The sequence below is a fragment of the Polynucleobacter difficilis genome, assembly GCF_003065365.1.
Classification (GTDB): domain Bacteria; phylum Pseudomonadota; class Gammaproteobacteria; order Burkholderiales; family Burkholderiaceae; genus Polynucleobacter; species Polynucleobacter difficilis.
Genome location: NZ_CP023276.1, coordinates 1,659,708 through 1,885,957 on the forward strand (window position 1 = coordinate 1,659,708; position 226,250 = coordinate 1,885,957).

General features: G+C 50.2%; 237 protein-coding genes, 2 tRNA genes, 1 other RNA gene and 1 pseudogene (2 of these 241 cut by a window edge). 115 read left to right on the forward strand and 126 right to left on the reverse strand.

The window, feature by feature from the left end; genetic code table 11:
• Positions 1-1,038 carry the 5' portion of an argininosuccinate synthase gene (locus AOC34_RS08430; protein WP_108469644.1) on the reverse strand. The gene continues 195 nt to the left of window position 1, outside the view, so the window shows 1,038 of its 1,233 coding nt (coding positions 1-1,038); its start codon is at positions 1,036-1,038; its stop codon lies off the left edge, out of view.
• A 75-nt stretch (positions 1,039-1,113) separates the two neighbouring features.
• Entirely contained in the window at positions 1,114-2,064 is a 951-nt protein-coding gene (argF, locus tag AOC34_RS08435; protein ID WP_108470132.1) for an ornithine carbamoyltransferase, read from the reverse strand.
• Between the two features lie 136 nt (positions 2,065-2,200).
• On the opposite strand from argF, the gene AOC34_RS08440 reads away from it, so the two are divergent.
• Entirely contained in the window at positions 2,201-2,515 is a 315-nt protein-coding gene (locus tag AOC34_RS08440; RefSeq protein WP_407675561.1) for a DUF3579 domain-containing protein, read from the forward strand.
• 65 nt (positions 2,516-2,580) lie between these two features.
• Here AOC34_RS08440 and rpsT read toward each other — a convergent pair whose 3' ends face one another.
• Complete coding sequence (rpsT, locus tag AOC34_RS08445; RefSeq protein WP_108469646.1) at positions 2,581-2,847, reverse strand: 30S ribosomal protein S20; 267 nt, start codon at positions 2,845-2,847, stop codon at positions 2,581-2,583.
• 192 nt (positions 2,848-3,039) lie between these two features.
• Here rpsT and murJ point away from each other — a divergent pair, with 192 nt between their 5' ends.
• From murJ to miaA, 3 genes are read left to right on the forward strand one after another with little or no spacing between them, the layout of a single operon-like run.
• Positions 3,040-4,596, forward strand: coding sequence for a murein biosynthesis integral membrane protein MurJ (murJ, locus tag AOC34_RS08450; protein WP_108469647.1), 1,557 nt, complete (start codon positions 3,040-3,042; stop codon positions 4,594-4,596).
• Positions 4,597-4,601: 5 nt separating this feature from the next.
• Complete coding sequence (locus tag AOC34_RS08455; RefSeq protein ID WP_108469648.1) at positions 4,602-5,444, forward strand: SirB1 family protein; 843 nt, start codon at positions 4,602-4,604, stop codon at positions 5,442-5,444.
• Between the two features lie 21 nt (positions 5,445-5,465).
• Entirely contained in the window at positions 5,466-6,452 is a 987-nt protein-coding gene (miaA, locus tag AOC34_RS08460) for a tRNA (adenosine(37)-N6)-dimethylallyltransferase MiaA (RefSeq protein WP_108469649.1), read from the forward strand.
• On the opposite strand, the gene purM is transcribed toward miaA, so the two are convergent.
• Complete coding sequence (gene purM, locus AOC34_RS08465) at positions 6,445-7,497, reverse strand: phosphoribosylformylglycinamidine cyclo-ligase (protein ID WP_108470133.1); 1,053 nt, start codon at positions 7,495-7,497, stop codon at positions 6,445-6,447. The genes miaA and purM overlap by 8 nt on opposite strands.
• Positions 7,498-7,571: 74 nt before the next feature.
• On the opposite strand from purM, the gene AOC34_RS08470 reads away from it, so the two are divergent.
• The 6 genes from AOC34_RS08470 to panB all read left to right on the forward strand — a co-directional run bounded on the left by AOC34_RS08470 (position 7,572) and on the right by panB (position 12,875).
• Positions 7,572-8,564, forward strand: a complete 993-nt coding sequence (locus tag AOC34_RS08470; RefSeq protein WP_108469650.1) for an AI-2E family transporter — start codon at positions 7,572-7,574, stop codon at positions 8,562-8,564.
• A complete protein-coding gene (hda, locus tag AOC34_RS08475) occupies positions 8,561-9,355 on the forward strand; it encodes a DnaA regulatory inactivator Hda (protein WP_108469651.1) in 795 nt (264 codons plus the stop codon). The genes AOC34_RS08470 and hda overlap by 4 nt, the downstream gene beginning before the upstream one ends.
• The gene (locus tag AOC34_RS08480) at positions 9,352-10,032 is read left to right on the forward strand and encodes a histidinol-phosphatase (RefSeq protein WP_108469652.1); all 681 of its coding nucleotides are present in this window, start codon (positions 9,352-9,354) and stop codon (positions 10,030-10,032) included. The genes hda and AOC34_RS08480 overlap by 4 nt, the downstream gene beginning before the upstream one ends.
• Positions 10,029-11,444 (forward strand): polynucleotide adenylyltransferase PcnB, encoded by a 1,416-nt coding sequence (pcnB, locus tag AOC34_RS08485; RefSeq protein ID WP_108469653.1) that lies wholly within the window; start codon positions 10,029-10,031, stop codon positions 11,442-11,444. Before AOC34_RS08480 ends, pcnB begins: the two co-directional genes overlap by 4 nt.
• A 67-nt stretch (positions 11,445-11,511) precedes the next feature.
• Entirely contained in the window at positions 11,512-12,039 is a 528-nt protein-coding gene (gene folK / locus AOC34_RS08490; protein ID WP_108469654.1) for a 2-amino-4-hydroxy-6-hydroxymethyldihydropteridine diphosphokinase, read from the forward strand.
• A 17-nt stretch (positions 12,040-12,056) separates the two neighbouring features.
• The gene (gene panB, locus AOC34_RS08495; protein WP_108469655.1) at positions 12,057-12,875 is read left to right on the forward strand and encodes a 3-methyl-2-oxobutanoate hydroxymethyltransferase; all 819 of its coding nucleotides are present in this window, start codon (positions 12,057-12,059) and stop codon (positions 12,873-12,875) included.
• Positions 12,876-12,887: 12 nt separating this feature from the next.
• On the opposite strand, the gene dnaJ is transcribed toward panB, so the two are convergent.
• The 5 genes from dnaJ to hrcA form a co-directional block, all read right to left on the reverse strand.
• Positions 12,888-14,012 carry a molecular chaperone DnaJ gene (gene dnaJ, locus AOC34_RS08500; protein ID WP_108469656.1) on the reverse strand — a complete coding sequence of 375 codons (1,125 nt, stop codon included), beginning with the start codon at positions 14,010-14,012 and terminating at the stop codon, positions 12,888-12,890.
• A gap of 81 nt (positions 14,013-14,093) precedes the next feature.
• On the reverse strand, positions 14,094-16,037 hold the full coding sequence (dnaK, locus tag AOC34_RS08505; RefSeq protein ID WP_108469657.1) for a molecular chaperone DnaK: 1,944 nt from the start codon (positions 16,035-16,037) through the stop codon (positions 14,094-14,096).
• 152 nt (positions 16,038-16,189) lie between these two features.
• Complete coding sequence (gene grpE / locus AOC34_RS08510) at positions 16,190-16,738, reverse strand: nucleotide exchange factor GrpE (RefSeq protein WP_108469658.1); 549 nt, start codon at positions 16,736-16,738, stop codon at positions 16,190-16,192.
• 96 nt (positions 16,739-16,834) lie between these two features.
• A complete protein-coding gene (hemH, locus tag AOC34_RS08515) occupies positions 16,835-17,953 on the reverse strand; it encodes a ferrochelatase (protein WP_108469659.1) in 1,119 nt (372 codons plus the stop codon).
• Positions 17,954-17,962: 9 nt separating this feature from the next.
• A complete protein-coding gene (gene hrcA, locus AOC34_RS08520) occupies positions 17,963-18,976 on the reverse strand; it encodes a heat-inducible transcriptional repressor HrcA (RefSeq protein ID WP_108469660.1) in 1,014 nt (337 codons plus the stop codon).
• A 37-nt stretch (positions 18,977-19,013) separates the two neighbouring features.
• On the opposite strand from hrcA, the gene AOC34_RS08525 reads away from it, so the two are divergent.
• Both AOC34_RS08525 and recN read left to right on the forward strand, forming a co-directional pair.
• A complete protein-coding gene (locus tag AOC34_RS08525) occupies positions 19,014-19,919 on the forward strand; it encodes an NAD kinase (RefSeq protein ID WP_108470134.1) in 906 nt (301 codons plus the stop codon).
• Positions 19,920-19,946: 27 nt separating this feature from the next.
• Positions 19,947-21,617: a DNA repair protein RecN gene (gene recN, locus AOC34_RS08530; protein ID WP_108469661.1), complete on the forward strand. Its 1,671-nt coding sequence runs from the start codon at positions 19,947-19,949 to the stop codon at positions 21,615-21,617.
• A gap of 28 nt (positions 21,618-21,645) precedes the next feature.
• Here the strand turns inward: recN and glnE are convergent, their stop codons facing one another.
• On the reverse strand, positions 21,646-24,474 hold the full coding sequence (gene glnE / locus AOC34_RS08535; RefSeq protein WP_108469662.1) for a bifunctional [glutamate--ammonia ligase]-adenylyl-L-tyrosine phosphorylase/[glutamate--ammonia-ligase] adenylyltransferase: 2,829 nt from the start codon (positions 24,472-24,474) through the stop codon (positions 21,646-21,648).
• A gap of 46 nt (positions 24,475-24,520) precedes the next feature.
• Between glnE and AOC34_RS08540 the strand changes: the two genes are divergently transcribed.
• Genes AOC34_RS08540 through AOC34_RS08555 form a run of 4 tightly spaced genes read left to right on the forward strand, consistent with a single transcriptional unit; the run spans position 24,521 to position 32,246 of the window.
• Positions 24,521-28,735 (forward strand): YhdP family protein, encoded by a 4,215-nt coding sequence (locus AOC34_RS08540; RefSeq protein WP_108469663.1) that lies wholly within the window; start codon positions 24,521-24,523, stop codon positions 28,733-28,735.
• 48 nt (positions 28,736-28,783) lie between these two features.
• Entirely contained in the window at positions 28,784-29,599 is an 816-nt protein-coding gene (locus AOC34_RS08545) for a carbon-nitrogen hydrolase family protein (protein WP_108469664.1), read from the forward strand.
• Positions 29,600-29,636: 37 nt separating this feature from the next.
• A complete protein-coding gene (tldD, locus tag AOC34_RS08550; protein WP_199908361.1) occupies positions 29,637-31,106 on the forward strand; it encodes a metalloprotease TldD in 1,470 nt (489 codons plus the stop codon).
• A gap of 18 nt (positions 31,107-31,124) precedes the next feature.
• Positions 31,125-32,246 (forward strand): 3-deoxy-7-phosphoheptulonate synthase, encoded by a 1,122-nt coding sequence (locus AOC34_RS08555; protein WP_108469666.1) that lies wholly within the window; start codon positions 31,125-31,127, stop codon positions 32,244-32,246.
• Positions 32,247-32,266: 20 nt separating this feature from the next.
• Here the strand turns inward: AOC34_RS08555 and AOC34_RS08560 are convergent, their stop codons facing one another.
• Complete coding sequence (locus tag AOC34_RS08560; RefSeq protein WP_108469667.1) at positions 32,267-32,833, reverse strand: cob(I)yrinic acid a,c-diamide adenosyltransferase; 567 nt, start codon at positions 32,831-32,833, stop codon at positions 32,267-32,269.
• 34 nt (positions 32,834-32,867) lie between these two features.
• On the opposite strand from AOC34_RS08560, the gene AOC34_RS08565 reads away from it, so the two are divergent.
• The 5 genes from AOC34_RS08565 to proC are packed head-to-tail and all read left to right on the forward strand — an operon-like array spanning position 32,868 to position 38,434.
• On the forward strand, positions 32,868-34,364 hold the full coding sequence (locus tag AOC34_RS08565) for an FAD-linked oxidase C-terminal domain-containing protein (RefSeq protein ID WP_108469668.1): 1,497 nt from the start codon (positions 32,868-32,870) through the stop codon (positions 34,362-34,364).
• 1 nt (position 34,365) lies between these two features.
• On the forward strand, positions 34,366-35,514 hold the full coding sequence (glcE, locus tag AOC34_RS08570) for a glycolate oxidase subunit GlcE (protein ID WP_108469669.1): 1,149 nt from the start codon (positions 34,366-34,368) through the stop codon (positions 35,512-35,514).
• Between the two features lie 13 nt (positions 35,515-35,527).
• Positions 35,528-36,835, forward strand: coding sequence for a glycolate oxidase subunit GlcF (glcF, locus tag AOC34_RS08575; RefSeq protein ID WP_108469670.1), 1,308 nt, complete (start codon positions 35,528-35,530; stop codon positions 36,833-36,835).
• A complete protein-coding gene (locus AOC34_RS08580) occupies positions 36,832-37,557 on the forward strand; it encodes a YggS family pyridoxal phosphate-dependent enzyme (RefSeq protein ID WP_108469671.1) in 726 nt (241 codons plus the stop codon). Before glcF ends, AOC34_RS08580 begins: the two co-directional genes overlap by 4 nt.
• Positions 37,558-37,570: 13 nt before the next feature.
• Positions 37,571-38,434 carry a pyrroline-5-carboxylate reductase gene (gene proC, locus AOC34_RS08585; RefSeq protein WP_108469672.1) on the forward strand — a complete coding sequence of 288 codons (864 nt, stop codon included), beginning with the start codon at positions 37,571-37,573 and terminating at the stop codon, positions 38,432-38,434.
• Here proC and ubiA read toward each other — a convergent pair.
• Genes ubiA through recG form a run of 3 tightly spaced genes read right to left on the reverse strand, consistent with a single transcriptional unit; the run spans position 38,423 to position 42,289 of the window.
• Positions 38,423-39,277, reverse strand: coding sequence for a 4-hydroxybenzoate octaprenyltransferase (gene ubiA, locus AOC34_RS08590; RefSeq protein ID WP_108469673.1), 855 nt, complete (start codon positions 39,275-39,277; stop codon positions 38,423-38,425). The two genes, proC and ubiA, sit on opposite strands and share 12 nt — an antisense overlap.
• Positions 39,277-40,203 carry a LysR substrate-binding domain-containing protein gene (locus AOC34_RS08595; RefSeq protein ID WP_108469674.1) on the reverse strand — a complete coding sequence of 309 codons (927 nt, stop codon included), beginning with the start codon at positions 40,201-40,203 and terminating at the stop codon, positions 39,277-39,279. The genes ubiA and AOC34_RS08595 overlap by 1 nt, the downstream gene beginning before the upstream one ends.
• Before the next feature lie 10 nt (positions 40,204-40,213).
• Complete coding sequence (gene recG, locus AOC34_RS08600; RefSeq protein ID WP_108470135.1) at positions 40,214-42,289, reverse strand: ATP-dependent DNA helicase RecG; 2,076 nt, start codon at positions 42,287-42,289, stop codon at positions 40,214-40,216.
• A 30-nt stretch (positions 42,290-42,319) separates the two neighbouring features.
• Between recG and queA the strand changes: the two genes are divergently transcribed.
• The 5 genes from queA to secF all read left to right on the forward strand — a co-directional run bounded on the left by queA (position 42,320) and on the right by secF (position 47,787).
• Entirely contained in the window at positions 42,320-43,339 is a 1,020-nt protein-coding gene (gene queA / locus AOC34_RS08605) for a tRNA preQ1(34) S-adenosylmethionine ribosyltransferase-isomerase QueA (protein WP_108469675.1), read from the forward strand.
• Between the two features lie 9 nt (positions 43,340-43,348).
• Entirely contained in the window at positions 43,349-44,506 is a 1,158-nt protein-coding gene (tgt, locus tag AOC34_RS08610; RefSeq protein ID WP_108469676.1) for a tRNA guanosine(34) transglycosylase Tgt, read from the forward strand.
• Between the two features lie 86 nt (positions 44,507-44,592).
• Positions 44,593-44,916 (forward strand): preprotein translocase subunit YajC, encoded by a 324-nt coding sequence (yajC, locus tag AOC34_RS08615; RefSeq protein WP_108470136.1) that lies wholly within the window; start codon positions 44,593-44,595, stop codon positions 44,914-44,916.
• Between the two features lie 33 nt (positions 44,917-44,949).
• Positions 44,950-46,809: a protein translocase subunit SecD gene (gene secD, locus AOC34_RS08620; RefSeq protein WP_108469677.1), complete on the forward strand. Its 1,860-nt coding sequence runs from the start codon at positions 44,950-44,952 to the stop codon at positions 46,807-46,809.
• Positions 46,810-46,812: 3 nt separating this feature from the next.
• Positions 46,813-47,787: a protein translocase subunit SecF gene (gene secF, locus AOC34_RS08625; protein WP_108469678.1), complete on the forward strand. Its 975-nt coding sequence runs from the start codon at positions 46,813-46,815 to the stop codon at positions 47,785-47,787.
• Here secF and AOC34_RS08630 read toward each other — a convergent pair.
• Complete coding sequence (locus AOC34_RS08630) at positions 47,784-49,157, reverse strand: 3-deoxy-D-manno-octulosonic acid transferase (RefSeq protein WP_108470137.1); 1,374 nt, start codon at positions 49,155-49,157, stop codon at positions 47,784-47,786. The genes secF and AOC34_RS08630 overlap by 4 nt on opposite strands.
• 23 nt (positions 49,158-49,180) lie before the next feature.
• On the reverse strand, positions 49,181-50,560 hold the full coding sequence (gene purB / locus AOC34_RS08635; RefSeq protein WP_108470138.1) for an adenylosuccinate lyase: 1,380 nt from the start codon (positions 50,558-50,560) through the stop codon (positions 49,181-49,183).
• A gap of 87 nt (positions 50,561-50,647) precedes the next feature.
• Here purB and AOC34_RS08640 point away from each other — a divergent pair, with 87 nt between their 5' ends.
• Positions 50,648-51,262, forward strand: a complete 615-nt coding sequence (locus tag AOC34_RS08640; RefSeq protein ID WP_108469679.1) for a glutathione S-transferase — start codon at positions 50,648-50,650, stop codon at positions 51,260-51,262.
• 17 nt (positions 51,263-51,279) lie between these two features.
• Here the strand turns inward: AOC34_RS08640 and mnmA are convergent, their stop codons facing one another.
• Positions 51,280-52,395: a tRNA 2-thiouridine(34) synthase MnmA gene (mnmA, locus tag AOC34_RS08645; RefSeq protein ID WP_108469680.1), complete on the reverse strand. Its 1,116-nt coding sequence runs from the start codon at positions 52,393-52,395 to the stop codon at positions 51,280-51,282.
• 171 nt (positions 52,396-52,566) lie between these two features.
• Between mnmA and AOC34_RS08650 the strand changes: the two genes are divergently transcribed.
• The 4 genes from AOC34_RS08650 to AOC34_RS08665 all read left to right on the forward strand — a co-directional run bounded on the left by AOC34_RS08650 (position 52,567) and on the right by AOC34_RS08665 (position 56,492).
• Positions 52,567-53,703 (forward strand): Re/Si-specific NAD(P)(+) transhydrogenase subunit alpha, encoded by a 1,137-nt coding sequence (locus AOC34_RS08650; RefSeq protein WP_108469681.1) that lies wholly within the window; start codon positions 52,567-52,569, stop codon positions 53,701-53,703.
• 17 nt (positions 53,704-53,720) lie between these two features.
• Positions 53,721-54,059: a proton-translocating transhydrogenase family protein gene (locus tag AOC34_RS08655; protein ID WP_108470139.1), complete on the forward strand. Its 339-nt coding sequence runs from the start codon at positions 53,721-53,723 to the stop codon at positions 54,057-54,059.
• A 12-nt stretch (positions 54,060-54,071) separates the two neighbouring features.
• Positions 54,072-55,439 (forward strand): NAD(P)(+) transhydrogenase (Re/Si-specific) subunit beta, encoded by a 1,368-nt coding sequence (locus tag AOC34_RS08660; protein WP_108469682.1) that lies wholly within the window; start codon positions 54,072-54,074, stop codon positions 55,437-55,439.
• 87 nt (positions 55,440-55,526) lie between these two features.
• A complete protein-coding gene (locus AOC34_RS08665; protein WP_108469683.1) occupies positions 55,527-56,492 on the forward strand; it encodes a Bug family tripartite tricarboxylate transporter substrate binding protein in 966 nt (321 codons plus the stop codon).
• 88 nt (positions 56,493-56,580) lie between these two features.
• Here the strand turns inward: AOC34_RS08665 and AOC34_RS08670 are convergent, their stop codons facing one another.
• From AOC34_RS08670 to AOC34_RS08680, 3 genes are read right to left on the reverse strand one after another with little or no spacing between them, the layout of a single operon-like run.
• Positions 56,581-57,123 (reverse strand): cytochrome b/b6 domain-containing protein, encoded by a 543-nt coding sequence (locus AOC34_RS08670; protein WP_108469684.1) that lies wholly within the window; start codon positions 57,121-57,123, stop codon positions 56,581-56,583.
• 5 nt (positions 57,124-57,128) lie between these two features.
• Positions 57,129-57,611, reverse strand: coding sequence for a diheme cytochrome c (locus AOC34_RS08675; protein WP_108469685.1), 483 nt, complete (start codon positions 57,609-57,611; stop codon positions 57,129-57,131).
• 8 nt (positions 57,612-57,619) lie between these two features.
• The gene (locus tag AOC34_RS08680) at positions 57,620-58,039 is read right to left on the reverse strand and encodes a DUF1924 domain-containing protein (protein ID WP_108469686.1); all 420 of its coding nucleotides are present in this window, start codon (positions 58,037-58,039) and stop codon (positions 57,620-57,622) included.
• 84 nt (positions 58,040-58,123) lie between these two features.
• Between AOC34_RS08680 and AOC34_RS08685 the strand changes: the two genes are divergently transcribed.
• Genes AOC34_RS08685 through AOC34_RS08695 form a run of 3 tightly spaced genes read left to right on the forward strand, consistent with a single transcriptional unit; the run spans position 58,124 to position 60,439 of the window.
• Entirely contained in the window at positions 58,124-58,435 is a 312-nt protein-coding gene (locus AOC34_RS08685) for a PepSY domain-containing protein (RefSeq protein ID WP_108469687.1), read from the forward strand.
• 5 nt (positions 58,436-58,440) lie between these two features.
• Positions 58,441-59,103 carry a response regulator transcription factor gene (locus AOC34_RS08690; protein ID WP_108469688.1) on the forward strand — a complete coding sequence of 221 codons (663 nt, stop codon included), beginning with the start codon at positions 58,441-58,443 and terminating at the stop codon, positions 59,101-59,103.
• The gene (locus AOC34_RS08695) at positions 59,090-60,439 is read left to right on the forward strand and encodes a sensor histidine kinase (protein ID WP_108469689.1); all 1,350 of its coding nucleotides are present in this window, start codon (positions 59,090-59,092) and stop codon (positions 60,437-60,439) included. The genes AOC34_RS08690 and AOC34_RS08695 overlap by 14 nt, the downstream gene beginning before the upstream one ends.
• A gap of 74 nt (positions 60,440-60,513) precedes the next feature.
• Here the strand turns inward: AOC34_RS08695 and groL are convergent, their stop codons facing one another.
• The gene (groL, locus tag AOC34_RS08700) at positions 60,514-62,166 is read right to left on the reverse strand and encodes a chaperonin GroEL (RefSeq protein ID WP_108469690.1); all 1,653 of its coding nucleotides are present in this window, start codon (positions 62,164-62,166) and stop codon (positions 60,514-60,516) included.
• A 27-nt stretch (positions 62,167-62,193) separates the two neighbouring features.
• Positions 62,194-62,484, reverse strand: coding sequence for a co-chaperone GroES (locus tag AOC34_RS08705; RefSeq protein WP_108469691.1), 291 nt, complete (start codon positions 62,482-62,484; stop codon positions 62,194-62,196).
• 282 nt (positions 62,485-62,766) lie between these two features.
• Between AOC34_RS08705 and AOC34_RS08710 the strand changes: the two genes are divergently transcribed.
• The 4 genes from AOC34_RS08710 (at position 62,767) to dacB (ending at position 68,373) form a co-directional block, all read left to right on the forward strand.
• Positions 62,767-63,633 carry an EAL domain-containing protein gene (locus AOC34_RS08710; protein WP_108469692.1) on the forward strand — a complete coding sequence of 289 codons (867 nt, stop codon included), beginning with the start codon at positions 62,767-62,769 and terminating at the stop codon, positions 63,631-63,633.
• Complete coding sequence (locus AOC34_RS08715) at positions 63,630-64,253, forward strand: response regulator transcription factor (RefSeq protein ID WP_108469693.1); 624 nt, start codon at positions 63,630-63,632, stop codon at positions 64,251-64,253. The genes AOC34_RS08710 and AOC34_RS08715 overlap by 4 nt, the downstream gene beginning before the upstream one ends.
• Positions 64,250-66,706, forward strand: coding sequence for a response regulator (locus tag AOC34_RS08720; RefSeq protein WP_108469694.1), 2,457 nt, complete (start codon positions 64,250-64,252; stop codon positions 66,704-66,706). Before AOC34_RS08715 ends, AOC34_RS08720 begins: the two co-directional genes overlap by 4 nt.
• Before the next feature lie 74 nt (positions 66,707-66,780).
• Positions 66,781-68,373, forward strand: coding sequence for a D-alanyl-D-alanine carboxypeptidase/D-alanyl-D-alanine endopeptidase (gene dacB / locus AOC34_RS08725; RefSeq protein ID WP_234408088.1), 1,593 nt, complete (start codon positions 66,781-66,783; stop codon positions 68,371-68,373).
• Here the strand turns inward: dacB and AOC34_RS08730 are convergent.
• The 9 genes from AOC34_RS08730 to AOC34_RS08770 all read right to left on the reverse strand — a co-directional run bounded on the left by AOC34_RS08730 (position 68,319) and on the right by AOC34_RS08770 (position 77,097).
• On the reverse strand, positions 68,319-69,428 hold the full coding sequence (locus tag AOC34_RS08730) for an L-threonylcarbamoyladenylate synthase (RefSeq protein ID WP_234408089.1): 1,110 nt from the start codon (positions 69,426-69,428) through the stop codon (positions 68,319-68,321). The genes dacB and AOC34_RS08730 overlap by 55 nt on opposite strands.
• 14 nt (positions 69,429-69,442) lie before the next feature.
• Positions 69,443-70,648 (reverse strand): 5-(carboxyamino)imidazole ribonucleotide synthase, encoded by a 1,206-nt coding sequence (locus AOC34_RS08735; protein WP_108469695.1) that lies wholly within the window; start codon positions 70,646-70,648, stop codon positions 69,443-69,445.
• A 9-nt stretch (positions 70,649-70,657) separates the two neighbouring features.
• Positions 70,658-71,164, reverse strand: coding sequence for a 5-(carboxyamino)imidazole ribonucleotide mutase (purE, locus tag AOC34_RS08740; RefSeq protein ID WP_108469696.1), 507 nt, complete (start codon positions 71,162-71,164; stop codon positions 70,658-70,660).
• Positions 71,165-71,247: 83 nt separating this feature from the next.
• Entirely contained in the window at positions 71,248-72,150 is a 903-nt protein-coding gene (locus AOC34_RS08745) for a phosphoribosylaminoimidazolesuccinocarboxamide synthase (RefSeq protein WP_108469697.1), read from the reverse strand.
• A 4-nt stretch (positions 72,151-72,154) separates the two neighbouring features.
• The gene (gene fba, locus AOC34_RS08750) at positions 72,155-73,219 is read right to left on the reverse strand and encodes a class II fructose-bisphosphate aldolase (protein WP_108469698.1); all 1,065 of its coding nucleotides are present in this window, start codon (positions 73,217-73,219) and stop codon (positions 72,155-72,157) included.
• A 39-nt stretch (positions 73,220-73,258) separates the two neighbouring features.
• On the reverse strand, positions 73,259-74,695 hold the full coding sequence (gene pyk, locus AOC34_RS08755) for a pyruvate kinase (protein WP_108470142.1): 1,437 nt from the start codon (positions 74,693-74,695) through the stop codon (positions 73,259-73,261).
• A gap of 13 nt (positions 74,696-74,708) precedes the next feature.
• Positions 74,709-75,920: a phosphoglycerate kinase gene (locus AOC34_RS08760; RefSeq protein WP_108469699.1), complete on the reverse strand. Its 1,212-nt coding sequence runs from the start codon at positions 75,918-75,920 to the stop codon at positions 74,709-74,711.
• Positions 75,921-75,955: 35 nt separating this feature from the next.
• Complete coding sequence (locus AOC34_RS08765) at positions 75,956-76,297, reverse strand: AzlD domain-containing protein (RefSeq protein WP_108469700.1); 342 nt, start codon at positions 76,295-76,297, stop codon at positions 75,956-75,958.
• A 2-nt stretch (positions 76,298-76,299) separates the two neighbouring features.
• A complete protein-coding gene (locus AOC34_RS08770) occupies positions 76,300-77,097 on the reverse strand; it encodes an AzlC family ABC transporter permease (RefSeq protein ID WP_108470143.1) in 798 nt (265 codons plus the stop codon).
• Between the two features lie 125 nt (positions 77,098-77,222).
• Here AOC34_RS08770 and AOC34_RS08775 point away from each other — a divergent pair, with 125 nt between their 5' ends.
• From AOC34_RS08775 to AOC34_RS08795, 5 genes are read left to right on the forward strand one after another with little or no spacing between them, the layout of a single operon-like run.
• Positions 77,223-78,146, forward strand: coding sequence for a branched-chain amino acid transaminase (locus tag AOC34_RS08775; RefSeq protein WP_108469701.1), 924 nt, complete (start codon positions 77,223-77,225; stop codon positions 78,144-78,146).
• A 23-nt stretch (positions 78,147-78,169) separates the two neighbouring features.
• On the forward strand, positions 78,170-78,373 hold the full coding sequence (locus AOC34_RS08780) for a zinc-finger domain-containing protein (RefSeq protein WP_199908289.1): 204 nt from the start codon (positions 78,170-78,172) through the stop codon (positions 78,371-78,373).
• A gap of 43 nt (positions 78,374-78,416) precedes the next feature.
• A complete protein-coding gene (waaF, locus tag AOC34_RS08785; RefSeq protein ID WP_108470145.1) occupies positions 78,417-79,433 on the forward strand; it encodes a lipopolysaccharide heptosyltransferase II in 1,017 nt (338 codons plus the stop codon).
• Between the two features lie 45 nt (positions 79,434-79,478).
• A complete protein-coding gene (locus AOC34_RS08790) occupies positions 79,479-79,913 on the forward strand; it encodes a YybH family protein (RefSeq protein ID WP_108469702.1) in 435 nt (144 codons plus the stop codon).
• Positions 79,914-79,918: 5 nt separating this feature from the next.
• Positions 79,919-80,536, forward strand: coding sequence for a DUF2946 family protein (locus AOC34_RS08795; protein WP_108469703.1), 618 nt, complete (start codon positions 79,919-79,921; stop codon positions 80,534-80,536).
• A gap of 15 nt (positions 80,537-80,551) precedes the next feature.
• Here AOC34_RS08795 and AOC34_RS08800 read toward each other — a convergent pair whose 3' ends face one another.
• Complete coding sequence (locus tag AOC34_RS08800; protein ID WP_108470146.1) at positions 80,552-82,246, reverse strand: M48 family metalloprotease; 1,695 nt, start codon at positions 82,244-82,246, stop codon at positions 80,552-80,554.
• Positions 82,247-82,302: 56 nt separating this feature from the next.
• Here AOC34_RS08800 and moaC point away from each other — a divergent pair, with 56 nt between their 5' ends.
• The 7 genes from moaC to AOC34_RS08835 all read left to right on the forward strand — a co-directional run bounded on the left by moaC (position 82,303) and on the right by AOC34_RS08835 (position 87,344).
• The gene (moaC, locus tag AOC34_RS08805) at positions 82,303-82,782 is read left to right on the forward strand and encodes a cyclic pyranopterin monophosphate synthase MoaC (protein ID WP_108469704.1); all 480 of its coding nucleotides are present in this window, start codon (positions 82,303-82,305) and stop codon (positions 82,780-82,782) included.
• A 74-nt stretch (positions 82,783-82,856) separates the two neighbouring features.
• Complete coding sequence (locus AOC34_RS08810) at positions 82,857-83,840, forward strand: site-specific integrase (RefSeq protein ID WP_108469705.1); 984 nt, start codon at positions 82,857-82,859, stop codon at positions 83,838-83,840.
• Between the two features lie 50 nt (positions 83,841-83,890).
• Positions 83,891-84,091, forward strand: coding sequence for a hypothetical protein (locus tag AOC34_RS08815; protein WP_108469706.1), 201 nt, complete (start codon positions 83,891-83,893; stop codon positions 84,089-84,091).
• Positions 84,088-84,483, forward strand: coding sequence for a J domain-containing protein (locus tag AOC34_RS08820; RefSeq protein WP_159074845.1), 396 nt, complete (start codon positions 84,088-84,090; stop codon positions 84,481-84,483). The genes AOC34_RS08815 and AOC34_RS08820 overlap by 4 nt, the downstream gene beginning before the upstream one ends.
• Before the next feature lie 69 nt (positions 84,484-84,552).
• Entirely contained in the window at positions 84,553-84,903 is a 351-nt protein-coding gene (locus AOC34_RS08825; RefSeq protein WP_108469708.1) for a hypothetical protein, read from the forward strand.
• A 156-nt stretch (positions 84,904-85,059) separates the two neighbouring features.
• Complete coding sequence (locus AOC34_RS08830; RefSeq protein WP_108469709.1) at positions 85,060-86,340, forward strand: hypothetical protein; 1,281 nt, start codon at positions 85,060-85,062, stop codon at positions 86,338-86,340.
• 515 nt (positions 86,341-86,855) lie between these two features.
• Positions 86,856-87,344 (forward strand): hypothetical protein, encoded by a 489-nt coding sequence (locus AOC34_RS08835; RefSeq protein WP_108469710.1) that lies wholly within the window; start codon positions 86,856-86,858, stop codon positions 87,342-87,344.
• 52 nt (positions 87,345-87,396) lie between these two features.
• Here the strand turns inward: AOC34_RS08835 and AOC34_RS10270 are convergent, their stop codons facing one another.
• The 3 genes from AOC34_RS10270 to AOC34_RS08845 form a co-directional block, all read right to left on the reverse strand.
• Positions 87,397-87,729 carry a hypothetical protein gene (locus AOC34_RS10270; protein WP_159074846.1) on the reverse strand — a complete coding sequence of 111 codons (333 nt, stop codon included), beginning with the start codon at positions 87,727-87,729 and terminating at the stop codon, positions 87,397-87,399.
• A gap of 70 nt (positions 87,730-87,799) precedes the next feature.
• Positions 87,800-88,285 carry a hypothetical protein gene (locus AOC34_RS08840; protein WP_108469711.1) on the reverse strand — a complete coding sequence of 162 codons (486 nt, stop codon included), beginning with the start codon at positions 88,283-88,285 and terminating at the stop codon, positions 87,800-87,802.
• 42 nt (positions 88,286-88,327) lie between these two features.
• The gene (locus AOC34_RS08845) at positions 88,328-88,627 is read right to left on the reverse strand and encodes a hypothetical protein (protein WP_108469712.1); all 300 of its coding nucleotides are present in this window, start codon (positions 88,625-88,627) and stop codon (positions 88,328-88,330) included.
• 236 nt (positions 88,628-88,863) lie between these two features.
• On the opposite strand from AOC34_RS08845, the gene AOC34_RS08855 reads away from it, so the two are divergent.
• The 3 genes from AOC34_RS08855 to AOC34_RS08865 all read left to right on the forward strand — a co-directional run bounded on the left by AOC34_RS08855 (position 88,864) and on the right by AOC34_RS08865 (position 90,624).
• The gene (locus AOC34_RS08855; RefSeq protein WP_108469713.1) at positions 88,864-89,178 is read left to right on the forward strand and encodes a Rap1a/Tai family immunity protein; all 315 of its coding nucleotides are present in this window, start codon (positions 88,864-88,866) and stop codon (positions 89,176-89,178) included.
• A 111-nt stretch (positions 89,179-89,289) separates the two neighbouring features.
• The gene (locus AOC34_RS10275) at positions 89,290-89,736 is read left to right on the forward strand and encodes a hypothetical protein (RefSeq protein ID WP_159074847.1); all 447 of its coding nucleotides are present in this window, start codon (positions 89,290-89,292) and stop codon (positions 89,734-89,736) included.
• A 15-nt stretch (positions 89,737-89,751) separates the two neighbouring features.
• A complete protein-coding gene (locus AOC34_RS08865; protein ID WP_108469715.1) occupies positions 89,752-90,624 on the forward strand; it encodes a YDG/SRA domain-containing protein in 873 nt (290 codons plus the stop codon).
• A 35-nt stretch (positions 90,625-90,659) separates the two neighbouring features.
• On the opposite strand, the gene AOC34_RS08870 is transcribed toward AOC34_RS08865, so the two are convergent.
• The 3 genes from AOC34_RS08870 to AOC34_RS10280 are packed head-to-tail and all read right to left on the reverse strand — an operon-like array spanning position 90,660 to position 91,485.
• Positions 90,660-91,106 carry a hypothetical protein gene (locus AOC34_RS08870; protein WP_108469716.1) on the reverse strand — a complete coding sequence of 149 codons (447 nt, stop codon included), beginning with the start codon at positions 91,104-91,106 and terminating at the stop codon, positions 90,660-90,662.
• A gap of 36 nt (positions 91,107-91,142) precedes the next feature.
• On the reverse strand, positions 91,143-91,328 hold the full coding sequence (locus tag AOC34_RS08875; RefSeq protein WP_108469717.1) for a hypothetical protein: 186 nt from the start codon (positions 91,326-91,328) through the stop codon (positions 91,143-91,145).
• Entirely contained in the window at positions 91,303-91,485 is a 183-nt protein-coding gene (locus AOC34_RS10280; protein ID WP_159074848.1) for a hypothetical protein, read from the reverse strand. The genes AOC34_RS08875 and AOC34_RS10280 overlap by 26 nt, the downstream gene beginning before the upstream one ends.
• A 181-nt stretch (positions 91,486-91,666) precedes the next feature.
• Here AOC34_RS10280 and AOC34_RS08880 point away from each other — a divergent pair.
• Both AOC34_RS08880 and AOC34_RS08885 read left to right on the forward strand, forming a co-directional pair.
• Positions 91,667-91,822: pseudogene (locus AOC34_RS08880) on the forward strand (cyclic pyranopterin monophosphate synthase MoaC); the annotation flags it as partial.
• A gap of 44 nt (positions 91,823-91,866) precedes the next feature.
• The gene (locus AOC34_RS08885) at positions 91,867-92,061 is read left to right on the forward strand and encodes a hypothetical protein (protein WP_159074849.1); all 195 of its coding nucleotides are present in this window, start codon (positions 91,867-91,869) and stop codon (positions 92,059-92,061) included.
• Positions 92,062-92,134: 73 nt separating this feature from the next.
• Here AOC34_RS08885 and AOC34_RS08890 read toward each other — a convergent pair whose 3' ends face one another.
• From AOC34_RS08890 to AOC34_RS08930, 9 genes are all read right to left on the reverse strand, one after another.
• On the reverse strand, positions 92,135-92,647 hold the full coding sequence (locus AOC34_RS08890) for a pilin (protein ID WP_108469719.1): 513 nt from the start codon (positions 92,645-92,647) through the stop codon (positions 92,135-92,137).
• A 111-nt stretch (positions 92,648-92,758) separates the two neighbouring features.
• A complete protein-coding gene (locus AOC34_RS08895) occupies positions 92,759-93,460 on the reverse strand; it encodes a TerC family protein (RefSeq protein WP_108469720.1) in 702 nt (233 codons plus the stop codon).
• A gap of 61 nt (positions 93,461-93,521) precedes the next feature.
• A complete protein-coding gene (gene sucD / locus AOC34_RS08900; RefSeq protein ID WP_108469721.1) occupies positions 93,522-94,415 on the reverse strand; it encodes a succinate--CoA ligase subunit alpha in 894 nt (297 codons plus the stop codon).
• Between the two features lie 14 nt (positions 94,416-94,429).
• Positions 94,430-95,599 carry an ADP-forming succinate--CoA ligase subunit beta gene (sucC, locus tag AOC34_RS08905; protein ID WP_108469722.1) on the reverse strand — a complete coding sequence of 390 codons (1,170 nt, stop codon included), beginning with the start codon at positions 95,597-95,599 and terminating at the stop codon, positions 94,430-94,432.
• A 167-nt stretch (positions 95,600-95,766) separates the two neighbouring features.
• Positions 95,767-96,321: a regulatory protein RecX gene (locus AOC34_RS08910; protein WP_108469723.1), complete on the reverse strand. Its 555-nt coding sequence runs from the start codon at positions 96,319-96,321 to the stop codon at positions 95,767-95,769.
• Positions 96,314-97,405: a recombinase RecA gene (gene recA / locus AOC34_RS08915; RefSeq protein WP_199908364.1), complete on the reverse strand. Its 1,092-nt coding sequence runs from the start codon at positions 97,403-97,405 to the stop codon at positions 96,314-96,316. Before recA ends, AOC34_RS08910 begins: the two co-directional genes overlap by 8 nt.
• Positions 97,406-97,564: 159 nt before the next feature.
• A complete protein-coding gene (locus tag AOC34_RS08920; RefSeq protein ID WP_159074850.1) occupies positions 97,565-98,095 on the reverse strand; it encodes a DUF2878 domain-containing protein in 531 nt (176 codons plus the stop codon).
• A gap of 21 nt (positions 98,096-98,116) precedes the next feature.
• A complete protein-coding gene (locus AOC34_RS08925; protein ID WP_108469726.1) occupies positions 98,117-98,665 on the reverse strand; it encodes a DUF3833 domain-containing protein in 549 nt (182 codons plus the stop codon).
• On the reverse strand, positions 98,662-99,258 hold the full coding sequence (locus tag AOC34_RS08930) for a chalcone isomerase family protein (RefSeq protein WP_108469727.1): 597 nt from the start codon (positions 99,256-99,258) through the stop codon (positions 98,662-98,664). Before AOC34_RS08930 ends, AOC34_RS08925 begins: the two co-directional genes overlap by 4 nt.
• Before the next feature lie 91 nt (positions 99,259-99,349).
• Between AOC34_RS08930 and AOC34_RS08935 the strand changes: the two genes are divergently transcribed.
• The 3 genes from AOC34_RS08935 to AOC34_RS08945 all read left to right on the forward strand — a co-directional run bounded on the left by AOC34_RS08935 (position 99,350) and on the right by AOC34_RS08945 (position 102,192).
• Positions 99,350-99,760, forward strand: a complete 411-nt coding sequence (locus AOC34_RS08935) for a rhodanese-like domain-containing protein (protein ID WP_108469728.1) — start codon at positions 99,350-99,352, stop codon at positions 99,758-99,760.
• Between the two features lie 137 nt (positions 99,761-99,897).
• On the forward strand, positions 99,898-101,796 hold the full coding sequence (gene htpG / locus AOC34_RS08940; protein ID WP_108469729.1) for a molecular chaperone HtpG: 1,899 nt from the start codon (positions 99,898-99,900) through the stop codon (positions 101,794-101,796).
• 6 nt (positions 101,797-101,802) lie between these two features.
• Positions 101,803-102,192 (forward strand): OsmC family protein, encoded by a 390-nt coding sequence (locus AOC34_RS08945; RefSeq protein ID WP_108469730.1) that lies wholly within the window; start codon positions 101,803-101,805, stop codon positions 102,190-102,192.
• A 35-nt stretch (positions 102,193-102,227) separates the two neighbouring features.
• On the opposite strand, the gene AOC34_RS08950 is transcribed toward AOC34_RS08945, so the two are convergent.
• Positions 102,228-102,539 (reverse strand): glycine zipper domain-containing protein, encoded by a 312-nt coding sequence (locus tag AOC34_RS08950; RefSeq protein WP_108469731.1) that lies wholly within the window; start codon positions 102,537-102,539, stop codon positions 102,228-102,230.
• Between the two features lie 33 nt (positions 102,540-102,572).
• Entirely contained in the window at positions 102,573-102,932 is a 360-nt protein-coding gene (locus tag AOC34_RS08955; protein WP_108469732.1) for a Rap1a/Tai family immunity protein, read from the reverse strand.
• Between the two features lie 132 nt (positions 102,933-103,064).
• Between AOC34_RS08955 and AOC34_RS08960 the strand changes: the two genes are divergently transcribed.
• Genes AOC34_RS08960 through AOC34_RS08970 form a run of 3 tightly spaced genes read left to right on the forward strand, consistent with a single transcriptional unit; the run spans position 103,065 to position 105,777 of the window.
• On the forward strand, positions 103,065-104,267 hold the full coding sequence (locus tag AOC34_RS08960; RefSeq protein ID WP_108469733.1) for an ammonium transporter: 1,203 nt from the start codon (positions 103,065-103,067) through the stop codon (positions 104,265-104,267).
• Positions 104,268-104,310: 43 nt separating this feature from the next.
• Complete coding sequence (locus AOC34_RS08965) at positions 104,311-104,835, forward strand: gamma carbonic anhydrase family protein (protein ID WP_108469734.1); 525 nt, start codon at positions 104,311-104,313, stop codon at positions 104,833-104,835.
• A gap of 6 nt (positions 104,836-104,841) precedes the next feature.
• A complete protein-coding gene (locus tag AOC34_RS08970; RefSeq protein ID WP_108469735.1) occupies positions 104,842-105,777 on the forward strand; it encodes an AEC family transporter in 936 nt (311 codons plus the stop codon).
• A gap of 9 nt (positions 105,778-105,786) precedes the next feature.
• Here AOC34_RS08970 and maiA read toward each other — a convergent pair whose 3' ends face one another.
• The 8 genes from maiA to AOC34_RS09010 form a co-directional block, all read right to left on the reverse strand.
• Positions 105,787-106,455 (reverse strand): maleylacetoacetate isomerase, encoded by a 669-nt coding sequence (gene maiA, locus AOC34_RS08975; RefSeq protein ID WP_108469736.1) that lies wholly within the window; start codon positions 106,453-106,455, stop codon positions 105,787-105,789.
• Between the two features lie 30 nt (positions 106,456-106,485).
• Positions 106,486-107,115, reverse strand: coding sequence for a trimeric intracellular cation channel family protein (locus AOC34_RS08980; protein WP_108469737.1), 630 nt, complete (start codon positions 107,113-107,115; stop codon positions 106,486-106,488).
• A 115-nt stretch (positions 107,116-107,230) separates the two neighbouring features.
• Entirely contained in the window at positions 107,231-109,378 is a 2,148-nt protein-coding gene (locus AOC34_RS08985; RefSeq protein WP_108469738.1) for a sodium:solute symporter family protein, read from the reverse strand.
• 2 nt (positions 109,379-109,380) lie between these two features.
• Positions 109,381-109,644, reverse strand: coding sequence for a DUF4212 domain-containing protein (locus AOC34_RS08990; RefSeq protein ID WP_108469739.1), 264 nt, complete (start codon positions 109,642-109,644; stop codon positions 109,381-109,383).
• Positions 109,645-109,716: 72 nt separating this feature from the next.
• Complete coding sequence (locus AOC34_RS08995) at positions 109,717-110,292, reverse strand: tetratricopeptide repeat protein (RefSeq protein WP_199908290.1); 576 nt, start codon at positions 110,290-110,292, stop codon at positions 109,717-109,719.
• A complete protein-coding gene (locus tag AOC34_RS09000) occupies positions 110,283-110,567 on the reverse strand; it encodes a hypothetical protein (RefSeq protein ID WP_199908291.1) in 285 nt (94 codons plus the stop codon). The genes AOC34_RS08995 and AOC34_RS09000 overlap by 10 nt, the downstream gene beginning before the upstream one ends.
• A 142-nt stretch (positions 110,568-110,709) precedes the next feature.
• The gene (locus tag AOC34_RS09005; RefSeq protein ID WP_108469740.1) at positions 110,710-111,360 is read right to left on the reverse strand and encodes a 3'-5' exonuclease; all 651 of its coding nucleotides are present in this window, start codon (positions 111,358-111,360) and stop codon (positions 110,710-110,712) included.
• Entirely contained in the window at positions 111,350-113,254 is a 1,905-nt protein-coding gene (locus AOC34_RS09010; protein WP_108469741.1) for a DUF294 nucleotidyltransferase-like domain-containing protein, read from the reverse strand. Before AOC34_RS09010 ends, AOC34_RS09005 begins: the two co-directional genes overlap by 11 nt.
• A 150-nt stretch (positions 113,255-113,404) precedes the next feature.
• Between AOC34_RS09010 and AOC34_RS09015 the strand changes: the two genes are divergently transcribed.
• From AOC34_RS09015 to AOC34_RS09030, 4 genes are all read left to right on the forward strand, one after another.
• Positions 113,405-114,664, forward strand: coding sequence for a putative Na+/H+ antiporter (locus tag AOC34_RS09015; RefSeq protein WP_108469742.1), 1,260 nt, complete (start codon positions 113,405-113,407; stop codon positions 114,662-114,664).
• A gap of 11 nt (positions 114,665-114,675) precedes the next feature.
• Positions 114,676-115,359: a haloacid dehalogenase type II gene (locus AOC34_RS09020; protein ID WP_108469743.1), complete on the forward strand. Its 684-nt coding sequence runs from the start codon at positions 114,676-114,678 to the stop codon at positions 115,357-115,359.
• A gap of 30 nt (positions 115,360-115,389) precedes the next feature.
• Complete coding sequence (locus tag AOC34_RS09025; protein WP_108469744.1) at positions 115,390-116,049, forward strand: VTT domain-containing protein; 660 nt, start codon at positions 115,390-115,392, stop codon at positions 116,047-116,049.
• A gap of 118 nt (positions 116,050-116,167) precedes the next feature.
• A tRNA-Met gene (locus AOC34_RS09030) sits at positions 116,168-116,244 on the forward strand.
• Between the two features lie 46 nt (positions 116,245-116,290).
• Here the strand turns inward: AOC34_RS09030 and AOC34_RS09035 are convergent.
• Together AOC34_RS09035 and AOC34_RS09040 are read right to left on the reverse strand one after the other, a co-directional pair.
• Positions 116,291-116,917, reverse strand: a complete 627-nt coding sequence (locus tag AOC34_RS09035) for an MOSC domain-containing protein (RefSeq protein ID WP_234408090.1) — start codon at positions 116,915-116,917, stop codon at positions 116,291-116,293.
• Positions 116,905-117,219, reverse strand: a complete 315-nt coding sequence (locus AOC34_RS09040) for a DUF6150 family protein (protein WP_108469746.1) — start codon at positions 117,217-117,219, stop codon at positions 116,905-116,907. The genes AOC34_RS09035 and AOC34_RS09040 overlap by 13 nt, the downstream gene beginning before the upstream one ends.
• 101 nt (positions 117,220-117,320) lie before the next feature.
• Here AOC34_RS09040 and miaB point away from each other — a divergent pair, with 101 nt between their 5' ends.
• Genes miaB through AOC34_RS09080 form a run of 8 tightly spaced genes read left to right on the forward strand, consistent with a single transcriptional unit; the run spans position 117,321 to position 126,032 of the window.
• Positions 117,321-118,667 carry a tRNA (N6-isopentenyl adenosine(37)-C2)-methylthiotransferase MiaB gene (gene miaB, locus AOC34_RS09045; RefSeq protein ID WP_108469747.1) on the forward strand — a complete coding sequence of 449 codons (1,347 nt, stop codon included), beginning with the start codon at positions 117,321-117,323 and terminating at the stop codon, positions 118,665-118,667.
• 5 nt (positions 118,668-118,672) lie between these two features.
• A complete protein-coding gene (gene ybeY, locus AOC34_RS09050; protein ID WP_108469748.1) occupies positions 118,673-119,155 on the forward strand; it encodes an rRNA maturation RNase YbeY in 483 nt (160 codons plus the stop codon).
• 43 nt (positions 119,156-119,198) lie between these two features.
• A complete protein-coding gene (locus AOC34_RS09055) occupies positions 119,199-120,047 on the forward strand; it encodes an HlyC/CorC family transporter (RefSeq protein ID WP_108469749.1) in 849 nt (282 codons plus the stop codon).
• A gap of 8 nt (positions 120,048-120,055) precedes the next feature.
• Positions 120,056-121,591, forward strand: coding sequence for an apolipoprotein N-acyltransferase (gene lnt, locus AOC34_RS09060; RefSeq protein ID WP_234408091.1), 1,536 nt, complete (start codon positions 120,056-120,058; stop codon positions 121,589-121,591).
• A 60-nt stretch (positions 121,592-121,651) separates the two neighbouring features.
• Positions 121,652-122,536 (forward strand): glycine--tRNA ligase subunit alpha, encoded by an 885-nt coding sequence (glyQ, locus tag AOC34_RS09065; RefSeq protein WP_108469750.1) that lies wholly within the window; start codon positions 121,652-121,654, stop codon positions 122,534-122,536.
• 9 nt (positions 122,537-122,545) lie between these two features.
• The gene (gene glyS, locus AOC34_RS09070) at positions 122,546-124,696 is read left to right on the forward strand and encodes a glycine--tRNA ligase subunit beta (RefSeq protein ID WP_108469751.1); all 2,151 of its coding nucleotides are present in this window, start codon (positions 122,546-122,548) and stop codon (positions 124,694-124,696) included.
• On the forward strand, positions 124,693-125,271 hold the full coding sequence (gene gmhB, locus AOC34_RS09075; RefSeq protein WP_108469752.1) for a D-glycero-beta-D-manno-heptose 1,7-bisphosphate 7-phosphatase: 579 nt from the start codon (positions 124,693-124,695) through the stop codon (positions 125,269-125,271). Before glyS ends, gmhB begins: the two co-directional genes overlap by 4 nt.
• Entirely contained in the window at positions 125,268-126,032 is a 765-nt protein-coding gene (locus tag AOC34_RS09080; protein ID WP_108469753.1) for a lysophospholipid acyltransferase family protein, read from the forward strand. The genes gmhB and AOC34_RS09080 overlap by 4 nt, the downstream gene beginning before the upstream one ends.
• Here AOC34_RS09080 and rsmA read toward each other — a convergent pair.
• From rsmA to AOC34_RS09100, 4 genes are read right to left on the reverse strand one after another with little or no spacing between them, the layout of a single operon-like run.
• Positions 125,993-126,778 carry a 16S rRNA (adenine(1518)-N(6)/adenine(1519)-N(6))-dimethyltransferase RsmA gene (rsmA, locus tag AOC34_RS09085; RefSeq protein ID WP_108469754.1) on the reverse strand — a complete coding sequence of 262 codons (786 nt, stop codon included), beginning with the start codon at positions 126,776-126,778 and terminating at the stop codon, positions 125,993-125,995. The genes AOC34_RS09080 and rsmA overlap by 40 nt on opposite strands.
• A complete protein-coding gene (gene pdxA / locus AOC34_RS09090; protein WP_108469755.1) occupies positions 126,762-127,757 on the reverse strand; it encodes a 4-hydroxythreonine-4-phosphate dehydrogenase PdxA in 996 nt (331 codons plus the stop codon). The genes rsmA and pdxA overlap by 17 nt, the downstream gene beginning before the upstream one ends.
• On the reverse strand, positions 127,744-129,165 hold the full coding sequence (locus AOC34_RS09095; RefSeq protein ID WP_108470150.1) for a peptidylprolyl isomerase: 1,422 nt from the start codon (positions 129,163-129,165) through the stop codon (positions 127,744-127,746). Before AOC34_RS09095 ends, pdxA begins: the two co-directional genes overlap by 14 nt.
• An 8-nt stretch (positions 129,166-129,173) precedes the next feature.
• Positions 129,174-131,651 (reverse strand): LPS-assembly protein LptD, encoded by a 2,478-nt coding sequence (locus AOC34_RS09100; RefSeq protein WP_108469756.1) that lies wholly within the window; start codon positions 131,649-131,651, stop codon positions 129,174-129,176.
• Between the two features lie 31 nt (positions 131,652-131,682).
• Between AOC34_RS09100 and AOC34_RS09105 the strand changes: the two genes are divergently transcribed.
• From AOC34_RS09105 to ruvB, 10 genes are all read left to right on the forward strand, one after another.
• Complete coding sequence (locus AOC34_RS09105) at positions 131,683-132,690, forward strand: aminoglycoside phosphotransferase family protein (RefSeq protein WP_108469757.1); 1,008 nt, start codon at positions 131,683-131,685, stop codon at positions 132,688-132,690.
• Between the two features lie 34 nt (positions 132,691-132,724).
• The gene (gene murU / locus AOC34_RS09110; RefSeq protein WP_108470151.1) at positions 132,725-133,438 is read left to right on the forward strand and encodes an N-acetylmuramate alpha-1-phosphate uridylyltransferase MurU; all 714 of its coding nucleotides are present in this window, start codon (positions 132,725-132,727) and stop codon (positions 133,436-133,438) included.
• A complete protein-coding gene (locus AOC34_RS09115; protein ID WP_108469758.1) occupies positions 133,425-134,795 on the forward strand; it encodes an aminopeptidase P N-terminal domain-containing protein in 1,371 nt (456 codons plus the stop codon). Before murU ends, AOC34_RS09115 begins: the two co-directional genes overlap by 14 nt.
• Positions 134,796-134,797: 2 nt before the next feature.
• Positions 134,798-135,970, forward strand: coding sequence for an FAD-dependent monooxygenase (locus tag AOC34_RS09120; RefSeq protein WP_108469759.1), 1,173 nt, complete (start codon positions 134,798-134,800; stop codon positions 135,968-135,970).
• A gap of 168 nt (positions 135,971-136,138) precedes the next feature.
• A complete protein-coding gene (dusB, locus tag AOC34_RS09125; protein ID WP_108470152.1) occupies positions 136,139-137,155 on the forward strand; it encodes a tRNA dihydrouridine synthase DusB in 1,017 nt (338 codons plus the stop codon).
• 17 nt (positions 137,156-137,172) lie between these two features.
• Positions 137,173-137,409 carry a helix-turn-helix domain-containing protein gene (locus AOC34_RS09130; protein ID WP_108469760.1) on the forward strand — a complete coding sequence of 79 codons (237 nt, stop codon included), beginning with the start codon at positions 137,173-137,175 and terminating at the stop codon, positions 137,407-137,409.
• A 43-nt stretch (positions 137,410-137,452) separates the two neighbouring features.
• Positions 137,453-139,033 (forward strand): bifunctional phosphoribosylaminoimidazolecarboxamide formyltransferase/IMP cyclohydrolase, encoded by a 1,581-nt coding sequence (gene purH / locus AOC34_RS09135; protein WP_108469761.1) that lies wholly within the window; start codon positions 137,453-137,455, stop codon positions 139,031-139,033.
• Positions 139,034-139,058: 25 nt separating this feature from the next.
• Positions 139,059-139,568, forward strand: coding sequence for a crossover junction endodeoxyribonuclease RuvC (gene ruvC / locus AOC34_RS09140; RefSeq protein WP_108469762.1), 510 nt, complete (start codon positions 139,059-139,061; stop codon positions 139,566-139,568).
• 9 nt (positions 139,569-139,577) lie between these two features.
• Positions 139,578-140,159 carry a Holliday junction branch migration protein RuvA gene (gene ruvA, locus AOC34_RS09145; RefSeq protein ID WP_108469763.1) on the forward strand — a complete coding sequence of 194 codons (582 nt, stop codon included), beginning with the start codon at positions 139,578-139,580 and terminating at the stop codon, positions 140,157-140,159.
• A 27-nt stretch (positions 140,160-140,186) separates the two neighbouring features.
• Positions 140,187-141,257, forward strand: a complete 1,071-nt coding sequence (ruvB, locus tag AOC34_RS09150; RefSeq protein WP_108469764.1) for a Holliday junction branch migration DNA helicase RuvB — start codon at positions 140,187-140,189, stop codon at positions 141,255-141,257.
• Positions 141,258-141,263: 6 nt separating this feature from the next.
• Here the strand turns inward: ruvB and tyrS are convergent, their stop codons facing one another.
• The gene (gene tyrS, locus AOC34_RS09155; protein ID WP_108469765.1) at positions 141,264-142,496 is read right to left on the reverse strand and encodes a tyrosine--tRNA ligase; all 1,233 of its coding nucleotides are present in this window, start codon (positions 142,494-142,496) and stop codon (positions 141,264-141,266) included.
• A gap of 89 nt (positions 142,497-142,585) precedes the next feature.
• Between tyrS and AOC34_RS09160 the strand changes: the two genes are divergently transcribed.
• On the forward strand, positions 142,586-143,716 hold the full coding sequence (locus AOC34_RS09160) for an anhydro-N-acetylmuramic acid kinase (RefSeq protein WP_108469766.1): 1,131 nt from the start codon (positions 142,586-142,588) through the stop codon (positions 143,714-143,716).
• A gap of 10 nt (positions 143,717-143,726) precedes the next feature.
• On the opposite strand, the gene erpA is transcribed toward AOC34_RS09160, so the two are convergent.
• From erpA to rplM, 4 genes are all read right to left on the reverse strand, one after another.
• Complete coding sequence (gene erpA, locus AOC34_RS09165) at positions 143,727-144,101, reverse strand: iron-sulfur cluster insertion protein ErpA (RefSeq protein ID WP_108469767.1); 375 nt, start codon at positions 144,099-144,101, stop codon at positions 143,727-143,729.
• Between the two features lie 90 nt (positions 144,102-144,191).
• Positions 144,192-145,250 (reverse strand): N-acetyl-gamma-glutamyl-phosphate reductase, encoded by a 1,059-nt coding sequence (gene argC / locus AOC34_RS09170; protein WP_108469768.1) that lies wholly within the window; start codon positions 145,248-145,250, stop codon positions 144,192-144,194.
• 134 nt (positions 145,251-145,384) lie between these two features.
• Entirely contained in the window at positions 145,385-145,786 is a 402-nt protein-coding gene (gene rpsI / locus AOC34_RS09175; RefSeq protein ID WP_108469769.1) for a 30S ribosomal protein S9, read from the reverse strand.
• Between the two features lie 9 nt (positions 145,787-145,795).
• A complete protein-coding gene (gene rplM, locus AOC34_RS09180; protein ID WP_108469770.1) occupies positions 145,796-146,224 on the reverse strand; it encodes a 50S ribosomal protein L13 in 429 nt (142 codons plus the stop codon).
• Between the two features lie 398 nt (positions 146,225-146,622).
• Here rplM and AOC34_RS09185 point away from each other — a divergent pair, with 398 nt between their 5' ends.
• Complete coding sequence (locus AOC34_RS09185; RefSeq protein WP_108469771.1) at positions 146,623-147,045, forward strand: OsmC family protein; 423 nt, start codon at positions 146,623-146,625, stop codon at positions 147,043-147,045.
• Positions 147,046-147,060: 15 nt separating this feature from the next.
• Here AOC34_RS09185 and rnpB read toward each other — a convergent pair.
• From rnpB to AOC34_RS09255, 14 genes are all read right to left on the reverse strand, one after another.
• Positions 147,061-147,367, reverse strand: an RNA gene (gene rnpB, locus AOC34_RS09190) — RNase P RNA component class A.
• Between the two features lie 42 nt (positions 147,368-147,409).
• Positions 147,410-148,468, reverse strand: a complete 1,059-nt coding sequence (gene pyrC / locus AOC34_RS09195) for a dihydroorotase (RefSeq protein WP_108469772.1) — start codon at positions 148,466-148,468, stop codon at positions 147,410-147,412.
• Positions 148,465-149,814 carry a glycerate kinase type-2 family protein gene (locus AOC34_RS09200; protein WP_108469773.1) on the reverse strand — a complete coding sequence of 450 codons (1,350 nt, stop codon included), beginning with the start codon at positions 149,812-149,814 and terminating at the stop codon, positions 148,465-148,467. The genes pyrC and AOC34_RS09200 overlap by 4 nt, the downstream gene beginning before the upstream one ends.
• Positions 149,815-149,835: 21 nt before the next feature.
• A complete protein-coding gene (locus AOC34_RS09205) occupies positions 149,836-151,671 on the reverse strand; it encodes an ABCB family ABC transporter ATP-binding protein/permease (protein WP_108469774.1) in 1,836 nt (611 codons plus the stop codon).
• 24 nt (positions 151,672-151,695) lie between these two features.
• A complete protein-coding gene (gene nudB / locus AOC34_RS09210) occupies positions 151,696-152,178 on the reverse strand; it encodes a dihydroneopterin triphosphate diphosphatase (protein WP_108469775.1) in 483 nt (160 codons plus the stop codon).
• Positions 152,175-152,900, reverse strand: coding sequence for an FkbM family methyltransferase (locus AOC34_RS09215; protein ID WP_108469776.1), 726 nt, complete (start codon positions 152,898-152,900; stop codon positions 152,175-152,177). Before AOC34_RS09215 ends, nudB begins: the two co-directional genes overlap by 4 nt.
• A gap of 169 nt (positions 152,901-153,069) precedes the next feature.
• A complete protein-coding gene (gene aspS / locus AOC34_RS09220; RefSeq protein WP_108469777.1) occupies positions 153,070-154,869 on the reverse strand; it encodes an aspartate--tRNA ligase in 1,800 nt (599 codons plus the stop codon).
• Between the two features lie 15 nt (positions 154,870-154,884).
• Complete coding sequence (locus tag AOC34_RS09225; protein WP_108469778.1) at positions 154,885-155,529, reverse strand: DUF502 domain-containing protein; 645 nt, start codon at positions 155,527-155,529, stop codon at positions 154,885-154,887.
• 55 nt (positions 155,530-155,584) lie between these two features.
• Positions 155,585-157,162, reverse strand: a complete 1,578-nt coding sequence (gene ubiB / locus AOC34_RS09230) for a ubiquinone biosynthesis regulatory protein kinase UbiB (protein ID WP_108469779.1) — start codon at positions 157,160-157,162, stop codon at positions 155,585-155,587.
• A gap of 2 nt (positions 157,163-157,164) precedes the next feature.
• Positions 157,165-157,827, reverse strand: a complete 663-nt coding sequence (locus AOC34_RS09235) for a ubiquinone biosynthesis accessory factor UbiJ (protein ID WP_108469780.1) — start codon at positions 157,825-157,827, stop codon at positions 157,165-157,167.
• Between the two features lie 52 nt (positions 157,828-157,879).
• Positions 157,880-158,800 (reverse strand): Tim44 domain-containing protein, encoded by a 921-nt coding sequence (locus AOC34_RS09240; RefSeq protein ID WP_108469781.1) that lies wholly within the window; start codon positions 158,798-158,800, stop codon positions 157,880-157,882.
• 41 nt (positions 158,801-158,841) lie between these two features.
• On the reverse strand, positions 158,842-159,585 hold the full coding sequence (gene ubiE / locus AOC34_RS09245) for a bifunctional demethylmenaquinone methyltransferase/2-methoxy-6-polyprenyl-1,4-benzoquinol methylase UbiE (RefSeq protein ID WP_108469782.1): 744 nt from the start codon (positions 159,583-159,585) through the stop codon (positions 158,842-158,844).
• Between the two features lie 22 nt (positions 159,586-159,607).
• A complete protein-coding gene (locus tag AOC34_RS09250) occupies positions 159,608-160,000 on the reverse strand; it encodes a gamma-butyrobetaine hydroxylase-like domain-containing protein (RefSeq protein WP_108469783.1) in 393 nt (130 codons plus the stop codon).
• A complete protein-coding gene (locus AOC34_RS09255; protein WP_108469784.1) occupies positions 160,000-163,836 on the reverse strand; it encodes a DUF3683 domain-containing protein in 3,837 nt (1,278 codons plus the stop codon). The genes AOC34_RS09250 and AOC34_RS09255 overlap by 1 nt, the downstream gene beginning before the upstream one ends.
• Positions 163,837-163,969: 133 nt before the next feature.
• Here AOC34_RS09255 and ilvA point away from each other — a divergent pair, with 133 nt between their 5' ends.
• The 3 genes from ilvA to queF are packed head-to-tail and all read left to right on the forward strand — an operon-like array spanning position 163,970 to position 167,290.
• Positions 163,970-165,490 carry a threonine ammonia-lyase, biosynthetic gene (ilvA, locus tag AOC34_RS09260; RefSeq protein ID WP_108469785.1) on the forward strand — a complete coding sequence of 507 codons (1,521 nt, stop codon included), beginning with the start codon at positions 163,970-163,972 and terminating at the stop codon, positions 165,488-165,490.
• 9 nt (positions 165,491-165,499) lie between these two features.
• Positions 165,500-166,423 (forward strand): 5'-nucleotidase, encoded by a 924-nt coding sequence (locus AOC34_RS09265; RefSeq protein WP_108469786.1) that lies wholly within the window; start codon positions 165,500-165,502, stop codon positions 166,421-166,423.
• A 24-nt stretch (positions 166,424-166,447) separates the two neighbouring features.
• On the forward strand, positions 166,448-167,290 hold the full coding sequence (queF, locus tag AOC34_RS09270; protein WP_108469787.1) for an NADPH-dependent 7-cyano-7-deazaguanine reductase QueF: 843 nt from the start codon (positions 166,448-166,450) through the stop codon (positions 167,288-167,290).
• Positions 167,291-167,294: 4 nt separating this feature from the next.
• Here queF and ssb read toward each other — a convergent pair whose 3' ends face one another.
• Both ssb and AOC34_RS09280 read right to left on the reverse strand, forming a co-directional pair.
• A complete protein-coding gene (gene ssb, locus AOC34_RS09275) occupies positions 167,295-167,750 on the reverse strand; it encodes a single-stranded DNA-binding protein (RefSeq protein ID WP_108469788.1) in 456 nt (151 codons plus the stop codon).
• Between the two features lie 94 nt (positions 167,751-167,844).
• Positions 167,845-169,023 carry an MFS transporter gene (locus AOC34_RS09280; RefSeq protein WP_108469789.1) on the reverse strand — a complete coding sequence of 393 codons (1,179 nt, stop codon included), beginning with the start codon at positions 169,021-169,023 and terminating at the stop codon, positions 167,845-167,847.
• Between the two features lie 37 nt (positions 169,024-169,060).
• On the opposite strand from AOC34_RS09280, the gene uvrA reads away from it, so the two are divergent.
• The gene (gene uvrA, locus AOC34_RS09285) at positions 169,061-171,958 is read left to right on the forward strand and encodes an excinuclease ABC subunit UvrA (protein WP_108470153.1); all 2,898 of its coding nucleotides are present in this window, start codon (positions 169,061-169,063) and stop codon (positions 171,956-171,958) included.
• A 13-nt stretch (positions 171,959-171,971) separates the two neighbouring features.
• On the opposite strand, the gene AOC34_RS09290 is transcribed toward uvrA, so the two are convergent.
• Positions 171,972-173,954 (reverse strand): monovalent cation:proton antiporter family protein, encoded by a 1,983-nt coding sequence (locus AOC34_RS09290; RefSeq protein WP_108469790.1) that lies wholly within the window; start codon positions 173,952-173,954, stop codon positions 171,972-171,974.
• Positions 173,955-173,966: 12 nt separating this feature from the next.
• Here AOC34_RS09290 and AOC34_RS09295 point away from each other — a divergent pair, with 12 nt between their 5' ends.
• Genes AOC34_RS09295 through rapZ form a run of 9 tightly spaced genes read left to right on the forward strand, consistent with a single transcriptional unit; the run spans position 173,967 to position 180,261 of the window.
• Entirely contained in the window at positions 173,967-174,959 is a 993-nt protein-coding gene (locus tag AOC34_RS09295) for a KpsF/GutQ family sugar-phosphate isomerase (protein WP_108469791.1), read from the forward strand.
• Positions 174,960-174,970: 11 nt separating this feature from the next.
• Positions 174,971-175,543 carry a KdsC family phosphatase gene (locus AOC34_RS09300; protein ID WP_108469792.1) on the forward strand — a complete coding sequence of 191 codons (573 nt, stop codon included), beginning with the start codon at positions 174,971-174,973 and terminating at the stop codon, positions 175,541-175,543.
• Positions 175,544-176,185, forward strand: coding sequence for an LPS export ABC transporter periplasmic protein LptC (gene lptC / locus AOC34_RS09305; protein ID WP_108469793.1), 642 nt, complete (start codon positions 175,544-175,546; stop codon positions 176,183-176,185).
• 32 nt (positions 176,186-176,217) lie between these two features.
• Positions 176,218-176,751, forward strand: a complete 534-nt coding sequence (locus AOC34_RS09310; RefSeq protein WP_234408092.1) for an LptA/OstA family protein — start codon at positions 176,218-176,220, stop codon at positions 176,749-176,751.
• A complete protein-coding gene (gene lptB, locus AOC34_RS09315) occupies positions 176,748-177,506 on the forward strand; it encodes an LPS export ABC transporter ATP-binding protein (protein WP_108469795.1) in 759 nt (252 codons plus the stop codon). The genes AOC34_RS09310 and lptB overlap by 4 nt, the downstream gene beginning before the upstream one ends.
• Positions 177,507-177,560: 54 nt before the next feature.
• Entirely contained in the window at positions 177,561-177,884 is a 324-nt protein-coding gene (hpf, locus tag AOC34_RS09320; protein WP_108469796.1) for a ribosome hibernation-promoting factor, HPF/YfiA family, read from the forward strand.
• Positions 177,885-177,920: 36 nt separating this feature from the next.
• Positions 177,921-178,376 carry a PTS sugar transporter subunit IIA gene (locus tag AOC34_RS09325; protein WP_108469797.1) on the forward strand — a complete coding sequence of 152 codons (456 nt, stop codon included), beginning with the start codon at positions 177,921-177,923 and terminating at the stop codon, positions 178,374-178,376.
• A gap of 15 nt (positions 178,377-178,391) precedes the next feature.
• Positions 178,392-179,366, forward strand: coding sequence for an HPr(Ser) kinase/phosphatase (hprK, locus tag AOC34_RS09330; protein ID WP_199908366.1), 975 nt, complete (start codon positions 178,392-178,394; stop codon positions 179,364-179,366).
• Between the two features lies 1 nt (position 179,367).
• The gene (rapZ, locus tag AOC34_RS09335; RefSeq protein ID WP_108469799.1) at positions 179,368-180,261 is read left to right on the forward strand and encodes an RNase adapter RapZ; all 894 of its coding nucleotides are present in this window, start codon (positions 179,368-179,370) and stop codon (positions 180,259-180,261) included.
• Here the strand turns inward: rapZ and mutY are convergent.
• Positions 180,179-181,483, reverse strand: coding sequence for an A/G-specific adenine glycosylase (mutY, locus tag AOC34_RS09340; protein ID WP_234408093.1), 1,305 nt, complete (start codon positions 181,481-181,483; stop codon positions 180,179-180,181). The two genes, rapZ and mutY, sit on opposite strands and share 83 nt — an antisense overlap.
• Positions 181,408-182,244, reverse strand: a complete 837-nt coding sequence (gene mutM, locus AOC34_RS09345) for a bifunctional DNA-formamidopyrimidine glycosylase/DNA-(apurinic or apyrimidinic site) lyase (RefSeq protein ID WP_108469801.1) — start codon at positions 182,242-182,244, stop codon at positions 181,408-181,410. Before mutM ends, mutY begins: the two co-directional genes overlap by 76 nt.
• 35 nt (positions 182,245-182,279) lie before the next feature.
• Between mutM and AOC34_RS09350 the strand changes: the two genes are divergently transcribed.
• From AOC34_RS09350 to pth, 6 genes are all read left to right on the forward strand, one after another.
• Positions 182,280-183,785, forward strand: a complete 1,506-nt coding sequence (locus tag AOC34_RS09350) for a lipoprotein insertase outer membrane protein LolB (protein WP_234408094.1) — start codon at positions 182,280-182,282, stop codon at positions 183,783-183,785.
• The gene (ispE, locus tag AOC34_RS09355) at positions 183,778-184,656 is read left to right on the forward strand and encodes a 4-(cytidine 5'-diphospho)-2-C-methyl-D-erythritol kinase (RefSeq protein WP_108469802.1); all 879 of its coding nucleotides are present in this window, start codon (positions 183,778-183,780) and stop codon (positions 184,654-184,656) included. The genes AOC34_RS09350 and ispE overlap by 8 nt, the downstream gene beginning before the upstream one ends.
• A gap of 6 nt (positions 184,657-184,662) precedes the next feature.
• Positions 184,663-184,739: transfer RNA gene (locus tag AOC34_RS09360), tRNA-Gln, on the forward strand.
• Positions 184,740-184,815: 76 nt separating this feature from the next.
• Positions 184,816-185,769 carry a ribose-phosphate pyrophosphokinase gene (locus AOC34_RS09365; RefSeq protein WP_199908292.1) on the forward strand — a complete coding sequence of 318 codons (954 nt, stop codon included), beginning with the start codon at positions 184,816-184,818 and terminating at the stop codon, positions 185,767-185,769.
• A gap of 124 nt (positions 185,770-185,893) precedes the next feature.
• The gene (locus tag AOC34_RS09370) at positions 185,894-186,538 is read left to right on the forward strand and encodes a 50S ribosomal protein L25/general stress protein Ctc (RefSeq protein WP_108469804.1); all 645 of its coding nucleotides are present in this window, start codon (positions 185,894-185,896) and stop codon (positions 186,536-186,538) included.
• Between the two features lie 99 nt (positions 186,539-186,637).
• Positions 186,638-187,222, forward strand: coding sequence for an aminoacyl-tRNA hydrolase (gene pth / locus AOC34_RS09375; RefSeq protein ID WP_108469805.1), 585 nt, complete (start codon positions 186,638-186,640; stop codon positions 187,220-187,222).
• A 17-nt stretch (positions 187,223-187,239) separates the two neighbouring features.
• On the opposite strand, the gene AOC34_RS09380 is transcribed toward pth, so the two are convergent.
• From AOC34_RS09380 to AOC34_RS09400, 5 genes are read right to left on the reverse strand one after another with little or no spacing between them, the layout of a single operon-like run.
• Entirely contained in the window at positions 187,240-187,497 is a 258-nt protein-coding gene (locus AOC34_RS09380) for a YfhL family 4Fe-4S dicluster ferredoxin (RefSeq protein WP_108469806.1), read from the reverse strand.
• 4 nt (positions 187,498-187,501) lie between these two features.
• On the reverse strand, positions 187,502-187,999 hold the full coding sequence (coaD, locus tag AOC34_RS09385) for a pantetheine-phosphate adenylyltransferase (RefSeq protein ID WP_108469807.1): 498 nt from the start codon (positions 187,997-187,999) through the stop codon (positions 187,502-187,504).
• 37 nt (positions 188,000-188,036) lie between these two features.
• On the reverse strand, positions 188,037-188,636 hold the full coding sequence (gene rsmD, locus AOC34_RS09390) for a 16S rRNA (guanine(966)-N(2))-methyltransferase RsmD (RefSeq protein WP_234408095.1): 600 nt from the start codon (positions 188,634-188,636) through the stop codon (positions 188,037-188,039).
• A 3-nt stretch (positions 188,637-188,639) separates the two neighbouring features.
• A complete protein-coding gene (locus tag AOC34_RS09395; protein WP_234408096.1) occupies positions 188,640-190,001 on the reverse strand; it encodes a M16 family metallopeptidase in 1,362 nt (453 codons plus the stop codon).
• Entirely contained in the window at positions 189,998-191,371 is a 1,374-nt protein-coding gene (locus AOC34_RS09400; protein ID WP_108470156.1) for a M16 family metallopeptidase, read from the reverse strand. Before AOC34_RS09400 ends, AOC34_RS09395 begins: the two co-directional genes overlap by 4 nt.
• An 82-nt stretch (positions 191,372-191,453) precedes the next feature.
• Here AOC34_RS09400 and ftsY point away from each other — a divergent pair, with 82 nt between their 5' ends.
• The gene (gene ftsY, locus AOC34_RS09405; protein WP_108469809.1) at positions 191,454-192,341 is read left to right on the forward strand and encodes a signal recognition particle-docking protein FtsY; all 888 of its coding nucleotides are present in this window, start codon (positions 191,454-191,456) and stop codon (positions 192,339-192,341) included.
• A gap of 157 nt (positions 192,342-192,498) precedes the next feature.
• A complete protein-coding gene (gene rpoH, locus AOC34_RS09410) occupies positions 192,499-193,371 on the forward strand; it encodes an RNA polymerase sigma factor RpoH (RefSeq protein ID WP_108469810.1) in 873 nt (290 codons plus the stop codon).
• A gap of 13 nt (positions 193,372-193,384) precedes the next feature.
• Here the strand turns inward: rpoH and AOC34_RS09415 are convergent, their stop codons facing one another.
• The 5 genes from AOC34_RS09415 to AOC34_RS09435 are packed head-to-tail and all read right to left on the reverse strand — an operon-like array spanning position 193,385 to position 197,461.
• Positions 193,385-194,011, reverse strand: coding sequence for an SCO family protein (locus AOC34_RS09415; RefSeq protein ID WP_108469811.1), 627 nt, complete (start codon positions 194,009-194,011; stop codon positions 193,385-193,387).
• Positions 194,004-194,903 carry a heme o synthase gene (cyoE, locus tag AOC34_RS09420; RefSeq protein WP_108469812.1) on the reverse strand — a complete coding sequence of 300 codons (900 nt, stop codon included), beginning with the start codon at positions 194,901-194,903 and terminating at the stop codon, positions 194,004-194,006. Before cyoE ends, AOC34_RS09415 begins: the two co-directional genes overlap by 8 nt.
• Entirely contained in the window at positions 194,900-196,021 is a 1,122-nt protein-coding gene (locus AOC34_RS09425; protein WP_108469813.1) for a COX15/CtaA family protein, read from the reverse strand. The genes cyoE and AOC34_RS09425 overlap by 4 nt, the downstream gene beginning before the upstream one ends.
• A complete protein-coding gene (locus tag AOC34_RS09430) occupies positions 196,018-196,677 on the reverse strand; it encodes a hypothetical protein (protein WP_108469814.1) in 660 nt (219 codons plus the stop codon). Before AOC34_RS09430 ends, AOC34_RS09425 begins: the two co-directional genes overlap by 4 nt.
• 7 nt (positions 196,678-196,684) lie before the next feature.
• On the reverse strand, positions 196,685-197,461 hold the full coding sequence (locus AOC34_RS09435; protein WP_234408097.1) for an SURF1 family protein: 777 nt from the start codon (positions 197,459-197,461) through the stop codon (positions 196,685-196,687).
• 15 nt (positions 197,462-197,476) lie between these two features.
• Here AOC34_RS09435 and AOC34_RS09440 point away from each other — a divergent pair, with 15 nt between their 5' ends.
• Positions 197,477-197,686 carry a twin transmembrane helix small protein gene (locus tag AOC34_RS09440; RefSeq protein WP_108469815.1) on the forward strand — a complete coding sequence of 70 codons (210 nt, stop codon included), beginning with the start codon at positions 197,477-197,479 and terminating at the stop codon, positions 197,684-197,686.
• 57 nt (positions 197,687-197,743) lie between these two features.
• Here the strand turns inward: AOC34_RS09440 and AOC34_RS09445 are convergent, their stop codons facing one another.
• The 7 genes from AOC34_RS09445 to AOC34_RS09470 form a co-directional block, all read right to left on the reverse strand.
• Positions 197,744-198,598, reverse strand: coding sequence for a cytochrome c oxidase subunit 3 (locus AOC34_RS09445; RefSeq protein ID WP_108469816.1), 855 nt, complete (start codon positions 198,596-198,598; stop codon positions 197,744-197,746).
• Positions 198,599-198,628: 30 nt separating this feature from the next.
• Positions 198,629-198,823: a DUF2970 domain-containing protein gene (locus AOC34_RS09450; RefSeq protein ID WP_108469817.1), complete on the reverse strand. Its 195-nt coding sequence runs from the start codon at positions 198,821-198,823 to the stop codon at positions 198,629-198,631.
• Positions 198,820-199,416 (reverse strand): cytochrome c oxidase assembly protein, encoded by a 597-nt coding sequence (locus AOC34_RS09455; RefSeq protein WP_108469818.1) that lies wholly within the window; start codon positions 199,414-199,416, stop codon positions 198,820-198,822. Before AOC34_RS09455 ends, AOC34_RS09450 begins: the two co-directional genes overlap by 4 nt.
• A 12-nt stretch (positions 199,417-199,428) precedes the next feature.
• Positions 199,429-199,539, reverse strand: coding sequence for a cytochrome oxidase small assembly protein (locus AOC34_RS10360; RefSeq protein ID WP_234408098.1), 111 nt, complete (start codon positions 199,537-199,539; stop codon positions 199,429-199,431).
• Between the two features lie 29 nt (positions 199,540-199,568).
• Positions 199,569-201,173 carry a cytochrome c oxidase subunit I gene (gene ctaD / locus AOC34_RS09460; RefSeq protein ID WP_108469819.1) on the reverse strand — a complete coding sequence of 535 codons (1,605 nt, stop codon included), beginning with the start codon at positions 201,171-201,173 and terminating at the stop codon, positions 199,569-199,571.
• A gap of 33 nt (positions 201,174-201,206) precedes the next feature.
• Positions 201,207-202,361: a cytochrome c oxidase subunit II gene (gene coxB / locus AOC34_RS09465; protein WP_108470158.1), complete on the reverse strand. Its 1,155-nt coding sequence runs from the start codon at positions 202,359-202,361 to the stop codon at positions 201,207-201,209.
• 194 nt (positions 202,362-202,555) lie between these two features.
• Positions 202,556-203,353, reverse strand: a complete 798-nt coding sequence (locus AOC34_RS09470) for a class I SAM-dependent methyltransferase (RefSeq protein WP_234408099.1) — start codon at positions 203,351-203,353, stop codon at positions 202,556-202,558.
• 23 nt (positions 203,354-203,376) lie between these two features.
• Here AOC34_RS09470 and AOC34_RS09475 point away from each other — a divergent pair, with 23 nt between their 5' ends.
• Both AOC34_RS09475 and trmL read left to right on the forward strand, forming a co-directional pair.
• Positions 203,377-204,141: a ComF family protein gene (locus AOC34_RS09475; RefSeq protein WP_108469820.1), complete on the forward strand. Its 765-nt coding sequence runs from the start codon at positions 203,377-203,379 to the stop codon at positions 204,139-204,141.
• Positions 204,134-204,604, forward strand: coding sequence for a tRNA (uridine(34)/cytosine(34)/5-carboxymethylaminomethyluridine(34)-2'-O)-methyltransferase TrmL (gene trmL, locus AOC34_RS09480; RefSeq protein WP_108469821.1), 471 nt, complete (start codon positions 204,134-204,136; stop codon positions 204,602-204,604). Before AOC34_RS09475 ends, trmL begins: the two co-directional genes overlap by 8 nt.
• Before the next feature lie 9 nt (positions 204,605-204,613).
• On the opposite strand, the gene AOC34_RS09485 is transcribed toward trmL, so the two are convergent.
• From AOC34_RS09485 to AOC34_RS09500, 4 genes are read right to left on the reverse strand one after another with little or no spacing between them, the layout of a single operon-like run.
• On the reverse strand, positions 204,614-205,636 hold the full coding sequence (locus AOC34_RS09485; protein WP_108469822.1) for an NAD(P)H-dependent glycerol-3-phosphate dehydrogenase: 1,023 nt from the start codon (positions 205,634-205,636) through the stop codon (positions 204,614-204,616).
• A 21-nt stretch (positions 205,637-205,657) separates the two neighbouring features.
• A complete protein-coding gene (secB, locus tag AOC34_RS09490) occupies positions 205,658-206,182 on the reverse strand; it encodes a protein-export chaperone SecB (protein WP_108469823.1) in 525 nt (174 codons plus the stop codon).
• A gap of 22 nt (positions 206,183-206,204) precedes the next feature.
• Entirely contained in the window at positions 206,205-206,468 is a 264-nt protein-coding gene (gene grxC / locus AOC34_RS09495) for a glutaredoxin 3 (RefSeq protein ID WP_108469824.1), read from the reverse strand.
• Between the two features lie 3 nt (positions 206,469-206,471).
• A complete protein-coding gene (locus tag AOC34_RS09500) occupies positions 206,472-206,876 on the reverse strand; it encodes a rhodanese-like domain-containing protein (protein WP_234408100.1) in 405 nt (134 codons plus the stop codon).
• A 34-nt stretch (positions 206,877-206,910) separates the two neighbouring features.
• Here AOC34_RS09500 and gpmA point away from each other — a divergent pair, with 34 nt between their 5' ends.
• From gpmA to AOC34_RS09515, 3 genes are read left to right on the forward strand one after another with little or no spacing between them, the layout of a single operon-like run.
• Complete coding sequence (gpmA, locus tag AOC34_RS09505) at positions 206,911-207,600, forward strand: 2,3-diphosphoglycerate-dependent phosphoglycerate mutase (RefSeq protein ID WP_108469826.1); 690 nt, start codon at positions 206,911-206,913, stop codon at positions 207,598-207,600.
• 52 nt (positions 207,601-207,652) lie between these two features.
• Positions 207,653-209,089: a S41 family peptidase gene (locus tag AOC34_RS09510; protein WP_108469827.1), complete on the forward strand. Its 1,437-nt coding sequence runs from the start codon at positions 207,653-207,655 to the stop codon at positions 209,087-209,089.
• Positions 209,090-209,098: 9 nt separating this feature from the next.
• Positions 209,099-209,857, forward strand: coding sequence for a HesA/MoeB/ThiF family protein (locus tag AOC34_RS09515; protein WP_108469828.1), 759 nt, complete (start codon positions 209,099-209,101; stop codon positions 209,855-209,857).
• Between the two features lie 12 nt (positions 209,858-209,869).
• On the opposite strand, the gene ptsP is transcribed toward AOC34_RS09515, so the two are convergent.
• The 8 genes from ptsP to AOC34_RS09555 all read right to left on the reverse strand — a co-directional run bounded on the left by ptsP (position 209,870) and on the right by AOC34_RS09555 (position 217,398).
• Positions 209,870-211,624, reverse strand: coding sequence for a phosphoenolpyruvate--protein phosphotransferase (gene ptsP / locus AOC34_RS09520; protein WP_108469829.1), 1,755 nt, complete (start codon positions 211,622-211,624; stop codon positions 209,870-209,872).
• A gap of 3 nt (positions 211,625-211,627) precedes the next feature.
• Entirely contained in the window at positions 211,628-211,897 is a 270-nt protein-coding gene (locus AOC34_RS09525) for an HPr family phosphocarrier protein (RefSeq protein ID WP_108469830.1), read from the reverse strand.
• Positions 211,898-211,899: 2 nt separating this feature from the next.
• Positions 211,900-212,340, reverse strand: coding sequence for a PTS sugar transporter subunit IIA (locus tag AOC34_RS09530; protein WP_108469831.1), 441 nt, complete (start codon positions 212,338-212,340; stop codon positions 211,900-211,902).
• 1 nt (position 212,341) lies between these two features.
• Positions 212,342-213,283 carry a glutathione synthase gene (gshB, locus tag AOC34_RS09535; RefSeq protein ID WP_108469832.1) on the reverse strand — a complete coding sequence of 314 codons (942 nt, stop codon included), beginning with the start codon at positions 213,281-213,283 and terminating at the stop codon, positions 212,342-212,344.
• Positions 213,284-213,305: 22 nt separating this feature from the next.
• Positions 213,306-214,604: a glutamate--cysteine ligase gene (gene gshA, locus AOC34_RS09540; RefSeq protein ID WP_108469833.1), complete on the reverse strand. Its 1,299-nt coding sequence runs from the start codon at positions 214,602-214,604 to the stop codon at positions 213,306-213,308.
• A 105-nt stretch (positions 214,605-214,709) separates the two neighbouring features.
• Positions 214,710-216,161, reverse strand: a complete 1,452-nt coding sequence (locus AOC34_RS09545; protein ID WP_108469834.1) for an ammonium transporter — start codon at positions 216,159-216,161, stop codon at positions 214,710-214,712.
• 13 nt (positions 216,162-216,174) lie between these two features.
• Positions 216,175-216,513, reverse strand: a complete 339-nt coding sequence (locus AOC34_RS09550; protein ID WP_108469835.1) for a P-II family nitrogen regulator — start codon at positions 216,511-216,513, stop codon at positions 216,175-216,177.
• A 24-nt stretch (positions 216,514-216,537) separates the two neighbouring features.
• Positions 216,538-217,398, reverse strand: a complete 861-nt coding sequence (locus tag AOC34_RS09555) for a TorF family putative porin (protein ID WP_108469836.1) — start codon at positions 217,396-217,398, stop codon at positions 216,538-216,540.
• A 287-nt stretch (positions 217,399-217,685) separates the two neighbouring features.
• Between AOC34_RS09555 and AOC34_RS09560 the strand changes: the two genes are divergently transcribed.
• Positions 217,686-217,946, forward strand: coding sequence for an accessory factor UbiK family protein (locus tag AOC34_RS09560; RefSeq protein WP_108469837.1), 261 nt, complete (start codon positions 217,686-217,688; stop codon positions 217,944-217,946).
• On the opposite strand, the gene AOC34_RS09565 is transcribed toward AOC34_RS09560, so the two are convergent.
• Genes AOC34_RS09565 through AOC34_RS09600 form a run of 8 tightly spaced genes read right to left on the reverse strand, consistent with a single transcriptional unit; the run spans position 217,943 to position 223,993 of the window.
• The gene (locus tag AOC34_RS09565) at positions 217,943-219,256 is read right to left on the reverse strand and encodes an MFS transporter (RefSeq protein WP_108469838.1); all 1,314 of its coding nucleotides are present in this window, start codon (positions 219,254-219,256) and stop codon (positions 217,943-217,945) included. The two genes, AOC34_RS09560 and AOC34_RS09565, sit on opposite strands and share 4 nt — an antisense overlap.
• Positions 219,257-219,880: a hypothetical protein gene (locus AOC34_RS09570; RefSeq protein WP_159074851.1), complete on the reverse strand. Its 624-nt coding sequence runs from the start codon at positions 219,878-219,880 to the stop codon at positions 219,257-219,259.
• Positions 219,873-220,871: a lipoyl synthase gene (lipA, locus tag AOC34_RS09575; protein ID WP_108469840.1), complete on the reverse strand. Its 999-nt coding sequence runs from the start codon at positions 220,869-220,871 to the stop codon at positions 219,873-219,875. The genes AOC34_RS09570 and lipA overlap by 8 nt, the downstream gene beginning before the upstream one ends.
• Before the next feature lie 22 nt (positions 220,872-220,893).
• Positions 220,894-221,541: a lipoyl(octanoyl) transferase LipB gene (gene lipB, locus AOC34_RS09580; protein ID WP_108469841.1), complete on the reverse strand. Its 648-nt coding sequence runs from the start codon at positions 221,539-221,541 to the stop codon at positions 220,894-220,896.
• A 10-nt stretch (positions 221,542-221,551) separates the two neighbouring features.
• Positions 221,552-221,815, reverse strand: a complete 264-nt coding sequence (locus tag AOC34_RS09585; RefSeq protein ID WP_108469842.1) for a DUF493 family protein — start codon at positions 221,813-221,815, stop codon at positions 221,552-221,554.
• A 5-nt stretch (positions 221,816-221,820) separates the two neighbouring features.
• The gene (locus tag AOC34_RS09590) at positions 221,821-222,540 is read right to left on the reverse strand and encodes an alpha/beta hydrolase (protein WP_108469843.1); all 720 of its coding nucleotides are present in this window, start codon (positions 222,538-222,540) and stop codon (positions 221,821-221,823) included.
• A gap of 27 nt (positions 222,541-222,567) precedes the next feature.
• Complete coding sequence (locus AOC34_RS09595; protein ID WP_108469844.1) at positions 222,568-222,876, reverse strand: (2Fe-2S) ferredoxin domain-containing protein; 309 nt, start codon at positions 222,874-222,876, stop codon at positions 222,568-222,570.
• A gap of 7 nt (positions 222,877-222,883) precedes the next feature.
• Positions 222,884-223,993 carry a VanZ family protein gene (locus AOC34_RS09600; protein ID WP_108469845.1) on the reverse strand — a complete coding sequence of 370 codons (1,110 nt, stop codon included), beginning with the start codon at positions 223,991-223,993 and terminating at the stop codon, positions 222,884-222,886.
• A gap of 37 nt (positions 223,994-224,030) precedes the next feature.
• Here AOC34_RS09600 and AOC34_RS09605 point away from each other — a divergent pair, with 37 nt between their 5' ends.
• Complete coding sequence (locus AOC34_RS09605) at positions 224,031-224,831, forward strand: biotin--[acetyl-CoA-carboxylase] ligase (protein WP_108469846.1); 801 nt, start codon at positions 224,031-224,033, stop codon at positions 224,829-224,831.
• Positions 224,828-225,643 carry a type III pantothenate kinase gene (locus AOC34_RS09610; RefSeq protein WP_108469847.1) on the forward strand — a complete coding sequence of 272 codons (816 nt, stop codon included), beginning with the start codon at positions 224,828-224,830 and terminating at the stop codon, positions 225,641-225,643. The genes AOC34_RS09605 and AOC34_RS09610 overlap by 4 nt, the downstream gene beginning before the upstream one ends.
• A gap of 1 nt (position 225,644) precedes the next feature.
• Here AOC34_RS09610 and rfaE2 read toward each other — a convergent pair whose 3' ends face one another.
• Together rfaE2 and AOC34_RS09620 are read right to left on the reverse strand one after the other, a co-directional pair.
• Complete coding sequence (rfaE2, locus tag AOC34_RS09615; RefSeq protein ID WP_108469848.1) at positions 225,645-226,136, reverse strand: D-glycero-beta-D-manno-heptose 1-phosphate adenylyltransferase; 492 nt, start codon at positions 226,134-226,136, stop codon at positions 225,645-225,647.
• A gap of 17 nt (positions 226,137-226,153) precedes the next feature.
• Positions 226,154-226,250: the 3' portion of a cryptochrome/photolyase family protein gene (locus AOC34_RS09620; RefSeq protein WP_108469849.1), read on the reverse strand. It continues 1,487 nt past the right edge of the window; the window shows 97 of its 1,584 coding nt (coding positions 1,488-1,584); its start codon lies beyond the right edge, outside the window — the gene reads right to left on this strand; it ends in the stop codon at positions 226,154-226,156.

Below are 226,250 nucleotides of genomic sequence, written 5' to 3' on the forward strand. Positions count from 1 at the left end.
GACTACACCGTTGACGCTGGTTTGGGTATGGTCAATTAAAGTCTGCAGTGCCAAGCGCTCTGGCGACCACCAGTAGCCGTTATAAATCAGGCTAGCGTAGCGTGGCATTAAATCGTCTTTGAGGTGGGCCACTTCGCGATCGAGCGTAATGCTCTCGATACCGCGGTGGGCTTTAAGCAAAATCGTGCCGCCGGGGGTTTCATAGCAGCCACGGCTCTTCATGCCGACAAAGCGGTTTTCGACTAAATCGAGGCGGCCAATGCCGTGCTTGCCACCCAGGCGATTGAGCTCAGCCAAGAGCTCATGGGGCTTGTAGGCTTTGCCGTTAATAGCTACTGGGTCACCCGCACGGAATTCAATTTCAATGATCTCTGCTGCATCGGGTGCGTTCTCGGGGGAAACCGTCCAACGCCACATTGATTCTTCGGCCTCCGCATTGGGATTCTCGAGATGGCGGCCTTCAAAACTAATGTGCAATAAGTTGGCATCCATGGAGTAAGGAGCACCACCTTGCTTGTGCTTCATCTCGACTGGAATGCCATGTTTCTCAGCATAGGCGAGGAGTTTTTCGCGGGACAACAAATCCCATTCGCGCCACGGCGCAATGACTTTGATCCCTGGTTCAAGCGCGTAATAGCCCAGCTCAAACCGAACCTGGTCGTTGCCTTTGCCAGTAGCGCCATGCGAAACCGAGTCGGCCTTGACCTGGCGCGCAATCTCAATTTGCCGCTTGGCAATCAGAGGGCGAGCAATCGAGGTGCCGAGCAAATACTCGCCCTCGTATACCGTATTGGCGCGGAACATCGGAAACACGAAATCGCGAACAAACTCTTCACGCAAATCATCGATGAAAATGTTTTCTGGCTTGATGCCAAATTGCAGGGCTTTAGTGCGGGCTGGCTCCAACTCTTCGCCCTGGCCCAGATCAGCAGTAAAGGTCACGATTTCACACTGGTAGGTATCTTGTAACCACTTCAAGATCACACTGGTATCTAAACCACCCGAGTACGCTAAAACTGCTTTTTTAATTTCCGACATGATGTAGGTGTTCGCTTTACGTAAAAATTTGATTCAAGTGCTATTTTAAAAAAGGAATGCTAAGACAGCAATGCATTAATCCAAGCGGCCGCATAACAGGTATTCCATTAATGCTTTTTGGACATGCAGACGATTTTCAGCCTCTTCCCAAACAACGCTCTGCGGACCATCGATCACGGAAGCAGATACTTCCTCGCCTCGATGGACTGGCAGGCAATGCATAAAGAGTGCATTGGGCTTGGCCAAGGCCATCAAACTATCCGAGACCATCCAGTTTTTAAACGCCGCCATTCTGGAGCTATTTTCGTCCTCAAAGCCCATGCTAGTCCAGACATCCGTGCTCACGAGGTCAGCATCCTTGCATGCATCCTCGGGGCTATTGCAAACCGTGAGGTGATTGGCTGCTGCAGCGCTTAAGCGAGCAGGATCAAGGGTGTATCCAGTCGGAGCTGAAAAGCGGACCTGAAAGCCCAACACTTCAGCCGCCTGAATCCAGGTATAGGCCATATTGTTCGCATCACCAACCCAGGCAACTGTTTTACCTGCAATCGGGCCACGCGCCTCTACAAAAGTAAAAATATCAGCCAATACCTGGCATGGGTGAAACTCGTTGGTTAAACCATTGATGACCGGTACCCGGGAGTTGGCGGCAAAGCGCTCGATGATGTCTTGGCCAAAGGTACGAATCATGATGATGTCGGTCATTCTAGAAATGACTTGAGCGGCATCCTCAACCGGCTCGCCGCGACCCAATTGGGTATCGCGCGTATTGAGGTAAACCGCGTGACCGCCCAGTTGATGAATACCCGCCTCAAATGAAAGCCGTGTACGGGTCGACTGTTTTTCAAAAATCATCGCTAAGGTGCGATCATGGAGGGGATGCCAAGTTTCGTAGCTCTTGAATTTAGTCTTGAGCCAAGCAGAACGGGCGAAGAGATAATCGTATTCGCTGCGCGTCAGATCAGTAAATTGCAAATAATGCTTCAGTTGGCCCGGCACTTGGGGCTTTGCTAAAGAGGTATTCATGAGGCTCTCCGAGGAGTTTGTATTGATCTCATTTTCAAAACACGACGCCTTCATTAATGGGGCGATTAAATGCAAGCTGTACTGTTAAGCTATAGGGCAATCTGGTACACATGCTCCAACTAAAACACCCATCCATTTGAAACACAAAAAACTGTTCATCCAAGGGATTAATTCTTCCGGCAAGCCATTTCGGCCGAGCGATTGGGCTGAGCGACTCTGCGGGGTCATGGCTTCATTTAGGCCACCCGGCGATCATGCCGATCCGCGCTTTACCTTTTCACCCTATGCAAGGCCAGTTCAAATAGCGCAGATCAAGTGCGTCGTGATCGATACCCGACTGCATGACATCGACCCACGCGCCCTCGACTTTGTTCTCAACTTTGCCAAAGACAATGATTTGGCCATTGAGGAAGCATGCGAATTCGAACCTAAATCACAAACCCATACTTAAAAAGCAAAACCCGCCCTAATAAGGAGCGGGCTATGGCTAGGTACTACTAAACCAACAAAAACGTCTTAGGCTGCCATTGCCTTAATTGCTGCAGACAAACGGGACTTTTGACGAGCCGCGGTATTTTTGTGTGCAATTTTCTTGTCTGCAATTTTGTCGATGGTTGCTTGCGCAGCGACAAATACTTTCGCAGCAGCAGCTTTATCGCCAGTGTCGATTGCTTTGCGCACAGCCTTGATGGATGTACGAAGCTTCGAACGCAAACTGGAGTTGTGCTCGTTTTGTTTTACTGCTTGCCTGGCGCGCTTGCGTGCCTGTGCGGTATTGGCCATGTTTAAACCTACCTCTGTAATTTCAATGGGTTAAATCGTTCGATAGCAAGCTGAATAAATTGCCTTTACAAGGTAAATCCTCTTTTTGAGGGTTTTCTTGCAGATTGCTTTAGTCAGATCACCAAAACCCAAGATTTTACCTGAAAGCAGTTAAAAAGCCCAGTTGCCTGATAAATAGGTGAAAATTGACCCATGAACCTGCTCTCCGCTGCCGCCAAGGTTAGCTCCTTTACCATGCTATCGCGCATTACAGGGCTTTTACGCGAAACCCTGATTGCCCGTAGTTTTGGGGCTTCTGAGTGGACAGACGCCTTTAATGTAGCCTTTCGGCTGCCCAATCTGCTCCGTAGGCTCTTTGCCGAAGGGGCATTTTCCCAGGCATTTGTGCCGATTTTGGGGGAAGTTTCCAGTAAAGATGATCCCGCCCAGTCCAAAACCCTAATTAACGCGGTGGCCACCCTCCTCTTTTGGGCCCTTTTGCTGACCGTGGGCCTAGGCATTGTTGGCGCCCCACTCCTCATTTTGGCGATTGCCACCGGCTTTAGCGGCAGTCCCGCTTACGAAGCCAGCGTGGTCATGACCCAGATTATGTTTCCCTACATTGGGCTGATTTCGATGGTGTCGCTGTCGGCAGGCATTCTCAATACCTTTCAGCGCTTTGCGATTCCAGCGTTCACCCCCGTTTTGCTGAACTTGGCATTAATTGGTAGTGCGCTCTGGCTTGCACCCCAACTCGATCAACCGATTTATGCCCTGGCATTCGGCGTACTGATCGGCGGCGTTTTGCAATTGGCGATTCAAATTCCTGCGCTGCGTCGGCTGGGTCTACTGCCCCGCATTGGCTTATTGCCCGGCGCCATTCGGAGCGCTTGGCTAAATCCCGATGCGCGCAGAGTAATCAAACTTATGGGGCCGGCTGTCTTTGCCGTATCGGTTGCGCAAATCTCCTTAGTCATCAATACGAATATTGCATCTCGGTTGCAAACCGGCAGTGTCTCGTGGTTGTCGTATGCCGACCGCCTGATGGAGTTTCCTACTGCACTACTGGGTGTCGCGCTCGGCACTGTATTGCTACCTAGCCTGAGTCGCGCTAATGCCCAGCAAGATACAAAACAGGCTAGTGAGCTTTTGGTCTGGGGATTGCAACTCACCTTCTTACTGGCCGCGCCCTGTGCAGTAGCGCTATTGCTGTTTGGTGAACCCATCGTTGCAGTGCTGTATCACTACGGTCGTTTTACTGCGCTGGATGTCGCCATGACCCAGCATGCACTTGCCGCCTATGGCGTTGGACTGATTGGACTGATCCTAATCAAAATTCTGGCGCCTGGCTTTTATGCCCGCCAAGACATTCGTACACCCGTGCGCATTGCTTTGCTGGTGCTGATCTCAACCCAGCTCGCCAATATTGTGCTGGTGCCTTTCTTGGGCCATACAGGCCTAGCGCTCTCGGTTGGTCTTGGTGCCTGCTTAAATGCAGCCCTACTTTGGATTGGCTTACACCGGCGCGGCGCGATTGCGGCCGGCTTTGGCTGGACCAAATACCTCTTTCAACTCGCTATTGCACTGATTCCTTTATCGCTCCTACTCCACTATGGCGCCAACCTGCACCAATGGATCGCCATGCAGAGTGAGCCATGGACACGCATTGGTTTATTAGCTGCGTGGATTCTGGGCGCTGCTGTGGTGTATTTCATGGCCCTTTGGATTGTGGGCATTCGTTGGCAGCATTTTCGGCGTCATGCAAAATAGACCGTATGCCCACACGTCAACTTGATTACTTCACTTCCCTCGTTGCCGAGGATGATCATTTTCCATTAACCGAAGCTGCGATTGCAGTTGCGCAGCATGCTTTTCCAGATTTGGATGTGCAGCATACGCTCGATGAAATTGATGCCCTAGGTAACAAGCTAAAAAAACGCATCACTGCCGATACGTCGCAAGTGCAGCGCCTGCAACTGCTCAAGCATTTTTTTTACACCGAGCTGGGCTTTGGACCAAACGCGAATGACTTTTATGCGCCTGAGAATTCCTACCTGCACCACGTGATGGAGAGTCGTCGCGGCATTCCGATTTCCCTCGCGATCTTAATGATCGAGCTCGGCCAGCAAATTGGTCTGAAAATTCGTGGGGTCTCGTTTCCGAATCACTTCATGATGCGCGTCTCCTTGCCTCAAGGTGAAATCATTATGGATCCGCTCAATGGCGCCACCTACTCCAAAGATGAATTGCAAACCATGCTCGACCCCTACTTGGATGCCAAAGGCTATCGGGGTGAGACTGCACTTCCCTTGAGTATTTTCTTGCGTGCATCCAGTAGCCGAGAAATTCTCTCGCGCTTTTTGCGCAACCTGAAATTGATTTATTCCGAACATGAGCGCTGGGAACGCCTGCTTGGCATTCAGGAGCGCTTGGTGATTTTGTTACCCGACGCCATCGAGGAAGTGCGTGATCGCGGCCTTATTTTTGCCCAACTGGAATACGTACGTCCGGCCCTGCAGGACATGCAACAGTACATTAGTGAAGCGCCCGAGGCGAGCGATGCGGAAGAGATTCGCAGCCACATTGCCACCCTCGAGAGCCAAGCTCGCTCACATTAAAACCATTGCGATCAACTCGCCATGCCGACTGAATCGCATCAGCAGCCTCTCCTGTCCATAGCCGGTCCCACTGGATCTGGAAAGACCCACCTAGCCATGTTGCTCGCAGAGGCGGCGCAGGCGCGCAACATCACAGTTGAACTGATCAGCATGGACTCTGCGCTGGTCTATCGAGGCATGGACATCGGAAGTGCTAAACCCACGCTAGCCGAGCGTGCAGCAGTAAGGCATCACCTCATCGACATTCTCGATCCAACCGAAGCCTATTCTGCAGCGCGCTTTGCAGCCGATACCAAACAACTTGTCACGGAAATACGGCAACGGGGCAATGTGCCGGTTATCGTCGGCGGCACCATGCTCTATTGGCGTGCGTTTGCCTATGGCTTATCTAGCCTTCCCCCTGCTGACCCAATCATTCGGGCAAGCCTGGATGAGCGCGGCAAGGCGCTCGGCTGGCCAGCCATGCATGCGGAGTTAATGGCGCTTGATCCCATTACAGCAGCGCGCTTAGAGCCCAATGATTCGCAGCGCATTCAGCGCGCCTTAGAGGTTGTGCAGTCCACCGGCAAACCAATGTCGGCTTGGCTTGCAGAATCGCCCAGTGATGACGGTCGTGCAGGTTCATTGATTCCAAGCTGGCTGCGCCTGGTTTCCTTAGAACCCAGTGAGCGGGCAGAGCTGCATCAGAATTTAGAGAGTCGCTTTGATGGCATGCTCAAGGCCGGATTGATTGATGAAGTGCGTTTGCTTCGCGCCTATCCGGGTATCCATGCCGACCTACCCTCGATGCGCGCAGTCGGTTACCGTCAAGCGTGGGAGTTTTTAGATGGGCAGATCGACGCGGAACAAATGCGTTACAAGGCATTAGCAGCAACGCGGCAACTGGGCAAACGTCAACTGACCTGGCTCAGGGCAATTGAGGGCCGAACTGTATTTAATCCGTTTGATGCCAGCGGCTTACCAGCAGCGCTGCAATACTGCTTAGATCAAATCAGTACGATCAAATAACAATCGTTTGCGCTGCATTCGGTGCGCGCTCAACCACCTCACCCACAACCCATGCTTTTAGGCCCTGCGCTTGGAGTGAAGCGAGTGCTTTGTCCGCTTCGCTTTTAGCAAGAACAACCACCATACCAATACCGCAATTGAAGACGCGAACCATCTCTGCATCGACCACGCCGCCTTTCATTTGCAGCCAACGGAATAAATCAGGCAGAACCCAACTGTCGCGATGCAAAACAGCCTGAGTATGTTCTGGCAAAACACGGGGCACGTTATCCACTAGTCCACCGCCTGTAATGTGGGCCATGCCCTTCACATCCACTTCGCCGATCAGCTTCAATAATGGCTTAACGTAAATTTCAGTTGGTGCCATCACCACATCAATCAAAGGACGTCCGCCAATATCATCGCTTGGCTTGGCGCCAGCACGTTCAATAATCTTTCGCACCAAGGAATAGCCATTGGAATGGGCGCCGCTGGAGCCCAGGGCCAAAATGACATCGCCCGGCACAATCCGGCTGCCATTAATGATCTTGGATTTTTCAACCGCGCCGACTGCAAAGCCGGCTAAATCATATTCGCCATCAGGGTACATGCCTGGCATTTCAGCGGTCTCGCCGCCAATCAGGGCGCAACCTGCTAGCTCACAGCCAGTAGCAATACCGCCCACCACCGTTGCCGCGGTATCCACCGTCAGCTTGCCGCAGGCAAAGTAATCCAGAAAAAAGAGGGGTTCTGCACCCTGGACCAAAATGTCATTCACGCTCATCGCGACCAAATCTTGACCAATGGTGTCATGGCGATTCCATTCGAATGCCAATTTGAGTTTGGTGCCCACGCCGTCGGTACCCGAGACCAAGACCGGCTCCTTATAGCGCTTGGGCACCTCAAACAGGGCTCCAAAGCCGCCAATACCAGCCAGCACACCCTCGCGCATGGTTTTCTTAGCCAGCGGCTTAATGCGGTCGACCAGGGCGTCGCCAGCGTCGATATCAACGCCAGCATCGCGGTACGAGAGGCTTTGGGCTTGGGAATTAGGGGAGGAGCTCATGGGGGCCGTTTGGAAATAAGGTAAAAGCATGCGTTGATCGGTAGAATCATTGAATTCTAGAGGATCAATGCCCCATGGCAGAAATTTTTACCCCTTTTTTGGCTGCTTTTATTCTTGCCTATGCCCTACGCCCTGTAGCAAGCCGGCTGGAGGGCCTGCACATCCCCCGCGCCTTGGCGGCGACCTTGACGATTATTTTTGGCCTGAGCCTCGTTACTGGGCTTTTCATGCTGCTCATTAATCTCCTTGGCCATGAAATTCCCCTGATCAAAACGAAACTGCCCATTTGGGTGCAAAACACCCAGGCATGGTTAGAACCCACCCTAGCCGAACACCACATTCAGTTTGACTGGACCGCACTCCGCGAAACCGTGACACAAAAAGTAACCAGCCACCTCAGTACAAATGCCGATGCCTTAGTCAGCTCTACGCTCGACACCATTCTTTTATCGGGTAGCTCGGTAGTGCATGGCTTTGTTAATCTCATTTTGATTTTGTTTGTCTTGTTTTATCTCTTAATCGACTGGGATCACTTTTTTAAACTAATCGAGGGCTTCATTCCTCCCCGCTTTGCGCATACCGCACGTCATCTCTGCATGCATACCGATGGGCTGCTATCCCAATACCTGCGCGGACAGATTTTGGTGATTTTGGTGATGGCGACGTTTTATAGCATTGGCCTGAGCCTCGTCGGGATGGATGGCGCCATTGCATTGGGCGTGTTTACTGGCCTGATGATCATCATTCCCTACATCGGTATTGCCCTAGGACTCGGCATTGGCATTCTCTCAGCCATACTGCAATTTGGCTTTGGCTCTGAGTTGCTGTGGGTGCTAGCCATCTTTGGTGTCGGTCAGTTTTTGGAAGGCTTTTTTCTGACGCCGCGACTGGTGGGCGAGCGCATTGGCTTGCATCCCGTTGCCGTGTTGTTTGCCTTAATTATTTTTGGCAAGCTCTTTGGGTTTTTTGGCGTCTTACTCGCATTACCCGCTAGCGCCGTCAGCTTAGTCTTGATTCAATTTGGCTGGTCTTTGTACATCAAGAGTAGCTGGTACCAGGGCAAATGAGCTCCAATGCCCTGCCACGGCAATTTGCCCTCGATCTTGGTCGCGCGCACCAAGCATCCTTGGGTAATTTTTTGCCTGGCGGTGATCGCGCTCTGATCTCTACCCTACAAAAAATTACCGAGCAGTGGGCCGCACCCTCGGCAACTCCAGCAATAGTCGATGCAAACCCCCTAAACCACCGTTGGATTTATTGGTGGGGCGCACCCGGATCAGGTCGTAGCCATTTGTTACGCGCCCTCATATACGCAGCGCAAAATGCCTCACTTCCACATTACAACTTGAGGAGCGATGAGCCAAGCACGTGGGTGAAGCTGGAAGCAGAACTGCCAGAGCAATTAAAGGCGTCTACCCCTACCGTCATTGCCGTAGATGATGTGGATCTGCTTGATGAGCGCTTAAGTAGTGCACTCTTTCGCATTCTCAATACGGTACGGGATAGTCAGCAACTGTTCGTCTTTATGGCGGGCAGCGATGCTCCTGCCAACCTCAAGTTGCGCGAAGATTTGCGGACGCGCCTTGCTTGGGGTCTGGTGTTTCAGACCCATTTACTGAGCGACCATGAGAAGATACAGGCCTTAGAGCAGGCGGCGAGCGATCGTGGACTAGTACTCTCGCCTGATGTACTGCCATGGCTTTTGAGTCGGTTTTACCGGGATATGCCCAACCTGATGGCGCTACTCGATGCCCTTGATGCCTACTCTTTAGAAACAAAGCGGGCCGTTACCTTACCCCTAGTACGCGAATTACTGCAGCTTTCCAGTAGTCCGAATAATGAATTGATGAACCGATGACACAACTTGCTTTATTTGATCTGGACCACACCCTGTTACCCTTCGATAGCGATTACGAGTGGGGTCAATTTTTAGTTCGCCAAGGGGTGGTCGATGCGGTTGATTATGCGCAGAAAAATGATCAGTTTTATGCGGACTACAAGCTCGGCAAGTTAGACATCGATGCATTTCTGCGCTTTGCTTTAAAACCGCTTTCCGAGCATCCCCGCGCAAAGCTGCAGCAATGGCATGATGCGTTTATGGCGGAAGTGATTATTGGCAAATTGCATCCAGCAGCCATTTCTTTAGTTAAGCGCCATCAAGATGCCGGCGATCTATGCTGCGTTGTCACTGCGACCAATAGCTTTGTCACCCGCCCGATTGTCAATGCATTCGGGATTTCGCACTTAGTGGCTACTGAACCAGCCACCGTCAATAATGAAGCGGGCCAAATGTTTACGGGCGCAGTGCATGGCATTCCCAGTTTTCGGGAAGGCAAAATTCAGCGAGTGCAGGATTGGTTGGCCTCCCTAGGTCACACGATGGATCAGATGGAGAAAAGTTATTTTTATTCCGACTCACTCAATGACCTGCCACTATTAGAACAAGTGAGTCATCCCATCGCAACCAATCCGGACCCCCGCTTGCGTGCAGAGGCCGAAAAAAGGCAGTGGCCCATTTTGGAACTGTTCGCATGATTACTAAGTTAATTCAGCGCATTTTCCGCCGCAGCCCCCGAGCCAAGCTGACGCAATCCGCTGCTGCCGGCGCTCCCAAGCGTATTAGCAAAAAAGCGCATCGAATTGACCCACAACTCCTCTCCAAAAATGCAGTCAAAGTAACCCATACCTTGCAACAAGCAGGCTATCAAGCCTACATCGTTGGCGGCGCAGTGCGTGATCTTGCGCTCGGCATTGGTCCAAAAGACTTTGATGTGGCAACCAATGCCACACCGGAGCAAGTACAAAAGCTGTTTCGGAAATCGCGCCTCATCGGTCGCCGCTTTCAGATTGTGCACGTCACTTTTTTTGGCAAAGAGCGCCCTGAAATCATCGAGGTCTCCACCTTCAGGGCCTTACTTGAAAATGCGGGTGACCACGTCGCCGACAGTGGCCGCATTCTGCGCGACAACGTTTGGGGCACTCAAGTAGAGGATGCTACGCGGCGTGACTTCACCATTAATGCCATGTATTACGATCCCGCTACTGAAACCGTCCTCGATTACCACGGCGGCATGGCAGACATGCAGCAGCGCACCCTGCGCATGATTGGCGATCCATCCAAACGCTACCGTGAAGACCCGGTGCGCATGTTGCGGGCGATTCGGTTTGCGGCCAAAACGGGCTTTACCCTATCCCCTGAAACACGTGCGCCGATTGCCAAATTAGCCAAGTTGATTCATGACGTGCCCGCTGCTCGGCTCTTTGATGAAATCCTCAAACTACTGATGTCGGGCTACTCGTGGCAAGCCATTCAGGGCTTACGGGAGGCGGGTCTGCATCACGGGGTATTGCCCATGCTGGATGCCGCGCTCGACCCCAAAGCCGGTGTTCCCGGTAATGAAGCATTTATTCGCTTGGCGCTCAGCAATACCGATGAACGGATTCAGAATGGCAAAGGGGTTTCTGCCGGCTTTCTGTTTGCTACCCTGCTGTGGCCTGAGTTACTCAGCACATGGCAAAAAAATCTGGCTGCCGGCATGCCGAATATTGCCGCTTTGCATGCCGCCATGGACGACGTGATCGCAACCCAAAGCAAGGGCATGATGATTCAACGCCGCTTCGAAGCCGACATGCGGGAGATCTGGGCTCTGCAACCTCGGTTCGATAAACGGATTGGTCGTTTCCCACAACGCATGCTGGAGTTACCGCGCTTTCGGGCAGGGTATGACTTCATGTTGCTCCGCTGCGCTACGGGTGAGCGCCCAGAAAGCCTCGGGCAATGGTGGACCCGCTTTATTGATGCCGACCCGGTACAGCAAGAAGCATTATTGGCCGCCGTCAAAGAGGAAGTTTCCCTCTCTGGTGCGGGCGGCCCAGCAAGCAAACGCCGCAGGCGGCGCAAACCCAAAGCAGCCGCACCAGGCCCTGATCAGGCTGCCGCCGACTAAATATGGGCTGCCAAGCACGTTTTGGCAATCTTCAGTAAAGTACTCAGATATTCAGTTGGGACTCACTATGGCAAAAGCATTTATTGGATTTGGCGGCAATGTCGGCGATACGCGCCAAATCATTACCGATGCCATGGTTTGCTTGGCTTTGCGTAGTCAATTGCGGATCATCCATAAAAGCTGTCTTTACCAAAGCGCGCCTGTCGAAGCGACGGGCGGCGACTACATTAATTCCGTAGTCCAAATTGAAACCGACTTAACGCCTTATGGCTTGCTGCATGTTTGCCAAACCATCGAGCAGCAGTTTGGCCGTGAGCGTCCCTATGAAAATGCGCCGCGCACCTTAGATCTGGATATTTTGTATTTTGAAGGGGTTGCACAGGGCGATACCGAACTGACCCTGCCTCATCCCCGCATTACCGAGCGCTCGTTTGTCTTGCTGCCCCTCTTGGAAATTGCGCCGGATTTCTTTTTGCCAGAATTTGGCGCACTCAAAAGCTACCTACCCCAGGTAGCGCATCAGCGTATTGAAAAACTGACCTGCCGCAACTGCGCCAGTGACGAAAAAGCCGAATATCGCCCCCCGGCCCATTAATTCATTACACTGGTGGCATGAGTTATTTGCAAGGCGAAAAGCCCATTACGATTTCTAAACTGCTCTCGATGCATGCAGAGCAAGAAAAAATTGCCGTCCTGACGGCCTACGATTCAACCATGGCTGCGCTTCTGAATCGCTGCGACATTGATGTCATTTTGGTGGGCGACTCGCTCGGTAATGTTGTGCAAGGCCACAACAGCACGACACCGGTTACCGTTGATGAGATGGCGTATCACACCCAGTGTGTTGCTCGGGCTAACGCCAAAGCCTTTTTGATGGCCGATTTACCCTTTGCCAGTTATGGCGATCCCTACCTTGCCCTAGAGTCTGCCGCTGAACTCATGCGTGCAGGTGCCGACATGGTGAAGCTCGAGGGTGGAGGCGACTGGCAACTCGACATCATTGCCCACTTGGTTGAGCGTAGCGTACCCGTATGTGCTCACCTTGGTTTGTTGCCACAGTCGGTCCATTTGCTTGGCGGCTATAAAGTACAAGGCAAAAACAAAGATGCCGCAGCGCTGATGTTGGAACAAGCCCAGGCGTGCGCCGCTGCTGGTGCCCAACTGCTGGTGCTAGAAGCCATTCCATCGGCATTAGGGAAAAAAATTACAGAGGCTGTGTCCATTCCGACGATCGGCATTGGAGCCGGACCAGACTGCTCAGGCCAAGTATTGGTATTGCCGGATATGCTCGGAATTAGCCCGGGTAAGCCACCTAAGTTCGTAAAGAATTTTATGGAAGGCAAGCCCTCCATCGAAGCGGCAGTCAAAGCCTTTGTTCGCGACGTGAAGACGGGCCGTTTTCCGGGTCCGGAACACGGCTTCGCCTCCTAGTCGATTCAGCGCTTAACTAAAAAAGCTTTTCACGCTATCAAACCATCCTTTTTGATGGGGATTGTGTTTTGCGCCGCCTGATTTTAGGCTCTCATCAAACTGCTTGAGTAGGTCCTTTTGCTCATCGGACAGCTTGACGGGTGTCTCCACCATCACATGCACAAACAGATCACCCACGACAGCTGAGCGCAATCCTTTAATGCCTTTATTGCGTAAGCGGAATGTTTTACCCGTTTGCGTTCCCTCTGGAATCGGAAACTCAACCCGGCCAGTCAATGTTGGTACTTCAATCTCGCCGCCGATGGTTGCGGTTGCAAACGAGATCGGCATTTGCACATGGAGATCAGTGCCATCACGCTCGAACACCGGATGCGGCTTCACGCGTACCTCGACATACAAATCGCCACTGGGGCCTCCATTGACGCCAGGCTCACCATTGCCCACCGAACGAACGCGCATACCATCATCGATGCCTGCCGGAATTTTGATCTCTAAGGTTTTCTGTTCTTTTAACTTACCGCTGCCATGGCATTGCTTGCAAGGCTTCGGAATGTATTGGCCAGTACCGCGGCACTTGGGGCAGGTTTGTTGCATTGAAAAAAAGCCTTGTGCAACCCGTACCTGTCCCTGACCGTTACACGTTGGGCAGGTTTCAACCTTGCTGCCAGGTTCGGCGCCACTGCCGCTGCAGTGCTTACAGTTACTCCAACTGGGTACTCGAATTTGGGTGGAATAACCCTCGGCTGCTTGCTCGAGGGTAATGTCCATGTTGTAGCGCAGATCGGCGCCTTTATAGACCTGGGGGCCCGCACCGCGACCACCGCCTTGGCCAAAAATATCCCCGAAAATATCACCGAAAGCATCCGCAAAACCGCCGCCTGCAAATCCACCGCCGCCCATATTGGGATCAACGCCCGCATGGCCGTACTGATCATAGGCAGCGCGCTTTTGAGGATCGCTGAGCATCTCATAGGCTTCTTTCGCCTCTTTGAATTTAGCTTCTGCACCCGGATTATCCGGATTGCGATCGGGGTGGTGCTTCATCGCTAATTTGCGATACGCCTTTTTTAATTCCTCGTCGCTGGCATTTTTTCCAACGCCCAGCACCTCATAAAAATCGCGTTTACTCGTAGCCACAGCCTCTTCCTCTCAGCATCATTAAAACGACACAAGTCGGCGCTGGGCCGACTTGTGTTTACTGCCTATATAAAAAGCGGATTATTTCTTATCCTCTTTAACCTCTTTAAAGTCGGCATCGACTACATCCGCATCGGCTGGACCGCCCTGAGATGCACTCGCACCAGCAGCACCAGGAGCAGCGCCGCCGCCGGCTTTAGCTTGCTCAGCAGCAAAGGCTTTCTCGCCCAGCTTTTGACTCGCCTTACCAAGCGCTTCGGTTTTTGCCTCGATCGCGGCTTTATCACTGCCTTTAATCGCCTCGTCTAGTTCTTTTAACGCAGCCTCAATTGCTTCTTTTTCTGCTGCTTCTAAGCTAGCGCCATGCTCTTCCAATGCTTTCTTGGTTGAGTGGGCCAAGGCATCTGCTGTGTTGCGAGCAGTAACGAGCTCCAATACTTTTTTGTCTTCCGCTGCATTGGCTTCAGCATCCTTCACCATCCGCTGAATTTCTTCTTCGGTTAAGCCAGAGTTCGCCTTAATGGTAATTTTGTTTTCTTTACCAGAGGCTTTGTCTTTGGCGGTGACATGCAAAATACCGTTGGCATCAATATCGAAGGTGACTTCAATTTGTGGGGTGCCGCGTGCAGCTGGTGGAATACCTTCCAAATTAAACTCGCCCAATAGCTTATTGGCGCTGGCCATCTCACGCTCACCTTGGAAGCACTTAATCGTAACCGCAGGTTGGTTGTCTTCTGCTGTGGAATAAACCTGTGCATGCTTGGTTGGGATGGTCGTGTTTTTTGGAATCATCTTCGTCATCACGCCGCCCAAGGTCTCAATACCCAAGGAGAGTGGCGTTACATCCAGCAACAGAACGTCTTTACGGTCGCCCGACAAAACCGATCCCTGAATCGCTGCGCCAACGGCAACGGCTTCATCTGGGTTTACGTCTTTGCGTGGCTCTTTACCAAAGATGTCCTTCACTTTGTCTTGCACTTTTGGCATGCGCGTTTGACCGCCCACCAAAATTACGTCATCGATGTCGGATGCCGATACGCCTGCGTCCTTGAGTGCCATTTGGCATGGGCCCATGGTGCGCTCAATCAACTCCTCTACCAAAGACTCGAGCTTGGAACGAGTGAGTTTCAAGTTCAAATGCTTAGGGCCGCTGGCGTCTGCCGTAACGTAAGGCAAATTGATTTCGGTTTGCTGCGATGAAGACAATTCAATCTTGGCTTTTTCTGCTGCATCTTTTAAGCGCTGCAATGCCAACACGTCTTTGCTGAGATCAACGCCCTGCTCTTTTTTAAACTCGTCGATGATCCAGTCGATGATGCGCTGGTCAAAATCTTCGCCGCCCAAAAAGGTATCGCCGTTGGTGGAAAGTACTTCAAACTGCTTTTCACCATCGACGTTCGCAATTTCAATAATGGAGACGTCAAAGGTTCCGCCGCCCAGGTCATAAACAGCAATCTTGCGATCCGCCTTTTCTTGCTTATCCAGACCAAAGGCCAAGGCAGCTGCAGTAGGCTCATTGATGATGCGCTTAACTTCCAGGCCAGCAATGCGGCCAGCGTCTTTCGTTGCTTGGCGTTGGCTGTCATTGAAGTAAGCCGGTACCGTAATGACCGCTTCAGTCACTTCTTCACCTAAATAATCTTCTGCCGTCTTTTTCATCTTGCGTAGAATTTCAGCGGAGACTTGCTGTGGCGCCATTTTCTTATCGCGCGCCTCAACCCATGCATCACCGTTATCCGCTTGAATAATTTTGTATGGCATGAGACCAATGTCTTTTTGTACTTCTTTGTCGGTAAATTTACGGCCCATCAGGCGCTTAACCGCATACACGGTATTGCGTGGGTTGGTAACCGATTGGCGTTTCGCAGGTGCGCCAACGAGTACTTCGCCGTCTTCCATGTAAGCAATGATCGACGGAGTTGTACGTCCGCCTTCGGCGTTTTCAATCACCCGAGGGGTGCCGTTTTCAATTACAGAAACGCACGAATTGGTGGTTCCTAAGTCAATTCCAATAATCTTTCCCATATCTACTCCGCTTAAAAATAAGGTGTGCGCTAAATTCGCGTTATTACGTCTGATATAAGGTATTTGGGGTCAAAAAAGGCCAATTCAAGGGGCAAAAACCCAGAAAAACCAATTTATTCGCTTTTTTTGCCCGAAATGCTGGGGGTTGGCTACTAAGCCGACTGACTCACCGTCACTAAAGCGGGTCTTAAAACCCGATCTGCCAAGGAGTAGCCGCGCTGCAAGACGCTCACCACGGTTCCAGGCTCTTGCTCTGAGGGAACCATCGAGATGGCTTGATGGTGATGGGGGTCAAACTTATCGCCACTAGCAGGATTAATTTCGACTAGACGCCCTTTTTCAAAGGCGCTCATTAACTGCTTGAGCGTGATCTCTAGCCCCTCCTTAAAGCCTTTTGCATCGACTGCTTCGGCGTTGAGGGCTGCATAAAGGCTATCTGCAACCGGTACTAAATGCTCAGCAAAACCCTCAATGGCAAATTTATGCGCCTTGCCAATGTCTTCTGCTGCGCGGCGACGGATATTTTCGCCCTCAGCTTTGGCGCGCAAGAAGTTGTCTTGCATCTCGCTTAATTTTTGTTGCATTTCAGCCAGCTGCTGCTCGGCAGTCTGCTCTACCGCTGCTTCTGCTGCATTGGCCGCTGTATCTGCGGCTGTTTCAGCTTGATTTTCTGGTGTTGAATCGGGTTTTTCTTGGGTCATGGGTCTAAATCACTTTGGTAATGTCGGAAGGGAAGTGGCCTTGAGCGCACTTGCTGTTACTTATTTCATCTACATATGGGCGCAAAACAGGCCATTTCAAGGGGCAGCTGGAGCGGTGGGGTTGGCGATATGCGCCTCAGCAACGGCAACCAGCGCATTGCGCTTGGCTAAGACCGCAGCGGGCTCATCGGTTAGCGGCCAAGCAGCCATATGATCCGCTGCAATCGCATGCAGCGCATTGATCCATGCCGGGCTATTGTTCAGACAAGGGATATAGCGGTAATCATTGCCGCCATGCTCAATAAAAATTTCTTTGCCTTCCATGGCTATTTCTTCGAGCGTCTCCAAGCAGTCGGCCGGAAATCCAGGACAAAAAATATCGACCCGCGGACATTGCTCTTTTCCAAGCTGCTCGAGCGTAGGCGCGGTATAGGGCTTTAACCATTCCGCCTTACCAAAGCGCGATTGAAAGGTCACGATGTATTGCCCCGGAACGAGTCCCAAGGCTTCGCCCAGCAAGCGGCCGCTTTTGAGGCACTCACAATGATAAGGATCGCCCTTTAACAAATTGCGTTTGGGCAGCCCATGAAAGGACAGAACCAGGCGCTCTCCTTTTGCAAAGTCAGGGCGACCTTCTTTCTCCCAAAACTCCGTTACTTGTTGGCGCAATGCTTCAATGTAGGCGGGGTGGTCATGGTAGTGCTTCACCATGCGCACCTCCGGCTGATTGCGCCATGAACGCAGCACGCGAAACACTTCATCAAAACTGGATGCCGTTGTTGTCGCCGAGTATTGCGGATAGAGGGGAAGCAGCAGTAAGCGTTCCATCCCTTCGGCTTGCAGTGCATCTAAGGCGTCTTGGGTACTGGGTTTGCCATAGCGCATTGCCAAGTCGACCAACACGGTTTGGTTTTGATTAGCGTAATTTACCGCCAATGATTTGGCTTGCAGGCGCGAGTAGTGCAAGAGTGGCGAACCTAACTCAGGCAACCAAATCGTGGCGTATTTTTTGGCAGAAGCGCCACTGCGAATCGGCAAAATAATGCCATTCAAAATAAACCACCAGATGATGCGTGGAATTTCCACCACCCGCGGATCGGAAAGGAATTCTTTTAAATAGACTTTGACTGCGCTACGCGTGGGTGCAGAGGGTGTGCCTAAGTTCAGCAGCAAAATGGCTGTCTTGCTTGGGCGCAGATGGGGGTTTTGATTCAAAACAAATCCTTAGGAGTGGCTGAGGGCGCCAGAAAGCAATTTCGAGGTGATATCCACAATCGGGATAACGCGATCATAAGCCATCCGCGTTGGGCCAATCACCCCCAAGGTGCCGACGATGGTGCCATCGACACTGTAGGGCGCACTGATAACGGCCAAATCTTCGTAGGGCAATAAATCGCTTTCACCGCCAATAAAGATCTGAATACCGTCGGCATGACTGGATACGTCGAGTAACTGCATGAGAACGGATTTTTGCTCGAGCATGTCGAACATCTTGCGTAATTTATCCAGGTTGGAGCTCAGGTCGCCTACATTAAGCAAGCGGCGCTCACCCGAAAGCACCATGCCGCTGTAGCCCATATCGCCAATGGTAGAGCTGCTATCCAGCGCTAAGGTCATCAGGCCAGAGATATCGGCTCGCAAATTATCGAGGTCTGCTTTGAGACGCAAACGCACCTCATCAAAACTTCTGCCCGAGAATTGGGAATTAATGTAATTGCCTGCCTCGATCAATTGGCTTGGGCTGTAATCTTGGTTGGTTGGCAAAATGCGGTTTTGCACGTCGCCCTCTGGGGTCACCACAATCAGCAAAATCTTGCCCTCACCTAGGCGCAAGAATTCAATATGCTTAAACACGTTAGCGCGCTTTGGGGTCATCACCACACCAGCAAAGTGGGTCAAGTTCGATAGGATTTCTGCGGCAGAATTAATCATGCGCTGCGGTGAGTCTGGCAACAAATGCTGCTCTAAATCACGAGCCGCAAGCGCCTCGAGGGGCTGCATTGTCAACATCGTGTCCACAAACAGGCGATACCCGCGTGGCGTTGGGACGCGACCGGCAGAGGTGTGGGGGCTGGTCACAAAACCCATATCCTCGAGATCGGCCATCACATTCCGAATGGTCGCAGCGGAGAGATCGAGCCCTGAAAAGCGCGATAGGGTCCTTGAGCCAATAGGCTGACCCTCCTCAATGTATCGCTCAATGAGGGTTTTTAAGAGGGCGCGGGAGCGATCATCCATGGTGGGCTTTATTTTATGCCTATGGTTTAATCTTGATATGGTAAGCCCTTCTTCCCCAAATCACCCAAAAGGCTTCGGCCGGATTGCGCTTGTCGGCAAATACCAGGCGGATGGCATTGCGGACCATTTGCACGAACTGGCCAAGCTGGCGCTGGGACATGGATGTGAAGTCTTTCTCGAGGCTGAAACCGCAAAAAATACCCAGATTAATGACTATCCCCATAAAAAGGTAGAGGACTTTGCCGGCTCGATCGATTTGGCGATTGTGCTGGGGGGCGATGGCACCATGCTCGGCATTGGACGTCAGCTTGCGGGCAGCAAGGTGCCTTTAGTCGGGGTGAACTTGGGTCGCCTTGGTTATATGACCGATATTCCGATTCAGGATGTCAAAACCGTTCTTACCGAAATCATCGCCGGCCACTATGAAGCCGATGAGCGCACCCTGCTCGATGCAGCTGTTCTTCGCGACGGCAAGGTGATTAATCGCGCACTCGCTTTAAACGACGTGGTTGTTAACCGCTCCGGAATATCGGGCATGGTGGAATTGGCAGTCAAGGTCAATGACTCCTTTATGTACAACCAACGCTCCGATGGCTTGATCGTTTCTACGCCAACCGGCTCCACTGCATATGCACTATCTGCAGGAGGTCCCATCTTGCATCCCCGGGTTGCAGGTATCTTGCTTGTGCCGATTGCGCCTCACGCCCTCTCGAATCGTCCCATTGTCTTGCCGCAAGATGCAAAAACCAGCATTGAGGTTATTAGTGGGCGCGAGGTCATCGTCAACTTTGATATGCAATCCCTCACCCATCTGCAAGTCGGCGATCGGGTTGAGGTGCGCCAATCCGATAAAACCATTTCTTTATTGCATCCACGCGGTCACAGTGACTACAGAACTTTGCGTGAGAAGCTACATTGGAATGAGTATCCATCGACATTCTGAATCCCCTTTATTTAGTACTCTAGATCCATGCTGCAAACCATAGCCCTTCGTGACTTCGTCATCGTCGACGCACTTGAGCTTGATTTCACATCGGGGTTTACGGTGCTGACCGGCGAAACCGGTGCTGGTAAGTCCATCTTGCTCGATGCGCTTGGTTTGGTCTTGGGGGAGCGCGCCGATAGCAGTCAAATCCGCGAAGGTTGCAATCGCGCTGAGATTAGCGCCCTCTTCCAAATTGATGCTGAAGCGCAAGCAGCGATTGCCACCTGGCTTGATGAGAATGGCTTTCCTAGCGAAGATCAAGGCCACAGTCTTTTTTTAAAACGCATCGTTGAAAGCAATGGGCGTAGTCGAGCCTTTATTAATGGCAGTGTTGCCACGCTCGCACAATTGCGCGAAGCAGGCGATCAATTGGTAGACATTCATGGCCAACATGCGCATCAGCTCTTGCTTAAGGGCGGTGCGCAGCGCGATCTACTTGATCGACATGCGGGCCTTGGAGCGCTGGTAAGCGATGTCAGTAGCGCTTTTCGGGCGGCCCATGACTTACGTAAACAACTAGCCCAAGCAGAGAATGCCGGCCAAGACCTTGCAAGAGAGCGCGAGCGTCTTGAGTGGCAACTGGAAGAGTTAACGGAGCTAGCACCCATTGCTGGAGAGTGGCTCACGATCCAAAGTGACCATAGCCGATTGGCCAATGCAGCAAAAATAATTAGTGGCTGTCAAGAGTCAATCACGATCTTGAGTGAATCCGATCACTCGGTCGACTCTTCCCTTTCGAAAATGAATGCAGTGATGCACGACTTAGTCGAACACGACCCCAATCTAAAAGACATTGCAGATGCACTCGAGTCCGCACAAATTCAGGTGGATGAAGCCGTGCATGGCCTGAACCGCTATTTGCAAAAGTTAGACCTCGATCCAGAGCGCTTAGCCCAGCTCGAGGTTCGTATGCAGAATTTACATAGTGCCGCGCGCAAATACAAAGTCGACGCCGATGCCTTGCCGCAATTGCTGACCGATACCGCAGACCACTTGCGCGCCTTAACTGCAGCACAAGACATCGAGGCGCTTCGCACTAAAGTAATGCAAGCGGAAGAGATTTATCTCAAAGCGGCAAAGCAGCTATCCCAAAAGCGCAGCAAAGCAGCCGCCCAACTCAGCAAAGAAGTCACCTTGGCGATGCAAGCTTTATCCATGGCGGGCGGTCAACTGGAGATTGCTCTTCTTCCCTTGTCCGAAGGTGGGGCTAGTGGTCTTGAGCAAATCGAATTTCAGGTGGCAGGTCATGCAGGTAGCACTCCGCGCTCCCTTGCCAAAGTCGCCTCCGGCGGAGAGCTTGCTCGCATTAGCCTAGCGATCAGCGTCATTACCAGCAAGGCCTCCTTTACGCCTACCTTAATTTTTGATGAAGTCGATGCTGGCATTGGTGGCGCCGTTGCTGAAACCGTCGGAAAACTCCTGCGTCAACTGGGCGAATCCCATCAAATTATCTGCGTGACCCATCTACCTCAAGTTGCAGCCCAAGGTAATCATCACCTCAAAGTCAGTAAATCCCAAGCGGGCAATACCACCCTCTCACAGGTTAGTACGCTGGGTCGCAATGAGCGCGTAGAAGAAATCGCCCGCATGCTGGGCGGCGCAACCATTACCGATACAACCCGGCGCCATGCCCGCGAGCTACTAGAACAAAATTAAATTGCGTTGTTTTGCTAGGGCAAGGATGTTATTCGTTTGATGTATCTTGAAAAATGGATCCCCACAAAGCACTGACTGCGGTGCGTGCCTGCAGTAAGTCGGGGTGCAAACTTAAATCAACTCGGGTTTTCTCGGCCCCATCCAAGCGCAATCGGTGCTGCTGTTCGCGCAGCAAGCGGTACGCATCGGCTACTGCAACAGCAGATTCATTGGGAATCAATCCTGCATTTGAAGCAATGCCTAACAATGCAATGTTCCCCAAATTACCAATCAGCGCAGGATGCTGGTGTGCATAAGCCAATATCAGAAATTGCACGATGAACTCAATATCGACCATACCGCCGGCATCGTGCTTGAGGTCAAACTGGGTGCTGGGGTTAGGGTGCCCAGCATGGACCTTACGACGCATACTCAAAATCTCTGAGCGCAAAGCAGTGACATCGCGTACCTGGCTCAGCACATCGGATCGAATGGCATCAAATTGCGGTGCCACCTGGAGATTGCCGGCAGCAAATCGGGCGCGCGTTAAGGCCTGATGCTCCCAGACCCAAGCAGCATTGTCGCCCTCCCGAAATTGATACTTGCGAAATGAATCCAGGCTCGTCACCAAAAATCCTGCAGAGCCATTAGGCCGCAAGCGGGTATCGATTTCAAAAAGGGTGCCTGCAGCCGTATGCGTGGTCAACCAATTAATCATGCGTTTGGCCAGCAAGGAGAAAACCTCTTGCGCCGGAAAATGAACCCCATCGGCTCCAGCTTCTTTTTCATCGTATAGAAAAACCAAATCCAAATCCGACGCGTAGCCCAATTCCTTGCCGCCCAATTTGCCATACGCAATCACGGCAAACGATGGAAGGGTCAGATCTAAATCAAATTTCTTGGCCACGCCCGGCCAAATCCGCTCAAAGCTCGCCTGCAGAATTAAATCAGCCAAGGCAGATAGGCGATCGCTTACCGCCTCAACGCTCAACGGCTTGGCAATACCTATTCCCAAATCGGCCAACAGCGTAATGAAGGTTTCGGTATGGTGGGTCACCCGCAAGATATCCATGGCGTGCTCAGCTGCGCCATCGCCATCTGCGAGAGCGTCATCGAGGCGCATATCTAAATCAGCCTTAATGCCCTTCCAATAGGCCTCCGGGTGATTTACGAGTTCGGATTCAGAACGCGTAGCAAGTAAGTAATCCAGCAAATGGGGGTGGCGACTTAAGTAGCTTGCGCCCCATTGAGATGCCTGCAATAAAGCCAAAATATTATGCAAGGCACTGGGGTACTCGGCCAATATGGACAGGTATGCGCTACGCCGCGCAATCGCCTCCAATAAATCAAAGAAGCGCAGTAAGGTTTGGTCTGCCAAAGCAGGGCTGATGGCGTCTTGCTCTAACTGCTCTGCCGCCTTGCAAATTAAATTATTAAAGATGTGTCGACTTTTTTCTGGCAAGCTGCGCTGTTTTGAACTTTCGAGCCAAGTCTGCCAACGCTGGCAGGCTTCTGGATAGCGCTCGCCATTGGGCTGCCAATCGGACGTAACGGATTCGGTATCAAGGCGTGTTTTATCGTCCAGCACAAAGGCTTTTTCAAATAAGCGTGCGACCCGATCTTGGTGGCGAGTGAGCTCTTCTAGAAACATCGATAATTGGGACTCGGACTGCCCAGCCATGGCCTCGGCCAGTCGGGCTCGAGACTCGGTCTCTTCGGGGAAATAGTGGGTTTGCTGGTCTTCCCATAACTGAATGCGGTGCTCGAGGCGACGGAGAAAAATATAGGCCTCGATTAAATCATGCACCTCATTCTCTGGCAACAGATTCTGCTGGGCTAACAACTGCAACACTTGCAAGGTCGGTCTAATTCGAAGGCGCGGATCCGTACCGCCGCGCATCAATTGAAACATTTGCGCTAGAAATTCAATTTCACGAATACCGCCTCGTCCCAGCTTGATGTCGTGGGATCTGCCATGGCGATTGGCGCTGCGTTTTTCTGCTTCACGCTGTATCTGCGTGTGCAAATCCCGAATCGCCGCAATCACGCCGTAATCCAAGTGGCGCCGATAAACAAACGGACGGATGAGCTGGTCCAATGCTTTTTCGCAGCGCCCATGGTTGGCCGAGCCTGCTAGCGGATAAATGAGTCGCCCTTTGATCCAGGCATAACGCTCCCACTCCCGGCCTTGAACAGTTAGATACACCTCAAGCATATCCAAGCTGCATACTAGGGGACCAGAGTCGCCATTGGGCCTTAAACGCATATCCACCCGGAAGACAAAGCCATTGGCATCGTGCTCAGAGATGATCTTAATTAAACGTTTACCCATCCGAGTAAACCACTCGTGATTCGACAGGCTTCTTTCACCGCCTTGGGTGTCGCCTTCGTACTCATAGAGAAAAATTAAATCGATGTCTGACGACAAGTTCAGTTCATAGCCACCGAGCTTGCCCATCCCTACCACCATCAGCGGGACCTCACAATTGGCTTCTGAGGACCATGGAATACCAAAGCGTACCTTCAAATCGGTGCGAATCGCCTCCAGGGCTATTGCGACGGTTTGCTCAGCAAATACACTCAGTGCCTCCGTCACCTCAGCCAATGGGGCTTGCCCGCTGAGGTCACGCAAGCCCAAGTACAGCATTAATTTCTGACGGGCAAGGCGCAACTCCGTCATGAGCTTCATTTCGTCTAATTCTGGCTCGGCAGCGATGCGTTGCGCTGGCTCGAGCAAGGTCTTAATCGCGGCCAAATTAACCGGCTGACCTTGATGCTCGGCAAGCCACGGGGCCCAGTCAGGACGCGCCTGCAACCAGCGGCTAGCAAATACAGAATGCCGTTGTAAAAAGTCGACTTGATGATCAAACGAGGCCATACCGAATCATAGCTATTCTTGAGTGGGGTGACGGATAATAGGGTTTATGTTTGGAAACTCTTCCCTCGGACCCTTGCTGCGCAGCATGAAAAGCGGCATTGCTCAGCTCCATTGGTCGCGCTGGACAGTCCGCCTCCTCAAGGTAATCGCTGTCGTTGCTGCACTTGCAGTGGCACTGCATTTTGGGGTTCGCTATCTTGTTTGGCCGCAGATTGAAAAATCCAAGCCCACCTTAGAAAAGCTCATCGGATCCCGACTGGGTGTTACGGTCACGATGGATGATGTGCGCGTCACCTGGGATGGCCTGCGGCCTGAATTTGAAATCGATGGGTTGCGGTTCTATGATCAGAATGCGAGCAAGGTCAGTGGCCCAACGAAAATTTTGCCTGCACTGGCAATTCAATCCATATCGGGCGAACTCAGCCTCCTGTCCTTTTATCACCTTGCTCCGTATTTTGAAAAGTTGGTTATCAGCAATGCCGAACTCACGGCGGAGCGCAGTCAGGCCGGGGTTATTTCGATTGCCGGTATTGCACTCGATCCAAACGAAAGCGGTCATGCTGGTAGTGATTGGCTCTTGGCGCAAAACGCGATTCAGTTAAGCAATGCAGTGATTCATTGGCGGGATCGCGAAAAGAAAAAATTAGATACCGATGTTCGCATCGAGTCCCTCTTGATCTCGAATGGCCTTCGGGATCACCTGATTGATGTGGTGGCTTATCTGCCCAGTAATCCAAGCCCATTGCGCTTAAGCGCAGACTTTAAACACGGGCTTGGTGGCGAGCCCGGTAATTGGCGCAACTGGAACGGGCAATTTACCTGGGACTTTAAGGGGCTCAACCTCAATCGCTTGGCGCTCGACTTTAAGCTACCACTGCCCATGCTCGAAGGCATTCTAGAGTCACGTGGTTTTGTAAGTCTTAATAAAGGCAGACTAAATGGTGGTGATGCCTCACTCTTTGCAGATGACTTACGCGTTCAATTTAAACAGGAGCGCGATCTGTTGGAGTTTGGTCGACTCGAGGCAGAAATTCAGGAAACCTCCAAAGGAAAAGTGGTTTCAGTAACGAGTAAAAAATTAGCGTGGCGGGATTTTGGGAGTCCTAAAAATTCCCCTCTGAAACAATTAAGTCCGATGTCGTTTTATTGGACTCCGACCAAAACCGGTGAAGAAATTCGGGATTTTGGATTTTCATCCCCCCGAATCAGCGTCGATGACGCCACTTTGTTTGCGCTCAATCTACCGCTACCCAACAAACTGCATCGCATCATCGCCAGCTCAAAGGCAAGCGGACTGCTCGAGAACGTCGATATCCAGTGGTCTGAAAAATCATCCGCCCTGCCACTACCTAAAACCTGGTTACCGAATGCCAATTTGGCCCTATCGATCAAGGCAGATTTAAGCAACTTTCGCTTCCTCGGACCGCGCACTGTTTTACCGAGCGTGACCAACTTAACGGGCCGGCTGGAGACCAATGAAAAACAGGGCAGCCTGATATTGAACTCCCCCAATCTCGAGCTCGATATCAGCGGCTTTTTGGTAGACCCAAAACTCAAGCTGGAAACAGCAAAAGGCCGGATTGATTGGCAAAAGATAAAGGGGCAATGGCAAATCAGCGGGAAAGATGTGGCATTCAGCAACCCCGATGTCAGCGCATCTCTGACTGCCAACTACCTCTTTGGCGACCCCAAGCAAGCGGACGTGCTTACCCTGAATATGCAATTTGAGCGCGCCACGCTGACCCAAGTGCATCGGTATCTTCCGGTCGAGATGGATCGCGATGCGCGCACCTACTTGAGTAAGGCATTTGCTGCTGGCGAGATTCAACAAGGTAGCTTATCGATCAAAGGGGACCCCAATCAAATTCCCTACTCTGCGAAATACCCAGGCGAGTTCACGCTTAATCTGCCAATAAAAAATACCACCTTCAATCCTGTTCCAACGCTTCCCGTCAGTCAAGGTAGCTGGCCAGCATTTACCAATATCAGCGGCGCAGTGATGATGCAGGAGGCGATGCTGAAAGTGCAAGTGGACAAGGCAAATTACCAAAATGTTCTCTTGCAATCGGTTAAGGCCACGATCAATGACATCAACGCTCCCAATTCAGATCTAAAAGTAACGGGCTCCGCTAGCGGCGACCTGAAGGAGTTACTGGACTACATCAAACCTACCCCTATTTTGCAAAAGCGTCCCTCGATTGCGAAATTACTCAGTGTCGGCGGCCCTGCGGATTTAAGTGTGGAGTTAGCCATTCCCCTATCGGGTACAAAAGATCCCGATCTCGATATTCGTTTAACTTTATTGGGCAATCAAATACAGTGGTCCGACTTTCCACCGCTGGCCAATGCCAAAGGCAGTCTACGAATACAAGATGACTTTCCGATGCCAGAAACGCTCCGTGCTGAACTCATGGGCGGCGAGCTCCAATTGACAAGTCAGCCAGCAAAAGGAGCCGAAAAGCTAGTGACGATTGCTGGCGGCATCAATACCAATGAACTCAAAAAACATCTGGTAGATAAAAGTGATTCGACCTTTGCTCCTGTCTTAAATGCAATGACAGGCAAGATTAGCTATGACGGTCAGGTCCGTATAGACAAATCCAATATCGATAGCAATATCCGCTTCAATCTGAATTCATTTGGTTTGAACGCCCCAGAACCCTTAAACAAGATAATCAACACCCCACTCACTGCTCGCTTGAACTTAAAAAGCAACTCAGATCCAAAAAGTGGGGGGAGCATGCTGAGTTGGTCCGGCCAAATTGGTGAGCGTATTTTTATGCAGGGCAGCTCTGCTACCGGAAGTGCAATGCGGCAAGCCTATGGGATTGGAATGCCGGCTAACCTGCCTCAGAATGGTATTGCTTTTGGGATCAACACCAATGAACTTGATCTCGATGCCTGGTATGCATTTTTAAAACCAAGCCCAGCAATGGATGCGGCAACAAAAAAAGGGGGTGAGCCTCTCCCATCCCAATATGCCGACGGTCATTTGCCGCTTGAAATCACTGCCCAGGTGAAAAAATTAACCCTACTCAATCGCCTTTGGTCTGACCTGCAATTAACTGCAAATCAAAAAGACGCGCAACTGCAGTTGCAACTCACATCACCACAGGTAGCAGGAAAAATTCAGTGGCAGCCTAAGAAAAAAATAGATATTGCGGGGCAGCTGAGCGGCAAGCTAAGTGCCCTGCGCATTCCGGAAAAAATCGAGCCTGCCGCCACCATCAGCTCAGCAACCAAGAAACAGGAGAAGCTCCAAGTATCGGTTAGTGAATTACCCAACATCAATGTGGCCATTGATGACTTTCAATATGGCGACAAGTCCCTTGGTAAGGTCAGCCTTAAAGCGACTCGCTCACCCACCGCCTTGATTATTAATAATCTGCAAGTTACTAATCCGCAAGACGCTGCTACTCTTAGCGGGGTATGGCGCGGCAGCGATGGTACTCAACAAGAGCGTACTGAGATTGATGTCACGATGGCGATTGCAGATCTTGGCCCGATTGCAGCCCGTTGGGGTAACCCCAAGTCAATTGAAGGTGGCGAAGGCAACATTAGCGGAAAATTAGCATGGAATGGCTCGGTATTGGAGCCCCAACTTGCCACGCTGAGCGGCAAGATCAATGTTGCACTCGAAAAAGGCCGCCTCCTAAAGGTCGACACCACTGCCGCTAAATTGTTTAGCGTGCTCAGTCTACAAAGCCTCTTACGCTTTGCGACCCTAGACTTGCAAGGCAGTCTTGGAACAGTGGTGTCGCAAGGCACTGCCTTTAAAACCATTACGGGTGATTTTGTAGTCAACAACGGCATTGCCAAAACCGATAATTTTTTAATGCAACTCGATCAGGCCCGTGTTGCAATGGCTGGCTCTATTGATGCCCCAAAAGAAAATCAGGATTTGCGCATTACGGTTTTTCCTAGCATTGATGCAACCTCGGGCGCTTTGGCGGTATTTGCGATTAATCCAATTGCTGGGCTAGGCGCCTTGATTGGCCAATACTTGGTAACGAATCGAATCAATAAGGCAATGCAGTCCGATTATTTAGTGCAAGGTTCCTGGACGGATCCAGAAATTATTCCCCTCAACCAGCAGGGTCAGCCCTTAGATCCCAAGGTGCTCGATGGTATTCGTGCGAAGGGCTTACTCAAAGAACAGACTAAGCCAAGCGCGCCCACTCCAAATGCCCCTGCACCCGCCAGCACACAAAGTGTCATTGAGTCCTTCGCCGGTTCTGGTGTAATCGCCACCCCCAATTAAAGTAAAGCAGTACGATTGACGTATTCCTACTTTTAACCGATTCCGCTTATGTCCGAACTGCGTGTTTGCTCGATTCAGATGGTGTCTACGCCCGTGCTCGCAGAAAATCTCGATCGGGCAGCGTATTGGGTTGCCGAGGCTGCTGCTACTGGTGCCAAGCTTGTTCTGCTACCAGAATACTTTTGCTTGATGGGTTTGGCCGATACCGACAAGGTTAAGGCGAGAGAGAAACTAGGTCACGGCCCAATCCAAGAGCGCTTATCCAGCCTTGCAAAGCAGCATGGGGTTTTTTTGGTTGCGGGCACCATTCCGCTGGAGTGCAGCGATCCAAACAAGGTCCTCAACACCAGCTTAGTATTCAATCCAGATGGCACGCAAATTGCACGCTACGACAAAATTCATTTGTTCGGATTTCAGACAAATGAAGAGCGCTATCAAGAATCAGAAACGATTGCGCCGGGCGATCAACCTGGGAGCGTGTCGATTTCAGTTGATGGTGTGGAGTGGCGCTTTGGTTTGAGTATCTGTTATGACTTGCGTTTTCCCGAACTCTATCGAGCGATTGGATTGGTGGATTGCCACCTGATTCCGGCTGCCTTTACCTACACCACCGGCAAAGACCATTGGGATATCTTATTGCGCGCTAGGGCCATAGAAAACCAATGCTATGTCTTGGCATCCGCCCAAGGGGGACTTCATCAGAATCAGCGCCGCACCTGGGGTAATACCATGTTGATTGACCCGTGGGGCCAGGTTGTTAGCGCCCTAGGTCAAGGTGAGGGCTTGGTACACGGCGTTCTCAGCAAAGAACAGTTAAACGCGGTACGCTCTAAATTACCCGCATTACACCACCGCACAATGTGATTTTTTGAAAGACACTGCATTTATGAATGATGTTCACATGCCGACCGATTGGACTAAGCCTAAACAACAGGGTGACTTACTGCAAATAGCAAAGTCAATATTACTTGAGCCCAGCGGCCTTACCGAATCCGATTTGCATGACACCTTTGGGGTGATGTACGCCCATCGCCTAGATGATGCCGATGTTTACTTTCAGCACACACGCAATGAAAGCTGGAGTCTGGAAGAAGGCATCGTCAAGTCGGGAAGCTTTAGCATTGACCAGGGCGTTGGCGTGCGCGCAATTTATGGCGACAAAACTGCGTTTGCGTATTCGGATGAAATCAATCTACCCGCCCTACTCAAGTCCGCTAAAGCGACTCGCGTGATTGGCCCATCGGGTGGCAAGCAGGCTCTTGCGAGAACTACATCGACACCCGTCGCCAATACCTTGTACTCCGGCTTAAATCCATTGGACTCTTTAAGTCCAACGGAGAAGATCGCTTTGTTGGAAGCAATTGAGCGGCGCGCTAAAGCGCGGGACCCCCGAATCATTCAGGTGATGGCCAGCTTAGCTGGGGAATTTGACGTCGTGCTGGTAATGCGCGCCAATGGCTTGCTTGCGGCCGACATCAGGCCACTCGTCCGCGTTTCCGTTCATGTGATTGCGGAACAAAATGGGCGTCGCGAATCTGGCTCAGCTGGTGGCGGCGCTCGCCATGATTACGGGTACTTCACAACCGACCTGGTGAATCATTGGGTAGATGAGGCTGTGGATAGCGCACTCCTCAATTTAGAGTCGCGTCCTGCTCCTGCCGGACCGATGACCGTTGTCATGGGTCCAGGATGGCCGGGCGTACTGCTCCACGAAGCCATCGGCCATGGTCTGGAAGGTGACTTTAATCGCAAAGGATCCTCTGCCTTTGCTGGCCGTATCGGCCAACGGGTTGCCGCCAAGGGAGTGACGGTGGTCGACGACGGCACCCTGAGCGGGCGACGTGGCTCACTGAATATCGACGACGAAGGCACGCCAACCCAATGCACCACCTTGATTGAGGATGGCATTCTGAAAGGCTATATTCAAGATACCTTGAATGCCCGACTCATGAAAATGCCCCAGACCGGCAATGGTCGGCGCGAGAGTTTTGCTTCCTTACCCATGCCACGCATGACCAATACCTACATGCTGGCTGGTAAAGAAGATCCCCAAGAAATTGTCGCCAGCATCAAACGCGGCCTGTATGCAGTGAACTTTGGCGGTGGGCAAGTGGATATTACGAGTGGGAAGTTTGTCTTTTCTGCATCCCAGGCCTACTGGGTCGAAAACGGCAAAATTCAATATCCCGTGAAAGGTGCCACCATTATTGGCAACGGCCCAGAGTCCTTAAAACAGGTCTCGATGATTGGCAACGACCTCAAACTGGACAGTGGAGTGGGCGTTTGCGGCAAGGAGGGCCAGAGCGTGCCAGTAGGCGTAGGTCAGCCAACTCTCAGGATCGATGGCATGACAGTAGGGGGCACGGCCTAATCAGCTTAAAATACGGATATGAGCACTCGAACCAACATCACCCCCGAAAACTGGTATGCCAGCGTGGATAAAACCTCGGATACCGACGACCAGCGCATTCACAACATTACGGTACTGCCACCGCCAGAGCACCTGATTCGTTTTTTCCCAATTGCTGGAACAGCGATTGAAAAATTAATCAGCCAAACGCGCAGCAAGATTCGTAATCTGATTCATGGCAAAGATGACCGACTTTTAGTCATTATAGGTCCCTGCTCCATTCATGATCCCAGAGCTGCGCTCGAGTATTGCCAACGCCTCTTGGCTGAACGCAAGCGCTTTTCGGGTGAGCTGGAAATCGTCATGCGGGTCTATTTTGAAAAACCCCGCACTACCGTTGGTTGGAAGGGTTTGATTAACGACCCGTATCTCGATGAGAGTTTCCGCATCGAAGAAGGTCTCCGAATTGCGCGTCAGGTGCTGATGGAAATTAACCGCATGGGCATGCCTGCCGGTAGCGAATTTTTGGATGTGATTTCACCGCAATACATTGCTGATTTAATCTCCTGGGGAGCCATTGGCGCCCGCACTACCGAGAGTCAAGTGCACCGCGAACTCGCCTCTGGCCTGTCAGCACCGATTGGATTTAAAAACGGTACGGACGGCAACATCCGTATTGCCACCGACGCCATCCAGGCAGCGCGCAGAGAACATCACTTTTTATCGGTGCACAAAAATGGTCAAGTTGCCATCGTTGAAACCAACGGCAACAAAGACTGCCACGTTATTCTGCGCGGCGGCAAAGAACCAAACTACGAAGCAAAATTTGTCACCGCAGCGTGTCAGGAGCTCGAGGCCGCTAAATTACCAGCCAGCCTCATGGTGGACTTATCACATGCTAACTCCAGCAAACAACATGAGCGTCAAATCACGGTGGCTGATGACATTGCAAAACAAATTGAATCTGGCTCACGCCACATCTTTGGCGTGATGATCGAAAGTCACCTCAACGGTGGCGCCCAAAAATTCACCCCAGGCAAAGATGATGCTAGTGCCCTCGAATACGGCAAGAGCATTACCGATGCGTGCATTAATTGGGATGACTCAGTCAAGGTCTTAGAGCGCCTAGCGCAAGCCGTTAAGAAGCGTCGGCGCGGTTAAACCACAATGGCCACTCTGGATCAATCGGATTTATTCTGATTCTTCCAGAGAATGTCCTGACCGCCAGCAGCGCGATTTAATACTCGCGCCAAAACAAACAGCAAATCCGATAAGCGATTAACGTACTGACGCGGGGAATCGTGCAGCGTATCGTGCCAACCGAGCTTCACGATAGATCGCTCAGCGCGACGACAAACCGTTCTACACACATGGGCTTGCGCAGCCGCACGTGTCCCGCCTGGCAGAATGAATTCAGTTAAAGGGGGCAACGTATCGTTGTAGTGCTTGAGCCACGCATCCAACTGCGCCACTTGCTCTTCTTTGAGTAAGGTGTAATTCGGAATGCACAACTCCCCACCCAAATCAAACAAATCATGCTGCACCCGCAAAAAGAGTACCTGCATCTCGCTGGCAATGGATTCTGGGATGGCCTCGGTCATCAAAACCCCGATTTCAGAGTTGAGTTCGTCTACGTCGCCCAACGCACAAATACGCAAATGGTCCTTTTCAACTCGGCTGCCATCGCCCAAACCGGTCATACCGGCATCACCGGTTCGCGTTGCAATTTTTGAAAGTCGATTTCCCATCAACTGATTATAGGTAAATGGCTAAAATGGAGTGATGAATACTGTCGCCCCTCCACCCGATCTCTTAGAAATACAGGCTTTGCAGGCCAAATTAGTCTCTGCGCTCAGGCCCATCTTGGCTGAAGACGGCCTTTTGTGGGAGCCCGAGGACACAATCCCCTATGAATGTGATGGTTTAGCGGCCTATCGGCGCATGCCTTTGGCCGTCGCCCTTCCTGAAAACGAAGCGCAAGTATCGCGTATTTTGCAGGTCTGCCATGCCATGAATGTGCCGGTAGTGCCCCGCGGCGCTGGCACTGGCTTATCGGGCGGCGCGATGCCCATCGCCCAAGGTCTGGTTCTCTCGCTTGCCAAGCTCAAAAAGATTGTGGACATCAATCCATTTACCCGTACTGCGGTAGTGCAGCCGGGCGTGCGCAATCTGGCGATTTCTGAGGCAGTTGCCCATTTGGGGCTGTACTACGCACCCGATCCATCATCGCAAATTGCCTGCTCGATTGGTGGCAACGTCAACGAAAACTCCGGCGGCGTTCACTGCCTAAAGTACGGATTAACGCTGCACAATGTGTTGCGCGTCCGTGGTGTTTTAATGAGCGGCGAAATTGTCGAATTTGGCAGCCTAGCGCCTGATACGCCCGGACTCGATTTGCTTGCCATCGTGATGGGTAGTGAAGGCATGTTAGCAGCGGTCACAGAAGTGACTGTAAAGCTCGTACCAAAACCCAAATTAGCCCAAGTCATTATGGCTAGTTTTGATGACATCGAAAAAGGCGGTAATGCGGTTGCAGCCATTATTGCTGCTGGCATTATTCCGGCCGGCCTAGAGATGATGGATAAGGCAACGACGCGAGCGGTCGAAGAGTTTGTGCACGCCGGCTACGACTTGGACGCCGTTGCCATTTTACTGTGCGAGTCGGATGGCACGCCAGAAGAAGTAGCAGAAGAAATTGGGCGCATGACTGCGGTTTTGGAAAAAGCTGGCGCCAGCGGCATTCGCATCTCCAAAAATGAAACGGAGCGCCTGACCTTTTGGAGTGGTCGTAAAAATGCCTTTCCAGCAGCAGGCCGCATTGCAGCCGATTACTACTGCATGGATGGGACGATTCCTCGGCGCCACATTGCTACGCTCTTGCGCCGCATTCAAGAAATGGAGAAGAAATATCGACTAGGCTGCTTAAACGTATTTCATGCGGGCGATGGCAATATGCATCCGCTGATCTTGTTTAATGGCGCCGACATGGATGAGTGGCACCGTGCGGAAGAGTTTGGTACTGACATTCTCGAGGCCTGCGTTGAGCTCGGCGGAACGATTACCGGCGAGCACGGTGTTGGGATCGAAAAGATCAACTCGATGTGCGTGCAATTTGGTGAGCACGAGCGGGAATTATTCTGGGGTGTGAAACGCGCTTTTGACCCAGCCCAATTACTGAACCCCGACAAAGCCATTCCAAGTCTTAGCCGCTGCGCCGAGTACGGTCGCATGCGCATCAGCGGTGGCAAGTTACCGCATCCTGAGTTGGAGCGTTTTTAATATGAGTGATGTGCAGATTCAGCAGTTCCGAGAGCAAATTCAACATGCGGCCGCATCAAAGACGGCGCTATCGATTCAAGGGGGTGGCTCAAAGAGCTGGTACGGCAACCCCAATGCCCATACCCCTTTACTCACTTCTGGGTTTCATGGGATCGTAGATTACCAACCCGAAGAGCTTGTCATTACGGCGCGAGCTGGAACGCCATTAGCCACCATTGAGGCGGCGCTTGCCGAAAAAAATCAGATGCTGGCATTTGAACCTCCCCACTTTGGGGCGCAAGCAACATTTGGCGGCGCGATTGGTGCTGGTCTTGCTGGCCCAGGACGGATCAGTGCCGGTAATTTGCGCGACTACGTACTGGGTACGCGCCTGATGGATGGACAAGGGCACGATTTATCGTTCGGCGGTAAGGTGATGAAAAACGTCGCCGGCTATGATGTCTCGCGTTTATTACCAGGTTCTTTAGGTACCTTCGCCCTCATACTCGAGGCCTCCGTCAAGGTCTTACCAAAACCTGCCAGCACCGCATCCTTGCGTTGCTTTATTTCTGAGGCGCGCGCACTAAAGGTATTGAATGAGTGGGCAGGCCAACCCCTGCCCTTGTCGGCGAGTAGCTGGATTGGCTCGGGCGACGCTAATGCCGATGGCGAGCTCACCATTCGCCTTGCAGGGGCAGTTGCCGCAGTCCAGTCTGCTACCGTTCTCATGAAATCGACTCTGGGCGCAACCGAACTTGACCCTGCCATTGCTGCTGCATTTTGGCGCGATCTGCGCGAACACAAATTGGATTGTTTTCATGCGTTGGGTGCCGATGATGCCCTCTATCGCCTAGCCTTGCCTGCAGCCTGTCCACCCATCGATTTTTCTACGCTCGCCTCAAGTGGCACGCAGCAGCGCGTTCTCGAATGGCACGGCCAACAACGCTGGTGGCATGGCCCAGCCGATGCGAGCACCCAAGCGAAAGTGAAAGCAAAAGCCATTGAGCACGGCGGTCACGCCAGCTGCTTTCGCGTTGGGAGTAATGGCGTTGAGCAGCGCTTCACTTTGCTGAGCGATCAAGCCCATAGTGCAGCACTCACTGCCGTTCAAGCCCAATTGCGTAAGGCATTTGATCCATCCGGGGTTTTTGCAACCGGCCGCCTTCCTTAATCTATTCATTGATATGCAAACCCAATTAGCCCCCCAGTTCATTAATACCCACGACGGTAACGAGGCTGCACGTATTTTAGGAAAGTGCGTGCATTGCGGTTTTTGCACCGCCACTTGCCCGACCTACCAACTATTAGGCGACGAGTTAGATGGTCCACGTGGGCGCATCTACCTCATCAAGCAAATAGCAGAGGGTCAAGCGGTTACTGAAAAAACCCGTTTGCACCTGGATCGCTGCTTAACGTGCCGCAATTGTGAAACCACCTGCCCTAGCGGCGTTCAATACGGTCAACTGATTGACATTGGGCGTAAATGGGCCGAACAAAGTACGGCCCCACGCAAATCCAGTGAGCGCCTTACGCGCTGGCTTTTAAAGGAAGGTTTAACGCGTCCCGCGCTCTTTAACTCTGCGATGGCTTTGGGCAGATTGGTGCGCCCATTGTTGCCAAGTGAACTCAAACGCAAGGTACCCATCAACGGCGTCTACACGAATCAAATCAAGACTGATAATGTTGTATCCGTAGCGCCTGTTAAGCAGGCGGCACGTACAACGATGCTTGTCTTAGAGGGCTGTGTACAGCCCGGCATGTTGCCCAATATCAATCAAGCGACCCAGCGTGTTTTATCGCGTCTCGGCGTTGACCTGATTAGCGCACCTAAGGCAGGCTGTTGCGGCGCGCTCCGCTATCACCTCAACGATCAGGATGGCGGACTCGAAGCAGCACGGCGCAATATTGATGCATGGTGGCCTTATGTTGATGGCAGCAATCCAGTCAGCGCCATCGTGATGACAGCCTCGGGTTGCGGCGTCATGGTCAAAGACTACGGTCATTTGCTTGCGCAGGATCCGCACTATGCAGCGAAGGCCAAGCGCATCTCTGAGCTGACAAAAGATTTAGCAGAAATATTGCCGAACTATACCGATGACTTGGTTGCGCTACTGGGTAGTAATCCAAAATCAGGCGTGGTCTACCATCCACCCTGCACCTTGCAGCATGGTCAGAAAATTCGCGGCAAAGTTGAAGGCTTATTGGAGAGCATTGGGGTACCCGCTCGCTTGTGCGCTGACAGCCATTTGTGCTGCGGCTCTGCTGGCACCTACTCGGTTTTACAGCCCGCACTTTCCGGTCAATTGCGTCAGCAAAAATTAGACCATTTGCAACGGACCTATGAAGATAGCAATGCTACTGCCATTGTTTCTGCCAACATTGGTTGCATCACCCATTTGCAGCAAGAAAAAATGCCGGTACTGCATTGGGTTGAGATTGTGGATCAGCTCCTGGTAGACGCTACGCAAGCTAGAGTGTCTGAGGCCGCATGAGGGGAATCGCTGTCAATTTAATCCAGGTCAGAGACCGCATTGAATTAGCTGCTCTCGCCGCGAAACGCGAGCCCGAAGAAATTCAATTGATGGCAGTTAGCAAGCTTTTTCCTGCAAGCGCGGTAGAAGAGGCAATGCATGCCGGCCAAACGTGTTTTGGCGAAAACTACGCACAAGAAGGCGTTGAGAAAATACAGGAGCTCGAAAAATTACGTCCTTGGCTTGAATGGCATTTTATTGGGCCACTGCAAAGCAATAAAACCAAGGAAGTCGCCCATCATTTTGACTGGGTTGAAAGCATTGATCGCCTAAAAATTGCAGAGCGTTTGTCAGCGCAGCGCCTAGAGCTGCCCGAGGTGCTGCCCCTGCAAGTCTGTGTGCAAGTCAATGTCAGCAATGAAGAAAGTAAAAGCGGTGTCTTGATTGAAGAGGCGGTAGGGCTATGCGATGCGGTAGCACAACTGCCGGGGCTGACCTTACGTGGGCTGATGGCTATTCCTGCTCCCAGTACTGACCCCGTAGAGCAACGCGCCGCATGCGCCAAAATGAAAGCGCTGTTTGTAGAAATTCAGCAATCCCGCCTCGATGACCGAGGCTACGCCTATTTTGATACCCTTTCGATGGGCATGTCCGACGATCTCGAGGTAGCCATTGCTGAGGGCAGCACCCTGGTCCGAATCGGCACCGCCATCTTTGGTCAGCGCCCTACCGCCAAGGCCTAGTACTATTCTGCTTATGACCGATTCCACTCTCTCCCCTTTAGCGCAGACGCACATCTCCTTTATTGGCGGCGGCAATATGGGTCGAGCCCTGATTGGTGGTTTGTTAGCCAGCGGCCTCTCTGCCAAACAAATCTCGGTAGTAGAGCCATTTACCGCTACTGCCGAAAAGCTGAAGGCTGATTTTTCACTAGCCATCGTCAATTCGATCGACCAATTGCAATTCGATTCGAAGCTCGAGCACGTCGTGGTTATGGCCGTGAAACCCCAAGACTTTAAGCAAGTAGCTCTATCCCTAGCGCCCCACTTAAAAACCATCGCTTCTGATCGCTTACTCATCATCAGCATTGCGGCCGGTATTCGGCTTAGCAGCATGACAAGCTGGTTAGGTCATTCGCGCTGTGTCCGCGCAATGCCAAATACCCCTGCCCTCATTGGCATGGGCATTACCGGCTTGTGTGCAGATGTTAGCGTTGATGCGCAAGCCCGCTCTAAGGCGGCGGCACTGTGCAACGCAGTGGGGCAAAGCGTTTGGGTAAGCCATGAGAATTTGATTGATGCGGTTACTGCGCTGTCGGGCAGTGGCCCCGCCTATGTGTTTGCATTTTTAGAGGCGCTGCAAAATGGCGGAGAAAAACTAGGCCTTGATTCAGCAAGCGCCAGAGCCCTCGCTTACGCTACCTTGCAAGGCGCTGCGCAGCTTGCTGTTAATTCAGACGAGTCTGCAGGCAGCTTGCGGGAAAAAGTGACCTCCAAAGGGGGTACAACTGCCGCAGCTTTAGCTGTTCTCAAAGAAGAAGATTGGCAAGGTATTTTAGAAGCAGCCCTTGCTGCTGCTGCCCAGCGCGGCAAAGCCATGGGCGATGAGCTAGCCCAATAATCCCAGTACGATCCCTAAAAATAAAAAGGCGCCTAGCCAATTGTTTTGGCGAAATGCCCTAAAGCAAGCATCCCGTTGCCGGGTTCGCACCAGCGATACATGGTAAATCGCGCAGATGAGCGCCCCAACCCAGCCAAACCAGAACAAGTCATTGAGTTGAGCCAGGTAGGCAACGCACAAAAGACTGATCAATAGCAATCCATAACAAACTGCAATAGCAATCACCTCAAAACGCCCAAAGGTAATGGCGGAAGTACATAGGCCTAATCGCAGATCGTCGTCACGATCCACCATGGCATACGCCGTATCGTAGGCGATCGTCCAGAAAAGATTGCCGGCAAATAAAATCCATGCCTCGAGTGGCACTTGATTCAGGCTTGCGGCATAGGCCATCGGAATTCCAAATCCAAAAGCCACACCCAATACGGCTTGCGGCATCGCAAAGAAGCGCTTGGTAAACGGATATACAACTGCGATCACAATTGCAAAAACTGACAACTGTTTTGTGAGTAAATTCAGTGGCCAAATGAGCCCAAAGGACAAGAGGGCAAGGATGGCAGCAATCAACACCGCTTCCTTACCGCTGATTTGACCGCTGGTGATGGGGCGATTTTTAGTGCGCTCGACATGGCGATCAAAATCCCGATCAGCATAGTCATTCATGGCACAACCTGCGCTGCGCATCAAAAAAGTGCCGAGCGTAAAAATAATCAATAAATCGAAGGGCGGCATTCCCTCATTGGATAGCCACAAAGCCCAATAAGTGGGCCACAGTAACAGCAGCGTACCAATCGGCTTGTCGAGCCGAATTAAGCGGGCGTATGCATGCAGGCGCTGCAAAATCAGACCAGCCTCACTCCAGGCAAATCACAACGCCGGATTGTTTTAGCGAGCTCGACCATCGCCGCTGCACGCGGATAACTTTTACGCCACACTAAACTCACGCGACGGGTCGGCATGGGCTCTTCAAATGGGATATAGCGAATTAAACCTTCGCGTGTTTTGGGATCTGGAATCGACGTACGTGGCAAAACGGTAATACCAATACCGCCTGCAACCATTTGCCGAATCGTTTCCAGTGAGGAGCCCTCAAAACTGCGCTGCTCACCAATCGTCGGGCCCGGCCCAAAGCGATTGAGTTCTGGGCATACGCCAATCACATGATCCCGGAAGCAATGTCCCGCGCCCAAGAGCAAGGTATTTTGTTCTTTTAATTCATCATGGCCAATTAATTGGCGCTCAGTCCACGGGTGGTCCTTTGGTACGGCCACATAAAACGGCTCGTCGTACAACTCGGCAACCTCAAGGCCGGCCATCGGAAATGGGTCGGCCAAAATAGCGCAGTCGAGCGCGCCTTGACGCAGCATCTCTAATAAACGAACCGTAAAGTTTTCTTCCAAAAAGAGGGGGGCATTGGGCATGGACTCACGCGCTACCCTAACTAAACTCGGCAACAAGTAAGGGGCAACCGTATAAATTGCGCCCAGACGCAAAGGACCCGACAAAGGATCTTGACCATGCTTTGCCAGGTGCTTCAACGCATTGGCCTCTTCTAAAACACGCTGCGCTTGCTCCACAATCAATATCCCCAAGGCCGTCATTGCAACCTCGGCACTGGTTCGCTCAAAAATCTGCGCGCCCAATTCCTCTTCAAGTTTTTTAATGGCAACCGATAAGGTGGGCTGCGAAACATGGCAAGCCTCGGCGGCGCGCCCAAAATGGCGCTCCCGGGCAACCGCAACAATGTAGCGAAGTTCAGTTAATGTCATGGCTCAATTATCAGGCTTTTAGAAAATCGGCGCGCGATCCGAGCCACCGTTCCAGTTGTTGATCCACCACCGCAGGGTGATTGGCCAAAAGGCGCTCTGCTGCCTGCTGGGCTAAATCGATCAGCCAGGCATCGCGTTGCAGGTCTACAAAACGGAGCATGGTATCGCCCGATTGCTTTGCGCCCAAGAGTTCACCCGGGCCGCGCAGTGATAAATCCCGCTCGGCAATTACAAAGCCATCGGATACTTCACGCAGGGTTTGTAGACGCTCCTTAGCGGCGGCCGAAAGGGGTTCTGCATACATCAATATGCAGACCGAGTCGGCTGTGCCGCGCCCTACTCGGCCGCGCAATTGATGAATTTGGGCATAACCAAATCGCTCCGCATGCTCAATCACCATGAGGGCCGCATTGGGCACATCTACCCCCACTTCAATCACGGTAGTCGCCACCAGCAATTGAATTTGATTGGCCTTGAATGCTGCCATCACAGCAGCCTTCTCCTCCGCCTTTAATCGCCCATGGACGAGACCTATTTTAAATTGGGGCAGGTGCTGCTCTAACTGCGCATAACTCTCCACTGCGGTTTGCAGTTGCAAGGCATCCGACTCTTCAATTAGGGGGCAAACCCAGTAGGCTTGCAAGCCTTTACTCAACCAGTCCTGCAGGCCATTGATGACTTCATCCCGCCGGCTGTGCTTCACCACCTTGGTCGTAATGGGCTTGCGTCCTGGTGGCAGCTCATCCACTACAGCCACATCCAGGTCGGCATAGTAGGTCATTGCTAAAGTGCGGGGGATTGGGGTTGCGGACATCATCAGCTGATGGCAGTAGAACAATTCAGAGCCGATGCGCTGCGATATCTCTAAGCGTTGACGGACCCCAAAGCGGTGTTGCTCATCAATCACCGCAAGGCCTAACTTCGCAAACGAAACACTTTCCTGAATCAAAGCGTGGGTACCAATAATTAGCTGCGCAGCACCACTCTCAATCGCCGCATGCGCAGCTTTTTTTTCTTTGGCTTTTAAACTACCCGATAGCCAGACGATCTCGACCCCAAGCGGCCCAAACCATTCTTGCATTTTGATGAAGTGCTGTTCGGCCAAAATTTCAGTGGGGGCCATGACCGCAGCCTGATAACCATGGTCGATCGCCCTCGCTGCAGCCAGTGCGGCAACTATGGTCTTGCCGCTACCCACATCCCCTTGCAATAAGCGGTTCATCGGAAATGCGCGGCTGAGGTCCGACTCAATTTGTGCCCACACCCGCTTTTGCGCTCCCGTTAATTCGAATGGCAGTGCTGCCAATAGCCCTTGCTCAATCGATTGCTGCCCTTGAGTTGGTGGATCTCCGTGCAGACGCGGCGCATTACGCTGACGGCGCAGGGCATGAGCCTGCTTTAGCGAGAGCTGCTGTGCCAATAACTCTTCAAACTGCACCCGTCGCCATGCTGGGTGGGTTCGCTCCATTAATGCAGCGGTATCCGCATCTGCTGGCGGATTATGTAGATAGTGAATAGCATCATGCAAAGGCATCCATTCGCCCTGCGGCAAGAGATCAGCAGTCACCGGCGCGGGAATCAGCTCGGCTAGAAATTGCTTAATGTCAGCCGATCGCAATGCCTGCTGCACCGCCTTACGAATCACCGTTTGGGTCACGCCCTCACTGGCGGGGTAGACCGGGGTCAGGCTCGCTGGTAGTGGCGCATCGGGCGCAACTGCTTTGACGGTGGGGTGAACCATCTCAGGTCCCGAATACCCATCGCGCACCTCTCCACGAACGCGCACATGAGCGCCCACCGCCATTTGCTTTTGCTGGCTTGGGTAAAAATTGAGAAAGCGCAACTGGAGCAGAGCGGTGTCATCCTCAATGGTGATTACCAACTGCCGCCGTGGCCGAAACAGCACCTGACTACGTATCACCCTCCCTTGGGTTTGTACTGCGCTAAATGACCCTTTAATTAATGCGTCTTCGATGGTGTAAAGCGCAGTCTCATCCTCGTAGCGGCTTGGAAGGTGCAATGCGAGCGCAATGGGACTATTTAAGCCCATTTTTTCGAGTGCATTTGGTGGTCGGGGTTTCGTCATGGTTAGAATTCCAACTTCGATGGTAATGCTATGCAACTCTCCGACTTCAATTACGACCTTCCGCCCGAGCTAATTGCTCAGCACCCCCTCGCCAATCGCTCCGACAGCCGCTTGTTGGAGGTGGCCGCCAACGGCTTGCATGACCGTACATTTGTCGATATCAGCCAAATTGCCAAGCCTAGCGATTTATTCATCTTCAATGATACGAAGGTAATCCCAGCAAGGCTATATGGTCAGAAAGAAACCGGGGGGCAAGTTGAGCTCTTGATTGAGCGCATCACTGGTGAAAATCGAGCCTGGGTGCAAATTAGAGCCTCAAAGACGCCCAAAGTCGGTAGCCGAATACACATTCAGAATAAGCTCGGCGAACAAATCGATGTCGAGATCCTAGAGCGTAAGGATCGCTTTTATGAAATCGCTTTTCAGAAAAGCGTATTGGAATTGCTTGATCGCTTTGGTGAACTACCCCTACCGCACTACATTGAGCACCAAGCGGATCGCGACGATGCCGAGCGCTACCAAACTGTTTTGGCAAGTAACCCCGGCGCAGTAGCAGCGCCTACTGCAGGCCTGCACTTTGATGATTTGGTTTTGGGGCAGCTGGCTAAGAATGGAGTGGAACGAGCGACCATTACCTTACACGTTGGCGCAGGCACCTTCACTCCCGTTCACTCCGAAGATTTAAGTCAGCACCAAATGCATTATGAGTGGTACAGCATCCCTGAAAAAACCATTGAAGCGATTGAACAAACCAAACAAAAGGGCGGACGCGTGATTGCCGTTGGCACCACCAGTTTGCGCACACTGGAGAGCTATGCCCTGAATCAAGCGCTAACGGGGGATACCAATTTATTTATCACTCCGGGCTTTCAATTTAAAGTGGTCGATGCCTTGGTTACCAACTTCCACCTACCCAAGTCCACTTTGCTGATGTTAGTTAGCGCCTTTGCCGGTATGGATACTATTCGGGAGGCCTATCGGCACGCGATTACGGAGCGCTATCGCTTTTTCAGTTATGGTGATGCCATGTACCTGAATCGTTCCGCTTAAACTAGGCTAATGACTTCACCCATTCAATTTGAGTTAATCAAGCGCGATTCGCAAAGCTTGGCACGACTCGGCAGGCTTGATCTGCCCCACGGCAGTGTGCAAACACCCATCTTTATGCCGGTCGGGACCTACGGTACGGTCAAGGCCATGACCCCGCGCGATCTTGAGGAAGCCAAAGCGCAAATTATTTTGGGCAACACCTTTCATTTATGGCTGCGGCCTGGACTGGATGTCATTGCGAAACACGGTGGACTGCATCGCTTTATGGCGTGGGATAAACCCATCTTGACTGATTCGGGTGGCTTTCAGGTATTTAGCCTGGGCGCACTGCGCAAGATTTCAGAAGATGGCGTGACCTTTGCCTCACCCATTAATGGCGATAAATTGTTCATGTCTCCCGAAGTCTCGATGGAGATCCAAGCAGTGCTCAATAGTGACATTGCCATGCAATTCGATGAGTGCACTCCCTATGAGACGCATGGTCAAGCCACCACTGAAAAAGCAGCGCGGCAATCCCTTGAGCTATCGCTCCGCTGGGGCGCCCGTTCACTCAAGCGCTTTCGGGAGCTTGAAACGGGTAATGGGCTCTTTGGCATTGTGCAGGGCGGGATGTTTGAATCCTTGCGTGAAGCCTCCTTAGCCGAAGTAAGTCAGCAGGGATTTGATGGCATTGCGATTGGCGGCCTCTCGGTAGGAGAGCCTAAGCCTGAGTTTGAACGAATTTTGGCGTTTACTGCCCCCAAGCTTCCAGAAAAAGCCCCTCACTATTTGATGGGTGTTGGCACCCCTGAAGATCTGATGCTCGGGGTTAGCAATGGCATCGACATGTTCGATTGCGTGATGCCCACCCGAAATGCCCGCAATGGCTGGCTATTTACCCGCTTTGGCGATTTGAAGCTGCGCAACAGTGGCTATAAAGACGATGATCGCCCAGTAGACCCGACCTGCTCCTGCTATACCTGCCAGCGCTTTACCCGGTCTTATCTCAATCACCTGCAAAAAGCCAATGAAATTCTGGGGGCGCAGCTCAATACGATCCACAATTTGTCCTACTACATAGGGCTAATGACTGAAATCCGGGAAGCCCTGGCAAAGGACCGCTTTAGCGCCTACCGCGAGCAGTTTTATGCCGATCGGCAACGCGGCGTCGAGCCAGGCCAGGATTAGGCTTCAAATCCCCTAAGCGGTTTAGAATTGCACCTTAGCCGATCTTTCTGGCTTTTTAATTAGGGTTCTTTATGGAGGCTTTGAATATGTGGATTAGTAATGCATTTGCTCAAACTGGTGCTGGCTCAGATAGCGGCGGCCTAATGGGTTTCTTGCCCATCCTGTTGATGTTTGTGGTGCTGTACTTCATCATGATTCGCCCACAAATGAAGCGTCAAAAAGAAACGCGCCTCATGCTCGAAGCATTGGCAGTTGGCGATGAAGTCATTACCATCGGCGGAATTCTTGGCAAAGTCAATGCAATACGAGATCAAAACGTGATCGTTGAAATTGCAGCGGGCACCGAAGTGATCATGCAAAAGGGGGCGGTCACCATGGTTTTGCCTAAAGGCACCCTCAAAGCTGCTTAATCTCATTTTTAGCATTCGCGTCATCGAGACACTATGAACCGTTACCCACTCTGGAAGTACCTTGTAATTGGTGTTGCGCTCCTCATTGGCGCGCTCTACTCCTTACCGAATATTTTTGGAGAGGCTCCAGCGGTTCAGGTCTCGGCCGCCAAGCCAACCGTCAAGGTTGAGCTAGCAACGCAAGCGCGTGTTGAAAAAATATTAGCCGATGCCTCGATTCCAAGTACCGGAATGTTTTTTGAGCGCACCGGCAACGTCGGGTCAGTGAAGGTTCGCTTTGATAGCACCGACATTCAGTTGCGCGCCAAGGATTTGTTGCAACAAAAACTAAATTCCGATCCAAATGATCCCAGCTTTACAGTTGCTTTAAATCTACTCTCCAACACACCCCATTGGCTCAGCTCGATTAATGCGATGCCAATGCCCCTGGGTCTTGATCTGCGCGGTGGCGTGTACTTCCTGCTGCAAGTGGACATGCAAGGCGCGGTACAGAAAAAAGTGCTGGCCATTGCGGGTGATATTCGCAGTCAATTGCGTGAAAAGAACATTCGCCACCAAGGCATTGAACGCGGCAATGAATCCGTCACCATTCAGTTTGGTAGCGCCGAGGAAGCAGAAAAAGCTAAGGCACTGCTCACCGCCTCACAAACCGACCTGATTTGGCAACTGAGTGCGCAAGCCAGTGGTGCTCGTCTCCTTGGCCAGTTCAAGCCAGCCTCGCTTAAAGAAGTACAAGACAACGCGGTAAAGCAAAACATTACCACCCTCAATAAGCGCGTGAATGAACTGGCCGTAAAAGAGCCAGTCATTCAGCAACAAGGTGCTGATCGCATCATCGTGCAATTGCCGGGCGTACAAGACACTGCTCGCGCCAAAGATATCATTGGCCGCACTGCTACCCTCGAATCCCGCCTCGCTGACCCGCTGGTATCCACCATTGCGGTTGGTGATCCCGTTCCTCCTGGCATGGACGTATTCCGTTTTGGCGAAGGCCGACTGGGCGTATTTAAGAAGTCGATTATTTTTAGTGGTGAGCGCATTACCGATGCGAGCGCAGGCTTTGATCAAAATCAACGCCCCTCGGTCAATATTTCTCTGGATGCGGCCGGTGGTAGGGTAATGCAGGAAGTCACCCGTGAAAATATTGGCAAACCCATGGGCATGATTTTGTTTGAAAAAGGTAAAGGCGAAGTACTTACCATTGCCACCATTCAAAGTGAGTTTGGTTCCAAGTTTCAGATTACGGGCCAGCCTACCACCGAGAGTGCCAACGACCTTGCCCTGCTATTGCGCGCAGGCTCACTGGCAGCCCCAATGGAAATCATTGAAGAGCGCACCATTGGCCCAAGCCTAGGCGCTGAGAACATTGAAAAAGGCTTTACTTCGCTGATCTTTGGCTTTATTGCAATCGCTGTCTTCATGATTGCTTACTACATGCTATTTGGCTTTTTCTCGGTCACTGCCCTGGCAGTCAACATTGTGCTGCTGATTTCGCTTCTATCGATGCTGCAGGCGACCTTAAGCCTACCTGGTATTGCAGCGATGGCCTTGGCACTGGGTATGGCAATTGACTCAAACGTGCTGATCAACGAGCGTATTCGGGAAGAGTTACGCAATGGCGTTGCCCCCAGCACTGCGATTGCAATTGGCTTTGATAAGGCCTGGGCAACTATTTTGGACTCCAATATCACCACCTTGATTGCTGGCTTGGCATTGTTAGCTTTCGGCTCCGGCCCCATCAAGGGGTTTGCGGTGGTCCATTGCTTGGGTATTTTGACCTCGATGTTCTCGGCAGTCTTTTTCTCGCGCGGCATTGTCAATCTTTGGTACGGCAGAAAAAAGAAGTTACAGAAAATTTCAATTGGCCAGGTTTGGGTCGCGAAGGAGAAATAAGCCATGGAATTTTTCCGCATCCGCAAAGACATCCCCTTCATGCGCCATGCATTGATTCTCAATGCATTCTCATTTGTCTCTTTCTTAGCTGCAGTCTTTTTCCTCTGGCAAAACGGCTTACATCTCTCGATCGAATTCACCGGTGGTACGGTCATGGAGGTGAGCTATCAACAAACCGCGCCGCTCGATTCGATTCGTAAAAAGGTAGAGAAGCTTGGCTACACCGATACCCAGATCCAGAACTTTGGTAGTTCGCGAGACATCATTATTCGCCTTCCTTTGCAAAAGGATGCGGAGGGGAAAAACATTTCCTCTGCAGATCAAAGCTTGGTTGTGATGAAAGCGTTGGTCGAGGATGGCACAGAGGCCAAGTTGCAACGGGTTGAATTTGTGGGCCCTCAGGTCGGTAAAGAGTTAGCAATCGATGGCCTTAAGGCCCTTACCTTCGTGGTGATTGGCATCATGATTTACCTGTCGTTCCGCTTTGAGTGGAAATTTGCCATTGCCGGCATTATTGCTAACTTGCACGATGTGGTCATCATCCTCGGCTTTTTTGCCTTCTTCCAATGGGAGTTCTCACTCTCGGTTCTTGCCGCAGTTCTGGCTGTCTTAGGCTATTCGGTAAACGAGTCGGTGGTTATTTTTGACCGGATCCGTGAGAACTTCCGCAAGTACCGAAAGATGACCACCCCTGAGGTAATTGATAACGCGATTACCAGCACCATTAGCCGTACCGTCATCACGCACGGCAGTACGCAAATGATGGTGCTCGCGATGCTGTTGTTCGGCGGACCTACCCTCTTTTACTTTGCGCTAGCTCTCACCATCGGCATTTTGTTTGGTATTTACTCGTCAGTATTCGTGGCGGCTGCGATTGCGATGTGGCTTGGAATTAAGCGTGAAGACTTAATCAAGAACGATAAAAAGCCAGACGATCCAACGCGCAAAGACGATCCCAACTACGGCGCTACGGTTTAAGTAGTTCGTCCTTTGAGTGCGGCCATGATTCTGGTGGTCGCGCCCTGATAATGTGCGGCATACCGCAGAGCCGCCTCCCGCATTGCTTTGCGCTGCTGCTGATCTTGCAAAATTCGAATTATCGTGCCGGCCAATGTCGTTGCCAATGATCCATTGTTCCCAACCCGCATAGCTGCACCATAATCAATTGCATCTTGGCTTGCCTGCTGAAAGTTAAAGGTATGCTCCCCAAGCAGTACAGGGCAGCCCGCAGCACACGCTTCAATCAGGTTTTGGCCACCGAATGGCAGCAAACTTCCGCCCATCACCACGAGATCGGATGCGCTGTAATACAAAGGCATCTCGCCCATTGAATCGCCGAGCACCACTGCCGTTTTCAGATCAATCGTATTTTGCAAATCCACGGCGTCTAAATTAATTTCAGAGCGGCGCAATACCATCAGCCCGTAAGCACGAAAGAGCTCAGCCACTTCAGTAAAGCGCTCGGGGTGGCGTGGCACGATGCACAGCAAGGGCTGTGCCGTTGATGCCGATCCTGATGCCGATACTGATTCTTCAGCATGCATTTGAAGTACAGCTTGCCATGCCTCCAGAATGATTGCTTCTTCGCCTTCGCGGGTGCTGGCAGCGCAAACCATGAGGCGATGGTTTTTTTCTAGATGCGCGTGCCATGCGAGGCCCTGCTTAACCAATACGGGGTCTAGCACCACATCAAACTTTAGATTACCGACGACCTCACAATGCTTCACGCCAAGCGCCCGATAACGCCCTGCATCGAGTTCGGTCTGCGCCAAAATACCGGCGAATGCCTGAAACAAAGAACGGCCTGCATTGCCAAAGCGAGCAACGCGGCGCGCACTGCGCTCAGATAAGCGGGCATTGATTAAATAGACCGGTAAATTTATTTCGGCAGCGCGAAACACAATCGTTGGCCATGCTTCGGTTTCCATAAATAAACCCAGCGTGGGCTTCGCTGCTTTTAAAAACCGCTCTACCGACCAGCAGAGGTCATAAGGCAAATACACTTGCTGCAAACGGCCCTGCGCTATGGCATCAGCAAAAATGGCTGCACCAGTGCGCCGCCCATTGGGCGTCATGCACGTCAGCACAATGGATTTACCCTCTTGTAAATAGGCTTCAATGAGAGGCTGCGCTGCTCTGGTTTCGCCTACCGATACGGCATGTACCCAAATAGCTCCAGGCTGAATGCCTTGGCTAAAACCGAAACGCTCCGCAATCGCTTGGCGGTAGCCTGGGTCCTTACGGCCTCGCCACCACAGCCGCAGTAGTACGACTGGCAAGAGAAGATGCCACCCCAGTTGATAGCAGGCAAACCAGAGCCAAGGGCGATTGACCGTTGACTGCGGCAATGCAGGCTCTGGGCTAGCTGGCGTCACTTTTTGAGGCGCTGTGTCAACTCGACTGCTTTACCCAAATAACTGGATGGCGTCATTTCCAGTAAGCGGGCTTTTGCATCTTCCGGAATCGCCAAGCCCCGAATGAAGACCTGAAGATCTGCTTGATTAATCCCTTTGCCACGGGTTAATTCTTTTAATTGCTCGTAGGGATTTTCAATGCCGTAACGGCGCATCACCGTTTGCACTGGCTCCGCCAAGACTTCCCAGCAGGCATCGAGATCGGCTGCAATTGCCGCCACATTGAGCTCGAGCTTGCCAATGCCGCGCATGGCGCTGTCGTAGGCCAAAACACTGTGTCCAAATGCAGGGCCCAGATTACGCAATACGGTGGAGTCGGTTAAGTCACGCTGCCAGCGTGAGAGCGGTAACTTTTCAGCGAGGTGGCGCAAGAGCGCATTAGCAACACCCAGATTACCTTCGGAGTTTTCAAAATCAATTGGATTGACTTTATGCGGCATGGTGGACGAACCAATTTCACCGGCCTTGGTACGCTGCTTAAAGTAGCCCAAAGAAATGTAGGCCCAAAAGTCGCGGTCCATGTCGAGCAAGATGGTGTTGGCGCGCGCAATCGCGTCAAACAATTCAGCCATGCCATCGTGTGGCTCAATCTGAATCGTATACGGATTAAATTGCAAGCCTAAGCGCTGCTCCACGACTTCGCGTGCAAACTTCTCCCAATCAAAATCGGGGTAAGCCGAAAGGTGTGCATTGTAGTTACCGACCGCACCATTCATTTTGCCGAGTAAAGGTACCGCTGCGATTGCAGCAATCGCGCGCTCCAATCGTTTGGCAATATTGGCAATCTCTTTGCCCAAGGTAGTAGGCGATGCGGGCTGGCCGTGTGTGCGCGAGAGCATCGGCACCGCAGCATTGGCTAGCGCCAATTCTGTTAAGGCGTCGTGGATTTTGCGCAACTGGGGCAGCAATACGGTATCGCGCGCACCGCGCAGCATCAAGCCATGCGCCGTATTGTTGATATCCTCGGAAGTGCAGGCAAAGTGAATGAACTCGCTGGCCTTAAGCAAGTCAGGACGGCCCGATACTTTTTCTTTTAAGAAATATTCGACCGCTTTCACGTCATGATTGGTTACGGCTTCGATTTCTTTAATGCGCTGCGCATCGGCATCAGTAAAGGCATTGGCTAAGGACAACAAAAAATCGGCATCGGCTTTAGAGATGGCGGGCACATCAGCAAGACCCCCAGACCCAAGAGCTAAAAGCCAATGAATCTCTACAAAGACGCGTTGCTTCATGAATGCAGACTCGGACAACCAGGGTCGCAATGCATCGAGCTTGCTGGCGTAGCGCCCATCCAGTGGAGATAAGGCGTTTAAAGTGCTAATCGGTTGGCTCACGGCGCTGCCTTTAGTGGAGGTAATCAATAAAGTCCTATTTTAAAGCGTTATTGAGTCATCCCCGCCACGGAGCTATACTCCACCGCTATGAAAATAATTGGATCACTTACCAGCCCTTACGCCCGCAAAGTACGGATTGTCCTAGCCGAAAAGAAGATTGAGGCCGATTTTGTGCCTGAAAACGTCTGGGTTCCCGAAACCACCATTGGGCAACATAACCCTCTGGGGAAGATTCCCTGCCTAGTGACGGACGATGGCAGTGCTATTTTTGATTCACGGGTAATCGTGGAATACGTCGATACCTTGAGCCCCGTTGGTAAGTTAATTCCGGCCGATGGTCGTGAGCGTGCCGCGGTTAAAACCTGGGAAGCATTGGCAGATGGGATCTTGGATGCCGGTATTTTGGCCAGACTAGAAGCAACCTGGCGACCAGCAGAGCAGCAAAGCCCTGCTTGGATTGAGCGCCAAATGAGCAAAATCGATGCAGCCCTGAAAACTATGTCGATTGGCCTAGGCGAATCCAATTACTGCCACCACAATCAATTTAGTCTTGCTGATATTGCGGTGGGCTGCGCCTTGGGTTACCTGGATTTTCGCTTTCCATCGCTGGACTGGCGCACGCCCCATCCCAACCTAGCGGCTTTCTACCAAGGACTCATGCAGCGGCAGTCTTTTAAAGACACGGTCCCACCCGCAGCGTAATACTTAGCGGCTTGGGGCTATTCTGGGCTCGCAGAAATAATCCCGCCGCCCAAGCAAATATCACCGTCGTACACCACAGCAGATTGACCGGGCGTAATCGCCCACTGGGAATCCGCAAATTGCAGCGCGAACCCAGCAGATGCCATCTCCAAGGTGCAATTAGCATCCGCTTGGCGATAGCGTGTTTTGGCTCCATAAGCGCCTGCCAATGGCATTGCACCACTAATCCAACTCGCATCGATTGCATTTAAATGCTGGCTGCTCAGCCAAGGATGTGCGTGGCCCTGAGCGATATACAGGGTATTGCTCGCCATATCTTTGCGCGCAACGTACCAAGCATCCCCATTGCCATCTTGGCTACCACCAACCCCAATCCCTTTGCGCTGGCCGAGGGTAAAAAATGCCAAGCCCATGTGCTCACCCACGGTCTTGCCATCCGGGGTTTTAATCGGGCCTGGAGTAGTCGGCAGGTAGCGATTTAAAAATTCCCGAAACGGCCGCTCGCCAATAAAGCAAATGCCAGTCGAGTCTTTTTTACGTGCGTTTGGTAAACCAATTTGGTCAGCCAACTTGCGTACTTCGGTCTTGGCCATTTCGCCGAGTGGAAACATCACCTTTGCCAGCTGCTGCTGACTCAGGCGATGTAAAAAATAACTTTGATCCTTGCTGGCATCGAGCCCCTTTAGAAGCTGTACACCCTCCACGGCGTGCCTTGCACGGGCGTAGTGCCCAGTGGCGATGGCGTCTGCGCCCAAGGCCATGGCGTGGTCCAAAAACGCTTTAAATTTGATTTCGGCATTGCACAAGACATCGGGATTGGGGGTGCGGCCGGCGCTGTATTCGCGTAAAAATTCAGCAAAAACACGCTCCCGGTACTCTGCAGCAAAGTTCACCGCCTCTACGTCAATCCCAATCAGGTCGGCAACCGAGACTACATCGAGCCAATCTTGGCGGCTGGAGCAATACTCGCTATTGTCGTCGTCCTCCCAGTTTTTCATAAAAAGTCCAATAACTTCAAAGCCTTGCTGTTTTAAAAGCCAAGCCGTTACGGACGAATCCACGCCCCCAGACATCCCCACCACGACTTTTGAGGGCTGAGACAGCGGAATTGCGGAAGATTGAAGGTCGAGCATCAAAAAAATGAGAGAATTACACTTAAGTTACCGGTTCCCCATTGTAAAAGTCTTACGTTGGATACACACCAATTAAAAGAAATTACGAACGCAATGGGTAAGTGCGCTCACAAGGCCAAGCTACTTTAACTAATACCGCTTTTCTAAATTATTTGCTTTCGGAGACATGCCATGCGCATTGGAGTGCCACTAGAAACCAGACCGGGGGAAACTCGGGTTGCAGCCACACCGGAGACGGTCAAAAAGCTGATCAGCCAAGGTCATCAATTCATTATTCAATCCGGTGCCGGTAACGGTGCCAGCGTCCCAGATTCAGCCTATGAAGCCGTTGGCGCCACCATTGGTAGCGCTGCCGACGCTTTTGCGGCGGAGATGGTGCTCAAGGTTCGTAGCCCACAGGCCGACGAACTCAAGCAAATCAAATCCGGAACCGTGCTGATTGGCATGCTCGATCCATTTGATAACGAGGCGATTGCAGCGATGGCCAGCCAAGGCATTACCGCCTTTGCCCTCGAGGCAGCGCCACGTACTACCCGCGCCCAGAGCATGGATGTGCTGTCTTCTCAGGCCAACATCGCAGGCTACAAAGCCGTCATGCTTGCCGCCAACGAATATCAGCGCTTTATGCCTATGCTGATGACCGCAGCAGGTACGGTTAAGGCAGCGCGCATACTCATTTTGGGTGCTGGCGTTGCAGGTCTGCAAGCCATTGCGACAGCCAAGCGCCTAGGCGCTGTGATTGAGGCGTCCGATGTGCGTCCTGCCGCAAAAGAACAAATCGAATCGCTTGGCGCGAAGTTTGTGGATGTGCCTTACGAGACCGATGAAGAGCGCGAGATCGCTAAAGGTGTTGGTGGCTATGCACGCCCCATGCCCGAGTCTTGGATGAAACGCCAAGCTGCCTTGGTTGCTGAGCGCGCCATGCAAGCGGATATTGTGATTGCGACCGCCTTAATTCCAGGACGCAAGCCACCTGTCTTATTGCACAGCGAGACCGTAGCCAAGATGAAGCCGGGTTCAGTCGTGATCGATTTGGCTGCAGGCCGTGGTGAAAATGGCTCTGGCAATTGCCCCCTTACTCGCGCCGATCAAATTGTCGATGCGAATGGTGTGAAGATTGTTGGCCATACGAATTTACCCAGCATGGTTGCAGCAGATGCGTCGGCACTCTACGCGCGCAACGTACTGGACTTTATGAAGCTCATCATTAATAAAGAAGCGCAGCTGGCCATTCCTGCTGCTGCCGATGATGACATTGTTGCAGCCTGCCTCATGTGTCGTGATGGCCAAGCTGTCCGTACCAATTAATTATTGAAGGAATGATCATGGATGCAGCTGCAATTCAAAGTATTCTTACGGTCCAAAACATTACGGTGTTTGTGCTGGCCATTTTTGTGGGCTACCACGTGGTTTGGAACGTTACACCCGCATTGCATACGCCCTTAATGGCGGTGACCAATGCGATTTCTGGAATTATCATCGTCGGCGCTTTGCTGCAAACCGAAGTAATCAATGGCGATGAAATTACCCTCACCAGCTTGATTGGCGCACTGGCCGTCTTCCTCGCCTCGATAAACATTTTTGGTGGCTTTATGGTCACTCGGCGCATGCTCGAAATGTTTAAAAAGAAGGCTCCTAAAAACGAAGCCGCTGGCACAAAGTAAGAGAACCACACCATGTCTAATATCACAGCGATTTCTTATCTCATTTCTTCGGTACTTTTTATCCTCGCACTGCGGGGCTTATCGTCACCGACCACCTCCCGTCAAGGTAACGTGTATGGAATGATCGGCATGCTGCTCGCCGTCATCACCACATTCTTGATTCCAACATTTAAGCCGGTCTACTGGCTGATTGGCGTTGCCATTGTTGCTGGCGCGATCATCGGTTCGATTGCCGCTAAACGCGTGCAAATGACCAAGATGCCTGAGCTGGTTGCTTTAATGCACTCCTTCGTTGGTCTATCCGCGGTACTGATCGCAATTGCAGCAGTAATCAATCCCGCACAAGATCACTCGGGCGCGCAGAAGATCGAGCTCTTCATCGGCGCTTTCATCGGTGCGATTACCTTTACTGCCTCGATCATTGCTTTCGGTAAGCTGTCCGGCAAAGTCAGCGGCAAGCCAGTGACTTTCTCAGGCCAGCACATGCTGAACCTGATTCTTGCCATACTGATGGTTGCGGCTGGAGTGGTGTATTTCTTAACGGATAGTCATGCGGCCTTCCTGGCCATGTGCGCAGTTGCCTTGGTACTCGGCGTGACCTTGATCATCCCGATTGGTGGTGCCGATATGCCAGTGGTGGTGTCGATGCTCAATAGCTACTCGGGCTGGGCAGCAGCGGGCATTGGCTTTACGCTCAACAACCCCGTTTTGATCATTGCTGGCGCCTGCGTTGGCTCTTCAGGTGCAATTCTGTCTTACATCATGTGTAAGGCGATGAACCGTTCAATCATCGCAGTGTTGCTTGGCGGCTTTGGCGCTGAGGCAGCCGCCGGCGGTGACGATGATGGCGCCCCAAAGAACTACAAATCGGGCTCAGCTGAAGATGCGGCATTCTTGATGACCAATGCCGATACCGTGATCATTGTTCCGGGCTACGGTTTGGCGGTTGCGCGCGCGCAGCATGCACTCAAAGAGTTAACCGAGAAGTTGACTCACCATGGCGTAACGGTGAAGTATGCGATCCACCCAGTTGCCGGACGGATGCCTGGTCACATGAACGTCTTGCTAGCGGAAGCCGAAGTACCCTACGACCAAGTATTTGAAATGGAAGACATCAACAGCGACTTCGGTCAGGCTGATGTGGTTCTGGTTCTAGGCGCCAATGACGTGGTTAACCCAGCAGCGCGTACACTTGGTAGCCCAATCTTTGGCATGCCGATTCTGGAAGCGTTTAAAGCCAAAACTATCATTGTCAACAAGCGTTCGATGGCTGCTGGTTACGCCGGCTTAGATAACGAACTCTTCTATATGGATAAAACCATGATGGTCTTCGGTGATGCGAAGAAGGTCATCGAAGACATGGTCAAAGCGGTTGATTAATTGAATGCATAAGCTTGGGATAAGCCACTTTCGAGTGGCTTTTTCCTTTTTAGTATCCGATGTAATTACACACAGAGAGAACTCATCGTGAAAAAATTTCCAACATTGTTTTGTCTTATTGGTCTTTTTTGTTCGGCCACTGTCTTTGCCCAGCAAACGTATCCGAATCGCAGCATTCAAATGATCATGCCCCTACAGGCTGGAAGTGGGGTTGATATATTGATGCGCCCCATTGTTCAACGTATGGGCGAAAACTTAAACCAAGCGATTGTGATTGAAAACATTCCAGGTGGGGCCGGTCTGATTGGGGCCACCAAAGTTGCACAATCGCCGTCTGAAGGCTATGTTTTAGGTGCTTTTAATGACAGTATTTTGACCATGGTGCCCAATTTATACCCAAAAGTGGAGTATGACCCCATCACCAGTTTTGTACCCATCTCCCAAATTGCATCGATCACCTTTGTCATGGTTGCCAACCCATCTTTTTCGGCGAACACAGCGGCTGATCTGGTACGAATTGCAAAAGCCAATCCTGGAAAAATTGACTATGCCTCGGGCGGAAATGGATCACCCCAGCATATCGGCATGGAAATGTTTCGCCAGCTAACTGGAGCTCCCTTGGTGCACATTCCATATCGCGGCGCTGCCGCTGCGGTAACGGATGTCATGGCCGGCCAAGTTCCGGTGATGATTAGCGCCTTATCGGTGGTATTGCCCCACATTAAGTCTGGCAAGCTTAAGGTGTTAGGTGTTGCCAGCAAAAAGCGGTCCTCTTTGCTTCCGAATACCCCAACCATCGATGAGAGTGTTCGCGGCTATGAATTCTCAACATGGGGTGCCATTGTTGCGCCAAAAGGTACGTCAAGCGCTGTGGTGAGCAAGATCAACGATTCCCTTGCTGCCGCACTAAAGGACCCTAAATTGCGCGAGCAACTGACACAGCAAGGATTTGAAATCAGTCCAATTGGATCTGAAAACCTCAAAGAAGTTACAGCGCAAGGATTGGTGCGCATGAAGCGAGTCATTAAAGAGGGTGGGATTGAGCCTAATTAAAGTCACTACTTCAGATATTCAATCGGAGATAAAGCCACCTTCAAGTGGCTTTTTGTTGGCCTGGCCGAATGGGCCGATGCACGCCGATTCAATTAACAGCAGGGTCACTGACTGCAGCGCGAGACTCCAGTAGCCGCGTACGAGCGTATCGCACCCCTACGAGCGCTAAATGTACAAAGATAATGAATAGGTACATTTCGCCCAGAGTCTCATGAGAGCCCTCAAAGATTGCTCGTAGCCACTTGCCGCCCCATTCTTCATAGCCCCCAATCCCGGTAAGCACTAACAAAGGCGTTAACACATACATCACCAAAATAAATACACCCATGAAAGCGCCGTACCACCGATTCCAGTTCCAGAGGCGTTGTATCTCGAGTGCCTTCATGTCCGCTTGAATTCCCTTGACCATACTTGCCCTTCGCCATAGGGCGCCGAGCGAACTAGCTCCACCCGCAATTGCGCCCCAGCACAAACGCAACAGAAAAATGATCCCGAAGCCATATCCACAATACACATGCACCAGACGAAATGACTCACTGTCTGCAGTGATGTAGGCCATAATGAATGATACGGCCCCAATCAAATGCAGCGTATTTTTCACCGACTTGCTGAACGCAGTTGAAATACCCATTATTTTTACCTTGGAATCTGCACATCGTCATCGTCAAAATTACCTTGCTCGGCATGACGATGGCATGCATTGCAATTGGCTGCACTCTTCACAGAGGGCTTAGCAAAATCTTCAACCCCAATCTTGCGGTGCTTCTTTTGAAACCAATAGGACTGGGTGATTCGATTTTCTGGAGGCGCCTCTTTAACACGCTTATAACTTCCTGCATAGCGCTTAAGCCAAGCTAAAATCTCCGCCGCATCCTTAGGCTCAACAGAGGCATCGGTTCCGTAATGCTTGCTAAGGCCGCTCATAATAGAGGACCAGGATTGTGCCGGCAAAAATCCCGGTGGATACGCCAGATGGCAACTCGCACACTCGGCTTGATAGCTCGGCAAACGCTCAACGGGTATCCTATTTGCACTATCCGCCATTGCCAATTGAGAGGCGGCTCCTACTGCCACGTACGTCAACGCAGTTAGCACCAGCATCGAAATAAAATCTTTCATAATCACTCCTACTTTTTAATGCTGATGAGGTAAGACAAGACGTCCGCCTTTTCTTGGGGTAGGCATTCCCGCCCAAGGACGTCGTTGCAATTACGGCGAAACCATTTATCCGTTCTGGCAGAGTCGGTAAGCGCATCTGGATTTGCAGATGGTGCGAGAGGATCAATTGCCTTACTGGTACTAGCATGCTTTCCTGGGGATGTGGGTGGGTTACCATGGCACGATGAACAGGACCACTCTTTGCCGTGGGTGGAATTAAAAAATATCTTCCCCCTATCGCTATTGGCTTGACTACCGGCTTTATCGGCCCAATACTGCAGTTGTTTACTGGGCGTTGTTTCTGCTGCAATTGCTGGTGCTATTGCTGTAAAGACCAAGAGCATGAATAGAGCCGATTTAGCATGAATGCTGTATGTGTTTGAGTTCATACAATCAGTATTAAATAAACGGGGTTTACGGAATCTGAAGGCTCCATTCATCTGCCGTTCAGAATTCACCACCTACAATGAGGAATGACCTTCATTTTTCGATTCGTACTGCTTGCATTTCTCATCACCCAACCCCATTTGGCTTATGCAGATAGCGATCAAGATCGCGCCCGTAAAGCAGTGGAGCAAGGGGAAGTGATGCCTCTGCAACATATTCTTCAAAAAATGGCTAAAGACTACCCAGGTCAAGTCCTTGAGGTTGAGCTGGAGCGCAAGAAAAACACTTGGGTTTATGAAATCAAGCAACTTTCCGCCAGCGGCGTTCTCACCAAGCTTGAGGTGGATGCCAAGACCGGCGTCGTCATTAAGCAAAAATCAAAAAATAGCAGTCAGTAATTCGAATGCGCATATTAATCGTCGAAGATGAGCCTACCCTCTGCGCACAATTGCGTATGGCTTTAGAGGAGCAAGGCTATGCGGTGGATATCGCCAACAACGGCGAGGACGGCCTCCATATGGGCAAAGAGGAAGCCTTTGATGTTGCCATCTTAGACCTAGGCCTTCCTAAACTTGACGGAATATCCGTTTTAAAGGGCTGGCGTCTTGCCAGAAAAAAACTACCCGTTATTATTCTGACCGCACGGGACAACTGGAGTGAAAAGGTATCTGGTATCGATGCGGGCGCAGATGATTACCTGACTAAACCATTTCACATGGAAGAGCTCTTAGCCCGCATACGGAGTGTGATTCGGCGAACGGCGGGGCACTCATCCCCTGTCCTGTCGATTAAAGGGCTCCTTTTAGATACCCGTAGTAGTAAGGTGTCTTTGGATGGCAATCCGATTCCCTTAACTGCCCATGAATTTAAGTTGCTTGAATACCTAATGCATCATCCGAACGAAGTGATTGATCGTGCAACGCTAGGTGAGCATATTTATGCATACAACGAGGATCCTGATTCCAACACCATTGAGGTTTTCATTGCCCGCCTGCGCAAGAAAATACCCGAGGGCCTGATTGAAACCATTAGAGGCTTAGGTTATCGCCTAAATGATGATCTTTAATTCGATTCGCTTTCGGATTGCAATTGCCTCCTTAGTAGGCATTGCAATCGCCCTAGCATTCGCTAGCTCTCTCATTGGCACACTTTTTGAAGAGCATGCTACTCGGCAATTTCAATCTGCACTGCAATCCCGCTTTCTCCAGGTTGCCAGTCTTGCTGGGCAAGACCCCAAGACCGGCGAACTTATTTTTAAGGCTCCAGCAAATGAGCCTCGCTGGTCCAGCCCCCTTTCGGGACTGTATTGGCAGGCCAATTTACCCGATGGAAAAATCATTCGGTCTCGTTCGCTATGGGATACAACACTGCAAGTTCATTCGCCCGATAAAGCCTCTTTTTATGGCATCAATACCAGTAAAGGCCAACATCTAATGGCCCGATCACAAGCAATTGAACTAGATGGCCTCATTCCAATCCCTTTTTTACTCACCGTTGCGGAAGATACAGCAGCGCTAGATCAATCAATACGCCAATTTCAATCGCAAATACAGTGGTATCTCACGATCTTGGCTGCTGCGTTACTAAGTATTGTGGTATTGCAAATTACGATTGGGCTATCGCCGCTAAGTAAACTAAAAAAAGCCATGCTTCGTTTACGCACTGGGGATACTACCTGCATCGAAGGGCAATATCCTAACGAATTTAGTCCGCTGGTAGATGACTTTAATTCAGTCTTGGAACAAAACAAGCAGTTGGTTAGCAAAGCACAAATTCAGGCGGGCAACCTCGCACACGCAATCAAAACTCCTCTAGCGGTCATTACCAATGCCATCGCGAGCAAAACAATTCATGATGCCGATTTTCGTCAGCTCGTTCTTGAGCAAACTAGACTTGCTAAAGAACAGGTTGACTGGAGCCTTGCACGGGCAAAAACCATCACGCGCAGCCGTAATATCACGCTAAAAACTCCGGTTGTTGGAGCAATTCAATCGATTGTGCGGGTGATGGAAAAGATCTATGCAGATAAATCGTTGACGATGACTATTGATGCATCTGAGTCCGCCGTTCAATTTAACGGGGATGAGCGTGATTTACATGAAATCCTAGGTAATGTGATTGATAACGCCTGCAAATGGGCAAGTACACAGGTGTTAATTTCGATCTCCAAAGAAAAGGGCTGGGTCACGATCGCTATTGAGGATGACGGCCCGGGGATCACTCCTGATGACTATGCCAATGTTGTTCGTCGTGGCGTGCGGCTCGATGAATTTACTCCTGGTACTGGGCTTGGTTTAGCGATCGTCGATGAGCTCATCGCTATCTACGGAGGAAAAATGCAGATGAATCAATCACATCTAGGCGGTCTCGAAGTCGCATTACAGTTACCACGATCTGATTAATTCGTTTGTAGCAATAACCACCAAAGAAAAAGGGCAGCTAGGCTGCCCTTTTTTGTTCTAGCGAGGCTAGATCATTACATCATACCGCCCATACCACCCATGCCGCCGCCCATACCACTCATATCGGGCATGCCGCCTGCGCTGTCTTCTTTTGCAGACTCGCAGATTGCGCAGTCGGTTGTGAGGAGCAATGCTGCAACCGAAGCTGCATTCACTAATGCAGTTTTAGTTACCTTGGTAGGATCGATAACACCCTGAGCTACCAAATCGCCGTACTCGCTAGTGGCTGCGTTATAGCCGTTATTGCCCTTGCTAGCCATTACCGCATTCACAACCACACTGGCTTCGTCGCCTGCGTTGGAAACGATGATACGCAATGGCTCTTCCATGGCACGCAGAACAATGCTGATACCAGCATCTTGATCTGGGTTATCGCCTTTGAGGCCCATGATGCCTTGCTTAGCACGAATGAGTGCTACGCCGCCGCCAGGAACAATGCCTTCTTCCACTGCTGCACGAGTTGCGTGCAGAGCGTCATCAACACGTGCTTTTTTCTCCTTCATTTCGACTTCAGTCGCAGCGCCAACACGAATCACCGCAACACCGCCTGCCAACTTGGCAACGCGCTCTTGCAATTTTTCACGATCGTAGTCGCTGGTTGCCTCGTCGATTTGAACGCGAATGTTCTTCACGCGGGCTTCAATGGCTTTGGCATCGCCAGCACCGTCGATGATGATGGTGTTTTCTTTACCAATCTCAACGCGCTTGGCTTGACCCAAATGCTCGAGGGTTGTTTTCTCAAGGGTTAAGCCAATTTCTTCGGCAATCACTTGACCGCCAGTCAAAATGGCGATGTCTTCGAGCATGGCTTTACGGCGATCACCGAAACCAGGGGCCTTCACAGCACAGGTCTTAATAATGCCGCGGATGTTGTTCACAACCAAAGTAGCCAAGGCTTCGCCTTCGACGTCTTCCGCTACGATCATCAATGGACGACCCGATTTGGCAACTTGCTCAAGTACTGGCAAGAGATCACGAATGTTGCTGATCTTCTTATCAAACAAGAGGATGTATGGGCTTTCCAATACAGCAACTTGCTTCTCTGGCTGATTGATGAAGTAAGGCGAGAGGTAACCGCGATCAAACTGCATACCTTCAACTACTTCGAGTTCGTCTTCGAGTGACTTGCCATCTTCAACGGTAATCACGCCTTCTTTACCCACTTTTTCCATCGCCTCAGCAATGCGCTGACCAATGCTCACATCGCTGTTTGCAGAGATCGAACCAACTTGGGCGATTTCTTTGGTAGTGGTGCATGGCTTGCTGATTTTTTTGAGCTCTTCTAAGGCTGCCGTTACTGCCTTATCAATACCGCGCTTCAAATCCATTGGATTGTGGCCAGCAACAACATACTTCATACCTTCGCGCACGATGGATTGTGCGAGTACGGTTGCAGTGGTTGTGCCATCACCAGCGATATCAGCGGTTTTGGAAGCAACTTCCTTCACCATCTGCGCGCCCATGTTTTGGAGCTTGTCTTTGAGTTCGATTTCTTTTGCTACGCTCACACCGTCTTTGGTGATGGTAGGTCCGCCGAACGAACGCTCCATAACGACATTACGGCCTTTTGGTCCGAGGGTAACTTTTACTGCGTTGGCGAGGATGTTGACACCCTCCACCATCTTGGTACGGGCGTTATCGCCAAATACAACGTCTTTTGCTGCCATGATTGAATTCCTCTCTTATGTTCTCAATTACTTCTGAACAACGGCCATGATGTCTTCTTCGCGCATAACGAGAAGTTCATCTGCACCCACTTTGACGGTTTGTCCGGCATATTTACCAAACAACACACGGTCGCCTACCTTGACATCAGGGGCATTTAATTTGCCGCTGTCATCGCGCTTGCCTGGACCTACGGCTAATACTTCGCCCTGATCTGGCTTCTCGGCTGCTGCATCGGGAATAACGATTCCTGAGGCAGTCTTGGTTTCTTGATCCATACGCTTGATGATCACACGATCATGTAAAGGACGTAGATTCATTCCTTCTCCTAAGTTAGTGAGTATTAACTACATAAAAATCGATATAAATCGTCGGGTTATAATCTCTACACCTCAAGTTAAAACGATTTTGACTTAGTCAAGGTCGTTTTAGCACTCGATTGCAGTGAGTGCTGATTATATAGGTCTATTCCTCCTCATTTCAAGGGGGCGGCCCAATAAATCCCTGTTGTAGGTCTATTCCTACACACAAATCAGATCTGCCTGCTTACTTCCCGGACCTGTCCTGCCTAGACTGGTCAGTCATCGACTGGAGAACACCATATGAGTCCCAAATCTCGGCTGTATACGCTTGTTCATGCATGGAAGAACAAGCCTTTTCATGAGCTGCGGGATGCCCAAGGCACTCATGTACCCAATCTAGCCCACGAAACCCAGGATGGCGGTAGTAATGCCAACTGGTCTAAACGCCAAACCGTTAGCTACGAACCCATATTTAACGGTGCGGGCAACGCCATGTCCGCCGCCTTGTTCAGGCCACTCTTAGGCGCTAGCGACTCCCAGGTATTACGCTTTTCCATGGAAGGACTGGATGCGGCCAGTTATTGGCATTGCTGTAACAGACCCATTCAGATTCTCTTGCCTTTATCACCTAGCGTGCTCGCCAATTCAAATCGCATTGATGCCTTGTGCGACCTGATTTTAAATTCCAGATTACCGGTTGGCCTCGTTCACATTGGCGTTACTGCAATGCCAACCGAAGCCCTGCGACTCAATTGCAAAGAGGGCCTATTACGCCTGCGTCGCATCGGTGTACTGCTGCACCTAATGAACGCCAACCCGCAGTCAATCCAGCCACAGTGGCTGGAAGAAATTAAATTCGACGGCATCCATTTTTCAATTCAGGAGCTGCGTAGCGATGATATTGCGCTAGCGAACCAACAAGCCCAATTACTCGATGCCCTCGCGATGGCAAGAGAATTGGGTGCAATGCTGTATGCCAATGGCGTTACCTTAATTAAAGACCTCGAAAACGCCAGGCTCTTGCCGGTGGATTTTTGCTACGGCGGACTCATGATGTCGCCCGTAAGTAGGCACCAAATTCTTCATATCAGCGACAGTCGAATTGCGAAAGCCATTTTTGCAGTGAAACCCCATGGAAGTACAAACCAGAACGGAGATAGGCAATGAAGAAAAGTGTCATGTTGGTAGACGATCATCCCGCCATGCTGATGGCCCTCAAAAGTATGCTGCAGGACCAATTGCTGTTTGAAGTGGTAGGCCAGTGCCGCAATGGCGAGGAATGCTTACAAAGTTTGAAGCAAATGAATCCCGATATTGTGATTCTCGATCTCGATATGCCCAAAACGGATGGCTTTGATGTCATTCGCCGCATTAGTTTGACCTACCCCGATATCCGCTTGCTTGTTTTATCAAGCCTAGATGAGCACGTGTATGGAGGGCGCGTTCGCTCCTTAGGCGCACATGGTTTTATCAATAAAACGGCTGGGGCGGATGTCATTTTGGCAGCCTGCGTGGCGATCTCCCAAGGCTATGCTTGCTTTTCACACACACGCAATGGCCATAGCTCGCTTAGCGACCAAGAGAAACTGGCCCTGATCTCTGATCGCGAATTGCAAGTCATGAAATATTTAGGCAAAGGTAATAGCAATCAACACATTTCAGACCTATTGCACATCAGCAATAAGACCGTAGCAACCTATAAAACCCGCATCTTTGAAAAGCTGGGTATCAGCAATATTGCAGACCTCATTATGTTTTGCCGTAACAACCACATCATTGAGGGATGATGCGGACAACTGCATTCGGTAAATTCACTTGTAGTGCCGTGCTGCTTTACTGCAGCACGGCTTTTGCACACCACATTGAACTCACTCTGGCGGAGCAAGCGTGGATCAAAGCAAGGCCCGTGGTGTATTTCAGTATTCATGAGCAACATGCGCCTTACCTTGCGCCCTTAGACAAAAGTGGGCAAGTTGGGATTTACCAATCCTTAATTGATGAGCTTAGTCAGCAAACGCAGCAGCAATACCAACCGATTTGGCGCGCTAACGATGCAGACTTGGCCGACCTACTTAATAAGCAATCGATTGATTTTGTTATTGATCCGCCACTGGCCTCACAACAGAAAATGCAGGCAGGGATTTGGTCAGAGCCCGTATTTTGGGGTCATAAAGTGATGGTCACGCGAACAGATACCTTACTCGATAGCCCAGTTGTCGCGCAAAAGATGGCATTTTTTGGAACAACCTCGATACAGCGTGACCACCAATCCGTAGCCCATTTGTTTGCCGCGCTCATGAAGCGCGAGTACGACGCCGTAGTGATGCCGATTCGGCTTGCGCGGTACGGTATGCATGCGGAATATCAAACGCATTTAAAACTCAACGGTCTATATGGTCGCGAGCCACTGGCATACCGGTGGTTTATTGGCAACCATGCCCAACACTTAAAAGGTATCCTGGAAAAGACCTTGCATACGCTTGATCCGGCAGCATCGCGTGCCATCTTTTCCATCCCCGGTTTTGGTATCGAGCCAAGCGACGATTCTGACCATGCTGATCTTGACTTTATGCACCAGCATCACGCGCCGTGGAAGCGCCATATTCTGTTTGGCTTTTTATGCGCCATGCTCTTGGGCGGATTTGCTTGGATTATTCATTTGCAGCGCAATCGAAAACAGCATGCTCTACAGAATGCCGCCTTGTTAATGCAAAAAGAACACGCTGAGCAGGCCAACAATGCCAAGTCTAATTTTTTGGCTGAAATGAGCCACGAAATTCGAACACCGATGAATGCGATTTTGGGGGTTCAGGAGTTATTACTGAAAAGCCCACGCTTACCCGATAGCGAGAAGCCTTTATTGCAGAGCGCCCATGCCTCGGCCGAGTCCCTCCTAGGCATGCTCAATCAAGTCCTCGATCTCTCTAAGATTGAGGCAGGCAAGCTCACCTTAACGCCAGAGCCCTGCTGCCTTAGAACCCTGGTCGAGGAGATTGATGCGGCTTTTTCGATCTTTGCGTCGAATCGCCAATTGAGTATGCATACCCATCTCGACCTGCGGATTGCAGAAGTACTGATGGTCGACTCGTTGCGACTGCGTCAAGTGTTAAACAATATTCTAAGCAATGCAATTAAGTTTACGAATGCGGGATCGATCCATTTTTCGGTACGGATCTTGGCTGATGATCATGCAGGCCAGTTGATTGAGTTTCGCGTAATTGATACTGGTGTCGGCATGAATCCTGCCGATATTGCGATTGCCCTTCAGCCATTTGAGCAAGTCCGAGCCCAACACCAGCAACATACCGGCAATATCCATCCAGGAACCGGGCTCGGTTTAACGATTGCCAGCCATTTGATTCGATCGATGGATAGTCGCCTGTATTTTGATAGCGAACCTGGCATGGGAAGCAATGTCTATTTTTCTGCTGCCTTTCCAAGAACAACCCAAGTAGCCTCCAATCGATTAATCACTGAGGTAACCCCACATAGTGCGCAGCGCATGCAACACCACGGCAAGCAAGTCTGCGCTTTAGTGGTCGAGGATCACCCGGCTAGCCGTCAAGTTCTATCCCTGCAATTAGAGGTGCTGGGAGCGCAGGTTACGGTCTGCGAAAGTGCTGGACAGGCATTGCTACTGCTGAAGCAGCGGCATTTTGATGTCATGCTAACCGACCACTCCATGCCTGGTATGCATGGTGCTGATTTATCGCAATCGATCCGTGCTGATGGTTTTTCGGAGCTCATCATTATTGGCGTTACCGCCGATATCTACGCCCTGGAAATTCGGCATCGACTGCTTGCCTCGGGTATGAATGCCGTTCTAATCAAACCCCTTAACTTGGCCACCCTTGAAAATGAATTAGCACGTCACTTCACCATTATTGAAGTTGACTGCGATACAGAAGAAGACACCATTGCGTTTCCGCAACTCGGCAAAGGCAGCGCTGATCAAAATCAAATCGGCAGGCTTATCTTGCATGAAATCATGGAGGTTCACCACCAGGCGATTGCAGAGCTATCTAATGGGGCTATATCCCAATCCGATCTGGATAGTCTGATTCATCGAATCAAAGGCGGGGCATTGCTAATGAATGGTCTGCGTTTTGCTAACCGCCTTGATAGTCTGGCCTCCAACCGCTCGGACTCCACCCCAAAACGGTCGGCCCTACTGAAAGAATTGCTCTTGAAGCAAAACAGCGTGATTGATGCTTTTTTAAACCGCCCTTCATTTGAATAAATACGATGGTAGCCTCGGGGGCTTGGCTTAGGATGAATTAAGTAAGTACCTCAATTTTTAGTGTTTTTGCTGTTTTGGCTTACCATAAGCCCGTGCCGCTCTTTTCTACTTTACGCCCCGCAGTACTTCCTGCATTTCAGTTCGCAATTCCGCTATTCCAATGGCTAGCGGTTCTGCTCTTCGGACTTGGCAGTCAGCCCCTTTGGGCATCCGCCCCTAGCGGTGCGATCGAGGCCCCTCCTGCTGTGTGGCAGTCCCTTGATAAAAATCAAATTCCGCGCGATGCAGTCAGTATTTCGGTTTTGGAGCTGCCCAGTACAGCAGGCGGCAATGCGCGCGAAATACTGGATTGGCGCGCGAAACAGTCGATGAATCCCGCTTCCACCATTAAGCTACTAACTACCTTGGCTGCACTGGATTTGCTGGGGCCACAGTACCGCTGGAATACCAATCTGTATACGGATGGCCAGATCAAAAATGGCCTCCTCAAGGGCAATCTTTACCTGCGCGGCAGTGGCGATCCGAAATTAGTGCCAGAAGAGCTAGAGCAAATGATGAAAAGTCTACGCGCCTTGGGCATTCAACGCATTGATGGGAATTTGATTTTTGACCGCAGCGCCTACAGTCCTGAGGTAATGGAGCACACCACCATTGACGGGGAATCAATGCGGGCCTATAACGTCCCACCCGATCCACTGTTATATGCTTTTAGAACATTATCATTTCAGCTGACTCAAACCAACAATAGCAATGGTGTTGCGATTTCGTATACCCCTGCTCTTGCCTATTTTAAGGTTAACAATCGACTGCGTACCAGTAAGCAAAATTGCGATGACTGGCAACGAAAGATGCAGTTTGAGTTAGTAAAAAATGTCAGTTCGGAGTCAAAAAATTCAGATCTTTTAAGTGCGCAATTTACCGGCGAGTTCCCAAGCGCCTGTAAAAGCATTAACTACAATGTCGTGGCATTAGATGCCAATACTTTTTTAACCTTAGGGTTTGCGGCGGCATGGGAGTTGGCTGGTGGCTCTTGGGTCAAGCAACCGCAAGGGAAAAGTGGTGAGGTTCCCCTGTTTGCAAGGCCATTACTGGAATTTCAGGGTGGGCCATTGATTCATGCAGTGAACGACATCAATAAGTTTTCCAATAACGTCATGGCTCGGCAAGTATTTTTAACGCTTGGCTTAGAGCGTTTAGGTAAGCCGGCATCCACCGGCGCGAGTGATCGGGTCATGCAAGCCTGGCTCAAACAACGGGGTTTGGATTTTCCTGAATTGGTTTTAGAAAATGGTTCGGGCTTATCGCGCAATGAAGCCATTAGTGCGCGTCACCTCAATGATCTATTGATTACTGCCCGTCAACTTCCATCGGGAGATCTCTTTATACAGTCACTGCCCTTGGCCGGATCGGATGGCACCATGAAGAATCGACTAATTAAGCAGTTACGGCAATTCTTGCACCTCAAGACAAAACCAGAAGCGCGCATTAAAACCGGATCGCTTACGGAAGTGCGGACGATATCGGGCTATGTGATTAGTCAGTCTGGCAAAACCTATGCCGTTAGTTCATTCATTAATCACCCCAATGCCTTTCGTGGCATGGATGCCCACGATCAACTGCTGACATGGTTGCTAACGGGCGGCCCCGAGCCAAAACAAGCGCGCTGAAGTCGGTCCCGTACCCCATCCCACTCTTGCCCCATGGGCGGCTCGGGCATCACGATTAATTCCCACGAATGGTCATCTAAGTCACGCAACAATCGGTATAGGCGGCTAGCAAATAAGTCACTCTGCTCTGGAATGGGTATCTGATGAATGTGCGATGCGCCCAATACCTGTGGGTCACGCATTTGTTCTGATTCCCACACCACCAGAGCTACGTGCGACTTGGTATCTGGGTATTGCGAAATGCAATCGAGCGCTGCACCCGCCGCATACAAACGCAATGGTGTGTTGGGTGCGTAATGGGCTTTAAGGCTACCCGAAACGCGTGGAGTAACTTTGTCTGAATCTGCACGTGCGCCCGCTTGCAATACACGCACTCCTGTTTGCTGCTCAATCTGCTCTGGCGTAATCGCACCAGGGCGCAACAAGACTGGGGTGCCCGATGACAGATCCACAATCGTCGATTCGATACCAACAATGCAATCGCCGCCATCCAAGATCAATAAATCAGCTTGGTCACTGAATTCAGCGCTGACATCCGCAGCTCGGGTAGGCGAGACCTTGCCAAAACGGTTTGCCGATGGCGCTGCTAAGCCACCGCCAAAGGCCTGCAAGAGGGCTTGCGCGACTGGATGATCAGGCGAACGCAATGCAATGGTATCTTGACCGCCAGTTACCGCGCTCAGTACGTGTTTGTCTTTTTTCAATACCAAGGTTAAGGGGCCGGGCCAGAAAGTCTCGACCAATCGCATCGCCTCTTCTGGCAGATCGCGCACCCAAGGCGCAATCAACTTAAACCAGGCGTCGGATCGATTCGCCAAGGATGCATCTAGCATGGATGGCGCTGCCAAATGCACAATTAGCGGATGGTCTGCAGGCCTACCTTTGGCAGAGAATATGTTTTGTACCGCCTTTTGATTGCTGGCATCTGCCGCAAGTCCGTAAACCGTCTCCGTCGGAATCGCAACCAAACCACCCTGCTGTAAACGTCGTACTGCTTGCTCTACTGCTTGCTGCAATTCGGTACTGCCAATGGTGGGCTGCGGATCGGCTTTCACTACTTCAGCATCACTTAAGGAGCAATGCCTAAATCGCCGGCAACAGCAGTGCAATTCTGCCGCGCCTCATCCAGGGATTGACCAAGGCAATTGACATGGCCCATTTTGCGACCGGGCAGGGGCGAAGCCTTACCGTACAAATGCAATTTTGCATCGGGGTGGCTGAGAACGCGCTCCCATGCTGGTTCGCTTGCAGTCGTTTGCTGCTTACCGTCTTGAACAAACCATGCATCACCCAAAATATTGAGCATGGCAACCGGACTTAATAAGCGCGTATCACCCAGCGGCAAGCGGGCCATTGCCCTCACCTGCTGCTGAAACTGACTGGTAACGCACGCATCCATGGTGTAGTGCCCTGAATTATGCGGGCGTGGCGCCACTTCATTGGCAACGATGCTGCCATCGGTAAGAACAAAGTATTCGACGCAAAGCACGCCGACATAGTTCATCTCCTGCGCAATGGCGCTGGTCGCTTTTTGAATCCGCTCGAGTAAAACAGGATGCCGCTGTAACGATGGCGAGGGTACTGTACTGGTATGCAAGATGCCCTGGCGATGGATGTTTTCAGCGGGCGGGAATGAGCGCACATCACCATCATGCCCACGCGCCACAATGGCCGACACCTCAAAAGCCAATGCCATGCGCTTCTCTAATACACAGGGAACCTGACCTAAATCATTCCAAGCCGCCGCCAATTGATCGCGCGACTGTACTGTAATCTGGCCTTTGCCGTCATAACCGAGGCGCACTGTTTTTAAAATACCAGGGAAGAGATTGTTCGCAAGCAAGGCTAAATCAGCTTCGCTATTAATCACACCATAGGGCACCGGGCCAACACCCGAGATAGGCGCGCACTGCGCCAAAAATGCTTTTTCTTTAATGCGGTCTTGTGCAATCGAGACGCAGCTGCTATCAGGAGCAACAAAAATCCCGCGGGTTTTAAAAAAATCGAGCGCTTGTGCGGGAACGTTTTCAAACTCGGTACTAATGGCAGAACACAAACTCGCCATTTCAGAGAGGGCGGCTGCATCAAGGTAATCGGCACATAAATGTTTTTCGGCAACCGATCCACCCGGACTCAGTGGATCAGGATCGAGTACGCAGACTTTAAATCCCAAAGACTGCGCTTCATGGATAAACATACGCCCAAGCTGACCGCCACCCAAAATACCCAGCCAGGCCGGCGATTTACAGATAGTCGAGGAAGAGGCTGCGTCCATACTCATCAATTACTTTGGCGCTAATTCCATGGACTGCGCTAGCGCAGTCTGTTTACTGCGAAAGCCCTCAAGGGCCCTCATCAATTCAGCATCGTGCGCAGCCAAAATAGCAATGACATGCAAAGCTGCATTGGCAGCGCCCGCCTCGCCAATCGCAAAGGTAGCTACCGGAATGCCCTTGGGCATTTGCACAATCGAATACAAAGAGTCTTCACCGCGTAAATACTTGCTGGGAACCGGCACGCCAAAAACAGGCACTAGGGTTTTTGAGGCCAGCATACCTGGCAAATGGGCGGCGCCACCTGCGCCGGCAATGATGGCCCTCAGGCCACGACTGCGAGCCGCTTCTGCATACGCAAACATATCATCGGGCATGCGGTGCGCAGATAAAACCTGAGCCTCATACGGTACGCCAAACTGGTCTAGCATCTGGGCAGCATGCTGCATAACGTCCCAATCGGAATTGGAACCCATGACAATGCCAACGACTGCTGTTGCGTTTGAACCTGCGCTCATGACCTACTCCACTTATGCTGGATACGAAAAGAGGATCTATTATCCCAGCCTTTTGGCAGGGACTCCAGCGGAATGACCGCCAATTAGCCTGCCTGGCTCAGGCGGGCGAGGGCCTCGCGGTACTTTTCTGCGGTCTTTTCGATCACCTCATTCGGTAGATCGGGGGCTGGCGCGGTTTTAGGCCACGGCTTGCCGTCGATCCGCGCTTGCTCCAACCAATCGCGTACAAATTGCTTGTCATACGATGGGGGGTTGGTGCCAAGCTGGTATGTCTCTGCAGGCCAAAAGCGGGAAGAATCTGCCGTCAGAATCTCATCCATCAGAACCAGCTGATTGGCTTCATCTAAACCAAACTCAAACTTGGTATCGGCAATGATGATCCCGCGGGTTGCAGCGTAGCGAGACGCCTCCTCATACAAACGAATACTGACATCGCGAATTTGATTGGCCAAGGGAGCGCCGATGCGTTTTACCACTTCGTCAAAAGAAATATTCTCATCGTGCTCACCCACAGCCGATTTGGCGGCAGGCGTAAAAATCGGCCGATCTAACTTTTGAGCATTTTTTAAGCCGGGCGGCAAAGGAACGCCGCACACGCTGCCGGTTTCTTGGTAGTCTTTCCAGCCACTGCCCGCCAAATAACCGCGCACTACGGCCTCAACCAAAATGGGCTTGAGTCGCTTCGCCACCACCGCGCGACCTTGCACCTGCTCTACTTCATTTGCCGTCACTACGCTAGCTGGATCAATGCCAGTAAGGTGGTTTGGAATTACATGGGCTAATTTATCAAACCAAAAATTTGCCATTTGATTGAGGATGATGCCTTTTTCAGGAATGGGTTGCGGCAAAATCACATCAAAGGCCGATAAGCGATCGGTTGTGATCATCAGCAAACGGTCACTACCTAATTCATAGACGTCGCGCACCTTGCCTTTTGACAACAGGGGTAAAGAGGTAATCGAAGTTGCATGCAATGCTTTTTTCATTGCATTACTTCACGATCTGCGCAAGCTGACCTGCGCGATAACGCTCAGCCATTTTTTCAAGAGACATGGGTTTAATCTTGGCCGCTTGACCAGCGCAACCAAACGCGGTGTAACGCGCAACGCAGATGGCCTTCGCTGCTTCGCGTGCTGGCTTGAGGTAGTCGCGTGGATCAAATTTGCCTGGGCTCTCAAACAAATAGCGGCGGATTGCAGCAGTCATGGCCAACCGAATGTCAGTATCGATATTAATCTTGCGCACGCCGTGCTTAATGCCTTCTTGGATTTCCTCTACGGGTACGCCGTAGGTTTCTTTCATGTCGCCACCAAACGCCCGAATCTCAGCAAGTAACTCTTGCGGAACGCTCGAGGAGCCATGCATCACGAGGTGGGTATTGGGAATGCGTTGATTGATTTCTTTAATGCGAGTGATGGCCAGAATATCGCCAGTTGGCTTCTTGGTAAATTTGTATGCGCCATGGCTTGTGCCAATCGCAATCGCAAGCGCGTCGCACTGCGTCGCACGCACAAAGTCAGCTGCCTGCTCTACATCCGTTAACAACTGCTCGCGGGTCATTGCGCCATCGGCACCGTGACCGTCTTCTTTATCGCCCATCATGGTTTCAAGGGATCCCAAAACACCCAGCTCCGCCTCTACCGTGACACCGATCGAGTGTGAGAACTTCACTACCTCTTGCGATACGGCGACGTTGTAGTCATAGCTCGCAACCGACTTACCATCAGCCTCGAGTGAGCCGTCCATCATCACGCTGGTAAAGCCGCTTTTGATCGCCGCCATACATACGGCTGGACTTTGACCATGGTCTTGGTGCATCACTACTGGAATGTGGGGATACTCCTCTATCGCTGCAGAAATCAAGTGGCGCAAAAATGCTTCGCCCGCATACTTTCGCGCTCCTGCCGATGCTTGCATGATGACGGGTGCGCCCACCTCATCTGCCGCCATCATGATGGCTTGTACCTGCTCTAAATTATTGACATTAAAAGCAGGCAATCCATAACTGTTTTCGGCAGCATGGTCTAGCAGTTGGCGCATGGATACAAGGGGCATGACAGTCTCTTCTATTTAAAGGGATAAAAATTCAAGGTCTTATTTTACGTTGATAATTTTCAACGTATTGGTGCCGCCAGGGGAGCCCATTGGCGCTCCAACTGTTAACACGATCGTATCGCCCGCCTTCACGGCACCGAGCTCTTTCAGGCGTGCCTCAACTTGCGCCAATGCCGTATCACGATCGTTGCTTAGCGCTAAAGCCAAAGGAGTAACGTTGCGATAGGTGCTGAGTACCCGCTGAGTTGAGATATTGGGCGTCAAGGCAAAAATAGGGACATGAATATTATGGCGACTCATCCAGATGGGAGTAGAGCCCGACTGCGTTAATGCGGCAATGGCAGTGGCGTGCAAATGGTGCGCCGTAAACAATGCGCCTAAGGCAATGGTCTGATCGATGCGGGTGAATGTCTGATCTAAAAAGTCGGTATCGAGCCGAACTTGTTCTGATTTTTCTGCTTCGATGCAAATCTCTGCCATCTGCTCAATCGTCTTGACAGGGTACATGCCCGTAGCAGATTCTGCCGACAACATGACGGCATCAGTCCCATCCAAAACCGCATTGGCGACGTCACTCACCTCGGCGCGGGTGGGCACCGGCGCGCTAATCATGGATTCCATCATTTGCGTGGCCGTAATCGTAAACTTATCAGCCTCACGAGCCAGCTTGATCATGCGCTTTTGCAAGGCTGGCACAGCAGGATTGCCTACCTCAATGGCAAGGTCGCCACGCGCGACCATAATGCCGTCGCTCTCGGCAATGATGCTATTGAGGGCATCGGGTTCAATCGCTTCAGCACGCTCGACTTTAGCAATTAACTTCACCTTGGGTACGCCATGTTTGGCACTGGCTGCATCGGCTAGTTTTCGGGCATGGGCCATATCGGCACCATCCTTTGGAAAACTAATCGCAACAAAATCCACACCCATCGCAATCGCAGCGTCTAGATCTTGAATGTCTTTTTCAGTTAAAGCGGGGGCCGTTAAACCACCACCAGCGCGATTGATGCCTTTGTTATTCGAGAGTGCGCCACCAAGCTCCACCCGCGTATGAATCTCACCGCCCTTGACTGACTCCACTCGCAATACGATCAAGCCGTCATTGAGGAGTAAGCGATCGCCAGCGCGCACATCATTAGGTAGATTCTTATAATCCAGCCCAACGCGCTCTTCATTACCCAGATTACAGGCAACATCCAAAATAAATGCGGCGCCCTCTTTGAGTATGGCCTTGCCTTCAGCAAACTTACCCACCCGAATCTTGGGTCCTTGCAAGTCCGCCATAATGCCAAGTTCACGACCGACTTCAGCGCAAATTGATCGCACCATGTCATGGCGTGCGCGGTGATCTTCAACGGTGCCATGCGAAAAGTTCATTCGAACCACATCTAATCCGGCACGGATCATGTCTCGCAAAACCTCTGGCTTCTCCGAAGCGGGTCCTAGTGTTGCAATAATCTTTGTGGCTCGTAGCATGAAACGCTCCTTTTTATTCACTTCCTCGCTCAACCAACACTGCAAACGCCGGTAATGTTTTGCCTTCCAAAAACTCAAGGAAAGCGCCGCCGCCGGTAGATATGTAATCGACTTGATTTTCGATGCCGTATTTGGCAATTGCTGCCAAGGTATCGCCGCCGCCCGCAATCGAAAATGCGGGGGAATGGGCAATCGCTGCTGCAATCATTTTGGTGCCGCCACCGAACTGTTCAATCTCAAAAACGCCCAAAGGGCCGTTCCAAACAATCGTGCCTGCATGGGCCAACATAGTAGAGAGGCGTGCGGCCGTCTTTGGACCCACATCCAAAATCATGTCGTCTTCGGCCACTTCATTGGAAGGCACCCGATTGGCGCGTGCCAGTGGCGAGAGTTCGTTCGCTACCACTACGTCTTCTGGAATGGGCACATGGGCGCCGCGCTTTTCCATCAGATCCATGATTTCTCGGGCTTCGTTAACGAGGTCGGGCTCAGCTAAAGACTTTCCAATCGGCAGGCCTTTGGCCAGCATGAAGGTATTTGCAATGCCGCCGCCGACAATCAACTCATCTACTTTTTCGGCAAGGGCTTTCAGAATAGTGAGCTTGCTCGATACCTTTGATCCTGCCACGATGGCAATCAGGGGTCGCTTGGGATTAGCAAGCGCGCGGCTTAAGGCATCAAGCTCAGCAGCCATGAGTGGCCCCGCACAAGCAATCGGCGCAAAACGCGCCACACCATGGGTAGTAGCTTCAGCGCGATGCGCTGTACCAAAAGCATCGTTGACATAGACATCGCAGAGTGCGGCAATTTTTTTGGCGAGTGCTTCGCTGTTTTTCTTTTCGCCTACATTGACGCGGCAGTTCTCCAGCAGCACGAGATCGCCAGGCTGAAGATCAAAACCGCCATCAACCCAATTGCTAATCAGGGGTACTTTGCGATTGAGGATTTCTGCGATGCGATGCGCTACTGGCGCCAAGCTATCTTCCGGTTTAAATTGACCTTCGGTTGGTCTGCCCAAGTGGGAAGTCACCATCACTGCAGCCCCAGCCTGTAGGCAAATTTCAATCGCCGGAATGGATGCCCGAATACGGGTGTCTTCAGTAATATTGCCAGCCTCATCCTGAGGCACATTCAGATCCGAGCGAATCAGTACCCGCTTGCCTTTTAACAGTCCAGCCTGCGCTAAGTCATGGAGGCGTTTTACTTTAAAAAGGGTATCGGACATGGAAATGCAATTCGGTAAAAGAACAATCCCCCATTCTAAAACCAGTAGCGCAGCGCGCTATAAACCAGCATCCCAATAATCAGAGTCGGCAGCATGGTGCGTAACCAGGTAAATGCGATAAAAGCAGCTAAACCTGCCCAAATCTGCGGAATAGCCCAATTAAACTGGGTAATTTCAGTGGCGTCGTCCGGCATGAGAATCTCGGGGGCCACAATCGCCACAATCGCCGCCAGCGGGGCATACCGAATGGAGCGCAGAATGATTTCGGGCATCTGTACCCGATCCCCCCAAAACATAAAAAAACCCCGTGTACCCAAGGTCACTAGGCCCATACCCACAAAAAGTGCGCCGATTTCGAATGAACTGAGGGCGGGCATGCCTAATCTCCCGCACTAACTGGCTTGGTTAGGGGGTCTTTGGGTCGGCGATCGCTAACAATGCCCACCACAATAGCCGCAACAATCGCCAGAACAATATTGAGCTTAAAGGGCAAACCCATGCTGAGAACGGCAACCAGGGCCGCAACGCCAGCAGCCCAGCGTGCTGCAGCGCGGTCCAGCATCGGCACAATAATCGCAATTAAGGCAAGCGTGCCGGCAAACTCCAGCCCCCAGCTTTGTGGAATTTGCCCAGCTAGGGCAATACCCAAAAGAGAGCCCATCTGCCAAATACTCCAGTTACCGCAGGTTAGTCCATACATAAAGGCGATGCGGGATCGACGAGTAGCTGGACTTTCCTCGGGCGGATGGGCTTCTGGGTACCTCGAGGTGTACATCAAATAGCCAAAATCGGCCGTGAAATAGCCTAGAGTGGCTCTGCGCCACAGCGGCAAGGAGTAAAAGTGTGCCTGCATCCCGATGCTGAAGATGACAAAGCGCAAATTGACGACAAAGGCCGTGATTAAGATCGTCCAGACTGGCAAACCCAGCGCAATCAGGGGCAATGCGGCCAACTGCGCTGTACCTGCAAAAACCAAGAGGCTCATGCTGACAGCCTGCCAGAGGGTCAAGGTGGATTTCCCCATGGCCAAACCGGTCACTAAGGCCCACGTAAAAATCGTCACCACGGACTTTGACATGGTACGAAGACCGACCTGAAAGGCCAGCCGCTCATCATGCGGCCAAGCAAAATACGGCAAATGGCACAGAATGAGGGGGGCTTTAGGGTGCTTAGGCATCGGAACCCCCATTATAGGAAGCGCTACCGCCTGCTCTACAATAAAGCCCATGTTAGGCAGCTTGGTTTTGCAAGTCGATTGCAGGGCACAAGGCTCCGATTAATTCAACGCAAAAGGTAGAAAACATGTCGATGTCCGACCGCGATGGTTTTATTTGGTCCGATGGAAAACTCATTCCATGGCGCGAAGCAACAACCCATGTGCTCACGCATAGCTTGCATTACGGCATGGGCGTATTCGAGGGCATTCGGGCGTACAAGACACCCAAAGGCACTGCGATCTTTCGTCTGAATGAGCACGTCAAGCGCTTACTCAATGGCACCAAAATTTTCCAGATCACACTGCCTTATACCGAAGCCCAAATCCGTCAAGCGATCATTGATGTTGTCAATGCCAACCAATTGGGGTCATGCTACATCCGCCCCTTGATTTACATTGGCTCCGAAAAACTCGGCATCTCCCCCAAAGGCAACACCATTCATACTGTGATTGCAGCTTGGTTATGGGGCGCTTACCTGGGTGAAGATGGACTCAATAAAGGTATTCGGGTAAAGACATCCTCTTTCACACGGCACTTTGTTAATTCCTCCTTAGTGCGCGCCAAGGCATCGGGCTATTACATTAATTCGATTCTGGCCAACCAAGAAGTCACTGCCAACGGCTACGACGAAGCCTTATTGCTCGATACCGAAGGCTATGTATCCGAAGGTTCTGGCGAGAATCTCTTCATGGTGCGCAACGGCATTGTCTACACGCCAGATTTAGCATCGTGCCTCGATGGCATTACGCGCGACTCGATTATTCAAATTGCCAAAGACTTGGGATTTGAAGTGCGTGAAAAGCGCCTAACCCGCGATGAAGTCTACACTGCCGATGAAGCCTTCTTCACTGGTACTGCAGCCGAAGTAACGCCGATTCGCGAGCTCGATGACCGCATGATTGGCGATGGCAAAAAAGGCCCCATTACCAAGCAAATTCAAGATGTGTTTTTTGATACGGTGTACGGCAAAAATGACCGTTACAGCGATTGGCTCACCCCAGTCAAGTAAGACAGTACACGAAAGGATCCGTCATGAGTCAAGCAGACACCGCAGCGCAGACCTCCGTCATGGTCAATGGCGCTGATTTACCTTTGCATTGCCCAACCAGCGATACGCCCAGCTGGAATTTACACCCCCGTGTTTTTTTAGACATCATCCACACCGGCCAAGCAAAGTGTCCGTACTGCGGCACCGAGTACCACTTGATTCCCGGTACGGAACCCCACGGTCATTAATCACCCCATCCCCGCATCCATGAGCCGAGGCGGGGATCTGCAAATGCATCGCATTCTTATCATCGCCCCGAACTGGATTGGCGATGCAGTGATGTCACAGCCTCTGCTGGCGGCCATCAAAGCCTCCCATCCCGATGCAGTAATCGATGTCTTAGCCACCCCCTGGGTGGCACCGGTTTACCGAGCCTGCAGTGAAGCCACTGAATTAATTGAAGCCGATCTTCGACATGGCAAATTGCAGTGGGGTCTGCGGCGCGCACTCGCTGCTCAGGTTAAAAAGCGCGACTACGCCAGCTGCTATATTCTGCCAAATAGCTTGAAGTCCGCCCTCATTCCTTGGCTGGCTAACATTCCTGTGCGTATTGGCTATCAAGGTGAACTGCGTCACTTCTTGCTAACCGAGACCAAAGCCAACTCACCAAAAACACAGCGCATCCCCATGGTGGAGCACTACGCCAATTTGTGTGTGCCATCTCGCAATGTAGATGCGGCGATACGTGCACCGCAATTAAGCCCAACTGCATCTGCATTGGAGGCTGTGCGCACGCGATTACAGGTGGCCGGCATTCAAACGGATGCACTCGTCGTACTCTGCCCCGGCGCAGAATACGGCCCCAGCAAACGCTGGCCTGCTGCGCACTTTGCGGCGCTTGCGCAGTCGATTCTGAACGCCAAGCCTACAGCTTCGGTAGTTTTATTAGGCAGCCCATCGGATCGCGCCGTTGGCGATGCAATTCTTTCTTCGGTAGCTTCTCAGGGTCGTATATTCAACTGGTGCGGAGCCACATCGCTGGATGAGGCCATTGCCATTATTAGCCTGTGCAGCAAGGTGGTGAGTAATGATTCCGGTTTGATGCACATTGCTGCAGCACTGCACATTCCGCAGCTAGCAGTATTTGGCTCTAGTGATCCGAACCATACCCCACCCAATTCTGCAAAAGCCACTGTCATCTCATTGCATTTGCCGTGTAGTCCCTGCCATCAACGCGAGTGCCCGCTCGGCCATTTAAACTGTTTAAATCAGATTAGTCCCGAACGCGTATTTGCTGCACTTCAGTAAGCCTTATCGCACTGCTTTACTTCTTCATCGCAAAGGAATTCAGTCATGCCCAACCTTGCCAGACTCTTTCACAATGCCGATGAAGTGGTGGATGCATGGCGAGAGGCACTCAAGCAGCGAGACGTTACTGCTGCCCTGGCATTGTGGCTAGACGATGACTCTATTACCTGCGTGCTACCCGAAGGTCAGCGCCTAAGTGGTCACGCCGAAATTCGTGGGGGCTTAGAGCGCTTGCTCGCCAACCAAGCTCTATTTTTAGAGCCGATTGCATGCATCTCACATTCAACCTTAGGCACAGCAATCTACGACACTACTGAGGCCGTTCATTTACGTGCCGATCAAGTTGAGTCGGCTTTCTTTTTGAATATCACCTTGGTGGTGTTGCAAGACAGTCAAGGGTGGCGTATCGCTCACCTGCATGCCAGCCATTCCACTGATGTCAGCTCAAGCGCACCCATCACCCAGCACGGCTTGCATTAAACGCAATGGATCAAGGCATTGCCCAGTCCTTAGTCAAGTGGCCAAATGTACCGCATTGCTTTGGCTGGCTAGCACTTGATCGGCGCGGTGCTTGGCGCATGCGCGACGACTACGCTCAAGCCCATGGATTACCAGGCGATGTCATTAAGCACGCAGCACTCAATGCCTTCATTGCCCGTAATTACGCCAGCGATGCCGAGGGTCGGTATTTTTTTCAGAATGGGCCGCAGCGCGTCTACGTTAATCTCGATGCAACGCCCTGGGTAGTACGCATGATGCCCACCGGCAATGCAGAACATCCTTGGCAATTTCAGACGCAATCCGAAAGCCTGCTGACGCCGACTGCTGCCTTCATGGATGAAGCAGGCCATATCTTGATTGAAGGAATGCTCACCCAAACCATTTGGTCTGCCGCAAATCAGTTTTGTGAAATAGAACGCCTGAGTATTGCGTTGCTACATGACCATGACATCGAACTGTTTTCAGGACTTGCATCACTTGGCAACACCGCATGCGCATTAGAAGGAAGCTGGCAGTGGCAAGGCCGTGATCTGGCACTGGAACCTATTACCGCCGCTGAACTAGCAAGGCGATTTGAGTTTCAAACCCGCCCACAGCCTTAAGTACGTGATGCGAGCCTAGCCGCCTCTGCTTTTGGCGTCCTCGCGCTGCTCTTCTAGGTACATTCTCTGAAACTCTCTTAAGCGCGCATCGATCGTCGAGCCTTGGTAATAATTGTTGCCGCCAGCCGCCCGTGCAATTCGCATTTGCTCAATTGCAGAAGGCCATGCGCCAGTTAAGGCAAACTTTTCGCCCATGGCGTAATGCCGCAAGGGCACGTTATTGCTCTGGTTATAGGCGTCTGCTAATAATGTCCACCAAATGGTTTCATTGGGCTGCTGCTTGGCCCGGCTTCGAAGCCAGCTGATGGCTTCGTCGGTTTTGCCGAGCTTGAGCTCGGCATGAATCATCGCCACTGCTGCGGCAAATGATTCTGGGTAGGCGCGCAATGTCGCGTGTGCAATCTGCAGCGCCTCTTGGGATTTACCTTTGGCTAAAGCCAATTCCGATGCCGTGGTATCCAGCGATACACTCTGCCGCAGTAAAGGTGACCCCGGAGCTGCTGCAGCCTGTATCATCTGCCGGGTTTTTTGCAAATAGCCTTCAGCGATATCCACTTTGCCTTGGCGCTGCGCAACCAAAGCAAGTCCATAGAATCCCTCCATCTGTTTGATAGGGGAGGCTTGCTTGCTAAAACTCTCAAAGATATTACGGGCATCAAATAAGCCGCTAGAGCCCTTTTGCTGATCGAGGCGAGCGCGCGCTTTAATTAAATAAAACTCCAATGAACTGGGAACAATCTTGGCATTCACCATGCGCACCCGGTCTTGCATGTCAGCGATGCGATCAATGGTGAGGGGATGAGTTCGAACATAAGCTGGTACGCCACTGTCCATAATGCTGGTGGCTTTTTGTAAGCGCTGAAAAAAAGCAGGCATGCCGTTGACGTCGTAACCACTGCCTTCCAAAATCAAAAAGCCAATGCGATCCGCTTCACGCTCTGCATCCCGTGAGTAGGCCAATTGATTCTGAACCGATAAAGCCTGACCGCCGCGCATTAAACCCACCGCTGCGGATGGGTTGCTGGATGCAGCCAAAGCCCCCAACACCATGCCGGCGATGGCAATCATGGTGTTCATAGCCTGCTTGTCCATGGAGCGTGCAATGTGACGCTGCAGTACGTGGCCGATTTCGTGGCCCATAACGGAGGCAACCTCGGACTCCGTTTCGGCCGCAACCAAAAGCCCCGTATGAAAGCCAATAAAGCCACCGGGCAACGCAAACGCATTGATGCTCGGCTCTTTAACCGCAAAAACTTCAAAGTTGTATTGAGCGCTACCCAAGGCATTGGCTCCGCCCAACTGCAATCGTTTTGCAGCATGCAGTAGGCGGCGATCCATTTGATTTAGAAAATCATAGATTGGCAAATCATTGGAATAATCCGGATCGGCGCGGATCTCCCGCATGATACGCTCACCGATGCGACGCTCATCCACCGGACTTAACGCATCACCGCCTGGATCACCCATATCGGGCAAAACTAAATTAGGCTGGGTACGTACGGTATTTTTATTGGGCAGAAACGGTGACTGCGCCTCTTGCGACTGAACCGCTCGCCCCAGATTTTGCAGTGCCGCGGAATTGCCCTCAACCACCACCTCAGAGCCTGGCGCCTTGGGCAGGGGTGTTTGGGCGCCCGCAAAACCCATTGCAAAAATCAAGTGCAGGGCCAAGCATTTCCGGCCGATACCCAATAGCACCGGCTTTTGCATCCACTTAAAATAAGCTAGTTTTACGATCCCCATCCCTCTATGGTAAAACCTATTTCATGAACCCATTGACTCATTTTGATTCCTCTGGCCAAGCACACATGGTCAATGTTGGCGAGAAGCCCAATACACACCGGATAGCCATTGCTACAGGCAGCATTCGGATGCTACCAGCCACCTTTGACTTAGTGGAGGCAGGTAACCACAAAAAAGGGGATGTTTTAGGCATCGCCCGCATTGCCGGCATTCAGGCATCCAAAAAGACCTCGGATCTCATTCCCTTGTGCCATCCATTGGCGCTGAGTCACGTCAGCCTGCAATTTGAACTCGATCGCGCTAGTCATAGTATTTGCTGCCAAGTCCAAGCAGAAACTACTGGTCCTACCGGCGTTGAAATGGAAGCCCTCACCGCAGTCCAAGTCGCCCTTCTCACAATCTACGATATGTGCAAAGCGGTAGACCGTGGCATGGTGATGGGGGATGTGAAGCTCTTGGAGAAGAGTGGCGGGAAGAGTGGTACGTGGGTAGCAGCGAAGTAAACACTAACCTAAGTAGCATCTAGAGCATGTAACTTTGAGTCTTGTCCAAATCTTGTCCAAATGAGGGATAAGAAATGGCATCAATCCGATTCAGAAGTAATAAGTGGCAGGCACGAGTCTCTCGCAAGGGAGAACAGTCCCTAGTTAAAACCTTCCAGACAAAAGAAGATGCCGAGAGGTGGGCAAGGAGCATCGAGGTTGAGTGGGACAAAGGTACTTATCAAAATAACCATCAAGCTCAAAAGACCACTTTTGGAGAACTCATTGAGCGTTACCTTAGGGAAGTAACACCTCTGATGCGAGGTGCTAAGGAAGATACCATCCGTCTTAAAGCCATTCTTAGAAAACCGATTGCTAGGGTAAATGTTCTGCTGTTGAACAGTAGCCGAATATCCAAGTACCGTGATGAACGACTTCAAGAGGTCAGCACAGGAACTGTTATACGGGAGCTAGCGTACTTCTCCTCCATCATCAATCACGCTAGACGAGAGTGGGACATCAATATCGCCAATCCCGTGCTGCTGGTTAGAAAACCGCCATCACCGCAAGGAAGAAATCGCATTTTGAGCCATGAAGAAGAAGTGAAGTTACTTCAGGCATGTGAACCAAAAGCAAACCGCAATATTTACACAAGACCATTCATCATTCTGGCGCTAGAGACAGCCATGCGCAGAGGCGAGCTGTTAAGCCTTCGCTGGGACAATATTGATTACTCCAAACGAACCGCTTTCCTACAATTAACCAAAAATGGTGATTCACGTACCGTACCCCTATCTATACGAGCTATGGAGGCGCTACAAGTGCTTCCCATAAGCATTGATGGAAGGGTGCTACCAATTAACTTTGCAGCGCTTGAGAATACCTTTAAACGGGCTAGAGAAAGAGCTAGCTTAAATAATTTAAGAATTCACGATTTACGACACACAGCGATTACACGACTTGCAGAAAAGCTACCCAATCTAATCGAACTGTCTGCGGTATCGGGACATCGCAGCATTGCTATGCTGAAACGCTACTACCACCCAAGAGCGGAAGATATTGCCAGAAAACTGGCATAAGATTGTCAGAGTCTAATTATTAAATATTAACCACTTAATAAAAGCCTGAATTGATTACCGTAAAACACAATACAGAAACACACGAATTTGAGACCCTTGACCAAACCATGGAATGGGCAAAGGCTATTGGTGAGTTTGTAACTATTGAATTTGATGGTAAACAGGTAGTAGGCATATTCGGTGCTGCTGGAGTTGTAGAGGGTAAATGCCCTGATGGTGTTGACTACTCGTGGAAGAAGCGAAGGAAATGAAAGACTATTACTCAATCTTAGGGGTTAGCAAAGATGCTGACGAGGTGGTAATTAAAGCGGCATATAAGGCTTTGGCTCAAAAGTACCATCCTGACAAGTCCCAATCAGAGACAGCTGCATCTAGTACCAAACTAATGAGTGATATTAATAAAGCCTACTCAGTTATTGGTAACCCAGTTAGTAAGCAAAAGTATGACCAAGAGCTACTTGGGAAAAGTGAATCGGAAGCAAAAATGAAGGCTGCCTCTACCCCTAAACCCAAGCAATCAGCTCCAGTCTATGTGCAGCATGAATCAGAGTCTAAGGAATCTCGCCTACTTACCATCATCTTTTGCCTAGCAATATGGGCAGCAGGTTTTTACTATATCTACGTAACTGTCATAAAGAATTAAATCTGCTCCTATTGACTTCGTTGCACAGAGTCTGTTATTGATATTTAGACCAGACCCGAGGAGATTGCCATGCAGGAAACATCAGTAATGTCGCAGCTTGAAGCCTTAGAGACAGAGAATTGCGTCCCAGTGCCTAAAGAGCCACCTTTAAATCCTGTTCTAGAGCATTTAAAGCAATCTACCTTTCAGCCAGACATCCATTCGTACATAACATTGGATGCAAAGGTCTATGAGAACAAGACTTATTGGCTGGAACTGCATGCAAAGTATTTCGATACAGAGATGGAGGTATGGTTGCACGATAGGCATGGAAGTCTAGATGAAGCCACTAAGTACCTCAGAAGCCTTAACAGGCTCACTGGAGACATGCTGGACTTCATTGGTAAACACAATCTGCGTAGCGAAATAGAACAGGCATGAGAGACAAGGAAGTATCCTCTCAAGTAACAATGTAGAAACACTTAATTAAGATAGATTTAAAGTCACTAAGGTGAAGATAAACCCTTATGGTTATTGGTTTCTATAGGAACTAAAGTCATCATTTAAATACAATCATTAAGGTAACTAAGCTCTAGCGTGTACACCCCTACTAAACCAGAGAAAATAGCTCTTTTAGAGGAAGAAAACAGTCGTCTTTTGACTGCTCAGCTCCTCAATCAGGAGCTTCCTCATAATGACGATTCAACCGCAATACAGCTGTATAAAGTAAGTGACGTAGGGCTGCGTAAGAGCCAGATAGGCAGGCTTTTAGATGAGCTACTACCCTTGGTCTGCAAGTCTGAGGAAAAGGCTCACAGAGACCTTTTTAGGCAGAATTTAAGGCATATTTTATTTGCTTTAGTAGCCTGTGTTTATAAGCAAGAATGGTTAGCCCTATCAATCAGAGATGTCCATTACAAGTCTGATGAAAGACTAGGTAAATTAGGCTTTAGTCGTAGACGAGTCAAGCGCATTATGGATGTCCTCATCGCTGAAGGCTATGCCACTTTAGGAAGGGCTGGCTACAAGCACTGGGGAGACCCATCACTAAGTAAATGTAGTCAATTCTTTGCTACTCCAAGGCTAATGGAGTACTTTGCTGGCTGTCTTTATGAATTCCAGTCAGAGATGGCATTAGAAAGCTACCACGTATTTAATGACTTTCCAGATGGCTCAATACCCAAATTAGAACTTTATGCCGAAAATGAAGCATTACTGAAGGAATATAACCAGTTTATGCAAGAGCATTGGTGGGCAAAAAAAGGAGCAACCACTCGTAGCTTTAGTCAGAACCTTCATCGTGGAGGCAGATTAAATAACTCATTTCAAACCATCGTCAATCGTCGCCTACCAATCAGAGAAAATACATTGTTAGATGGTGAGCGAATGGCGGAACCAGACTTCTCAGCAAACCATTTAAGGCTCTCTGCAGCCCTTTTGGGAGAGCAAATGCCTGATGACCCATACGATTTGATTACCGAAGCTACAGGAGCTACTAGGCAGCAAGCAAAGGGTTTTATTACAAGGGTTCTTGGTTGTAAAAATATTGGTCAAAAAGGCGGTCAAATCAAATCTTTATTCCAATCGAATAGAGATGAATTAACAGCCGATTTATACCGAAGTTTGCTGAGTGCTTTTTATAAAGAATATTCATGGTTAGAGTCGCAGGAAGTTTTTTACAACGACACTGGAGCAAGGATGCAGCTGTTAGAGGGTGAGATTGGTTTAAAAATGTTTCGCTGGGCTATTGATACCAATACGCCACTAATATCGGTACATGACAGTTATGCTTGCAAGTGGTATCACGAACAGCAGGTTTGGGGAGCAATGCAGACTTTTTGGACAGAAGTGGTGAATGAAAATCGCAATAAAAACTGACTACTGGATTATTTTTAGATTTATTATTTGATAGGATTGCATAAACTTTAAAATTTATAACTCAATTAAACTTTTATCTCTATCAACGGGAAATTAAGATGAAATTTCTGTCTCTTTGCATAATCGCAACCCTTACCGCATGTGCGGCACCCAGATACTCGGGTCCGGGTACATTTCAAGACTTTGCAAATGCACGATATCAATGCGTGCAAGAGACCTCAGCAAGGCAAAGCTCTGCCTTTGTTAATCAGTATGGCGGTGGTGCAAATTCAACGGTCATGCCAACTTGCTCAGCCTTTACTGCATGTTTAGCATCTAAAGGCTACTACGAAAACGCAAATGGTCAATTTGACCCCCAGCGTGCCGGAATCGTTGTTAGATGTAGATAGTATTTTTTAAATACTGAGCGCCTTATAAGACTCTTGTAGAGTATCTTAGTGCTGGCGGAAGGATGCCTAAGAAATGAATAAATTAAGAAATAATACTTATTAGAATTAATATAAAAAGGTCTTCCTATGCAGTTTGAACGTCAAAAAAAGCAAAATTTTTGGACTAACTATGCTGTACGGCTTATCTTAGAGTATGTCGTTATCTACTTAGTTCTAAAGATATTTCAAAGTAGTTACGACACCTCATCTCAGCTCGGAGAGGCATTATTAGGGTTAATTATTCTTAGCCTGTTAGAAATTGCCCTTGCACTGAAAAATTCTTTAATTCTTTATGTACTTTATAGATGGAAAGGCAAAGAAGAGGCTGTAGTCGACCTTTTAGCTTCTTTCAAAAAAGTAGGGCTGCCAAAGCCTGCTGAATATTACCTTGATGCAGATGGATATATTGAAGATGTCCTCAAGGACGAAGAGGCAACACAAGATGCTAAAAACTTTGTATCGTTGATTTTTGGAGTTCTTACCGCATACAGAGCAAATCAAATGATAGTAAGGGGTGCGCTTTATCAGTCTTGCTTGGAAGAGGCAATTAAACGTTATCAGGCTTCATTTCATTGATAGACTTATTTTTTGCGTGAAAAAGTAGATACATGCTCAAGCTACGATTAATTTATAGTCTGTGCTTTTCTATATTGCGACCATCCTTTTTAAGCATACAAATGTATGAACGCTCATTCCAGCGCTCATTGATTGCTGATGCATGAGAAATTGCCATATTTCTACAATTTGCCAATCCAGTAACAGAGCCAATTAGTCTCTCGTCTGCAGCATTCCCATCGGAGACATTTCTCCAGTAGTAAACATCATAAGTAGCCTTATTCTCGACATAGCTACAAGAAAATTTAGATGCATATTTTTCGCAGCCTGACTCATTTCCAAAAAGAAAAGATGCGGCATAGTAAATAACTACAGCAATTAGCCCAAGTTTTAAAAGTTCACTCATAACAGTTGCCAAATAAAAAAAAGATTACATTAGCTGTTAAGGACGCTAATAGCTGATGTGTTCATAGGGGTCATTTATTAGCTTTTGTATATTTACTAAGGTCTTTACATATATTCATATCTGATTTGTAGGCGCTTGAGAAAAAGTCACCTGTTCTATCAGAGCTATTCTTCATATCAGTAATATAAATATTTGAAATTCTATTAATCATGTCTATCGTGGTTTTTTGCCAATCCTCGATAGTCATATTTACTTTTGGATTTCTAGACTTTTGAATTGCCATATCAAGCTGCATTGAGCCATCCGCATATATAGCGCCTAACTCAGTCATTTCCTTACCAAGTTTTGATTCACCCATTTTTTCCATCATTACTAATCCTGTTACCGTATAAAGAGCGGAGCATCTCTTCATAGCGTAACTAACTCTTGTTCTGTCAGTTTGATAGTCAGGCGAGGAAACAATACTACTAAGCGGATTCATTTCTCCAGCAATCTTCTGACCAAATACAAGGGGTGAGAGGCAAATTAAAATAAGCGAAAAACAAAGTTTCAGCATAGATTGACCTAGTTTTGCTTAATTAGGATATTTTTGACAAGCTCACTTTGGCGCATACCCAATCCTATTACCTTTGTTATCAAAATAATTAACGACCCCAGAAGGCGCTTGAACTTGGTAACCCTGCCTATTTCCTTGATTATCGTAAACCCCATTTGTGCTATTGAAGTTCATCGGCGAGTTATTGAAGTTCATCGGTGAGTTATTGAAATTCATCGGAGAATTGTTGAAATTCATGGGTGAGTTCTCAAAATTCATGGGTGAATTGTTGAAATTGAGGCTTTGCTGGGCAAAAGCGCTTGTAGAAATAAGGCAGAAAGCAATTAAAAGAAATCGTTTCATTTTGAACTCCCTAAAACTTCATTGTGCTACTCTTTAGTTATGAAATCCATACTAATTGCAGCAGTTTTATCAACTTTTTTAGGTGCTGGGGTTCAGGCTCAATCAGAGCCAGTAAAGATGAGTAAATCTGGCATCTGTCATGCCCCAAACACGACCTATTACAACCAAACAAAGAATTACACCCCCTACAAGACTCTAAAAGAATGCCTAAATGCTGGCGGAAGGATGCCTAAGAAATGAAAAAGATTTTATTTGTTACTTTGCTTATCCCGTCTTTTGTGCAGGCTGGATTCTATACAGGGAATGAACTTAAAGAGCAGTGCAATAAACCAACTGGCTCGTATAACAGGGGGATATGCCATGGATACGTTTCGGCTGTAATTGACATAGGTGATAACATTCTTTTTTGCCTCCCAAGCAAGGTAACACTGGGGCAAATGTCTGATTTAGTTATAAAGTATATGAATGAAAATCCTGCTCAACTGCACAAGTCCGCAGACAGCATTACTGTTTCTGCAATTTCAATAGATTTTCCTTGTAAGAAGAGGTGAATTACTAGCCCCTACTATGCTCCAAGCGCGATTTATTACAACCAAACAAAAATATAGCCCTTACAAAATACTCTAAGAATGCCTAAATGCTTGTGGAAGGATGCCTAAGAAATGAAATTACTTTTATTAATCCCTTTTTTATTCATTTTCAAAACAGCATACGCTTATCAAGAAATAAATCTACTTTGTGATGTTGCTTATAAAAAAAATAGTAACAGAAACGAAGCATCACAAAAAATTAAAACTAGAGTCGAAGTTACGGCATATAAAGATGGAAATGTTTCCATTATTCCAGATTCTAATTTGTTAGCTAGTGCATCAACAATCAAAATAGATAATTTAATATCTGCTACAAATTTTTCAAATGCGTCTAAATGGGATGTAAGGCAAAAGACTATAAACCGCAATACAGGTGATACCTTAGAAGTTGGCATCATCATTGACAGAAATGCTGGCTCCATTACATATAGCGACGTATTTCAGTCGGGCAATAGCTATTTATCTTCTAGCGGTTTCGGTTTCTGTGAAAAAATAAATCCCAACGTTAAAAAATTCTAAATATGCTAAAAAATTATGTCCAGTCGAATCTTTGGTGAAACTCAAGGAATCACGGTCGGCACTACTTTTACAACAAGAAAAGAAGCGGCTGCCACTGGCGTTCATAAACCACTTCAAGCAGGTATATCAGGCTCGAAGGATGACGGAGCAGATTCAGTCGTTATTTCCGGGGGCTATGAGGACGATTCCGACTCGGGTGATGTAATCATCTATACGGGCGAAGGTGGGCAAGATGATAAAGGTCGCCAAATTGCGGACCAACAATTAGTTCGAGGAAATTTAGCATTAGCCAAAAGCGAAATTGATGGCTTACCAGTTCGAGTAATTCGTGGGGCGGACAAAAAGAATCCCTACGCCCCTGAGACTGGATATAGGTACGATGGTCTTTATTTGGTTGATAGCCACTGGCACGAGATAGGAAAAGCTGGATTCCTTGTGTATCGATTTAAGCTAGTTAAACTCGATTCATCACTGCCACCAAATAAGCTAACCAAAGAGCTTGATTTAATTTCTTTGTCGGCAGGAAGTGACAGCCCGAAAAGGGCTACAGCAACTTCTCAGCGAATCATTAGAGACTCAAAGCTAGGAAAAGAGATTAAGAGGCTCTATAACTACAAATGCCAAGTATGTTCAATTGAAATCCATACAAATGCAGGTCCGTATGCAGAAGCTGCTCATATTAAGCCCGTTGGGAAACCCCATAACGGTCCAGACCGTCCAGACAACTTACTATGCCTCTGTCCCAACCATCACTTAATGCTTGATAAGGGCGTTTATTTTATTAATGACGACTTATCTCTAGTAGGGATTGAGGGAAATCTGATTAAGCATGGGGAGCATGAAATCTCCATTGAGCATATCCGCTACCATAGGTTAATGTTTAACTAAATTACCTGGTTACTAAAGGTAAGTAAATTTCGATATTATTTTTTAAAACCTCTAAAAACCCATCTAGCCACAAAAAATATCACTGCTAAGACGATTAAGATTAGTTGATATGCAACTAATGCTATAGAGCCATAGATGAGACCTTGCTTAGACCCGTAGCTTCCCCAATTTTTTTCAAAGAGAGTATTAATATCTTCTTTGCTAATTGCTTGATTTGGTTTCCTTAACTCTAATAAGTCCTCCCAAAAGATTGATAATTGGCTACAAGGATTCGGATAAGCCAATTCTGGGAATTTTTTTGGGCTTTTGTTTGCGATTTCCCGACAGATTGGATTATTTAGCTCTCTAATTGCATCTTGATGGAATCCGTACCAAGTCATAGCCACTGCATTTGCCTGCTTTGCTTCTGAAAAATAGCTCCAGCCAAATACAATAGGCAAGCTAACTAACCACAGACGTAGTAATCCTTTTTTGAAATTCATATTCTTATTTTAATGTATTGCTAGTGTCAGAAATTGCTAATCAATGATTCTTGAATTTTTCAATTTTCTGTTTCTTTCTTCAAACTCGACCGATTGCTTAAATACCTCAAGTTCCTGCTCTTTCGCCTTGATTCTCTTAATTAGGTCTTTTCCTGTTTGAAGCTGAAAATCCTCGATTAAGGACTTTAGTGTCGGTTTAGCTTTCTTCGGGGAATCGCTCACGGGTCAACTCCACGGTATCAGGCTTATTTGAAGTAGCCCGTCTTAATGCGTTAGCAAGTATTTCTTGGCGGTATTGGGCTTGAGCAGCTTTATTATCTTGTTCATTAGTTGTCAGCTTTTGAGCGCTTACTCTTCCAGCGTATTCGAGGTTGTCCATGGGTTCAATTCTAGCTTTTCGTGTGCCTAAGTGCCTACAGCAATTTATCTTACTTATTCGCCTGATAGCCCCCCTGCCCATTTGAATAGCTTTAAATTTACGACACAAGCAAATGGTTTTAGGATATATTCTGTCCAAATGTTGTCCAAATAAACCCAAAGATTTGGTCAAGATTGAAGTTACCGGCGTTGAAATGGAAGCCCTCACCGCAGTCCAAGTCGCCCTTCTCACAATCTACGATATGTGCAAAGCGGTAGACCGTGGCATGGTGATGGGGGATGTGAAGCTCTTGGAGAAGAGTGGCGGGAAGAGTGGTACGTGGGTAGCGGCGAAGTAGTCTTTCCATAAAGCCTCTAACTTCAGTAAAAGCCCCCATTGGTAGTGGTTAAACACAATCTCGATACGCACGAATTCAACTCCTTAGATGAAGCCATGGCTTTTGCTAAAGAGTTAGGTGAATTTGTTACCATTAAATTTGATGGCAAAGAGGTAGTCGGTGTATTTGGCGCCACTGGGGTTACGGATGGAAAGTGCCCCGATGGAATCGATTATTCGTGGAAGAAACGACGCAAGTAATTTGGAGTGTGCGTACTTATAAGTGAAGTGGCGGCTAATCCTTTTTGGGAATAAGCCGCCAGTCCAAACTAAATTACTTCGAAGTACGGCATTCGGATGGCAGTAAAGGCTGCGGTAAATTGCTCATCGCCGAGCGACAGGACCAGCCCCCTGACCACGTTGCGCCTTCTGGTTTCGATAGATCCAGTGGTACCGGCATAGTTGCATCTGGGGAGTTCGTTGGAATTAGAACCAGGCTATTGCTTCCTTCTGGCGCAACCGTTCCCTGAAAATCAATCGCAATTGCACCGGATTGCAAAATTTCGATGTCCTTGACGCTACGCGTTGGCGCAAAACTAAAGGCTCCTTGGGTTGCATCACTCATGGGCGCTACGCCCCGACTAGCAAATGCTTCAGTTACAGCGAGTTTTGCGCTGGAAGATAAATTCATGCCCTCAATTACGCGACTGCGCGCAATGTAGTCTTGGTACTGTGGAACTGCAACGGCCACCAAAATTCCGATAATGGCGACAACCACCATCACCTCGATCAGGGTAAATCCGTTTTTCTCTGTGTTGCTGATAGCGTTCTCGTTGTGTAGTGTCATATCAATAAAAATCCCCTAGTGAATGGAGCTCAATGATCTATCAAAGAGCCCACTGACTAGGGGACTGACCGCATCAGATTGCTCTGATTAAGTGTACGACTTTACTGATTCTTAATGGGCCTTACTGGCTTTACGCTTCGCAATCTCGCCAACAATCATGACGCCCAGCGCGCCAATAATGCCAGAGATTAAGCCGTAGTCCTGAATGCCCTCGCCAAAGTGCTTGATCATGCCTGGGTCGGTCATCAGCATACCGCCTGCAATCCAGCCAAGCAATCCAGCGCCTGCCGTCACAATGATAGGGAAACGATCGATCAGGAATAACACGAGGCGGCTACCAGCAATAATGATCGGTACCGAAACGATTAAGCCAAAGACGATATAGCCAAATTGATGGGCTTGGTCGTCCACTTGTCCTGCGGCACCTGCAATCGCTAAGACGTTATCAAGACTCATGACCAAGTCAGCAACGATGATCGTTTTTACCGCTGCAAATAACTTATCTGGTGCCTCTAAGTCGTTTTCGTCGTGACCGCCGGCATCCGCCAAGAGCTTGTAACCAATCCACAGCAGCAGTAAAGCGCCTACTACCTTCAGATACGGAATTTGCAAGAGCGTCACCGCAAATATCGTTAAGACAATGCGCAAAGCAATCGCACCGGCTGTGCCCCATAAAATACCTGCGCGACGTTGGTTGGGGTGTAAGTTACGGCAGGCTAATGCAATGATCACCGCATTGTCACCACCCAGCAAAATATCAATCAAAATGATCTGCAAAACGACAGACCAATCTAACATTGCAAGAAATTCCATGTCATCCTCTAATAATTATTGTATGTTGAACAACTACTACGGGTAAAACAACTGCCTAAAACTAAATCATTGCCTTTAATAAGCTAGCCATCTCCGATGGATTGCGCGTAACCTTAAAGCCGCACTCTTCCATTACTGCCAATTTGGCATCCGCGGTATCCGCGCCACCCGAAATCAAAGCACCAGCATGACCCATGCGCTTTCCAGGAGGTGCTGTTACGCCAGCAATAAAGCCAACGATGGGTTTTTTCATATTGTCTTTGCACCAGAGGGCTGCTTCTGCCTCGTCTGGTCCACCGATTTCACCAATCATGATGACGGCATCGGTTTCAGGATCGTCATTGAACATGCGCATGATATCGATGTGCTTCAGACCATTGATTGGGTCGCCGCCGATACCGACTGCAGTCGACTGACCTAAACCAATCGCACTCAATTGACCAACGGCTTCGTAGGTCAAGGTGCCTGAACGGCTGACAACGCCAATGCGGCCTTTTTTATGAATGTGGCCTGGCATGATGCCGATCTTGATTTCATCGGGGGTGATGATGCCGGGGCAATTCGGGCCGAGCAACAATGTTTTCTTGCCGCCCTTGGCTTCTTTTTGTGCCATCTTGTTGCGTACTTCCAGCATATCGCGCACCGGAATGCCTTCGGTAATGCAGATCACAAAATCCAAATCGGCCTCAACCGCTTCCCAAATCGCAGCGGCGGCGCCTGGAGGTGGCACGTAGATAACCGATGCCGTTGCACCAGTTTGCTGGGCAGCTTCTTTTACCGTTCCGAAAATGGGAATGTTAAAAATCGACTCGCCTGCTTTTTTAGGATTGACGCCTGCTACGAAACAATTCTTTCCGTTTGCGTACTCTTGGCATTTCTCAGTATGAAACTGCCCGGTCTTACCGGTAATGCCTTGCGTAATTACTTTTGTATTTTTGTTAATCAAAATTGACATGGTGATTTCCTTGATTATTTCTGTTTTTTAGCCGCCGCAACCACTTTGGTTGCTGCTTCTGCCATGGAGTCGGCGCTGATGATCGGTAAGCCGGATTCAGCCAAAATCTTTTTGCCTAAATCTTCGTTCGTACCCTTCATGCGCACAACCAGTGGCACAGATAAATTCACTGCCTTACAGGCAGTCACCACGCCTTCGGCAATAACATCGCAGCGCATAATGCCGCCAAAGATATTGACCAAAATGGCTTCCACGCTCTTATTTTTGAGCATGATCTTAAATGCTTCCGTTACTTTTTCTGCCGTAGCGCCGCCACCGACGTCGAGGAAGTTGGCAGGCTGTCCGCCAAACAACTTAATCGTATCCATGGTGGCCATGGCAAGTCCGGCACCATTCACGAGGCAACCGATATTGCCGTCCAGAGAGATGTAGGCTAAATCAAATTTCGACGCTTCAATTTCAGCAGGGTCCTCTTCATCTTCATCGCGATACGCCACAATTTCAGGATGACGGAACAAGGCATTCGGATCAAAGTTAAATTTGGCATCCAAGGCTTTAATGTTGCCGTTGCCTTCCAAAATCAGCGGATTAATTTCCACTAAAGACGCATCGGTTTCCCAATAGGTCTTGTATAAGTTCTTAAAGACCTCGCGTGCTTTAGCCACGGATCCCTCAGGCACGCCAATGCCATGGGCAATGGTGTCGCACTGGGCATCGGTTAATCCAAGCAATGGATCCACAAATACCTTGATGATTTTTTCGGGCGAGTGCTCTGCCACTTCCTCAATATCCATGCCGCCTTCGCTGGAGGCCATGATGACGTTTTTCTGTGAGCCACGGTCGGTGACGATACTGAAGTAATACTCTTTTTTAATGTCAGCACCATCTTCAATCAGGAGTCGGCGGACTTTTTGTCCTTCGGGTCCGGTTTGATGAGTTTTGAGCTGCATACCCATAATTTCGCTGGCGTATTTTTTAACCTCATCCATGCTCTTGGCTAACTTGACGCCGCCGCCCTTACCGCGACCGCCCGCATGAATCTGCGCCTTAACCACCCACACTGGGCCACCCAGTTTTGCAGCCGCGTCCATTGCTTCTTCGACGCTATGCGCTGGAATGCCGTTCGGAACTGGCACATTAAATTGGCGCAGCAGCGCCTTACCCTGATACTCGTGAATTTTCATCGTTACTCCGGAAACTGTCTGTGGGTGCAGCCAATGGTTAATTAGGACCTATTTTGCCCTTCACCCTGATTTTGCTGATTTGACCGCAGTCAACTTAAAAAAATTAGGTTATTGGCAAACGTGTGTAAGTCTATCATTTTGCAGTGCGTCATTTGCCATTTTTGGCGCTATTCAGCCCCTTTTTGGCGCCCGCCAATGACCTTAGCGACGATTTCGGGGTTAAAGCCTTTGGAGACCAAAAAACGGTATTGCCTAGCCCGGATTTTCTGGTCATCGGCAATCCCATCGAATTTCCGTTCAAACAACTCTTTTGCTCGCTCAAATTCAGTATTTTTGAGTCCATCTAACAGCACTGCTGATGCTTCACTTGCGACACCGGCCCGCTGCAATTCGTCCTTTATTTTGCGCATCCCATAGCGCTCACTGCGCCGTCGCACTAACGCTTCCGCAAAGCGGGCATCGGATAACCAACCCCGCTTCTCAAAGTCATCCAATACCGCGGTAATTTGGACTTCATGCGATAGCGCTGGTGCATCTGTTTGACTGCGCTCTTGATCCTGATCCTGCGCGTTATGAGCGCGATCTGCTTTGGCTTTCAGGCTTAAGTAATCGCCTAGCTTTTTTACCAATTCGGCACGGCTGTGCTCGCGCTGCGATAAAAGGCGCAAAGCCCGAGCTTTGAGACTCGGGCTTTGTTTTTTAGGACTTACTGAATCAGGCATCAGCCGATTCAATCTCCGTATCGTCTACTGCATCTGTGATTGCAAGACCTGCTTTAACGCCCAGCTTGGCACGAATCTTGGCTTCGATGTCTTTCGCAATTTCAGGATTCTCTTTCAGAAAATCGCGAACATTATCTTTACCTTGACCAATGCGGTCGCCGTTATAGCTATACCAAGAACCAGACTTCTCTACGATATCGGCTTCGACACCCATATCGATTATTTCACCCTCACGTGAAATTCCTGCGCCGTACATGATGTCAAAAATGGCTTCGCGGAAAGGCGGTGAAACCTTGTTCTTAACAACCTTAACGCGGGTTTCGTTGCCAACTACCTCATCACCCTTTTTGATGCTACCAATACGGCGAATGTCTAAACGCATGGTGGCATAGAACTTCAATGCATTACCACCTGTGGTTGTTTCAGGGGAACCAAACATCACACCAATCTTCATGCGAATCTGGTTAATAAAGATCACCATGGAATTGGTGCGCTTGATTGTTCCCGTTAATTTGCGCAAGGCTTGGCTCATCAAACGCGCTTGCAGGCCAGGCAATGAATCGCCCATATCGCCTTCGATTTCGGCGCGCGGAACTAAGGCTGCTACCGAGTCAATAACGATTAAATCAATCGAACCCGAACGCACTAAGGCGTCTGCAATTTCGAGCGCCTGCTCACCAGTGTCTGGCTGAGAAATCAGCAAGTTGTTCACATCCACACCCAGGCGTGATGCGTATTGCACATCGAGCGCATGCTCTGCATCGATAAATGCACAGGTGCCGCCAATCTTTTGCATTTCGGCAATCGCATGCAATGTCAATGTGGTTTTTCCAGACGACTCTGGACCGTAAATTTCAATCACACGACCGCGCGCAAGGCCGCCGACTCCAAGGGCAATATCAAGACCCAAGGATCCGCTCGATACCACCTGAATGTCTTGGTTAATTTCAGCATCGCCCAAGCGCATGATGGAGCCCTTGCCGAACTGCTTTTCAATTTGCGCCAGCGCCGCTGATAAGGCTTTTTGCTTATCGCCACTCATGCCGTCAAATTCTGATGATGCTGATTTTTTCTTATCGTCCATTGCCATCTTTTGCTCTCCGCCTTTTTGTCTTTTGCCTTAAATTGGGGGTACAACCCGCCTCTTTGCACTACTGCTCTGCTGTCTGTATCAATCTGGGATCTACTGTATATAAAAACAGTACTTATTGCAAGCGCTGTTTATTTTGGCTTACTTTCTTGCTTACTGGATGGATGTCAGCGGCCTGTTGGCAGGCACTTTTCCTGACCACCAAAACAGCAATGGCATGGCAATAGCCCAAATTATTCCAAGCAAAACAAGGGCTTGCGTTTCATCACCCCATTGTGCGGCACCTAATTTAACCCCAGCCAAGTAGGATAAGGGGCCTGTAATCGCGCCCAAGATCGAGGCCAAGAGAAAACGTCCCTTCAGCCAGGACATCGACTCGTTGAGGGTGCACCCCAGAATGACCCACAGAGACCACATCCAAATGGGTGATAAGGCCGGTAAGAGCCCTTTTGACTCAAAAACCAGGCTGCCGGTATGCAATAGCAGGGTATCGGCGCCAATTCCGAAGAGGCCTATTTTGAGAAGTAACACGCCCTCCTGGATGCGGTCGCTGGATTGCCACAGATGAAAGGTTGCAATCGCCGCACAAAAAAGGACCGCTAGCGTGACATAGCCATGGGCCGCGCCCAAAATGCAGGCAAACCACCCGAGCTGGAACAAAACAAAGTTAATCAATTTACGCACAGCGTGACTCAGCAGATCTGCTTAGCGCTTATAAAAAGCCAAGGTAACTTCGCCCAAGTAAATACCAAACTTGCTCATTTGCGCGCGATTGATCATGACCTTATCGTCCATCAAATACATCCAGTCATCGAATTGGACGTTATAAACGGTGCCGTCGACTGGCAAGGCCAAGGTGTATTTCCAGTTCAATGCATTGCCTGCCATCAGACCAGTAGCCGAACCAACGACATCGTCTGCGGTTCCGGTAAACACACCTGGCGCTGTTTCGGTCAAGGTCCAAATGCGTTTTTGGGTTGTGCCGTCTGAATAGAAAAAGTCTTCGTCTAGCGTGCCAACACGCTTACCGTCTTTGACCACCCAGCTGGCTTTCATAACCACCTTAAAGCGCTTCACCACCTCATTGCTGCGATTGGTAAAGATGCCATAGGCGTCAATCGTGCCATTGAAATAACTTGTGAGATCGAGCGTGGGCTTCTCTTTGGCGTACATCGACACCTGAGGAGAAGAGCAGCCGCCCAAGATCAAAAGGGTAGCCAGGCAAAGTAAAGCGGGACGGAATAGGGATTTCATCGGGAGGGCTCACACGTTGGGGCAATAATTAAAGGGGCGCACGCTTGGCCAATCAAGGCTGTTCTCAACTTAGGAGCGGCGGTTTTGGGATCAAGCCAAATGGAAAAAAATGCCCTGGCAAAATCATCGCCAGCAATTTCACCGACCGACTTGCCGTTGTGCAAAAAGACCGTGCCGCGCCCGGGGACATGAATCGCAGTCAACGAACTACCCGAGACCACATCGGGAAAAATCCCATCCAGTTTCTTTCCCCATGTATTGCGGTTGGCTTCGCTAACACCGAGGCGTTGCATTTCGTCGATGGTGCGCTTCGTAATATCGGACCCCTTGAGTGAGCGCAAGTAATTGAGGTCCAAAGCAAAGCCAGTTTGACCCCGCTGATCGCCGACATAAAGACGTGCGTCGTAGACATCAAAGCCCCAAAATGTCATGCGACCTTGGCCCTGCAACTGCAAACCCTTCACATAGGGATCGAGTGACTCTTTAGCGTGCGCGGGGCCATTTGCGGCCAACGAAATCAGCAAAACGATCATCCCACAGAGGAAAGTCGCCATGCGCGGCAATACAGAGATGGTATTGAATTGGTTCATCATTCAAGCATATCGAAATTTTACGGATTCTGCTTACAATAGCTCATCCGCATTTCGGCATAAAGCCCGATGCACTGACGAACGAAAGCACGCAATGGCACTCAAATTAGGCTACAAAGAATTAATCGCTGATGCGATGAGCAAAATTGAAACCCTCGAATTAGAGCAAGCAAAAGCCCTACTTGACGATCCGGACACCCTCTTTGTGGATATACGCGATGTACGTGAACTGGAGCGCGAAGGCATGATTCCCAACGCATTTCATGCGCCACGCGGCATGCTCGAATTTTGGGTTGATCCAGATAGCCCCTATTACAAGCCCGAGCTGGGCTCTGGCAAGCGCTTACTGTTGTATTGCGGATCCGCATGGCGTTCCGCCCTGGCAGCAGAAGTACTCGGCCGCATGGGCGTTCCAAACGTATGCCATGTAGCAGGCGGCTTTTCAGCCTGGAAAAAAGCTGAACTCCCCATTGCCCAAAAGCCAAGCAAGTCCCACCCAGCCTAAGAACCACTCCACCCCATTAAACAGCCCACCCACTTGGGCTGTTTTCGTATGGAAAAGTCCCCTTGAAATTCCCTACAATGCCCTCTTATCTTAGGGTGTCCATTTAATCTTCCCTAGTTCGAAAGAGGTTATTCATAATGACTACGACAAAAGAAACCTTGGGCTTTCAAGCCGAAGTAAAGCAATTACTGCAACTCATGATTCATTCCTTGTATTCCAACAAGGAAATTTTCTTGCGTGAGCTCATCTCCAATGCATCGGATGCAGCGGATAAATTACGCTTTGAAGCCATGACCCACCCCGATTGGTATGAATCCAATCCAGACTTAGCAATTCAAATTGAATTAGATAAGGCGGCGCGCACCCTCACCATTTCCGATAATGGCATTGGCATGAGCCGCGATGAAGTGATTAGCAATCTGGGTACGATTGCTAAATCCGGTACCAAAGAATTTTTCTCTAAACTCTCGGGCGATCAACAAAAAGACGCCGCCCTGATTGGTCAGTTTGGTGTTGGCTTTTACTCTGCATTCATTGTTGCCGACCGCATTACCGTTGAAACCCGCAGGGCTGGACTACCCGCCAGCGACGGCATTCGTTGGGAGTCAGATGGCTCTGGCGAATTCACCGTCGAATCCATTAACCGGCCTGAGCGTGGAACCTCCATCATCTTGCATCTACGCGAAGGTGAAGATGACTTCCTGTCGTCCTATCAGCTCAAGTCCATCATTCGCAAATACTCCGATCACATTTCCTTGCCAATTCAGATGCGCAAGGAAGAATGGGATGAGGAGAAAAAAGAGCAGGTACTCAAAGAAGAATTTGAGGCCATCAATCAAGCGAGCGCTTTATGGTCTCGCTCCAAATCCGAAGTCAGTGAAGAGCAATACACCGAGTTTTATAAACACCTCTCGCACGACTATGAAGGCCCCTTGTGCTATTCGCATAACCGCGTAGAGGGCCGCAGTGAATTTACACAACTGCTGTACGTACCAGCACATGCACCATTTGATTTATGGGATCGCAATAAGCGCGGTGGCATCCAGCTGTATGTCAAACGGGTTTTCATCATGGATGATGCCGAACAATTGATGCCAACCTACCTGCGTTTTGTGACCGGCGTGATTGACTCGACCGACTTACCACTCAATGTCTCGCGCGAAATTCTGCAAGAATCACGCGACGTTAAGGTCATTCGTGAGAGTTCAACCAAGCGCGTACTCAGCATGCTGGAAGAATTAGCGAACAGCGAAGATACCGCTAAGCTAGAAAAGTACCGTACTTTCTGGACTGAATTTGGCCAGGTACTGAAGGAGGGCATTGGCGAGGACCAAGGCAATCAGGAGCGCCTAGCGAAGCTCTTGCGCTTTGCCAGCACCCATAGCGATACCGCCGAACAAACAACGTCACTGTCGGATTACATCGGGCGCATGAAAGAAGGCCAAGACGCGATTTTTTACGTTACCGGCGAAACGTTCAATGCCGCCAAAAACAGTCCGCACCTCGAGATCTTCCGCAAAAAAGGCGTCGAAGTCTTGTTGCTCTCGGACCGAGTGGACGAGTGGATGTTGTCCTTTATGCCCGAGTTTGAAGGCAAAAAACTGACCTCGGTTGCCAAGGGAGGGCTGGATCTAGGCCAGCTCGCCGACGAAGCAGAAAAGAAAGAACAAGAGTCGACCGAAAAAGAATTTAAAGATCTACTGGAAAAAATGAAGGCAGCTTTAAGTGATAAAGCAAAAGATGTGCGCGTGACCTTCCGCTTAACCGATTCACCGGCCTGCCTCGTTGCTGATGAAAACGAACTCTCGGGCAATCTATTGCGCATGCTCAAAGCAGCCGGCCAAGAAGCGCCCAGCACCAAACCCATTTTAGAAATCAACCCTGAACATCCCTTGGTGTTAAAGATCAAGTACGATGATGCTGCATTTGACGAGTGGGCTAATTTGCTGTTTGATCAAGCTTTGCTTGCAGAGGGTGGTCACTTAAGTGATCCAGCCAGTTTTGTAAAACGCATGAATAAAATGTTACTAGGCTAAAACACCATGAGAAAAGTAGAAACGCAATTTGGCAGCGGCGCATACGACCAAAGCATTGCCGTTGGCTCACATCACCTCGTATCCGACATCGACGCTTCAAAGGGTGGCAGTGATGGCGGCCCATCGCCCCACGAATACCTTGCTGCTGCCCTCGCAAGCTGCACCGGCATGACTCTCAAAATGTATGCCGGTCGCAAAAGCTGGGGGCTTGAGAACGCGATTGTGACGGTCGACATTAGCCGCACCGATGAGGTCGAACGCTTTACACGCACGATTACCCTCGTTGGTAATTTAGATGCAGAGCAAACTGCGCGCCTAATGGATATTGCTGATAAGTGCCCAGTCCACAAAGCACTGATTGGCACGATTGCGATTGACACCCAGCTTGTGCCGTAGCGCAAGCCGGGCTTGATGCCGCTAAGCGACTAGTCTTACTTCGAGGTGCTTGAGGATCCTGAGCTGGAACTGGATGCCGGCTTTCCTGCTTTACCAGCTTGATAGCCTTGGTTGTATTGCGCTTGCTTTTCTTTCTCATAGGCATCGTAAACATAGCCCGATGCCGCGCCCACTGCTGCGCCGCCAACCGCACCCCAAATGGGATTGCCGTGGAAAATCGCAGTGCCCACAGCACCCGCCGCAGCACCAATGGAAGCACCGGAGAGGGTGCGTTGCTCTGTGTTACTCATATTCGAGCACCCTGCAGCTAGAAATACAACTGAACTAATAGCAATAATTTTTTTCATGGATAGAGCTCCTTCAAACAGGCATTGAGTGGATTAACGTGCGCAGGGAAAGCGAACGGTCAAGAAACGCAAAAAGGTCCCCGAAGCAGGGCCACTAGCTGCTGGCGGATTGTCTTGAACCCACTGCATATAGCCTGCAATCACCTCATCGCGGGTTGGTGCAGGCTGCTTAATGCAAATATTTGACTTTGATGTTTTTGGATTACGGGTTGCCAAGTAGGTGTCATAAATTGCCGTGACATAGCCAACGCAAAAACTACGCGACTCTGGGCTGGCAGGTGTTTTGCACACGTTGACCAACTCTTGGGTGCTGAGCACCGGAATTTTCTCTTGGGCTTGGGCAGCGCCGGAGAATGCAAAAACAGCAAAAATAGCTGGAATCAGTTTTTTCATGGCTTCTCTCTTAGGTGAATATCACTCCATCATAAACCAAGCTAAACCGCATCTTGCACTATTCCGGTGCAAAAATTGCCAAGAATCCCCATGCCATTCCCCATAATGTGGCATCAATTAAAAGGATAGGCCATGGATTCGTTTAAGACCGGTAGTGATGCGTTATTTATTTTGATGGGCGCCATTATGGTGCTGGCTATGCACGCAGGCTTTGCATTTTTAGAGCTGGGTACGGTGCGCAAGAAAAACCAAGTCAATGCGCTAGTCAAAATCCTAGTTGATTTTGCTGTCTCCACCATTGCTTACTTCTTCATTGGCTACAGCATTGCATACGGCGTCAACTTCTTTTCAGGCGCAGAAGTCCTGGCCCAGAAAAATGGGTATGAGTTAGTTAAATTCTTTTTCTTGCTCACCTTCGCTGCGGCAATTCCGGCGATTGTTTCTGGCGGTATCGCTGAGCGCGCGAAGTTTAATCCCCAATTGATTGCGACTTTTTTACTCGTTGGTTTTATTTACCCTTTCTTTGAGGGCATTACGTGGAATCAACATTACGGCATCCAGGCTTGGATCAAAGAGTTGACGGGCGAAGAGTTCCATGATTTTGCAGGCTCCATCGTCGTTCATGCGATGGGCGGTTGGATTGCCCTACCGGCCATTCTTCTCCTTGGCGCGCGCCGTGGTCGCTACACCAAAGACGGCAACGTCTCTGCGCACCCACCTTCCAACATTCCATTTTTAGCACTGGGTGCTTGGATTTTGGCGGTGGGTTGGTTTGGCTTCAATGTCATGAGCGCGCAAACCATTGATAAGATCAGTGGCCTGGTTGCCCTTAATTCCTTAATGGCCATGGTCGGCGGTACTTTGTCTGCCTGGCTGATTGGTAAAAACGATCCGGGCTTTTCGTATAACGGCCCCTTGGCTGGCTTGGTTGCAGTCTGCGCTGGCTCGGACCTGATGCATCCCTTGGGCTCCTTAATCGTTGGCCTGGTTGCGGGCGCTTTGTTTGTATACACCTTTACGCTCGCGCAAAACCGCTGGAAGATCGACGATGTGCTTGGAGTCTGGCCATTGCATGGCTTATGCGGCCTTTGGGGCGGCATCGCGGCTGGCATCTTTGGCACAACCGCACTTGGCGGGCTGGGCGGCATCTCCCTTGCAGGTCAGCTGATTGGAAGCTTCCTAGGGGTCAGCATTGCTCTGGTCGGTGGCTTTGTGGTTTATGGCCTACTCAAATTGGTGATGGGCATCCGCCTATCGCAAGAAGAAGAGTTCGATGGGGCAGATTTAAGCATTCACCGGATTTCCTCTACCCCCGATCGCGAATCCAACTGGTAAAAGGTATCGCAGCCATGTCCAAATAGCCTATCTATAATGAGGCATGGCTATTTATGAACTCGATGGTATTGCTCCCCAATTAGGGGAAGGCGCTTTTGTGGCGGACAGTGCTGAGGTAATTGGGCATGTCCGCTTAGGCAAAAACGCCAGCGTCTGGTCAAAGACCGTCGTGCGCGGTGACAACGACCAAGTCATTATTGGCGACGAGAGCAATGTGCAAGACGCTTCGGTCCTGCACTCCGATCCTGGATTTCCACTCATTATTGGTAAGCGGGTCTCCATTGGCCACAAAGTCATGCTCCATGGCTGCACGATTGGTGATGGCACTTTAATTGGTATTGGAGCAATCGTGCTGAACGGCGCGAAGATTGGTAAGCACTGCTTAGTCGGCGCCGGCGCCCTCGTCACCGAAGGTAAAGAGTTTCCGGATGGCTCCATGATTTTGGGCTCACCTGCCAAAGCAGTAAAACAACTCAGCCCAGAACACATTCAGAATATTGAACGCATTGCAGATCATTATGTTGAAAATGCTACGCGCTTTCGGGCTGGCTTAAAAAAGATCGGCTAAGTTACTTTGCTACCTGTCCTCAGTGTTGTCGTTCCGGTTTTTGCGCTGATTCTGGCTGGGTTTATTGCCGGCAAGACCGGTAAGCTCGGCCCCAACGCCTCTGCCGAAATCAATCGCTTTGTCGTCTGGCTAGCACTGCCCGCACAACTCTTTACCTTCACCGCCAATAGTGATTGGCAAACTCTGTGGCAACCGGGTTTCATCATCGCCTTCAGTGCAGGGTGTTTTGCGGTGTACATCGCACTGCTGCTGTACCGCTGGTATCACACGCGCGATTGGGTGGCGGCTAGCTTTACGGGATTAAGTGGCTCGTACGCCAACACTGGCTACATGGGCATCCCACTTTGCCTCTTAGCTTTGGGAGACTCCGGTTTAGCGCCCGCTGTCATTGCAACCTTAGTGGTTGTCTGCGGCCTATTCGGCCTAGCGATTGTGTTTATTGAATTCGGCAAACAATCCCATAAGCCCTGGTACGAAATCATCGCGATTGTTTTAGGTTCACTTGTAAAAAATCCCTTATTGGTCGCGCCGATTGCGGGGGCAGCATGGTCTGCGAGCGGACTGCAGATGGTTGAACCCGCTCAGCAGTTTTTATCCTTCCTAGCCGCAGCAGCGAGCCCCTGCGCTCTGGTTTCGATTGGCCTCTTCTTGATGCAAAAGAGCGAGGGCAAAGTCAGCGGGGTCTGGAGCCTAACGTTCATCAAGTTAATCGTGCAACCTGGAGTGGCTTGGCTAGTTGCAGGCCCTATTCTCGGCCTACCTTTATTTTGGGTTCAGGCTGCCGTACTCATGAGTGCCCTGCCCACAGGCACCGGTCCATTTATGCTGGCGCAGTATTACCAAGCCGATGGCTCCGCAATCTCACGCATCGTTTTACAAACCACGCTGGGCTCAATCGTGACGCTGTCTATGATCATCTGGTGGATCAATCAGACTGCCTAAGCGGTAAAACTAAAACGCGGGATTAGCACCCTCGGCATCGATTTGTTTTTCCCAAGAAGCATCGACGAAGGCTGGCAGTGTCATGCACTCCTGAAAAATACCCATCAAGCGCGGATAGAGCGCGACATCCATCTTGGCATCCAGTGCATTAAAGAGCTGTGGCACCAAACAAATATCGGCTAGCGTGACTTGATCACCGTAACAAAAACGCCCTGATCGCGAATCCCTGCTGATCTGTGCCTCAAGACCGGCAAGGCCTGTCGCAACCCAGTGCCGATACCACGTGCTGCGCGCCTCTTCGCTGACTTCCAATTGACGAACCAGATAGCGTGACACCCGCAGATTATTAATGGGGTGAATATCGGCAGCAATATCCAAAGCCAAGGCCCGCACCCAAGCGCGATCCACTGGATTGCTCGGCAGCAGTGATGGCTTGGGATAGGCCTCGTCCAAGTACTCCACAATCGCAAGCGATTGATGGATCCGCACATCGCCCTCTTCATAGAGCGGAATCAAGCGATTGGGATTTTTCTCGCCATACTCCGGCTGCAGCTGATCGCCACCTTTTTTAGTGAGGTGCGTAGCAATGGTGTCGTAATCAATACCCTTAAGGTTCAGGGCGATGCGAACCCGAAAGGCTGCCGAGCTACGCCAAAAACTATAGAGACGGGGTTTCATAGAAAGTAGTTCGCAAAGAAAATGAAAAAATTAACGTGAGCGTGTAATAAAGCGCTTGGGTACGCGCAAGTTCCAATGAATCGCGGCTGCTCTAAAACCAAAGATGAGTAGCATGCAGGCAATCGCGCCTTGCGTTGTATAGGAAGGGGCGTATTCCAAAATCAAGACGTACACAATGCAGCCAAGCGACACCGGAATGGCATAGAGCTCGTGCGACATCAAGAGGTTCTTTCTACCGGCCAGCATATCGCGAATGAGACCCCCGCCAATCGCGGTAATCACACCCAGGATCACTGGCGCGAGCGGTAAACCGAAATCCATATTCCAGGCTTTATCAGCCCCTTGAATGCCAAACAAAGCCGCGCCGAATCCATCCAAATACAGCATCCAGCGATAAATCTGTGGCTGAGTAAAAAAAGCTTCCAAGTAGAAGGCGATGGCGCTAGCCGCCAAGGCTACCCACAAATAAATCGGTAGGCTTGCCCAAAAAACTGGGGTTTCTAAAATCAGGTCGCGCACCGTACCGCCACCAATTGCGGTGATTAATCCCAATACCATCACGCCAAATAAATCCACGCCACGATCGGCAATCGCCAGTACGCCAGTGACTGCAAATGCAATCGTTGCAATGATGCCAATCCAAAAACTGAGGTTTTCCATAGGGTGCAGTCTAAAGCACTTCGTTGCTACTGCCGATTTTTAGGCAATAAAAAACCCGCTCCGAAGAGCGGGTTCGTCAACGACTAAGATTGCTCTTGGTCATTTAATACGCAAATTAACTGGATTGCGTATTCATCGTATCGCCCCTGAGGGTTGGATAACGAACGTGGTCGATCAGGTCTTGAATATCTTTACGTGGGGCTGGGGTTACCAAACTCACTAAGATAATCGCAGCAAAACCGAGTGGTACGCCAAATACACCGGCAGAAATTGGCGCAATACCGTACCAAAGTTCAACAGGTGAAGTTACGCCGAATACACCGCGCATCCATGGCTGAGTTGTGATCATATAGTACAAGGTAATACCCAAACCAAGCACCATACCAACGCAAGCACCCGCTTTGTTCGCACGCTTCCAGAAAATACCAAGGGTAAGTGCTGGGAAGAACGCTGCAGCAGCAAAGGAGAACGCCGCGCCAACCAAGAACAAGATGTCAGCTGGTTTCTGAGCAGCAACATACGCCGCTGCCAGAGCAACCAATACCAACAATGCTTTGGAAATTGCAACACGACGGCTTGCAGGTGCATTTGGGTCGATCATTTTGTAGTACAGGTCATGTGACAGTGCGTTAGCAATAGTCAACAGGAGTCCGTCAGCAGTCGACAGCGCAGCAGCCAAACCACCCGCTGCCACCATGCCGGAGATCACGTATGGCAAGCCACCGATTTCTGGGGTTGCCAGAACGATGATGTCGCCACCAATGGTCATTTCAGCCAACTGGAAAATACCGTCTTTATTGATGTCAGCAACGGACAATAAAGCAGGATCTACCTTGGACCATGATGAAATCCAGGCCGGCAACTGATCAAATGGCGTTCCGACGAGCACTGTAAAGACCTCGTACTTCACCAACACTGCCAAAGCAGGCGCTGTGAAATACAGCAAGAAGATGAAGAACAAGGACCATGTCACCGACTCACGCGCTTGTTTTACCGACGGAGTCGTGTAAAAACGCATCAGAATGTGTGGCAATGCCGCTGTACCCACCATCAAACAGAAGATCAAAGCTAAGAAGTTACGACGTGAGGTATCGAAAGCCGTACGGGCCTTTTCATCACCTGCAGGGTCGCCAGCAAACTGCTGTGCATGGCGTGGCATACCAGCAAGCGGAGCTGAACGGGTAGTTGCCCCGGCTCGTTGTGCTGTCCACGCTTTTTTCGCAGCTTCTGCATCCTTTGGAACTGCAGCCAAGGCTTTTTCAGCTGCGGCGATTTCTGGTGCAGGTGCATTTGCAGCCTTCAAATCAGCAACCTTTTGCTCGGCAGCTGCTTTATCGGCAGCCAATGCAGCAGGAACGTCTTTCAGCTTTTCTCCAAGTGCGTCAGCACGTGCTTTGAAAATCGCACGAACTTCGAGCTCTTTTGGATCCTTGATCAGTTCAGCTTCTTTGGCGGTCACTTTTTCAAGCTGTGGGCCGTAAGCAAACTGAGGTATAGGATTGCCAGTTTGCTTAACGGATAACCAAACCACTGGAATCATGTAAGCAATGATCAAGATGATGTACTGCGCAACTTGTGTCCAAGTAACCGCACGCATACCACCCAAGAAAGAGCAAACCAAAATACCAGCCAAGCCTAAGAAAATACCGATCTCAAATGGCACACCAGCCAAACGGGTTGTAATCAAACCAACGCCATAAATCTGGGCAACCACATAGGTGAACGAGACCAAAATCGCAGCAAGGATTCCGAGGAAACGGGGCAGGTTGCCGTCATAGCGCGCGCCCAAGAAGTCTGGGATGGTGAACTGACCGAACTTACGCAAGTAAGGAGCCAGGAACAACGCTACTAAACAGTAACCGCCGGTCCAGCCCATGATGAAGGCCAAGCCGCCGTAACCGGTCAAGTACAAAGTACCTGCCATACCGATAAACGACGCAGCCGACATCCAGTCGGAACCAGTTGCCATACCGTTGTACATCGCAGGTACGCGTCGACCAGCTACATAGTATTCGGCCGCGTCATTGGTACGGCTCATTACGCCAATACCAGCGTAGAGCAATACCGTTGCGCCTAAGAATACGTAACCAATCATTGCACGGCCTAAGCCCATTTGCTCCGCAATACCCAAGAGGAGCACAAACGTTAAAAAGCCGAGGGTGTAATAGGTATAAATCTTGTTTAGACCTTTTTTGAAGTCGGCATTACTTCCGCCGCCGCCAAACATACTGCCATCTCCGCCACTAGGTGTCATTCCAGCCATGATTAGTCCTCCTCCACTTCAGCGCAATCGTATTCTTTGTCAAGGTTGTTCATGTAGTGCGCGTAGTAGGCAATGATCAGAACATAAGTCACTAAAGCGCCTTGTGCACCGACCCAAAAACTAAACGGCCATCCAAAAAAATTAAAGCTTAAATCACGGGCGTAATAGCCCACAACAAAGGTCACGATGAACCAGATGGCTAACAGAATTGCTGTCATCCGTAGGTTCTTAGACCAATATTGTTTATGCGATTCTGTTAATTGCATAACAGTTTCTCCTTTAGTTAAAAAAATACATCTACTACTAATGCACTACTTAATACACACTACTAAAAACCACTAAACACCTAGACCGGTTTCCCGCTCCAACTGCTTAGCAAATTTGGGTTCAAATTCTTTGAGGTGACGAATAATTTTGGTGGCTTCTTCGGGCTGGTTGCGCTCGGCATACACCCGGGCCAGCTGGTACCACGCATAGGGGCTCATCGGCTGCAATTTGGTATTTTTCTTCAGGGCCTTGATAGCCTCGTCAAATCGCTGTAGCTGAATGAGTACCAAGCCAAGTCCATACCAGGCTTGGTCTAAATTTTCATTGAGCTTAATGGCTTGGCGAAAGCTATGTTCCGCATCCTGAACCTGCCCCATCTCTTCTTGTAAGAAGCCTAGGTTGTACCAAATGGCTTCAGAAACATCAGGCTTGAGTGTCAAGCGCTTGTAGTCCGCAATCGCACCCGCCTTATCCCCATGCTGGGTCTTCATATAAGCCAGGCTAGTTATGACGTAGTCGTCATGCGGAAAGCGGCGATTCATTTCCTCAAATACATCCATTGCTTGATTTTTTAAACCAAAGGTGATTAATGCACTTGCGCGCCACTTCAGTAAGTACCAATCGAGATTGCGTTTGTTTACTGGCATATTTCAATCCCGATGGAGATGCAGTGTTCGATCTTCGCTATGGTCACCGCAATATAGAGAACGCTAACAACGCAAAAAGCAACAAATGGAACTTGCCTGTCGAGAATCTGCTTGGGCGAAATGAAACGCGCAAGTAGAGTCCATGGCTTATTAATAATGCCGATCAATTGGTAGAACAAATTGGTGTCGCGCTTTTGTCCAGCCAATACATAAAGCAAGCCTTGGCCAATCAGACCCAAGCCGCCGATGTACAAAATCAACTGAGCGATATTCAAAAATAAAAGCACTAAAAATCCTAAAAGTTACATTCCGACTCGGAACGCTTAGAAGTACAAGGATTATGGTGCTTATGGCAGGGTCGCCAAATCGGGGCTTTCCCCTATAAAACCGTGAAAAAATGAGGGTTTTAGAACTGGCTTAGCGCGGAATCCAGTTCGCCTGACGGGCAATATTCCGCAAGGATGGCCATGACCTGCCTTCCCGCTTTAAATAGGGCCAGAGGCGCATCAGGAGCTCAGCGGTGGCAAATGTGTCCGCGGCAGCTTGGTGGCGCACGGCGCACTCAATCCCAAAATACCCCAGCCAATCGTCTAATGCACGCAAACTAGGGTTTACCCCCGTAATCTTTGCTAAGGGCTCGATGTCGAGCCATTCATTGTGAAGTGGCTTTAGACCAGCCAATGCATAAGCGCGATTCAGCATCGCCTCATCAAATGCCGAATGAAAGGCGAGCAATGGGCAATTACCGACCCAAGCCCGGAACTCCTCTAAGACTTCAATCGGAGGTCTGCCATCGGCCTGCGCCTGAGCGCCAATGTGGTGAACCAAAATATTGTCTTTGCTGCTGGGCAAATCTTGTTTGAGGACAGCCTCATAGCTATCGCCAATCACAATGGCGATGCGCTCAAAATCCGGGCTCACGTCCAGCGCCACCGCAGCAATTGCCAAAAGACGATCAGAGTGGGGGTTAAGGCCGCTGGTTTCCACATCGAGCACAATCCAGCGGCGCACTTCGGGCCGCTTCCTTTTAAAAAGAGATTGCAAGCCATCAAAGAAACTAGCGAACATAATCCAGCTGCAAATGTTGCTGCAAAGCGCGCACCTTGAGTAGCGACTCTTTGAGGATGCTGCGATCCACTGAGTTCAGCTGCTTGATATCAATCGTATTAGGGTTGCCCTTAATCGTGGTCTCGCTAATTTGCACGGCGAGGCGCTGGGTTTGTAAAAACTCAAATGCCGTAATCCAAGCGGCGCTTTCTGCTTCAGGGACATTGAGCGCATGACCCACCGCAGCCAAACGCTCCCGCGTATTAACCGCCTCAATACCATGCGCTAGAGAATAAATACGCGCCGCATCGACCATCAATGCAGTGCCTTGCAATTTCAGATCGATGATTTCTTGACCATCGATCTCAGTCGGCTCAATCGCGCCAAGCCAATTCAGCGGCACCCGTGAATTTAAGGCATTTTCGGCCAGCAATTTAATAAAGCGCGGTATGGCCGCGGCTTTTACGCGTACTAGCTCTTTTAACGGAATCAATAAATCAGCATTGCCAGCAAGCGCACGGAGATCAAAAAAGATGCTGGCTTTTAACAAGTCTTCTGGATTGCCTTGTTCGATCCAACGATCAAAACGATTAAGCCATTCTTGCTGCGATAAACAAAGCTCTGGATTGCTGGCCATGATGTTGCCTTTGCACAGCGGATATCCGCAAGCATCGAGGGCTTCATTCACTTCCCGAGCGAACCGAAGATAAATCACACGCTGTGCCTCATCCTCCCCATCGGCATATACCAAGGCATTGTCTTGATCGGTTGCAATGGTTTGCTCACTTCGCCCCTCGGAGCCCAAGGCAATCCAGGCAAAGCGACTACGGTTCAATTGGTAGCGCTCGGCAGTTAAGGTAATCAGCTGCTCGGTCAGCACATCATTTAAGTGACTAATCAGGGCTGTGAGTTGGCGGGCCTGAACACCCTGCCCCAAAAGATTACGTGCAAAGGTCCGAATGTCATTGGCGCATTTTTTCAAACCCTGCAGATCATCGGCAGCACGAATAGCGCTACTGATATTACTGAGTGATAAACGCTGCAAGGAAAACAAATCCCGCTCTGAAATAATTCCAACTAAACGGCCGCGATCCAAAATCGGTAAGTGGCGAATGTTAAAACGCGACATCAATAGGCCGGCCATCTCAGCTGTATCGTCGACACTTAAGGTTTTTACTCCGGTTGACATCACACTTGAAATGGGTGTGTTGAGATCTAAATTGCTCAGGGTCACACGTGACAAGACGTCGTAGCGGGTCAAGATGCCGACGATGGTTTGCTCATCCTCGCAAACCAGAATCGACCCGACTTTTCTCTCGTGGATTAATGTGAGTGCTTCACGCAGAGGGGTATTGGGGCTAGTGGTTAGCGGCTTTTTTAAGCGCAAATCACCTAGGCGACTTTCCAAGGATTGTTCTGCTAGAGCCTGTGAGGCAAAGGAGTTGCGCAAGGCCGTTCGGGATTCTTGAAGCAAACCCCAAATACGATTGCTTAAAAAATCACTGAAGGGTTTGGATTGGGCTTGCAACTGGCGCATCGCTGTGACCGGGAAGAGCAAACAAAAACAGTCGTCTACTGCACTATAGATAGTGGAAACAGGCCGATTTGCAAAGGCCGAGCCAATCGAAAACAAGCTGCCTGCTTCTAATTGAAAAGCGGTTTCTTCAATCCCAGGGATATCACGACGCCCCGATACGCGACCCTGCCGTAATAGATAGAGGAATTGAGGAGGACCATCGGCCGGCGCAAGAATGCGCTCTTTGGGCGCAAAGTAGGCCTCACGCGATTGCTTCAGAAAAAAATCAACGTCAGCTTCGGCCATTTTGGAAAATGGCAAGCTTTGCATCACCTGTTGCCGTAAGTTTTGCACCAGGCTATGGGAAGAAGAAGTATGTTGCGAGTCTTGCCCTGTCATTCGTCAATGCGCTTGTGCGTTAGTAAGCTGTCTACGGGGAATGTCCTGAAATTAAATACAAAGCCAATCAAGTCCCTACAAATCATCATATGTTCATTTGACTGACTTATCAATACAATAGAAATACTTTGATATAGCCAGGCAGCCACCATGAACCCCACTACCGTCAACATCGTCAGCAGCGTTATTTTTGCCTTGGCGATTATTCATACCTTTTCCACCGCCTTTTTTGAGGGTTTGGCACATAAGCAACCCAATCACGCTGGGGTATGGCATTTGCTGGGTGAAGTGGAAGTGGTGTTTGGATTTTGGGCCATGGTCCTGGTTTCCTTCTTTTTTATTTACACCGGATCCGATGCCACGATTGCCTATTTAGAGAAACTCAACTTTACCGAGCCGCTCTTTGTATTTGTAATCATGATCATTGCGGCAAGTAAACCGGTTCTCGAGTTTTGCCTATTCTTGGTATTGCGTATCACCGCCATTCTGCCGGTTAAAAAGTCGGTAGGCTTTCTGTGGGTCACGCTCACCCTCGTGCCGCTGTTGGGCTCCTTTATTACGGAACCGGCTGCCATGACGGTTGCCGCCTTACTGCTGCGTGACTACTATTTTTCTAAACGCATTTCACCCAAGTTGATGTACGCCGGACTAGCGGTACTCTTTGTCAACATCTCGATTGGTGGCGCCCTCACTCCCTATGCAGCGCCTCCCATTTTGATGGTGGCCAGCACCTGGAACTGGGACCTGTGGTTCATGCTGGAAAACTTTGGCTGGCGCTCTGCCGTAGCGGTTACGGCCAACTCCACTTTGCTGGCATTCTTGTTTTACAAAGAGCTACGTGGTTTCAATATCCAGCCGAATGAAAAGAAAATTGACGCCATTCCAGTGAGCGTGATTTTCATTCACTTAGCCTTCTTGGTGGCAGTAGTCATTTCAGTACACCACTCGGTTTTATTCATGGGCTTGTTTTTATTCTTTGTGGGCTACACCACAGCCTATGCACGCTATCAAAATAAGCTCATCATTCGCGAGAGTTTGCTGGTTGCATTTTTCTTAGCAGGACTCGTTGTATTAGGTAGCCAACAAAAATGGTGGCTGCAACCGCTACTGATTAATCTCGATTCAACGACGGTCTACTATGGCGCCACGGTTCTAACCGCCATCACGGATAACGCAGCACTGACCTATTTAGGTTCACTGGTCGAAGGCTTGTCCGATGAGTTTAAGTATTCACTGGTAGCGGGCGCCCTCACCGGTGGCGGTTTAACCGTGATCGCCAATGCGCCCAATCCAGCCGGCTACTCTATTCTGAAATCCAGTTTTCATGAGGGCACAATTAGTCCGCTGTATTTGTTTTTATACGCCGTACCACCGACGATCATTGCCATCATTGCCTTCCGCTTTATTTAAGGTATTGCCACATGCCTAAGCTGATTGCATTTGATGCCTATGGCACCCTCCTCGATGTGTACTCGATGGGGGTCTTGGCAGAAAACCTCTTTCCAGGTCAGGGGCAGTCCTTGTGTGTGCTCTGGCGTGATCGCCAAATTGAATACACCCGCCTGATTACGATGAGCGATCCTACAGGATCAACGCACTATCAATCCTTCTGGGATCTCACCATTGCAGCGCTGCGTTTTTCCTGCAAGCGCCTCGCAATTCCACTAAACCAAGATCAGGAAGCGCAGCTGATGGGGCAATACGCCAAGTTAAGCGCTTTCCCGGAATGCCAAGCAACGCTGAGTCAGATTAAACAAGCAGGGATCGCTACGGCAGTACTCTCGAACGGCAATCAAGCCATGCTGTCCAAGGCATTGCAAGCGAATCAACTCGATACCCTTTTGGATCGCGTCATCTCGGTTGATGAAGTGCGCCAATTTAAAGTAAGCCCTGCTAGTTATGGTTTATTAACCAGCCATTTTGGATGTGCGCCCAAAGACATTTTGTTTGTTTCCAGTAATGCCTGGGATGTGATTGGCGCTGGCTGGTTTGGGCTGACGACCTTTTGGGTGAATCGCCAAAATCTGCCTTTTGAAGAAATCGGTCCCAAGCCCACTTATACTGGCGCTAACTTAAATGACGTGCTAGCCGCATTACCTACGTAACGCGATGTAACGGCTCACCAAAGGATCGTCTTGGAATTTTCTACCCTCATCGATTTATTTCTGCACCTCGATAAAAATTTAGCAATCGTTGCGAATGAATGGGGCGTTTGGATTTATGTCCTGCTGTTTGCCATCATCTTTGTCGAGACCGGCTTTGTGGTGATGCCTTTTTTGCCAGGGGATTCTTTACTCTTTGTAGCAGGTGCACTGTGCGCAGTCGGCGGCATGGATTTATATGTTCTGATGGCATTGCTCACCACAGCAGCCATCTTAGGTGACGCCCTCAATTATTCGATTGGTCGCTTTATTGGTAATAAGGTTTTCTCTTGGGAAAGCTCACGCTGGTTTAATCGCAAAGCATTTGATCAGGCGCACGCCTTTTATGAAAAGTATGGCCCCATCACGATTGTCTTGGGTCGCTTTATGCCCTTCATTCGCACCTTTGCTCCCTTTGTTGCTGGCGTTGCGCACATGCGTTACCCCATCTTTGCTTTTTACAATGTCATTGGTGGGATCCTGTGGGTCTGCAGCTTAACCGCATTGGGCTACTGGATTGGAGAGCACCCTTGGGTGAAAGCCAACTTCTCCCTTGTGGCTCTGGCCATGATTATTATTCCCGGCTTACCGGCGCTGTGGATCTTTAGTAAAGAAGTGTTCAAGAAAATTCAGGCGCGGCGGCGCTTGCATTAATCCAAATACTTGCCCTTATAGGGCCATAAAGCCCAATTTATATGCCCCAACGCCGTAAAAACAGCATTGGGAAGCCTGATAGGGGGAAATGAACCGAATTTGCTACAATTTAACGCTTGGCGATTTAGCTCAGTTGGTTAGAGCGATGGAATCATAATCCACAGGTCCGGGGTTCGAATCCCTGAATCGCCACCACATTTAGAAGCCACTGCTACCTTGCAGTGGCTTTTTCTTTGGGGCACTAGTCCCATAAATCACCTTGCATCTCTCGCTTCATGATTGCTCGGACTTGATCAGCAATTGATGTTTCTTGCTTTCCTGGCAAAAGATTGATCGCATTACCAGCCATCAATTTTCCTGGCGTGATGACGCGCATATACCAACCGCAATGCCCAGATTGCAGCATTGCTTTGGCAGCGCCTTTGTAGCGCATTTTTGCATTGAACTTAAAGCACGGCTCCCGAAGCTTGGTCACGATAAATTCGAGATCGCCAATCTGCAGCGTGTCGCCCACAAATACATCCGCTTCCAATAAACCCGTAATGGTGAAGTTCTCGCCCATCGCTCCGGGCTGCAAATCAAATGGCGTTTTTAGTTCACGTAATAACAGTGCATTCCAAAATGGATAGTGCTCGCGTGGATAAACGTAAATGGCTTTCTCAATCCCGCCATGTACCGTCAAGTCGGCCTGTTCGTCACCAATTACGCCTAAGGCATTGATGTCGACTGGGCTTGCTTGGTCTATGTTGCTGATGCTGCTCTTTTTAATGCCAGACATCACCACGGTGCGGTCTAGGTGCTGGTTCGCAAATAAGGGACCTGCTTTGCCGCTGTTAATCGAGATTAATCGCATTGTTAATAGCGGCAACGCGCTTCACTTTTGTACTTAGTGAAATACACCACTAAATCAGCCTCTGATTTGTATTGGGTGTAGTAAATGCGAGCCCTGGCATTGCTTTTGTATTTAGTGAAAAACCAAACACCCGGGTCATTCTCACTTTGGTAAGGCGTTTCATACACAATGCAATTGGCTTCGGATTTGTATTGCGTCACAAATACCTTGGCATTGGCCTCGGATGGATAGCTAGTGATATAAATCGGGGCTGCAATCACTTGCGTACCGGTAGCGCCTAAGAAAAGCAGTGTGCAAAGCCAAATGGATCTGTTCATGGTTTAACTATCTTACGGGCAGTCGCAGTCTTTTTGCTAGCAAGGGGGGTGATTTCCCGTAAAATTGCAAATCGCCCCCAGTTATAAACCTGAAACGGCATATGAAAAAACTGTATATCAAAACCTTCGGCTGTCAAATGAACGAGTACGACTCGGAAAAGATGGCCGATGTCTTGCATGCCAATGATGGCATGACTGCCACCAATGACCCCGCTGAAGCCGACGTCATTTTGCTCAACACCTGCTCGATTCGGGAAAAAGCCGAAGACAAGGTATTTTCTGACTTGGGTCGTCTGCGTGAACTGAAAAAACTCAAGCCTGAATTATTAATTGGTGTGGGCGGCTGCGTTGCGAGCCAAGAGGGACAGCAAATCATTAGCCGTGCACCGTATGTGGATGTGGTCTTTGGCCCTCAAACCCTACATCGCCTGCCCGACTTAATTGCCAAGCGATTGTCCAGCGGCGTTTCTCAGGTTGATATCTCTTTTCCGGAGATCGAGAAGTTCGATCATTTACCTGCATCGCGGCAGACCCGCGGCTCTGCCTTTGTGTCCATTATGGAAGGCTGCTCCAAATACTGCAGCTATTGTGTTGTGCCCTATACCCGCGGCGAAGAAGTATCGCGCCCCTTCGATGATGTACTAACCGAAGTAGCAGGGCTTGCTGCGCAAGGTGTGAAAGAAATCGTATTACTCGGTCAAAACGTGAATGCCTATATCGGCAAGATGGGCAAGACGAATGAGCTGGCCGATTTTGCCCTCTTAATTGAGTACATTGCCGAGATACCGGGAGTTGAGCGCATTCGCTTTACTACTAGCCACCCCAAAGAATTTACCCAGCGCCTCATTGATGTGTATGCCAAAGTGCCGAAATTAGTGAGTCACCTGCATCTGCCCGTGCAGCATGCCTCTGATTCGGTTTTATCAGCGATGAAGCGCGGCTATACCGTGTTGGAATTTAAGAGCATTATTCGCCGCATGCGCGCCGTCCGTCCCGACCTGTGCCTCTCCAGTGATTTTATTGTCGGCTTCCCCGGGGAAACCGATGCTGATTTTGAAAAGCTCTTAAGCCTGGTGACCGAATTGGAATTTGATAACAGTTACTGCTTTATCTTTAGCCCTCGTCCTGGTACCCCAGCGGCCAACCTAGCGGACGATACCCCTTATCCTGTGAAACTGAAACGCCTGCAGACTTTATTGGCGTTAATTGATTCTCAGGCAGAGCGGATTAGCAAAGCAATGCTAGGCAAAGAAGAGCGTGTGCTCATTGAAGGCATTGCTAAAGACGGCATTAACTTGCAAGGCCGTACTGAAAACAACCGGGTGATACACATTCCAGCCGGGATTGAGGAAATGGATTCCTTGATTGGGACAATGATGGATATTCGGATCACGGAAGTATTGGCACATACCCTTCGGGGCGAGCGTGTCAACGCACTCGTACATTAATTTGCATGCCAAAGACCGTTACTTCATCTAAAGCAAAAGCCTGTGCTGTCGAGATTCAATACGCCAGTCCCGCACTCGAGAAAAAAGTAAGTGCATTGGTATCCAGCACGCTCATTAAAAAATGGGTTCGTGCGAGCGTCACGCATTCAGGTCACCTCACTGTGCGCTTTGTGAATCGCACCGAAGGGCAACTACTAAATAGCCAATTTAGAACCAAGGCCTATGCTACGAATGTGTTGACCTTCACATATGGGATCAGCCAAGGTGAGCTGGCGGCTGATATCGTGCTCTGCATGCCAGTAGTCAGCAGCGAGGCGCGCGACCAAGGTAAAGCTGTTAAAGCCCACCTGGCGCATCTAGTGGTGCATGGCTGTCTGCATGCTGCCGGCCTTGACCACATGACGCAGCAGGGTGCCAAGGTAATGGAGGCACGCGAAGTGGCTATTCTGAAAAACCTAGGTTTTTCAGACCCTTACGTCATTAATTAGGGCCACTTTTTTAGCTTACTTTGTTCTACGCTATTCTATTTCCATGCCTGACCCCGATAAATCATTACTCGAACGCCTTGCTGAATTTCTAACGCCACAACCCACCAGCGCAACGGAGCGACGCCAAGAATTAATTGAAACCTTGCGCGCTGCCCAGACAGAGGGTTTCATTGATGCAGATGCCCTTTCCATGATTGAGGGGGTTTTTCAGGTCGGTGAATTGTGTGCCAGGGACATCCTTGTACCCCGCGCGCAAATTGACTGGATTGACATTGATTCCTCGGTTACCGAGGTGATTCAAACCGTTATCTCCGCAGCCCATTCGCGCTACCCGGTTTATGAAGGCAGCAAAGATGCTGTCGTGGGCATCTTGCTCGCTAAAGATTTGTTACGCCATGCCAGTGAAGCCAACTTTCAGTTGCGCGATTGGCTAAGGCCTGCCGTCTTTATCCCAGAATCTAAGCGCCTGAGCGTCTTGCTGCGGGATTTTCGAGCCAATCGCAATCATTTAGCCATCGTTGTCGATGAGTACAGCAACGTTGCAGGCATTGTCACGATTGAAGACGTGCTCGAGCAAATTGTGGGTGATATTGAGGACGAGCACGACATTGATGAAGATGCCGATAACGTACTATTACTCGCCAATGGCGACACCCGACTCAAAGGCATTACCGAACTAGAGCAACTGAATACAGCACTGGGCACGCAGTTTGATGACGATGAAGTCGAAACCGTAGCGGGATTAATTACCCACCATTTAGGACGCATACCCAAACTGGGCGAGCGCGTGCAAATTGATGGCATCGAGTTTGAAGTCCAGCGCGCCGATCCGCGGCAAATTCATGTATTGCTAGCAAGGCGTCTGGCATCTGATATCCCTCTACCAACCTAAGGCAACGCTTGTTTAGTCAGAGCTTGCCCAGCAATACTCGCTACACACACTGGCTCTTTTGCCTTGCCCTTGGGATTGCGGTCTCAATTGCAGGCGAGCTCCCTTCGGGTGGGTGGCTGCAAATACCGTTGCTTAGCCTCTTGTGGTGGCGACTCTCTTTAATTAATACAACGCATTTTCTGCCGCATTTTGCCGGTGGTTTTTTATTTGGCCTTGCTTATTTTGTAGTTGGTCTATGGTGGATTTTTATTAGTCTGCATGACATCGGTGGCATGAATGCCGCCTTGTCTGTCGCTGCTGTGGTTTTACTATCGGCTTACATGGCACTCTTTTTTGGCTTGGCCAGTGCATTGGGTAAAAAGCTACAGCACCGACACATTTTCCTGAGCAGCGCCATCATGGCAGCGGCTTGGGTACTCCTTGAATACCTTCGCGGCCAACTCTTCACGGGCTTTCCATGGGTCGGCTTTGCTGAAGCCCAAGTCAATGGCCCCTTTGCAGCGATTGCGCCACTGCTGGGCGGCTTAGGGTCTACTTTTTTGGTAGTGTGGGCATCAATGCAGTTAAGCGCATGGCGTCAATCACTTGTGCGCACTAGCATTCCCATTGGATTGGTATTGGTGTTGATGCTGGGCCTCAACCAATTGCGATTTACCGAAGCAATTGGTACCCCTATCAGTGTTCGTTTGATTCAGGGCAATTTTGAGCAAAGCCTGAAATGGAATCCAAATGCCATCACCCAGCAAATGCGTTTTTATAGCGATGCCATTGTTGAAAAAGCGGCCGATCTGATCGTAATTCCAGAAACGGCATTTCCATTAATTGAAAGAGACTTACCAAGTGATGCGCTACCTCAGCTCAGGGCATTTTCACAAGCAACACACAGCAACATTCTGCTGGGCTTGATTGGTATTGTTCCGAGCCCAAATGGGCAATTGCAGTATTCCAACCGCGCCCTCGGCTTATCGCCATCCAACGCTTCGCCCTACTATTACGATAAATTTCACCTCGTCCCTTTTGGTGAATTTATTCCGCCCGGCTTCCAGTGGTTTGTCAATGCATTTCGAATTCCGATGAGTGATTTTGCCCGGGGCAATTTGATGCAGCCCCCCTTTCATATTGAGCGCATAGGTGAAGACAGTATTGGTGCCGCTATCACCATCTGCTATGAAGACATCTTTGGCAATGAGTTGGCTAGCCGCATTCGCAACAGCGAAGCTCCAGTCAATCTATTCGTCAACATAACCAATCTGGCCTGGTTTGGACAGTCCCAAGCGCCCAGCCAACAATTGCGCTTGTCGCAAATGCGCTCGATCGAAACAGGGCTTCCCAGCATTCGCTCAACCAACACGGGAATCACTGCAGTCATTGGTCCAGATGGCCGCGTGCTCCAGGCCTTACCGCAATGGACCCAAGCAAGCTTAAGCACTTCGGTACAAGGCTTTACAGGCAAAACCCCGTTTGTCGTCTGGGGAAATTGGCCGATTTTGAGTTTGGCATGTTTCCTTCTGGCATTTGCCTTACTGCAACGGCGCCGGTTTTAGGAAAACTCCCGCAATTGGCAGGTAAAATCAGTCACTTAGATCGATTGGTTCTGGCTCACTATGCTTACATTTCAGCAAATTATTCTCACGCTTCAAGACTATTGGGATAAACAAGGCTGCGCCTTATTGCAACCCATTGACCTTGAGGTGGGCGCAGGCACATCCCACACCGCTACATTTTTACGGGCCATTGGTCCAGAGCCCTGGAAGGCGGCCTATGTGCAGCCCTCCCGCAGGCCAAAGGATGGGCGCTACGGTGAAAATCCAAATCGCTTGCAACACTACTATCAGTATCAGGTTGTGCTCAAGCCAGCCCCCGACAACATTCTCGAACTCTATTTGGGATCCCTCAGCGCTTTAGGTTTAGACCTAAAACAAAACGACATTCGTTTTGTAGAGGACGACTGGGAAAACCCAACCTTAGGCGCCTGGGGATTAGGCTGGGAAGTCTGGCTCAACGGCATGGAAGTAACGCAATTTACCTACTTTCAACAGGTGGGTGGAATTGATTGTAAGCCCGTCTTGGGTGAAATTACCTACGGTATCGAGCGCCTTGCGATGTATTTGCAGAATTGCTCGAATGTCTACGATTTGGTCTGGACCGATGGCGTGACGTATGGCGATGTGTATCACCAGAATGAAGTGGAGCAGTCGCGCTACAACTTTGAATACTCCAATACTGAAATGCTCTTTACGAATTTCAGTAACTACGAGAGTGAAGCCAAACGCTTAATGGAAGTACCGCTTGCCCTGCCAGCGTATGAAATGGTTCTCAAAGCTGCTCATACATTTAACTTGCTCGATGCCCGCGGCGCCATATCCGTAACGGAACGTGCTGCCTATATCGGCCGCATTCGTACACTCTCTCGCTTGGTAGCACAGGCATACCTTGAATCCCGCGAGCAATTGGGTTTCCCAATGTGCCAACAGCAAGTCACTGCGTAAGGTTTTATTGTGAGTACATCTTCCCCTCCATCTTCCTCGGCAACGCTTTTAATCGAAGTATTTACTGAAGAGCTGCCGCCAAAGTCCCTGCGCAAACTCGGCGATGCCTTTGCTGCAAGCCTATCTGCCTCGATTCAGGCTGCCGGCTTAAGTACCGCCGAATCCGTCACTACTAGCTTTGCGAGCCCACGCCGTTTAGCGGTTCAGATTACCCATGTACTAAGTAAAGCGGCAGACTTTCCTGTGCGCGAAAAAGTATTACCAGTCAGTGTTGCATTTGATGCCAATGGCAAACCAACGCCACCCTTATTAAAGAAACTCAGCGCACTGGGCTATCCCGATATAGACATCGCTAGCTTGGAGCGATCGGGGCAAGATAAAAACGAAGCACTCTACTTAAATGTCCAAGCCCGTGGTGCCGTTCTACAGGATACCGTCCAGACTGCCATCGTTCATGCCTTGCAAACGCTACCCATTGCCAAAATGATGCACTACCAAGTGAAGCAGGTAGATGGCACACTCGAAGATGTTCAGTTTGCGCGCCCAGCCCATCGAATTGTGGCGCTGCATGGTAGCACCCCACTGCAAGTGCATGCGCTAGGCATAAATGCCGCAAATCAAACGGAAGGGCACCGCTTCTTGGCTCCTAGCGTATTAACGATTGGCAATGCTGATCAGTACGCCGCTGAACTGCTCAAGTATAAGGTCATGGCGAACTTCAATGAGCGCCGGGCTTCTATTGAAGCCGAGCTCCTCAAAGCGGCGAATGGCGATACGGTATTAATGCCGAGCAATTTACTGGATGAAGTTACGGCATTGGTCGAGTGGCCCACAGTCTATGCCTGCCATTTTGATGCAGAATTTTTAGAGGTGCCACAAGAGTGCCTGATTCTGACGATGCAAACCAATCAGAAGTACTTTGCATTAACTGATGCCGCAGGAAAGCTGCGTAATCGCTTTTTGATCGTATCGAATATTGAAACTGCTACCCCGCAGTCGATTATTCAAGGTAATGAGCGCGTCGTGCGCCCCCGCCTATCGGATGCGCGGTTTTTCTTTCAGCAGGATCAAAAAAGACCCCTGTCATCGCGCGTTGCTGATTTAGATAAGGTGGTCTACCACAATCAACTTGGCACCCAACTTGAGCGCACCAAGCGGGTTGGTGCAATCGCCACCGCCATCGCAACGGATTCGCAAAGCAAGGGCTCTGCAGTCAATCCAAAACAGGTGGCACGCGCTGCCGAGTTAGCCAAAACCGATTTACTCACCGACATGGTGGGTGAGTTTCCAGAACTGCAAGGCATCATGGGTAGCTACTATGCTGCGCACGATGGCGAGGACGCCGAAGTTGCCGCAGCATGCAGTGAACATTACCAGCCGCGCTTTGCAGGGGATGCACTTCCCAGCAGTATGACTGGCACCGTCCTGGCTATTGCGGATAAGCTCGAAACCTTAGTTGGCATCTGGGGTGTTGGCCTCGCACCTACTGGGGATAAAGACCCCTACGCTTTACGTCGCCATGCATTGGGTATTTGCAGATTGCTACTCGAAAAGAATTTACCCTGCAGCCTGCCTGAGCTCATCGAGCTGGCTCGTGCGCAATTTAAGCAGGCTGGCGTCCAAGAAAAAGCTGATCCAGCGGCAATCTATGTCTTTGTGATTGATCGTTTGCGTGCTTATTTACGGGATCAAACCGAAGCCGGTAAGCCATTTACTACAGCTGAGATCGATGCGGTACTCAGTCAAGAGCCTAAACAGCTCAATGACCTGATGGATCGACTACGTGCAGTACGTGAATTTAACGCCTTACCCGAATCAGCCCAATTGGCTGCAGCCAATAAGCGCATCAGTAATATTTTGAAAAAAACCACTACGCCTATTCCGTCGCAGTGCTCGGCAGCGGCTTTAAAGCTGCCAGCGGAAATTGCCTTACATGGGGCTTTACAAAAAGCCATTCCGCTTCTTGATGCGGCCTATGCCCAGCGCCAGTTTGTAACCTTGCTTCGCACGCTGGTTGATTTAAGTCAGCCAATTGATCAGTTTTTTGCCGATGTGATGGTGATGGATCCGGATCCAGCCCTTCGTGATAACCGCTTGGCTTTGTTACAGCAGCTCCACCACCAAATGAATTTGGTTGCCGATCTTGGCACCCTGGCATGAGTTCAAGCGCTTCTAAATTAGTTATTCTCGACCGTGATGGCGTGATTAACTTTGACAGCGATCAGTACGTTAAATCGGCTGATGAATGGATTCCGCTTCCGGGGAGCTTAGAAGCGATTGCGGAACTCAATCAAGCCGGCTATCAAGTAACCGTGGCGACCAACCAATCGGGTTTGGCGCGTGGTCTATTTACCATCAATGACCTGCATGCCATGCATCAAAAAATGATGGACCTCTTGGCTCCTATGGGTGGTCGCGTAGACAGTATTTTCTTTTGCCCCCATGTTGATGAAGACCAATGCAATTGCCGCAAGCCTTTACCAGGCCTCATGCGGGACATTGCTTCTCGCTATCGCAAGGCAGATTCTGTTCTCCCCTTGACTGGTGTACCGATTGTCGGTGACTCCTTACGTGACTTAGAGGCCGCTACTGTTTTAGGCGCAAGCCCCCATTTGGTTCGCACTGGAAAAGGTCAAAAGACGGTGGACGCAGGTGTATTGCCAGCGGGTACGGTAATACATGCCGATTTAATGGCGTTTACCAAATCCCTATTAGGATCTGCGTCCAACTCATGATTTACTTGAGATCAACCCTCTTTGCGCTTTTCTTACTGGTGTTCACGCCGATCTGGGCAATCATTTGCCTGGCAGTGTTTCCGTTTATGCGTAGTGAAACCCGCTACCGTTTTGTGAGCGGCTGGAATAAAACTGTCCTCTGGGTTCTCAAATGGCTATGCGGTATTCACTATGAAATTCGGGGCATGGAGCATATGTTGGGGGCACTTGATCAACCCATCATCATTCTTAGTAAACACCAATCGGCTTGGGAGACGATCGCTTACATTGCTTTATTCCCTAAGCAGCTTTGTTATGTATTCAAGCGGGAGTTGCTGTGGATTCCCTTCTTTGGCTGGGTCATGGCTGCACTCAAAATGATTCACATTAATCGCGATAACCGTGAAACCGCCGCCCTTTCAGTAGCCAGTCAGGGACGAGCACGGCTGAAAGAAGGCAAGTGGATCATGCTCTTTCCAGAGGGCACACGGACTGCAGTCGGATCCCATAAGCCCTATTTAAAGGGAGGAGCGCGCTTAGCCACTGCTACTGGCGCTGCGGTTATTCCGGTAGCACACAATGCGGGTCGGGTTTGGCCACGCAATCGCTTTTTAAAGTATCCTGGATTGGTCATTATTTCCATTGGCCCCGTGATTGCATCTGAAGGCAAGACAGGCGGACAACTCAATAGCGCGGTCGAATCCTGGATTGAAACAGAAATGCGGGTAATTGATCCGAGCGCCTACGCGGATGCAGCCAAGACGGAAGCCCATTCCAAGTAGCGCCCAACTGAAATGTCTTGCGCTCGCTTGGTCAGCTCATCTTCTTGTAGCTGCAAACGCCCAAGGTAGTCTTGTAAATTAGTGCGCAGCATCTTGCGCCTTTGCGCAAAGGCAGCTGCCACGACTTTTTCCAGTGCGCGCCACTCTTCGGGAGAGGTATTGAAGTTACTCCGCGGAATCATGCGCACAACCGCAGAATTGACTTTAGGCTGTGGATCAAATGCCTCCGGCGGCACATCTAACAGTTTTTCTAAGTGATAGCGGGCTTGTAACATCACGGATAAGCGGCTGTATTCGGAGGAGCCTGCCTCAGCGACCATGCGCTCAACTACTTCGGCTTGTAGCATAAATACTTGCTCATCTATCTCTGTTGCCGCGCCGACCAAATGAAACAGTAAGGGAGAGGAAATGTTGTAGGGCAAATTACCAACAACCTTGATCTGTTTTGAGCCGCTCGATTTTTTTGCTCGAGCCCAAGCCAGAAAATCAAAGTTAAGGGCATCGCCCTCGGTAATCGTTAGCCCCGGCAGCTGCTGCTTACGCCAATAGGCCACTAAATCGCGATCGATTTCGAGTAGGTCTAAGCTCTCTAGATTGGCTAATAAGGGCTTAGTCAGCGCTCCAAGGCCTGGGCCGATCTCTAAAATGGCTGCATCACTCGAAGGCCCGATCAGACTCACAATCGCATGAATGATGCCTTCATCATGCAGAAAGTTTTGACCAAAGCGTTTACGCGCCTGATGCATGTAGCGCAGCCTTTCGATGCCGGGCAAGCTGAAATCCGAGGCGCAAAGCTTCCAGCATGCTACCCGAGTCAGCCACTCCCTTACCAGCAATATCCAGTGCAGTGCCATGGTCTACTGATGTGCGAATAATTGGCAATCCAAGGGTCACGTTCACGCCCGTATTAAATGCCACAAATTTGAATGGAGCTAAGCCTTGATCGTGGTACATCGCTAAATAGGCATCGACCTGATCCAGCGATCGAAAATCAAATAGGGTGTCCCCCGGAAAAGGCCCTGCTACTCGAATGCCAGCTTGCTGTGCCCGTGCAATTGCCGGCTCAATGATGGAACTTTCCTCTGAACCTAAATAGCCACCTTCCCCTGCATGGGGATTGAGGCCGGCTACCAAAATACGTGGCTGGGCAATACCAAATTGATTCTTCAAACCGGCGTGCAGAATTTCAATTGTTTCCAATACCGACTTGACCGTGATCTGAGCTGGAACTAAAGCAAGCGGTACATGGATGGTTGTGAGCGCAACACGCAAGGGTAAACCGTGCTGCAAACCCATTAAACCAGCAGGCAAGTTGGCGCACAGGAGCATCACTACGCGCTCTACTCCACATGCGGCTGCCAGATACTCTGTGTGCCCTGTAAATGCGATACCAGACTGATTAATAACGCCCTTGTGCACAGGGGCAGTTACCATGGCCTGAAAACGCCCCGCTTGACATCCGGCCACCGCGGAATCAAGTGTAGCCAGTACATAGGCTGCATTACTTTGATTCAGGGTGCCTGAGACAACGGGCTTGTTTAACTTTACGGACTCGATCTGTAAGCGCGGATGTCTCACGGTCTCACCAAAAAGGCTGGGGTCGCCAATTAATGTGATGTGGGCATCCGCCTGCTCTTGCAAAAACGCCTGTGCTGCTTGTAACGATACCTCAGGACCGATACCAGCCGGCTCGCCCGTTGTAATGACTAAATCAACGCGCGACATTATCTAAGTTAAGAATGCGCACAGTCGCTGTATCACGCAATTGACGAAGCCAATCTTGATATAACTGCTCAAACTTACGTTCGCGTATGGCAGCCCGTGCGAACTCGCGCTGCTTTTCGACGGTAAGCTGAGCTTCCCTGCGCTCAAGTACTTGAATTAAGTGCCAGCCAAACTCGGTCTTCACCGGATTACTCACTTCACCGATTTGCAATCGATTCATGGCGAATTCAAACTCAGGTACCAGCTGACCAGGCGACATCCAGCCCAAGACACCGCCGTTGGCTGCAGAACCATCCTCAGAATGCTTCTTCGCTAATTCGCCAAAATCAGCCGCCTTAGCGCGAACTTGATCACGGTATCCGGATAAACGCCGCTCCGCATCCGCATCCGTTAGTCCAGCCCGATTGCGCAGCAAGATGTGCCGGGCATTGGTTTCGGTAATCGTAATGTTTTTGGGTGTGGTGTCGCCCGTTGCCACTGGAGTCGGAGCTTGGCTAGCTGCCACCATTACTCGGCGATCTAAAACTTTAAGTACATGAAAACCGGCTGGGCTCTTTACTACCGTATTAGCCAACTGTCCCGGGCCAATATTACGTACCGCCTCAAGAAAGAGTTGCGGCAATCGGTCTGGTGTTCGATACCCCAAATTCTGGAATTTGATACGTGGGTTTTCTTTTGCGGCTTTTGCACCAAGCTGCAAGAAATCCACATCGCCACGCGCCTCCCGCAATAAGCTATCCGCTTGTTTGCGTGCCTCTGCAATCGTTCCTGGCCCAGCATTGGCATCGACGGGAATAAAAATTTGCGCAACGTCTAATTCTTCCTGACCGCCTGCTGCCGGCGCATTGGCTGCTGGGGCATTCATGGCCTGAGTACGTTCGCTAATGTAGTTATCGACTTCGGCGTCAGAGATTTTAATTTGCGAATCGACCTCACGCTCCCGAAAGCGCGTCACAATGATGTCATCGCGCAACATCTCGCGATAGCGCTCAAAACTTGAGCCCGACTTCATAATGGTGGCCCGAAATTCAGCCATAGTTAACTTATTTCGAGCGGCAATGTCAGCAATGATTTTATCGAGCTCTGCACTACTAACGCTGATACCGCTTTGTTCAGCATCTTGCAATTGAATTTTCTCAACGATGAGGCGTTCGAGCACTTGTTTACGCAGGGTTTCTTTATCGGGCATCGCTGCGCCACCGCCCTGTTTTGCAATGGTTGCTATCCGGTCATCAATTTCCTTACGAGTAACGAAACCCGTATTCACTACAGCAGCGACACCATCAATATCCCGTATCTTGCTCTCAGACGCATTTGCTGGGGCATTCGATTGGGCGTAACTTGGCAATGCCACCGCAACACAGGCAAGCAAGAAAAGATTGCGGATTAACTTAATGCTGCGGTTCATGCAAAACGTCATTGGTAGTTCTCATAAATTGAGGGCGGCAATGTTCGGGTGGTTGGCATGTATCCCGGAACATTTAACCTCATGATATCAACTGGATTGCTGCCGGCGGCACCAAATCCCCTAAATTCGATTTGAAATAGCACCTGGGTTGTGGTGATTTGGGTGGTATTGCGAACCTGAGAGTAAGCAAATCGACCAGTCCAACAGTCTTCTTTGTACTCCAAAGCCGCTAGTAGATTTAGGGTATTCAAGGTCAAAGCGTCGTACCCCCAGCGGCCTAGCGTCGAAATCTTGCGGGTTATCGGCCACTGCCCAGAAATATTGTATTGATCGGTGGTGGTAAGGCCTGGTGTTCCTGCTAGATTATTTTCAGGGGAGGCTGATACGGGTGGACTCCAAACATTACGGTAGCCAAAGTTAAGGTTACGGCCTGAGGTTGGGCGCCAGCTGCCCCCAACCGTAGTCTGAACGAGTCGATTGAGCTGGGTGTTGTATTGACCAAATGCATCCACATTAAAGTTGCCCATGAGCCGAACCGAGCCGGCGCCCAAAGTATCGGAATACGTGGTGGGATTTTGTATTGTGTTGGTTAAACCCACCCGCTGCCCAGTGAAATCCTGGCGCTGAGCCAAGGTAACGTTAGCTCGCTCTGCCCCAGTAGCTGCCTCAATCATGCGACTGGTAACGCCCATGGTTAACTTATTGTTATCGGCAATACGGTCATTACCCACAAAGGTGTTTTCACTGAAGATTTGGGTGATACCAAAACCGGCGTTTGCGGTGTCAAATAATGGGGTATTTGACTGGTCTTGGAATGGGGTGTAGACGTAGAAAGCTCGTGGTTCCATTGTTACCAACATATCCCGACCAAAAAAGCCCTTGAGCTCGGCAGCCTCCCGCTCAAACGCCAAGCCCGAATCCAAACTTAAAGTTGGTATGGTGAAGCCCTGTGCAGGCGGATAACCAGGTACGAATGCGGTGGCATTGTAATTATTTGACTGCACACTCAGCTTAGGCTTGATGAAGTAACCAGGAGTTGTCGTTGGCATGCCTACTGCTGCCTTGACTACGGTTCGATCGGCCTGACTGAATACACCCGGCGCAGTAGCCGCTAAATTACCGCCAATGTTATAGGCAAAGCGGGTGAAATCACTCGAGAAACTGACTTGTGGGCCTGTAGGTAGGCTGACAAATTGCCGACTACGATCCGGAGTCAGTAAGGCGTTCTGGCTGTTGTACGCGGCAACGACTTGTGGCAATACGTTGTATGGAGATTGCACTGTGACGGTAGGATCGGGCTGTAGCGTCTGAAACGTCATTGCCCGAGCCGAAACATTCCACCCTTTTATCAAGGATGTAGTTCCTACCTCTTGTCTAAATTGATTGGTAATACCACCAGCCAAGGTTCTTGAAAAATCAATCGGGTATAAATTATCCGAGACCCGCGCGATGTTTGCATACCCGTTCCAATTGGGCGCAATGCTTTGGCGTTGCTGCCAATCGTACTTCCATCGATCGCGCCCGAGTATTTTGTCGTACGGTAAATACTCCGCAGCTACTGTACCGGCATATTTTGGATCAATGTAGCGATACGATCCACCCAATTGCGTACCTCGAAATGTCATGTAACGCGGCATAAACAGTAAATCACGATTGGGCGCGATATTGAAATAGTAAGGCTGCGTTACATCAATACCATTATTGGAACTGTAGCCTGCAATCGGAGCAAGCAAACCCGATCGCCGTTGATTGGAGGTCGGCAAACTAAAGTAAGGCGTGTATGCAATCGGCACATCGAAGAATCGCATCACGCCATTCGTACCCGTCATTTCTTTTTGCTCGTTATCGACCTCCATCCGATCAGCCGTGAAATACCAATCTAGGTTATCGGGCGAGCAGGTTGAGTAAGTGCCTTTATCAAACACAAAAACATCGGATGATTGAATCGTTAATTTTTTCGCCTTACCACTGGAGCGGTTATCGCGAATTTCATAACGAGGCTCTTGCATTTCGCCTTGCCGAGCATCCACTTTAAATTTAGCTTTTGGTCCTCGAAATGTAGAATTGCCTTTAATCATTTCGACATTACCGATTAGGTCGGCAATATCCGTATCGGGATGATAAATAATTTCATCGGCCTTCAGGACAGTATCGTTTCGCCGAATTTGAGCTCGCCCCTTGAGTTTCATTTCACGATCGACAATGCCCTCGATCGAATCACTAAATGTGAAGGTTAATGCTTGGTTATCCGAAATAGGCTTTCCAACGCGCAATTGATCATCTAACTTTAAAACGCTGACATTACCGCGGTCAGGCATCAAGACAAAATTGGCGGTATTGCGCTGTGAGGATGAGAGGCTTGAGGCCGGTGCCTGAGCAAATACGGCGGCTGAAAAAAACAGCCAAAAGCACCCCATCGTTACTCGTAAAAATGGGGTAAAAATAAGGGGGGCGCAAAGACCAGCGCGACGGCGATAATGGCTCATAGATCCAGACCCACTTATTATACGAATCGATATGCCTAATACCCGCCTTGATACCCTCCGCCACTGGCTAGAAGGCCTCCCTAGCAGCTGGGGGCTTGACCTATCATCGCTGGCGCCTGCATCGTCTGATGCAAGCTTCCGGCGCTATTTCCGGCTCCATAGCCAAAATGCCCTGTATCCCACCCTGATTGTGATGGATGCACCCCCGCAATCGGAGCCGGTTGAACCCTTTATTGCGATCGCTGAATTACTGCAAAAAGCAGGGTTACATGTACCGCGCGTTCTCGAAAAAAATACATCCGATGGGTTTTTACTGCTCAGCGATTTAGGTTCCACAACCTACCTGACCGCCCTCAATGATGCCAATACAGATGCGCTATATGGAGATGCAATCAATGCATTAGTAGCAATGCAATTGGCTAGTCATCCCGGCGTATTACCAGAATATTCAGAAGCATTATTGCAGCGGGAATTGGATCTGTTGCCAGAGTGGTATTTAAAAAAACACCTGCAATTTGAACTGACTGCAGATGAAGAAAAAACCATGCGCAATGCATTTAATTTGATTCTAAAAAATAATCTGGCGCAGCCGCAGGTGTATGTCCATCGCGATTTCCATTCTCGCAATCTGATGCGAACTGAAACGCATAATCCCGGCATCTTAGATTTTCAAGATGCCGTCTATGGACCGATTACTTACGATGCTGCATCGCTATGGCGCGATGCTTATATTGAGTGGCCTGAAGAACGGGTAATTGATTGGGTTGCGCGTTATTGGGAATTGGGTCGTAAAAAAGGCTTGCCCATGCACGCTGATTTTGGGGAGTTCTATCGCGACTTTGAGTGGATGGGTTTACAGCGCCACATCAAAGTATTGGGAATTTTTGCGCGTTTGTATCATCGCGATGGCAAAGATGCATACCTCAAGGATATTCCGCTGGTATTGAAATATGCCTTAGCGACCGCCAATCGCTATATTGAGTTAAAGCCGCTGGCTCGCTTATTGGAGCGCGCTAATTCCATTAGCTCAATAAAGTAATCGATCCATGAATAACGCGCCCACCTCCGACGCATTGCCGTGTTTGTTATTGGCAGCAGGACGTGGTGAACGGATGCGCCCGCTGACAGATACAACACCAAAGCCGCTCCTGCAGATTCAAGGTAAGTCATTATTGCAATGGCATATCGAAGCACTGGTAGCCGCAAACGCTCGTCGGATCGTCATTAATCATGCGTGGCTCGGCGAGCAAATCGAATTGGCTTTGGGTGACGGCGCTAAGTGGGGAGCGCAAATTCAGTACTCATCAGAGGAAACTGCCCTGGAGACCGCCGGCGGCATTCGTAAGGCCTTGGCGCTATTGAATCCAGAGCCCTACTTTTTGGTGATCAATGGCGATGTATTTTGTCCCGGCTTTCCGATTGCTGCATTTACAAGCCGGTTTCAGGCACAGCTCAGCAATGGAAATAAGCTACTTGCCTATTTAGCGCTGGTTCTCAACCCTCCACAACACCCGGACGGCGATTTTTACCTGCATGGCGAGCAAGTCAATGACAAACCAAGAGATGCCGACTTTGAGGAACGTAAACTGACCTTTTCTGGCATCGGCATCTATCACCAATCCCTGTTTGCAGACCTAAAATTGGGCGAAGCTGTGAAATTAGCCCCTTTACTGCGCTCGGCTATGGCCAAAAATCAGGTCTTCGGTGAAAAATATGCCGGTCCGTGGCACGATGTAGGGACACCGCAGCGTTTATACGAGCTAAATCAATCCTATGACCCCAAGTAACCTCCCTGTCTTTCAGGCCGATCTCTACCGCCATCGCCGTGGCCAGTTGGCTGCGCGCATTCGTGAGCAGTCTGGCAGCGGAATTGCCATCCTCGCCACAGCACCAGAACAATTGCGCAATCGCGATAGTGAATTTCCCTATCGGCATGACAGTGATTTCTTTTACCTAACCGGATTTGATGAGCCGGGCGCAACTCTGGTTCTTCAAGTTGACCGCAATACAGTCGTAGCGCATCTCTTTTGCCGCCCTAAAGATCCCGAGCGAGAAATCTGGGATGGTCTCCGCTTAGGTCCAGAAGCGGCACCAGAGTACTTAGGGGTTGATCATGCATATCCCAATACCGAATTGGATCAAGCATTGCCCAAGCTGCTGGCCGATCAAACGGCGCTGTACATTCGCTTAGCTAGCAGTGCTGAAACCGATCGCCGCATTCGCCATTGGATTGATCGGGTTCGTGGCCAAGCGCGCGCTGGAGTCAATGCCCCATCGGAGTTTCGTGACATTGAAGCACTGGTTCATGAGATGCGTCTATTTAAAGACCTAAGCGAAGTTGAAACCATGCGCCGTGCTGCAGCGATTTCTGCAGAAGCGCATTTGCGTGCCATGCGTACCTGCCGACCCGGCCAACGCGAATACCAAATTGAGGCTGAGTTATTGCACGCGTTTCGTCACAGCGGCGCACAAAGCGTTGCCTACAACAGCATCGTTGCTGCAGGCGCCAATGCCTGCATCTTGCATTACCGTGCTAGCGCTGCCGAGCTGCAATCCGGGGATTTATGTTTGATCGATGCCGGCTGTGAACTTGATGGCTATGCCTCAGACATCACGCGCACCTTTCCAATTAATGGACGCTTTTCAGCAGCGCAGCGGGCGCTGTACGACATCACCTTAGCCGCACAAGAGGCGGCAGTGGATGCCACCAAACCCGGCAACACCTTTATGCAACCCCACGATACTGCGGTCCGTGTCTTAACCCAAGGCATGTTGGATGAAAAACTCCTTTCATTGCATCAATTGGGCTCCGTCGACAATGCCATCGAAACAGGCGCTTATCGTCGTTTCTACATGCACCGCACCAGCCACTGGTTAGGCATGGACGTGCACGATGTTGGTTCCTATCGTGAAGCAGGTGCAAGTAATGCTACTGAAAAGCCATGGCGCATTCTTTGCGAAAACATGATGTTGACCATTGAGCCCGGCTTATATGTTCGGCCTGCAGACGATGTGCCAGAAGCATTTTGGAACATCGGCATTCGAATTGAAGACGATGCCCTGGTGACTCAAAATGGGTGTGACTTGATCTCCCGCGGTGTCCCTGTCAAGGCCGATGAGATCGAAGCGGTGATGCGCGGCTAAGCATGTCTTTATCGAATGCATCTGTGGATGTGCAAATCATCGGCGGCGGCCCAGTGGGCTTGGCATGCGCTGCATGGTGCTTACAGAAATTTCCGGAACTCTCACTTCATCTCATTGATCGCAATCCACAAAACGATAGCGACATTGTTGCCAGCGATACCCGAGGCATTGCCTTATCCCATGGCAGCAAATTATTACTAGACACGATTCAGGCATGGCCCAGTGATTCCTGTGCAATCCATTCGGTCCATGTATCGCATGTGGGTCAATTTGGACGCGCGCTGATGACCCGCGAGGAATTAGATCAAGAGGCCCTAGGCCATATCGTGCGCTACCGCGGTATTCACCTCGCGCTCAGAGAGTCCTTGCGTCAACTGCAAAAAAAGGCACCGCACTTCGTTTGGCAACATACAGGCTCAGATAACAATCAGGATCAGGATCATTGCCGTGCCCGCTGCATTGTGCATGCGGAAGGCGGTCTCTTTACCCAGCAAGACTGGGTAGAGTCGGGCCGTGACTATCAGCAATCGGCACTCGTTGGTCTGGTTGAAGTGGAAAATGCCCAGCCTCACCATGCATGGGAGCGCTTCACTAGTGAAGGCCCATTGGCCTTGCTGCCTAGCCACCACGGCAGCAATGTCCTCAATATGGTTTGGTGTAGCTCACCTGCCACTGCAGAAAGACTAAATGGCATTTCCGATGCGGATTTTTTGCATGCGCTTCAATCATGCTTTGGTTCGCGTGTAGGGCAATTTAAATCGATTCGGGATCGGCGCCTTTATCCACTGGGCCTGAATTACCGCAAAGAGATTGTGCAAGGCAATGAAGTCTGGATTGGCAATGCGGCGCAAGCCCTCCACCCCGTTGCTGGTCAAGGTTTAAATCTGGGCTTGCGTGATGCCTACCTCCTCGCAGAACAACTTAGCGGTTTGTTTTCAAAACAATCGCACACCACCAAATCACGCAACGCAATTGACAATGCCTTGCATGAATACAGCAACAGCAGACAAGCCGATCGAAAAGCAACGATTGGCATCACTGACTTTTTAGCACGCGTATTTACCTCACCGCTCACTCCCGTGATTGCGGCCCGTGGCGCGGCGCTATCGCTGTTGCAATGGTTACCACCGGCTAAAACGGGACTCGCGCGCCAGATGATGTTTGGTCGTCGCTAAACAATTCCCTAAAAGCAAGTTCTAACGCAAGCACCCTAAAGCCTCAAAGGCGGTCTCGTTCTGCCTAAAAATTAGGCAGATTTCCCCTTGCCTACGCTACAATGGAGTGCTTATTTATTGCAGCATTTGCACGCCCCCATTGATGTTTCCATTGACGCTACGGCTTTTATGAAAATCGGCCCCCACCAACTAGCCAATCGACTCTTTGTCGCGCCCATGGCTGGCGTAACCGATCGTCCATTTCGGCAGCTCTGCAAAAAACTGGGTGCGAGCTATGCCGTTTCTGAAATGGTCGCATCCAACGCGCTGCTGTGGAATAGTGAAAAGACTCAGCGCCGCGCCAATCATCAGGGTGAGTTCAAGCCCATTGCGGTGCAAATTGCGGGCGCCGATCCAGCCATGATGGCCGCCGCCGCCAAGATCAATTTAGACCATGGCGCGCAAATCATTGATATCAATATGGGCTGCCCTGCTAAGAAGGTGTGTAACGTTGCAGCCGGTTCTGCCTTATTGCGCGATGAGCCCCTAGTGCAACAGATTTTGGAGGCAGTGGTGAATGCCGTTGGCGCCGGGCCAGATGCAGTGCCGGTGACATTAAAAATCCGCACCGGCTGGGACCGGGAACATAAAAATGCCTTAGCGATTGCGAAGCTTGCAGAGCAATCGGGTATCAGCATGCTCACGGTGCATGGCCGTACGCGCGCGGATCTGTATCACGGTGAAGCCGAATACGAAACCATTACTGCGGTGAAATCAGCCGTTCGCATTCCGGTAGTCGCCAATGGCGATATTCACTCGCCTGAAAAGGCCGCGTTTGTTTTACAACAAACGGGTGCCGATGCCATCATGATTGGCCGCGCCGCTCAAGGCCGCCCTTGGATTTTTCGGGAAATTAATTACTACCTCAATACCGGCAAAAAATTGGATGTTCCAGAGGTGGCTGAAATTCAGACCATCATGAATGATCACTTAATTGACCACTATGCCTTTTATGGTGAATACATTGGGCTACGAACGGCCCGCAAGCACATTGGTTGGTATTGCAAAGGCTTACGAGACTCGCATGCCTTTCGCCAGCGCATGAACACGGCCGATGACTGCAAATCCCAATTGCAAATGGTGAATGATTTTTTTGATGAGATGAAATCCCATTCTGATCGCCTGTTATTTTTAGAAGCTGCTTAAATAGACTGAGTTACACGATGCCCAATAAACACCCCATTAGCGAATGCGTTCAAACCCAGTTGCAACGCTATTTTGCCGACCTCAATGGCAATCCCCCAAATGATGTTTACCACATGGTTTTGAGTGTGGTGGAAAAGCCCATGCTCGAAGTGGTGATGCAACACGCCAAGCAAAATCAATCCCTGGCTGCGCAGTACCTCGGTATCAACCGCAATACCCTCCATAAAAAATTAACTGAGCATCAGCTGATTTAAAGCGCTGCTCTCATACCCATACTTTGAACACGTACACACCATCATGATTCGCACCGCACTCTTATCTGTATCCGACAAAAAAGGTATTATTCCTTTTGCCCAAGCGCTGCATGCCTTGGGCGTCAAACTCATTTCCACTGGTGGGACAGCCAAGCTGCTTGCAGAAAATGGCTTGCCGGTTACCGAGGTATCGTCCCTCACCCAGTTCCCAGAAATGCTCGATGGCCGCGTTAAAACCCTACACCCGATGGTGCACGGAGGCCTACTCGCGCGTCGCGACTCCAAGGAGCATATGGATGCGATAGCGGCCCATGGCATTGCGCCGATTGATATGCTGGTGATCAATCTGTATCCATTCAATCAAACCGTAGCGAAAGATGATTGCTCGTTTGACGAAGCGGTTGAGAACATTGATATTGGCGGTCCGGCGATGCTGCGTGCGGCAGCAAAAAACCACCAGGATGTGACGGTGTTGATTTCACCAGAAGACTACGAGCCCATTCTGACTGAAATGAAGGCACATCAAAATACGGTTTCGTATGCAACGAATTTACGTCTGGCTAAAAAAGTATTTGCACATACCGCGCAATACGATGGCGCGATTGCAAATTACCTCTCATCGCTGGGCAGTGATTTAAGTCATACCAGCCGCTCGCCCTATCCAGAGACCCTGCACCTGGCATTTACTAAAGTGCAAGAGATGCGCTACGGCGAGAACCCACACCAATCGGCTGCGTTTTATCGTGATACAGAAAATGTTGCAGGCGCCCTCGCCAATTACCACCAGCTTCAAGGCAAAGAGCTGTCTTACAACAACATTGCCGATGCGGATGCAGCATGGGAATGCGTCAAGAGCTTTTCGGCTGACTCTGCTGCTCGAGCAGCCTGCGTCATCATCAAGCACGCCAACCCCTGTGGCGTTGCTACCGGCACAACTGGCCTTGAAGCCTATCAAAAAGCCTTTAAAACCGATCCAAGCTCTGCTTTTGGCGGGATCATTGCATTGAATGTGCCTTGCGATGGCGCCATGGCAGAAGCGATCTCCAAGCAATTTGTTGAGGTTCTCATTGCGCCTAGTTTTACTGCGGAAGCAAAAGCCATTTTTGCTAGCAAGCAAAATGTGCGTTTACTTGAAATTCCACTTGGTCTTGGATTTAATGCATTTGATATGAAGCGCGTGGGCGGTGGTTTATTGGTGCAATCGCCCGACTTTAAAAATGTCACGCAACCCGAGCTACGCGTGGTTTCAAAACGCCAGCCGACCCCAACCGAGCTTACGGACATGATGTTCGCTTGGCGGGTTGCTAAGTTTGTTAAATCGAATGCGATTGTCTATTGCGCCAACGGCATGACTTTGGGTATTGGGGCTGGACAAATGAGCCGCGTTGACTCGGCCCGCATGGCTAGCATCAAGGCTGAAAACGCTGGCCTTAGCCTAGCGTCCTCGGCAGTTGCCAGCGATGCCTTCTTTCCGTTCCGGGATGGCCTCGATGTCGTGGTTGCTGCAGGTGCAAGCTGCGCGATTCAGCCTGGTGGCAGCATGCGCGATGAGGAAATCATTGCCGCTGCCAATGAGCATGGCATTGCAATGGTCTTCACCGGCACCCGCCACTTCCGTCACTAAAACGAAACGGGCATTGATAGAACCCATGCGCTGGATCGGAATTGACCCTGGGCTTCGCACGACTGGCTTTGGCATCATTGATGTCGATGGTCAGAAAATGACCTACGTTGCTTCTGGAACCATTGAAAGCGGTGACTCGAAGAAAGGCTTACCTGAGCGCCTAGGTACCTTGTATAGCGGCGTTAAAGAAGTCTTGGACACCTATCATCCCGAATCGGCTGCGATTGAAGAAGTGTTTTTAAACGTCAATCCACGCTCTACCTTAATGCTGGGGCAAGCCAGGGGATCGGTCATCGCCGCCCTTGTTTCAGCCAAGCTAAGCGTGGCTGAATACAGCGCCTTGCGCGTCAAGCAGTCGATAGTTGGCACGGGTCGAGCCACTAAGCCACAAGTACAGGAGATGGTGAAACGCTTGTTGCGCCTAAGCCGTGCGCCCGGCACCGACGCATCCGATGCGCTGGGCGTCGCCATCTGCGCTGCGCACCACTACCGCTTACCTTCGGCCCTCAAACCCAAGCCCTCCAGCAAAGAGTAAGATCACCCCATGATTGGACGCATTCAAGGTACTTTAATTGCCGTACATCCACCGCGCTTAGTGGTGGATTGCCATGGCGTTGGTTATGAAATCGACGTACCGATGAGCACCCTCTATCAATTGCCTGGCATCAACCACACGATTACCTTACTGACGCATTTTCAGGTCCGTGAAGACGCACAGCAACTCTTTGGTTTTGCCACGGAATCCGAGCGCGAAGCCTTTCGGGCGCTGATTAAAATTAGTGGCGTTGGCTCGCGTACGGCGCTTGCCGTTTTATCCGGCATGAGTGTGAATGAATTGGCCCAAGCAATTGCCCTGCAAGAACCGGGTCGCTTCACTCAGGTTCCCGGTATCGGCAAAAAAACTGCTGAGCGTCTCTTGCTTGAACTCAAAGGCAAATTAGGGCCTGATTTAGGTCAAGGCGCTGGTGCAGCAGTGACTGCGCAGCCCAGCAGCGAAGTCTTGCAAGCATTACTCTCCTTGGGTTACTCCGAGAAAGAAGCACTTTTGGCAATTAAGCAAATCAGCCCCGATGCCTCGGTATCCGAAGGTATTCGTCAGGGCTTAAAGTATTTATCTAAAGTGTAAATTGCACGAAGCGAATACACTCTCACCATGGCCATACACACTGACGATTTAAGCGCATTACCGGACGATCTTCCAGCAGAAGGTGATCGCCTAGTGAGTGGCTCGGCTGGTAATGCAGAGGCAGTCTTTGAGCGCGCCTTACGACCACGCCAGCTTGATGAATACGTCGGCCAAAGCAAAGCCCGCTCGCAGCTTGAGATCTTTATTAGCGCCACGCGTGCCCGCAATGAAGCACTCGATCACGTCTTGCTATTCGGACCTCCCGGTTTAGGTAAAACCACGCTGGCACACATCATTGCCCGCGAACTCGGCGTGAACTTGCGCCAAACCAGCGGCCCGGTACTGGATCGCCCAGGCGACCTCGCGGCCCTACTCACCAACTTAGAAGCAAATGACGTTCTCTTTGTTGATGAGATTCATCGCTTATCCCCCGTAGTAGAGGAGATTTTGTACCCGGCTCTAGAAGACTATGCGCTGGACATCATGATCGGTGAGGGCCCTGCCGCGCGCAGCGTCAAGCTGGATCTCAAACCCTTTACCTTAATTGGCGCTACGACCCGTGCCGGCATGCTCACCAATCCCTTGCGCGACCGTTTTGGAATCGTTGCACGCTTAGAGTTCTATACAACCGATGAACTCACCTTGATTGTGGAGCGTTCCGCTAATTTACTCAAAGCCAAGATTGATCCTAGCGGCGCCACCGAAATCGCTCGGCGCGCCCGCGGCACGCCGCGGATTGCCAATCGCCTATTGCGACGTGTGCGTGACTTTGCTGAAGTCAAGGGCACTGGTGTTATTACCAAAGCCATGGCGGATGCTGCACTGGCGATGCTCGATGTCGATCCTAGTGGGTTTGATGTGATGGACCGTAAATTACTCGAAGCAATTCTGCATAAGTTTGATGGCGGTCCGGTTGGGATTGATAACCTGGCTGCAGCCATTGGTGAAGAGCGCGATACGATTGAAGATGTGCTTGAACCCTATTTGATTCAACAGGGCTACTTGCAGCGCACCTCGCGTGGCCGTATTGCTACGCGCTTGGCTTACGAGCACTTTGGCTTAACACCGCCAAGCAACAACCTCGACCTACTGACATAGGCGAATTTAGCTCAGCGTCACCTTTACAAAACGGCGCTTACCCACTTGCAATACAAAGGATCCGGCAGCGACTTGCAAGCCTTTATCGCTCACCACTGTTCCATCAATCCGCACCCCACCCTGCTCTATATTGCGATTGGCTTCTGCATTGGATGGCGCTAAGCCAGTCATCTTGATTAATGCAGTAATGCCGAGGGGCGCACCCGATAAGGCAATCTCGGGAACGTCGTCTGGGATACCGCCTTTGGCGCGGTGATTGAAGTCTTCCAAGGCTTTTTCTGCTGCTGCCTGCGAATGAAAACGCGCCACGATTTCTTGAGCAAGGAGCACTTTGCAGTCACGCGGATTACGGCCTGCGGCTACTTCTTGCTTCATTAGATCAATTTCTGCAAGCGGTCTAAACGACAGTAATGTGAAATAGCTCCACATCAACTCATCGGAAATACTCATCAGCTTGCCAAACATCTCATTTGGCTGCTCACTGATGCCAACGTAATTGGCCTTGGATTTGCTCATCTTCTCAACGCCGTCAAGACCAACGAGCAATGGCATAGTCAAGATGCACTGCGGCTCTTGTCCATATTCCCGCTGCAACTCACGGCCAACGAGTAGATTGAATTTCTGATCAGTGCCGCCCAGCTCTAAATCGCTCTTTAAAGCAACCGAGTCATAACCTTGCATGAGTGGATAAAGAAATTCGTGCACTGAGATTGGTACACCTGAGCGATAGCGCTTCGTAAAGTCATCGCGCTCGAGCATCCGCGCTACGGTATAGCGGGCTGCCAGTTGAATCATGCCACGTGCGCCCAGCGGATCACACCACTCGCTGTTGTAGCGCACTTCGGTTTTACTCGGATCGAGTACGAGGCTGGCTTGCTTGTAATAGGTCTGGGCATTTTCAGCAATGGCTTCTACTGTTAGCGGTGGGCGGGTTGCGTTTCGACCAGAAGGGTCTCCGATCATGCTCGTGAAATCGCCAATCAAGAAAATCACGGTATGGCCCAAGTCTTGCAGTTGCCGCAGCTTATTCAGAACGACCGTATGCCCTAAATGAATGTCTGGCGCCGTTGGGTCAAGGCCCAGCTTAATTCGCAATGGCGTTTTGGTAGCCTGGCTGCGGGCGAGCTTGGCGAGCCAATCGGCTTCGACTAAAAGCTCATCACAACCCCGTTTTGTTACCTCTAAGGCAGCAAAAACGTCAGGGGTTAGTGGGTATTTAGATTCAGGGGTAGCTGCCATACTGATTCAATTATCGAGTTCGGTTAAATTAGGGTTTCAGTTACGATAATCGTATTGTCGCATTCCTCAGAATAGAGCCCGCCTACCGCATGCATACGTCCTCCTCCCTCTACATCGGCATGATGTCTGGCACCAGCCTTGACGGGATTGATGCAGTTCTGGCCGAACTTGGTCCTGATGGCCAAACCCAACTCCGCGGGGCAGTGAGCGCCCCCTTTGCGCCCCCGCTCCGTGACGCCTTATTGGCCCTCCAAACTCCGGGGGAGAATGAGATCCACCGCGAACATCTGGCCGCAAACGCCTTAGCAATGGCGTATGCAGACCTTGTCAAGCAGCTACTGGCGGATAGTAAACGGCAGCCTTCCGAGATCAGCGCTATTGGGGCACATGGGCAAACCATTCGCCACCAAGCGGGCTCCAATAACGCACTTGCGTATACCCACCAAACCCTGAACCCCGCATTGCTGGCTGAACTCACTGGCATTGATGTGATTGCCGACTTTCGGAGCCGTGATCTAGCCGCAGGCGGCCATGGCGCCCCTTTAGTGCCGGCATTTCATGCGCAGCAATTTGCAAGCGATAAAAATATTGCGGTACTGAACCTCGGCGGTATCGCCAACCTCACACTCCTTCCTCAGAACGGAGATGTGACTGGCTTTGATTGCGGCCCCGGTAACATGCTCATGGATACATGGGTTGCAAAACACCAAGGGCATGCCTTTGATCAGGATGGCGCCTGGGCTGCGCAAGGGGCGGTGAATAATTCCCTACTCGAGCGGATGTTGGCGGATCCTTTTTTTACTAAGGCACCCCCAAAAAGCACAGGCCGCGATGACTTTCATCTGCAGTGGTTAGAAAAGCAACTGGGTAACAATACTTATAAGACGGAAGATGTGCAAGCCACGCTATTGCGTCTTACCGTGACTGCGGCGCTGCAATCCATTCAGGCATATGCGCCGCAAACCGAAGTTTTGATTGTCTGTGGTGGTGGCGTTCGTAATACCGCATTACTCAATAGCCTACGCGAGCAGGCACAAGCGATGTTCAAACATACTCTTGAAATCCGCAGCAGCGAAGCCAATGGAGTTGATCCACAGCTGGTTGAGGCCCTGGCCTTTGCATGGCTCGCATGGGCGCACAAAACAAAACGGCCAGCAAATCTGCCGGCCGTTACGGGAGCAAGTGGGCCGCGAATCTTAGGCGCTTGCTACCCTGCTTAAAGGCAATAACTTATGCGGAGAAAGACGATCCGCAACCACAGGTTGTTGTGGCGTTGGGGTTCTTAATTACAAACTGCGAACCGTTGATATCTTCTTTGTAATCGATCTCGGCACCAACAAGATACTGAAAGCTCATTGAGTCCACCAACAGGGTCACGCCATTTTTATCAAAAGCAGTGTCGTCTTCATTCACAGCATCATCAAAGGTGAAGCCGTACTGAAAACCAGAACAGCCGCCGCCTTGAACAAATACGCGCAACTTTAATTCAGGGTTGCCTTCTTCGGCAATCAGGTCCGCTACCTTTGCTGCAGCGCTATCGGTAAAAACCAATGGAATTGGTGGCTCAGCAAGATCGTTGGATTGGGTTGTAGCAACTTGTGTCATAAATGACTCCTAGTTCAAAAAGTGTTTCCCTATTTTAGGCTCTAAATGCCCGCTCCAGCATAAGGGCATGTAAAACGCACTAATACCACTTTAAGGCGAGAGGGCAATTTGGGTCAAGCCCATGGTCTCAGGCAGCCCAAACATCAAATTGAGGCACTGTACGCCTTGACCTGAAGCCCCTTTAACGAGGTTATCCTCCACCACCAATATCACCAGGGTATCGCCATTTCCGGGGCGATGGATCGCGATTCGCAGGCCATTGCTACCCCGTACCGAACGAGTTTCAGGATGGCTACCGGCAGGCATCACATCCACAAAGGGCTCATCTTTGTAAAATTGCTCAAAAACCGCCTGAAAGTCGACGTCCTTGCCCTCCTCAGTAATGCGCGCATACAAGGTCGAGTGAATGCCCCGAATCATGGGCGTGAGGTGCGGCACAAAGGTCAAGCCGATTTGATCGGATTGCGCAATGGCTTTTAAGCCTTGGGTAATCTCAGGGGTATGGCGATGGCCTTTCACGGCATAGGCCTTGAAATTATCACTAGCCTCGGCCATCAAAGTGCCTACCTCCGCTTTACGGCCAGCACCGGAGGTGCCCGACTTAGAGTCGGAGATCAAATGCAGGCCATCAATCCAGCGCTTACCGCGCGTCGATTTCGGCGCCAAGAGCGGAGCAAAACCCAACTGCACGGATGTAGGGTAGCAACCCGCTAAACCGACAACGCGAGCCTTTTTGATTGCCTCCCGATTGATTTCAGGCAGACCATAAACTGCTTCCGCCAAAATCGCTGGGCAAGCATGGGGCATGCCGTACCACTGCGTAAATTCCGCAGTGTCTTTTAAACGAAAGTCCGCCGCCAAATCCAACACCTTCACACCGGCAGCTAGCAATGATTCGGCTTGCGCCATCGCAACACCATGGGGTGTGGCAAAAAACACGGCATCGCACTGATCTAGCTTTGCATCTTCTGGCGTCGTGAACTTCAAATCAATTCGGCCGCGCAATGAGGGAAACATATCAGCAACAGGGATGCCCGCTTCGGTGCGCGATGTGATTGCCTGAATGGTGACCTGGGGATGCTGTGCGAGTAAACGCAAGAGCTCTACCCCGGTATATCCCGTTCCGCCAACAATGCCTACTTTAATCATGCCATTCTCCCAAATACGCTCACACCAAATTATCGTACAGCGCTGCTCACTTTGTCCTTAGTCACACCCTGATTGTAGAAACAAAAAGGGCCGCTTGCGCGACCCTTTCAGCAAAACAGAGCGACTGAAAGTAATTAGCGCTTGCTGAACTGCTTACGACGACGCGCGCCGTGCAGACCAACCTTCTTACGCTCAACTTCACGGGCATCGCGTGTCACCAAACCTGCTTTGGACAGGGTAGGCTTCAATGCGTTGTCGTAGTCGATGAGTGCACGAGTCACGCCATGACGCACTGCGCCCGCTTGGCCGGTTTCACCGCCACCGCTCACGTTCACTTTGATATCAAAGGTAGTGAGGTGGGCTGTAAGGGCCAAAGGTTGACGCGCAATCATGCGGGATGTCTCGCGGGCGAAATAAATGTCAATCGGCTTACCGTTAACCGTGATTTCACCTTTGCCTGATTTAATAAAGACACGGGCCACAGAGCTCTTGCGACGACCTGTACCGTAATTCCAATTTCCGTAATTAATAGCCATGTGGTTTCCTTAGATCTCGAGCACTTTAGGCTGTTGAGCCGTGTGTGGATGCGTAGCGTCGCCGTAGACTTTCAATTTCTTGATCATGGCGTAGCCGAGTGGGCCTTTCGGCAACATACCCTTCACAGCCTTCTCGAGTGCGCGGCCAGGAAAGCGGTCTTGCATCTTATCGAAGTTGGTCGAGCTAATACCACCAGGGTATCCGCTGTGACGGTAATAAATTTTGTTTAAGCCTTTGGTGCCAGTGACACGCAGCTTCGATGAATTGATAACGACAATGAAGTCGCCCGTATCAACGTGGGGGGTGAATTCAGGTTTGTGCTTGCCGCGTAAACGGTGTGCCACTTCACTGGCGACACGACCGAGGACTTTGTCCGTAGCGTCAATCACGAACCAATCACGCTTCACCTCATGGGATTTTGCGGAAAAAGTTTTCATGATTTTCTCAAATTGTTATAGTCAAAAAATTACCATCAATTCAATCATTCGCCCTTTGGCCCTGCTTATGGTTGCAGGCTCGCAGATTGATCAATTAAACTGACACAACAATTACCGCTGACTAGATCGGTAATTCAGTAAAGCCTTGAATTGTAACCCAAAAAAAACCCAGGAACGAGTCCTGGGTTGGAATCCACCGATATTTGGGTGGAGGAGACAATTGCAGAAAGCTGGTTAATCACTGTTACATAACCCGCTGTCAATAAGGTTATTTTATTCGTAACTATGTTGCAATGCAAGAAATTATTTTTTCATAGGTGTTTTTTGACTTACTCGTCTTAATTAAATTCATAAGTAATTGTTTATATTAACTATTTTTGAAGTAAAGGTTCACTAATATGGAATGCAAAGTCACATGGCAAGGCGCTGGAACCATGGCTTTTTCTGCCGAAACCGGCAGTGGTCACCAGTTGCAAATGGATGGACCGCCCGATGCAGGTGGCAAAAATAGCGCTGCTAGGCCTATGGAATTGCTTCTGGCAGGTACCGGCGGGTGCTCGGCATTTGACGTGGTTTTAATCCTCCAGCGGGCTAGGCAAGCAGTCACCGGCTGTGAAGTGGCATTAATGGCAGAGAGGGCTGAAGTCGAGCCCAAGGTCTTTACCAAAATTAATTTGCACTTCACCGTCAAAGGCAAGGACTTGGATCCAAGCAAAGTTTCGCGAGCCGTGCAACTTTCCCATGAAAAATACTGCTCAGCCACTACCATGCTCGCCAAAATGGCTGAAATTACCTACAGCATCGATGTTGTAGCGGAGTAAGTAACTAAAAGGGAAGTGCAGAGTCAATCGATAAGCCGGATTCTGTCGCCCAAACTTGCGTTTGGGGGCAACCATTCCTCTAGGCCGACAGTTACCTGGCGGCTCAAGCTCCCTACCCGCAGACTCAGCGGGCCGCCTCATCGTCTGCTTACTTGGGATTGCTCCGGGTGGAGGTTACCGCGTTTCACCGTAACTAAATACGCTCGTCTCTGTGGCCCTATTCCGCACGTCGCCGTGGATGGCTGTTAGCCAACACCCTGCCCTATGGAGTCCGGACTTTCCTCCCCTTTCTTACGAAAGCGGCGATTGCCTAATTGACTCTGCGCGGACAGTCTAACCGAGACTGCACGTATCTGCCGATAAATTACTCAGCCAAGGACCACGCGATCGTTTCGCCAGCGCGCAGCGGCACGACGACGGTTTCTGCCAAAGGCAATTCCTCAGGCACCTTCTGCGCTACTTTATGCAAGGTAATGGTCTTGGTGTTGCGCGGCATGAGATAAAAATCAGGGCCATAAAAACTAGCAAAGGCTTCAAAGCGGTTCAATTGATTAGCCGCTTCAAATACTTCAGCATACAAACCAAGGGCATTGAAAGCCGTGTAACAACCGGCACAACCGCAACTATTTTCTTTTAGGCCTTTGGCATGCGGCGCACTGTCCGTTCCCAAGAAGAATCGGGGATTACCGCTCGTAGCAGCATCAACTAAAGCCAAGCGGTGCTCTTCGCGCTTCAGAACAGGCAAGCAATAATTATGTGGCCGAATGCCGCCTGCAAAAATTGCATTGCGGTTCATCAGTAAATGCTGGGGCGTAATCGTGGCAGCTAAGGTGTTTTTATTGTTCGTGTGCGCATCGCGAACATAATGCGCCGCTTGCCGCGTCGTGATGTGCTCAAACACAATCTTGAGTTCTGGAAAATCGCGCCGCAATGGCTCAAGGATGGTATCGATAAAAACAGCTTCGCGATCAAACACATCAATTTCGGCATGGGTTACTTCACCATGCATTAGCAAAGGCACGCCTTCTTTTTGCATAGCTTCTAAAGTGGCATAACAGTGTTTGATGTTCGTTACGCCAGCATCGCTGTTGGTTGTTGCGCCAGCCGGGTAGAGTTTAAATCCAGCAACCCCGGCCTCACGCACCTTGCGCACCTCTTCTGCTGGCGTATTGTCTGTCAGATACAAGGTCATTAGCGGAGTGAACCCAGTAATACCACTTGCTTTGAGTTGCGCTTCAATGCGGCCACGGTATGCATTAGCCAAGGCCACTGTCGTCACCGGTGGGCGTAAATTGGGCATGATTATGGCGCGAGCAAACTGCTTGGCAGTATGGGGCAACACATACTTCAATACATCGCCATCGCGGACATGCAAATGCCAATCGTCAGGCTGAGTTAAGGTGATGCTAGTCACTGCGGTCATGGTTTTGCTCTCAATCCAGCGGGCAATAAAATAATGCGGAAGTCGTTCACATTCGTTAACGTTGGGCCCGTTTGCACCAAGGCGTCCAGCTCACTAAAAAATCCATAGCAATCGTGCGCCGCTAAATACTGTCCAGCGCGTTTATGCTCATCCCGGGCGCGTTTGCGTGTAGCAGGAGTAAACCAAGCACCGGCATTTTTTTCACTGCCATCGATGCCGTCGGTATCAGCAGCCAGCGCTGCAATGCCACCGAGATCGGGTGTAGCTGCAAACAGCGATAGTAAGAATTCACTGCAACGCCCGCCGCGGCCTTTAACGCCAGCAGGCAAAGTCACTGTGCACTCACCCCCTGAAATCAAAGCCATTGGCAAGGCGCCCCATTGCCCATGGGTCAGAGCCTCTCTGGCTAATCCCGCATGCACTAAGGCAACGTCTTTTGCTTCTCCCGTAATGGTGTCGCCCAAGATAAATGGGGTGTAACCAAACTGGCGCACACACTCAGCTGCAGCCTCTAGGCTGCGATGGGCTGTAGCAATCACGTGATTGCGAACCGGCTGGTTTACTAAATCAAGCTCTTTTAGGGTTTCTGGAATGAGTCCGTTGCGCCCTTTTTCGAGGTGCGCTAATACACTGGCAGGAATGAGATCAGACCCGAGGTTGTATTTAGCCAAAATCGCACACGCATCTTCATAGGTGGAATAGTCTGCGGCGCAGGGTCCGCTCGCGATGTCCGCCGGCGAATCGCCCGTGACATCGGAAATCAACAAGGCCTCAACACGAGCACCCCGCGCAATCGCAAGGCGCGCGACATTGCCACCCAAAATAGCAGATAGGTGTTTACGTACGATGTTCATTTCTTCGATCGGCGCACCACTTCGCAATAAGGCTTCGGTAGTCTGGCGCATATCACCAATGGTGATTCCAGCCTGTGGCAGCGTCAGCAAACTGGACCCGCCACCAGAGACGAGGGCAATCAAAATGTCACCTGCTTTGAGCTCGCCAACGCGGCGCATCATCTGGGCAGCACCATCCATTCCGGCCTGATCGGGGACAGGATGACCTGCCTCAACAATCGTGATGTATTTTGTAGGAGAGGCGTGACCATAGCGTGTCAACACAATGCCCTCAAGCTGCGCATCAGGCCAATGGCTCGCAGCATGCGACTCGAGTGCAGTAGCCATGGCAGCGCTGGCCTTTCCAGCACCAATTACCAAGCAGCGCCCTTTGGGCTCGCTACCCGCTGGAAAAATACGCGCCAAGCACTCGGGCACGATGTGCTTAGGCTCCGCAACCGCAAGTGCAGCTGCAAAGGTGTCTTTCAGTATCTTTTCTTCTGAGTGGGCCATGAGTATGCTTTCAATACCATTCTAATAAACTGCGTTCCGTTCTTGCATTTGCCACATTTCCGCGTACCGGCCACGGGCTTCCAGTAACTGGGCATGGGTGCCACGCTCAATGATCTGCCCCTGCTCCATCACCAAAATTTGATCGGCATGGGTAATGGTAGAGAGTCGGTGGGCAATAATCAAGGTAGTTCGATTACGCGCCAAATTGAGCAACTCTTCCTGAATTGCCCGCTCTGTCTTGGAATCGAGGGCTGAAGTAGCCTCATCAAAAATCAACATGGCTGGTTTTTTAAGCAATGTTCGAGCAATCGCAACCCGCTGCTTCTCACCGCCCGATAACTTCAATCCACGCTCACCCACCTGGGTGTTATACCCATCCGGTAAGCGCTGAATGAAACCATCAATTTGCGCTGCCCTTGCAGCAGCTTGCACCTCTTCCATCGAAGATCCTGGTTTGCCGTAGGCAATGTTATAGCCGATGGTGTCATTAAATAAAACCGTGTCTTGTGGCACGATGCCAATCGCACTGCGCAAACTCGCTTGCTGAACCGCATCAATGGGTTGCCCATCGATGTCGATACGGCCGCTTTGAATATCGTAAAACCGAAACAACAAACGGGCTAAGGTGCTCTTGCCCGCCCCACTTTGACCAACGACCGCTGTGATCGTCCCCGCCGGAATCGTAAAGCTAATGTCCTTCAAAATCTCCCGCTTTTTTTCATAATGAAACGACACATGTTCAAAACAGACTTCGGGGCCGGTCTGGTAATCGGCAATATGGAGCGGCGGGGCATTGGGCTTATCAGCTACCTCCCGATCGGTGCTCAATAAGCTAAACATACGATCCATATCAGTAATAGCTTGCTTGATCTCCCGATAAATCACGCCCAAGAAATTCAAAGGAATGTACAACTGAATCATCAGTGTGTTGACCAGCACGAGATCGCCCAAGGTCATCGTGCCATTGCTAACACCAATCGTAGCCCGCCACAGAATCAACACGAGGCCAATGGCAATGATGATTTGCTGGCCTAAATTCAAAACCGCCAAAGACTTTTGGGACTGGATGGCTGCGGTTTGGTAGCGCACTAAATTTTCATCATAGCGACGCGATTCAAACTGCTCATTACCAAAATACTTCACGGTCTCAAAATTCAATAAAGAATCGATAGCCCTTTGATTTGCCTTCGAGTCCATGTCATTCATGGTTCTTCTAAAATGCGTACGCCACTCGGTCACCACGACGGTAAAAATAATGTAGAGCACTAAAGCTACAAAGGTGATGACGGCAAACCAAATGTCATAGGCATAGGCTAAGTAACCAAGCACCAAGCAAAACTCAATCAGGGTTGGGAGAATGCTGTACAGCGAATATGAAATTAGCGACTGGATGCCGCGGGTGCCGCGCTCAATATCACGACTCACGCCACCCGTTTGACGCGCCAAATGAAAGCTCAGCGCTAGAGAATGCAAATGGTTAAAGACCTGTAATGCCACCTTGCGGACAGCATTTTGGGTCACTCGCGCAAACAAGGCCTCACGCAGTTCGTTAAACAAAGAAGCAGATACGCGCAAAGCCCCATATGCCAGAATCAAACCCACGGGAATCAACATCAAGGCCTGCGCTGAATCCACTTTTACATTGAGTGTGTCAATCAAATCCTTTAAGAGGATCGGAATACCCAAGTTCGCAAATTTAGCCGCAATCAAACACGACAGCGCCAATGCCACGCGTATCTTGTGCTCGAGTAAATAGGGCAGTAAATCGCGAATGACGCGCCAGTCACCCCGGGTAAAAGCGTTTGCTTTTGGGGTGCCGGCAGAATCAGCTGCTGCGTGGTGTGAACTGGGTCTCATTAGGCTATCTTAGTGATGAATGGCCTACTTTGCTGCATGCTGGGCTTGTAAGCGTAGGATCGCTGCAGTATTACTTTCCGAGAAACACCGTTTTGCCGCTTCGGCAAAGGGTAACCACTCAAACGCGGTGTGCTCTCGTGGTGCTAAGCGCACCGCGGTATTGCTAGGAACCAAGAGTGAGAACCAATGCTCGCGATTGCTCGTCACACCGGGCGCATAGCGATAACGCCAATCCGGGTAGATCACATAATCGACGGCGTGCTGCATATCGTGAAGAGCATCCGCTGGCAATGCAGTGATATCAATGCCCGTCTCCTCAGATACCTCGCGTATTGCCGCTTCACGCGTAGGCTCGTCCGGAAAATCAAGACTGCCGGTCACCGACTGCCAAAATCCAGGCCGATCAGCGCGCTCAATCAGTAAAACCTCACCCTCCGCATTGTGAATCACGACCAATACTGAAATGGGGATTTTCACTCGAACATTACCGGCATCTATGATGCTCATTTAATGCGAAGTTTTCTAAATAAAATTCCAAGATAGTATTTTCGTATAAATTCAAATTTAGATTTCAAAGAGATAGAATAGTCTTTTGTATTTTGTACATACCAGCTATTTAATCCCGTTCTTAGCAAAAATTCATAGCCATTAGCAGTCATGAACTTATGCTTATCCTGTGAGGTGACATGGTCCTCCAGAAGCACCAATTTAGGTTTCCACCGTTGAATGTCAAATCCTTTAAACAATTCAATTTCATGGCCTTCAACATCGATGGATAGTAGATCGAAATTAGCCTGGATATTATTCTCTTCCAATATTGAATCAAGGGTTCTAGTTTCAATGTAAATTACATCTTGCTTCACCTTGTTCGTATGAATTAATTTACTCTCCAAGGTTGAGCAGACGCCAAACGATATTAAGGGTAGGATTTTTTTATGATTACCTATACTCGAGCATGCATATGGCACAACAGTAGAGGTTCTGTGCTCTCTTAAAAGCGCACACATATTAGGCAGTGGCTCAATTAAAAGGCCGTTCCACCCCATTTGCTCCAAATGAAAAGATTGTGATTCTATAAATGGATCATTTGCTCCAACATCAACGAAAACACCATTTGTCTTGCCATTAAAGAATGATTTAACACATTCCTGCTCAAGCGCGGGCGGAACCTTATTGTTGTAGATCGTTTTACTTTGAAAATTGACATACTGACTGAGAATAGTTTTCATAGTTACATTCTTAATATATTGCCGTCGATCAAAGCGGCCAAGAGATCATCAAAGCCAGCCAACACTGTGAATATTCAATATGCAGCAATAGACTTACAGAATCCTAAAATCGATCAATTCTCAAAAGTGGAACCGCTTTGTACTAAATTAATTCAAGCAATGCCACCCACTAAGTAGCTGGCGTTGCTTGACGCAAACGAATATGTAACTCGCGTAACTGGCGCTCGTCCACCGGACTTGGGGCCTGAGTTAAGAGGCATTGCGCACGTTGAGTTTTCGGGAAAGCAATCACATCACGAATCGATTCCGAGCCCGTCATCATGGTGACAATGCGATCTAAACCAAAAGCAATACCGCCGTGGGGAGGGGCGCCGTATTGCAAGGCATCCAATAAGAAACCAAACTTGGCTTGCGCCTCTTCTGGGCCAATATTCAATGCGCGGAAGACTTGGCTCTGCACAGCCTCCTGGTGGATCCGGACTGAACCGCCGCCAATCTCACTGCCGTTGAGGACCATGTCATAGGCTTTTGCCAAACACTTGCCCGGATCAGTTTCTAAGAATTGCAAGTGCTCGTCTTTGGGGCTAGTAAATGGGTGATGGCAAGCAACCCAGCGCCCTTCACCGTCATCGTAATCAAACATCGGGAAGTCAACTACCCACAATGGCTTCCATGCATCGGTAAAGAGACCGTGTGCTTTGCCCCATTCTGACAAACCAATACGCAAACGCAGATTACCAATTGCATCATTTACAACCTTGACCTTATCGGCGCCGAAGAAAATGATGTCGCCATCTTTCGCATTCGTGCGCTTCAAAATGCCATCGATTGCGGCATCGTGCAGATTCTTAACAATCGGTGACTGCAGGCCATTGCGGCCTTCGCTTACCGAATTTACCTTGATCCACGCCAATCCCTTCGCGCCATAGATAGCGACGAACTGGGTGTAATCATCAATTTCACTACGGCTAATCTCCGCCCCGCCCGGAATGCGCAAGGCAACGACACGGCCATCGGCTTGATTGGCTGGGCCAGAGAACACTTTAAAGTCCACATCCTTCATCAGATCGGTTATCTCAGTAAATTCGAGATTCACGCGGAGATCTGGCTTATCGGAACCAAAGCGTGCCATACCTTCCGAGTAGGGCATGACTGGGAATGGGTTCGGTAAATCCACATTCATGACTGTTTTGAAAATATGACGTGCCATGTTTTCAAACAGATCGCGGATCTCAAGTTCATTTAAGAAGGAGGTTTCGCAATCGATCTGAGTAAATTCAGGCTGGCGATCGGCACGTAAGTCCTCGTCACGGAAGCATTTTGTAATTTGGTAGTAACGCTCAAAACCCGCAACCATCAACAACTGCTTAAACAATTGCGGCGACTGGGGCAAGGCAAAGAACTGACCATCATGTACGCGTGATGGCACCAAGTAATCGCGCGCGCCCTCTGGCGTGCTCTTCGTCAACATCGGTGTTTCGATGTCGATAAATCCGGCAGCGTCCAAGTAGCGACGGGTTTCCATTGCCACGTTGTAACGCAGGCGCAAATTCTTTTGCATTTGTGGGCGACGCAAGTCTAAGACGCGATGCGTAAGGCGCGTAGTTTCAGAGAGATTCTCATCATCCAATTGAAATGGCGGGGTAACCGATGCATTCAAGATCACGAGCTCATGGCACAAAATCTCGACCTTGCCGCTCACTAAATCGGCATTTTCAGTCCCTGCTGGGCGGGCGCGCACGAGGCCTTTAATCTGAATGCAAAATTCATTGCGTACTTGCTCAGCAAGGGCAAACATATCGGCACGATCGGGATCGCATACTACCTGCACAAAACCCTCGCGGTCGCGCAAGTCAATAAAGATAACCCCGCCATGGTCACGGCGGCGATTAACCCAGCCAGCCAATGTGACTTCTGTACCAATAAGTTTTTCAGTTACCTGACCGCAGGCATGGCTTCGCATCGACATAAGGTTCCTATAAATCTATTTTTTAATCAGTGTTGAGGCATTCGTGCGAACACCTGGTGGCACAGAGCCCATTGAAACAATGTGCTTGAGCGCCTCTTCTACTGTCATGTCCAGCTCAATGACAGAAGAGCGGGGGACAATCATGAAGAATCCCGATGTGGGATTTGGGGTTGTAGGCAAAAATACGTTGACGTAATCGTCGCCGACTTTGGAGCTGATTTCTGCAGCGGGTGTACCAGTCTGAAACGCGATTGCCCAGGAGTTGGGATGGGGATAGCGAATTAATAAGGCTTTTCGAAACGCCTGACCGCTTCCCGAAAACAAGGTGGACGAAACTTGTTTTACGCTCGAATAGATGGAGCGCACAATCGGAATGCGATTCACCAGCTTATCCCAGACACGCAACCACCACTGGCCTGCAAAAATAATTGCAACAAAACCGGTGACCATGATGACGCCGATCACAATCAGCACGCCAATGGCTGGAATCTCACGGAAATGCTTCAAGTCGGGGGAGAACTCACCAGGCGAAACGGAAATGATGGCCATCATGACCGAACCAAAGATGCTATCGAGTACGCCCAAACCCCAAGAGATCACCCAAACCGTGATCGCCACCGGAGCCCAAACCAGAATGCCTGCAATAAAGTATTTTTTCATAATTAATCTGCCTAGCCGGCATTTTAACGGCTAGAGAGCCGCAATGGGGTCTGGCCTAGAAAATACTGAGGGAAATCAGTATTGCGCCGGCAATAAAGCCGCCTGCAAACAGCAAAGCCCCGGTAATCAGGCGCCGTGTCTGGCGCTCTTCCTGGAGCAGGGTTTTGAGTAAAAGCAGTTCAGCACCTTGTTCCGCTTTCGTTGACTGCGCCAAGCTCTCTGCCAGCAGGCGAGGCAAGGTCGGCAGAATTTTGGCCCAATTGGGTGCCTCTGTTTTGAGGCCCTCAACTAAGCCGCGCCAACCCAGCTGCTCGCTGATCCACTTTTCCAGGATCGGCTTGGCGGTTTTCCACAAATCGAGATCGGGGTCCAGTTGCCGCGCCAAACCCTCGACATTCAATAGTGTCTTTTGCAATAACGTCAGCTGTGGTTGGATCTCTACGTTAAAACGCCGCGAGGTCTGAAACAAACGCATCAGCACAATGCCTAAGGAGATTTCTTTTAAGGGGCGATCAAAATAAGGTTCACACACAGATCGTACGGCACCCTCTAATTCTTCTACGCGTGTATCCGCAGGCACCCAGCCAGATTCAATGTGCAACTCTGCAACGCGGCGGTAGTTGCGATTAAAGAAAGCCAGGAAATTTTGCGCCAAGTAATTTTTATCCGTCTCACTCAGTGCGCCGACAATGCCAAAATCCAAGGAAATAAATCGACCGAATCGCTCTGGCTCTAGGCTGATCAAAATATTGCCTGGGTGCATGTCCGCATGAAAGAAGCCATACTGAAACACTTGGGTAAAAAAGATTTCAACGCCATCGGCTGCTAATTTTTTGAAATCAACTCCAGCCGCGCGCAATTCGTCGGTGCGGCCAATCGAGATTCCATTCATGCGCTCCATCACAATCACGCTGGTATGGCACAGATCCCAGTACATTTCCGGAATCATTAACTTATCTGAATCAATAAAGTAACGACGCAGCTGGCTAGCATTAGCCGCCTCGCGCATCAAATCCAATTCGTCATGCAGGTAGACATCAAACTCAGCAACTACCTCACGCGGCTTTAAGCGCCGGCCATCGGCCGATACCTTTTCAACGATCTTTGCCAAGTCGTGCATCAATGCTAAGTCATCTTCAATCACCGGCAAGATGCCTGGACGCAAGACCTTGATTGCGACTTCACGCCCCTGCCATTCAGGGCGCTGCGAGCTGCCACGCAAAACCCCAAAGTGGACCTGTGCTACTGAAGCACTGGCAACGGGAGTGGCATCAAACTGAATAAATACCTCTTCAATCGGCTTACCCAGCGCTGATTCAATTAAAGCGCGTGACTCGGCATTGGAGAACGGTGGTACTTGATCTTGTAACTTAGCCAATTCATCCGAAATGTCATCTGGCAATAAATCACGGCGGGTCGATAGGACTTGGCCAAACTTAACAAAGATCGGGCCAAGCGCCTCTAGTGTTAGTCGTATCCGTACGCCCCGCGGTAATGAATTCGGAGATGCAAAGCAAGCGATCGAAAGTAAGATCCGTTTTATGCCGGGCTTGAGGTTGTCGCGTAGCAAGGGCAACAAACCAAAACGCCATGCGGTAAAAAAGATGAAGCAAAGTCGTGCAAAGCGAGCCATGTTTATTTGCTCCTTTGCTGCAGCAATGCAATGCGCTTATCCAAACGCTCGACGCTATCGCGCAGTTCCATGAGTTGGTTTTTGTGTATTGCAAAGTCACGCTGATTCAATAGGACCTTCTTTTCTTCACTGAGGTACTCAACGGTATTTTCAAGTAGATCGCGGCCAGCTGCTTTCCCGGCACTCGCTATTTTTTTTCCTTGGGCGACAGCAAAATGGGCGGGCGCATCACCAATGATTTTTGAAAGGTCTTCTTCGTATTCCCAGCGCAACTGGCCGGCTAGGCGACCCAACAACTGAGCCAAATCAGCATCGCCCGCAATCGTGACTGATTTAAATGCATTTTCCCGAATGGGGCCGCCGCTAGTCAGTAAGGTGGAAAGTGCTTGGCTTGAAATCGTCAGCACCAGGGCTGTTCTGACAGGAGGCGGAACTTCCCCATCGTCGGATTGAGTCGGCACATCCGAATGGCGCACGGCCTCCAATAGGCCATTACTGTTAATTTGTACGGCAAATCGACCAAACGGCATTTCGAGGGCAATCGCTTTGCCGGCGTGCTTTGCCAGCTCGGTACTCGCCCATGGTTCACCCGCCAAGACATGATTAATGCCGTGGCAGATGGCTGCGCTGGTGATAGGCCGGGCGGATGTTGATACCGAATTCATGGGTGCAAAAAACCCGCACGAATGCGGGTTTTTCCGTGGGGAAAGCCTAAGCTTAAACCAACTGCTGAATCCCGGCTAGAACCCAGCCACCAGAACCATGAATTGGCTTGCTCAAGTTCCAAATTTCGGTAAATGGCTCAGCTGGAGCGCCTGCCTGCTCCCGAATCATGCCGGTAAATTGAATGCTGGCTAAATAATTGTCTTGACCAGTTTCAACACCCAGCAACTCGGCATTGAGGGTAACCACGTCGGTTTGGTTGCTTGCTTCAGCACGCGCGTTCAGATCTTGCGTCAGATTACTAAACATCTCGGGCGTAGCAAACTCACGCAAGGAATCCAAATCACCGTCATCCCAGGCCTTTTGCAATTTAACGAAGTAGTGCTTTGCATTGTCCAAGAACGCATACTCATCAAAGCCAGCCGGTAAGGATTTCGCCGCCTCAGGAATCACTGCGGCTGCACCACCAAAGGAGGCAGCAACAGGAACAAAGCCAGGCTCATTGCGGGTGTTGCCGTGCTCATACGCCGTGCGTTGCATGCCATTATTACCAGCGGCCGCTGGGCTTGCGCGCCCTGCACCTGACATCGATGGCATAAAGCGCTTCACGATAAAGAAGAGGAGCAAGCCAACTGCCAAGGCAATTAGAATTCCGGTAAACATCGAAGCGGCGGCCTCACCCAAACCAAAATGGGAAAGAAGATAAGCAATACCAAGGCCAGCCGCTAAACCACCTAACATGCCACCGAATCCAGGGCGCTTGGGCGCTGCCGCTGCAGCATTACCAGCTGCAGGTGCCGCAGGCTGAGCTTGCTGCGCTGGCTTTTGCGCTTGCGCAGGCTGCGCCTGTTTTTGTACTGGGGCTGATTGGCCCATATTTTTTCCGCTGCCCATGCGCTTTGCGTCAACGTAGCCAACCGAAGAAAAGGTCAGTGCGACGGTAAGTACGATGGCTTTGATTGCATTTTTATTCATTTATTTAGGTCTCCTGTAATGCACAACGACAAAACTAACACTTAGTATTTAATACCAATATGAAGCGCAACGATACCCCCGGTTAATCTATGGGTATCAACAGCATCAAAACCGGCCTCTAGCATCATATTTTTCAAGGTTTCTGCGTCCGGGTGCATCCGGATCGATTCAGCCAAATACCGATAACTTTCAGCATCTTGGGCAATTTTTTCACCCAACCATGGCAGCACCTTGAAAGAATAAACATCGTAAACCGGCTGGAGCATGGCATCGGGCTTGGAAAACTCCAACACCAACACCCGCCCGCCTGGTTTGATCACGCGCAGCATTTCAGCGAGTGCGCGTTCTTTGTGGGTCATATTACGAAGCCCAAAGGCAACCGTGACCACATCAAAGTGATTGCTTGGAAATGGAATCGACTCGGCGTCAAATTGCACGCAGGGCAAAGACATGCCCTGGTCTAGTAATCGATCGCGCCCGACCCCCAACATCGATGCATTGATATCACTAAGCCAAACCTCGGCATCAGGGTGTTTGGCCCACCCAGCAGCCTTTGCAAATGCACAAGCCAGATCGCCAGTGCCACCCGCAATATCAAGAACTTTTTGACCCGGGCGAACCTGCGCCCGAGCGATCGTGAGTTTTTTCCAAATGCGGTGCAGGCCGAATGACATCAAGTCATTCATCACGTCGTATTTATGTGCTACGGAGTGAAAGACATCAGCAACCTTGCCTGCTTTTTCTGCCTCGTCTACCGTTTGGTAACCAAAATGGGTTTTATTCATATTGCCGTATTGGGTGTAATGATTAGTGGCCGCAAGAATGGCCTTCATGCCCAGTTGGCGCACTGGCGACATCGCGGCTTGCGCCTGCTTGCTTTAGCTTATCGAGGTAATCGTTCCATAAAGCGTCTTGGTTTTCGCAGAGAAAAAATAAGTACTCCCATGAAAACAAGCCGGAATCGTGTCCATCTGAGAACATCGGGCGAATCGCATAGTGGCCTACTGGCTCCAGCTCATTAATCCCGACATCGCGTTTGCCGGTCTGCAGAGTCTCTTGACCAGGGCCGTGGCCTCGAACTTCTGCTGAGGGCGATAACACGCGTAAGAATTCAAAAGGCAGGCGATATGAATTACCGTTCTCGTAACTCAGTTCCAATACCTTGGATTGCTGATGCATCACTACATTTGTTGGAATCATTAAACCAGTACCCTCTCAATGCCACCCTGATTAGCTTGGGCGACGTAGTCTTGCATCCAATTGTCACCTAAGATGCGCTGCGCCATTTCAACAACGATGTAATCTGCGGTCGTTGCGCTATCGGCATCAAAGCGCGACAAGCCTTGCAAACAAGATGGGCAGCTGGTTAATACCTTAACCTCGCCAGTAAAGTCGGCTTTTAAGCTTGTAGCTGCCTTTTCCATTTCAATCTGCTTACGAAAGCGGATCTGCGTGGAAATGTCCGGGCGCGTCACCGCTAAAGTACCCGATTCACCACAGCAACGCTCATTCTTCAAAATGGCTTGCTTATCTTCCGTCTGAATCAGTTCATTCACGGTCTTGAGTGGATCTTGTAACTTCATCGGCGAATGGCATGGATCATGGTACATGTAGCGCACGCCTGTCACGCCCTCTAATTTGACGCCCTTCTCCAATAAATATTCATGAATATCAATGATTCGGCACCCAGGGAAAATCTGCTCAAACTGATAACCCGCTAATTGGTCGTAGCAGGTGCCGCAGGACACTACGACGGTTTTAATGTCCAAATAGTTCAGCGTATTGGCCACCCGATGGAACAAAACGCGATTGTCCGTAATCATCTTTTCCGCTTTATCGAATTCGCCGTTGCCGCGCTGGGGGTAGCCGCAGCACAGATAGCCTGGCGGTAATACGGTTTGTACGCCCACATTCCAAAGCATGGCCTGAGTAGCTAAACCTACTTGCGAGAACAAACGCTCCGAGCCGCAACCTGGGAAATAAAACACCGCCTCGGTATCTGCAGTCGTTACTTTTGGGTCACGAATAATCGGGACGTAATTCGCATCTTCAATGTCCAAGAGCGCGCGGGCCGTTTTCTTAGGCAAGTTACCCGGCATCTTCTTATTAATGAAATGAATTACCTGTTCCTTGATCGGCGGCTTTCCTACCGTGGCGGGTGGCGTGGCCGTTTGTTTTTTGGCGAAGCTGCGGAATACATTATTCGCAATGCGCTGTGCTTTGTAGCCCCACTCCATCACCACCTTACGGGTTAAGCGAATCGTATCGGGGTTGCTGGCATTCAAAAAGAACATCGATGTGGCTGTGCCGATATTAAAACGTTGTTGACCCATCTTGCGCAGCAGGTTGCGCATATTCATGGTCACATCACCAAAATCAATCTTGACTGGGCAAGGCGTAGCGCACTTATGGCAGACCGTGCAGTGAGCCGCTACATCATCAAACATTTCCCAATGGCGAATTGAGATCCCGCGCCGGGTCTGCTCTTCGTACAAGAACGCTTCGATCAGCAGGGATGTTGCCAAGATCTTGTCGCGTGGGCTGTACAACAAATTGGCTCGCGGTACATGGGTCGCGCAGACGGGCTTGCATTTGCCACAGCGCAAACAGTCTTTCACACTATCGGCAATCGCACCAATATCGCTTTGCTGCATGATCAATGACTCGTGACCCATCAATCCAAAGCTGGGTGTATAGGCCATGCTCAAATCCGCATGGGGCATCAACTTACCCTTATTAAATCTACCTTCCGGATCAACGCGATTTTTATATGCCCTGAAGTCTTTTAGCTCTTCTTCGCTCAGGTATTCGAGCTTCGTAATACCAATGCCGTGCTCACCGGAGATCACACCATCAAGGGAGCGCGCCAAGGCCATAATTTGATCAACCGACCGATGTGCATCTTGCAACATGCCATAGTCATCGGAGTTCACTGGAATGTTCGTATGCACATTGCCATCACCGGCATGCATGTGTAGCGCTACAAAAACACGCTTACGCAAAATAGCCTGGTGGGTTTTTTCCAGTTCAGCCAAAATCTGTTCAAAAGCAACACCGCCAAAAATAACGCGCAGCTCAGCACGCACATCGGTCTTCCACGACGCACGTAAGGCGTAGTTTTGCAACTCAGGAAAGAAACGATCGAGGTCATTTAACCAACCAGCCCAACGTATCCGTACCTGCTGAATTAAATCCAGCGCACCCTCAACGCGATCACCCAAAATTTCTGCAGGCGAGATGTCATCATCTTCATCAGCTTTACCTAGCGGTAAATTGCCTTTGCGTAAGAATGCTTCCAGCGCATCTAATAACTGCAATTTGTTTTTAAGGGAGAGTTCAATATTGATGCGCTCAATACCGTCGGTGTACTCACCCATACGATCGAGCGGAATCACTACGTCTTCGTTGATCTTGAAGGCATTGGTGTGGCGCGCAATTGCGGCGGTACGCGCCCGGTCTAGCCAAAATTTCTTGCGGGCTTCAGGGCTAACCGCAACAAAACCTTCACCGACGCGCAAGTTGGCCATGCGCACCACCTCACTGGTTGCGGCGGCCACGGCCGACTCATCATCGCCGGCGATATCGCCAATTAATACCATCTTAGGCAAGGTGTTGCGTTTGGATTTCGTGGCATAACCCACTGCCTTTAAATAGCGGTCATCTAAGTGCTCAAGACCAGCTAAGATAGGACCACTCTCGCGACTCAAGCCATCAAGGTAGGCCTTGATCTCCACAATGCTCGGGATGGCTTCACGCGCTTGCCCAAAGAATTCCAGGCAAACGGTGCGCATATATTGCGGCATGCGATGCAGAATCCAGGTAGCACTGGTAATCAGACCATCACAGCCCTCTTTTTGAACGCCCGGTAGTCCCGATAAAAACTTATCGGTAACGTCTTTGCCTAAACCCGCCTTCCGAAAGCGACGGCCTTCGATGCTCAGAGTCTCGCGACGCAATACGTTGACACCGGGCGCCTGCAAGCCATCGGACCAGATCAGATCAAACTGCGCAGAATCAGCCTCATGAATCTTGCCCAAGTTATGGTTGACGCGAACCACATCGAGCCAATTTCCCTCAGGGTCAACCATGCGCCAGCTGGCCAGATTATCTAAGGCGGTACCCCATAAAACGGCTTTCTTACCGCCCGCATTCATCGCGACGTTTCCGCCAATGCAACTCGCATCAGCCGAAGTGGGGTCTACCGCAAACACCAGACCGACTCGCTCTGCTGCCTCAGCAACGCGGCGCGTTACAACGCCGGCGCCTGTGAAAATCGTTGGCACTGCCTCACTTAAACCGGGCAGGGTTACTTTAACCACCGGGTCAATTTGTTCCAGCTTTTCGGTATTGATGACCGCTGACATGGCGACCAAAGGAATCGCGCCACCGGTATAGCCAGTGCCGCCGCCGCGTGGAATGATGGTGAGCCCGAGCTCAATACAGGCCTTCACTAAGCCTGGAATTTCTGCTTCGGTATCTGGCTTCAAAACTACAAAGGGATATTCAACGCGCCAATCGGTTGCATCCGTCACATGGGCAACACGCGACATGCCGTCAAAGGCGACGTTATCCGCGGCCGTATGGCGTCCCAATACTTTTATTGCGCGCTTGCGTAACTGGGCAACTGTTTCAAAATTCTGCTCAAAGAGTTCGACCGCAGTACGCGCGGCTTTAATCAAGATTTCAACTTGCTCAGCCGAATCGCCGGTCATTCTTTTTTCGACTTCACCCAAGCGATGCCAGAGCGCGCTAATGAGCATGCTGCGGCGCTTGGTGTTATCCAATAAATCGTCTTGCAAATAGGGATTGCGCTGCACTACCCAAATGTCACCCAAGACCTCGAAGAGCATGCGAGCCGAACGGCCCGTCTTGCGGATGCCGCGAAGTGAATCCAGAACGCGCCAGGACTCCGACCCTAAAAGGCGAATGACGATTTCACGGTCTGAGAAGGAGGTGTAGTTGTACGGAATTTCCCGTAAACGGGGCTCCCCAGCCTCAGCAGTGAGCAATTGATTTAATCCGAGTGGGGCGTTCATGGAGTGGGGTTCGTTAAATAGGCATTTTAAAGGAGTAATCCGATCCTGACAGGAATTCCCTTATTTGGCTGACGTCACCAATAAAACCTTGCAAAACTAAGGGCTTAGAGGGCATCCGTGGTACGCTCATCGCATGACAATCAACTATTTAAAGAAAATATTAACGGCTCGCGTTTACGACGTTGCGCGCGAGACTGAATTGGAGCTAGCGCCCGCTTTAACGGAGCGCCTGGGCAATCGAATTCTCCTGAAACGGGAGGACAACCAACCCGTTTTCTCGTTTAAGCTGCGCGGCGCATACAACAAAATGGCGCAACTGGGCTCTGCTGCCCTCAAACGGGGGGTTATCGCTGCCTCGGCCGGAAACCATGCCCAAGGCGTAGCCCTCGCCGCCGCCAAGATGAAATGCAAGGCAGTCATCGTGATGCCAGTAACCACCCCTGCAGTCAAAATCGATGCTGTCAAAGCCCGCGGTGGCTCTTGGACGGAGCTCGTTTTGTTTGGGGAATCGTATAGCGACGCCTTTGATCACGCCAAGGTACTGGAGAAAAAACGGGGGCTAAGCTTTGTTCATCCGTTTGATGATCCGGACGTCATCGCCGGCCAAGGAACCATCGCACAAGAAATTTTGCAACAACACCAAGCTCCAATTGATGCCATTTTTGTCGCCATTGGTGGCGGTGGCCTGATTGCCGGCATCGGCGAATACGTCAAAGCCGTTCGCCCAGAAACCAAAATCATCGGCGTACAAGCCGCTGACTCCGACGCCATGCGTCAGTCACTCAAGGCTGGCCGTCGCGTCGAGTTAAAAGAGGTAGGGTTGTTTTCGGACGGCACCGCCGTCAAGATAGTCGGCAAAGAAACCTTCCGTATCTGCAAGCGCGTGGTCGATGACATCATTACCGTTGATACCGATGAAATTTGTGCGGCTATCAATGACGTGTTTACCGACACGCGCAGCATTTTGGAGCCCGCAGGTGCACTCGCTATTGCCGGTCTCAAGAAATACGTTGAGAAGAAAAAAGTAAAAGATAAAACCTTGGTTGCGATTGCATGCGGCGCCAATATGAATTTCAGTCGCTTGCGTTTTGTGGCCGAGCGCGCCGATGTGGGCGAGTTTCGGGAAGCTGTGTTTGCTGTCACCATTCCAGAAGAGCGAGGCTCTTTCAAGCGCTTCTGTCAATTACTCGGCAAGCGCAATGTAACGGAGTTTAATTACCGCATTGCCGATCAAGCCAAAGCCCATATTTTTGTTGGCATTGGTACGCAGAAATCCGCCGATAGTGCTGAGATTGCCAAGCACTTTACTAAAGCGGGATTTGCGACGATTGACTTAACGCACGATGAACTTGCTAAATCGCATCTGCGGCATATGGTCGGCGGTCACTCTCCTTTAGCGCACGATGAGCTGCTCTACCGCTTTGAGTTCCCCGAGCGCCCCGGCGCCTTGATGCGCTTTTTAACCAGCATGGCACCCAATTGGAATATCAGCCTCTTTCATTACCGTAACCATGGCGCAGACTACGGACGCATTTTGGTTGGCATTCAAGTGCCCAAGAATGAACAGAAGCAATTCCAATCTTTCTTGGCTTCCCTCGGTTATCCGCACTGGAATGAAAGTGCGAATCCCGCTTACCGACTGTTCTTAAAGTAACAAAGCTGAATGTCCTATAGCCTGACCGGAAAGCTCGTTGTTGCGATTTCATCGCGCGCCCTCTTTGACTTTGAAGAAGAGAATCGCTTGTTTGAAACCAGTGATGACAGCGCCTATATGAAGTTGCAACTCGATCGATTGGCCATGCCCGCACAAACGGGCGTTGCCTTTCCGCTAGTACAAAAACTACTGGCCTTCAATCAAGGTGATGAGCAGCGCGTAGAGGTCGTGATCTTGTCACGTAATGATCCCGTCAGTGGCTTACGCGTGTTCCGCTCTGCAGAGCATCACCAGCTTCGCTTGGAGCGTGGGGTATTTACCCGCGGCAGACCGCCCTACCATTACCTGCGCTCATTGCAGGCGAATTTGTTTTTATCAGCCAATGAAGATGATGTGCGGGCGACGATTGATGCTGGCTTTCCGGCGGCACGCGTTTATCCCGAGTCCAGCAAAACCGCCGAATCCCACCCCAATGAAATTCGCATTGCCTTTGATGGTGATGCCGTTTTGTTTTCAGACGAAGCAGAGCAAGTTTTTCAAAGTAGCGGGCTAGAGGCTTTCGTTGACCACGAAAGTAAAAAGGTAGCGATTCCATTACCGCCCGGCCCTTTTAAGCCCCTACTGGAAGCGCTGCACCGCCTGCAAAGTCAGTCTGGAACACAGGCTGCGCATGGCATGCGCATTCGAACTGCGCTAGTGACTGCACGCTCTGCTCCTGCGCATGAACGTGCGATTCGCACCCTCATGAATTGGGGTATCGATGTCGATGAAGCCATGTTCTTAGGCGGCCTTTCTAAAAGTGAGTTCCTCCGCGAATTCGAGCCCGACTTTTTCTTTGACGATCAAACCGGTCATTGCAATTCAGCGGCCTCAGTTGCGCCTACCGGGCATGTGGTTTCGGGGGTCGCTAACCGCCCAAAATCAAGCGGTTAATTAAAACGCATTTCCACTCTTCTCATGAGCTATTCCGATTCCCCCCACTTACCGCTTGGTAAAGAAACTGCCTACCCACAACACTATGATCCCAGTGTGCTGTTTCCAATTCCGCGCGCAGAAAACCGAGCGAAGTTAGGTCTCAGTCCAGCCAGCGTCCTCCCATTTTTTGGCGTTGATCTGTGGAATGCATTTGAACTCAGCTGGCTCAATTTAAAAGGCAAACCGCAAATCGCCTTAGCCGAGTTTGAAATCCCTGCCGACTCGCCTTGCATGATCGAATCCAAATCCTTCAAGCTTTTTTTAAATAGCCTGAATAGTGAACGCATTGCGGATGAAGAAACCCTGCGGGAGCGTGTCGTGGCTGATTTATCGGCGGTTGCAGGAGCACCGATTCGGATGCGTATGTTCACTCCAGAGCAACTTTCAAAACGCGGTATGCAGGAAATGGATGGGGTTTTGCTCGATCGCCTTGATATTGAAATTGATCCAAACCAAAAAGCCAATCCGGCCTTATTGAAAGCAGATCACTCGTGCTCGCCCATAGAGCAATGCGTGGTGTCGCATTTACTCAAATCCAATTGCCCCGTAACTGGACAGCCAGACTGGGCTAGCATTCAAATTCGCTACCAAGGCAGGCCGATTGAAGAAGAAGGATTATTGCGTTATTTAATTGGGTTTCGGGAGCTCGGGGAATTTCATGAGCACTGTGCAGAAACTATTTTTTGCGATATTAAGCGGCAGTGCAAACCAGAAAAGCTATCGGTTTATGCGCGTTACACCCGGCGAGGCGGCCTGGATATCAATCCGTTTCGAACCGATTACAACGCTGTCTGGCCTGACAACAAACGCCACGCCAGACAGTAATTAATTAAAACGGAATATCGTCGTCCATTGCGCCCAAGGATGCCGCTGTAGGCGCCGGTGCTGCGTTTGATGACTCAGATGACTTAGGGCGCGAATAGCTTTCACCCCCCTCACCGCCACCCGACATCTTCGAGCCCAACATCTGCATCGAGTCCGCCACAATCTCGGTGGAGTATTTTTCTTGACCACTGGCATCAGCCCACTTGCGTGTACGCAAACGGCCTTCGACGTATACCTGCGATCCCTTCTTAAGATACTGACCTGCAATTTCAGCAAGCTTGCCAAAAAACGCAACGCGATGCCATTCTGTGGTTTCTTTCATCTCACCGGTTTGCTTGTCTTTATAGCGATCCGATGTAGCTACTGAAATATTGGTTACTGCGTCGCCGCTAGGCATATAACGTGTTTCTGGGTCCCGTCCAATGTTACCCACGATGATGACTTTATTTACCGAAGCCATGATGTCTCCCGAAGAAAATGTATGTGAAAAAATGTAAATCAATGCACTAATGTTAATGAGGCTTGTACAGCGGGTAAGTAGTCAACTTGTCTGTTTATGCGGCTGGAGTTTCCTGGGCATGCTTTTTTGCTGGTAACTCGCGCATCGACCATGCAATTATAAGCCAGGCAAAAATGAGCGCCATTCCCAGCATAAACACCGATAACTCGCCAAAGTACTGGGTTACCAAACCACCAACGGCAGCACCAAAAAAGAGCCCCAAGGACTGGGTAGTGTTGTAAATACCGAGCGCCGTGCCCTTGGAATCTTGTGCCCAGCGCGATACCAAGGAGGGCTGCAGTGCCTCGAGTAAATTAAATCCGACAAAGTAAATCAGCAAGGCTGCTGAAATCAACAAAATGGTGCTGGCCTCAATAAAGACGACTTGCGAAATAAACAAGAGGCCAATAGCCACCAATACCGCAACACGAAGGCGCTGCTTCTTTTCACCCAACACCAAAATAGGCGCCATTAATGCAAACGAGATCAGCAATACCGGAAGGTAGATTTCCCAATGGCGCGACAGTGGGAAGCCCATCTGCACCAATAAGCGCGGCACAACCAAAAACATCGCTACTTGCGTTGCATTTAAAACAAATACACCGACATTCAAGCGCATCAATTCAGGGCGACGCAGGATAGTAAAAAATGGGGTGTGCTGGGGGGTGGATTTTTTCTCTGGGGCAGGCACATACCAAAGCGCAACCAGAATGGCGACAAAGCCCATTGCGGCCAACAACAGAAACATACCGTCCAAACTAATCCAACGATAAATCGGCGCAGCCAAGACCAAGGAGAGGGCAAACGAAATAGCGATGCTGCCACCCACAATCGCCATGGCCATGGTTCGCACTTTTTCACTCACCAAGTCAGCGACCCAGGCCGAAATCGCCGCAGAAATCGCGCCCGCACCCATGAGCCCACGGCCAATACCAATCCACAGCAAATCATCGTGGCTAGCGGCAATCAGGGCGCCCAGCACAAAGCAGATAAGCCCACCCACCACAACCGGGCGCCGGCCGATGCGATCCGACAGCGCGCCCAGCGGAATATGAAAGAAGGCCTGCACAATATTGAACATGCCCAGGGACAATCCCACCAAAAAGGCGCGATCGCCGCCCGGCAAGCCCTCTGCATGCAGGCTAAAGACCGGCAAAAGCAGGAAAAGGCCCAGCATCCGCAGGCCAAATATGCCTGCCAAAGCCAGAGTCGAGCGGAGTTCGGAAGAATTCATGGGAAAAGGCTATATTAACAAGTTACGCCTAAAAACCATGAATAACGAAATCAAGATCCGCGGTGCACGCACGCACAACCTAAAAAATATCAATCTGGATATCCCCAGAGAGAAGTTAGTGGTTCTCACTGGCCTCTCGGGATCCGGCAAAAGCTCGCTAGCATTCGATACCCTCTATGCCGAGGGACAACGCCGCTACGTCGAGTCGCTGTCTGCCTATGCCCGTCAATTTCTACAGCTGATGGAAAAACCGGATGTGGATGTCATCGAAGGTCTTTCCCCTGCCATTTCGATTGAGCAAAAAGCAACCAGCCATAACCCCCGCTCTACTGTAGGCACGGTCACAGAAATCCATGACTATTTGCGACTCTTGTTTGCTAGAGCCGGCACGCCACACTGCCCAGAGCACAATTTAGCCTTGGCAGCCCAGAGTGTTTCGCAAATGGTGGATACCGTGATGGCACTGCCAGCTGAAACCAAGTTAATGATTTTGGCGCCCGTCGTGAGTGAACGTAAGGGCGAGTTTGTTGACCTGTTTCAGGATCTCCAGGCCCAGGGCTTTGTGCGCTTTCGGGTGCGCTCGGGTGGCGGCACTACTAACACAGCAAAAGCCGAGATCTTTGAAGTAGATCAGCTACCGAAGTTGAAAAAAACCGACAAGCATTCAATTGAAGTTGTGGTGGATCGCATTAAGGTACGTCCTGATATTCAGCAGCGCTTAGCCGAGTCCTTTGAAACAGCCCTGCGCTTAGCGGACGGAAAAGCGATGATTGTCGACATGGATACCGGCGTTGATACGATTTTCTCCAGTAAATTTGCATGCCCAATTTGCTCTTACTCACTGCAAGAGCTCGAACCCCGGCTCTTCTCATTTAATAATCCGATGGGCGCTTGCCCATCGTGCGATGGCTTAGGTCATATCTCCTTTTTTGATCCGAAGCGCATTGTGGCCCACCCCGATTTATCGCTGGCTTCAGGCGCAATTAAAGGCTGGGACCGCCGCAATCAGTTTTATTTCAAGCTACTACAGACCCTGGCAAAGCATGCCGGTTTTGATATTGAAAAACCGTTTGAGAACCTGACCAAAAAAGCACAAGACCTGGTATTAATGGGATCCGGCGATACCAATATTGCCTTTGAGTATCTAAATGAGCGCGGCAAGTTAAGCGTGCGGCAACATCCTTTCGAAGGGATTGTGGCTAACTTTGAACGCCGTTACCGTGAAACCGAATCGATGGCGGTGCGCGAAGAATTATCGCGCTATCAAAATGTTCGCTCCTGCCCCGACTGCAATGGCACACGTCTGCGCCGTGAAGCGCGCTTTGTCAAAGTAGGTGACGGCAAGCAATCACGCGGTATTTTTGAAATCAGCGCACTACCCCTCAAAGAAGCCAAAGAGTATTTCGAAGCCCTTCAGCTCAAAGGTGCAAAACGGGAAATCGCCGACAAAATTGTGAAGGAGATTAGCTCCCGCTTAACCTTCTTAAACGATGTTGGCCTCGATTACCTCTCGCTCGAGCGCAGTGCTGACACACTATCCGGCGGCGAGGCGCAACGCATTCGCCTCGCCTCGCAAATTGGCTCTGGCCTAACCGGTGTGATGTATGTACTCGATGAACCTTCGATTGGCCTGCATCAGCGCGATAACGATCGCCTGATTGGCACACTCAAGCACCTGCGTGATTTAGGAAACAGCGTGCTCGTGGTTGAGCACGACGAAGACATGATTCGGGCCTCTGACTACGTGATTGATATTGGTCCAGGTGCTGGTGTTCACGGCGGCCGGGTGGTGGCGCAGGGCACGCCTGCCGAAGTAGAAGCGAATCCCAATTCCCTCACGGGCGCCTATTTAGCTGGACGTGAGCGCATCGAAGTACCTGAAAAGCGCATACCTGCCAGTGATCGCTTTTTAAAAATCATTGGTGCTACAGGTAATAATTTGCAATCCGTAAATGCTGAAATCCCCGTAGGACTTTTGACCTGCGTCACCGGCGTATCGGGCTCTGGCAAATCAACCCTGATCAATGACACCTTGCATCATGCAGTTGCGCATCATATTTACAAGTCGAATGCAGAGCCAGCGCCTCACAAAGCGATTGAAGGCCTTGAGCACTTTGATAAGGTAATTAGCGTTGATCAATCGCCGATTGGTCGAACACCCCGATCTAATCCGGCAACCTACACTGGCTTGTTTACGCCCATTCGTGAACTTTTTGCTGGTGTACCTGCATCGCGCGAGCGCGGCTATGAAGCAGGCCGCTTCTCTTTTAACGTCAAAGGGGGTCGTTGCGAAACTTGTGAGGGTGATGGCGTTCTTAAAGTCGAAATGCACTTTTTGCCCGATGTGTATGTTCCCTGCGATGTTTGCCACGGCAAGCGCTATAACCGCGAAACCTTAGACATCCGCTACAAGGGAAAGAATATTCACGAAGTCTTGGCAATGACGATTGAGCAAGCGCATGAATTCTTTGAAGCGGTGCCCGTAGTCAAACGTAAACTCAAAACCTTGCTGGATGTTGGTTTGGGATACGTCAAGCTGGGTCAAAGTGCAACGACACTATCGGGCGGTGAGGCGCAGCGTGTGAAGTTATCGCTGGAACTCTCGAAACGCGATACCGGCAGAACCCTCTATATTTTGGACGAGCCCACTACAGGACTGCACTTTCATGACATCCAATTGCTATTGACCGTGATTCACACGCTCAAAAAACAGGGCAATACGATTGTGATCATTGAGCACAATTTAGATGTGATTAAAACCGCAGACTGGATTATTGATTTAGGGCCAAAGGGCGGAGCTGGTGGCGGCTTGATCATTGCAACTGGCACCCCTGAAGATGTGGCCAAGAATCCAGATAGTTTTACGGGTCACTACCTTGCCCCACTACTTAAAGCAAAACCCGCCAAGGTTAAAACTAAGAAAGTAGCAGCCTAAATACGAAAGTAGATCAGAGCAGTTTCGTTTCAGCGATGTCCGTTGATTCGGAACTGCCCGATAACACCAAGATGTCGTTCTCGAGTAGGCGCAGATCCGGGCTCAGCGTTAGCTTCACATAGTCTTCGCCGTCAACTTTGCGACGGACCGCCTGAATTGCTACACCCTCTAAATCAGGATTAATCTCCGTCAGGGTTTTGCCAATCGCATGCGAACCAGGAAGTAAGGTGAGCGTATGCAAACGCCACGACTCGTTCTCCTCCAAGTCATCGCCTTCTGATCCCCGAAAGTAACCACGCAACAAGCCATAGCGGGCCTCACGCGCCTCGGTTACGCGGCGCACCACTTTACGCATCGGCACACCCATAATGAGGAGCACATGGGATGCCAACATCAGGCTACCTTCAATAAGCTCTGGTACAACTTCAGTGGCGCCAGCCGCCTCGAGTTTTTTCAGGTCTGAATCATCTTTGGTGCGAACCAGTGTGGTCATGCCGGGCCGCAAACGCTCCACTTGGTAGAGCACCTTTAAGCTGGCAGCCGTATCCGCAAAAGTCACGACAACCGCCTTGGCCCGCGCAATACCGGCGGACACCAAGTAATTTTCTCGGCTGGAATCACCATACACGACTTGATCCCCCGCCATACTGGCTTCGGCAACGCGATCTGGATCTAGGTCCAATGCAATGTACGGAATTTTTTCTTGGTCCAGCATGCGCGCGAGGCTTTGTCCTGCTCGACCAAAGCCGCAAATAATGATGTGGTTTTCATAGCGCACCGTTTTTGCTGCAACCCGTGTCAATGCCAACGACTGTAGCAACCATTCGCTACTTGCAAAGCGCAATGCAATCCGGTCGCTGTATTGAATTAAGAAGGGTGCCCCAAACATCGATATCAACATCGCTGCGAGTAGCGCTTGGCTTAATGCTGGGTCAATCAATTTCAAGCCATCAATTTGATTCAAGAGCACAAAACCAAATTCACCGGCTTGGCATAAACACAAACCAGTTCGAATCGCTACGCCTGCATTCGCCCCAAAGGCCCTTGCTAAAGCAGCAATCATGGCGAACTTGATGATGACGATCGCCGCCAATAGGGCAAGCACTAAGACCCATTGATCCAAAATCACATGCAGATCTAATAGCATGCCTACCGTGATGAAGAACAATCCCAAGAGCACATCGCGAAAGGGTTTGATGTCCTCCTCCACTTGATGCCGGAAGGGTGTTTCTGAAATCAGCATGCCAGCCAAAAAAGCTCCTAAGGCTAGCGATAAACCCAAATGCTCCGTAATCGCAGAAAAGCCCAATACGATCAATAGCAAATTGAGCATGAATAATTCTTGCGAACGAAATTGCGCAACCAATCTGAACCAGCGACTCATCATTTGGCGACCAACAAAGAAGATCAAAAATAAGGCAATGGAGATTTTGATCAGCGCAATACCTAAAGCAAAAAAGAGGTCTTTCGGATCTTGGCCAAGGGCGGGCAGCAAAATCAATAAAAAGACCACTGCCAAATCCTGAAACAACAGGACGCCAATGACGTTTCGGCCATGCTCTGTTTCGAGCTCACCCCGGTCTGAAAGCAATTTAGTCACAATCGCCGTGGAGGACATGGACAAGGCACCACCCAAGGCGAGTGCAGCCTGCCAGCTGATGGGGTAGAACCAATTCAGCAAAAAACTGCTGAGGATGGTTAAAGCCATGGTCAAGAGTACTTGGCTTGCGCCCAAACCAAATACGATGGAACGCATTGCCCGCAGCTTTTGGAGGTTAAATTCCAGGCCGATGGAGAACATCAAAAAAACCACCCCAAACTCCGCTAAATAGCGCACCGTTTCAGAGTCGCTGGCAATTCCAAAGGCCTTTGGCCCAATTAAAACGCCAATGGCTAAATAGCCCAAAATTGGCGGTAAGCCAAAATAGCGGAAAATAAGGACTCCGGCAACACCGGAAGCCAGCAAAATGAGGGTTAATTGAAGGACTGACGGCATATACTCATCTCCATGATAGCGAAGACGCAAGACCAAATCCTAAAGCTCGCGCGCGATACCCTCACGATTGAGGCGGATGCGCTAATTACGATGCGTAACCGCCTTGAAGGCGCTGGCGCTGATGCTTTCGCATTAGCCATTCATTTATTACGGCAATGCAATGGCCGCATTGTGGTCTCGGGTATCGGCAAGTCAGGGCATATTGCACGCAAAATTGCAGCTACTTTTGCCTCCACCGGATCACCCGCTTTTTTTGTTCACCCTGCCGAAGCAAGTCACGGCGATTTAGGGATGGTGACGCGTGACGATGTATTTGTCGCACTGTCCAATTCAGGTGAAACCGCTGAACTGCTAACAATCATCCCGATCATCAAGCGCACTGGTGCCAAACTCATTGCCCTCACCGGCAAGCCCGAGTCATCGCTAGCGAAATTGGCAGATGCGCATCTGGATACCGGCGTTGAAAAAGAGGCTTGCCCGCTTAACCTCGCCCCCACCAGCAGCACGACAGCTGCACTTGCAATGGGCGATGCACTGGCAGTCGCCTTACTCGATGCCCGCGGCTTTCAGGCGGAGGATTTTATTCGCTCGCACCCTGGAGGGCGTCTTGGACGCAAACAGCTGATGTATGTGAGCGATGTGATGCGCACTCTAGCGGAAACCCCAACCATCTCAATTGATGCAAGCTTGCCAGCAGCACTACTGGAAATGACGGCCAAGAAAATGGGCATGGTTGTCATGCTTGCTTCGGACTCGACGGTCGCCGGTATTTTTACCGACGGGGATTTACGCCGCTTACTTGAAAAATCAACCGACCTCACTGGGGTCAGCCTAAAAGATGCGGTTACCAGCAAACCCCGCACCATCCCTCCGGAGCTGCTGGCAGAAGAAGCGATTGAGATGATGGAGAAATACCGCATCAACCATTTGGTTGTAACCGATCCACGCGGCCAGTTATTGGGCGCCCTCAATCTGCACGACTTATTCGCAGCCAAAGTCCTTTAAGAAACTTCTGTATGCCGATTGCCTTTAATCCCCATCAAACAAACCCATCGGCGCAATTTCCACAAGCATGGGAACGCGCAGCCCAAGTCAAACTGCTGGTTTTAGATGTGGATGGCGTACTCACGAATGGCCAGGTGTTTTTTGGACAAGATGGCAAAGAGTTAATGAAGGCTTTTGATATTCAGGATGGTCTCGGGATTAAGTTGTTACAGCAATGCGGCATTGAAACGGCCGTTATCACCGGTAGAAACTCCAAAATGGTGCTTGCCCGCTGTGAGGAGCTGGGAATTCAGCATGTGTTTATGGGGGTAGAGAACAAAGCAATCGCCCTTAGTGAATTGTTAAAACGCACCGCACATACCGCTGCAGATTGCGCCGTCATGGGAGATGACTGGCCTGATTTACCCATGATGAAACAGGCTGGCCTGCGCGTCTGCCCCGCCCAAGGACACGAGGCTGTGCGCGAGTTTGCGCACTTCGTTACTTCCAAGGCTGGTGGCTACGGCGCTGTTCGCGAACTATGCGATCTCATTCTTAAAGCGCAAAACCGCTATGAAGCACTTCTAATGCAGGCGCGCAACTAAATGCAAGTCAATATGGCCCAGGTAAAGCTGGGTACTGTTCGCACTATCCTTCGCTTAATGCCTTTACTGCTAATGGGTGGCCTGACTTTGCTCACCTTTTGGCTGGTCCAAAAAAATACGCCTTTAACCATCAATCCGATTGAACGTCCACGCCTGCATGAGCCTGATTACACCATCAAAAATGGGGCACTCTCCTACCTCAACGAGCAAGGCCAAACGAAGTATCGAATTTTAGGTAAAGAGTTGATTCATTACGATGACGATGCGTCGATTGATATTGTGCGTCCTAGAATGCGATCCTTCCAGCCAGATAAGGCGCCCGTTACCGTTCGTGCGCAGCGTGGTCACATCGATGGCGATCTAACCATCCTGGATCTATTCGATAACGTCGAAATCTACAGACCGCCACAAAGCGCAAGCGAAACCCAAAAGGCCAGTCCCTATATGTTGGCAAAGTCGAGCTACTTTCAGGTCTTGATTAATGATGACATCATCACAACCGATAAGCCGGTAGAGCTCGAGCAAGGTCTATCCCTTATGCAATCCAATGCCGGCGGTGTATTTGATAATGTGCAGCAAAGCATGCAATTACTGGGCACAGTCAAAGGCCGTATCGAGCCTGCGCAACAAGGAACCCGCTAAGACGGATGGATACGCGATCGACCTCCCTCCTCATGCCTTTTGTATTTTTTTGGCTCAGCTTAGTCACTGGTCTTGCGCTAGCCGAAAAGGCAGACCAAGATAAGCCATTAATCATCAATGCAGACTCCGTATCGATTAATGAGGTCGAGCAAAAATACAAACTGCAAGGGGACATTCTCTTGATTAAGGGCAGTATTGTGGTGACCGGCGATAAGGGCGACATTCTGGTTGATCCAGAGGGCTATCAATTCATTGAAGTGAAGGGCGATGCAAAAACGCTGGCGACATTTCGGCAGCGCCGCGAAGGGCTGGCGAATGAGTTTATGCAGGGGCTCGGCAGAGACGTTAGTTACAACGGCAAACAAGAAGTACTGATTTTGCTTGGCGATGCCAATATGAAGCGCTTACTGAATATGCAAATGCGCGATCATTTACGCGGCGGAAAAATAGAATACCGTGACGTTACCCAAGAATATCGCGTGAGTCCGCCGCCCAATCAGCCCAAAAGCGCGCTCCCGTCCTCAAGGGCCATTTTGGCTCCCCGTAGTAAAGTATTAATTCAATGAACACTGTATCTGCTGTCACCCCAACCCTCATCGCGAGCAATCTGCAAAAGCGCTACGGATCTCGAACGGTTGTTCGAGACGTTTCGATTGAAGTGAAATGTGGCGAGGTAGTCGGACTGCTTGGCCCAAATGGTGCCGGTAAAACGACGTCGTTTTACATGATTGTCGGACTCGTTCCGCTCGATGGCGGTAACATCAATTTAGATGGAAAAGAGATTAGCCATTTACCCATTCATGAACGTGCGCGTATGGGCTTATCGTATCTCCCGCAAGAAGCGTCGGTATTTCGGAAACTCAATGTTGCTGAGAATATTCAAGCCGTTTTGGAGCTGCAAGTTCAAGATGGTAAAGCGCTAACGAAAAAAGAGATTCGGGCTCGCCTGGATGAGCTCCTTGGCGAATTGCAGATTACCCATCTGCGCAATAATCCGGCGCTATCGCTCTCCGGTGGTGAACGGCGGCGCGTTGAAATTGCCAGGGCGCTTGCCTCGCAACCTAAATTTATATTGCTCGATGAGCCATTTGCTGGTGTTGACCCCATAGCGGTTGGGGAAATTCAACGCATTGTTCGTTTTCTTCGTGACCGCCAAATTGGGGTTTTGATTACTGACCACAATGTGCGCGAAACATTGGGCATCTGTGACCATGCCTACATTATTAGTGAAGGTAGCGTCCTTGCTGCAGGCAAGCCAGATGAGATTATTGAGAATGATGCTGTCCGGCGCGTCTATCTGGGTGAAAATTTCCGTATGTAATTTGCTCTAAATGTGATTTACTAGTAGTTCGTTTCTACTCTGGAGGCATTGCTTATGAACTTAAAAATCAACAGCCGTCACCTTGAAGTGACCCCCGCAATGCGTGCCCATGTAGAGCTGGGAATGAGTAAGGTCCGAAAGCACTTTGATCATGTGATTGACGCGACTATTTTCTTGATGATCGACAATGCCAAGGAAAAGGACTTAAGGCAAACTGCAGAATTAACGATTCACCTCAAAGGCAAGGATTTGTACGCTGAAGCACATAATGCCGATCTCTACCATGCCATTGATGCTGCAGTTCACAAGCTGGAACGGCAGGTGGTCAAGCATAAGGAAAAGGTGCAAGACCACCACCACGAAAAACACCCAGAATAAGCAGATAGATTGGGCTAGTCATATAATCAATTGCATATGAATGCCCTACTTGATCTTTTCACACCAGACTGCATTGCGCTTCATAGTCCTGCCAAAAACAGGTCTGAAACCTTTGCACTGGCAGGATCCCTATTTAGTCAGCGTTTAAATCTTAACTCCGACCTCATTATTTCGTTTTTAAATGCACGTGAGGATTTGGGTTCTACCGCTCTGGGTGCTGGGGTTGCAATACCGCATGGCAGAGTAAAGGGATTGAAAGACCCTGTGGCTGCCTTGGTTCGGCTTGATACCCCCATCGAATTTGCTGCCCCCGATGGCTTGCCTGTATCAGTCCTCATTTTTTTACTGGTGCCAGAAAAGGCAACACAACAGCATCTCGAAATCCTTTCTTCGATTGCGCAACTTCTCTCTGATCCAGATACACGCAGCAAAATTAGCGCCGAAAACGATCCGAAAAAAGTATGTCAGCTACTACAGGAATGGAGTGCCTGATTTATGTCACAACATCTGCTGCTTGAGGGTCTCACCGCGCTTCAGATTTTTGATGACAATGTCGCCGAACTAAAGCTGTCTTGGATTCGCGGTCTAGAAGGTTCTGATCGTAAATTTCCAACCGAGGCAGTACGTGCAGCTGCGGCCTCTTCTGACCTAGTTGGCCACCTCAACTTAATCCACCCCAGCCGAATTCAGATCTTTGGCGAGCAAGAGGTGGATTACCACGCCGACCTGACCGCCGAACAGCGGCATGCTCAAATTGCCAATCTCATTTCTAAAACTCCGCCCTGCGTCATTGTGGCGGATGGCCGCACAGCCGATCCTGATTTAGAGTTGTTTTGCCAGCGCTCCTCAACTCCGTTATTTACTACCCCTGTATCTGCCGCTGAAGTCATCGATCACCTTCGCACCTACTTAACCAAAATAGGAGCCCCGCAAGTCACGATGCATGGGGTCTTTATGGATATTTTGGGGCTAGGGGTTCTCATTACCGGTGAGTCAGGTCTAGGTAAAAGTGAATTGGGTTTAGAGCTAATCTCCCGCGGTCATGGCCTGGTTGCAGATGATGCAGTGGATTTTGCACGCCTGGGTCCAGATTACATTGAAGGGCGTTGTCCAGTAATTCTGCGGAACTTACTCGAAGTACGTGGCCTAGGCTTACTCGACATCCGTACTATTTTTGGTGAAACCGCAGTCCGCCGTAAGTTGAAGCTACGCCTAATTGTTCAATTGGTCCGCCGCAACGATGGTGAATTTGAGCGCCTCCCGCTTGATGCCCAGTTTGTTGATGTACTCGGGACGCAAATTCGTACTGTAAAAATTCAAGTGGCCGCAGGTCGAAACCTTGCCGTACTGGTAGAGGCCGCGGTCCGCAATACCATTTTGCAATTGCGTGGCATTGATACCCTCAAAGAATTCATTGAGCGGCAACGCGAACAAATGATCACAGAATCAGAGCAGCCTAAAAGCCAAGGGCGCTTGATTTAGTATGCAAATTCATCTGATAACCGGTATCTCTGGTTCAGGTAAATCGGTTGCTCTCAGGGCGTTTGAAGACAGTGGTTACGATTGCGTCGATAACCTGCCTGTGCCGCTGTTAGAAAACCTCATCACTACGATGGAAAATGAAGGGCGCGAGTTTGTTGCAGTTGCAATCGATGCGCGTCGCGGCCAATCGATTGGAGAACTGCCGGCCCTCCTTGAAACAATTCGCAAAAAGCATGGAGTCCGCATTCTATTTCTGAATGCGGATACCAACACCTTGGTGCAGCGCTTCTCGGAAACCCGTCGTCGCCACCCCCTATCTACCGCTGTCAGTGCGCAACAGAATCAATCTGCCACCATCATTGAGGCCATCGAGCGTGAACGCAGTTTGCTTGACCCACTCCGTGAGCAAGCCCACAGCATCGATACCAGCAATCTGCCATCGCATACCCTGCGCGCATGGATCCATGAGCTTCTCAAAGAGAAGCCCAATGGACTCACACTTATTCTGGAGTCGTTTGGCTTCAAGAAGGGGGTTCCTAGCGAGGCTGATCTGGTGTTTGATGTTCGCTGCTTGCCTAACCCCCATTACGACAACGTGCTACGCCCATTAACTGGGCATGACGAGCCAGTGAAAGCCTTTTTGCGCGAACAACCAGCGGTCAAGAGCATGGAAGAAGACATTATTCACTTCATTGAGAAGTGGCTTCCCAGCTACATTGCGGATGGCAGAAGTTATTTGACCGTTGCGATTGGCTGTACCGGAGGTCAACACCGCTCGGTCTTTTTGGTCGATCAGCTCATGGCCTACTTTTCTAAGCAATCAGGCTTGCATTCCCGGATTGATCTGATTCAGCGGCACCGCGAGCTCGACTCCAGGACTCCAACAACAGCCTGACCGGCTGAGCGAGTCCATACTGCTCGAGCGCACCTAGCTCGGCCCAAATAAACTGAGCTTCATCTGACTGAATATTTCTGTCCAACTCTTTTTTTGCTTTGCCATTGAGAACCATCTCATAGGCCTGAATCTGCAAAACGCGGTGGCTAAAAATATGTTTCACACACGCGCCCATCGTTACCGATTGCTCAAATAAAACTAATGGCTTTTTAGAAAATCGGTTTGGCAAAATTAATTCCAGTAACTGCTCACTCGTTAATAGCTCTGCTCGAATAGTATGCGCGCCCTGCCCTTCTGTTTGCGCTTGCCACTCACTTTCTGGTAGCGACCAAAGGCCGCCCCAGATTGCTTTGGCAGGGCGCTTTTGCAGTAGCACCGCATTACCATGCGCCAGAATACCAACCGTACACGTAAATTGCGGTGACTTCTTTTTGGGTAGTTTCTTTGGAATGGCAAGCACTTGATCCGTCGCTTTTGCCTGACACGCAGACTCAAATGGGCACTGCATTTTTTTCGTGAGGCATACCGGCTGTTTTGCAGTACACCAGGTGGCACCAAAATCCATCAGTGCTTGGGTGTATACCGGCATCTGCTTTGGTGATCGCGGAAGAAGTTCTGTAGCCAATTGCCAAAGTGAATCGGTCACCTTTTTTTCTTGTAGCGCGCCGCCAATACCAAATAGCCTCGCCAATACACGCTTCACGTTGGCATCCAAAATTGGCGCCCTGATCTGAAATGCAAATGCGGCAATGGCGCCTGCCGTAGATCGACCGATTCCACTCAGGCCTTCTAGCGCCTGAGAATCGGGTGGAAATTGCCCCTGGTATTGCGTTACGACTTGTTTTGCGCAGGCATGCAAATTACGCGCCCGTGAGTAATAACCTAGGCCGCTCCATTCAGCCAATACCTCATCGATATCGGCGCGAGCCAAATGCGCTACCGACGGAAAACGTTTCATCATTTTGGGGTAGCGGTCTAGTACGGTGGCTACCTGCGTTTGTTGCAGCATGATTTCAGAAACCCAGACAGCATAGGGGTCCGTAATGCTTTGCCATGGCATACCATGGCGTCCATGCTTTTTATGCCACTGAATCAGTTGCTTTGAAAAGGATGCAATCAGAGCAGCATCGTGGGTCGGCTGCGGACTTAGCGCTTTTGGCATACCGGACAAAAGTAGGTGGAACGTTGGCCTTGAACGATCTGCTGAATCGGCGTCTTGCATAATCGGCAGGGCTCGCCGCGTCGGTCATAGACTTTGCTTTCCATCATGAAGTAGCCCTGCTTACCCTCGCTATCAACAAAGTCACGCAAGGTACTGCCACCTGCAGCAATAGCTTTGGTTAGTACCATGCGTACTGCGCTGGCTAAACGCGCACACTGCGGCTTCGTTAATTTTCCCGCCTGCTTTGCAGGATGAATACCGGCCTCAAACAAACTCTCTGAACAGTAAATGTTGCCAACCCCAACGACGGCCTGCCCTGCAAGCAAAAATGATTTGACTGCAACACTACGGCCGCGCGAGCAGCGATAAAGTACGGCAGCGCCCAGCTCGTTCGCAAAATCGGCGGAAAAGGGCTCTGTACCCAACTTGCTTAGAAGGGGGTGCTCTTCCAGTGGGCCGCTCTTCGTTGGATGCCACAAAACTGCCCCAAATTTACGTGGATCATGCAAGCGCAAGCTGCGCTTACCGAATGCCACCACAACTCGGTCATGGGGCTTTAATGGCTCCTTGACTGGCAATACCCGCAGGACTCCCGTCATACCCAAATGGATCAGTAAATGCCCTTGATCCATTTGCAACAATAAATACTTTCCCCTGCGTTCAATGCCGTGCAGGGTTTGGCCCAGTAAGATTGCCCGCAGATTACGTGGTACAGGCCAGCGCAGCCTGCCATCAATAATCAAGACGTCCGTAATCCGCTCCCCCTCCAGGTGCGGTTGTATTCCAAGGCGAGTCACTTCAACTTCTGGGAGTTCTGGCATAGGTGAATTGTAGATTCGGAGATTAGAATGTGCTTATGTTCCATTTAATGCATTTGCGCCTCACTAAGGCCCTGTTGCCTGCTCGCAAGCGTGCGATGCTATTGCTGGCTAGCGCATGCCTCGGTTGGGTCTCATTGGCACATGGCAACCAAGGCGCTACTGGTGAACAGGTTTTTGAGATCTTGGCCTCTGAAATTGCCCTCCAGCGGGGTGAACCGGCGCTAGCCTACCAAACCTACCTTAGCCTCGCACGGCAGACCGGCGACCCACAGTTGGCACAGCGTGCCATGGAGATTGCCATTGCAGCCAATGCCCCAGAGCTTGCTCTCGATGCAGCCACTGTATGGGACAAACTCGCGCCCGGAACCGATACGAAGCCAAAAGAAGTGCTGGTTACCTTATTGATGCTGAATCAGCGCTGGTCCGATTCCGTAAAACCCGCCATTGCGCTATTACAAAAACAAAATGCCGAGAACCAAGATCGCACCTTGAAACAGTTTCAGCCACTGTTGGGTCGCGCAACGGATGAGGCCGCAGCAATGCGTGCCTATTTTGAAATTATTAATGCCCTAAAGCCGCTGCCCACGGACTCCGCCATTCTGTATACCTATGCGATGGCAGCAGAAAAAGCGGGTCGCTTTGATGTTATGGAATCGACCCTCAGACAAATCCTGAAAAAAACACCAAACGATGCCAATACCCTAAATGCCCTGGGCTACTCGATGGCCGATCGAAAGCAGAATCTGCCAGAAGCCTTTGCCCTCATTACTAAGGCACACAACCTGGCACCGCAAGATGCCTTTATTTTAGATAGCCTTGGCTGGGTTAATTTCCGCATGGGCAAACTGGAGCTGGCTCGCGACCAACTCATTCAGGCAACCAAGATGAAGCCCGAAGCAGAAATATCAGCGCACTTAGGTGAGGTGTATTGGGCGATTGGCAATCTGAACTCCGCTGAAAGCGCATGGCGTGATGCTGAACGCATGGACGCAAACAATGCAACCTTGCGTGAAACCTTAAAACGCTTTAAGCCCAACTGGGTGATGCCCAATCAGTCCACCAAGATTGTTTGGGATGGCCGTTTTTCCATTCGCATGAACGGCGGGGCTGACCGGCCCGCTGAAGGTGGCTCTGGCGGCTTCACCCTCAGCCAAGATGCACTGAACGATATCTTAGAAATTCGAAATCCAGTCGGCGGCTCGATTGCAAAAATTACCATTACCCCGGGTGAGGCCGTATTAGAGCGCGGCGGCAAGATAAGCAAAGCGATTGATGCAGACACCCTGATTCAGTCTGCCTTAGGACTTCCTTTACCTGCGCGCGGTTTATCCGACTGGTTACGCGGCCAAGTTAGGCCTGGTAGCCCAGCCAGCCTAGAGCGCAGTCCCAGCGGTATTGTTTCGAAAATCAGCCAAGACGGATGGAACTTATCCTACGTTTGGGGTGAGTCCAGCAGCAAGCTAGAAAAACTGAATATGACCCGCAATACGAAAACAGGACCCATCGATATCCGCCTTGTTTTTGATCAAATTGATGACTAATACGCTCACCCTTTTAGCGCCCGCCAAACTCAATTTATTTCTGCACATTGTTGGTCGCAGGAATGATGGCTACCACCTCCTGCAATCTGCTTTTCAGTTAATTGATTGGTGCGATAGCCTTACCCTTACGAGAACGAGCAGCAATCGCATTGCTCGCACTAACCCTATTCCTGGCATCGCGGAAGGCGATGACTTGGTAGTCCGTGCGGCAACCCTGCTGCAACGCGGGTGCAATGTGGCGATGGGCGTTGAAATCACCCTCAACAAAGAATTGCCCGTTGGAGCGGGTCTGGGCGGAGGATCATCCGATGCTGCCTCTACCTTAATTGGCCTAAATCACCTCTGGAACCTGGGTCTTTCACGCCCAGAGCTAATGGCGCTGGGCCTGAAATTAGGCGCGGATGTACCTTTCTTTATCCATGGCAGCAATGCCTTTGTGGAGGGAATTGGCGAGGTAATTCAGGCGATTAGCCTGCCCGAGCAAGGCTTTATCGTGATTTTCCCCAATCGCGGCATTGCCACCAAAGCGCTTTTTGAGCATCCTGAATTGACCCGTGATCATGCCCCGATTACAATAGATCGCTTTCTTGCATCGCCTCTACCGCATCAGGCATTTACCAATGACTGTCAGGCCGTAGCGATGCAGATTTGTCCTGAAGTGAAGGATGCAATAGATTGGATCACCAAGGCTCTGCCAAGCGCTAAGCCCCAAATGTCTGGTTCTGGCAGCAGTGTTTTTGCTGCACTTCCGAGCCAGCTTGACGGTGCAGGTGCCTCAGCCCTATTGCAAAATCTACCTAGGGAGTGGATAGGCCGGATTGTTCGGGGGATAAATAAAAATCCCGCTTACAATTCGATATCTTCAGATTGATACTGTAGGGGAATCGCCAAGCTGGTTAAGGCACTGGATTTTGATTCCAGCATGCGAAGGTTCGAATCCTTCTTCCCCTGCCACCTTTTTTTCTGAATCACAAGCCATGCGCTATTCTGTCTAAAACTCTCCCAAACCTTCATAAGCCAAACTGCCATCATGAATTCTGAATTTTTGACTCTCTTTACTGGCAATGCAAACCCTGTTTTAGCAAACGCAGTAGCCAAAGAATTAAATCTTCCCATCGGCAAGGCTTTTGTCGGCCGGTTCTCGGATGGCGAGATTCAGGTCGAGATTCAAGAAAATGTGCGCGGCAAGAATGTCGTTGTTATTCAATCGACGTGCGCCCCCACCAACGATAATGTGATGGAGCTCATGATCATGATTGATGCTCTGAAACGAGCATCTGCAAGTCGCATAACGGCAGTGATCCCTTACTTCGGCTATGCACGCCAAGACCGTCGCCCCCGTTCCGCGCGAGTTGCTATCTCCGCCCGCATTGTCGCTAATATGCTGCAATCAGTTGCCGGCATTGAGCGCGTCTTAACCATGGACCTCCATGCAGACCAAATTCAAGGCTTTTTTGATATTCCAGTCGACAACATTTATGCCTCTCCTGTCTTGCTGGCCGACCTGCAAAAGCAAAAAAGCAAAGACCTCATCATTGTTTCTCCTGATATTGGCGGCGTTGTTCGTGCCCGCGCGATGGCGAAACAGTTGGGCTGCGATTTGGCGATTATTGATAAGCGTCGCCCCAAAGCCAATGTATCTGAAGTCATGCACCTGATTGGCGAAGTGGAAGGCCGTCACTGCGTCATCATGGATGACATCATTGATACCGGCGGAACGCTCTGTAAGGCGGCAGAAGCCCTCAAAGAGCGTGGCGCTAAGGGTGTCACGGCGTACTGTACTCACGCCGTCTTGTCCGGCGGCGCAGTTGCCCGTATTGCCGCTTCGCAACTGGATGAACTCGTAGTTACCGATACCATCCCCTTGACCGACGAAGCCCGGCAGGTCAATAAAATTCGCCAGCTCAGCGTTGCTCCAATCCTAGCTGAAACCCTCTCCCGTATTACCAAGGGCGATTCGGTCATGTCGATGTTTGCGGAATAAGCCTAAAAACAGCACTTTTAGCCTGTTTACTGCCTAAATAGGCCAAAAATACCAAGTTCAAGCTATAATTGAAGGCTTTTCTGTTTGGTCGCGAACGGGAATTAACCTCAATTTGGGAGTCATCATGAAAATCGTAGCTTTTGAAAGAAGCGTACAGGGAACGGGTGCGAGCCGCCGCCTGCGCAACTCCGGTAAAACTCCGGGCATTATTTACGGCAGCAAAAACAAGCCTGAGGTCATCGAACTTGACCACAACGCCCTGTTCCATGCTCTACGTAAAGAAGCATTCCACTCGTCTATTTTGGACCTTGAAGTAGGCGGTAAGTCACAAAAAGTATTACTACGTGACTATCAAATGCATCCATTTAAGCCTCTGGTCTTGCACATTGATTTTCAACGCGTTTCAGCGACTGAGAAAATCCACATGCGCATTCCATTGCACTTTACCCACGCAGAAGAATCGGCTGCAGTCAAACTTGGCGGCGCCATCATTAGCCACATTGCCAATGACATTGAAGTGACCTGCTTGCCAGCTGACTTGCCAGAGTTCATTGAAGTGAACCTGAGCAATATTGAAGTTGGTCATTCGATTCACGCCAAAGACGTTGCCTTGCCTAAAGGCGTTTCTTTGGTCTTGCACGTAGAGCAAGAGAATCCAGTACTGGTAAACGCACGCGTACCAACCGTTAAGGCCGAGCCTGTAGAGGCTGCAGTTGCAGCGCCCGCAGCAGCGGCGGATGCGGCAAAAGAAAAGGATGCCAAAGCGTAATTCTGCTTTGGTATTTGATTCAGAAAGCCCGCTTCTGCGGGTTTTCTTTTTTGTATGTAATGCTGTATAAAACTTCCAGCCTCTAATACACTTTGGATCATGATCAGATTAATTGTTGGCCTTGGCAATCCAGGCAGTAAACACGAAACCGATCGGCATAACGCTGGATTTTGGTTTGTGTCTCTGCTGGCAAAGCAAGCTGGCGTGACACTCGAACAAGAAAAACGCTTTCACGGAAAGGTGGCGAAGGCGTCGTTGTATGGTCGTGATATATGGTTGTTGCAGCCCGACACATTTATGAATCTCAGCGGTCAATCGGTGGGCGCATTGTGCCGCTTTCATCAAATTCAACCTGAAGAAGTCCTTGTTGTCCACGATGAGCTCGACCTCAAAGCGGGGGTTGCGCGCCTGAAGTTTGCCGGCGGCACGGGTGGCCACAACGGACTAAAAGACATTCTGGCTCACCTGTCTAGCCCGGATTACTGGCGCCTGCGCATCGGCATTGGCCATCCTCGCGACCTACCCGGCCGCCTCATGGATGTTGCCGACTACGTTCTGCGTAAGCCGCTTCTCGAGGAGCAGATTGCGATTGATATCGCCTTATCGCGGTCGCTGGATGCAATGCCTTTGTTCTTAAAAGGCGAGACTGCAACTGCGGTAAAGGACTTGCATTCCAGCTGTTGATGGCTGGCTTTAATCTTTTATGCCGCCTTGGCTGCCGTTAGGCGGTGGTACTTTTGCATCAAATCGTCATGCGTTTCCACATAATCGGGATGCAAGGGAATGCAATCAACAGGACAGACTTGCCGGCATTGCGGGGCATCAAAATGGCCTACGCACTCCGTGCACTTGTTGGGGTCGATCTGGTAAATCTCAATCCCCATAAAAATCGCATCATTAGGGCACTCGGGCTCACAGACGTCGCAATTGATGCATTCGTCGGTAATCAATAAGGCCATGCCCTTATTTGCCTTCGCGCTTCATGCTGGCCGTTTTTTGTAGCAGCCATTTTTCCACCGATGGAAAAACAAACTTACTCACGTCACCGCCCATGGTGGCGATTTCACGCACAAAGGTGCCTGAAATAAACTGATACTGATCGGATGGCGTCAAGAATAAGGTCTCGACATCCGGCAAGAGGTAGCGATTCATCCCGGCCATCTGAAACTCATATTCAAAGTCAGAGACCGCACGCAAACCACGGACAATCACGCGCGCCTGATGCTCGCGTGCAAAGTCTTTCAAGAGTCCTGTAAACCCGGCAATCTTGACGTTGGGATAGTGGCCAAGGACTTCTTTTGCAATCGCAATGCGCTCTTCTAAATCAAAGAATGGGCGCTTGCTGCGGCTATCGGCTACGCCCACAATCAGCTGACTAAAAATACTGGAAGCGCGGCGCACTAAATCCTCGTGACCTCGCGTTAGGGGATCGAACGTTCCAGGGTAAACAGCAATCGTCATACATTCATCTTTCGCTCTAACTGCAGATAGCCAAAGTTTAGTCCCTTCTGAGCTGAAATAGGAGCGCTTTTACTTGGCCGGCCGTCATTTCTTTGCAGCATTCCCAGCCCGGTATCAGGCTGTTTAGCGCAGCTACATCGCAGCTAACTGCGGTCTCAACGTAGATTTGGCCACCGCTGGGGCCATCGCACACGCGCCCCGCTTCCTTAAGGGAGGACTCTAGAGCAAGGTGATCGTCAAACGGGGGGTCCAGAAAAATCAGATTCCACGACGCGTTCGCCTGCCTTTTTAGAAAGCCCACGCCATCGCCATGCACCAAGTCAATTGCAGCGTCAACGGGGGAAGACTGCAGATCGCTTAAATTCGCCCGCAAATTCGCAAAGGCAGTTTTATCGCGCTCGATTAAGGTAACCGCACTTGCGCCCCGGGATGCAGCCTCAAAGCCAAGAGCCCCAGCTCCAGCAAAGACATCCAAACATCGCAAGCCGTCTAAACGTTGGCCCAACCAGTTAAAGAGGGTTTCCCGAACCCGATCGGTGGTCGGGCGCAATCCAGGCGCATCAATCACTTTGATCAATCGACTGCGCCAAACTCCGCCAATAATGCGTATTTTTTTCGACTGCATCGACTGCGGCATTGCTTACTTATTAATTCCAACCACGACAATTTGCATCCGGTTCATATCCAAATGCCGCTGAAAGGCTGCGCGTATTTGATTGAGGGTGACTGCCTCAACCTGTTTGGTCCAGGTTTCCATGGTGTCAAGGGGCAAGTCGTTCCAGGTAATGCCTGATAAGTTATCGAGTAGTTTTCGATTGCTATCCAGTCGCAATGGATAGCCATTCACTAGATTGGATTTAGCAGCGAGTAACTCATCTTCGCTTGGGCCATCTGCAATAAATTGGCTAATTGTTTTTTGCATTACTTCCAAACCTAAAATAGCTTGGTCTTTTTTGGTTTGCATCCCTGCCTCAAAGAAACCCGCATCCTTCCCGGGCGCAAAATAGCTATTAATGCTGTAGGCAAGGCCGCGCTTTTCTCGAACCTCAGCCATTAAACGGGATACAAATCCGCCACCCCCCAAAACGTAATTTCCAACCAGCAGTGGGAAAAAATCTGGATTGTTGCGCGTAATGGCCGTCATGCCCATGGCAATATGGGCTTGCTGTGTATCAAACGGAATCCGTACTTCGCGCTGACTCAATGGTCCTTGCGGGGTTTGCTGCATCACGGGCAGCGGGGCAATGGCGGGACCCGATTGTGGCAGACCAGCCAATAGAGCCCGCACGATGGCGTTAGCCTGCGTGCGGTCCAGATCGCCAACGATATTGACGCTAATGCGATCGCCACGATACAAACCAGTATGAAAGTTTCGCAAATCAGTCGTAGTGATTGCAGCCACTGTTTTTGGTGTCGAAAAGTAGGCCAGTGGATATTTTCCGTAAACGGCTTTACGCAAGTTTTGCTGCAAAATCGTTTCTGGCTTGGTTTGGGCTTCGAGTAGCGCAGTAATCAGACGTTGCTTTTCACGATCAAGCACTTTGCTGTCATAACTTGGTTTTGCCAAAATCAAAGAGGCTAACTGCACAACCTGCTCACGCAAATCAGTACGGCTTAAGCTGCGTATCCTCAATACCGTACGCTCACTGCTTGCGGCTACGCTAATACTGGCGCCAAGGTCGGCGATCTGATCGGCAATTTGCGCTTCATTCAAGCTCGACTTGCCGCTGCCCGTGCCTAAGGTCAATAGTTGTGCCGTTAAAGCAGCGACGCCGTTTTTATTGTCAGGGTCATACCGACTACCGGCATCAATCGAGACTTCCACATCAATGATGGGCAATGACTTGGTCTGAATAAAATATGCTTTAGCTCCCTTAACGGTATCCAGGGTTTCAATCGGCAGAATCGCCTTTGCACTTCCAGCAAATACCAATAACCCGAGTGCGATCGATTGCAGTATTGCCGCTTGCACGCCCTTGCTTAAACCCATATAGCCCTTCATTTAGTCGCTCCCCTTACCTGTGGCTCCAAGGTCGCAATCGTCAGCGTATCGTCAATCAAGTACTTCTTAGCGACTGCTTGTACCTGCTCTGGTGTAACCGCTTGCAGTCGATCCAGAATGGGATCAAGCTGCTTCCATGAGACGCCTGCAATTTCAGCGCTACCAATTTCCATGGCTTGACCAAAAATAGAATCGCGTTTGTAAATTTTGTCAGCCAAGATGCGCACCTGAATGCGCTTTAACTCGGCTGCAGTAATGCCCTTTGATTTGAGCTCGGATAAAACCGACCGGATACCGCTTTCCAGTTGCGCTACTGTCTTGCCTTTGGCCACCGTACCCAGAATAAAAAATAGCTGGGGACCACGGGCAACCATGTCATAGCTTGCATCAATCGTATTGGCTACTCGGTCTTGTTTTACTAAAGCGCGATTGAGTCTAGCATTGTCGTAGCCGTCCAAGACTGCCGCCAATAAAGCGAGTGCGTACGGCTCGTACTCTTCTATTTTTGCAGGATCAATGTGCGGCACCTTCCAGGCCATCGCCAATTGGGGTGTATCCGCCGGAGCTTTGACAATAACTTGCTTAGTACCGCGCTGGGCTGGTTCGATTTGCGGCTTACGTATCGGTAGTTCGCGCGTACTCAATTTGCCGTACGTTGCTTCAGCGATAGCCCGAACCTTTTCTGGGTCGACATCCCCGGCAATCACAACCGTGGCGTTGTTTGGCGCATACCAATCGCGATACCACTGGCGCGCATCATTGGGCACCATGTTTTCTAAATCATTCATCCAGCCAATAATGGGGTGACGGTAAGGCGTTGCTTTAAATGCCGTTGCCATGAGGTTTTCATAGAGCAAGCCCGATGCTTTATCTTCGGTACGAAGCCTACGCTCCTCCATAACCACCTGAATTTCTTTTGCAAATTCGGCATCGTCAAAATTGAGGTTATTCATCCGGTCCGCTTCAAGACGCATGACTTCGGCCAACTTGCTCCGCTCAATTTGCTGAAAATAAGCTGTGTAATCCATCGAGGTGAAGGCATTCTCGCGACCACCCATTGCCGCAACCCGCTTTGAAAAATCACCTGATTTAACGGTTTTAGTCCCCTTAAACATCATGTGTTCCAGTACATGGGCTACTCCCGTACGACCATTGGTTTCATCCATTGAGCCAGCTTTGTACCAAACCATATGCGCTACTGTTGGGGCACGATTATCTTCGCGAACAATTAACTTCAGGCCATTGGCCAGCCGGTATTCGTGGGTCTGCGCTGAATCGGGCTTCAATTGGGCCTGCGCCAGCTGAAATCCAGCCAAGGCCAGTTGGCACAGCAACACGAAAACGCCATTGCGTAAATGGGAAGATTGCATGGACAAGACCGCCATCATGTTAGATTTAGTTGATAAGATGCACTTATAGAACATATATGCCCTTAATTGGATTGTATCGACAATGTTTGGATTACGTAAAACCCTAGGGTCCCTGTTTAAATCAAGCCGCACGGATGAGGCATGGTTTGACACACTGGAAGAATCACTGATTCAAAGTGATGTTGGCTTACCCACTACGGAGCGGCTGATGGAGACCCTGCGTGCCGCCGCGAAGTCAGAAAAAGCTGCTTCCCCAGAAGCCCTGCAAGCACTCCTAATTGATGCCGTTAGCGCCCTACTCTCGACTCTTGAGGCCAATCCCAATCCCCTATTTATGCAATCGGCGCATCGACCCGAGGTATGGCTCGTGGTTGGCGTAAATGGCGCCGGCAAAACGACGACAATCGGCAAGCTCTGCCACCACTTTCAGTCGCAAGAACGTGCCGTTCTATTGGCGGCAGGCGATACCTTTCGAGCGGCAGCGCGCAATCAACTGAAAGAGTGGGCGGTGCGTAATGGTGTAGACCTGGTTAGTCAGGAAACCGGTGATGCTGCTGCTGTGGCACATGACGCCATCCACGCTGCCATTGCGCGAAAAAGTGATGTCTTAATTATTGATACGGCTGGCCGCCTAGCCACTCAAGATAACTTGATGGAAGAGCTTAAAAAGGTCAAGCGCGTGATTAGCAAGGCCTTGCCAGGAGCGCCCCATCAAATCCTCTTAGTCCTGGATGGCAATACTGGTCAAAACGGCATTAGTCAGGTAAAGGCTTTCCATGCCGCCCTAGGCCTCACAGGATTAATTGTTACGAAGCTGGATGGCACGGCCAAAGGCGGGGTGATTTGTGCCTTGGCGCAGACCTTCCAGGGGGAGGCTAAGCCCCTCATCTTTGCGCTGGGCAAAGGAGAGGGTATTCAGGACCTGGTGCCCTTCAATGCAAAGCAGTATTCGACCGAATTATTCAACTAAATCAGTAAGTTATAAAATTATAAGCAAATTAGCACTCTCCTAAATAGAGTGCTAAAATGAACGTATTCTTACTACTGATAATCACAAGTTAACAATGGTCCAAAAGAACATATTGAAGTCTCCTATAGCTACCGCGCCATTTTCGTATCAAGGAAGTATGAGCGCTAGCCTCAGCACATCCATGCTGCCCTCACTCGGGGTTGGCACACTGGATTCCTATATTGCGTATGTCAATCGTTTACCGATGCTCAGCGCTGCTGAAGAATTACACCTAGCACAAGAGTTTCGACGCACTGAAAGCGTTGATGCTGCGAAGGGTTTAGTGCTCTCCCACTTGCGCCTCGTCGTTTCGGTTGCGCGCCAATACTTGGGCTATGGCATTCCGCATGCCGACCTGATCCAAGAAGGCAATCTTGGTCTGATGAAGGCGGTCAAGCGCTACGACCCAACGCAAGGTGCGCGTCTGGTTTCCTATGCGATCCATTGGATCAAAGCAGAGATTCATGAATACATTTTAAAAAATTGGCGTCTGGTTAAACTAGCCACAACCAAAGCGCAGCGCAAATTATTTTTCAATCTGCGTAGTAACAAGCCCACACTGAATGCACTCAGCTCATCCGAAGTAGAGGCCTTAGCTAAAGCCTTGGATGTAAAAGGTGCAGAGGTCCGCGAGATGGAAATGCGCTTAGCCGGCGGTGATGTTGCTTTAGAAGGCGATGACTCGGACGAGGATGCTTATGCGCCGATTCAGTGGTTGGCTGACGAGAGCCAAGAGCCAACTCGCGTGATGGCAGCAAACGATGCAAGCCGTTTGCATGGCCCCCTTCTAGACGAAGCCTTAAGTGGGTTGGACGATCGCAGCCGTGACATTGTGCAATCGCGCTGGCTTTCCATGGATGCCGAGGGCAATGGCACCAAAACATTGCATGAGTTGGCAGCAGAGTACGGCATATCCGCAGAACGGGTACGCCAAATCGAAACAGCCGCTCTGAAAAAAATGCGCGGCCTGCTCGAAGCATCGGCAGCCTAAACTAATTCTGTTTTTATTGCAGAATATTCTTCAAGTCATGCGCTAAGACCTCGGGTCCTTGCGCATGCTTGATGTACAGCCGCAACTGACCGTTCTGATCAAACACGTAACTTCCTGCACTATGGTCCATCGTGTAAGAGCCCGGCTTTGATCCGGGTACTTTTTTGTAATAAATTCGAAAGTCCTTCGCCACCTTTTCAAGTCCTGCCTCATCTGCGGGACGAAGGCCCACGAAGCGTGGATTAAATGCGGGTACGTACTGCGCCAACACACTTGCCGTATCGCGCTCAGGATCGACCGTAATAAAAATGACCTGCACCTTATCGGCTTTGGGGCCAAGTAGTTTTAGCGCCTCATCCATCTCCGTTAAAGTGGTGGGGCACACATCGGGGCACTGTGTAAAACCAAAAAATACTACAACTACTTTGCCTTTGTAATCAGCCATGGTTTTTGTATTGCCATTGCTATCGAGCAAACTAAAGTTATTACCAAACGCAGTGCTGCCGGTGATATCGACGTTCTTAAAGTTTGGCTTTGGACTGCACCCAAGTATGCCGGCAATCAGCAGTACTAATAAGCCCAGTCCCAATATCCTGATTGGGGCAACATTCAAAAAAGAGCGTACATTCAAACTAAACATAATGGTCTATCAGCAAAACAGCAAAGAGCAGAGATAAGTAGGTAATCGAATAACGAAAGGTCTTCTTGGCTAGTTGATCGCTATACGACATATACAAGGCAATTGCATAGGCCAAGAAGATCAGACCCAAAATAACTGCACCGATCAAATAGAGCAAACCGCTCATGCCATAAATGTAGGGCAATAAGGTGGCCGCAATCAAAATCAAGGTATAGAGCAAGATATTCAATAAGGTAAAGCGCTCGCCGTGTGTTACCGGCAGCATCGGGAGCCCAGACTTTTCATAATCCTCACGGCGATACAAGGCAAGCGCCCAAAAGTGAGGGGGAGTCCAAGCAAAAATAATCAGTACCAACAACCATGCCTCAGCGGATAGCGAGTTTGTTACCGCAACCCAACCCAAGGCTGGTGGCATTGCCCCAGAGAGACCGCCAATCACAATGTTTTGCGGCGTCGCTGGCTTTAAGAGCCAGGTGTAAATCACGGCATACCCAACAAAGGTGGCGAAAGTTAGCCACATCGTTAACGGGTTCGTGAAATACCACAGCACCACCATGCCAATGCCGCCGATGATGATCGAAAAAACAATGATGTGCGATGATGAAATTTCACCGGTGGCCGATGGCCGCCACGCAGTTCGACGCATCTTGGCATCGACCGCTTGCTCAATTAAACAATTAACTGCAAACGCAGCGCTAGCCAGCATCCAAATGCCAATCGTTCCGCCAATGAGTATTGAGAGCGGCACCATCCCTGGAGTAGCCAAGAACATGCCGATGATGGCGCAAAAAACAGCCAGCATCGTGACCCGCGGCTTTGTTAAGACCACGTATTGACGCCATTTCGGCATCGGCCTCACTGCAGATCCAACAGCATTAGGTTGAGTACTCATGCGATTCGCCCAGGGCTTACTAAATTCTCTGTCCATGAAGCCCATGCCGACATCCGGACCAGGCACAAAACAAGGGCAGCTGCGCCTGCGGTGTGCAATAAGGCAGCCACCAGCGGCCACTGAAAGACAACATTGGATATACCGGTCAGCACTTGCAATACCAGCAAGGTAACAACCGCAATAGCCCAGCGACGTAATACTGCTTGAGTGTGTCCAGCACTACGCCATGCATCCCAAGCAAAATAGCCCAATACAACCATGACCGCTATGGCAAAAACCCGGTGCGTCCAATGGATTGTCTGCAGTGCGATGGTTGAAATCGCTCCGCCCTGTGCATCGAGCCCGAGCTCACGCCACAGGGTGAATGCATTGGCCCAATCCGTCTCAGGCCTAAAGCTGCCCATGCAGGTCGGAAAATCAGGGCATGCCAACACCGCATAATTCGTGCTAACCCAGGCACCTAAAAATACTTGCCAGAACAAAATCCCAAAACTAATAGCAAGCAGCTTGCCAGATAGCAGGGGTTTATCAGCACGGGCAGCGCTCTCCTGCCAAGGCTGCTGTGCATACCAGGTGAGGAGGGCCAATAAAATTAAAGCGAGCATTAAATGAATCGATACGATGATGGGTTGTAATTTTAGCGTCACCGTCAATGCACCAAAAGCGCCTTGCAAGCAAACCAATACCAGCAAACCGAGGCTACCGACGACGGCTTTTGTGCCCAATTCTTTTGCTTTGGCAACTGCAAGACCGACTTGCAACACAATTAATGCGCCGACGGTCATTGCTAAATAGCGGTGCAGCATTTCAATCCAGGCCTTGACTTCGGTCACAGGGCCATCCGGCATAGCCGCCTCTGCCAAACGAATCTGCTCCATTGCACGAAACGGATTGGAGGTGCCATAACACCCTGGCCAATCTGGACAGCCCAGGCCAGAGTCGCTTAAGCGTGTAAAGGCACCGAATACGATTAAATCAAATGTGAGAAAGACAATAGTCCAATTGAGTCGCTGAAATAGATTGAGACTTGGGCGTGAGAATAGATACGCCAGCGGTATGCCCGCAAACACGATTGCGATTGCGGCTAACTCCAGAAAGAGGACTGCGCTATCGCTCATTGAATCTTTTCACCCGCCTGGTTTACTTTGAGCAACTTCTCTAGATCCTTGCGCATTCCAGCAAATTCTTTCGGATCGGCGGTGACCGCAAATTGCATCATCTTTTCCCCAAACGGATTGAGGAGCTGAATGTCATTGCCGCCTTGTCTCGCATTGAGCCAATTGATCCACTGTGCTTTTTCTGCGGCAGCGGTAGGTGCATTCACAATAAAAAATCCAGCCGTCTGCTCATCGTATGCCCGCCTGACTTGCGGATCGACTGGCATGCCGTCGGTGACAACCCAAACCAATTGCGTACGTGGGCTTTGCTTACCGAGTGCAACGCGTACCTGACGCATTAAAAAAAGGGCTTGCAAACATGCTTCATTTTGGCTGACGCACTCAGCGGCAGGACGCGCAACGAGCAGCGTCCACTTTCCCTCTAGGGGCAGATTAAACCAGGCTGATTGCGCCTGCTCTGGAGGCGTAACCAAGCGACCGTAATTGGTTTTGCCGCCTTCTGGCTTTAAAACATAAAACGTAAAGTAGGAGGCAATCACCGGTAGCGCGCATGCAAACAAGAGCAGCAGCATTTGAATGCGGCCACGGCGCGTTTGTGCGTTTGGTATCGGCGCCTCGTGTTGCGCCGCCGGTATCAACAGCTCTTTATCTTCCACTATCGTTCTACCTTTTTGTTGTTTGGCGAATTCGCAGCAAGCCATGAATCAGCCAAAATAAGAAGGCACTCAGCGCGAGTGCAAACCACTGGAATGCATAAGCATAATGGCGTTCGACGCCGCTTGCTGCTGCGGTCCAATTACGCATTAAGCCATCGTTTTCGGCATCACCAATTTGCTTCAAAACAAAGGGGATTTGTTGCCACCGGTGGCGCTCCGCCTCCTTGGTCAGGTCCAGATTTTGCTGTATCCGCACGGGGCTATTGCCGCCCGCTCCGCCATCACCAAGCTCAAAAACCCGGTCGGGCTGGGCAATGCCAACTCCTTCGATACGCAACGCACCACTGGGGGTATTGATCGGCGGAAGCGCTAAGCGGTCTTCTCGATTACGAGGCCCCCAGCCGCGCTGAACCCAAATCACAGTGTTCTCCATGCCGGCTAGCCGAAACGGCATCAGCACATAGAATCCGGACTGCCCTGAGCCTGCTTTGGTTGCTGGCGCACCCGGCTGTGGGCGGTTATCCAACCAAATCGCCTGATCGACTAAAAACGCACCTTCTACAACTAGGCGGCGATTATCAGCCTCGGCTAAAGTCCATTGGGGTTTTGTATTTAGATCCAGCGGTGGCAGCGCAATCTGGGATGCGAGTTTTTCTGCTTTCTCAATCTTTCCAGCAGCTCGGCTCATCTGCCAAAGGCCTGCGCCAATTCCGATCGACATCACCACGACCATAGCGATGGTCGGAATGATGCGATTGCGGAGCAAGCTAGAAAGAATATTCAATGGTAGGATTCGATTATGAAATGGATCATGCCTGCTGCCCTTTTACTGATTATTGCGAGCCTTGGCTCAGCTTTGTATTACATGATGAAAGACAAAGGCAATAGCTCTCGGATGGTTCACTCACTCATGCTACGCATCGGCTTGTCCATTGCTCTTTTCTTGGGCATTTGGCTTGCTTATTCCTTAGGCTATATCCAGCCCACCGGAATCAAAATCGGCCAATAAACTTGGCCGATTTCGTCTTCGATTGAACTTGCCATTGCTGGCTAGCTCATCCCGTGCTTACATCCAGTAGATAACAACGTAGAGTCCAAGCCAAACGACGTCAACAAAGTGCCAATACCAGGACGCACCTTCAAAGGCAAAGTGGTTATCTGCGGTAAAGTCGCCACGGATGGCTCTGCGCAAGACTACGGCCAACATCAATGCGCCTAAGAAGACGTGAAATCCATGGAATCCAGTCAACATAAAGAAGGTTGAACCGTAAACGCCGGATGTTAGTTTTAGATTTAAGTCACGGTAGGCATGAATGTACTCGTACACCTGGAAGCCCAAGAAGATCGCGCCCAAAAATACAGTTGCTGCGAGGCCCCATACAGCATGCTTTTGGTTGTTCTCACGAATGGCGTGGTGCGCCCATGTCACCGTTACGCCCGAGCTCAACAAAAGCAAGGTATTAATGGTTGGAATTGGCCATGGACCCATGGTTGAAAATTGCTCTACTAGTCCTGCAGGGCCATCGTTTGGCCATACCGCTGTAAAGGTAGGCCAGAGTAATTTACTTTCAATATCGCCAAGCCAAGGCATGGAGATGCTACGCGCATAAAACAATGCGGAGAAGAAGGCCGCAAAAAACATGATCTCCGAGAAAATAAACCAGCTCATCGACCAGCGATAGGACACATCCACGTTAATGCTATTTTGACCTGAGTTGGACTCCGAGATGGCATCACCAAACCACTTGTATAGGACGAACAGGACATACACCACGCTGGCAATCGTTAGCGGGGCGCCCCATGAATAGCCGTTCACCAAGCCAGTCATGCCGCTTCCAAAACCCAACAGGCCAATGCTAGCCATCACGGGGTGTCTGGATAAGCCAGGAACGAAATAGTATGGGGTTGAATTAGACGACATTGTGCTCTCTCTATTTACTCAAAATTAGTATTAACTTAATACAACCATTTTTACAATCAACAACAAGGCAGCCATAAAAACAACTGCCCCCAAAATCCCAGCAAGGATGATGTGGACAAAACTCAAGCTGGCTGCATCATCCCGTAAACCCGACTGCTTACGTACTCCTAAAAATCCCCACATCACCGCCTTCATCGACTGCAGAAAACTGCTTTGCTTTTTCATAAGGCCGTCTTCACTGCATGTGGCGTGCTTGATCCGGCTGGCTTTATGCCTACGCCGAGCTCAAAAAAAGTATAAGACAAGGTAATTGTTTTCACGTCTTTTGGTAAATTGGGATCAATCACAAAAACCACCGGCATATCGCGCATCTGGTGGGGATTGAGGGTTTGCTGCTGAAAACAAAAACACTCTAACTTTGTAAAGAATTCGGTAGCGGCTTTAGGGGCATAGCTTGGGATCGCCTGCGCATCAACGGATCGATTCAGGTTATTCGATACCTTGTAAACAATCTCTGCCATTTCACCCGGATGTACTTCGAGGTAATTCTTGACCGGCTTAAATGAAAATGGCCCACGGCTATTAGAGTCAAACTCAATCGTGACGGTACGCGAATAGTCAACTTGGGTATTTTCTAGTTTGGTTGCCCCATGCGCACGCACACCATAATTATTTTTATTGGTCACGACGTTGATGCCAGTGACTTCACAGAGTGCTTTATAGAGCGGTACTAAGGCGTAGCCAAAACCAAACATCAATATAGAAGCGAGCAATAGCTTCAACAAAATTTGGCGATTGATGGTTTTGATGTTAGCCATGATTTTTGGGCGTTAACCTAACATCACCCGTTTCATCACAATGCCCATAAAGAAAACAAAGGCAACGCTAAGCATAATCAGACCCAAGCGGCGGTTACGCGCTGCCTGAGCTGATTTGTACATGTCCTTAGTTTCCTGGGTCACAGTGTGAATTAGCTAACCCGAGGAGGCGTTTCAAAAGTATGGTGCGGTGCTGGCGAAGGTACAGTCCACTCCAGACCCTTAGCGCCATCCCATGGGCTATCGGATGCCTTAATGCCATGACCACGATAGGCGGGCATCACTACAAACAAGAGGAAATACACCTGCATTAATCCAAATCCGAGTCCGCCAATCGATGCAATCATGTTGAAGTCAGCAAACTGCGTTGGGTAATCGGCATACCGGCGTGGCATACCTGCAAGGCCCAAGAAGTGCATTGGGAAGAAGGTGAGGTTGAAGAAAATCATCGATCCCCAGAAATGCACTTTGCCGCGGAACTCGTCAGCCATGTAGCCGGTCCATTTTGGACACCAGTAATAGAAACCAGCAAACATAGCAAAGAGGGAGCCAGCAACCAAGACGTAATGGAAGTGGGCAACAACGTAGTAGGTATCTTGTACGCCGATATCAATTGGGGCAATTGCCAAAATCAAGCCTGTGAACCCACCCATCGTAAATACGAAGATGAAACCAACTGACCACAACATCGGAGTCTCGAATGTCATCGAGCCTTTCCACATGGTTGCAACCCAGTTGAAGATTTTGACGCCGGTAGGAACCGCAATCAGCATGGTTGCATACATGAAGAACAACTGGCCGGTTACTGGCATACCAGTAGCGAACATGTGGTGAGCCCATACGATGAACGACAGAATGGCAATCGACGCAGTAGCGTAGACCATCGAGCTGTAACCGAACAAGGTCTTTCTAGAGAACGCAGGAATCACTTCACTAATAATTCCGAACGCTGGAAGAATCATGATGTAAACCTCTGGGTGACCAAAGAACCAGAAAATATGCTGGTACATCACAGGGTCACCACCGCCAACAGCGGAGAAGAAAGAGGTGCCAAAGTGGCGATCGGTTAGAACCATCGTAATCGCGCCCGCCAATACCGGCATTACTGCGATTAACAAGTAAGCTGTGATCAACCATGTCCATGCAAACATAGGCATCTTCATTAGTGTCATGCCAGGTGCACGCATGTTCAAGATGGTCACGATGATGTTAATCGAGCCCATGATGGAAGAAGCGCCGAGCAAGTGAAGGGCGAAAATCGCCATGTCCATGCCGGGACCCATCTGCAAGGTCAGCGGGGCATACATTGTCCAACCACCGGATGGTGCTCCGCCTGGCGCTAGGAATGAACCAAACAACAAGATCGCTGCGACGGGCAAAATCCAAAAACTAAAGTTATTCATCCGCGCAAAGGCCATGTCAGATGCACCAATCTGCAACGGGATCATCCAGTTTGCAAAACCAACAAAGGCCGGCATGATCGCACCGAACACCATCACCAGGCCATGCATCGTTGTTAACTGATTAAAGAACTCGGGGCGCAGGTATTGCAAGCCAGGCTGAAACAACTCCAAGCGAATACCAAGGGCCATAACACCACCAGCCAGCAAACTGACAAAGGAAAAGATGAGGTACATCGTTCCAATGTCTTTGTGATTGGTTGCAAACAACCACCGACGCCATCCATGTGGCATGTCATGCGCATGGTCATGCGCGTGATCGTGTGCTGAATCGTGGGTAGTAGAGACTGTGCTCATGAGTTGCTCCGAGATGGTTTTTTAATTAAGTTGTTATTTAGTCCGTGCTGCCATGAGGTCAGGTGTTTGATAAACATCACCTGTTTTATTGCCCCACGCATTCCGTGTATAGGTAATCACTGCTGCAATGTCGCCGTCTGAAATCACGCCGCCCCATTTCGGCATAGCGCCTTTACCGTTCAGCATGATCTGGAAGTTGGCCTCTTTAGGTCCTAAGACAACCTTGCTGCCATCCAAAGCAGGGAATGAACCAGCGCCCTTACCGTTTGGTTGATGGCATGCTGCGCAGTTGGCTGCATATACTTTTGCGCCCCGATCCATTTGCTCAGCCAAGGTATAGACCTTGCTTGGATCATCTGCCAATGCGGCCATTTCTTTTTTCTTGGCCTCTACCCATTTGGTGTAATCCTCATCGGATACAACGCGTACAACGATTGGCATAAAGGCATGTTGGGCGCCGCAGAGCTCTGAGCATTGGCCACGATAGGTGCCAATCTGCTCTGCCTTGAACCAGGTGTCGCGCACAAATCCAGGAATCGCATCTTGCTTAACGCCAAATGCAGGTACCGCCCACGCATGAATAACGTCGTTGGCTGTGGTAATCATGCGAATCTTTTTATTGACTGGCACGACCATTTCGTTATCAACTTCCATCAAATACGTGTTTGATTTGGGTGCTAGGTTATTAATGGACTCACGTGATGTCGATAGGGTGGATAAAAAGCTGATGCCTTCGCCCTCACCCTTGATGTAGTCGTATCCCCATTTCCACTGATAGCCAGTAGTCTTAATAGTGATGTCTGCATTGGTCGTGTCTTTCATAGCCACCACGGTTTTGGTCGCTGGCAACGCCATACCAATAACGATCAAGAGAGGTATGACTGTCCAGATTACTTCTACTGTGGTGCTTTCATGAAAGGAGGCTGACTTAGCGCCCTTCGATTTGCGGTGTTTGAAAATGGAATAGAACATCACCCCGAACACACCTATGAAAATCACCGTACAAATAACAAGCATCATCCAATGCAGCCAATGGATTTCGGCCATGATTTTGGTTGCTGCAGCGGGGAAATTGAGTTGATTTACTGCGGGTCCGCCTGGCATATCTTGATTCGCAAATACCGTTCCGGTACTAATTGAGGCAAGGGTTAAGAGCAGTGCTCTCACGGCTTTTCCAAGTAAATTCATCTTTATCTCTATTAATAATCGTAATTTTTTAAATGCATCACCACGCATAAATAAGGCAAAAGCAAGCTGGCTTTACATATTGATGCGTAATTATAGGGTTTCTTATCTTAATCAACAATCCAATTGCGCGCTTAGAGGAAATCAATGGTGGCATTAGTTAATACTAAAGTAAGTACTCACTCTTATTATAGATCTCACCCATTCTTACGTTTAATTTGATCGGGTGAAATAAAGGCTAAGGTGTCCTTTGCTTCTGACAGGTGTTTACCCACCACCCAAGCATGCCCATACACCACCTCAAGCGTCATTTTTTGCGGTAATTTAGCGGTTTTGTCTGCGGCAATTGCCTGCGCCTGCTGCGCTGAGAGAAGCCCAAGAGCATGGGCATCCTGAAGATAAAGCGCATCGGATTCGTATTCCAGATAGAGGTATTCCATGTCCATTACCGGATCGGAGAATCGGCTTTCCACCAGCGCATCCCCCAAATCGTGCATATCCCATGCTCCAGGCAGAGCTGCCAATGAAGATCCATCCATGGCATCGCATCGCATTGCACGCAACTCCTTACCGGTATCGGGGCCAAGGTAACTGAAGGAAAATAGGCCACCCTCGCGCAAGACCCGCCACGCCTCCTGAACGACCCATTTAGGCTGATCCAACGAATGGATCCATAAATTACTAAACACCATGTCTTGTGATTGACCCGCAAGAGCAAGCTTGCCCTCACGCATGGTTGGAAAGCGCGATAGGCCGTTGGTAATAAAGCCGCAGGTTCGAGCTAACTTCATTTTTGTTATATCAGCCCAACTGAGACCCAACTCCGGAATGCTTGAGAGCGCCGCTTTTGGAAATCGTTTGGCCAAGCGATTTGCGTGTACTCCAGGCGCGTCCGGAATGATCAATAGTGAGCGCGGCTGATGTTTGAGCAGCTCGAGTTTTTGCATCATGCGCAAGGCAATATCGTCTTTAAGCCATCTTAATGATCGGGTCATGTGCTCAGTATACTCAGCGCCCCATGCATTTTTTACACACCCTCTTTACGCATTTATTACCCACCGCATGCATCGTGTGCACCCGTCATCAAACGGAAATGTTGTGCCATGCTTGCTTCGCGTTTTTAGAAAACCAATCGCTCTTTCATTACCCCTGCTGCATCCGCTGCGGGGTTGATCTTGATGATTACAACACTGAAGAAGGCCAATGCAAAGCCTGCCTATTGCATGCTCCGGCATTTGATCGAACGCATTGCCTTGATCGCTACGATGGCGTCTTGCAGAATGCAATGCATCAGCTCAAATACCAACGGCGACTGGCCATTGCCGATGCCCTTGCCTTTGCCTGGAACCGTTTGGCACTACCGCACCTGAATACCTCGGAAGCAGCAGTGTTATTACCTGTGCCGCTCAGCACACAAAAACTCAATCACCGTGGCTTCAACCAATCTTGGGAAATAGCCAGGCGCATTCGATTACCACCTTCATTTCAGCTGATTGCCAATGCCTTGCATCGACACCACTCGGACGCAAATCAAGTGGAGCACAATCGCCTCGATCGACAGACTGCATTACGTCATGCGTTTTACATTCATCCAGAGGCGATCCAGAAAATACACAATAAATCGATCGTCGTATTTGACGATGTCATGACCACCGGCTCAACCTTGCAGGAGATCGCTACCCTGCTGAAGGATAATGGGGCACGTTCCGTGGTGAATTGGGTTGTATTGCGCACCTTAAGGCCCCAAACACGGATTCATTCTAAGGATCTAAGCGATGTTTAATGTTGTTTTGTTCGAGCCTGAAATTCCGCCCAACACGGGCAATATCATTCGCTTGTGCGCCAACACTGGGGCAACGTTACATCTGATCGAGCCCTTGGGCTTTCCGCTGGAAGATACCAAATTGCGCAGGGCTGGCCTTGACTATCATGAATTCGCCAACCTCCTGGTCTATAAAAACTGGGCTGACTTTTTAGACAAAACCAAGCCCGATCCAAAGCACTTATTTGCACTCACCACCAAAGGTAAGGCTAGCTTTGCTGAGGCGCGCTTTACTGCAAACGACTATTTTGTTTTTGGTTCCGAAACCAAAGGGATCAGTGATGAAGTACGCAATGCCATCCCCGAGCAAAACCGAGTACGACTACCCATGCAGGAAAATAGTCGTAGCCTCAATTTATCGAACAGCGTCGCTATCTTGGTATATGAGGCCTGGCGACAAAATGGCTTTGCGGGCGGGGCCTAAAAACCGAATTCAATGTTCTGGTTTTGGCTCGCGGCCCATTAATTTTTGCACTGCCTGCTGCGCCGTAATTTGACCGGAAAGAACGTCGCACATATTGCTGGTAATCGGCATATCCACATTGAGGCGCTTTGCTAAATCAGCAACTGCAGCTGCACACAAAACACCCTCCGCGACATGACCTAAATTACTCAACACGTTTTGTAGCGATTGTCCCGCAGCCAGCAATAGTCCAACGCGACGATTGCGCGATAAATCACCCGTTGCGGTCAAAATCAGATCTCCTACACCCGTCAAGCCCATGCAGGTCTCAGGCTTTCCGCCAGCAGCTTTTACCAGCCGCATCATTTCTGCAAGGCCGCGAGTTAATACTGCAGCGCGTGCATTAAGACCCAAGCCAAGACCATCACCGATACCAGCTGCAATTGCCATAATGTTTTTTACGGCGCCGCCAAGCTCTACGCCAATCAAATCATCGCTGGCATAAATGCGCATATTGCCATGATGAAAAGCGGCCTGAACTGCTTGACACAATGCGGTTGATTTGCTGGCTACGGTTAAAGCACATGGCAGGCCACGCGCAACCTCATTGGCAAAGCTAGGGCCTGAAACAACACCCACCGCATGGGCAATGCCACGACTGTATTTGGCTAACTCCCGCTCAACCACTTGATGTGGCAGAAGCGCCGTAATCGGCTCTAAGCCTTTACACAGCCACACGATATTCAAGGGGTGCGCTGCTTGCTGCAAAACGCAAGCAATCGTTTCAGATAAGCCGGACATTGGCGTCGCAATCACAAGCAAATCACTTGGGCGCAAGAGCGCTAAAGTACGCTTTAAATCAGAGTCCACCTGCAACGCAGTTGGCAAAGCAATATCAGGAAGGTAACGCTGATTCTGATGCTCCGCCTGCATTACTTTTGCTTGCTCAGCACTGCGGGCCCAAAGCCTGACTGAGCCTGGTGGCAAATGCTGTGCCGCTTGGGCGGCCATGGCAGTGCCCCATGCGCCGGCCCCGAGTAGTGTCACATTCATAGTGAGTGACTTGCCCTGGGTTTAGTTGGGCAAAATAATTTTGCTTTCCTGAGCTGCTTCCTTGCCATCGCTTCCAACAGAGCCTTGAGCTTGCAATAAGCGCTGCTGATATAGGCTGTGGAAATTAATTTCATTCAGGTGAATCGGCTGAAAGCCAGCGCGACTCACAATGTCGGCCACATTGGAACGCAAATAGGGGAACAAAATGGTGGGGCAAGTTACGCCGAGCATGGGATCAACCTGTTCCGGTGGAATAAGAACAAAGTGAAAAATACCAGCTTGCTTTGCTTCAACCAAAAACAGAACCTTGCCATCGACGCGTGCAGTCAAGGTTGCAATCAAGGCCACCTCAAAAATACCTTCAGCCAATGGGTCAACGGCGATATCAATTTCCATCTGAATCTGCGGCTCTTCTTGCACCAGCAAAATAGCAGGGGCATTAGGCTGCTCAAGCGATAGATCCTTCAGGTAAATCCGTTGAATATTGAAGCTCGGTTCTACTGCTTCGCCGGCTCCGTCTTTTGGGGATGCTGTTTGCTCGCTCATACAGAACTTTCTCGTTAAAAAATTAGATTGGGTCAGCTAATAAAGCATCCAACTTACCTGCGCGATCAAGCGCAGCCAAGTCGTCATAGCCGCCAACGTGATGATCACCAATGTAAATTTGTGGCACGGTACGGCGTCCAGTTCGGGCCATCATGGTCTCACGCTGCGCGGGCTCGAGGTCAATCAGAATTTTTTCTAATTGCGCCACTCCTTTTTTTTGCAATAGCTTTTCAGCCATTACGCAGTAAGGGCAAACGCGGGTGCTGTACATGAGAACGGAGGGCATCACTTAGCCTTTAGCCAATGGTAGTCCAGCCGTAGTCCACGCCTGCATGCCGCCATCGAGGTTTTTCACCTCTGCAAATCCAGCCGACTGCAGCGCTTTAATCGGGCCACGTGAGGCCACATTGCTTTGGCAAACCACAATCACGGGTAACTTACGATCCAGTTTGAGCTTATCGATACCAGAGGCAATTTGATCCTCTGCAATGCGCTTTGCATTGGGCAAGTGCCCAGCCTGAAAATCAGCTTCTGGGCGAACATCTACAATTTGCGCCTTTTTCCGATTGATCCACGTGGTGGCTTCGGTTGGCGAAAGTCCGCCCCCCATAATTAGCGTTGATAATGTAGGCAGAAATAGCGCTACGCCTGTAACCAATACGAGCGCAATAAGCGCCATATTTTCGATTTGCATTAAAAAGTTCATCCTTAGATTATAGAATGGCTCTATGAAACAACTTGTCCTTATCCGCCATGGTGAATCTGCCTGGAACCTTGAAAACCGCTTCACTGGCTGGGCCGATGTCGATTTAACCCAAAAAGGCATCGATCAGGCCATCGCAGCAGGCAAAAGCCTGAAAAAAGCGGGCTATGAGTTTGATATTGCATATACCTCCGTTTTGCGCCGCGCCATCCGTACGCTTTGGTACATTCAAGATGAAATGAACTTGATGTGGATTCCAGTGGTGCACAGTTGGCGCCTAAATGAGCGGCATTACGGCGCCCTGACTGGCCTCAATAAGGCCGAAACCGCAGCTAAATACGGCGATGAGCAGGTGCATATTTGGCGTCGCTCCTTTGACATTCGCCCTCCCTTACTAGACCTGAACGATGAGCGCAACAGCCACGGCGATCGCCGCTATACCAAGCTAGAGCAGGGTGATATTCCCTTGGGTGAGTGCCTGAAAGATACGATTGATCGGGTTATGCCCCTGTGGAACGAATCGATCGCACCTGCACTCAAGCTGGGCAAACGGGTTGTTTTGGTTGCCCACGGCAATAGCATCCGCTCGCTGATTAAATTCTTGGATGGAACCTCTGAAACCGACATCATGGAGGTCAATGTGCCCAACGGCAAACCCCTCGTCTATGAATTGGATGATGATTTGAAGCCGAAACAGCATTTTTACCTAGACTAGAGCAAAATAGGCGACATACTTAATCCAGTACCAAAAACACCCTATCGCCCACATGCGCCATTTATTTAAAAGCCTTGCTCTTGTTTCTGTTGGTCTGATCGCCGGCGTTGCCGCGACCATCCAGTTTTCTGCCACAGCGCAACAAGGCACCACAACGCTACCGCTCGATGAGCTACGCACACTATCCAATGTGTTTTCTCAAATCAAGCGAGAGTACGTTGAACCAATCGAAGACAAGCAATTACTGACCGATGCCGTAAAAGGCATGGTGAGCAGTTTGGATCCGCATTCTTCGTATTTGGATAAAAAAGATTTCTCAGAAATGCAAGAGCAGACTGCGGGTAAGTTTGCTGGGCTTGGTATTGAAATTACCTCCGAAGATGGTTTGGTAAAAGTGCTCAATCCAATTGAGGACAGTCCTGCAGCGCGTGCTGGACTTCAAGCGGGTGACTTAATCACGCGCCTGGACGACAAGCCCGTTCGTGGCATGTCATTGGATAAAGCAGTGCGCACCATGCGCGGCAAACCAGGAACAAAAATTACGCTGACCATTTTTAGAAAAAGTGAAGAGCGCAGTTTTCCAGTGACGATCACCCGCGCTGAAATCAAAGTGCAGTCGATCAAAACCAAAATTGTCGATCAAGATATTGCATGGGTGCGCATTACCAGCTTTCAAGAACGGACTGTTCCCGATTTAGCAAAGAAGCTCAGTGAAATTGCCGAGAAAAATCCCAATTTAAAAGGCGTTATCTTGGATTTAAGGAACAACGGTGGCGGCTTACTACAAGGGGCTGTTGGGGTTGCGGCAGCCTTCCTGCCAGCTAATTCTGTAATTGTTTCAACCAAGGGTCAGGCGCCTGATTCCACCCAAATTTTCAATGCGACGCCTTCGATGTATCGCCTCAGCGAAGCAGGCGATCCTTTGGCATCGGTTCCTCCATTATTTAAGAAGGTCCCGATGGTCGTTCTGGTTAATGCCTTCTCCGCTTCTGCATCTGAGATCGTCGCTGGAGCGCTCCAAGATTACAAGCGGGCCACCATTATTGGTAAGACTACCTTTGGCAAAGGCTCAGTGCAAACCGTTCGCCCACTCTCGAATGACTCTGCGCTGAAGATCACAACTGCCTATTACTACACGCCAAAGGGGCGATCGATTCAAGCCTTTGGCATTAAGCCCGATATCGCAGTAGATCAAAACAAAGAGGGTGACCCGGATGACGTTTTAATTACGCGCGAAATTGATAGTGAGAAACACCTGCGCAATAAACAATCCTCGGAAGAAAAATTAATCTTGGATCGCCAAAAACGCCGTATCGAAGAATTGCAGCGCATTGAAGAAAAGAATGCCAACAAGACTCCAGAAGAGCGTGAAAAAGACAAGTCCAAAAAACCCGTTGAGTTGGGCGGTCCGGATGACTTCATGCTGCAGCAAGCCGTTGCCTTCATCGATGGCAAAGAAGTACAGCGCTCGGCTTCCAAGCTCGAATAAGCTGAGGCCATGAACGACGAGCAGTTACTGCGCTACTCCAGGCACTTACTGCTGGATGAAATTGACCTAGCGGGGCAAGAAAAACTACTCAAGTCCCACGTCCTAGTCATTGGGGCTGGCGGTTTAGGTTCCGCCGCCGCGCCCTACTTGGCCGCAGCCGGCATTGGCACTATCACCCTAATGGATTTTGATGCCGTTGAATTAACCAACTTGCAGCGCCAAATCATGCACGCCCAACATAGCGTGGGTAGTAGCAAGGTGGATTCAGGCAAGCGTTTTCTTGAAGCGCTTAATCCAAGCATCCGCGTTATTCCACTGCAAGAGCGCGCCACTGCTAGTAACCTGACTTCCATTTTGCCTTCCATTGATGTGGTTTTGGATTGCACTGACAACTTCGCTACCCGTCAGGTAATCAATGCGGCCTGCGCCCAGCATCGCGTCGCCTTGGTATCCGGGTCGGCGTTACGCCTGGACGGCCAACTGAGCGTATTTGATGTTAAGCGTGCTGACTCGCCTTGCTATGCCTGTATCTTTCCGCCCGACGAAGCACCAGAGGAAATCAATTGCGCCACCATGGGGGTCTTCTCCCCTTTGGTTGGCATTATTGGGACGATGCAGGCAGCGCAAGCACTGCAAGTACTGATTGGTTTTGGTAGTCCTTTGATAGGACGCTTGCTGTTATGGAATGCGCGCAATACCCAAATTGAAACGATTCAAATTAGCCGCAACCCCGATTGTCCAGTCTGCGGCCAGCGACACCCCGCATAAATCAATTCGCAATTAGGCTGCGGCGAGCGCCGCCAGTGCATCTGCCTGCTCAGCGGGATCAATTGCGCTCAGTACAGCAGCGGTTGGTGCTTTCAATTTATTGACATCGGCGCTGAGGATCTCGCGCTTAACCAATAGCAACTGACTAAAGTGCATCGAGAAATCCGTTAAGCCCATACCTAGCAATAGTTTAGTTAAGGTTGGGTCACCTGCCATCTCGCCGCATACCGCAATCGGGATGCCTGCCTGATTTGCTTGCTGAATAATATTCGCCAGCAAATTAAGGATCGCAGGATGGTATGGATCATACAAATGGGCTACCGCATGATCTGCACGATCAATCGCCAATGTGTACTGAATCAAATCATTCGTACCAATCGATAAAAAATCAAAGTGCCGAATAAATAAAGGCAATACTAAGGCGGCGGCTGGAATCTCGATCATCGCCCCAATTTGAATATTGGGGTTAAACAACTGATTGCGCTGTTGCAGCTGGGCCTTGGCTTTTTCAAGTAAGCGCAAGGTCTCACTAATTTCTTTGGCATGCGCCAGCATTGGAATCATGATCCGCGCTTGGCCATGTGCAGAGGCCCGCAAAATCGCCCTCAGCTGGGTCAAGAATATCTCTGGCTCAGTCAGGGACCACCGAATCGCCCGCAAGCCCAGCGGGGACGTGCCGGTTTGCGACAGGTCACTACCCGAACCCAAGGCTTTGTCAGCACCCACATCGATGGTTCGAATATTGACCGGCAGACCATGCATGGCCTCAATGACACGGCGGTACTCTAAATACTGCTGCTCCTCACCCGGAAGCGCTTCTTTGCGATTCATAAAGAGAAATTCAGAACGAAATAAACCAACACCTACCGCACCAAATTCAACTGCTTGCTTCGCATCTTCCGGTAATTCAATATTGGCCAAGAGTTCAATTTGAACGCCATCGCGCGTCTTGGTATCGGAATACTTAATTTGCTGTAACTTCTGCGCCTCTGCAAGCTCACTTTGCTGTAAGTCGCGGTAGTCTGCCAACAACCGATCGCTGGGAGAAACCACCACGACACCGCGGTCACCATCGAGTACTAGCCAATCGCCGTGACGAATAATCTCGCTGGCATGGCGCGCCCCCACAACTGCCGGAATTTCCATACTGCGGGCCACAATCGCGGTGTGCGAGGTACGGCCACCAAGGTCCGTAACAAAGCCTTTAAATGCATAGTCCTTAAAGCGCAACATGTCATGCGGCGCAATATCATGGGCCACAATGATGGCATCAACCCCAGCATCGGTCGGCGCCAAAAAGTCAGGCTGGGACAGTCCATCTTTATGTTGTGAGTGCAGCGCTTTTAAAACGCGCTCTGCCACCTGCCGAATGTCGTGGGCACGCTCTTTCAGATAAGGGTCTTCGATTTCGGCAAATTGCTCTAGCAAATCGTTTAGCTCGGTCGTTAAAGCCCACGCCGCATTGAGTCGTTCCGTCCGGATCAACTTCAACGGCTTTTCAGCCAAAGTAGGGTCAGCCAAAATCATGCTGTGGACATCCAAAAACGCAGCCATTTCTTGTGGCGCATCTTTCGGCAATCCCCCGCGCAGGGTAGTTAATTCGGACTGGACCTGCTTAAAGGCTGCATGCAATCGTTCGGCTTCTGCCTCTTCTTGCCCAGGATCGATTAAGTGGTGACTAACCTCAAGCGCCGCCCTAGAGATCAGCACGGCTCGGCCAATGGCAATGCCCTTGGATACCGGTATGCCGTGCAATGAAAAGGTCACGGTTTACTCGCCCTCACCGAAGCGATCATTAATCAATGCGGTAATGGCCTGCATGGCCTCTTCTGAATCGGTGCCGATGGTTTCCAGGGTTACGGTGCTGCCAATGCCTGCGGCCAGCATCATCACGCCCATAATGCTCTTGGCATTGATTTGACGGCTACCTTTACTCAGCAATACTTCGCACTGGTATTGCGCAGCGAGTTGCGATAGCTTGGCCGATGCCCTGGCATGAAGCCCGAGTTTATTGATGATGGTGATTTCAGCGACTGGCATAACTAATCCTGTACCTCGGTAGTTTCTACATTGGCGACACCGCCTAAACGCAAGATACCATTTTGACCGCCCTGCAGTGTTTTTTGGGTCAAGGCATCCAGCGCATCGTCTTTATAAGATACTGCGCGCATGAGCATGGGCAGATTAAGGCCAGCCAAAATTTGGACTTTTAATTTCATGCCCGAGTTATTTTGCTGCGTCATCAGGCGCGAAGCAACGTTCGCTGGGGTTGCGCCCATCACGTCCGTTAAGACTAAAAGCTCGCCATGCGTTTCCACTGCCTTGGCAGCAGCCAATACCCGCTCGAAACTAATTTTGGCATCCTCATGCGCTGGAATATCAACCGCCTGAATGTGCTCTGGTATCGAGCCATACACATGCTCAGCAAAGCTCAGCATAGCGCTTGCTATCGGGGTGTGGGCAATGATCAGAATTCCGGCCATATCAGTGCAAGGCTTTTTCTAAAGCGCGCAGCCAGATGGCAGCGACATCGCAATCGGTCTGCTCGGTAATTTCTACAAAACACGTTGGGCTGGTCACATTAATTTCCGTTAGGTAGCCGCCAATTAAGTCTAAGCCTACCAAGAAAAGTCCTTTTTGCCAAAGCAGCGGTGCCAAGTATTGCGCTACCTTCATTTCCTGGGGGGTCAACGGCATGGCCACACCCTTACCGCCGGCCGCTAAGTTACCGCGAATCTCTTTACCCTGGGGAATGCGCGCTAAGGCATAGGGAACGACTTCACCAGCGATGAGCAAAACGCGTTTATCGCCCTGTGCAATCTCTGGCAAAAAGCGTTGAACCATTAAAGTACGCGCGCCATTCTCGCCGAGGGTTTCAACAATGCTGGCTAAATTAAGGCCATCACTTCCTACCCGAAATACTCCCATGCCGCCCATACCATCCAGGGGCTTAATCACAATATCCGAATACTTTGCATGAAATGCCTCCACCTCAGCAAGGTCTCGCGTGACTAAGGTGGGGGGAATCAAATCAGGGTACTCGGTAATGGAGAGTTTCTCAGAATGCTCCCGAATCGCCCCAGGCTGATTAAAGACGCGCGCGCCCTGACGAACAGCCGCGGAGAGAAGCCAGGTGGTGTTGAGGTACTCGATATCGAACGGTGGATCTTTGCGCATCAACACAGCAGAAAAATCGGACACTCGGCGTGACTCGATTGCGCCCACTTCAAACCAGGATGTACTGCTAGGCTTAATCGCTAGCGGCCTGCAGTCAGCTACGACGCTATTGTCTTTCCAAACAATACCGCGCGTTTCCACAAACCACAGGCGATGCCCTGCCCCTTGGGCGGCGCGCATCATTGCCAGCGTTGAGTCCTTCTGTATCGCGAAGGAATCCAAGGGGTCGGCAATGAATAAAAAATCCAAGGGAATATCTCGGTAGCTTTACTTATGCCACTTCTGCGTTGGGGTCAGTACGCTCTAACTCGAGCGAAGACGCCAATAAAGCAAGGCGGGCCACTACACCATATAAATAGAATCGATTGGGAGCAGCGCTACCGGGTTTTGCGTGGTAATCCGGCATGGCATTTTGCTCGAATGCCAAGGGCACAAAATGCATACCAGGTGCATTGAGATTCTCATCGGGACCTCGGTCTGTATGAACGCGATAAAAGCCCCCAACTACATAGCGATCAATCATATAGACCACAGGCTCGGCAACCGCCTCGTTGACTTTTTCGAAGGTATACACACCCTCTTGAATAATTACATCACTAACCTCAAGGCCCTCTTTAACAATACTCATCTTGTTGCGTTCGCGGCGATTGAGGTTTTTGAGCTGGCTTGCATCGTTCACCACCATTACACCCATGCCATAGGTGCCAGCATCGGCCTTCACAACAACATACGGCTTTTCTTTAATGCCATATTCACGGTATTTTTTAGCCGTCTTTTTTAATACCTGCTCTACTGCTGCTTGCAATTCTTCTTCGCCCTGACGCTCATGGAAATTGATATTGCTGCAGCTGGTGAAGTAGGGATTGATCATCCATGGATCAATATTTACGAGCTTGGCAAACTTCTTCGCCACCTCATCGTAAGCCTCAAAGTGATTTGACTTGCGGCGAATATGCCAACCGGCATGCAATCCCGGCAATAAGTATTGCTCATAGATGTTTTCCAGTATCGGCGGAATGCCTGCAGACAAATCGTTATTGAGCAAAATGGAGCACGGATCAAAATCCTTAATGCCAAGGCGTTGCTTTTTAAGACCCAGTCGCGCGAGCGGCTCAAGCAGTAAGCGATTACCATCTGGTAAATCAATCCAAGTGGGCTTCTTAATGTCTTCGGACAAACTGCCAAGACGCACATTCAATCCAGCTTGACGCAGAATCGATGAGAGGCGGGCAATATTCTGCAAATAAAACGTATTCCGAGTATGGCGCTCCGGAATCAACAGCAAATTTTTTGCTTCTGGGCAAATCTTCTCAATCGCAGCCATCGCCGCCTGCACTGCAAGGGGCAACATCTCTGGGGAGAGGTTATTAAAACCGCCCGGAAATAAATTGGTATCGACTGGTGCTAGCTTAAAGCCGGAGTTCCGTAAATCAACGGAGCAATAAAAAGGGGGGGTGTGCTCTTGCCATTCCAAACGAAACCAGCGCTCGATAGCAGGAGTTGCTTCAAGTACCTTGGTCTCGAGTTCGAGCAAGGGGCCACTAAGGGCGGTAATGAGATGTGGAACCATCTCACTATTGTAAGTTTTTTTATAAAAAAGGCATTGGATCGAGAGAACCCAATAAAAAGGCTAAATAGGCCACTAGGGCCTATTTAGCTTTAAGAACACGCCTAATTAGGATTCGTAGGCTGTTTCACCGTGGGAAGCAATATCCAAGCCTTCGCGCTCTTCTTCTTCCTTCACACGCAAACCAATCACGATATCGACTAATTTGAATGCAACGACAGAGACTACGCCAGACCAAATGACGGTAGTAATGACGCCCTGGGCTTGCAGCCAAACTTGGCTACCCATGGAATACTCGGCTGCTGCAGCATTCGCAACATAGTCCCAGATTCCGGAGCCACCCAATGCGGGATCGGCAAATACACCAGTCAAGATTGCGCCAATGATTCCGCCAACGCCATGGACTCCAAATACGTCCAAACTGTCGTCTGCGCCAAGCATCCGCTTTAGGCCCGATACACCCCACAAGCAAAGTACGCCAGCAATCAGGCCGATGACGATCGCGCCCATTGGGCCAACAAAACCAGCAGCAGGGGTAATCGCTACTAAACCAGCAACGCAACCCGATGCGCCACCCAGCATAGAAGGCTTACCTTTGGTGATCCACTCAGCCAACGTCCAACCCAATACCGCAGCAGCAGTTGCTACTAAAGTGTTGAAGAAAGCCAGTGCAGCAGTTCCGTTTGCTTCCAATGCCGAGCCGGCATTGAATCCAAACCAACCGAACCACAAGAGTGAGGCACCAATCATGGTGTAAACCAAGTTGTGGGGCTTCATTGCCTCTTTACCAAAGCCAATCCGCTTGCCAACCATGTAAGAGCCAACTAAACCAGCAATCGCTGCATTGATGTGCACTACGGTGCCGCCAGCAAAGTCAAGAACACCCTTCTGCCATAACCAACCAGCTTTGGCTGTAATGGCTTCAAGCGACGCTGCATCTTTGATGTCATCTGGACCAGGCCAGAACCACACCATGTGGGCTACTGGTAAGTAAGCAAAGGTAAACCAAAGAACCGTAAAGGCCAAGATCGCAGCAAACTTCGCACGTTCTGCAAAGGCGCCGACGATTAAGCAGCAGGTAATGGTTGCAAACGCCGCCTGAAATCCAATGAAGGTAAATTCAGGAATGACTACGCCCTTACTAAAGGTTGCAGCCACGCTGTCTGGCGTTACGCCAGCCAGGAACAGTCGATCCAATCCACCAATGAATGCACTACCCTCGGTGAACGCAAAGCTGTAACCATAAATGGTCCACAACACTGCAATCAGGGAGAACACCACCATACACTGCACCAAGATCGACAGTACGTTTTTACTGCGCGTTAAGCCGCCATAAAACAAAGCGAGGCCAGGCAATGTCATCAGCACAACCAATGCCGTAGACACCATAATCCAAACCGTATCGCCTTTATTTGGAACTGCTGCAACAGCAGCAGCTGCTGCGGGTGCTGCAGCCGCTACATCTGCCGCGTATGCAGGCAACATCGCCAACATGCCGGTTGCACCTAAAGCTAGAGCCTTGGCGCCTCCCGAAATGCATTGTTTCATCCAAGTAAGCATTTTGAACCCCTCTTTAAAGTGCCGCCGCGCCGGTCTCGCCGGTACGGATACGAATGACGTGTTCAATGGGTGAGACAAAAATCTTGCCGTCACCAATCTTGCCCGTGCGTGCTGATTTTTCAATTGCCTCAATCGCACGCTCCAAAATACCGTCGTCTACAGCAGCCTCAATCTTTACCTTAGGTAAAAAATCGACCACATACTCTGCACCACGGTACAACTCAGTATGGCCCTTTTGTCGTCCAAAGCCCTTCACTTCTGTCACGGTAATGCCCGAGACACCCACTTCCGAGAGCGCCTCGCGCACTTCGTCAAGCTTGAAGGGCTTGATGACTGCGGTTATTAATTTCATACGTTTCTCCGTTAGGAAGGGTTATTAGAAAGTCTTGGTCAGAGCAACTACAGCACCGCCACGGCCGGCTGTTGTTTGGAGGCCGCCACTACCTGACGATAATGATGAAGGCGCTGCCCATGTATTCCACCAATTAGGATTTGCGTTTGTAGAGACATATGAGGCTGCAAGCGATAAGCCACCGCCAAAATCTTTCGTTACGCCCAACTTCCAATCGGTGTAACTTAAATTATTCTGTGTTTGAGGCGCAGGGCCGCTGTTATATGGCTGTCCCGCAACATATTGATATCCAATATGGCCATTTAAACTAATACCCCAAAAACCGGTATCAAGGTTTGAGGTTAAGTCCAAATAGTAAGAGCCAGAACTATTTGGGATACCAAAGATATTGGTCAGACCATAGTTCACCTTACCAAAACCAGTAACTGGGCCAAATGTATAGTTTTGGGCGGCATAAATTTCGGTAGTGTTAGGGTTAACCATCTGGCCGTTGTATTTACCGCCAGTTTGGTTGTAGTAATACTGCAAAACACCAAAGTCGGATGCAAAGCCTGGAGCAATTAATTCCTTTTTAAAGCCACCGTAGAAATCCATTTCAACAGGCGCCTTTATTCCATTACCAGTTGTATTTGATATCCAGCTAATCGTGCTGTTCCAGTTACCGATATAGAGTCCGCTCTCATGTGCGTAATCAAAGCCGCCCTGAATAGCAGGCTGATAATTCGTCTGGCTAATACCGCGATAGCGATAGTCATTTGTAATGGTTACGTTTGCTGTAACTGGGCTCGGCTCTGGAGCGGCCGCAGGGGCTGCTTGTGCAAACACTGCTGGGGCAAAGAGTCCAGAGATTGCAGCAGCAATCGCGGTTTTTTGTAGTGTGTTCATGGAATACTCCTGTTTAGGTTAAAAAGTTCGATTTCTAAAATGTTTCAATCGTTTGAACCCATCTATGGCGGCTCATGGATCTCATAGTGATCTGCGCGACTGTTTCTAAATTCGGACTTTTCCCCCTTTTAAGGCATATGCACCAAAATAGCCCATAAAATGGCACTGCTTTGGGCCATAACCCTGTTTTGGGGGCAATTTACCCTGATTTTTTGGGATTTCGAGCTCCATGATTTTCTGGGAGCTCCTAAAATGAAGCATTCACTTACCCTAAACGGACGCCATTCATGCAAAAGCCAACCCAAATCCTCGAGCAAATTCAGCGCATCGCTGAGGAAATGCAAAGCAAAGTGGGTGATGCCATTCGCAATTCACCTGCGCAAGAGATTGAAAAGAATGTGCGGGCCATGATGAATCAAGGCTTTCAGAAGATGGATTTAGTCACGCGCGATGAATTTGAATTGCAAGCCAAAGTACTCTCTAAAACGCGCGAGAAACTAGAGGCGCTCGAGTTAAAAGTCGCCGAGATGGAAAAGCACCGCGTCTAATTGCTTGGCGTATCCGCAATGATGGTTGCCGGAAAGTATTTCGGCGCTAACAAGAACCAAACAAACGCAACTGCTTGCGCAAGCAAAAAGACCCCGAGTGCCACATCAAATGCGCTGATCTGAGACCAGCCAGCAGCAACTCCCAAATCAATCACGTAACCAATTCCCCACTGCACAATAAATGCGCCAATAAATAGTGATAGGTTGTATGTGGTGCTAACGCGTCCCGAGTACGCCTTGGGAAAATAAGTGACGATTAAACTTTGCGCCAGCACATAGGAGGCGCATGCAACTGCCATCAAATACCACCATGCCCACACCCACGGACCACGCCAATAAAATGCACAGGCTTGCAGCACGATGGAAGCGCCCACCATCCAGGTCATGTAGCGCATAGTATCGATGCCGATGTGCGCTAGTTTTGGCAGGATCCACGCATTCAGCAAATAAGCGCAGAGCAGTACTGCATTAAAACCAAACAAAATTTGAGCTGCTGTACCTGCGCTGTAATCCATCACCTGAATTAACCACGGACCAAACCACAGGGTTTGAATCGCAATAAAAGCGCCATAGCAAAAAATACCGAGTGGCAGAATCCGCCAAAAGAAAGCATTCGTCAAAATCGGCTGATAGCTTTTCCAGGAGAGATTCACTTTTTCGTCGGGAGTAATCTCATCCGCTTTTGGGCCCTCATGAATTTTGGCTTTGATTGGCAGGCCGACATACAAAATCAAAATGGCAAGGGCAGACAAAGCGGCCATCACAACAAATACCCCCCGCCAACCGATAAAGGGAAGTACTTCGTGTACTGGCCAGCTGGTCATTAAGGCGCCCAAGGTACCAAACACCAACATGGCCGAGGCCAACTGCGGCTGTTGTTGTGATGGAAACCAGGTGCGAAAACCTGAAAACGCTGACATCAAACAGGCTGAGACCCCAACCCCGATGCACACGCGCCCAATCACCAAGGTCATAAATTGATCGGCAAAAGCAAAAATAAGGGCACCAATAATGGCAAAGCACATTAATGCCATCTCGGTTGCGCGCGGACCAAATCGATCAAGGGCTAAACCCACTGGGATTTGCGTCATACCAAAACCAATAAAGTAGGCTGAAGACAAAAAGCCCAACTCCGTGTGACTCAAATTCAGGTCACGAATCAGTTCAGGTGAAATCACGGCATTAATGGAGCGGAAGGCATAAGAGATGATGTAAGCCAAAGCAAAGCTCATGAACACGCGTAATGCATAGCGGCCTTGCAGCGGCAGCTCTATTCCTTGCTGCGGACGGCGATACCAATGCAAATTCATTTACTGCACGCGGAATTCGTCAAAAAAGGGATCCCATTTTTCTGCAGTGAGCTCAGATTGAAAGGCTTTTGCATTCGCAGGCGCCAAAAGCAATAAGGATTGTTGATAGATGCGACTGCCGCCCTCGCCATCGGGTCGCATAATCCAACGGACACGCATCCAGCGCTTACCACTCGGATTCTGGATTTCAAACAAATAGTCCTCGGCAAGCCCTTTGTTGCGGCCTGGTCCTGCGATTAAATACTGTGATGGGTGTCTGATTGGCTGAGTTTGAGCTGAATTGGCTGACTGCAGAATGGTTTTTTGCACTTGCTCTAGCAAAGCACCAGCTTGGGTATTGATGCTCGATGGCACCACAATCGTGGTGATCGACATGATTGCATCATCGATCTGCGTAACTTCGAGTGTTTGCTGTAGCTGAAGTCCTGCATAGGGTAGCGTCCGCTCGGCCTGCTTTGGCTTTTCAGGAAACAGTGCGGAATACCCCAGGCGCTCCGTATTTACAGCACGCCAATCCAACTTAGGGCTACAGCCCAAAATAACTGCGCTGATTACGATGATTCCAACTGCTTTTGCCAAACCTACCGATTGCAGTGGTAGGCTGAGCTTACTAAGACTAAACAACCCCTGCTCCATGAGCCTGCTGGTCAGCGTGGTAACTTGAACGTACCATCGCGCCGACCGCTGCATGGGTAAAGCCCATCGCATAGGCTTCGCGCTCGAACTCCTTAAATACATCGGGATGAACGTAACGCTGCACTGGTAAATGGTGGCCCGATGGCGCCAAGTACTGGCCAATGGTCAACATGTCGATGTTGTGTGCGCGCATGTCACGCATCACCTCTAGAATTTCTTCATCGGTTTCGCCCAGGCCAACCATGAGACCACTCTTGGTTGGAATCGAAGGAAAGCGCTCCTTAAAGTCCTTCAGTAATAGCAATGAATGGGCATAATCTGCGCCGGGTCGGGCTTGCTTATATAAACGAGGCACTGTTTCTAGATTGTGGTTCATGACATCGGGCAGGCCCATCTTGACGTTAGCTGAGAACACATCCAATGCCTTTTCTAAACGACCCCGAAAATCAGGCACCAATACTTCGATGCGTGTTTTTGGCGACAAGCTGCGTGATTGCGAAATGCAATCTACAAAATGCTGCGCGCCGCCATCACGCAAATCATCGCGATCCACACTGGTGATCACCACGTAATTTAATTTAAGGGCAGCAATCGTGCGCGCCAAATTATGGGGCTCATTCGTATCCAGGGGATCAGGGCGGCCATGGCCAACATCACAGAAGGGGCATCGGCGGGTGCACTTATCACCCATGATCATGAATGTAGCAGTGCCACTACCAAAACATTCCCCAATATTCGGGCAACTGGCTTCCTCGCAAACGGTGACTAATTCATTCTCACGAAGGATTTTTTTGATTTCAGCAAAGCGGGAATTATTTGATGCCGCCTTAACCCGAATCCAATCGGGCTTTTTTAACACTTCTTCAAGCGGCACAATCTTGATCGGAATGCGTGCCGTCTTTTCAGCCGACTTTTGCTTTCGCAGCGGGTCGTACTCTGGGGCGGATTGCACCTCAATACCGGATTTATCTACTGTCATGGTTTCCTATATGCACTGCACATCACGCAATTGGGTTTAACTGCTGCCGCAGCTGACTGACCAGGCGCTGAGCGACTGATGCCATATTGTCTTCGATCCCCAATGTTCTCATATCTACCGTGCGCAATCCCGCATAGCCACAAGGGTGGATTTGCTCGAATGCCGCCAAATCCATGCTCACATTGAGGGCAAGGCCATGGTACGAACAATGCCGCGTTACTTTTAAACCCAATGCTGCAATCTTAGCGCCGCGCCACTCGGATCGGCCCTGAAACGATGGCGCAATATAGATGCCCGGGGCTCCCGCCTCGCGAACCGCTGGCAATCCATACTCAGCCAAGGTATCCATGACCGCCTGCTCAATCCGATAAACGAACTCTTTGACATGCAGACTGTAACGACGAAGATCTAACAATAAATAGACGACGAGCTGTCCAGGTCCATGATAGGTAATCTGCCCGCCCCGATCGACCTGAACCAAGGGAATGGATCCATCCGCAGCGTGCAAATTGGCAGGATCGCCTGCGAGACCCAAAGTAAAAACGGGTGGGTGCTCTAAGACCCAGATTTCATCTGACGTCGATGCAGTGCGCTCTTTTGTGAATGAACGCATAGCTTCATACGTTGTTACATAATCCACTACGCCAAGCTGTCGAATGGCTATGGTCATGCCATCTCAACTAGAGAACAATACTAACAAGGGGATGGGTGGATAAGGTGCGATATAGCTCATCGAGTTGCTCGCGACTGGTCGCATTGATGCTAAGCGTCAACCCCATGTATTTCCCACTCTGAGACGGCCGCTTCTCGACCGTTTGCTCATTGAAAACAGGATCAAACTGTTTAGCAATATGAACCATGGCCGGTAAAAATTCAGGGGCATCTTTTCCCATGACTTTAATCGGAAAAATAGAGGGGTATTCAATTAATGATTTTTCTTCCATGGTCCTTACCCTTGGTTTGGCCAAGCGGGCTGACCTAGCCACTCGCCCAAAATAATATTCCGAATGCAATGCAATTTACGGTGAAAAAAATGATCTGCGCCGGGTACCACTTGGATAGTTAGCTCTTGTGGCCTAGCCCAATCAAATACATTCGCCAAAGGAATTGTCTCGTCGAGCTCACCATGAATCATGATCGTATCTTTCGGTACATCGAGTAATTCCCATTTACCTGCAGCGCTGCCCACCATGACAAAGCGTTCTGCAGGGCGGCCTAAATCGGCCAAGGCCTTAATCAAATGGCTGCCAACAAAACTGCCGAACGAGAAGCCCGCGACCACCAGTGGCAAGTTCGCAACCGAATTCGTCCAAATGTATTGCTCTGTTAATTCATTATTCATCCAGGTATGGGGATGGCGCATCCACTCCGATACATGCAATAAGTCAGCCAGTTCACCAACGCCTTCATCGTGAACGCCGGCCGTACCACCAACGCCGCGGAAGTTTGGACGCACACTAACGTAGCCCAATTGATTAAATGCCCGAGCAATGGTTTGTGCCACCTTGTTATCCATCGTGCCGCCCAGCAAGGGATGCGGATGAGCAACCAAAGCAAGACCGCGCACCATAAAGCTGGGATCACTTTTGAGCGAATCAGGCAAGTCAATTGCCATTTCAATTGAGCCAACAACACCTTCAATTGAAATTACTTGGGTACGGCTATTCATACGCGCGTCTTTTTAGAAGAAGAAAGATTAAGCAGCCAACAAACGTTCAACGGGCTTCCCTTTAATTAAATGGGATTGAATGATCTCTTCAATGTCATCGGTATCAATAAAGGTATACCAAGTACCTTCTGGATAAATCACCATCACGGGTCCGAGGTTACATGCATCAAGGCAACCCGCTTTATTGACGCGAATCTTGCCTGCGCCAGAAAGTCCGAGCTCTTTAATGCGATTTTTAGCATAAGTGAATAACTCAAATGCGTTGTGCTGGGCGCAGCAATTCTCGCCATTGCTGCGTTCATTGAGGCAAAAGAAGAGGTGGTTTTTAAATGGCATATAAAAATTATATCGGTCGTTTCGTTATTCGGGTTGCGAACTGATTTTGTAACACCCAAGCCATTGCAAATGGAAGCCAAAGGAATGATGCCCATTTCATCAGGTCATTGAAATGAAGCAGGCGGCCCTGAAACCATGCTTTTAAGGTCAAGGCAAAATAGGGATTGTCTGGAAACAAGTTCACCAGTGCCAGCATAGCCGCCAAACAACCCAGGCCAACCCATAAGCGGTATTTACTATCCAAGCGGATTGCCCATAGCAGCAAAGCGCTCCCAATCAGCATGCCCCAGATGGCGCCCGTAGTCAGCCAGGCCAAACTGAATTCCCCACCAAACTGCAAACCAGTGAAAAGACTCTTAATCAAAACCGAAGCGCCGAGCAAACTCATAAGCAATCGCCATTGCGGGGCTTTGGCTCGCATTCCTAGGGAGAGGATCAGCCCAACCCCAAGCCAGCAGCTCGCGGTAATCAGACCTTCGCGCAGCGTCTGATTCATAACTAGGGTTCCCCAATCTGCTGCGCCGATGAGTTGTCGCCATGCCCCCATCCCAAGCCATGCACTTTGGGGATAAATTTGCGCCCACGGAAACAAAATAAACAAGGTTGCCGCGCCCCAGTTCAGACCAAACCACACATCAAATTGCCGCCGCAGGGCGCTGCCAGATAGCCATTGAGGTCCTAGTGGCACCGCTAATAAAGCGCCAATAAAACTGCCCAACACATTGGCCCACCAGTCCGTTTGACTCGGGATCCGGGTGGGCAGCCAGGTTTGTAAACTTTCCACACCCGCCGCCAGTAGTGCGCAGCAGACCATGGCAATTGATAAAGCGATAAAACGCCGCCAACGCGGGAAGACAACACACACCAATAAAAATCCCAAAGGGATATATGCCAATACATTGGTAACCACATCAAATAGGGGAATGAAGCGCGGCAATGGGGCTGAAATCCAAGCAGTCCCATTAACCCCATTTTGAAAATAAAAATCAAATGGATTGAGGCTGGTGTAAATGATCAACAAACCATAGATTAAGGCCATGGCTCGCGCCAGTGGCATAGCCTGCAATGGCCATACTAACTTACGCGGACGGGGATTTTGCCCTGATTCTGGTGACATCCTGCAATTTTAGGTCAGACCTTTCTACAATAGCGAAATGAATGGAAACTGCATCCTCGAGCGCGTCGCTGAGACACGGTCAACCAACGATGACCTGATGGCGCGCTGGCGCGCTGGCGCACTGATTGATCCGGTCGCCCGCCTAAGTAAAAAACAGACCCACGGCAAAGGTCGTGCTGGCAGAACCTGGTATGCCAATGCGGAGGATTCACTGTCTTTCTCCTTAGCATTCCCTTTTCAAAAGAGCCCTGCTGCATTAAGCGGTCTTAGCTTGGTTGCTGGTTTGGCAGTGATTGAAGGCATCTGCAGCGCACTCAATACAAGTGAACGCGTTCTGTATCAACAAGGACTGCGACTCAAATGGCCTAATGACATTGTGATCGGTCATGCAAAGGTCGGCGGCATTTTGATTGAGGGCGGGCAAACTGCGCCGACTGAACCGAGCTGGATGATTATTGGAGTCGGGCTTAACGTGCATTCCCATATCGGCGACGCCGCTGAATTAAAGGCCATTCGCACAGACCCCATTGGCGGGCTAGACCAACTGCTAATGCAAGGCCAGGCACTACCTGATCAGGATTACATTTGGCTTAATCTGGTCAATGCGTTTGAGCGCTTCTGCACCGAGTTTGATCAACATGGTTTTGCGCCTTTTATGCAGCGGTGGTCGGATTGGGATGCCTACCAAGGAGAGCCTGTCTTTACCAGCGTACTTGGAGAAAAAGATATTGAGGGCGTCGCATCGGGCATTAATCGCACAGGGGCATATCAAATTCAAACGGACCATGCGCTCGTTGCGGTTCATGCCGGTGACGTATCACTGCGTAGGCAAACATGAGCATGTACCTCCTATTTGATGTCGGCAATACTCGCCTGAAATGGGCGGCAGTCGAGTCGCATCAAAATCCAATTGATCGCAATAAAAAACTTTGGCTTTACTCCGGAGCAATCGATACCCAGCTACTGCTCTCTCCAGAGCACTGCGCTGAGTTAGCGCATTACATTTTGCAAACGATTCCAAAGCCGGATGCGATTGGCATCTGCTGCGTTGCTGCAGAAGAATGTGCCGCCAACCTCAAGCAGTTGTTTGCGCAGTGGCAGGATGTGGCCTGGTTTCGCTTACGCGGGAACTCTCCTGTTGATGGCCTTCGCTCACGCTATACGCAGCCCGAACAACTGGGCGCCGATCGCTGGGCCGGGCTAATTGCTGGGCGCACGCTATCGAGCGGCAATAGCTTAATTATCAATGCCGGCACCGCCACCACGATTGATTTTCTGGGTGCCAACGGCATTCACCACGGTGGCTGGATTATTCCTGGCTTAGGCTTAATGCAAGCGAGCTTGGAATCGAATACCGCAAGGCTTCCAGCCACCAGCGAGGCAGACCGGGTGGATGGTTTTGGAGTGTCCACGGATGCGGCAATCTACAAAGGCTGCCTTGCAGCCCAAGTGGGGGTCATTCATGAAGCCTTGCAACTGGCCAAAGAAATGCATCAACCAATTGATCGGATTTGGATTGATGGTGGAAATGCAAAAAACATCGCTGCTGAATTAAAGCAGCACAGCTTCTCCAATTCCATTTCGATTGAGGCTATTAATGGCCTTGTGCTGCGTGGACTTTGGTCTTGGATACGCCAAGAATTACGCTAACTTATTCGCTGCGAATCCGCCCCAGCAGGCTTGTGGTCGAGCGCTCGTAAATAAATGGAATGGCCACAGCAGCTCCACCCCAACCTTTAACTAGCCGAGTCTCCTCTAGCGTGTCGATCGCATAATCACCGCCTTTGACATAAATATCTGGGCGCACGCATTTCAGTAACTCAACAGGTGTTTTTTCTGAAAACAACACTACCAAATCAACGCTCGCCAGTGCGGCCAACAGCGCCTGCCGATCCGACTCAGAATTGATCGGCCTATCATCGCCCTTGCCCAGCATTTTGACTGAGGCGTCGGTATTCACACCCACCACTAGACTGCCGCCCAGTTTGCGTGCTTGGTCTAAGTAACTCGCATGGCCGCGATGCAAAATATCAAAGACACCATTGGTAAACACAATCGGGCGGGCAAGCCTAGCTAGTGCGGCCGGTAGGTCATCTGGATGGCATATTTTTGACTCGAAACTGGGTTTGCTTGGAATGGTCATCGCAATCAATCGTCTACTTAAATGGTTTCAATATTTTTTAGTAAGACTACAGCATGTTGCTGAATCTGTTTTTTCTCGGCATCGTCGATGCGCTTTAAGTTTGCAGTCATCAAG

Bases quoted from the DNA above. Each gene is read 5' to 3' on its own strand.
- AOC34_RS08540 (WP_108469663.1), top strand. From the start codon at position 24,521: ATGTTTGGAAACTCTTCCCTCGGACCCTTGCTGCGCAGCATGAAAAGC.
- ftsY (WP_108469809.1), top strand. From the start codon at position 191,454: ATGTTTGGATTACGTAAAACCCTAGGGTCCCTGTTTAAATCAAGCCGC.
- ubiB (WP_108469779.1), bottom strand. From the start codon at position 157,162: ATGGCTCGCTTTGCACGACTTTGCTTCATCTTTTTTACCGCATGGCGT.
- AOC34_RS09095 (WP_108470150.1), bottom strand. From the start codon at position 129,165: ATGAACCGCAGCATTAAGTTAATCCGCAATCTTTTCTTGCTTGCCTGT.
- AOC34_RS08720 (WP_108469694.1), top strand. From the start codon at position 64,250: ATGATGCGGACAACTGCATTCGGTAAATTCACTTGTAGTGCCGTGCTG.
- uvrA (WP_108470153.1), top strand. From the start codon at position 169,061: ATGAATAACGAAATCAAGATCCGCGGTGCACGCACGCACAACCTAAAA.
- lipB (WP_108469841.1), bottom strand. From the start codon at position 221,541: ATGACCATAGCCATTCGACAGCTTGGCGTAGTGGATTATGTAACAACG.
- AOC34_RS09605 (WP_108469846.1), top strand. From the start codon at position 224,031: ATGAATGGAAACTGCATCCTCGAGCGCGTCGCTGAGACACGGTCAACC.
- rfaE2 (WP_108469848.1), bottom strand. From the start codon at position 226,136: ATGACCATTCCAAGCAAACCCAGTTTCGAGTCAAAAATATGCCATCCA.
- pyk (WP_108470142.1), bottom strand. From the start codon at position 74,695: ATGCTACGAGCCACAAAGATTATTGCAACACTAGGACCCGCTTCGGAG.
- hda (WP_108469651.1), top strand. From the start codon at position 8,561: ATGAGCTCCAATGCCCTGCCACGGCAATTTGCCCTCGATCTTGGTCGC.
- AOC34_RS08555 (WP_108469666.1), top strand. From the start codon at position 31,125: ATGAGCACTCGAACCAACATCACCCCCGAAAACTGGTATGCCAGCGTG.
- rpsT (WP_108469646.1), bottom strand. From the start codon at position 2,847: ATGGCCAATACCGCACAGGCACGCAAGCGCGCCAGGCAAGCAGTAAAA.
- trmL (WP_108469821.1), top strand. From the start codon at position 204,134: ATGTTTAATGTTGTTTTGTTCGAGCCTGAAATTCCGCCCAACACGGGC.
- queA (WP_108469675.1), top strand. From the start codon at position 42,320: ATGCAACTCTCCGACTTCAATTACGACCTTCCGCCCGAGCTAATTGCT.
- AOC34_RS09595 (WP_108469844.1), bottom strand. From the start codon at position 222,876: ATGCCATTTAAAAACCACCTCTTCTTTTGCCTCAATGAACGCAGCAAT.
- AOC34_RS09235 (WP_108469780.1), bottom strand. From the start codon at position 157,827: ATGAATTCGGTATCAACATCCGCCCGGCCTATCACCAGCGCAGCCATC.
- AOC34_RS09280 (WP_108469789.1), bottom strand. From the start codon at position 169,023: ATGAATTCTTCCGAACTCCGCTCGACTCTGGCTTTGGCAGGCATATTT.
- hrcA (WP_108469660.1), bottom strand. From the start codon at position 18,976: ATGGATGATCGCTCCCGCGCCCTCTTAAAAACCCTCATTGAGCGATAC.
- ybeY (WP_108469748.1), top strand. From the start codon at position 118,673: ATGCCAAAGACCGTTACTTCATCTAAAGCAAAAGCCTGTGCTGTCGAG.
- glcF (WP_108469670.1), top strand. From the start codon at position 35,528: ATGCAAACCCAATTAGCCCCCCAGTTCATTAATACCCACGACGGTAAC.
- AOC34_RS08800 (WP_108470146.1), bottom strand. From the start codon at position 82,246: ATGCAAAAGCCGGTGCTATTGGGTATCGGCCGGAAATGCTTGGCCCTG.
- AOC34_RS09550 (WP_108469835.1), bottom strand. From the start codon at position 216,513: ATGAAATTAATAACCGCAGTCATCAAGCCCTTCAAGCTTGACGAAGTG.
- ssb (WP_108469788.1), bottom strand. From the start codon at position 167,750: ATGGCTTCGGTAAATAAAGTCATCATCGTGGGTAACATTGGACGGGAC.
- AOC34_RS08680 (WP_108469686.1), bottom strand. From the start codon at position 58,039: ATGAACTCAAACACATACAGCATTCATGCTAAATCGGCTCTATTCATG.
- AOC34_RS08955 (WP_108469732.1), bottom strand. From the start codon at position 102,932: ATGAAAAAACTGATTCCAGCTATTTTTGCTGTTTTTGCATTCTCCGGC.
- AOC34_RS09455 (WP_108469818.1), bottom strand. From the start codon at position 199,416: ATGGCTAACATCAAAACCATCAATCGCCAAATTTTGTTGAAGCTATTG.
- AOC34_RS09080 (WP_108469753.1), top strand. From the start codon at position 125,268: ATGATTTACTTGAGATCAACCCTCTTTGCGCTTTTCTTACTGGTGTTC.
- AOC34_RS09365 (WP_199908292.1), top strand. From the start codon at position 184,816: ATGAATTCTGAATTTTTGACTCTCTTTACTGGCAATGCAAACCCTGTT.
- AOC34_RS09350 (WP_234408094.1), top strand. From the start codon at position 182,280: ATGTTCCATTTAATGCATTTGCGCCTCACTAAGGCCCTGTTGCCTGCT.
- AOC34_RS08840 (WP_108469711.1), bottom strand. From the start codon at position 88,285: ATGCTGAAACTTTGTTTTTCGCTTATTTTAATTTGCCTCTCACCCCTT.
- AOC34_RS09130 (WP_108469760.1), top strand. From the start codon at position 137,173: ATGCCCAATAAACACCCCATTAGCGAATGCGTTCAAACCCAGTTGCAA.
- glyQ (WP_108469750.1), top strand. From the start codon at position 121,652: ATGCTTACATTTCAGCAAATTATTCTCACGCTTCAAGACTATTGGGAT.
- AOC34_RS09440 (WP_108469815.1), top strand. From the start codon at position 197,477: ATGAAATGGATCATGCCTGCTGCCCTTTTACTGATTATTGCGAGCCTT.
- nudB (WP_108469775.1), bottom strand. From the start codon at position 152,178: ATGAGCATCATAGATGCCGGTAATGTTCGAGTGAAAATCCCCATTTCA.
- AOC34_RS09370 (WP_108469804.1), top strand. From the start codon at position 185,894: ATGAAAATCGTAGCTTTTGAAAGAAGCGTACAGGGAACGGGTGCGAGC.
- AOC34_RS08670 (WP_108469684.1), bottom strand. From the start codon at position 57,123: ATGGGTATTTCAACTGCGTTCAGCAAGTCGGTGAAAAATACGCTGCAT.
- coxB (WP_108470158.1), bottom strand. From the start codon at position 202,361: ATGAATTTACTTGGAAAAGCCGTGAGAGCACTGCTCTTAACCCTTGCC.
- AOC34_RS09325 (WP_108469797.1), top strand. From the start codon at position 177,921: ATGAATGCCCTACTTGATCTTTTCACACCAGACTGCATTGCGCTTCAT.
- AOC34_RS09450 (WP_108469817.1), bottom strand. From the start codon at position 198,823: ATGAAAAAGCAAAGCAGTTTTCTGCAGTCGATGAAGGCGGTGATGTGG.
- AOC34_RS08845 (WP_108469712.1), bottom strand. From the start codon at position 88,627: ATGAAACGATTTCTTTTAATTGCTTTCTGCCTTATTTCTACAAGCGCT.
- AOC34_RS09010 (WP_108469741.1), bottom strand. From the start codon at position 113,254: ATGACAGGGCAAGACTCGCAACATACTTCTTCTTCCCATAGCCTGGTG.
- tyrS (WP_108469765.1), bottom strand. From the start codon at position 142,496: ATGGCAGCTACCCCTGAATCTAAATACCCACTAACCCCTGACGTTTTT.
- hpf (WP_108469796.1), top strand. From the start codon at position 177,561: ATGAACTTAAAAATCAACAGCCGTCACCTTGAAGTGACCCCCGCAATG.
- argF (WP_108470132.1), bottom strand. From the start codon at position 2,064: ATGAATACCTCTTTAGCAAAGCCCCAAGTGCCGGGCCAACTGAAGCAT.
- queF (WP_108469787.1), top strand. From the start codon at position 166,448: ATGAGCTATTCCGATTCCCCCCACTTACCGCTTGGTAAAGAAACTGCC.
- ruvB (WP_108469764.1), top strand. From the start codon at position 140,187: ATGGCCATACACACTGACGATTTAAGCGCATTACCGGACGATCTTCCA.
- ctaD (WP_108469819.1), bottom strand. From the start codon at position 201,173: ATGAGCACAGTCTCTACTACCCACGATTCAGCACACGATCACGCGCAT.
- AOC34_RS08660 (WP_108469682.1), top strand. From the start codon at position 54,072: ATGTCTAATATCACAGCGATTTCTTATCTCATTTCTTCGGTACTTTTT.
- AOC34_RS08795 (WP_108469703.1), top strand. From the start codon at position 79,919: ATGGATCAAGGCATTGCCCAGTCCTTAGTCAAGTGGCCAAATGTACCG.
- secF (WP_108469678.1), top strand. From the start codon at position 46,813: ATGGAATTTTTCCGCATCCGCAAAGACATCCCCTTCATGCGCCATGCA.
- mutM (WP_108469801.1), bottom strand. From the start codon at position 182,244: ATGCCAGAACTCCCAGAAGTTGAAGTGACTCGCCTTGGAATACAACCG.
- pcnB (WP_108469653.1), top strand. From the start codon at position 10,029: ATGATTACTAAGTTAATTCAGCGCATTTTCCGCCGCAGCCCCCGAGCC.
- cyoE (WP_108469812.1), bottom strand. From the start codon at position 194,903: ATGAGTACTCAACCTAATGCTGTTGGATCTGCAGTGAGGCCGATGCCG.
- ruvC (WP_108469762.1), top strand. From the start codon at position 139,059: ATGCGCTGGATCGGAATTGACCCTGGGCTTCGCACGACTGGCTTTGGC.
- AOC34_RS09590 (WP_108469843.1), bottom strand. From the start codon at position 222,540: ATGAATAGCCGTACCCAAGTAATTTCAATTGAAGGTGTTGTTGGCTCA.
- AOC34_RS08895 (WP_108469720.1), bottom strand. From the start codon at position 93,460: ATGGAATTTCTTGCAATGTTAGATTGGTCTGTCGTTTTGCAGATCATT.
- erpA (WP_108469767.1), bottom strand. From the start codon at position 144,101: ATGACACAAGTTGCTACAACCCAATCCAACGATCTTGCTGAGCCACCA.
- AOC34_RS08950 (WP_108469731.1), bottom strand. From the start codon at position 102,539: ATGAAAAAAATTATTGCTATTAGTTCAGTTGTATTTCTAGCTGCAGGG.
- AOC34_RS09395 (WP_234408096.1), bottom strand. From the start codon at position 190,001: ATGAAGGGCTATATGGGTTTAAGCAAGGGCGTGCAAGCGGCAATACTG.
- panB (WP_108469655.1), top strand. From the start codon at position 12,057: ATGAGTTATTTGCAAGGCGAAAAGCCCATTACGATTTCTAAACTGCTC.
- AOC34_RS09610 (WP_108469847.1), top strand. From the start codon at position 224,828: ATGAGCATGTACCTCCTATTTGATGTCGGCAATACTCGCCTGAAATGG.
- sucC (WP_108469722.1), bottom strand. From the start codon at position 95,599: ATGAAAATTCACGAGTATCAGGGTAAGGCGCTGCTGCGCCAATTTAAT.
- moaC (WP_108469704.1), top strand. From the start codon at position 82,303: ATGAACCCATTGACTCATTTTGATTCCTCTGGCCAAGCACACATGGTC.
- yajC (WP_108470136.1), top strand. From the start codon at position 44,593: ATGTGGATTAGTAATGCATTTGCTCAAACTGGTGCTGGCTCAGATAGC.
- AOC34_RS08545 (WP_108469664.1), top strand. From the start codon at position 28,784: ATGTCCGAACTGCGTGTTTGCTCGATTCAGATGGTGTCTACGCCCGTG.
- AOC34_RS08595 (WP_108469674.1), bottom strand. From the start codon at position 40,203: ATGACATTAACTGAACTTCGCTACATTGTTGCGGTTGCCCGGGAGCGC.
- gpmA (WP_108469826.1), top strand. From the start codon at position 206,911: ATGAAACAACTTGTCCTTATCCGCCATGGTGAATCTGCCTGGAACCTT.
- grpE (WP_108469658.1), bottom strand. From the start codon at position 16,738: ATGACCCAAGAAAAACCCGATTCAACACCAGAAAATCAAGCTGAAACA.
- AOC34_RS08715 (WP_108469693.1), top strand. From the start codon at position 63,630: ATGAAGAAAAGTGTCATGTTGGTAGACGATCATCCCGCCATGCTGATG.
- AOC34_RS08835 (WP_108469710.1), top strand. From the start codon at position 86,856: ATGCAGTTTGAACGTCAAAAAAAGCAAAATTTTTGGACTAACTATGCT.
- AOC34_RS08820 (WP_159074845.1), top strand. From the start codon at position 84,088: ATGAAAGACTATTACTCAATCTTAGGGGTTAGCAAAGATGCTGACGAG.
- AOC34_RS09265 (WP_108469786.1), top strand. From the start codon at position 165,500: ATGTCCTATAGCCTGACCGGAAAGCTCGTTGTTGCGATTTCATCGCGC.
- AOC34_RS08675 (WP_108469685.1), bottom strand. From the start codon at position 57,611: ATGAAAGATTTTATTTCGATGCTGGTGCTAACTGCGTTGACGTACGTG.
- mnmA (WP_108469680.1), bottom strand. From the start codon at position 52,395: ATGCTCGACCTTCAATCTTCCGCAATTCCGCTGTCTCAGCCCTCAAAA.
- AOC34_RS08565 (WP_108469668.1), top strand. From the start codon at position 32,868: ATGAATACTGTCGCCCCTCCACCCGATCTCTTAGAAATACAGGCTTTG.
- recN (WP_108469661.1), top strand. From the start codon at position 19,947: ATGCTGCAAACCATAGCCCTTCGTGACTTCGTCATCGTCGACGCACTT.
- rpoH (WP_108469810.1), top strand. From the start codon at position 192,499: ATGAGCGCTAGCCTCAGCACATCCATGCTGCCCTCACTCGGGGTTGGC.
- AOC34_RS09310 (WP_234408092.1), top strand. From the start codon at position 176,218: ATGCCTTTTGTATTTTTTTGGCTCAGCTTAGTCACTGGTCTTGCGCTA.
- mutY (WP_234408093.1), bottom strand. From the start codon at position 181,483: ATGCAAGACGCCGATTCAGCAGATCGTTCAAGGCCAACGTTCCACCTA.
- AOC34_RS09400 (WP_108470156.1), bottom strand. From the start codon at position 191,371: ATGCAATCTTCCCATTTACGCAATGGCGTTTTCGTGTTGCTGTGCCAA.
- AOC34_RS08480 (WP_108469652.1), top strand. From the start codon at position 9,352: ATGACACAACTTGCTTTATTTGATCTGGACCACACCCTGTTACCCTTC.
- AOC34_RS08780 (WP_199908289.1), top strand. From the start codon at position 78,170: ATGAGTCAAGCAGACACCGCAGCGCAGACCTCCGTCATGGTCAATGGC.
- lptC (WP_108469793.1), top strand. From the start codon at position 175,544: ATGCAAGTCAATATGGCCCAGGTAAAGCTGGGTACTGTTCGCACTATC.
- rpsI (WP_108469769.1), bottom strand. From the start codon at position 145,786: ATGGCTATTAATTACGGAAATTGGAATTACGGTACAGGTCGTCGCAAG.
- argC (WP_108469768.1), bottom strand. From the start codon at position 145,250: ATGATTAAAGTAGGCATTGTTGGCGGAACGGGATATACCGGGGTAGAG.
- ruvA (WP_108469763.1), top strand. From the start codon at position 139,578: ATGATTGGACGCATTCAAGGTACTTTAATTGCCGTACATCCACCGCGC.
- recG (WP_108470135.1), bottom strand. From the start codon at position 42,289: ATGACGAAACCCCGACCACCAAATGCACTCGAAAAAATGGGCTTAAAT.
- AOC34_RS09290 (WP_108469790.1), bottom strand. From the start codon at position 173,954: ATGCCGTCAGTCCTTCAATTAACCCTCATTTTGCTGGCTTCCGGTGTT.
- AOC34_RS08580 (WP_108469671.1), top strand. From the start codon at position 36,832: ATGAGGGGAATCGCTGTCAATTTAATCCAGGTCAGAGACCGCATTGAA.
- AOC34_RS09445 (WP_108469816.1), bottom strand. From the start codon at position 198,598: ATGTCGTCTAATTCAACCCCATACTATTTCGTTCCTGGCTTATCCAGA.
- maiA (WP_108469736.1), bottom strand. From the start codon at position 106,455: ATGAAACCCCGTCTCTATAGTTTTTGGCGTAGCTCGGCAGCCTTTCGG.
- AOC34_RS08745 (WP_108469697.1), bottom strand. From the start codon at position 72,150: ATGAAAAAAGCATTGCATGCAACTTCGATTACCTCTTTACCCCTGTTG.
- AOC34_RS09250 (WP_108469783.1), bottom strand. From the start codon at position 160,000: ATGATTCCAACAAATGTAGTGATGCATCAGCAATCCAAGGTATTGGAA.
- ispE (WP_108469802.1), top strand. From the start codon at position 183,778: ATGACTAATACGCTCACCCTTTTAGCGCCCGCCAAACTCAATTTATTT.
- AOC34_RS08525 (WP_108470134.1), top strand. From the start codon at position 19,014: ATGGTAAGCCCTTCTTCCCCAAATCACCCAAAAGGCTTCGGCCGGATT.
- gmhB (WP_108469752.1), top strand. From the start codon at position 124,693: ATGAGTTCAAGCGCTTCTAAATTAGTTATTCTCGACCGTGATGGCGTG.
- AOC34_RS10275 (WP_159074847.1), top strand. From the start codon at position 89,290: ATGAAATTACTTTTATTAATCCCTTTTTTATTCATTTTCAAAACAGCA.
- AOC34_RS08870 (WP_108469716.1), bottom strand. From the start codon at position 91,106: ATGAATTTCAAAAAAGGATTACTACGTCTGTGGTTAGTTAGCTTGCCT.
- AOC34_RS08560 (WP_108469667.1), bottom strand. From the start codon at position 32,833: ATGGGAAATCGACTTTCAAAAATTGCAACGCGAACCGGTGATGCCGGT.
- AOC34_RS08865 (WP_108469715.1), top strand. From the start codon at position 89,752: ATGTCCAGTCGAATCTTTGGTGAAACTCAAGGAATCACGGTCGGCACT.
- AOC34_RS09020 (WP_108469743.1), top strand. From the start codon at position 114,676: ATGCCTAAGCTGATTGCATTTGATGCCTATGGCACCCTCCTCGATGTG.
- groL (WP_108469690.1), bottom strand. From the start codon at position 62,166: ATGGCAGCAAAAGACGTTGTATTTGGCGATAACGCCCGTACCAAGATG.
- tgt (WP_108469676.1), top strand. From the start codon at position 43,349: ATGACTTCACCCATTCAATTTGAGTTAATCAAGCGCGATTCGCAAAGC.
- AOC34_RS09215 (WP_108469776.1), bottom strand. From the start codon at position 152,900: ATGAAAACTATTCTCAGTCAGTATGTCAATTTTCAAAGTAAAACGATC.
- AOC34_RS09205 (WP_108469774.1), bottom strand. From the start codon at position 151,671: ATGAGACCCAGTTCACACCACGCAGCAGCTGATTCTGCCGGCACCCCA.
- AOC34_RS09500 (WP_234408100.1), bottom strand. From the start codon at position 206,876: ATGCAAATCGAAAATATGGCGCTTATTGCGCTCGTATTGGTTACAGGC.
- AOC34_RS08985 (WP_108469738.1), bottom strand. From the start codon at position 109,378: ATGGCTGGAATGACACCTAGTGGCGGAGATGGCAGTATGTTTGGCGGC.
- sucD (WP_108469721.1), bottom strand. From the start codon at position 94,415: ATGTCAATTTTGATTAACAAAAATACAAAAGTAATTACGCAAGGCATT.
- pyrC (WP_108469772.1), bottom strand. From the start codon at position 148,468: ATGACCGCAGTGACTAGCATCACCTTAACTCAGCCTGACGATTGGCAT.
- pth (WP_108469805.1), top strand. From the start codon at position 186,638: ATGATCAGATTAATTGTTGGCCTTGGCAATCCAGGCAGTAAACACGAA.
- AOC34_RS09300 (WP_108469792.1), top strand. From the start codon at position 174,971: ATGCCGATTGCCTTTAATCCCCATCAAACAAACCCATCGGCGCAATTT.
- AOC34_RS08810 (WP_108469705.1), top strand. From the start codon at position 82,857: ATGGCATCAATCCGATTCAGAAGTAATAAGTGGCAGGCACGAGTCTCT.
- AOC34_RS08710 (WP_108469692.1), top strand. From the start codon at position 62,767: ATGAGTCCCAAATCTCGGCTGTATACGCTTGTTCATGCATGGAAGAAC.
- AOC34_RS09015 (WP_108469742.1), top strand. From the start codon at position 113,405: ATGAACCCCACTACCGTCAACATCGTCAGCAGCGTTATTTTTGCCTTG.
- AOC34_RS09120 (WP_108469759.1), top strand. From the start codon at position 134,798: ATGTCTTTATCGAATGCATCTGTGGATGTGCAAATCATCGGCGGCGGC.
- AOC34_RS09160 (WP_108469766.1), top strand. From the start codon at position 142,586: ATGCATACGTCCTCCTCCCTCTACATCGGCATGATGTCTGGCACCAGC.
- dnaK (WP_108469657.1), bottom strand. From the start codon at position 16,037: ATGGGAAAGATTATTGGAATTGACTTAGGAACCACCAATTCGTGCGTT.
- AOC34_RS10360 (WP_234408098.1), bottom strand. From the start codon at position 199,539: ATGTACAAATCAGCTCAGGCAGCGCGTAACCGCCGCTTGGGTCTGATT.
- ubiE (WP_108469782.1), bottom strand. From the start codon at position 159,585: ATGAATAAAACCCATTTTGGTTACCAAACGGTAGACGAGGCAGAAAAA.
- tldD (WP_199908361.1), top strand. From the start codon at position 29,637: ATGCCGACCGATTGGACTAAGCCTAAACAACAGGGTGACTTACTGCAA.
- AOC34_RS09525 (WP_108469830.1), bottom strand. From the start codon at position 211,897: ATGCCAGTCGCTGAAATCACCATCATCAATAAACTCGGGCTTCATGCC.
- AOC34_RS08855 (WP_108469713.1), top strand. From the start codon at position 88,864: ATGAAAAAGATTTTATTTGTTACTTTGCTTATCCCGTCTTTTGTGCAG.
- AOC34_RS09380 (WP_108469806.1), bottom strand. From the start codon at position 187,497: ATGGCCTTATTGATTACCGACGAATGCATCAATTGCGACGTCTGTGAG.
- AOC34_RS08935 (WP_108469728.1), top strand. From the start codon at position 99,350: ATGGCACTCAAATTAGGCTACAAAGAATTAATCGCTGATGCGATGAGC.
- AOC34_RS10270 (WP_159074846.1), bottom strand. From the start codon at position 87,729: ATGAGTGAACTTTTAAAACTTGGGCTAATTGCTGTAGTTATTTACTAT.
- AOC34_RS08965 (WP_108469734.1), top strand. From the start codon at position 104,311: ATGGCTATTTATGAACTCGATGGTATTGCTCCCCAATTAGGGGAAGGC.
- dusB (WP_108470152.1), top strand. From the start codon at position 136,139: ATGAAAATCGGCCCCCACCAACTAGCCAATCGACTCTTTGTCGCGCCC.
- miaA (WP_108469649.1), top strand. From the start codon at position 5,466: ATGCCGACTGAATCGCATCAGCAGCCTCTCCTGTCCATAGCCGGTCCC.
- AOC34_RS08945 (WP_108469730.1), top strand. From the start codon at position 101,803: ATGAGAAAAGTAGAAACGCAATTTGGCAGCGGCGCATACGACCAAAGC.
- AOC34_RS09295 (WP_108469791.1), top strand. From the start codon at position 173,967: ATGATAGCGAAGACGCAAGACCAAATCCTAAAGCTCGCGCGCGATACC.
- AOC34_RS08765 (WP_108469700.1), bottom strand. From the start codon at position 76,297: ATGCCCGCCCTCAGTTCATTCGAAATCGGCGCACTTTTTGTGGGTATG.
- AOC34_RS08455 (WP_108469648.1), top strand. From the start codon at position 4,602: ATGCCCACACGTCAACTTGATTACTTCACTTCCCTCGTTGCCGAGGAT.
- AOC34_RS08705 (WP_108469691.1), bottom strand. From the start codon at position 62,484: ATGAATCTACGTCCTTTACATGATCGTGTGATCATCAAGCGTATGGAT.
- AOC34_RS09040 (WP_108469746.1), bottom strand. From the start codon at position 117,219: ATGAACAGATCCATTTGGCTTTGCACACTGCTTTTCTTAGGCGCTACC.
- AOC34_RS08890 (WP_108469719.1), bottom strand. From the start codon at position 92,647: ATGACACTACACAACGAGAACGCTATCAGCAACACAGAGAAAAACGGA.
- lipA (WP_108469840.1), bottom strand. From the start codon at position 220,871: ATGACAGTAGATAAATCCGGTATTGAGGTGCAATCCGCCCCAGAGTAC.
- AOC34_RS09055 (WP_108469749.1), top strand. From the start codon at position 119,199: ATGCCTGACCCCGATAAATCATTACTCGAACGCCTTGCTGAATTTCTA.
- folK (WP_108469654.1), top strand. From the start codon at position 11,512: ATGGCAAAAGCATTTATTGGATTTGGCGGCAATGTCGGCGATACGCGC.
- AOC34_RS09545 (WP_108469834.1), bottom strand. From the start codon at position 216,161: ATGCTTACTTGGATGAAACAATGCATTTCGGGAGGCGCCAAGGCTCTA.
- AOC34_RS09530 (WP_108469831.1), bottom strand. From the start codon at position 212,340: ATGGCCGGAATTCTGATCATTGCCCACACCCCGATAGCAAGCGCTATG.
- purH (WP_108469761.1), top strand. From the start codon at position 137,453: ATGATTCGCACCGCACTCTTATCTGTATCCGACAAAAAAGGTATTATT.
- AOC34_RS10280 (WP_159074848.1), bottom strand. From the start codon at position 91,485: ATGGACAACCTCGAATACGCTGGAAGAGTAAGCGCTCAAAAGCTGACA.
- AOC34_RS09425 (WP_108469813.1), bottom strand. From the start codon at position 196,021: ATGAGCGATAGCGCAGTCCTCTTTCTGGAGTTAGCCGCAATCGCAATC.
- murJ (WP_108469647.1), top strand. From the start codon at position 3,040: ATGAACCTGCTCTCCGCTGCCGCCAAGGTTAGCTCCTTTACCATGCTA.
- grxC (WP_108469824.1), bottom strand. From the start codon at position 206,468: ATGCCCTCCGTTCTCATGTACAGCACCCGCGTTTGCCCTTACTGCGTA.
- AOC34_RS09105 (WP_108469757.1), top strand. From the start codon at position 131,683: ATGCCTAATACCCGCCTTGATACCCTCCGCCACTGGCTAGAAGGCCTC.
- AOC34_RS09565 (WP_108469838.1), bottom strand. From the start codon at position 219,256: ATGAATTTGCATTGGTATCGCCGTCCGCAGCAAGGAATAGAGCTGCCG.
- AOC34_RS09415 (WP_108469811.1), bottom strand. From the start codon at position 194,011: ATGTTTAGTTTGAATGTACGCTCTTTTTTGAATGTTGCCCCAATCAGG.
- AOC34_RS08910 (WP_108469723.1), bottom strand. From the start codon at position 96,321: ATGCCTGATTCAGTAAGTCCTAAAAAACAAAGCCCGAGTCTCAAAGCT.
- AOC34_RS08695 (WP_108469689.1), top strand. From the start codon at position 59,090: ATGATGATCTTTAATTCGATTCGCTTTCGGATTGCAATTGCCTCCTTA.
- AOC34_RS08770 (WP_108470143.1), bottom strand. From the start codon at position 77,097: ATGCCTAAGCACCCTAAAGCCCCCCTCATTCTGTGCCATTTGCCGTAT.
- AOC34_RS09485 (WP_108469822.1), bottom strand. From the start codon at position 205,636: ATGAATGTGACACTACTCGGGGCCGGCGCATGGGGCACTGCCATGGCC.
- AOC34_RS09515 (WP_108469828.1), top strand. From the start codon at position 209,099: ATGAACGACGAGCAGTTACTGCGCTACTCCAGGCACTTACTGCTGGAT.
- AOC34_RS08735 (WP_108469695.1), bottom strand. From the start codon at position 70,648: ATGGACGCAGCCTCTTCCTCGACTATCTGTAAATCGCCGGCCTGGCTG.
- waaF (WP_108470145.1), top strand. From the start codon at position 78,417: ATGCATCGCATTCTTATCATCGCCCCGAACTGGATTGGCGATGCAGTG.
- AOC34_RS09100 (WP_108469756.1), bottom strand. From the start codon at position 131,651: ATGAGCCATTATCGCCGTCGCGCTGGTCTTTGCGCCCCCCTTATTTTT.
- AOC34_RS08825 (WP_108469708.1), top strand. From the start codon at position 84,553: ATGCAGGAAACATCAGTAATGTCGCAGCTTGAAGCCTTAGAGACAGAG.
- AOC34_RS08995 (WP_199908290.1), bottom strand. From the start codon at position 110,292: ATGCCAGTAAACAAACGCAATCTCGATTGGTACTTACTGAAGTGGCGC.
- htpG (WP_108469729.1), top strand. From the start codon at position 99,898: ATGACTACGACAAAAGAAACCTTGGGCTTTCAAGCCGAAGTAAAGCAA.
- AOC34_RS09600 (WP_108469845.1), bottom strand. From the start codon at position 223,993: ATGTCACCAGAATCAGGGCAAAATCCCCGTCCGCGTAAGTTAGTATGG.
- rsmD (WP_234408095.1), bottom strand. From the start codon at position 188,636: ATGCCGCAGTCGATGCAGTCGAAAAAAATACGCATTATTGGCGGAGTT.
- AOC34_RS08760 (WP_108469699.1), bottom strand. From the start codon at position 75,920: ATGTCCGATACCCTTTTTAAAGTAAAACGCCTCCATGACTTAGCGCAG.
- AOC34_RS08925 (WP_108469726.1), bottom strand. From the start codon at position 98,665: ATGAAATCCCTATTCCGTCCCGCTTTACTTTGCCTGGCTACCCTTTTG.
- recA (WP_199908364.1), bottom strand. From the start codon at position 97,405: ATGGACGATAAGAAAAAATCAGCATCATCAGAATTTGACGGCATGAGT.
- AOC34_RS09560 (WP_108469837.1), top strand. From the start codon at position 217,686: ATGCAAAAGCCAACCCAAATCCTCGAGCAAATTCAGCGCATCGCTGAG.
- rsmA (WP_108469754.1), bottom strand. From the start codon at position 126,778: ATGCATCAGGCGCGTAAACGCTTTGGTCAAAACTTTCTGCATGATGAA.
- AOC34_RS08650 (WP_108469681.1), top strand. From the start codon at position 52,567: ATGCGCATTGGAGTGCCACTAGAAACCAGACCGGGGGAAACTCGGGTT.
- AOC34_RS09200 (WP_108469773.1), bottom strand. From the start codon at position 149,814: ATGGCCCACTCAGAAGAAAAGATACTGAAAGACACCTTTGCAGCTGCA.
- rplM (WP_108469770.1), bottom strand. From the start codon at position 146,224: ATGAAAACTTTTTCCGCAAAATCCCATGAGGTGAAGCGTGATTGGTTC.
- AOC34_RS09555 (WP_108469836.1), bottom strand. From the start codon at position 217,398: ATGAACACACTACAAAAAACCGCGATTGCTGCTGCAATCTCTGGACTC.
- purE (WP_108469696.1), bottom strand. From the start codon at position 71,164: ATGAGCGCAGGTTCAAACGCAACAGCAGTCGTTGGCATTGTCATGGGT.
- AOC34_RS09185 (WP_108469771.1), top strand. From the start codon at position 146,623: ATGGAATGCAAAGTCACATGGCAAGGCGCTGGAACCATGGCTTTTTCT.
- AOC34_RS09510 (WP_108469827.1), top strand. From the start codon at position 207,653: ATGCGCCATTTATTTAAAAGCCTTGCTCTTGTTTCTGTTGGTCTGATC.
- AOC34_RS09255 (WP_108469784.1), bottom strand. From the start codon at position 163,836: ATGAACGCCCCACTCGGATTAAATCAATTGCTCACTGCTGAGGCTGGG.
- lptB (WP_108469795.1), top strand. From the start codon at position 176,748: ATGAACACTGTATCTGCTGTCACCCCAACCCTCATCGCGAGCAATCTG.
- pdxA (WP_108469755.1), bottom strand. From the start codon at position 127,757: ATGTCGCGCGTTGATTTAGTCATTACAACGGGCGAGCCGGCTGGTATC.
- fba (WP_108469698.1), bottom strand. From the start codon at position 73,219: ATGCCCCTTGTATCCATGCGCCAACTGCTAGACCATGCTGCCGAAAAC.
- AOC34_RS09115 (WP_108469758.1), top strand. From the start codon at position 133,425: ATGACCCCAAGTAACCTCCCTGTCTTTCAGGCCGATCTCTACCGCCAT.
- AOC34_RS09585 (WP_108469842.1), bottom strand. From the start codon at position 221,815: ATGGAAGAAAAATCATTAATTGAATACCCCTCTATTTTTCCGATTAAA.
- AOC34_RS08980 (WP_108469737.1), bottom strand. From the start codon at position 107,115: ATGGAAAACCTCAGTTTTTGGATTGGCATCATTGCAACGATTGCATTT.
- AOC34_RS08990 (WP_108469739.1), bottom strand. From the start codon at position 109,644: ATGCAATTAACAGAATCGCATAAACAATATTGGTCTAAGAACCTACGG.
- aspS (WP_108469777.1), bottom strand. From the start codon at position 154,869: ATGTCGATGCGAAGCCATGCCTGCGGTCAGGTAACTGAAAAACTTATT.
- secD (WP_108469677.1), top strand. From the start codon at position 44,950: ATGAACCGTTACCCACTCTGGAAGTACCTTGTAATTGGTGTTGCGCTC.
- AOC34_RS09240 (WP_108469781.1), bottom strand. From the start codon at position 158,800: ATGAATAAAAATGCAATCAAAGCCATCGTACTTACCGTCGCACTGACC.
- AOC34_RS08790 (WP_108469702.1), top strand. From the start codon at position 79,479: ATGCCCAACCTTGCCAGACTCTTTCACAATGCCGATGAAGTGGTGGAT.
- secB (WP_108469823.1), bottom strand. From the start codon at position 206,182: ATGAGCGAGCAAACAGCATCCCCAAAAGACGGAGCCGGCGAAGCAGTA.
- purM (WP_108470133.1), bottom strand. From the start codon at position 7,497: ATGAGCTCCTCCCCTAATTCCCAAGCCCAAAGCCTCTCGTACCGCGAT.
- coaD (WP_108469807.1), bottom strand. From the start codon at position 187,999: ATGACGATTGCTGTTTACCCTGGAACGTTCGATCCCCTAACGCGAGGT.
- AOC34_RS08930 (WP_108469727.1), bottom strand. From the start codon at position 99,258: ATGATGAACCAATTCAATACCATCTCTGTATTGCCGCGCATGGCGACT.
- AOC34_RS08690 (WP_108469688.1), top strand. From the start codon at position 58,441: ATGCGCATATTAATCGTCGAAGATGAGCCTACCCTCTGCGCACAATTG.
- AOC34_RS08655 (WP_108470139.1), top strand. From the start codon at position 53,721: ATGGATGCAGCTGCAATTCAAAGTATTCTTACGGTCCAAAACATTACG.
- gshA (WP_108469833.1), bottom strand. From the start codon at position 214,604: ATGGTTCCACATCTCATTACCGCCCTTAGTGGCCCCTTGCTCGAACTC.
- AOC34_RS09225 (WP_108469778.1), bottom strand. From the start codon at position 155,529: ATGAAAAAATACTTTATTGCAGGCATTCTGGTTTGGGCTCCGGTGGCG.
- rapZ (WP_108469799.1), top strand. From the start codon at position 179,368: ATGCAAATTCATCTGATAACCGGTATCTCTGGTTCAGGTAAATCGGTT.
- proC (WP_108469672.1), top strand. From the start codon at position 37,571: ATGACCGATTCCACTCTCTCCCCTTTAGCGCAGACGCACATCTCCTTT.
- AOC34_RS08775 (WP_108469701.1), top strand. From the start codon at position 77,223: ATGTCGATGTCCGACCGCGATGGTTTTATTTGGTCCGATGGAAAACTC.
- AOC34_RS09005 (WP_108469740.1), bottom strand. From the start codon at position 111,360: ATGTTCGCTAGTTTCTTTGATGGCTTGCAATCTCTTTTTAAAAGGAAG.
- miaB (WP_108469747.1), top strand. From the start codon at position 117,321: ATGAAAAAACTGTATATCAAAACCTTCGGCTGTCAAATGAACGAGTAC.
- AOC34_RS08685 (WP_108469687.1), top strand. From the start codon at position 58,124: ATGACCTTCATTTTTCGATTCGTACTGCTTGCATTTCTCATCACCCAA.
- AOC34_RS08640 (WP_108469679.1), top strand. From the start codon at position 50,648: ATGAAAATAATTGGATCACTTACCAGCCCTTACGCCCGCAAAGTACGG.
- AOC34_RS09475 (WP_108469820.1), top strand. From the start codon at position 203,377: ATGCATTTTTTACACACCCTCTTTACGCATTTATTACCCACCGCATGC.
- AOC34_RS09470 (WP_234408099.1), bottom strand. From the start codon at position 203,353: ATGACCCGATCATTAAGATGGCTTAAAGACGATATTGCCTTGCGCATG.
- AOC34_RS08960 (WP_108469733.1), top strand. From the start codon at position 103,065: ATGGATTCGTTTAAGACCGGTAGTGATGCGTTATTTATTTTGATGGGC.
- ilvA (WP_108469785.1), top strand. From the start codon at position 163,970: ATGACAATCAACTATTTAAAGAAAATATTAACGGCTCGCGTTTACGAC.
- glcE (WP_108469669.1), top strand. From the start codon at position 34,366: ATGAGTGATGTGCAGATTCAGCAGTTCCGAGAGCAAATTCAACATGCG.
- glnE (WP_108469662.1), bottom strand. From the start codon at position 24,474: ATGGCCTCGTTTGATCATCAAGTCGACTTTTTACAACGGCATTCTGTA.
- AOC34_RS08470 (WP_108469650.1), top strand. From the start codon at position 7,572: ATGGCAGAAATTTTTACCCCTTTTTTGGCTGCTTTTATTCTTGCCTAT.